245 protein-coding genes, 6 tRNA genes, 3 rRNA genes, 1 riboswitch and 5 other annotated features (2 of these 260 running past the window's edge) are annotated in these 230,686 nt (G+C 38.2%); of the genes, 200 read left to right on the top strand and 54 right to left on the bottom strand.

The features are described 5' to 3' along the window. The 63 genes from rlmB to MKY09_RS18225 all read left to right on the top strand — a co-directional run. Positions 1-70, top strand: the 3' portion of a protein-coding gene (gene rlmB, locus MKY09_RS18535; RefSeq protein ID WP_342567285.1) for a 23S rRNA (guanosine(2251)-2'-O)-methyltransferase RlmB. Its footprint begins 692 nt before the window's first position; 70 of the gene's 762 nt are visible here — the last part of the coding sequence; its start codon lies off the left edge, out of view; it ends in the stop codon at positions 68-70. A 4-nt stretch (positions 71-74) separates the two neighbouring features. Beyond that, positions 75-584 (top strand): NYN domain-containing protein, encoded by a 510-nt coding sequence (locus MKY09_RS18530; RefSeq protein ID WP_298472443.1) that lies wholly within the window; start codon positions 75-77, stop codon positions 582-584. A gap of 44 nt (positions 585-628) precedes the next feature. After that, entirely contained in the window at positions 629-1,300 is a 672-nt protein-coding gene (gene sigH / locus MKY09_RS18525; RefSeq protein WP_169359385.1) for an RNA polymerase sporulation sigma factor SigH, read from the top strand. A gap of 74 nt (positions 1,301-1,374) precedes the next feature. Continuing rightward, complete coding sequence (gene rpmG / locus MKY09_RS18520; protein WP_298472447.1) at positions 1,375-1,524, top strand: 50S ribosomal protein L33; 150 nt, start codon at positions 1,375-1,377, stop codon at positions 1,522-1,524. 41 nt (positions 1,525-1,565) lie between these two features. Further along, complete coding sequence (gene secE, locus MKY09_RS18515) at positions 1,566-1,751, top strand: preprotein translocase subunit SecE (protein WP_169359383.1); 186 nt, start codon at positions 1,566-1,568, stop codon at positions 1,749-1,751. A 101-nt stretch (positions 1,752-1,852) separates the two neighbouring features. Then, positions 1,853-2,386: a transcription termination/antitermination protein NusG gene (nusG, locus tag MKY09_RS18510; RefSeq protein ID WP_169359382.1), complete on the top strand. Its 534-nt coding sequence runs from the start codon at positions 1,853-1,855 to the stop codon at positions 2,384-2,386. A 165-nt stretch (positions 2,387-2,551) separates the two neighbouring features. Next, entirely contained in the window at positions 2,552-2,977 is a 426-nt protein-coding gene (gene rplK, locus MKY09_RS18505) for a 50S ribosomal protein L11 (protein ID WP_169359381.1), read from the top strand. Between the two features lie 128 nt (positions 2,978-3,105). After that, positions 3,106-3,798 carry a 50S ribosomal protein L1 gene (gene rplA, locus MKY09_RS18500; protein ID WP_169359380.1) on the top strand — a complete coding sequence of 231 codons (693 nt, stop codon included), beginning with the start codon at positions 3,106-3,108 and terminating at the stop codon, positions 3,796-3,798. 42 nt (positions 3,799-3,840) lie between these two features. Continuing rightward, positions 3,841-3,984, top strand: a sequence feature (ribosomal protein L10 leader region). Positions 3,985-4,016: 32 nt separating this feature from the next. Then, entirely contained in the window at positions 4,017-4,517 is a 501-nt protein-coding gene (gene rplJ, locus MKY09_RS18495) for a 50S ribosomal protein L10 (RefSeq protein WP_169359379.1), read from the top strand. Positions 4,518-4,587: 70 nt separating this feature from the next. Next, on the top strand, positions 4,588-4,950 hold the full coding sequence (rplL, locus tag MKY09_RS18490; protein WP_169359378.1) for a 50S ribosomal protein L7/L12: 363 nt from the start codon (positions 4,588-4,590) through the stop codon (positions 4,948-4,950). 77 nt (positions 4,951-5,027) lie between these two features. Further along, entirely contained in the window at positions 5,028-5,630 is a 603-nt protein-coding gene (locus MKY09_RS18485; protein ID WP_169359377.1) for a class I SAM-dependent methyltransferase, read from the top strand. Positions 5,631-5,858: 228 nt separating this feature from the next. Beyond that, complete coding sequence (gene rpoB / locus MKY09_RS18480) at positions 5,859-9,413, top strand: DNA-directed RNA polymerase subunit beta (protein WP_169359376.1); 3,555 nt, start codon at positions 5,859-5,861, stop codon at positions 9,411-9,413. Positions 9,414-9,547: 134 nt separating this feature from the next. Further along, positions 9,548-13,150 (top strand): DNA-directed RNA polymerase subunit beta', encoded by a 3,603-nt coding sequence (gene rpoC / locus MKY09_RS18475; RefSeq protein WP_342567284.1) that lies wholly within the window; start codon positions 9,548-9,550, stop codon positions 13,148-13,150. A gap of 130 nt (positions 13,151-13,280) precedes the next feature. Then, entirely contained in the window at positions 13,281-13,529 is a 249-nt protein-coding gene (locus MKY09_RS18470; RefSeq protein ID WP_340881372.1) for a ribosomal L7Ae/L30e/S12e/Gadd45 family protein, read from the top strand. A 97-nt stretch (positions 13,530-13,626) separates the two neighbouring features. Next, the gene (gene rpsL / locus MKY09_RS18465; RefSeq protein WP_169359373.1) at positions 13,627-14,046 is read left to right on the top strand and encodes a 30S ribosomal protein S12; all 420 of its coding nucleotides are present in this window, start codon (positions 13,627-13,629) and stop codon (positions 14,044-14,046) included. A 41-nt stretch (positions 14,047-14,087) separates the two neighbouring features. Continuing rightward, positions 14,088-14,558: a 30S ribosomal protein S7 gene (gene rpsG / locus MKY09_RS18460; RefSeq protein WP_169359372.1), complete on the top strand. Its 471-nt coding sequence runs from the start codon at positions 14,088-14,090 to the stop codon at positions 14,556-14,558. A gap of 50 nt (positions 14,559-14,608) precedes the next feature. Continuing rightward, the gene (fusA, locus tag MKY09_RS18455; RefSeq protein ID WP_342567283.1) at positions 14,609-16,687 is read left to right on the top strand and encodes an elongation factor G; all 2,079 of its coding nucleotides are present in this window, start codon (positions 14,609-14,611) and stop codon (positions 16,685-16,687) included. A gap of 116 nt (positions 16,688-16,803) precedes the next feature. Continuing rightward, positions 16,804-17,991 (top strand): elongation factor Tu, encoded by a 1,188-nt coding sequence (gene tuf / locus MKY09_RS18450; protein ID WP_298472467.1) that lies wholly within the window; start codon positions 16,804-16,806, stop codon positions 17,989-17,991. A gap of 90 nt (positions 17,992-18,081) precedes the next feature. Next, positions 18,082-18,771, top strand: a complete 690-nt coding sequence (locus MKY09_RS18445; RefSeq protein WP_169359369.1) for a response regulator transcription factor — start codon at positions 18,082-18,084, stop codon at positions 18,769-18,771. Beyond that, positions 18,768-19,799, top strand: coding sequence for a sensor histidine kinase (locus tag MKY09_RS18440; RefSeq protein WP_169359368.1), 1,032 nt, complete (start codon positions 18,768-18,770; stop codon positions 19,797-19,799). Before MKY09_RS18445 ends, MKY09_RS18440 begins: the two co-directional genes overlap by 4 nt. A 98-nt stretch (positions 19,800-19,897) precedes the next feature. After that, positions 19,898-20,659, top strand: a complete 762-nt coding sequence (locus tag MKY09_RS18435) for an ABC transporter ATP-binding protein (RefSeq protein WP_298472470.1) — start codon at positions 19,898-19,900, stop codon at positions 20,657-20,659. Beyond that, the gene (locus MKY09_RS18430; RefSeq protein ID WP_342567282.1) at positions 20,649-22,628 is read left to right on the top strand and encodes an ABC transporter permease; all 1,980 of its coding nucleotides are present in this window, start codon (positions 20,649-20,651) and stop codon (positions 22,626-22,628) included. The genes MKY09_RS18435 and MKY09_RS18430 overlap by 11 nt, the downstream gene beginning before the upstream one ends. A 176-nt stretch (positions 22,629-22,804) precedes the next feature. Further along, a complete protein-coding gene (locus MKY09_RS18425) occupies positions 22,805-24,121 on the top strand; it encodes a Na+/H+ antiporter family protein (RefSeq protein ID WP_298472476.1) in 1,317 nt (438 codons plus the stop codon). Between the two features lie 379 nt (positions 24,122-24,500). Continuing rightward, complete coding sequence (gene rpsJ, locus MKY09_RS18420) at positions 24,501-24,809, top strand: 30S ribosomal protein S10 (protein ID WP_042478628.1); 309 nt, start codon at positions 24,501-24,503, stop codon at positions 24,807-24,809. A 45-nt stretch (positions 24,810-24,854) separates the two neighbouring features. Next, the gene (rplC, locus tag MKY09_RS18415) at positions 24,855-25,484 is read left to right on the top strand and encodes a 50S ribosomal protein L3 (RefSeq protein WP_342567281.1); all 630 of its coding nucleotides are present in this window, start codon (positions 24,855-24,857) and stop codon (positions 25,482-25,484) included. Positions 25,485-25,510: 26 nt separating this feature from the next. Continuing rightward, on the top strand, positions 25,511-26,134 hold the full coding sequence (gene rplD / locus MKY09_RS18410) for a 50S ribosomal protein L4 (protein WP_169359364.1): 624 nt from the start codon (positions 25,511-25,513) through the stop codon (positions 26,132-26,134). Then, positions 26,134-26,418, top strand: coding sequence for a 50S ribosomal protein L23 (rplW, locus tag MKY09_RS18405; RefSeq protein ID WP_144512677.1), 285 nt, complete (start codon positions 26,134-26,136; stop codon positions 26,416-26,418). Before rplD ends, rplW begins: the two co-directional genes overlap by 1 nt. Positions 26,419-26,459: 41 nt before the next feature. Beyond that, positions 26,460-27,290 carry a 50S ribosomal protein L2 gene (rplB, locus tag MKY09_RS18400; RefSeq protein ID WP_169359362.1) on the top strand — a complete coding sequence of 277 codons (831 nt, stop codon included), beginning with the start codon at positions 26,460-26,462 and terminating at the stop codon, positions 27,288-27,290. A gap of 60 nt (positions 27,291-27,350) precedes the next feature. Continuing rightward, positions 27,351-27,629, top strand: a complete 279-nt coding sequence (rpsS, locus tag MKY09_RS18395) for a 30S ribosomal protein S19 (RefSeq protein WP_090567829.1) — start codon at positions 27,351-27,353, stop codon at positions 27,627-27,629. A 20-nt stretch (positions 27,630-27,649) separates the two neighbouring features. Beyond that, positions 27,650-27,994 (top strand): 50S ribosomal protein L22, encoded by a 345-nt coding sequence (rplV, locus tag MKY09_RS18390; protein WP_144540983.1) that lies wholly within the window; start codon positions 27,650-27,652, stop codon positions 27,992-27,994. A 3-nt stretch (positions 27,995-27,997) separates the two neighbouring features. After that, entirely contained in the window at positions 27,998-28,654 is a 657-nt protein-coding gene (rpsC, locus tag MKY09_RS18385) for a 30S ribosomal protein S3 (RefSeq protein ID WP_169359361.1), read from the top strand. 1 nt (position 28,655) lies between these two features. Continuing rightward, positions 28,656-29,090, top strand: coding sequence for a 50S ribosomal protein L16 (rplP, locus tag MKY09_RS18380; protein ID WP_144540987.1), 435 nt, complete (start codon positions 28,656-28,658; stop codon positions 29,088-29,090). Next, on the top strand, positions 29,080-29,280 hold the full coding sequence (rpmC, locus tag MKY09_RS18375; protein ID WP_053591325.1) for a 50S ribosomal protein L29: 201 nt from the start codon (positions 29,080-29,082) through the stop codon (positions 29,278-29,280). The genes rplP and rpmC overlap by 11 nt, the downstream gene beginning before the upstream one ends. Before the next feature lie 18 nt (positions 29,281-29,298). Further along, positions 29,299-29,562: a 30S ribosomal protein S17 gene (gene rpsQ, locus MKY09_RS18370; RefSeq protein ID WP_169359360.1), complete on the top strand. Its 264-nt coding sequence runs from the start codon at positions 29,299-29,301 to the stop codon at positions 29,560-29,562. Positions 29,563-29,605: 43 nt separating this feature from the next. Next, positions 29,606-29,974 carry a 50S ribosomal protein L14 gene (gene rplN / locus MKY09_RS18365; protein WP_053591327.1) on the top strand — a complete coding sequence of 123 codons (369 nt, stop codon included), beginning with the start codon at positions 29,606-29,608 and terminating at the stop codon, positions 29,972-29,974. Positions 29,975-30,010: 36 nt separating this feature from the next. Further along, the gene (gene rplX / locus MKY09_RS18360) at positions 30,011-30,319 is read left to right on the top strand and encodes a 50S ribosomal protein L24 (protein WP_169359359.1); all 309 of its coding nucleotides are present in this window, start codon (positions 30,011-30,013) and stop codon (positions 30,317-30,319) included. A gap of 23 nt (positions 30,320-30,342) precedes the next feature. Continuing rightward, positions 30,343-30,882: a 50S ribosomal protein L5 gene (rplE, locus tag MKY09_RS18355; protein WP_169359358.1), complete on the top strand. Its 540-nt coding sequence runs from the start codon at positions 30,343-30,345 to the stop codon at positions 30,880-30,882. Between the two features lie 18 nt (positions 30,883-30,900). Next, positions 30,901-31,086, top strand: coding sequence for a 30S ribosomal protein S14 (gene rpsN / locus MKY09_RS18350; RefSeq protein ID WP_169359357.1), 186 nt, complete (start codon positions 30,901-30,903; stop codon positions 31,084-31,086). A 30-nt stretch (positions 31,087-31,116) separates the two neighbouring features. Further along, on the top strand, positions 31,117-31,515 hold the full coding sequence (gene rpsH, locus MKY09_RS18345; RefSeq protein WP_169359356.1) for a 30S ribosomal protein S8: 399 nt from the start codon (positions 31,117-31,119) through the stop codon (positions 31,513-31,515). Positions 31,516-31,545: 30 nt separating this feature from the next. Further along, positions 31,546-32,085 (top strand): 50S ribosomal protein L6, encoded by a 540-nt coding sequence (gene rplF, locus MKY09_RS18340; protein ID WP_298472514.1) that lies wholly within the window; start codon positions 31,546-31,548, stop codon positions 32,083-32,085. A 30-nt stretch (positions 32,086-32,115) separates the two neighbouring features. Next, positions 32,116-32,475, top strand: coding sequence for a 50S ribosomal protein L18 (rplR, locus tag MKY09_RS18335; protein ID WP_169359354.1), 360 nt, complete (start codon positions 32,116-32,118; stop codon positions 32,473-32,475). Between the two features lie 21 nt (positions 32,476-32,496). Continuing rightward, complete coding sequence (gene rpsE, locus MKY09_RS18330) at positions 32,497-32,997, top strand: 30S ribosomal protein S5 (protein ID WP_144541001.1); 501 nt, start codon at positions 32,497-32,499, stop codon at positions 32,995-32,997. A 14-nt stretch (positions 32,998-33,011) separates the two neighbouring features. Next, on the top strand, positions 33,012-33,194 hold the full coding sequence (gene rpmD, locus MKY09_RS18325) for a 50S ribosomal protein L30 (protein ID WP_142538201.1): 183 nt from the start codon (positions 33,012-33,014) through the stop codon (positions 33,192-33,194). A 32-nt stretch (positions 33,195-33,226) separates the two neighbouring features. Further along, positions 33,227-33,667 (top strand): 50S ribosomal protein L15, encoded by a 441-nt coding sequence (rplO, locus tag MKY09_RS18320; protein ID WP_169359353.1) that lies wholly within the window; start codon positions 33,227-33,229, stop codon positions 33,665-33,667. After that, positions 33,667-34,959 (top strand): preprotein translocase subunit SecY, encoded by a 1,293-nt coding sequence (gene secY, locus MKY09_RS18315; RefSeq protein WP_169359352.1) that lies wholly within the window; start codon positions 33,667-33,669, stop codon positions 34,957-34,959. The genes rplO and secY overlap by 1 nt, the downstream gene beginning before the upstream one ends. A gap of 65 nt (positions 34,960-35,024) precedes the next feature. After that, a complete protein-coding gene (locus MKY09_RS18310) occupies positions 35,025-35,678 on the top strand; it encodes an adenylate kinase (protein ID WP_169359351.1) in 654 nt (217 codons plus the stop codon). 452 nt (positions 35,679-36,130) lie between these two features. After that, positions 36,131-36,349, top strand: coding sequence for a translation initiation factor IF-1 (gene infA / locus MKY09_RS18305; RefSeq protein ID WP_016429904.1), 219 nt, complete (start codon positions 36,131-36,133; stop codon positions 36,347-36,349). A gap of 38 nt (positions 36,350-36,387) precedes the next feature. Next, positions 36,388-36,501, top strand: coding sequence for a 50S ribosomal protein L36 (gene rpmJ / locus MKY09_RS18300; RefSeq protein ID WP_003247619.1), 114 nt, complete (start codon positions 36,388-36,390; stop codon positions 36,499-36,501). A 23-nt stretch (positions 36,502-36,524) separates the two neighbouring features. Continuing rightward, complete coding sequence (gene rpsM, locus MKY09_RS18295; protein WP_090567879.1) at positions 36,525-36,890, top strand: 30S ribosomal protein S13; 366 nt, start codon at positions 36,525-36,527, stop codon at positions 36,888-36,890. A 25-nt stretch (positions 36,891-36,915) separates the two neighbouring features. Further along, positions 36,916-37,305, top strand: coding sequence for a 30S ribosomal protein S11 (gene rpsK, locus MKY09_RS18290; protein WP_169359350.1), 390 nt, complete (start codon positions 36,916-36,918; stop codon positions 37,303-37,305). A 136-nt stretch (positions 37,306-37,441) separates the two neighbouring features. Beyond that, a complete protein-coding gene (locus MKY09_RS18285; protein ID WP_169359349.1) occupies positions 37,442-38,386 on the top strand; it encodes a DNA-directed RNA polymerase subunit alpha in 945 nt (314 codons plus the stop codon). 52 nt (positions 38,387-38,438) lie between these two features. Beyond that, on the top strand, positions 38,439-38,819 hold the full coding sequence (gene rplQ / locus MKY09_RS18280; RefSeq protein ID WP_169359348.1) for a 50S ribosomal protein L17: 381 nt from the start codon (positions 38,439-38,441) through the stop codon (positions 38,817-38,819). 325 nt (positions 38,820-39,144) lie between these two features. Beyond that, positions 39,145-39,993 (top strand): energy-coupling factor ABC transporter ATP-binding protein, encoded by an 849-nt coding sequence (locus MKY09_RS18275; RefSeq protein ID WP_342567280.1) that lies wholly within the window; start codon positions 39,145-39,147, stop codon positions 39,991-39,993. Continuing rightward, positions 39,969-40,844 (top strand): energy-coupling factor ABC transporter ATP-binding protein, encoded by an 876-nt coding sequence (locus MKY09_RS18270; protein ID WP_298472556.1) that lies wholly within the window; start codon positions 39,969-39,971, stop codon positions 40,842-40,844. Before MKY09_RS18275 ends, MKY09_RS18270 begins: the two co-directional genes overlap by 25 nt. Then, complete coding sequence (locus MKY09_RS18265; RefSeq protein ID WP_169359345.1) at positions 40,838-41,635, top strand: energy-coupling factor transporter transmembrane protein EcfT; 798 nt, start codon at positions 40,838-40,840, stop codon at positions 41,633-41,635. Before MKY09_RS18270 ends, MKY09_RS18265 begins: the two co-directional genes overlap by 7 nt. A gap of 14 nt (positions 41,636-41,649) precedes the next feature. Continuing rightward, positions 41,650-42,396, top strand: a complete 747-nt coding sequence (gene truA / locus MKY09_RS18260) for a tRNA pseudouridine(38-40) synthase TruA (RefSeq protein WP_298472562.1) — start codon at positions 41,650-41,652, stop codon at positions 42,394-42,396. Positions 42,397-42,567: 171 nt separating this feature from the next. Further along, positions 42,568-43,005 (top strand): 50S ribosomal protein L13, encoded by a 438-nt coding sequence (gene rplM / locus MKY09_RS18255; RefSeq protein WP_151112062.1) that lies wholly within the window; start codon positions 42,568-42,570, stop codon positions 43,003-43,005. Between the two features lie 22 nt (positions 43,006-43,027). Continuing rightward, on the top strand, positions 43,028-43,420 hold the full coding sequence (gene rpsI, locus MKY09_RS18250; protein WP_144512714.1) for a 30S ribosomal protein S9: 393 nt from the start codon (positions 43,028-43,030) through the stop codon (positions 43,418-43,420). A 279-nt stretch (positions 43,421-43,699) separates the two neighbouring features. After that, on the top strand, positions 43,700-44,122 hold the full coding sequence (locus MKY09_RS18245; protein WP_342567279.1) for a GNAT family N-acetyltransferase: 423 nt from the start codon (positions 43,700-43,702) through the stop codon (positions 44,120-44,122). Between the two features lie 192 nt (positions 44,123-44,314). Then, positions 44,315-44,776 carry a GNAT family N-acetyltransferase gene (locus MKY09_RS18240; RefSeq protein WP_342567278.1) on the top strand — a complete coding sequence of 154 codons (462 nt, stop codon included), beginning with the start codon at positions 44,315-44,317 and terminating at the stop codon, positions 44,774-44,776. 17 nt (positions 44,777-44,793) lie between these two features. Next, positions 44,794-45,978 (top strand): MFS transporter, encoded by a 1,185-nt coding sequence (locus MKY09_RS18235; RefSeq protein WP_342567277.1) that lies wholly within the window; start codon positions 44,794-44,796, stop codon positions 45,976-45,978. A gap of 51 nt (positions 45,979-46,029) precedes the next feature. After that, complete coding sequence (locus MKY09_RS18230; RefSeq protein ID WP_169359429.1) at positions 46,030-46,743, top strand: N-acetylmuramoyl-L-alanine amidase; 714 nt, start codon at positions 46,030-46,032, stop codon at positions 46,741-46,743. A gap of 77 nt (positions 46,744-46,820) precedes the next feature. Next, positions 46,821-47,873 (top strand): P-loop NTPase, encoded by a 1,053-nt coding sequence (locus MKY09_RS18225; RefSeq protein ID WP_169359341.1) that lies wholly within the window; start codon positions 46,821-46,823, stop codon positions 47,871-47,873. Positions 47,874-47,902: 29 nt separating this feature from the next. Here the strand turns inward: MKY09_RS18225 and gerD are convergent, their stop codons facing one another. After that, positions 47,903-48,478, bottom strand: coding sequence for a spore germination lipoprotein GerD (gene gerD / locus MKY09_RS18220; RefSeq protein ID WP_169359340.1), 576 nt, complete (start codon positions 48,476-48,478; stop codon positions 47,903-47,905). Positions 48,479-48,615: 137 nt separating this feature from the next. On the opposite strand from gerD, the gene MKY09_RS18215 reads away from it, so the two are divergent. Continuing rightward, a complete protein-coding gene (locus tag MKY09_RS18215; RefSeq protein WP_342567276.1) occupies positions 48,616-49,293 on the top strand; it encodes a KinB-signaling pathway activation protein in 678 nt (225 codons plus the stop codon). Between the two features lie 65 nt (positions 49,294-49,358). On the opposite strand, the gene MKY09_RS18210 is transcribed toward MKY09_RS18215, so the two are convergent. Continuing rightward, complete coding sequence (locus MKY09_RS18210; protein ID WP_342567275.1) at positions 49,359-50,018, bottom strand: hypothetical protein; 660 nt, start codon at positions 50,016-50,018, stop codon at positions 49,359-49,361. Between the two features lie 252 nt (positions 50,019-50,270). Between MKY09_RS18210 and MKY09_RS18205 the strand changes: the two genes are divergently transcribed. The 33 genes from MKY09_RS18205 (at position 50,271) to MKY09_RS18045 (ending at position 81,888) form a co-directional block, all read left to right on the top strand. Then, positions 50,271-51,824 (top strand): 16S ribosomal RNA (locus MKY09_RS18205). Positions 51,825-52,029: 205 nt separating this feature from the next. Further along, positions 52,030-54,958, top strand: a 23S ribosomal RNA gene (locus tag MKY09_RS18200). Positions 54,959-55,136: 178 nt separating this feature from the next. Further along, positions 55,137-55,252 (top strand): 5S ribosomal RNA (gene rrf / locus MKY09_RS18195). Together the 16S, 23S and 5S rRNA genes form the textbook arrangement of a ribosomal RNA operon. Before the next feature lie 1,130 nt (positions 55,253-56,382). Then, positions 56,383-56,457, top strand: a tRNA-Asn gene (locus MKY09_RS18190). A gap of 7 nt (positions 56,458-56,464) precedes the next feature. Then, positions 56,465-56,537, top strand: a tRNA-Thr gene (locus MKY09_RS18185). A 108-nt stretch (positions 56,538-56,645) separates the two neighbouring features. Continuing rightward, a tRNA-Val gene (locus MKY09_RS18180) sits at positions 56,646-56,721 on the top strand. Between the two features lie 20 nt (positions 56,722-56,741). Beyond that, positions 56,742-56,825: transfer RNA gene (locus tag MKY09_RS18175), tRNA-Tyr, on the top strand. Between the two features lie 5 nt (positions 56,826-56,830). Further along, positions 56,831-56,905 (top strand) — tRNA-Gln (locus tag MKY09_RS18170). An 18-nt stretch (positions 56,906-56,923) separates the two neighbouring features. Beyond that, positions 56,924-56,996 (top strand) — tRNA-Ala (locus MKY09_RS18165). A 132-nt stretch (positions 56,997-57,128) separates the two neighbouring features. Next, positions 57,129-57,707 carry a GNAT family protein gene (locus MKY09_RS18160; RefSeq protein WP_342567274.1) on the top strand — a complete coding sequence of 193 codons (579 nt, stop codon included), beginning with the start codon at positions 57,129-57,131 and terminating at the stop codon, positions 57,705-57,707. 70 nt (positions 57,708-57,777) lie between these two features. After that, positions 57,778-58,680: an arginase gene (gene rocF, locus MKY09_RS18155; protein ID WP_342567273.1), complete on the top strand. Its 903-nt coding sequence runs from the start codon at positions 57,778-57,780 to the stop codon at positions 58,678-58,680. A gap of 175 nt (positions 58,681-58,855) precedes the next feature. Then, complete coding sequence (gene sigW / locus MKY09_RS18150) at positions 58,856-59,428, top strand: RNA polymerase sigma factor SigW (protein WP_169360614.1); 573 nt, start codon at positions 58,856-58,858, stop codon at positions 59,426-59,428. 14 nt (positions 59,429-59,442) lie between these two features. Continuing rightward, a complete protein-coding gene (locus tag MKY09_RS18145; RefSeq protein WP_298471321.1) occupies positions 59,443-60,090 on the top strand; it encodes a zf-HC2 domain-containing protein in 648 nt (215 codons plus the stop codon). A 166-nt stretch (positions 60,091-60,256) separates the two neighbouring features. Continuing rightward, a complete protein-coding gene (gene cdaA, locus MKY09_RS18140; RefSeq protein ID WP_169360613.1) occupies positions 60,257-61,093 on the top strand; it encodes a diadenylate cyclase CdaA in 837 nt (278 codons plus the stop codon). Next, positions 61,086-62,369, top strand: a complete 1,284-nt coding sequence (locus tag MKY09_RS18135) for a CdaR family protein (RefSeq protein WP_342567272.1) — start codon at positions 61,086-61,088, stop codon at positions 62,367-62,369. The genes cdaA and MKY09_RS18135 overlap by 8 nt, the downstream gene beginning before the upstream one ends. A gap of 35 nt (positions 62,370-62,404) precedes the next feature. Continuing rightward, a complete protein-coding gene (gene glmM, locus MKY09_RS18130) occupies positions 62,405-63,757 on the top strand; it encodes a phosphoglucosamine mutase (RefSeq protein ID WP_342567271.1) in 1,353 nt (450 codons plus the stop codon). Between the two features lie 157 nt (positions 63,758-63,914). Further along, on the top strand, positions 63,915-64,427 hold the full coding sequence (locus MKY09_RS18125; protein ID WP_169360610.1) for a type 1 glutamine amidotransferase domain-containing protein: 513 nt from the start codon (positions 63,915-63,917) through the stop codon (positions 64,425-64,427). 185 nt (positions 64,428-64,612) lie between these two features. Beyond that, entirely contained in the window at positions 64,613-65,062 is a 450-nt protein-coding gene (locus MKY09_RS18120; RefSeq protein ID WP_298471301.1) for an Lrp/AsnC family transcriptional regulator, read from the top strand. 296 nt (positions 65,063-65,358) lie between these two features. Then, positions 65,359-66,300, top strand: a complete 942-nt coding sequence (gene nikB, locus MKY09_RS18115; RefSeq protein WP_342567270.1) for a nickel ABC transporter permease — start codon at positions 65,359-65,361, stop codon at positions 66,298-66,300. 14 nt (positions 66,301-66,314) lie between these two features. Beyond that, on the top strand, positions 66,315-67,211 hold the full coding sequence (locus MKY09_RS18110; RefSeq protein ID WP_342567269.1) for an ABC transporter permease: 897 nt from the start codon (positions 66,315-66,317) through the stop codon (positions 67,209-67,211). A 24-nt stretch (positions 67,212-67,235) separates the two neighbouring features. After that, entirely contained in the window at positions 67,236-68,786 is a 1,551-nt protein-coding gene (locus MKY09_RS18105; RefSeq protein WP_342567268.1) for a glutathione ABC transporter substrate-binding protein, read from the top strand. Between the two features lie 10 nt (positions 68,787-68,796). After that, positions 68,797-69,807 carry an ABC transporter ATP-binding protein gene (locus MKY09_RS18100; RefSeq protein ID WP_342567267.1) on the top strand — a complete coding sequence of 337 codons (1,011 nt, stop codon included), beginning with the start codon at positions 68,797-68,799 and terminating at the stop codon, positions 69,805-69,807. Then, positions 69,782-70,786, top strand: a complete 1,005-nt coding sequence (locus MKY09_RS18095; RefSeq protein ID WP_342567266.1) for a dipeptide ABC transporter ATP-binding protein — start codon at positions 69,782-69,784, stop codon at positions 70,784-70,786. Before MKY09_RS18100 ends, MKY09_RS18095 begins: the two co-directional genes overlap by 26 nt. A 14-nt stretch (positions 70,787-70,800) precedes the next feature. Next, entirely contained in the window at positions 70,801-72,405 is a 1,605-nt protein-coding gene (locus tag MKY09_RS18090) for a gamma-glutamyltransferase family protein (protein ID WP_298471283.1), read from the top strand. Continuing rightward, positions 72,399-72,995, top strand: coding sequence for a chromate transporter (locus MKY09_RS18085; protein ID WP_298471280.1), 597 nt, complete (start codon positions 72,399-72,401; stop codon positions 72,993-72,995). The genes MKY09_RS18090 and MKY09_RS18085 overlap by 7 nt, the downstream gene beginning before the upstream one ends. Beyond that, positions 72,992-73,519: a chromate transporter gene (locus tag MKY09_RS18080; protein ID WP_342567265.1), complete on the top strand. Its 528-nt coding sequence runs from the start codon at positions 72,992-72,994 to the stop codon at positions 73,517-73,519. The genes MKY09_RS18085 and MKY09_RS18080 overlap by 4 nt, the downstream gene beginning before the upstream one ends. A 497-nt stretch (positions 73,520-74,016) precedes the next feature. Then, positions 74,017-75,819, top strand: a complete 1,803-nt coding sequence (gene glmS / locus MKY09_RS18075; protein ID WP_342567264.1) for a glutamine--fructose-6-phosphate transaminase (isomerizing) — start codon at positions 74,017-74,019, stop codon at positions 75,817-75,819. 444 nt (positions 75,820-76,263) lie between these two features. Beyond that, on the top strand, positions 76,264-77,949 hold the full coding sequence (locus MKY09_RS18070) for a collagen-like protein (protein WP_342567263.1): 1,686 nt from the start codon (positions 76,264-76,266) through the stop codon (positions 77,947-77,949). Positions 77,950-78,602: 653 nt separating this feature from the next. Then, positions 78,603-79,721: a helix-turn-helix transcriptional regulator gene (locus tag MKY09_RS18065; protein WP_342567262.1), complete on the top strand. Its 1,119-nt coding sequence runs from the start codon at positions 78,603-78,605 to the stop codon at positions 79,719-79,721. Further along, positions 79,722-79,934, top strand: a complete 213-nt coding sequence (locus tag MKY09_RS18060) for a PLDc N-terminal domain-containing protein (protein ID WP_240949579.1) — start codon at positions 79,722-79,724, stop codon at positions 79,932-79,934. Next, positions 79,935-80,852, top strand: a complete 918-nt coding sequence (locus tag MKY09_RS18055) for an ABC transporter ATP-binding protein (RefSeq protein ID WP_298471265.1) — start codon at positions 79,935-79,937, stop codon at positions 80,850-80,852. Then, on the top strand, positions 80,849-81,613 hold the full coding sequence (locus tag MKY09_RS18050) for an ABC transporter permease subunit (protein ID WP_342567261.1): 765 nt from the start codon (positions 80,849-80,851) through the stop codon (positions 81,611-81,613). Before MKY09_RS18055 ends, MKY09_RS18050 begins: the two co-directional genes overlap by 4 nt. Before the next feature lie 155 nt (positions 81,614-81,768). Then, complete coding sequence (locus tag MKY09_RS18045; protein ID WP_169358338.1) at positions 81,769-81,888, top strand: YjcZ family sporulation protein; 120 nt, start codon at positions 81,769-81,771, stop codon at positions 81,886-81,888. A gap of 174 nt (positions 81,889-82,062) precedes the next feature. Here MKY09_RS18045 and MKY09_RS18040 read toward each other — a convergent pair whose 3' ends face one another. Then, positions 82,063-82,440 carry a hypothetical protein gene (locus MKY09_RS18040; RefSeq protein ID WP_205963966.1) on the bottom strand — a complete coding sequence of 126 codons (378 nt, stop codon included), beginning with the start codon at positions 82,438-82,440 and terminating at the stop codon, positions 82,063-82,065. 199 nt (positions 82,441-82,639) lie between these two features. Here MKY09_RS18040 and MKY09_RS18035 point away from each other — a divergent pair, with 199 nt between their 5' ends. The 7 genes from MKY09_RS18035 to MKY09_RS18005 all read left to right on the top strand — a co-directional run bounded on the left by MKY09_RS18035 (position 82,640) and on the right by MKY09_RS18005 (position 88,644). Beyond that, positions 82,640-83,344 (top strand): hypothetical protein, encoded by a 705-nt coding sequence (locus MKY09_RS18035; RefSeq protein WP_342567260.1) that lies wholly within the window; start codon positions 82,640-82,642, stop codon positions 83,342-83,344. Then, positions 83,334-84,077, top strand: a complete 744-nt coding sequence (locus tag MKY09_RS18030; RefSeq protein ID WP_342567259.1) for a hypothetical protein — start codon at positions 83,334-83,336, stop codon at positions 84,075-84,077. The genes MKY09_RS18035 and MKY09_RS18030 overlap by 11 nt, the downstream gene beginning before the upstream one ends. 305 nt (positions 84,078-84,382) lie before the next feature. Then, on the top strand, positions 84,383-85,573 hold the full coding sequence (locus MKY09_RS18025) for an ABC transporter permease (protein ID WP_342567258.1): 1,191 nt from the start codon (positions 84,383-84,385) through the stop codon (positions 85,571-85,573). 44 nt (positions 85,574-85,617) lie between these two features. After that, the gene (locus MKY09_RS18020; protein WP_169358342.1) at positions 85,618-86,157 is read left to right on the top strand and encodes a PadR family transcriptional regulator; all 540 of its coding nucleotides are present in this window, start codon (positions 85,618-85,620) and stop codon (positions 86,155-86,157) included. Between the two features lie 136 nt (positions 86,158-86,293). Further along, on the top strand, positions 86,294-86,764 hold the full coding sequence (locus MKY09_RS18015; protein ID WP_169358343.1) for a YjdJ family protein: 471 nt from the start codon (positions 86,294-86,296) through the stop codon (positions 86,762-86,764). Positions 86,765-86,973: 209 nt separating this feature from the next. Next, entirely contained in the window at positions 86,974-87,921 is a 948-nt protein-coding gene (locus tag MKY09_RS18010; RefSeq protein ID WP_342567257.1) for a cation diffusion facilitator family transporter, read from the top strand. A 417-nt stretch (positions 87,922-88,338) separates the two neighbouring features. Then, on the top strand, positions 88,339-88,644 hold the full coding sequence (locus MKY09_RS18005; protein ID WP_251556978.1) for a metalloregulator ArsR/SmtB family transcription factor: 306 nt from the start codon (positions 88,339-88,341) through the stop codon (positions 88,642-88,644). 118 nt (positions 88,645-88,762) lie between these two features. On the opposite strand, the gene MKY09_RS18000 is transcribed toward MKY09_RS18005, so the two are convergent. The 3 genes from MKY09_RS18000 to MKY09_RS17990 form a co-directional block, all read right to left on the bottom strand. Continuing rightward, entirely contained in the window at positions 88,763-90,166 is a 1,404-nt protein-coding gene (locus tag MKY09_RS18000; RefSeq protein ID WP_342567256.1) for a DHA2 family efflux MFS transporter permease subunit, read from the bottom strand. A 448-nt stretch (positions 90,167-90,614) separates the two neighbouring features. Next, the gene (locus MKY09_RS17995; RefSeq protein WP_342567255.1) at positions 90,615-91,622 is read right to left on the bottom strand and encodes a hypothetical protein; all 1,008 of its coding nucleotides are present in this window, start codon (positions 91,620-91,622) and stop codon (positions 90,615-90,617) included. After that, entirely contained in the window at positions 91,609-91,956 is a 348-nt protein-coding gene (locus MKY09_RS17990) for a PadR family transcriptional regulator (protein WP_342567254.1), read from the bottom strand. Before MKY09_RS17990 ends, MKY09_RS17995 begins: the two co-directional genes overlap by 14 nt. 260 nt (positions 91,957-92,216) lie before the next feature. Between MKY09_RS17990 and MKY09_RS17985 the strand changes: the two genes are divergently transcribed. The 3 genes from MKY09_RS17985 (at position 92,217) to MKY09_RS17975 (ending at position 94,489) form a co-directional block, all read left to right on the top strand. Further along, positions 92,217-92,978, top strand: a complete 762-nt coding sequence (locus tag MKY09_RS17985) for a glucose 1-dehydrogenase (RefSeq protein WP_342567253.1) — start codon at positions 92,217-92,219, stop codon at positions 92,976-92,978. Between the two features lie 152 nt (positions 92,979-93,130). Then, a complete protein-coding gene (locus MKY09_RS17980; protein ID WP_342567252.1) occupies positions 93,131-93,940 on the top strand; it encodes an undecaprenyl-diphosphate phosphatase in 810 nt (269 codons plus the stop codon). 162 nt (positions 93,941-94,102) lie between these two features. Beyond that, positions 94,103-94,489: an Hsp20/alpha crystallin family protein gene (locus tag MKY09_RS17975; RefSeq protein WP_342567251.1), complete on the top strand. Its 387-nt coding sequence runs from the start codon at positions 94,103-94,105 to the stop codon at positions 94,487-94,489. 46 nt (positions 94,490-94,535) lie between these two features. On the opposite strand, the gene MKY09_RS17970 is transcribed toward MKY09_RS17975, so the two are convergent. Further along, positions 94,536-95,591: an LLM class flavin-dependent oxidoreductase gene (locus MKY09_RS17970; RefSeq protein ID WP_342567250.1), complete on the bottom strand. Its 1,056-nt coding sequence runs from the start codon at positions 95,589-95,591 to the stop codon at positions 94,536-94,538. A 443-nt stretch (positions 95,592-96,034) separates the two neighbouring features. Here MKY09_RS17970 and MKY09_RS17965 point away from each other — a divergent pair, with 443 nt between their 5' ends. After that, positions 96,035-97,231: a hypothetical protein gene (locus MKY09_RS17965; RefSeq protein ID WP_342567249.1), complete on the top strand. Its 1,197-nt coding sequence runs from the start codon at positions 96,035-96,037 to the stop codon at positions 97,229-97,231. A gap of 91 nt (positions 97,232-97,322) precedes the next feature. On the opposite strand, the gene MKY09_RS17960 is transcribed toward MKY09_RS17965, so the two are convergent. Next, positions 97,323-98,051, bottom strand: a complete 729-nt coding sequence (locus MKY09_RS17960; protein ID WP_342567248.1) for a DsbA family oxidoreductase — start codon at positions 98,049-98,051, stop codon at positions 97,323-97,325. A 160-nt stretch (positions 98,052-98,211) separates the two neighbouring features. Here MKY09_RS17960 and MKY09_RS17955 point away from each other — a divergent pair, with 160 nt between their 5' ends. Next, complete coding sequence (locus tag MKY09_RS17955; protein ID WP_342567247.1) at positions 98,212-99,819, top strand: thiamine pyrophosphate-binding protein; 1,608 nt, start codon at positions 98,212-98,214, stop codon at positions 99,817-99,819. Positions 99,820-99,905: 86 nt separating this feature from the next. On the opposite strand, the gene MKY09_RS17950 is transcribed toward MKY09_RS17955, so the two are convergent. Continuing rightward, a complete protein-coding gene (locus MKY09_RS17950) occupies positions 99,906-100,058 on the bottom strand; it encodes a hypothetical protein (protein WP_169358358.1) in 153 nt (50 codons plus the stop codon). A 157-nt stretch (positions 100,059-100,215) separates the two neighbouring features. Here MKY09_RS17950 and MKY09_RS17945 point away from each other — a divergent pair, with 157 nt between their 5' ends. From MKY09_RS17945 to MKY09_RS17930, 4 genes are all read left to right on the top strand, one after another. Next, positions 100,216-100,560, top strand: coding sequence for a zinc ribbon domain-containing protein YjdM (locus MKY09_RS17945; protein ID WP_251553218.1), 345 nt, complete (start codon positions 100,216-100,218; stop codon positions 100,558-100,560). A gap of 23 nt (positions 100,561-100,583) precedes the next feature. After that, entirely contained in the window at positions 100,584-100,739 is a 156-nt protein-coding gene (locus MKY09_RS17940; protein WP_251553221.1) for a hypothetical protein, read from the top strand. Between the two features lie 324 nt (positions 100,740-101,063). Next, positions 101,064-102,755: an alpha-glucosidase gene (locus MKY09_RS17935; RefSeq protein WP_342567246.1), complete on the top strand. Its 1,692-nt coding sequence runs from the start codon at positions 101,064-101,066 to the stop codon at positions 102,753-102,755. A 1-nt stretch (position 102,756) separates the two neighbouring features. Beyond that, complete coding sequence (locus tag MKY09_RS17930; protein WP_169358361.1) at positions 102,757-103,641, top strand: ROK family protein; 885 nt, start codon at positions 102,757-102,759, stop codon at positions 103,639-103,641. 174 nt (positions 103,642-103,815) lie between these two features. On the opposite strand, the gene MKY09_RS17925 is transcribed toward MKY09_RS17930, so the two are convergent. Continuing rightward, on the bottom strand, positions 103,816-105,096 hold the full coding sequence (locus MKY09_RS17925; RefSeq protein ID WP_342567245.1) for a glucose-6-phosphate isomerase: 1,281 nt from the start codon (positions 105,094-105,096) through the stop codon (positions 103,816-103,818). 163 nt (positions 105,097-105,259) lie between these two features. On the opposite strand from MKY09_RS17925, the gene MKY09_RS17920 reads away from it, so the two are divergent. Next, on the top strand, positions 105,260-105,919 hold the full coding sequence (locus tag MKY09_RS17920) for a hypothetical protein (RefSeq protein ID WP_342567244.1): 660 nt from the start codon (positions 105,260-105,262) through the stop codon (positions 105,917-105,919). A 93-nt stretch (positions 105,920-106,012) separates the two neighbouring features. Here the strand turns inward: MKY09_RS17920 and MKY09_RS17915 are convergent, their stop codons facing one another. From MKY09_RS17915 to MKY09_RS17890, 6 genes are all read right to left on the bottom strand, one after another. Beyond that, complete coding sequence (locus tag MKY09_RS17915; RefSeq protein ID WP_251553225.1) at positions 106,013-107,038, bottom strand: PTS sugar transporter subunit IIC; 1,026 nt, start codon at positions 107,036-107,038, stop codon at positions 106,013-106,015. Between the two features lie 689 nt (positions 107,039-107,727). Continuing rightward, a complete protein-coding gene (locus tag MKY09_RS17910; protein WP_169358365.1) occupies positions 107,728-108,558 on the bottom strand; it encodes an energy-coupling factor transporter transmembrane component T in 831 nt (276 codons plus the stop codon). Next, entirely contained in the window at positions 108,530-110,263 is a 1,734-nt protein-coding gene (locus MKY09_RS17905) for an ABC transporter ATP-binding protein (protein ID WP_342567243.1), read from the bottom strand. The genes MKY09_RS17910 and MKY09_RS17905 overlap by 29 nt, the downstream gene beginning before the upstream one ends. An 18-nt stretch (positions 110,264-110,281) precedes the next feature. Beyond that, a complete protein-coding gene (locus MKY09_RS17900; protein WP_340881488.1) occupies positions 110,282-110,839 on the bottom strand; it encodes an ECF-type riboflavin transporter substrate-binding protein in 558 nt (185 codons plus the stop codon). 40 nt (positions 110,840-110,879) lie between these two features. After that, positions 110,880-111,737 (bottom strand): S-adenosyl-l-methionine hydroxide adenosyltransferase family protein, encoded by an 858-nt coding sequence (locus tag MKY09_RS17895; protein WP_342567242.1) that lies wholly within the window; start codon positions 111,735-111,737, stop codon positions 110,880-110,882. 71 nt (positions 111,738-111,808) lie between these two features. Then, positions 111,809-112,080, bottom strand: a binding site (T-box leader). Positions 112,081-112,127: 47 nt separating this feature from the next. After that, positions 112,128-112,685 carry a GNAT family protein gene (locus MKY09_RS17890; RefSeq protein WP_342567241.1) on the bottom strand — a complete coding sequence of 186 codons (558 nt, stop codon included), beginning with the start codon at positions 112,683-112,685 and terminating at the stop codon, positions 112,128-112,130. Between the two features lie 279 nt (positions 112,686-112,964). On the opposite strand from MKY09_RS17890, the gene MKY09_RS17885 reads away from it, so the two are divergent. After that, positions 112,965-113,414: a GNAT family N-acetyltransferase gene (locus tag MKY09_RS17885; protein ID WP_342560023.1), complete on the top strand. Its 450-nt coding sequence runs from the start codon at positions 112,965-112,967 to the stop codon at positions 113,412-113,414. Between the two features lie 49 nt (positions 113,415-113,463). Here the strand turns inward: MKY09_RS17885 and MKY09_RS17880 are convergent, their stop codons facing one another. Further along, complete coding sequence (locus MKY09_RS17880; RefSeq protein WP_342567240.1) at positions 113,464-113,940, bottom strand: nucleoside 2-deoxyribosyltransferase; 477 nt, start codon at positions 113,938-113,940, stop codon at positions 113,464-113,466. A gap of 103 nt (positions 113,941-114,043) precedes the next feature. Between MKY09_RS17880 and MKY09_RS17875 the strand changes: the two genes are divergently transcribed. After that, a complete protein-coding gene (locus MKY09_RS17875; protein WP_342567239.1) occupies positions 114,044-114,598 on the top strand; it encodes a histidine phosphatase family protein in 555 nt (184 codons plus the stop codon). Between the two features lie 32 nt (positions 114,599-114,630). On the opposite strand, the gene MKY09_RS17870 is transcribed toward MKY09_RS17875, so the two are convergent. Then, positions 114,631-114,930: a YiaA/YiaB family inner membrane protein gene (locus MKY09_RS17870; protein ID WP_169358373.1), complete on the bottom strand. Its 300-nt coding sequence runs from the start codon at positions 114,928-114,930 to the stop codon at positions 114,631-114,633. Between the two features lie 206 nt (positions 114,931-115,136). On the opposite strand from MKY09_RS17870, the gene MKY09_RS17865 reads away from it, so the two are divergent. From MKY09_RS17865 to MKY09_RS17790, 16 genes are all read left to right on the top strand, one after another. Next, positions 115,137-115,925 carry a GNAT family N-acetyltransferase gene (locus MKY09_RS17865; protein ID WP_340881501.1) on the top strand — a complete coding sequence of 263 codons (789 nt, stop codon included), beginning with the start codon at positions 115,137-115,139 and terminating at the stop codon, positions 115,923-115,925. A 13-nt stretch (positions 115,926-115,938) separates the two neighbouring features. Beyond that, positions 115,939-116,289, top strand: coding sequence for an NIPSNAP family protein (locus tag MKY09_RS17860; protein ID WP_340881503.1), 351 nt, complete (start codon positions 115,939-115,941; stop codon positions 116,287-116,289). Further along, positions 116,282-117,205 carry an alpha/beta hydrolase gene (locus MKY09_RS17855; protein WP_342560020.1) on the top strand — a complete coding sequence of 308 codons (924 nt, stop codon included), beginning with the start codon at positions 116,282-116,284 and terminating at the stop codon, positions 117,203-117,205. The genes MKY09_RS17860 and MKY09_RS17855 overlap by 8 nt, the downstream gene beginning before the upstream one ends. After that, positions 117,198-117,836: a kinase gene (locus MKY09_RS17850; protein WP_342567238.1), complete on the top strand. Its 639-nt coding sequence runs from the start codon at positions 117,198-117,200 to the stop codon at positions 117,834-117,836. Before MKY09_RS17855 ends, MKY09_RS17850 begins: the two co-directional genes overlap by 8 nt. Before the next feature lie 90 nt (positions 117,837-117,926). After that, positions 117,927-118,451 (top strand): GNAT family N-acetyltransferase, encoded by a 525-nt coding sequence (locus MKY09_RS17845; protein ID WP_342567237.1) that lies wholly within the window; start codon positions 117,927-117,929, stop codon positions 118,449-118,451. Positions 118,452-118,886: 435 nt separating this feature from the next. Continuing rightward, positions 118,887-119,294 carry a hypothetical protein gene (locus MKY09_RS17840; protein ID WP_251553232.1) on the top strand — a complete coding sequence of 136 codons (408 nt, stop codon included), beginning with the start codon at positions 118,887-118,889 and terminating at the stop codon, positions 119,292-119,294. A gap of 140 nt (positions 119,295-119,434) precedes the next feature. After that, the gene (locus MKY09_RS17835; RefSeq protein WP_342567236.1) at positions 119,435-120,109 is read left to right on the top strand and encodes a hypothetical protein; all 675 of its coding nucleotides are present in this window, start codon (positions 119,435-119,437) and stop codon (positions 120,107-120,109) included. Between the two features lie 57 nt (positions 120,110-120,166). Next, the gene (locus tag MKY09_RS17830) at positions 120,167-121,108 is read left to right on the top strand and encodes a hypothetical protein (protein WP_342567235.1); all 942 of its coding nucleotides are present in this window, start codon (positions 120,167-120,169) and stop codon (positions 121,106-121,108) included. Between the two features lie 157 nt (positions 121,109-121,265). Continuing rightward, positions 121,266-122,303 carry a hypothetical protein gene (locus MKY09_RS17825; protein WP_169358382.1) on the top strand — a complete coding sequence of 346 codons (1,038 nt, stop codon included), beginning with the start codon at positions 121,266-121,268 and terminating at the stop codon, positions 122,301-122,303. Positions 122,304-122,469: 166 nt separating this feature from the next. Continuing rightward, positions 122,470-122,955: a DUF2243 domain-containing protein gene (locus MKY09_RS17820; RefSeq protein ID WP_169358383.1), complete on the top strand. Its 486-nt coding sequence runs from the start codon at positions 122,470-122,472 to the stop codon at positions 122,953-122,955. 2 nt (positions 122,956-122,957) lie between these two features. After that, positions 122,958-123,776 (top strand): cytochrome c oxidase assembly protein, encoded by an 819-nt coding sequence (locus MKY09_RS17815; protein ID WP_251553235.1) that lies wholly within the window; start codon positions 122,958-122,960, stop codon positions 123,774-123,776. After that, a complete protein-coding gene (locus MKY09_RS17810) occupies positions 123,773-123,928 on the top strand; it encodes a hypothetical protein (protein WP_169358384.1) in 156 nt (51 codons plus the stop codon). Before MKY09_RS17815 ends, MKY09_RS17810 begins: the two co-directional genes overlap by 4 nt. A gap of 22 nt (positions 123,929-123,950) precedes the next feature. After that, positions 123,951-124,391 (top strand): DUF2512 family protein, encoded by a 441-nt coding sequence (locus MKY09_RS17805; RefSeq protein ID WP_169358385.1) that lies wholly within the window; start codon positions 123,951-123,953, stop codon positions 124,389-124,391. Between the two features lie 373 nt (positions 124,392-124,764). After that, positions 124,765-126,204 carry a CorA family divalent cation transporter gene (locus MKY09_RS17800; protein ID WP_251553237.1) on the top strand — a complete coding sequence of 480 codons (1,440 nt, stop codon included), beginning with the start codon at positions 124,765-124,767 and terminating at the stop codon, positions 126,202-126,204. A gap of 292 nt (positions 126,205-126,496) precedes the next feature. Next, positions 126,497-127,402, top strand: a complete 906-nt coding sequence (locus MKY09_RS17795) for a DMT family transporter (protein ID WP_342567234.1) — start codon at positions 126,497-126,499, stop codon at positions 127,400-127,402. Positions 127,403-127,408: 6 nt separating this feature from the next. Next, positions 127,409-128,296 (top strand): DMT family transporter, encoded by an 888-nt coding sequence (locus MKY09_RS17790; RefSeq protein ID WP_342567233.1) that lies wholly within the window; start codon positions 127,409-127,411, stop codon positions 128,294-128,296. Between the two features lie 48 nt (positions 128,297-128,344). On the opposite strand, the gene MKY09_RS17785 is transcribed toward MKY09_RS17790, so the two are convergent. Then, positions 128,345-129,961, bottom strand: coding sequence for an MFS transporter (locus tag MKY09_RS17785; RefSeq protein ID WP_342567232.1), 1,617 nt, complete (start codon positions 129,959-129,961; stop codon positions 128,345-128,347). A 150-nt stretch (positions 129,962-130,111) separates the two neighbouring features. On the opposite strand from MKY09_RS17785, the gene MKY09_RS17780 reads away from it, so the two are divergent. From MKY09_RS17780 to MKY09_RS17765, 4 genes are all read left to right on the top strand, one after another. Further along, positions 130,112-130,633 carry a hypothetical protein gene (locus tag MKY09_RS17780; RefSeq protein WP_342567231.1) on the top strand — a complete coding sequence of 174 codons (522 nt, stop codon included), beginning with the start codon at positions 130,112-130,114 and terminating at the stop codon, positions 130,631-130,633. A gap of 137 nt (positions 130,634-130,770) precedes the next feature. Next, positions 130,771-131,214, top strand: a complete 444-nt coding sequence (locus MKY09_RS17775) for a MarR family transcriptional regulator (RefSeq protein ID WP_342567230.1) — start codon at positions 130,771-130,773, stop codon at positions 131,212-131,214. 5 nt (positions 131,215-131,219) lie between these two features. Beyond that, positions 131,220-131,696: a glutathione peroxidase gene (locus MKY09_RS17770; protein ID WP_342567229.1), complete on the top strand. Its 477-nt coding sequence runs from the start codon at positions 131,220-131,222 to the stop codon at positions 131,694-131,696. 97 nt (positions 131,697-131,793) lie between these two features. Further along, positions 131,794-132,153 (top strand): hypothetical protein, encoded by a 360-nt coding sequence (locus tag MKY09_RS17765; RefSeq protein WP_342567228.1) that lies wholly within the window; start codon positions 131,794-131,796, stop codon positions 132,151-132,153. A 47-nt stretch (positions 132,154-132,200) separates the two neighbouring features. On the opposite strand, the gene MKY09_RS17760 is transcribed toward MKY09_RS17765, so the two are convergent. Beyond that, positions 132,201-132,599 (bottom strand): VOC family protein, encoded by a 399-nt coding sequence (locus tag MKY09_RS17760; RefSeq protein ID WP_298474101.1) that lies wholly within the window; start codon positions 132,597-132,599, stop codon positions 132,201-132,203. 246 nt (positions 132,600-132,845) lie between these two features. On the opposite strand from MKY09_RS17760, the gene MKY09_RS17755 reads away from it, so the two are divergent. After that, on the top strand, positions 132,846-134,243 hold the full coding sequence (locus MKY09_RS17755) for an MATE family efflux transporter (protein WP_342568266.1): 1,398 nt from the start codon (positions 132,846-132,848) through the stop codon (positions 134,241-134,243). Positions 134,244-134,312: 69 nt separating this feature from the next. Here the strand turns inward: MKY09_RS17755 and MKY09_RS17750 are convergent, their stop codons facing one another. The 4 genes from MKY09_RS17750 to MKY09_RS17735 all read right to left on the bottom strand — a co-directional run bounded on the left by MKY09_RS17750 (position 134,313) and on the right by MKY09_RS17735 (position 138,802). Continuing rightward, positions 134,313-135,491, bottom strand: coding sequence for an aminotransferase class I/II-fold pyridoxal phosphate-dependent enzyme (locus MKY09_RS17750; RefSeq protein WP_342567227.1), 1,179 nt, complete (start codon positions 135,489-135,491; stop codon positions 134,313-134,315). Between the two features lie 205 nt (positions 135,492-135,696). Continuing rightward, the gene (locus MKY09_RS17745) at positions 135,697-136,404 is read right to left on the bottom strand and encodes an ABC transporter ATP-binding protein (protein WP_342567226.1); all 708 of its coding nucleotides are present in this window, start codon (positions 136,402-136,404) and stop codon (positions 135,697-135,699) included. A gap of 4 nt (positions 136,405-136,408) precedes the next feature. Then, entirely contained in the window at positions 136,409-137,479 is a 1,071-nt protein-coding gene (locus MKY09_RS17740) for an ABC transporter permease (protein ID WP_342567225.1), read from the bottom strand. A 24-nt stretch (positions 137,480-137,503) separates the two neighbouring features. After that, positions 137,504-138,802 carry a globin-coupled sensor protein gene (locus tag MKY09_RS17735; RefSeq protein WP_342567224.1) on the bottom strand — a complete coding sequence of 433 codons (1,299 nt, stop codon included), beginning with the start codon at positions 138,800-138,802 and terminating at the stop codon, positions 137,504-137,506. Between the two features lie 320 nt (positions 138,803-139,122). Here MKY09_RS17735 and MKY09_RS17730 point away from each other — a divergent pair, with 320 nt between their 5' ends. From MKY09_RS17730 to MKY09_RS17700, 7 genes are all read left to right on the top strand, one after another. Further along, positions 139,123-140,031, top strand: coding sequence for a MerR family transcriptional regulator (locus MKY09_RS17730; protein ID WP_298474112.1), 909 nt, complete (start codon positions 139,123-139,125; stop codon positions 140,029-140,031). 217 nt (positions 140,032-140,248) lie between these two features. Beyond that, positions 140,249-141,028, top strand: a complete 780-nt coding sequence (gene fabI, locus MKY09_RS17725) for an enoyl-ACP reductase FabI (protein ID WP_298474115.1) — start codon at positions 140,249-140,251, stop codon at positions 141,026-141,028. Positions 141,029-141,298: 270 nt separating this feature from the next. Further along, a complete protein-coding gene (locus MKY09_RS17720; protein WP_342567223.1) occupies positions 141,299-143,380 on the top strand; it encodes a catalase in 2,082 nt (693 codons plus the stop codon). 153 nt (positions 143,381-143,533) lie between these two features. Further along, a complete protein-coding gene (locus MKY09_RS17715; protein WP_169358403.1) occupies positions 143,534-144,874 on the top strand; it encodes a CoA-disulfide reductase in 1,341 nt (446 codons plus the stop codon). 22 nt (positions 144,875-144,896) lie between these two features. Further along, the gene (locus tag MKY09_RS17710) at positions 144,897-145,442 is read left to right on the top strand and encodes a GNAT family N-acetyltransferase (protein WP_342567222.1); all 546 of its coding nucleotides are present in this window, start codon (positions 144,897-144,899) and stop codon (positions 145,440-145,442) included. 61 nt (positions 145,443-145,503) lie between these two features. After that, positions 145,504-145,724: a binding site (T-box leader), on the top strand. A gap of 38 nt (positions 145,725-145,762) precedes the next feature. Beyond that, positions 145,763-145,982 (top strand) — a binding site (T-box leader). Between the two features lie 5 nt (positions 145,983-145,987). Then, positions 145,988-147,232 carry a threonine--tRNA ligase gene (thrS, locus tag MKY09_RS17705; RefSeq protein WP_342567221.1) on the top strand — a complete coding sequence of 415 codons (1,245 nt, stop codon included), beginning with the start codon at positions 145,988-145,990 and terminating at the stop codon, positions 147,230-147,232. A 177-nt stretch (positions 147,233-147,409) separates the two neighbouring features. Further along, positions 147,410-148,159 carry a GNAT family protein gene (locus tag MKY09_RS17700; protein ID WP_342567220.1) on the top strand — a complete coding sequence of 250 codons (750 nt, stop codon included), beginning with the start codon at positions 147,410-147,412 and terminating at the stop codon, positions 148,157-148,159. Positions 148,160-148,180: 21 nt separating this feature from the next. Here the strand turns inward: MKY09_RS17700 and MKY09_RS17695 are convergent, their stop codons facing one another. Beyond that, positions 148,181-149,029, bottom strand: a complete 849-nt coding sequence (locus MKY09_RS17695; RefSeq protein ID WP_298474136.1) for a DegV family protein — start codon at positions 149,027-149,029, stop codon at positions 148,181-148,183. 142 nt (positions 149,030-149,171) lie between these two features. Here MKY09_RS17695 and MKY09_RS17690 point away from each other — a divergent pair, with 142 nt between their 5' ends. From MKY09_RS17690 to MKY09_RS17680, 3 genes are read left to right on the top strand one after another with little or no spacing between them, the layout of a single operon-like run. Next, positions 149,172-149,969 carry an aminoglycoside adenylyltransferase domain-containing protein gene (locus tag MKY09_RS17690; RefSeq protein WP_342567219.1) on the top strand — a complete coding sequence of 266 codons (798 nt, stop codon included), beginning with the start codon at positions 149,172-149,174 and terminating at the stop codon, positions 149,967-149,969. A 2-nt stretch (positions 149,970-149,971) separates the two neighbouring features. Next, positions 149,972-150,478, top strand: a complete 507-nt coding sequence (locus tag MKY09_RS17685; protein ID WP_342567218.1) for a GNAT family N-acetyltransferase — start codon at positions 149,972-149,974, stop codon at positions 150,476-150,478. A 12-nt stretch (positions 150,479-150,490) separates the two neighbouring features. Then, positions 150,491-150,883, top strand: coding sequence for a spore germination protein GerW family protein (locus MKY09_RS17680; protein WP_251553252.1), 393 nt, complete (start codon positions 150,491-150,493; stop codon positions 150,881-150,883). A gap of 41 nt (positions 150,884-150,924) precedes the next feature. Here the strand turns inward: MKY09_RS17680 and MKY09_RS17675 are convergent, their stop codons facing one another. Then, positions 150,925-151,398 carry a VanZ family protein gene (locus MKY09_RS17675; RefSeq protein ID WP_342567217.1) on the bottom strand — a complete coding sequence of 158 codons (474 nt, stop codon included), beginning with the start codon at positions 151,396-151,398 and terminating at the stop codon, positions 150,925-150,927. A gap of 112 nt (positions 151,399-151,510) precedes the next feature. Beyond that, positions 151,511-151,700: riboswitch (cobalamin riboswitch) on the top strand. A 169-nt stretch (positions 151,701-151,869) separates the two neighbouring features. Between MKY09_RS17675 and MKY09_RS17670 the strand changes: the two genes are divergently transcribed. From MKY09_RS17670 to MKY09_RS17660, 3 genes are all read left to right on the top strand, one after another. Further along, on the top strand, positions 151,870-152,409 hold the full coding sequence (locus tag MKY09_RS17670) for a hypothetical protein (protein WP_342567216.1): 540 nt from the start codon (positions 151,870-151,872) through the stop codon (positions 152,407-152,409). Positions 152,410-152,412: 3 nt separating this feature from the next. Next, complete coding sequence (locus MKY09_RS17665; RefSeq protein ID WP_251553255.1) at positions 152,413-153,351, top strand: ABC transporter substrate-binding protein; 939 nt, start codon at positions 152,413-152,415, stop codon at positions 153,349-153,351. A gap of 122 nt (positions 153,352-153,473) precedes the next feature. Beyond that, positions 153,474-153,719, top strand: coding sequence for a DUF1700 domain-containing protein (locus MKY09_RS17660; RefSeq protein ID WP_169358413.1), 246 nt, complete (start codon positions 153,474-153,476; stop codon positions 153,717-153,719). 309 nt (positions 153,720-154,028) lie between these two features. Here MKY09_RS17660 and tatA read toward each other — a convergent pair whose 3' ends face one another. Then, on the bottom strand, positions 154,029-154,235 hold the full coding sequence (tatA, locus tag MKY09_RS17655) for a twin-arginine translocase TatA/TatE family subunit (RefSeq protein ID WP_169358520.1): 207 nt from the start codon (positions 154,233-154,235) through the stop codon (positions 154,029-154,031). A gap of 462 nt (positions 154,236-154,697) precedes the next feature. Between tatA and MKY09_RS17650 the strand changes: the two genes are divergently transcribed. From MKY09_RS17650 to MKY09_RS17640, 3 genes are all read left to right on the top strand, one after another. Continuing rightward, on the top strand, positions 154,698-154,955 hold the full coding sequence (locus MKY09_RS17650) for a hypothetical protein (protein ID WP_251553256.1): 258 nt from the start codon (positions 154,698-154,700) through the stop codon (positions 154,953-154,955). A 77-nt stretch (positions 154,956-155,032) separates the two neighbouring features. Beyond that, positions 155,033-155,812, top strand: coding sequence for a gluconate 2-dehydrogenase subunit 3 family protein (locus MKY09_RS17645; RefSeq protein WP_251553257.1), 780 nt, complete (start codon positions 155,033-155,035; stop codon positions 155,810-155,812). Between the two features lie 28 nt (positions 155,813-155,840). Next, on the top strand, positions 155,841-157,556 hold the full coding sequence (locus tag MKY09_RS17640) for a GMC family oxidoreductase (RefSeq protein WP_342567215.1): 1,716 nt from the start codon (positions 155,841-155,843) through the stop codon (positions 157,554-157,556). A 243-nt stretch (positions 157,557-157,799) separates the two neighbouring features. Here the strand turns inward: MKY09_RS17640 and MKY09_RS17635 are convergent, their stop codons facing one another. Further along, positions 157,800-158,189 carry an NUDIX domain-containing protein gene (locus tag MKY09_RS17635; protein WP_342567214.1) on the bottom strand — a complete coding sequence of 130 codons (390 nt, stop codon included), beginning with the start codon at positions 158,187-158,189 and terminating at the stop codon, positions 157,800-157,802. Between the two features lie 139 nt (positions 158,190-158,328). On the opposite strand from MKY09_RS17635, the gene MKY09_RS17630 reads away from it, so the two are divergent. The 7 genes from MKY09_RS17630 (at position 158,329) to MKY09_RS17600 (ending at position 162,038) form a co-directional block, all read left to right on the top strand. After that, a complete protein-coding gene (locus tag MKY09_RS17630; protein WP_169358418.1) occupies positions 158,329-158,535 on the top strand; it encodes a helix-turn-helix transcriptional regulator in 207 nt (68 codons plus the stop codon). 2 nt (positions 158,536-158,537) lie between these two features. After that, entirely contained in the window at positions 158,538-158,945 is a 408-nt protein-coding gene (locus tag MKY09_RS17625; RefSeq protein WP_342567213.1) for a hypothetical protein, read from the top strand. 86 nt (positions 158,946-159,031) lie between these two features. Then, positions 159,032-159,502 carry a low molecular weight protein-tyrosine-phosphatase gene (locus MKY09_RS17620; RefSeq protein ID WP_342567212.1) on the top strand — a complete coding sequence of 157 codons (471 nt, stop codon included), beginning with the start codon at positions 159,032-159,034 and terminating at the stop codon, positions 159,500-159,502. 17 nt (positions 159,503-159,519) lie between these two features. Beyond that, the gene (locus MKY09_RS17615; RefSeq protein ID WP_342567211.1) at positions 159,520-159,954 is read left to right on the top strand and encodes a GNAT family N-acetyltransferase; all 435 of its coding nucleotides are present in this window, start codon (positions 159,520-159,522) and stop codon (positions 159,952-159,954) included. Between the two features lie 12 nt (positions 159,955-159,966). Continuing rightward, positions 159,967-160,401: an HIT family protein gene (locus MKY09_RS17610; RefSeq protein ID WP_251553259.1), complete on the top strand. Its 435-nt coding sequence runs from the start codon at positions 159,967-159,969 to the stop codon at positions 160,399-160,401. Between the two features lie 232 nt (positions 160,402-160,633). Further along, a complete protein-coding gene (locus MKY09_RS17605) occupies positions 160,634-161,350 on the top strand; it encodes a YebC/PmpR family DNA-binding transcriptional regulator (RefSeq protein WP_169358423.1) in 717 nt (238 codons plus the stop codon). Positions 161,351-161,576: 226 nt separating this feature from the next. Next, positions 161,577-162,038: a hypothetical protein gene (locus MKY09_RS17600; RefSeq protein WP_342567210.1), complete on the top strand. Its 462-nt coding sequence runs from the start codon at positions 161,577-161,579 to the stop codon at positions 162,036-162,038. A 136-nt stretch (positions 162,039-162,174) separates the two neighbouring features. Here MKY09_RS17600 and MKY09_RS17595 read toward each other — a convergent pair whose 3' ends face one another. The 4 genes from MKY09_RS17595 to MKY09_RS17580 all read right to left on the bottom strand — a co-directional run bounded on the left by MKY09_RS17595 (position 162,175) and on the right by MKY09_RS17580 (position 167,887). Continuing rightward, on the bottom strand, positions 162,175-162,597 hold the full coding sequence (locus MKY09_RS17595) for a DUF4395 domain-containing protein (protein WP_342567209.1): 423 nt from the start codon (positions 162,595-162,597) through the stop codon (positions 162,175-162,177). Between the two features lie 327 nt (positions 162,598-162,924). Continuing rightward, positions 162,925-164,580, bottom strand: coding sequence for an ABC-F type ribosomal protection protein (gene abc-f, locus MKY09_RS17590; RefSeq protein ID WP_342567208.1), 1,656 nt, complete (start codon positions 164,578-164,580; stop codon positions 162,925-162,927). A gap of 295 nt (positions 164,581-164,875) precedes the next feature. Further along, positions 164,876-166,846 carry a TRAP transporter permease gene (locus MKY09_RS17585; RefSeq protein ID WP_169358426.1) on the bottom strand — a complete coding sequence of 657 codons (1,971 nt, stop codon included), beginning with the start codon at positions 166,844-166,846 and terminating at the stop codon, positions 164,876-164,878. A gap of 42 nt (positions 166,847-166,888) precedes the next feature. Further along, positions 166,889-167,887 (bottom strand): TAXI family TRAP transporter solute-binding subunit, encoded by a 999-nt coding sequence (locus MKY09_RS17580; RefSeq protein WP_169358427.1) that lies wholly within the window; start codon positions 167,885-167,887, stop codon positions 166,889-166,891. A gap of 336 nt (positions 167,888-168,223) precedes the next feature. Between MKY09_RS17580 and dapD the strand changes: the two genes are divergently transcribed. From dapD to MKY09_RS17560, 4 genes are all read left to right on the top strand, one after another. After that, on the top strand, positions 168,224-168,937 hold the full coding sequence (dapD, locus tag MKY09_RS17575; protein WP_169358428.1) for a 2,3,4,5-tetrahydropyridine-2,6-dicarboxylate N-acetyltransferase: 714 nt from the start codon (positions 168,224-168,226) through the stop codon (positions 168,935-168,937). A gap of 11 nt (positions 168,938-168,948) precedes the next feature. Further along, on the top strand, positions 168,949-170,076 hold the full coding sequence (locus tag MKY09_RS17570) for an N-acetyldiaminopimelate deacetylase (protein WP_342567207.1): 1,128 nt from the start codon (positions 168,949-168,951) through the stop codon (positions 170,074-170,076). A 482-nt stretch (positions 170,077-170,558) separates the two neighbouring features. Further along, on the top strand, positions 170,559-171,368 hold the full coding sequence (locus MKY09_RS17565; protein ID WP_298474196.1) for a class I SAM-dependent methyltransferase: 810 nt from the start codon (positions 170,559-170,561) through the stop codon (positions 171,366-171,368). 106 nt (positions 171,369-171,474) lie between these two features. Further along, positions 171,475-171,921 (top strand): GNAT family N-acetyltransferase, encoded by a 447-nt coding sequence (locus tag MKY09_RS17560; RefSeq protein WP_298474200.1) that lies wholly within the window; start codon positions 171,475-171,477, stop codon positions 171,919-171,921. Positions 171,922-172,095: 174 nt separating this feature from the next. On the opposite strand, the gene asnB is transcribed toward MKY09_RS17560, so the two are convergent. The 3 genes from asnB to MKY09_RS17545 all read right to left on the bottom strand — a co-directional run bounded on the left by asnB (position 172,096) and on the right by MKY09_RS17545 (position 176,200). Continuing rightward, the gene (asnB, locus tag MKY09_RS17555; RefSeq protein ID WP_342567206.1) at positions 172,096-173,940 is read right to left on the bottom strand and encodes an asparagine synthase (glutamine-hydrolyzing); all 1,845 of its coding nucleotides are present in this window, start codon (positions 173,938-173,940) and stop codon (positions 172,096-172,098) included. A 129-nt stretch (positions 173,941-174,069) separates the two neighbouring features. Beyond that, on the bottom strand, positions 174,070-175,308 hold the full coding sequence (locus MKY09_RS17550) for an ABC transporter permease (protein WP_169358432.1): 1,239 nt from the start codon (positions 175,306-175,308) through the stop codon (positions 174,070-174,072). Continuing rightward, positions 175,301-176,200, bottom strand: a complete 900-nt coding sequence (locus MKY09_RS17545; RefSeq protein ID WP_169358433.1) for an ABC transporter ATP-binding protein — start codon at positions 176,198-176,200, stop codon at positions 175,301-175,303. Before MKY09_RS17545 ends, MKY09_RS17550 begins: the two co-directional genes overlap by 8 nt. Before the next feature lie 228 nt (positions 176,201-176,428). Between MKY09_RS17545 and MKY09_RS17540 the strand changes: the two genes are divergently transcribed. Beyond that, positions 176,429-177,745, top strand: a complete 1,317-nt coding sequence (locus MKY09_RS17540; protein WP_251553267.1) for a stalk domain-containing protein — start codon at positions 176,429-176,431, stop codon at positions 177,743-177,745. 74 nt (positions 177,746-177,819) lie between these two features. Next, positions 177,820-178,281, top strand: coding sequence for a GNAT family N-acetyltransferase (locus tag MKY09_RS17535; RefSeq protein ID WP_169358435.1), 462 nt, complete (start codon positions 177,820-177,822; stop codon positions 178,279-178,281). A 69-nt stretch (positions 178,282-178,350) separates the two neighbouring features. Here MKY09_RS17535 and aroD read toward each other — a convergent pair whose 3' ends face one another. After that, on the bottom strand, positions 178,351-179,103 hold the full coding sequence (gene aroD / locus MKY09_RS17530; protein ID WP_342567205.1) for a type I 3-dehydroquinate dehydratase: 753 nt from the start codon (positions 179,101-179,103) through the stop codon (positions 178,351-178,353). Positions 179,104-179,169: 66 nt separating this feature from the next. Here aroD and MKY09_RS17525 point away from each other — a divergent pair, with 66 nt between their 5' ends. Beyond that, positions 179,170-180,024, top strand: coding sequence for a GNAT family N-acetyltransferase (locus MKY09_RS17525; RefSeq protein ID WP_342567204.1), 855 nt, complete (start codon positions 179,170-179,172; stop codon positions 180,022-180,024). A gap of 74 nt (positions 180,025-180,098) precedes the next feature. Beyond that, positions 180,099-180,316: a binding site (T-box leader), on the top strand. Positions 180,317-180,367: 51 nt separating this feature from the next. Next, a complete protein-coding gene (gene argS / locus MKY09_RS17520; RefSeq protein WP_342567203.1) occupies positions 180,368-182,044 on the top strand; it encodes an arginine--tRNA ligase in 1,677 nt (558 codons plus the stop codon). A 49-nt stretch (positions 182,045-182,093) separates the two neighbouring features. Here the strand turns inward: argS and MKY09_RS17515 are convergent, their stop codons facing one another. From MKY09_RS17515 to MKY09_RS17495, 5 genes are all read right to left on the bottom strand, one after another. Then, entirely contained in the window at positions 182,094-183,173 is a 1,080-nt protein-coding gene (locus MKY09_RS17515) for a DUF4179 domain-containing protein (protein ID WP_342567202.1), read from the bottom strand. Further along, positions 183,170-183,736 carry a sigma-70 family RNA polymerase sigma factor gene (locus MKY09_RS17510; RefSeq protein WP_342567201.1) on the bottom strand — a complete coding sequence of 189 codons (567 nt, stop codon included), beginning with the start codon at positions 183,734-183,736 and terminating at the stop codon, positions 183,170-183,172. The genes MKY09_RS17515 and MKY09_RS17510 overlap by 4 nt, the downstream gene beginning before the upstream one ends. Positions 183,737-183,893: 157 nt before the next feature. Further along, positions 183,894-184,640, bottom strand: coding sequence for a ferritin-like domain-containing protein (locus tag MKY09_RS17505; protein ID WP_169358441.1), 747 nt, complete (start codon positions 184,638-184,640; stop codon positions 183,894-183,896). 59 nt (positions 184,641-184,699) lie between these two features. Continuing rightward, entirely contained in the window at positions 184,700-185,755 is a 1,056-nt protein-coding gene (locus MKY09_RS17500; RefSeq protein ID WP_169358442.1) for a DUF4097 family beta strand repeat-containing protein, read from the bottom strand. Next, entirely contained in the window at positions 185,748-186,071 is a 324-nt protein-coding gene (locus MKY09_RS17495; protein WP_169358443.1) for a PadR family transcriptional regulator, read from the bottom strand. Before MKY09_RS17495 ends, MKY09_RS17500 begins: the two co-directional genes overlap by 8 nt. A gap of 428 nt (positions 186,072-186,499) precedes the next feature. Here MKY09_RS17495 and MKY09_RS17490 point away from each other — a divergent pair, with 428 nt between their 5' ends. Further along, a complete protein-coding gene (locus tag MKY09_RS17490) occupies positions 186,500-186,907 on the top strand; it encodes an NUDIX hydrolase (protein ID WP_298474252.1) in 408 nt (135 codons plus the stop codon). A 12-nt stretch (positions 186,908-186,919) separates the two neighbouring features. On the opposite strand, the gene MKY09_RS17485 is transcribed toward MKY09_RS17490, so the two are convergent. Beyond that, the gene (locus tag MKY09_RS17485; protein ID WP_342567200.1) at positions 186,920-187,678 is read right to left on the bottom strand and encodes a MerR family transcriptional regulator; all 759 of its coding nucleotides are present in this window, start codon (positions 187,676-187,678) and stop codon (positions 186,920-186,922) included. A 142-nt stretch (positions 187,679-187,820) separates the two neighbouring features. Here MKY09_RS17485 and MKY09_RS17480 point away from each other — a divergent pair, with 142 nt between their 5' ends. Continuing rightward, positions 187,821-188,408: a histidine phosphatase family protein gene (locus MKY09_RS17480; RefSeq protein ID WP_342567199.1), complete on the top strand. Its 588-nt coding sequence runs from the start codon at positions 187,821-187,823 to the stop codon at positions 188,406-188,408. After that, positions 188,405-188,914 (top strand): cupin domain-containing protein, encoded by a 510-nt coding sequence (locus MKY09_RS17475; protein WP_298474245.1) that lies wholly within the window; start codon positions 188,405-188,407, stop codon positions 188,912-188,914. The genes MKY09_RS17480 and MKY09_RS17475 overlap by 4 nt, the downstream gene beginning before the upstream one ends. Positions 188,915-189,030: 116 nt before the next feature. Here MKY09_RS17475 and MKY09_RS17470 read toward each other — a convergent pair whose 3' ends face one another. Then, complete coding sequence (locus MKY09_RS17470) at positions 189,031-189,876, bottom strand: dimethylarginine dimethylaminohydrolase family protein (RefSeq protein ID WP_298474254.1); 846 nt, start codon at positions 189,874-189,876, stop codon at positions 189,031-189,033. Positions 189,877-190,036: 160 nt separating this feature from the next. Here MKY09_RS17470 and MKY09_RS17465 point away from each other — a divergent pair, with 160 nt between their 5' ends. After that, complete coding sequence (locus tag MKY09_RS17465) at positions 190,037-190,771, top strand: YqcI/YcgG family protein (protein WP_169358447.1); 735 nt, start codon at positions 190,037-190,039, stop codon at positions 190,769-190,771. Between the two features lie 358 nt (positions 190,772-191,129). Continuing rightward, complete coding sequence (nagZ, locus tag MKY09_RS17460) at positions 191,130-192,794, top strand: beta-N-acetylhexosaminidase (RefSeq protein ID WP_342567198.1); 1,665 nt, start codon at positions 191,130-191,132, stop codon at positions 192,792-192,794. A 137-nt stretch (positions 192,795-192,931) separates the two neighbouring features. Here nagZ and MKY09_RS17455 read toward each other — a convergent pair whose 3' ends face one another. Continuing rightward, complete coding sequence (locus MKY09_RS17455) at positions 192,932-193,630, bottom strand: DUF421 domain-containing protein (RefSeq protein ID WP_298470825.1); 699 nt, start codon at positions 193,628-193,630, stop codon at positions 192,932-192,934. 194 nt (positions 193,631-193,824) lie between these two features. On the opposite strand from MKY09_RS17455, the gene MKY09_RS17450 reads away from it, so the two are divergent. Next, on the top strand, positions 193,825-194,976 hold the full coding sequence (locus MKY09_RS17450) for an MFS transporter (protein ID WP_298470869.1): 1,152 nt from the start codon (positions 193,825-193,827) through the stop codon (positions 194,974-194,976). Positions 194,977-195,083: 107 nt separating this feature from the next. Here MKY09_RS17450 and MKY09_RS17445 read toward each other — a convergent pair whose 3' ends face one another. Further along, positions 195,084-195,767 (bottom strand): histidine kinase, encoded by a 684-nt coding sequence (locus MKY09_RS17445; RefSeq protein ID WP_169358450.1) that lies wholly within the window; start codon positions 195,765-195,767, stop codon positions 195,084-195,086. Positions 195,768-196,246: 479 nt separating this feature from the next. On the opposite strand from MKY09_RS17445, the gene MKY09_RS17440 reads away from it, so the two are divergent. The 8 genes from MKY09_RS17440 (at position 196,247) to brnQ (ending at position 203,581) form a co-directional block, all read left to right on the top strand. Next, positions 196,247-198,658, top strand: a complete 2,412-nt coding sequence (locus tag MKY09_RS17440) for a Na+/H+ antiporter subunit A (RefSeq protein ID WP_342567197.1) — start codon at positions 196,247-196,249, stop codon at positions 198,656-198,658. Next, complete coding sequence (locus tag MKY09_RS17435; RefSeq protein ID WP_251553285.1) at positions 198,645-199,070, top strand: Na(+)/H(+) antiporter subunit B; 426 nt, start codon at positions 198,645-198,647, stop codon at positions 199,068-199,070. Before MKY09_RS17440 ends, MKY09_RS17435 begins: the two co-directional genes overlap by 14 nt. Further along, the gene (locus tag MKY09_RS17430; protein WP_251553286.1) at positions 199,070-199,408 is read left to right on the top strand and encodes a Na(+)/H(+) antiporter subunit C; all 339 of its coding nucleotides are present in this window, start codon (positions 199,070-199,072) and stop codon (positions 199,406-199,408) included. Before MKY09_RS17435 ends, MKY09_RS17430 begins: the two co-directional genes overlap by 1 nt. Further along, a complete protein-coding gene (locus tag MKY09_RS17425; protein WP_251553287.1) occupies positions 199,401-200,885 on the top strand; it encodes a Na+/H+ antiporter subunit D in 1,485 nt (494 codons plus the stop codon). Before MKY09_RS17430 ends, MKY09_RS17425 begins: the two co-directional genes overlap by 8 nt. An 18-nt stretch (positions 200,886-200,903) precedes the next feature. Beyond that, entirely contained in the window at positions 200,904-201,386 is a 483-nt protein-coding gene (locus MKY09_RS17420) for a Na+/H+ antiporter subunit E (RefSeq protein ID WP_251553288.1), read from the top strand. Further along, positions 201,387-201,671 (top strand): Na(+)/H(+) antiporter subunit F1, encoded by a 285-nt coding sequence (locus tag MKY09_RS17415; RefSeq protein WP_169358455.1) that lies wholly within the window; start codon positions 201,387-201,389, stop codon positions 201,669-201,671. It abuts the gene before it with no gap. Further along, entirely contained in the window at positions 201,649-202,026 is a 378-nt protein-coding gene (locus MKY09_RS17410; protein ID WP_169358456.1) for a Na+/H+ antiporter subunit G, read from the top strand. Before MKY09_RS17415 ends, MKY09_RS17410 begins: the two co-directional genes overlap by 23 nt. A gap of 217 nt (positions 202,027-202,243) precedes the next feature. Then, positions 202,244-203,581, top strand: a complete 1,338-nt coding sequence (brnQ, locus tag MKY09_RS17405; protein WP_298470831.1) for a branched-chain amino acid transport system II carrier protein — start codon at positions 202,244-202,246, stop codon at positions 203,579-203,581. A gap of 471 nt (positions 203,582-204,052) precedes the next feature. On the opposite strand, the gene MKY09_RS17400 is transcribed toward brnQ, so the two are convergent. Both MKY09_RS17400 and MKY09_RS17395 read right to left on the bottom strand, forming a co-directional pair. Next, positions 204,053-204,697: a GntR family transcriptional regulator gene (locus MKY09_RS17400; protein ID WP_298470833.1), complete on the bottom strand. Its 645-nt coding sequence runs from the start codon at positions 204,695-204,697 to the stop codon at positions 204,053-204,055. 87 nt (positions 204,698-204,784) lie between these two features. Beyond that, on the bottom strand, positions 204,785-205,411 hold the full coding sequence (locus MKY09_RS17395; RefSeq protein ID WP_169358459.1) for a YfbR-like 5'-deoxynucleotidase: 627 nt from the start codon (positions 205,409-205,411) through the stop codon (positions 204,785-204,787). 129 nt (positions 205,412-205,540) lie between these two features. On the opposite strand from MKY09_RS17395, the gene MKY09_RS17390 reads away from it, so the two are divergent. From MKY09_RS17390 to MKY09_RS17380, 3 genes are all read left to right on the top strand, one after another. Beyond that, positions 205,541-206,020, top strand: a complete 480-nt coding sequence (locus MKY09_RS17390) for a TraR/DksA C4-type zinc finger protein (protein WP_169358460.1) — start codon at positions 205,541-205,543, stop codon at positions 206,018-206,020. 157 nt (positions 206,021-206,177) lie between these two features. Then, positions 206,178-206,567: a thiol-disulfide oxidoreductase DCC family protein gene (locus MKY09_RS17385; RefSeq protein ID WP_251553290.1), complete on the top strand. Its 390-nt coding sequence runs from the start codon at positions 206,178-206,180 to the stop codon at positions 206,565-206,567. Positions 206,568-206,601: 34 nt separating this feature from the next. Further along, positions 206,602-207,594 (top strand): NAD(P)/FAD-dependent oxidoreductase, encoded by a 993-nt coding sequence (locus MKY09_RS17380; RefSeq protein WP_298470836.1) that lies wholly within the window; start codon positions 206,602-206,604, stop codon positions 207,592-207,594. A 35-nt stretch (positions 207,595-207,629) separates the two neighbouring features. Here MKY09_RS17380 and MKY09_RS17375 read toward each other — a convergent pair whose 3' ends face one another. Next, positions 207,630-208,004, bottom strand: a complete 375-nt coding sequence (locus MKY09_RS17375; protein WP_342567196.1) for a nucleotide excision repair endonuclease — start codon at positions 208,002-208,004, stop codon at positions 207,630-207,632. 385 nt (positions 208,005-208,389) lie between these two features. Here MKY09_RS17375 and MKY09_RS17370 point away from each other — a divergent pair, with 385 nt between their 5' ends. Then, a complete protein-coding gene (locus MKY09_RS17370) occupies positions 208,390-208,860 on the top strand; it encodes a hypothetical protein (protein WP_169358464.1) in 471 nt (156 codons plus the stop codon). Between the two features lie 12 nt (positions 208,861-208,872). Continuing rightward, positions 208,873-209,247, top strand: a complete 375-nt coding sequence (locus tag MKY09_RS17365) for a DUF3221 domain-containing protein (protein WP_169358465.1) — start codon at positions 208,873-208,875, stop codon at positions 209,245-209,247. 532 nt (positions 209,248-209,779) lie between these two features. Here MKY09_RS17365 and ade read toward each other — a convergent pair. Next, positions 209,780-211,528 carry an adenine deaminase gene (gene ade, locus MKY09_RS17360; RefSeq protein ID WP_342567195.1) on the bottom strand — a complete coding sequence of 583 codons (1,749 nt, stop codon included), beginning with the start codon at positions 211,526-211,528 and terminating at the stop codon, positions 209,780-209,782. 99 nt (positions 211,529-211,627) lie between these two features. Here ade and MKY09_RS17355 point away from each other — a divergent pair, with 99 nt between their 5' ends. Both MKY09_RS17355 and MKY09_RS17350 read left to right on the top strand, forming a co-directional pair. Further along, the gene (locus MKY09_RS17355) at positions 211,628-212,647 is read left to right on the top strand and encodes a beta-carotene 15,15'-monooxygenase (RefSeq protein WP_298470839.1); all 1,020 of its coding nucleotides are present in this window, start codon (positions 211,628-211,630) and stop codon (positions 212,645-212,647) included. A gap of 72 nt (positions 212,648-212,719) precedes the next feature. After that, positions 212,720-213,328: an alpha/beta hydrolase gene (locus MKY09_RS17350; protein ID WP_342567194.1), complete on the top strand. Its 609-nt coding sequence runs from the start codon at positions 212,720-212,722 to the stop codon at positions 213,326-213,328. 121 nt (positions 213,329-213,449) lie between these two features. Here MKY09_RS17350 and MKY09_RS17345 read toward each other — a convergent pair whose 3' ends face one another. Continuing rightward, on the bottom strand, positions 213,450-215,582 hold the full coding sequence (locus tag MKY09_RS17345) for an MMPL family transporter (RefSeq protein ID WP_251553295.1): 2,133 nt from the start codon (positions 215,580-215,582) through the stop codon (positions 213,450-213,452). A 155-nt stretch (positions 215,583-215,737) separates the two neighbouring features. On the opposite strand from MKY09_RS17345, the gene MKY09_RS17340 reads away from it, so the two are divergent. After that, entirely contained in the window at positions 215,738-216,370 is a 633-nt protein-coding gene (locus tag MKY09_RS17340) for a pentapeptide repeat-containing protein (RefSeq protein WP_342567193.1), read from the top strand. A 39-nt stretch (positions 216,371-216,409) separates the two neighbouring features. On the opposite strand, the gene MKY09_RS17335 is transcribed toward MKY09_RS17340, so the two are convergent. Both MKY09_RS17335 and MKY09_RS17330 read right to left on the bottom strand, forming a co-directional pair. Continuing rightward, positions 216,410-217,408 (bottom strand): inorganic phosphate transporter, encoded by a 999-nt coding sequence (locus tag MKY09_RS17335; RefSeq protein WP_169358470.1) that lies wholly within the window; start codon positions 217,406-217,408, stop codon positions 216,410-216,412. Positions 217,409-217,419: 11 nt separating this feature from the next. Beyond that, a complete protein-coding gene (locus MKY09_RS17330; RefSeq protein WP_169358471.1) occupies positions 217,420-218,040 on the bottom strand; it encodes a DUF47 family protein in 621 nt (206 codons plus the stop codon). A 269-nt stretch (positions 218,041-218,309) separates the two neighbouring features. Between MKY09_RS17330 and MKY09_RS17325 the strand changes: the two genes are divergently transcribed. The 7 genes from MKY09_RS17325 to MKY09_RS17295 all read left to right on the top strand — a co-directional run bounded on the left by MKY09_RS17325 (position 218,310) and on the right by MKY09_RS17295 (position 225,763). Beyond that, the gene (locus MKY09_RS17325; protein WP_251553297.1) at positions 218,310-218,822 is read left to right on the top strand and encodes a hypothetical protein; all 513 of its coding nucleotides are present in this window, start codon (positions 218,310-218,312) and stop codon (positions 218,820-218,822) included. Between the two features lie 15 nt (positions 218,823-218,837). Further along, positions 218,838-220,379 (top strand): flotillin family protein, encoded by a 1,542-nt coding sequence (locus MKY09_RS17320; protein ID WP_169358473.1) that lies wholly within the window; start codon positions 218,838-218,840, stop codon positions 220,377-220,379. A 382-nt stretch (positions 220,380-220,761) separates the two neighbouring features. Further along, complete coding sequence (locus MKY09_RS17315) at positions 220,762-221,697, top strand: HD-GYP domain-containing protein (RefSeq protein WP_342567192.1); 936 nt, start codon at positions 220,762-220,764, stop codon at positions 221,695-221,697. Between the two features lie 20 nt (positions 221,698-221,717). Further along, positions 221,718-223,094 (top strand): class II fumarate hydratase, encoded by a 1,377-nt coding sequence (gene fumC / locus MKY09_RS17310; RefSeq protein WP_342567191.1) that lies wholly within the window; start codon positions 221,718-221,720, stop codon positions 223,092-223,094. 11 nt (positions 223,095-223,105) lie between these two features. Continuing rightward, positions 223,106-223,618 (top strand): PCYCGC motif-containing (lipo)protein, encoded by a 513-nt coding sequence (locus MKY09_RS17305; protein ID WP_342567190.1) that lies wholly within the window; start codon positions 223,106-223,108, stop codon positions 223,616-223,618. 164 nt (positions 223,619-223,782) lie between these two features. Next, complete coding sequence (locus tag MKY09_RS17300) at positions 223,783-224,481, top strand: ABC transporter ATP-binding protein (RefSeq protein WP_342567189.1); 699 nt, start codon at positions 223,783-223,785, stop codon at positions 224,479-224,481. Further along, complete coding sequence (locus MKY09_RS17295) at positions 224,471-225,763, top strand: FtsX-like permease family protein (protein WP_342567188.1); 1,293 nt, start codon at positions 224,471-224,473, stop codon at positions 225,761-225,763. Before MKY09_RS17300 ends, MKY09_RS17295 begins: the two co-directional genes overlap by 11 nt. 102 nt (positions 225,764-225,865) lie before the next feature. Here the strand turns inward: MKY09_RS17295 and MKY09_RS17290 are convergent, their stop codons facing one another. Both MKY09_RS17290 and MKY09_RS17285 read right to left on the bottom strand, forming a co-directional pair. Beyond that, the gene (locus MKY09_RS17290) at positions 225,866-226,132 is read right to left on the bottom strand and encodes a hypothetical protein (RefSeq protein WP_342567187.1); all 267 of its coding nucleotides are present in this window, start codon (positions 226,130-226,132) and stop codon (positions 225,866-225,868) included. Between the two features lie 25 nt (positions 226,133-226,157). Beyond that, on the bottom strand, positions 226,158-227,327 hold the full coding sequence (locus MKY09_RS17285; RefSeq protein WP_342567186.1) for an SAM-dependent methyltransferase: 1,170 nt from the start codon (positions 227,325-227,327) through the stop codon (positions 226,158-226,160). A 165-nt stretch (positions 227,328-227,492) separates the two neighbouring features. On the opposite strand from MKY09_RS17285, the gene MKY09_RS17280 reads away from it, so the two are divergent. From MKY09_RS17280 to hflX, 3 genes are all read left to right on the top strand, one after another. After that, positions 227,493-229,130 (top strand): AMP-binding protein, encoded by a 1,638-nt coding sequence (locus MKY09_RS17280; protein ID WP_340885843.1) that lies wholly within the window; start codon positions 227,493-227,495, stop codon positions 229,128-229,130. A 471-nt stretch (positions 229,131-229,601) separates the two neighbouring features. Next, complete coding sequence (locus MKY09_RS17275) at positions 229,602-230,342, top strand: VOC family protein (RefSeq protein ID WP_342567185.1); 741 nt, start codon at positions 229,602-229,604, stop codon at positions 230,340-230,342. Positions 230,343-230,357: 15 nt separating this feature from the next. Further along, positions 230,358-230,686, top strand: partial view of a GTPase HflX gene (gene hflX, locus MKY09_RS17270; protein ID WP_342567184.1) — the start only. The gene runs 943 nt beyond the window's last position; 329 of the gene's 1,272 nt are visible here — the first part of the coding sequence; the start codon lies at positions 230,358-230,360; the stop codon falls past the right edge of the window.

Here is a 230,686-nt window from a genome sequence, read left to right as displayed (position 1 = left end):
GAATGCGTCCGTTGCTACGTCAATCCTTCTATACGAAGTTTTGCGCGTAAGAAACCCGCTTAAACAATAAAATCATGCAGATTCTACTTGTCGATGGTTATAATATCATCGGCGCATGGAGCGAGTTAAGAAAACTAAAAAATGATAAATTACTAGATGCTAGAGATAGACTAATCGAGCAAATGGCAGAATATAAAGCATTTACTGGTATACGAGTAATTGTAGTGTTTGATGCCCACCTAGTACCGGGTATAGAAAACAAAAAGAAACAGTATGATGTGGAAATTATCTTTACAAGAAAAAATGAAACAGCAGACGAACGAATTGAAAAGATGACTCGGGAGTTAAGTGGTAGACGCGTACAAATTTATGTTGCTACCTCTGATATGACAGAGCAACGAGTCATATTTGGACAAGGTGCGCTAAGAAAATCTGCAAGAGAGTTAGAAATTGAAATGATTTCTATTTCCTCGAATATTACGAAAAAAGTGAAGAATATCCAAGAAGCTAAGCCGTCTTCGACCATTGATTTATCAGAAGAAGTAGCGGAAATTTTCGAAAAATGGCGAAGAGGAATGAAATGACTCATTGACGCTATAAAATTGAATCCTGTATACTGATGGTAAATATGTCTAATTTAGCTGAGGTGACTTCATTGGAAAAGACAGAGCTGAATCTACAACAATTGGATAGTTTACTAGATGAAGAGCTTGTAGAAATGGTTCATCAAGGAAACACCGAAGCGCTAGATTATTTAATAACGAAATACCGTTCATTTGTGAGAATGAAAGGTAGATCCTATTTTTTAATAGGTGCGGATAAGGAAGATATACTTCAAGAAGGAATGATTGGACTATATAAGGCGATTCGTGATTTCAAAGAGGAAAAGCTTTCTTCTTTTAGGGCATTTGCTGAATTATGTATTACAAGGCAGATCATTACTGCTATTAAAACAGCTACCAGGCAAAAGCATATTCCGCTCAATTCATATATTTCCTTGGACAAGCCGATCTATGATGAAGAATCAGACCGTACACTTATGGATATTATCGCAGGATCTGTGGTAGACGACCCAGAGGAGTTAATCATAAACAGAGAAAACTATGATTACATGGAAGGTAAAATGGGTGAAATTTTAAGCGAGCTTGAGCAGCAGGTGCTCTCCTTATATCTAGACGGCCAATCCTATCAAGAGATATCCGAGGAATTGAATAGACATGTTAAGTCTATCGATAATGCCTTGCAAAGAGTAAAGCGTAAGCTAGAGCGTTATATGGAGATTGGAAGTAATTATGCATAATTTGGGATTTTGTTGACACAGTAAGTCTAAGGTGATAATCTTGAAAAAGACTTATACACCAAAAAGGTGAGATTATGACTAAAAAAATCGTCTTGAGTTGCGTAGAATGTGGTAATCGCAATTATACAGTTCCAGCGTCTAAAGATAGCGGTTCTGTTCGTATAGAGAGAAAAAAATACTGCACGCATTGTAATGCTCATACAGTACACAAACAAACATTATGAGTATGTAAGAAGATAGATATTCCATGTGGAGGTTCAACTAAATGGCTAATATTAGTGGGTTTTTTAAAAACGTAGGGTCAGAAATGAGAAAAGTAAGTTGGCCAAAACGCAAAGAGCTAACACGGTACACAATCATTGTGCTTGCAACAGTAGCGGTAATGGCTGTATTCTTTGCAGTAGTGGACTTAGGTATTTCTGAATTGTTCCGTTGGTACTTGGAGTTATAAGTTTGTAGCATGTAAATATCTGAAAATAGCCCGTCTTAGTCAACGAACGGGTTTTTTCATTTGTCTTAGAAAAGGAGGGAAGGACGTCTAGTCCTGACACTATGGAAAAAAATTGGTATGTCGTTCATACGTACTCTGGGTATGAAAATAAAGTAAAAGCAAATTTAGAAAAGCGTGTAGAAACAATGGGGATGTCTGACAAGATATTCCGAGTGTTCATCCCGGAACAAGAAGAAACAGATTTTAAAGATGGAAAAAAACGTGTGGTTACAAGAAAAACATTCCCTGGGTATGTTTTTGTAGAGTTAATCATGACTGACGACGCTTGGTATGTAGTACGTAACACACCAGGAGTAACTGGATTCCTAGGTTCATCAGGTGGAGGGACAAAGCCTACACCGCTTGCTCCAGAAGAGGTTCAATCTATGCTGAAGCAAATGGGTATGAACGATCGCAAAGTCGAGGTAGATTTCTCAGTTGGAGAATTAGTAGAAGTACTAGAAGGGCCATTTGCTCATTTCCAAGGTAAAGTAGAAGCAATCGAGGCAGAAAAAGGAAAAGTTACTGTTTCTATAGATATGTTCGGACGCGAAACGAATATGGAGCTAGATTTCGAACAAGTAATTAAAGTATAATTTATACTTGCTAAAAAAATGGATAAGTGGTATCATTTCAAAGGTCAGACTGAAAAAAAGTCTGCATGAATTTTCTAAATGTTATCAGCGCAGAGCTGAGAGACAGATATTTGAGTGGGAGGGGCAACCCAATTACCACATCACGGACTTAAGGAGGTGTGTCTCGTGGCTAAAAAAGTGATTAAAGTTGTTAAATTACAAATTCCTGCTGGTAAAGCTAATCCAGCTCCACCGGTTGGTCCTGCATTAGGACAAGCGGGTGTTAATATCATGGGATTCTGTAAGGAGTTCAACGCACGTACTGCTGATCAAGCAGGTCTAATCATTCCGGTTGAAATTTCTGTATTTGAAGATCGTTCTTTTACTTTCATTACAAAAACTCCGCCGGCAGCAGTGTTACTTAAAGTAGCAGCAGGAATTCAATCTGGATCAGGTGAACCGAACCGCGTTAAAGTGGCGACAGTTAAACGTGAAAAAGTTCGCGAAATCGCTGAACAAAAAATGCCAGATCTAAACGCTGCATCTGTTGAAACAGCTATGTTGATGGTTGAAGGTACAGCACGTAGCATGGGTATTACGATCGAAGACTAATACTTTATGTGATTTTGATATGAAGCAATTGTTTTTTGGAAGGTTGTAGTTGTTCCGTAGAATAACTGCAACCTTTACACGTGGGAGGTTTATTCCGCTAAAACCACTATCAAGGAGGACATTTTAAAATGGCTAACAAAGGTAAAAAGTTACAAGAAGCTGCTAAATTAGTTGACAAAAATACTACGTATTCAGCTAAAGAAGCAATTGAACTTGCTAAAAAAACTAGCACAGTTAATTTTGATGCAACAGTTGAAGTTGCTTTCCGTCTAGGAATTGATACTCGTAAAAACGACCAACAAATCCGTGGAGCAGTAGTACTTCCAAACGGAACTGGTAAAACTCAACGCGTATTAGTTTTTGCTAAAGGTGAAAAACTTAAAGAAGCTGAAGCTGCAGGTGCAGACTATGTAGGTGACGTGGAATATATCAACAAAATCCAACAAGGATGGTTTGACTTCGATGTAATCGTAGCTACTCCTGACATGATGGGTGAAGTTGGTAAAATCGGTCGAGTACTTGGACCAAAAGGTTTAATGCCAAACCCTAAAACTGGTACTGTTACATTTGATGTTACTAAAGCGATTGAAGAAATTAAAGCTGGTAAAGTAGAATACCGTGCTGACAAAGCAGGGATTATTCATGCACCTATCGGAAAAGTTTCTTTCGAAGACGACAAATTAGTAGAAAACTTCATGGCAGTATTTGAAGTAATTCAAAAAGCTAAACCAGCTGCATCAAAAGGTGTTTACATGAAATCTGTAAATGTAACAACTACAATGGGCCCAGCTATTAAAGTTGACGCTCAATCAGTAAAATAATAATTGACAACCTATAGTCTATCTGATAAGATGACTTTTGTTGTGTAATATACATTTGTACCGAAGACAGTAGGAGTGACTTGTCACTTAATATCCTACCGAGGACACGTAAATTCAGATTCTAATTAGATGATGACTTTCTGCCTCTGTGTCTATCCGTAGATCAGAGGCTTTTCTTTTGTCGGTATAAATGGCCAATTCTTATAGGAGGTGCCAAGATGAGCAAAGCAATCGAAACAAAAAAAGTAATTGTAGACGATATCGCTGGTAAATTTAAAGCTGCTGCTTCAGTAGTAGTTGTTGATTACCGTGGTTTAAACGTTGCACAAGTTACGGAATTACGTAAACAACTTCGTGAAGCTGGCGTTGAGTTCAAAGTTTATAAAAACTCACTTACACGTCGTGCTACTGAAATCGCGGGTGTTGATGCGATCAACGAATTCTTAGTTGGACCAAATGCTGTTGCATTCTCTAACGAAGACGTAGTTGCTCCTGCAAAAATCATCAACGATTTTGCTAAAAAGAACGAACAATTAGAAATTAAAGCAGGGATCATCGAAGGTAACGTATCTTCAGCTGAAGATGTAAAAGCACTTGCAGAACTTCCATCACGCGAAGGTCTTCTTTCAATGCTTTTATCTGTACTTCAAGCTCCAGTGCGCAATTTCGCACTTGCAACAAAAGCTGTTGCAGAACAAAAAGAAGAGCAAGGCGCATAATTCATTATGCAACTCTTCGACAAAAAACCGGCTAATAGCCTAACATACCCAATAATAGGAGGAAAATAAAATGAATAATGAGCAAATCTTAGAAGCTATCAAATCAATGACAGTTCTTGAATTAAACGACTTAGTAAAAGCAATCGAAGAAGAATTCGGTGTTACTGCTGCTGCACCTGTAGCTGCTGCAGCTGGTGGCGGTGCTGCTGCTGCTGAAGAGCAAACTGAATTTGACGTAATCCTTGCATCTGCAGGCGACCAAAAAATCAAAGTAATCAAAGTAGTTCGTGAAATCACTGGTCTTGGCTTGAAAGAAGCTAAAGAAGTAGTAGATAACGCTCCTAAAGCTATTAAAGAAGGCGTATCTAAAGAAGATGCAGAAGCTATGAAAGCTCAACTTGAAGAAGTAGGCGCTAACGTAGAAGTTAAGTAATTTCTGGTACAACTCGGGGAAAAAGCTCGTCTATATACGACGGGCTTTTCTTCGTATGTATGATGGAGGGTTAAACGGTGTCTGAACATTATTATTCTAGAAAACCTCAAACGGAAAGTAAGCCTCAACATTGGAATTTTAAATTACTTGGTCATAATTTTCGGTTTGAAACAGATGCTGGTGTATTTAGTAAGAGCGAAGTAGATTTTGGCTCCCGTGTATTAATTGATGCTTTTAGTGCCCCAGATCTCGAAGGAGATATATTGGATGTGGGCTGTGGGTACGGTCCAATTGGACTTGCCGTTGCAAAAGCAAATGAAGAAAGAACAGTTCATTTAGTAGATGTTAACACACGTGCAATCCAACTTGCAGTAAAAAATGCGGCTGCTAACGGGGTACAAAATGTGCGAATCTATGAAAGTGATGGGTTGTCAGCAGTGGAAACTGCAAACTTTGCGGCTATTATAACTAATCCACCTATTCGTGCTGGAAAAGAGACTATATTTCGTTTCTATAAGGATTCCTATGAAAAATTAGTTTCAGGGGGAGAATTGTGGGTTGTAATTCAAAAGAAACAAGGGGCACCATCTACTTTTAGTTTTTTAGAAGAGATTTTTGGTCAAGTAGAAGTTGTGAACAAAGAAAAAGGTTATTGGATTATAAAAGGTACAAAAGATTGACTTGACAAAATCGCTATGATATTATAATAAAATGCAAAAATATTATTTTGAGGACTTATGCCCTTTTGTATAAAAGCTATACTTTATGGGTATACTGGCCGAGAAAAGTTTGGTGAATCAAAAATGAGCTCTTATTAAGAACTCGTTTTCTTTTTGTCTTTCGATATCATACACCAAAATGTCTATATCGAAAAGACCTAATATCGCTTTAATTGAGGGGTGAATGAGTTGACAGGTCAACTAGTTCAGTACGGACAACACCGCCAGCGTAGAAGTTTTGCGCGTATTAGTGAGGTGCTAGAGTTACCGAATCTTATTGAGATTCAAACAGCATCTTATGAATGGTTCCTTGAAGAAGGTTTACGTGAAATGTTTAAAGATATTTCACCAATCGAGGATTTTACAGGCAATCTATCATTGGAATTTGTCGACTATAGTTTGAATGAACCAAAGTATTCAGTCGATGAATCAAAAGAACGTGACGCAACATACGCAGCACCACTACGCGTAAAAGTACGTCTTCATAACAAAGAAACGGATGAAGTGAAGGAACAGGATGTCTTTATGGGTGATTTCCCACTAATGACAGAAACCGGAACTTTCGTAATTAATGGTGCTGAGCGAGTAATCGTATCTCAGCTAGTCCGTTCACCAAGTGTATACTTCCATGACAAAACTGACAAAAATGGTAAAAAAGGCTTTGGTGCTACAGTTATTCCTAACCGTGGTGCATGGCTGGAATACGAGATTGATGCAAAGGACGTAGTCTATGTTCGTATTGATAGAACTCGTAAATTACCAGTAACTGTTTTACTTCGTGCTTTAGGTTTCGGTTCAGATCAAGAAATCATTGATTTAATCGGTGACAATGAGTATTTACGTAACACGCTTGAAAAGGACAATACAGAAACTACTGAAAAAGCGTTATTAGAAATCTATGAACGCTTACGTCCTGGTGAGCCACCAACAGTGGAAAGTGCAAAGAGCTTGCTATACTCTCGCTTCTTTGACCCAAAACGCTATGACTTAGCTAATGTTGGTCGTTACAAAATGAACAAAAAATTGCATATTAAAAATCGTTTATTTAACCAAACGGTAGCAGAAACGCTAGTGGATCCTGAAACAGGTGAAATCTTAGTTGAAGCTGGTACGCTGATTGATCGTCGTGTATTAGACAGACTGATTCCACATCTGGAAAACGGAATTGGCTTTAAAACATTCTCTCAAGTAGGTGGAGTGTTAGAAGACGATATTACGGTTCAATCGATTAAAATTTATGCGCCAAATGATGAAGAGCAAAAAGAAATTAACGTAATTAGTAATGCGTATGTGGAAACAGAAGTTAAAAACATTACGCCTGCTGACATCGTTTCATCTATTGGTTACTTCTTTAACCTATTATTCAACGTTGGAAACACAGATGATATTGACCATCTTGGTAACCGTCGTTTACGTTCAGTTGGAGAGTTACTGCAAAACCAATTCCGTATTGGTCTTTCTCGTATGGAACGTGTAGTTCGTGAGCGTATGTCTATTAACGATACACAAGCAATTGTTCCACAACAGCTGATAAATATTCGTCCAGTTATTGCATCTATCAAGGAATTCTTTGGTAGCTCGCAGTTATCTCAGTTCATGGACCAAACAAACCCACTTGCAGAGTTGACTCATAAGCGTCGTCTATCTGCTTTAGGACCCGGTGGTTTAACGCGTGAGCGTGCAGGGTTCGAAGTACGTGACGTTCACTACTCTCACTATGGTCGTATGTGTCCGATTGAAACTCCTGAGGGACCAAACATTGGATTAATTAACTCACTTTCCAGTTTTGCGAAAGTAAATAAATTTGGATTTATCGAAACACCATACCGTCGTGTGGATCCTGAAACAGGTCTTGTGACTTCTCGTATTGACTACCTAACAGCTGATGAAGAGGACAACTACGTTGTTGCGCAAGCAAACTCGCCATTATCTGAAGATGGTGCTTTCAAAAACGAAGAAGTAGTTGGTCGTTTCCGTGGAGATAACACGGTATTTAGAAGAGATCAAATCGATTACATGGACGTTTCGCCGAAGCAAGTAGTTTCTGCAGCGACAGCATGTATTCCTTTCTTAGAAAATGATGACTCTAACCGTGCCCTAATGGGAGCGAACATGCAACGTCAAGCGGTTCCTCTTTTAAACCCAGAAGCTCCGTTTGTCGGAACTGGTATGGAACACGTCAATGCACGTGACTCTGGTGCAGCGGTTATTGCGAAATATCACGGTATTGTAGAACACGTAGAAGCGAAGGAAATTCGCGTGCGTCGAATTGAAGAAGTGGACGGAAAAGAAGTTAAAGGTGACTTAACAACTTATAAAGTACACAAATTCGAGCGTTCTAACCATGGTACATCTATTAACCAACGTCCAATTGTTAAAGTTGGAGATCGTGTTAAACCTTTAGATATTCTTGCAGATGGTCCATCTATGGAACAAGGAGAGCTTGCACTAGGACGTAACGTACTAGTAGCCTTCATGACATGGGACGGATACAACTACGAGGATGCTGTAATTATGAGTGAACGTCTTGTGAAAGATGATGTCTATACTTCTGTGCATATAGAAGAATACGAATCAGAATCACGTGACACGAAGCTTGGGCCAGAAGAAATCACTAGAGATATTCCAAACGTCGGAGAAGATGCATTACGTAACTTAGATGACCGTGGGATTATCCGTGTTGGTGCAGAAGTAAGAGACGGAGATATTTTAGTTGGTAAAGTAACACCTAAAGGGGTTACAGAACTTACTGCTGAAGAACGTTTACTTCATGCTATTTTCGGTGAAAAAGCGCGTGAAGTTCGCGATACATCTCTACGTGTACCTCATGGTGCAGGCGGAATTGTATTAGACGTTAAAGTCTTCAATCGTGAAGATGGCGATGAGTTATCACCTGGCGTGAACCAATTAGTACGTGCTTATATCGTTCAAAAACGTAAAATCTCTGTAGGGGATAAAATGGCCGGACGACATGGTAACAAAGGGGTAATCTCTCGTATCCTACCGGAAGAAGATATGCCTTTCCTTCCAGACGGAACACCAGTAGATATTATGTTAAATCCACTAGGGGTACCTTCTCGTATGAATATCGGGCAAGTATTAGAGCTTCACTTAGGTATGGCTTCTAGACTTCTTGGTGTACACATGGCTTCACCAGTATTTGATGGTGCCAACGAGGAAGATGTTTGGAACACAATGGAAGAAGCAGGCTTAAACCGTGATGGTAAAACGACTCTATATGATGGTCGTTCAGGTGAACCATTTGATAACCGCGTATCTGTAGGGGTTATGTACATGATCAAACTTGCCCACATGGTTGATGATAAGCTTCATGCTCGTTCAACAGGACCTTATTCACTTGTTACGCAACAGCCTCTTGGAGGTAAAGCGCAATTCGGTGGACAACGTTTTGGGGAGATGGAAGTATGGGCACTAGAAGCTTATGGTGCTGCTTATACATTACAAGAAATCTTAACAGTTAAATCTGATGACGTGGTTGGACGTGTGAAAACATATGAAGCGATCGTTAAAGGAGAAAGCGTTCCTGAACCAGGTGTTCCTGAATCATTCAAAGTATTGATTAAAGAACTTCAAAGTTTAGGTATGGATGTTAAGATGTTAACGATTGACGAAGAAGAAATTGAACTTCGCGATTTAGATGAAGATGACGATATTCCGGCAGCTGATGCACTTGGTTTATTACCACTAGCTAATGAAGAAGAGCCAGTTGGAAACTTAGAGTAAGGCAAAGCAGGAATAATTGATTAGATAAAAAATCGGACAGGTGATGCCTGTCCGTATTTCCGTATTAAATTGCATGATGCAGAGCTACTTGGAAGGTCTTTCTAAAGACTCAAGACTAAAGGGAGGTAGGCTCCTTGATAGACGTTAATAATTTTGAGTATATGAAAATTGGTTTAGCTTCACCAGATAAAATTCGTTCATGGTCTTATGGAGAAGTAAAAAAACCTGAAACAATTAACTATCGTACACTAAAACCTGAAAAAGATGGGTTATTCTGTGAGCGTATTTTCGGTCCAACTAAAGACTGGGAATGTCATTGTGGTAAATACAAACGTGTTCGTTATAAAGGCGTAGTTTGTGATCGATGTGGAGTTGAGGTTACGCGTTCGAAAGTCCGTCGTGAGCGTATGGGACACATTGAATTGGCAGCTCCTGTATCACATATTTGGTATTTCAAAGGTATTCCAAGCCGTATGGGTCTGATTTTGGATATGTCTCCAAGATCACTTGAGGAAGTCATTTATTTTGCTTCTTACGTAGTAATCGAACCAGCGGATACACCTCTTGAAAAGAAACAATTACTTTCTGAAAAAGAATACCGTGCATACCGAGATAAGTTTGGCAGCAAATTCCAAGCAGCTATGGGTGCAGAGGCTATTAAGCGTCTATTATCAGAAATAGATCTAGAAAGTGAAACTGAACACCTAAAAGAAGAGTTGAAAACAGCTCAAGGTCAACGTCGTACACGTGCGATTAAACGTTTAGAAGTAGTTGAATCATTCCGTAACTCAGGGAATAAGCCAGATTGGATGATCTTAGATGTTCTTCCGGTAATTCCACCAGAATTACGTCCGATGGTTCAATTAGATGGTGGACGCTTTGCTACATCTGATTTAAATGATCTATACCGTCGTGTAATCAACCGTAATAACCGCTTAAAACGTTTATTGGACTTAGGTGCTCCAAGCATCATCGTTCAAAATGAAAAGCGTATGCTACAAGAAGCAGTAGATGCATTGATTGATAATGGTCGTCGTGGCCGTCCGGTAACAGGACCAGGTAACCGTCCATTAAAATCACTTTCTCACATGCTTAAAGGGAAACAAGGTCGTTTCCGTCAAAACTTACTTGGTAAACGTGTAGACTATTCTGGTCGTTCGGTTATCGTAGTAGGACCAAACTTAAAAATGTACCAATGTGGTCTTCCAAAAGAGATGGCAATCGAGTTATTTAAACCGTTTGTTATGAAAGAGCTAGTGGAACGCGGCTTGGCACATAATATTAAGAGTGCAAAACGTAAAATCGAGCGCATGCATCCAGAGGTTTGGGATGTACTAGAAGATGTAATCAAGGAGCATCCGGTTTTATTAAACCGCGCACCTACTCTTCACCGTCTAGGTATCCAGGCATTTGAACCAACATTAGTAGAAGGCCGTGCAATTCGTCTTCACCCTCTAGTATGTACAGCATATAACGCTGACTTTGATGGTGACCAAATGGCTGTTCACGTTCCTTTATCAGCAGAAGCACAAGCGGAAGCTCGTCTATTAATGCTTGCAGCACAAAACATTTTGAACCCTAAAGATGGTAAACCAGTTGTTACACCTTCTCAAGATATGGTATTAGGTAACTATTACTTAACACTAGAGCGTAAAGGTGCAATGGGTGAAGGTTCTACATTCTACGGTCCAGAAGAAGTGTTAATCGCTTATAACACTGGTCATGTACATTTGCATACTCGTATTGCAATTGCTGCATCATCATTAAAAAATCCGACGTTTACGGAAGAACAAAACAAGATGTTGTTATTAACTACTGTAGGTAAAGTTATTTTTAACGAAATACTTCCTGAAACGTTCCCGTACATTAACGAACCAACGGATTATAATTTACAAATTGAAACACCTGAAAAATATTTCATCTCTACTATAACAGATGTGAAAAAACATATTGAATCTATGGAACTTGTTCAACCATTCAAGAAGAAAATTTTAGGTAATATCATCGCTGAAGTATTTACACGTTTCCATATTACAGAAACTTCTAAAATGCTTGACCGTATGAAAGCACTTGGATTTAAGTATTCCACTAAGGCTGGTATAACTATTGGTATCTCTGATATCGTCGTACTTCCAGACAAAGGTGAGATTCTTGAAGAAGCACAAGGAAAAGTAGATAAAGTATTGAAACAGTTCCGTCGTGGTCTAATAACAGAAGAAGAGCGTTATGCAAGCGTTATTGGACATTGGAGTAGAGCAAAAGAAGTTATTCAAGAAAAACTAATGAAATCATTAGATAATATGAACCCGATCTTCATGATGAGTGACTCTGGTGCCCGTGGTAACGCGTCCAACTTTACTCAACTTGCAGGTATGCGTGGTCTGATGGCCAATCCGGCTGGTCGAATTATCGAACTTCCGATCAAGTCATCGTTCCGTGAAGGTTTAACAGTACTTGAATACTTCATCTCTACACATGGTGCACGTAAAGGTCTTGCCGATACAGCACTTAAAACAGCCGATTCAGGTTACCTGACTCGTCGTCTTGTTGATGTAGCGCAAGATGTAATCGTACGTGAGGATGACTGTGGTACTGACCGTGGCTTACTAATAGGTTCTCTTATGGAAGGAACGGAAGTTATTGAAGAGTTTGGCGAACGTATTGTTGGTCGTCATACGAAGAAAACAATTTTCCATCCTGAAAAAGGGCATGTTATTTTAGAAAGAGACGGCTTAATTACTAATGAAATCGCGCGTTTGATTGAAGATGCTGGAATTACTCAATTAACTATCCGCTCAGCATTTACTTGTAATACGAAACATGGTGTATGTAAAAAATGTTACGGCTTAAACTTAGCTACAGGTGACAAGGTAGAAGTAGGGGAAGCGGTAGGTATTATCGCTGCTCAATCTATCGGGGAACCAGGTACTCAGTTAACAATGCGTACATTCCATACAGGTGGGGTTGCCGGTGATGATATCACACAAGGTCTTCCACGTATTCAAGAGATCTTCGAAGCTCGTAATCCAAAAGGGCAAGCGGTTATTTCAGAGATTACAGGTACGGTTACTGAAATCGATGAAATTAGAGAAGGACAAAAAGAAATTACAATTCAAGGTAATGTAGAGACTCGTAAATACTTAGCGCCATACAATGCTCGTCTAAAAGTTCAAGTAAATGACGTAATCCATCGTGGCCAAGTACTAACAGAAGGTTCTATTGATCCTAAGGAATTGTTAAAAGTAAAAGATGTTTCAACTGTTCAAGAGTACTTGTTAAAAGAAGTACAAAAAGTTTATCGTATGCAAGGGGTAGAAATTGGTGATAAGCATATCGAAGTAATGGTTCGCCAAATGCTTCGTAAAGTGCGCGTAATTGAAGCGGGAGAAACTGACTTGCTTCCTGGCTCACTATTAGATATTCATCAATTTGCTGAAGCGAACAAAGAAGCGGTACTTCAAGGTAAGATTCCTGCAACTTGTCGCCCAGTTATCCTTGGTATTACAAAAGCATCTCTTGAAACAGAATCATTCTTATCAGCAGCATCTTTCCAAGAAACAACTCGTGTCTTAACAGATGCAGCTATTAAAGGAAAACGTGATGAGTTACTTGGATTGAAAGAAAACGTTATTATTGGTAAACTAGTTCCGGCTGGTACTGGTATGCAACGTTACCGTCAAATCCAAATAACTAAAAACGAATCAGATGCACAAAAAGAAGCAGTAAGCGCAGAATAACTTTATATTAGGGAGAGTTAATAATAATTCTCCCTAATATTTTCTTGTTAAGTGTTGACACTTTTTGCAGGGAATGATAATATATTTAAGGTTGATAGTTATCGGACTTGTAGCTTTGGAGGATATGTAAATGTCTTATGAAAAAGTAAAACAAGCAGACAAAACGATCATAGGTACAAAGCAAGCAGTAAAAGCAATGAAAAAAGGGCTTGTCAAAGAAGTATATATTGCACTTGATGTAGAATTGAGAATCATTGAACTAGCACGTCAGGCAGCAAACGATAATGATGTCCCAATTACCTATGTCGAGTCTAAAATAGACCTTGGTAGAGCCTGTGGTTTGCGTTTAGGCGCTTCCGTTGTGGCTATTACTGTGTAACAGTTTTTGTGTTTAGCACAAAGACTTTGTTTTTACCCAAAAAATGAACCACCTGGATGTGTGGTATTAAAAGAACAAATGAAGGGAGGAATAATCGATGCCTACAATTAACCAATTGGTACGTAAGCCTCGTAAATCCAACATCACGAAATCAAAGTCTCCAGCATTAGGAAAAGGCTACAATAGCTTTAAAAAATCAGCTACAGATCTTAATTCGCCACAAAAGCGTGGGGTTTGTACTCGTGTTGGGACAATGACGCCGAAAAAACCAAACTCAGCACTTCGTAAATATGCGCGTGTACGTTTAACTAATACGTTAGAGGTAACTGCTTATATTCCAGGAGAAGGACACAACCTACAAGAACATAGTGTTGTACTTATCCGCGGAGGACGTGTAAAAGATTTACCAGGGGTACGTTACCATATCGTACGTGGTGCTCTTGACACAGCTGGTGTTACTGGTCGTATGCAAAGCCGTTCTCTATACGGTGCAAAACGCCCTAAAGTTAAAAAATAATCTATTCAATAAATTGACATTCGTCGAAAGGAGGAAAACACATGCCTCGTAAAGGTCCTGTTTCCAAACGTGACGTGTTACCAGATCCAATTTATAATTCGAAACTAGTAACTCGTTTAATTAATAAAATGATGATTGACGGTAAAAGAGGTACTTCTCAAAAAATTCTATACGGTGCGTTTGATCTTGTTAAAGAACGTTCTGGTAAAGATGCTTTAGAAGTATTCGAAGCTGCATTAACAAACATTATGCCAGTTCTTGAAGTTCGTGCTCGTCGTGTTGGTGGTGCTAACTACCAAGTACCGGTTGAAGTACGTCCTGACCGTCGTTATACTTTAGGTCTTCGCTACCTAGTAAACTATTCACGTCTTCGTGGAGAAAAAACTATGGAAGAGCGTTTAGCTAATGAAATTCTTGATGCATCTAACAACACTGGTGCTTCAGTTAAGAAACGTGAAGATATGCATAAAATGGCTGAAGCTAACAAAGCATTTGCTCACTATCGTTGGTAAGATTCTAATACAATCATACTCTAATCCGAAATTGGAAGGAGAAATACAATATGGCTAGAGAGTTCTCCTTAGACAAAACACGTAATATCGGTATCATGGCTCACATCGATGCTGGTAAAACGACTACTACGGAGCGTATTCTATATTACACTGGTAAAATCCACAAAATTGGGGAAACTCATGAGGGTGCATCACAAATGGACTGGATGGAGCAAGAGCAAGAACGTGGTATCACTATCACTTCTGCTGCGACAACAGCTGCTTGGGATAATCACCGTGTAAACATTATCGATACACCTGGACACGTAGACTTCACAGTTGAAGTTGAACGTTCACTTCGTGTACTTGATGGTGCGGTTACAGTACTAGATGCTCAATCTGGTGTTGAACCACAAACTGAAACAGTATGGCGTCAAGCTACAACTTATGGCGTACCACGTATTGTTTTCGTAAACAAAATGGATAAAACAGGTGCAGACTTCCTATATTCTGTAGGAACTCTTCGTGAACGTTTACAAGCTAACGCTCATCCAATTCAGTTACCTATCGGTGCTGAAGATGAATTCAGCGGAATCATTGACCTAGTGACAATGAAAGCTACTGTATACGGAAACGACTTAGGTACTGATATCCAAGAAGTTGAAATTCCTGAAGAATATAAAGCTCAAGCTGAAGAATACCGTGAGAAATTAGTTGAAGCGGTAGCTGAGCTTGATGAAGATCTAATGGAAAAATATCTTGGTGGAGAAGAAGTTACGAACGAAGAATTAGTTGCTGGTATCCGTAAAGGTACTCTTAACGTAGAATTCTATCCAGTAGTATGTGGTACAGCATTCAAAAACAAAGGTGTTCAAAAAGTTCTTGATGCAGTAGTTGCTTACCTTCCATCACCACTTGATATCCCAGCTATGAAAGGTATCGATCCTGACAGTGAAGAAGAAGTAGAACGTCATTCTGACGATTCTGAACCATTCTCTGCGTTAGCGTTTAAAGTTATGACTGACCCTTATGTTGGTAAATTAACTTTCTTCCGCGTATATTCTGGTACTCTTCAATCTGGTTCATACGTACAAAACTCTACTAAAGGTAAGCGTGAGCGCGTAGGACGTATCCTACAAATGCATGCTAACTCTCGTGAAGAGATCTCACAAGTTTATGCTGGAGATATTGCTGCAGCAGTAGGCTTAAAAGATACAACTACTGGTGATACACTTTGTGATGAAAAAGCTCTAGTAATTCTTGAATCTATGGAATTCCCTGAGCCAGTTATCTCACTTTCTGTTGAACCGAAAACTAAAGCTGACCAAGATAAAATGGGTCAAGCACTACAAAAATTAGCTGAAGAAGATCCAACATTCCGCGTACATACTGACCAAGAAACTGGTCAAGTAATCATCGCTGGTATGGGTGAACTTCACCTTGATATTCTAGTAGACCGTATGCGTCGTGAATTCAAAGTAGAAGCTAACGTAGGTGCACCTCAAGTATCTTACCGTGAAACTTTCCGTTCATCGGCAAAAGTTGAAGGTAAATTCGTTCGCCAATCTGGTGGACGTGGTCAATTCGGACACGTTTGGATTGAATTCTCACCAAACGAAGAAGGAAAAGGCTTTGAATTTGAAAATGCTGTCGTTGGTGGTGTAGTACCACGTGAATATATTCCAGCTGTTGAAGCAGGTCTTCGTGACTCACTTAACAATGGTGTAATCGCTGGTTTCCCATTAATCGATATTAAAGCTAAATTATTCGACGGATCATACCATGATGTTGACTCGAATGAGATGGCATTTAAAATTGCAGCATCTATGGCATTGAAAAATGCTGTATCTAAAGTAAACCCAGCACTTCTTGAGCCAATCATGAAGGTAGAAGTTGTTATTCCTGAAGAATACTTAGGAGACATCATGGGTGATATCACATCTCGTCGTGGACGCGTTGAAGGTATGGATGCTCGTGGTAATGCACAGGTAGTACGTGCAATGGTTCCACTTGCTGAAATGTTTGGATATGCAACGTCATTACGTTCAAATACACAAGGTCGTGGAGTATTCTCGATGGTATTTGACCACTATGAAGATGTTCCAAAATCAATCGCTGAAGAAATTATCAAAAAACATAAAGGTGAATAATTAATTTTTCATCTTGATTCAAGCATAACTTTCTTGTAGTGTATGAATTATAGGGACTACTTGTCCCTATCTTTTATCATAAAAAAAACAAACAATTACTGAGGAGGATTTCTCTAATGGCTAAAGAAAAATTTGACCGTTCCAAAACACATGCTAACGTTGGTACAATCGGACACGTTGACCATGGTAAAACAACTTTAACTGCTGCAATCGCTACAGTTCTTTCTAAAAAAATGGGTGGAGTAGCGAAATCTTACGCTGACATCGATAACGCTCCTGAAGAAAAAGAGCGCGGAATTACAATCAACACTTCTCACGTTGAGTATGAAACTGAAACTCGTCACTACGCTCACGTAGACTGCCCAGGACATGCTGACTATGTTAAAAACATGATCACAGGTGCAGCTCAAATGGACGGCGGGATCTTAGTAGTATCTGCTGCTGATGGCCCAATGCCACAAACTCGTGAACACATTCTTTTATCTAAACAAGTAGGTGTTCCATACCTAGTTGTATTCATGAACAAATGTGACATGGTTGATGACGAAGAATTACTTGAATTAGTTGAAATGGAAGTTCGTGACCTTCTTTCTGAATACGATTTCCCAGGCGACGACATTCCAGTAATCAAAGGTTCTGCTCTTAAAGCTCTTGAAGGAGAGCCAGAATGGGAAGAAAAAATCGTTGAATTAATGGACGCTGTAGATAACTACATCCCAACTCCAGAACGTCAAACTGACAAACCATTCATGATGCCAGTTGAGGATGTATTCTCAATCACTGGTCGTGGTACAGTTGCTACAGGACGTGTTGAGCGTGGACAAGTTAAAATCGGTGACGTTGTAGACATTATCGGTATTACTGAAGAAGCAAAATCAACTACTGTAACAGGTGTTGAAATGTTCCGTAAACTTCTTGACTATGCTGAAGCTGGAGACAACATTGGTGCTCTTCTTCGTGGGGTTTCTCGTGAAGAGATCCAACGTGGTCAAGTATTAGCTAAACCAGGTTCAATTACACCACACACAGACTTCAAAGCTGAAGTTTATGTTCTTTCTAAAGAAGAGGGTGGACGTCATACTCCATTCTTCTCAAACTACCGTCCTCAGTTCTACTTCCGTACAACTGACGTAACAGGTGTTTGTAACTTACCAGAAGGCGTAGAAATGGTTATGCCTGGAGATAACATCGAAATGACTGTTTCTCTAATCTCTCCAATCGCTATCGAAGAAGGTACTAAATTCTCTATCCGTGAGGGTGGACGTACTGTAGGCGCTGGTGTAGTTGCTACTATCACTAAGTAATCTTATTTAAACTGTTAAAACCATCTCGTGACGACGAGATGGTTTTTTTTATGTGTATAATTGTGTACACTGGGATTAGGAGGTAATTATATGCGAAAAATTATGCTAATAGAAGATGATGTTTCTATATTTAATTTATTAAAGGAAAAATTTCATCTATGGTCATTTGAAGTTATAGGCCCTACTGATTTTCAACAAGTACTTCCTAGTTTTTTAGAACAGAAACCCGAGTTAGTTATGATAGATATACAACTGCCAGCATATGATGGTTTCCATTGGTGCCGAGAAATTCGAAGACATTCTAAAGTACCTATTATATTTCTTTCCTCACGAGATCACCCAATGGATATGGTCATGGCCATGCAGATGGGGGCGGATGACTTTGTTCAAAAGCCTTTCAATATGGAGGTTTTATTAGCAAAGGTTCAAGCTATTTTAAGAAGAACGTATGATTATGGAGAGGAACAGTCAGATATCGTTCATTGGAATGGTGCAATTATTGATTACTCTAGAAGTACAATTTCCAAAGAGGAACAAGAGGCTGAACTTACAAAAAATGAGTTATTTATCCTTAGAGTATTAGTCCAATCTGTAGATAAAATAGTATCGAGAGATGAACTCATGAGAAAGCTATGGGACGATGAAAAGTTTGTAAATGATAATACTCTTTCTGTAAATGTTAATAGATTGCGGTTAAAGTTAGAACAAATTGGATTAGATGAGGTTATTGTAACGAAGAAGGGATTAGGCTATCTAGCTGTTACTAAGGAGGAGCTATGAGGTTACTGTTATATTATATTAGAGAGCGAATTGCCTGGATTTTATTTTTTGGCTTTTTCCAGCTTTGGCTCAATATTCTCCTGACGGTTGACGTTGCCTTTACCAATACTTCGATTGTGTACTTGAATGGTACCAACCTACTTTTATTTTTAGTATTCTTTTTATGGCGATACTTTAGGGAAACAAAGTTTATAAAAAGTATTTTAAAGATTAATCAGGGTGACCCGACTTTCGATGAGCTTATAGCAAGACTACCAGAAGGACAATCACTTTTTGATAAAATGATTATAGAAGAGGTAGAAGTACTAATTTTAACCGGAAAACAAGAACTGAATGATTCCAATACCAGTTCTCTTGAAGAGAAGGATCAAACTCTTTCCTGGATACATGAGATGAAGACACCGCTAACCAGTATGAAACTAATGATAGACAATGTAGAAGATCCAACACTTAAGAAGCAATTAGAAGTAGAATGGCTTCGACTGCATATGCTCTTAGATCAACAGCTTCATAAAACACGACTTCCTTCAATTGAAAAGGATAATGTAATCGAGGAAGTAACTATACAAAGAGTAGTATTTCAGGAAATTAAAGAGTTGATGCCATGGTGTATACAACGAAATATAGGGTTTGAGGTTAGCGACTTGGAAAACGTCATACTAACAGATCAGAAATGGCTAGCGTTTATTCTAAGGCAGCTAATATCGAATGCAGTGAAATATAGTAATGAAAATAGTGAAATTCGAATTTTTACTTCTACAGATGATTTAGGCCACCTAATCCTTTCTATTCAAGATGAAGGAGTAGGAATCGCGCAATCGGATTTGCCAAGAATTTTTGAAAAGTCTTTTACTGGTAGGGTTGGCCGAGAGAGTGCTGCTTCAACTGGAATGGGTCTATACTTAGCAAAGAATTCCGCTGAAAAGCTAGGGATCAGGATCAACGTTGTTTCTGATATTGGTCAGGGTTCTACCTTCTCCTTACACTTTCCACTACAAAATGAGATGCAACAAATACTAGGTAGGTGACGAAAATGTCATCTACTTTCTTTGATTGTCACCTAAAACGAACGATTTTACTTAAATTAATGGGTAAAATGAAGTTAATAAAAGGTAGGAGGTAGACCATGGTAATTTTAAGAGGTCGCAAGATTAAAAAAGTATTTGGTAAAAAATCTAATACTCAGGAAGTATTAAAGGATATTGACATAGAAGTTCGAGAAGGAGAGTTTGTTGGAATTATGGGACCTTCGGGTTCAGGGAAAACAACGCTATTAAATGTCTTAGCTTCCATTGATAAAGTTACATCTGGATTAATCGAGATTAACAATAATAATCTTCAAAAAATGAAAGAACAGAAGCTTTCCAAATTTAGAAGAGAACAGTTAGGTTTTATCTTTCAGGATTATAATTTGTTGGATACACTAACAGTTAAAGAAAATATTTATCTACCATTATCTGTAGGAAAATCCTCTAAGAGCGAGGGGGAGGAAAAGATAAAGGAGATTACAACTCTGTTAGGAATTGAAGATATTCTAAACAAATATCCTAATGAGATATCTGGTGGACAAAAGCAACGAACATCGGCGGCAAGAGCACTAGTTGGTAATCCTTCAATTGTATTTGCAGACGAGCCCACTGGAGCTTTAGATTCTAAATCGGCTACGGCGTTGTTAAGTAATCTAGAAAAAATAAACAAAGAAAAGAAAGTTACGATTATGATGGTAACGCATGACTCTGTAGCTGCGAGCTTTTGTTCACGTGTTCTATTTCTAAAGGACGGTCAAATATACTCGGAGTTGTATAAAGGTGATAAGGATCGCAAGCAATTTTTCCAAGAGATCATGAATACCCAAGGTGTATTAAGTGGTGATGGCTATGACGCTTAATCAATTGGTTCTAAGAAGTATGAGGAAAAATATAAAGAGTTATTATCTTTATGTCTTTGCTTTAGTCTTCAGTGTTTCATTATATTATTCCTTTGTCACATTACAGTATAATCCCGCAATCGTTAATGAAATCGGGACTGGAAGATCAGCAGCTGCATTAGAAACAGCTTCCTATTTATTATTATTTATTGTAACTTTCTTTGTACTCTATGCTAATAAGCTTTTTATGAACAGACGGAGCAAGGAAATAGGTTTGTACCAGCTAGTCGGAATGTCCAAGAGCCTAGTGGCTAGACTAATAGCAATAGAGAACATTATTCTCTGGTTCAGTGCGATTGTCATTGGTGTATTAGTAGGTTTACTTTCCTCTAGAATATTTGTCATGATTCTCTTAAAAATAGTAGAAAAGGATGCATTTGTCGAGCTCACATTTTCTATAGAAGCACTAATGACTACTGTAGTTGTTTTCTCCATACTATTATTGATAGTTATTCTACAAACTGCAATAAGAATCAAAAGAGTAACTCTGCTAGCTCTCATTACAACTACTGCAGTCGCAGACGAGCGAGTCAAAAAGTTTAATGCCTTTCAGATGTTTTTAGGATTTATAGGGTTGATTTCTATAGGATATGGCTATTATTTATCGACGACACTATTAGATTTGGATAACTTACCATCTGCTAATGTACTGTTATTCAAAATGGTTTCTATCCTTGCTTTAACGATTGGCGGAACCTATTTTGTATTTCGATTCTCGGTAGCATTAATCTTAAATTTTGTAAGAAAAAGTAAAAAAGGTTTACTGTCTATTCAAGATGTATTGTCTTTATCCACAATCATGCACCGAATGAAGGCTAATGCCATGTCTCTGACTACTATTACAGTATTGTCAGCGACTACGCTAGCAATATTAACATTAACCTATATCTCTTACTATTCCACGGATTCAGTAGCAAAAGAGGCAGTACCTTATGATTATATAATGTATGAGGATACTGGCTTCGAATTGGTCGAGGAATTTGATAAAGAAGGTATTCAATATACCAGGTATGATATAGATTTACTAGAGGTTCCAGCAGATGTTCGCCCATTATTAGTCAAGGAGTCTGCATTAAATAAAAATTTATCCACCGAGCTAGGCATACAAGTTGTAAGCCTTAAGGCGATTCAAAATAAGCTTCCTAATATTCAATTACAAGAAGGGGAAGGCTATATACTGGGTTACGATAGTTTGAGTGCAGAAAACATAAGAATAGAATCACAAAAACCTATCCAGTTCAATACTTCTACAGGTAAAGAGGAAATATTTATTAAAGAAGCGATAGAAGATCGGTTAGTACCGGATTATCATAATTATGGTTTATTTACAGTTGTAGTGTCCGATTCTTTTTTTCAAAAGCTACTTAATGACCCTCTTACTGTGAATCAAAAAATAGTTGGTATGGATTTGAAGGAAGAAAATCAATTAATAAAGGCGCAAGAAGTATTTGAAGCAAATAAAGTGTCAGTGGAAATACCTATTCCAGGTAATGACCGAGCAACAAACACAGTCAGTGTAGAATCTCAGGAAGATTATCGTATAAAGATGTTAGACTCACTTGGAATGACTATTTTTATAAGTGGATTTTTAGGCTTAGCGTTTTTAATAGCTACGGGTAGTATTCTGTACTTCAAGCAAATGTCTGAGGCGGATGAAGAGAAAGGTACCTATAAAGTTTTACGAAAAATGGGCTTCACTACTAATGAAATTATGAGTGGGATCCGACGTAAGCAGCTGTTCAACTTCGGCTTTCCATTAATCATAGGGTTAGCACACAGTTATTTTGCAGTAAAATCGGGGTGGATTTTATTTGGCACCGAGTTGGTAGCTCCACTATTGATCACGATGGGTATATATATTGTTCTATACTCCATCTTTGCAATTCTTTCTGCAGGGTACTATCGAAAAGTAGTCAAAGCTGCTTTATAAAAAAAAAGCTTGATTTCCAATTGGAAGTCAGGCTTTTTTTTATATAGAAGCTAGTGGGCCACTGTAAAATGCTTGGATGTTAACTATTGGCATAGTTTATTCTATTGACAATATGGAAAAAAGAATATAAACTTCTATCATATTAGCAATCTAGTGTGTGAAAGTGAGTGTGTAAAATGAATGCAGTACTAATTGCAGTTGCAGTTATGTTAGTTCTGAGTCTACTTCGTATAAATGTAGTATTCTCATTGATTATAGGTGCATTGGTAGGAGGCCTCACAGCAGGCTTATCGGTCGCAGAAACGATAAAAGCGTTTACGGGTGGATTAGGTGCTGGAGCTACAATAGCGCTTAGCTACGGGCTTTTAGGAGGCTTTGCGGTGGCTATCTCCAAGACAGGAATACCAGAGCTATTAGTAGCGGCTATTCTTAAGCTTGTAAGAAGAGAAGGGGATTCCCAGAAGACTGGTCTAGCTAAGACATTAATATTCTTGTTATTACTGATGATGGCTATATTCTCGCAAAATTTAATACCAATCCATATCGCGTTTATCCCATTATTAGTTCCGCCAATTTTGAAAGTATTAAATATGCTTCAGATTGACCGTAGATTGATTGCAACTATTTTAGCGTTTGGATTGATTACACCATACATGTTGTTGCCATATGGTTTCGGTGCAATCTACCAAGAGATCGTAGCTACTCAGATGGGGTTATCTGGTCTGGCAATCAATTTAGATGATATTCCTGGGGCAATGGTAATACCAGCGCTAGGAATGGTGGCAGGACTAGTTATAGCGTTTGTATTATATAGAAAGCCAAGACAATACAAACAACAGGAAGTTGAAGTAGAGAAATTACAATTGAACGTTAAGAAGAGTAGTGTATTTTTCACTATTATTTCATTGATTGCTGCCTTGTATGTTCAGATTGAAACAGACTCAATGATAGCTGGGGCTTTAGCGGGTATTACTGTACTGTATATCACAGGAGCTTTAAAATGGAAGGAAGCGGACCTACTATTAACTGAAGGTATGAGAATGATGGCTTTTGTAGGTTTTGTTATGATTACAGCAAATGGGTTTGCTTCTGTGATCAATGCAACTGGTGATGTAGAAAATTTAGTAGAAGCTTCAGCGAAGTTGCTTGCAGGTAACGTCAGCTTAGCCGTACTCATTATGTTAGTCATTGGGTTAATCGTAACAATGGGCATAGGATCTTCATTTGCAACTATTCCTATCATTGCAGCTATTTTTGTTCCTCTAGGATTAGAGTTAGGATTAAGTACTATGGCAATTATAGCCCTGATAGGAACAGCTGGCGCATTAGGAGATGCAGGTTCTCCAGCATCTGATTCAACACTGGGTCCGACCGCGGGATTAAGTGTAGACGGTCAGCACAATCATATTTGGGATACTTGTGTGCCTACGTTCATTTGCTACAATATCCCGCTAATCATTTTTGGTTGGTTTGGAATTGTATATATACTATAGAAGAGAGAGCTCCTAAGTGAGCTCTTTTTCTTTTGGATAGAAGAAGGTAATCTGTCTCTTGCATGGATGACACTTGTGGAACAAGGGATAAAGGAATTTCTACCATTCATTTCATTTGTATTTTTAGTAATAATTTTATATACTAGAAAACGGCTAAAAAATGTATTGTTTAAATGAATATATATAAAGTTGAAGCATATAAAAAGAATTTGAGAAAAAGACTTGCATATTCTATTTTTATTGGATATAATGTTGAATGTTGGTCTTTGACTGCGATGAAACGAGAGGTTACCGACACACCCGGCCGCTTTGCCATGGCGAGTGTACGGAAAATTTTCGTGGAGAATGTCTAGAAAATAGGCGAAAAGGAGGGAAAATAATGGCAAAACAAAAAATTCGTATTCGTTTAAAAGCGTATGATCACAGAATCCTGGATCAATCTGCTGAGAAAATTGTAGAAACTGCTAAACGTTCAGGTGCAAGTGTATCGGGTCCGATTCCACTTCCGACTGAAAGATCTGTGTATACGATTCTTCGTGCTGTTCATAAGTATAAAGATTCTCGTGAGCAATTCGAAATGCGTACGCATAAACGTCTTATCGATATCGTTAACCCAACACCACAAACTGTTGATGCGTTAATGAAGCTTGACTTACCATCTGGCGTTGATATAGAAATCAAACTTTAATGGTAAAAGATAAAAAACAACAAATTATTATAGGAGGTGTGACGGATGACCAAAGGAATCTTAGGTAGAAAAATCGGTATGACGCAAGTATTTGCTGAGAACGGTGACTTAATCCCTGTAACAGTTATTGAAGCTACTCCAAACGTAGTACTTCAAAAGAAAACTGCTGAGACAGACGGATACGAAGCAATTCAGTTAGGTTTTGAAGATAAGCGCGAAAAGCTTTCTAACAAACCAGCTAAAGGACACGTAGCCAAAGCTAGCACCGCTCCTAAGCGCTTCATCCGCGAATTCCGCGGCTTGGATACAGCTAATTACGAGGTTGGTCAAGAAGTCAACGTAGAAAGTTTTGCAGAAGGCGATGTAATTGATGTAACAGGTATTACTAAAGGTAAAGGTTTCCAAGGTGTTATTAAACGCCACGGACAATCTCGTGGACCAATGGCCCATGGATCTCGTTACCACCGTCGTCCAGGTTCAATGGGGCCAGTTGCTCCGAACCGTGTATTCAAACAAAAGAAATTACCTGGTCAAATGGGTGGGCACACAGTAACAATCCAAAACTTACAAATCGTAAGAGTGGATACTGAACGTAACCTACTATTAGTAAAAGGTAATGTTCCTGGTTCTCGTAAATCACTAGTAGTTGTTAAGGCTGCTATTAAATCGAAATAATTCTCTGAAGAAAGGAGGAAACAGGAATGACAAAGGTGTCTTTATTCAATCAAGCAGGATCTTCTGTTGGTGAAATCGAGTTAAACGATAAAGTTTTCGGAATTGAACCAAACGAATCTGTGCTATTTGAAGCTATCATTTCTCAACGTGCTTCACTACGTCAAGGTAATCATAAAGTGAAAAATCGTTCTGAAGTAGCTGGTGGTGGTCGTAAACCATGGAAGCAAAAAGGAACAGGTCGTGCTCGTCAAGGTTCGATCCGCTCTCCACAATGGCGTGGTGGTGGTACTGTATTCGGTCCAGTTCCACGTAGCTATAGCTATAAATTACCTAAGAAAGTACGTCGTCTAGCTCTTCTTTCAGCTCTTTCATCTAAAGTGCGTGAAGAAAGCATCGTAGTACTTGAAGGTTTAGCATTTGATGCTCCAAAAACAAAAGAATTCGTGAAAGTGTTAACTAACCTTTCAATCAATAAAAAAGCGTTAGTAGTAACTGCTGATTTAGATGAAAACGTAGCATTAGCTGCTCGTAACATCCCTGGAATCACAGTTGTGTCTGCAACAGGCATTAACGTTTTAGATTTAGTTGGTCACGATAAATTAGTGATGACTAAAGCTGCAGTAGAAAAAGTAGAGGAGGTGCTTGGATAATGGAAGCACGTGATATTATTAAACGTCCGGTCATTACCGAGCGTTCTTCTGAAGTAATGGCAGATAAAAAGTACACTTTCGAAGTGGACACTCGCGCTAACAAAACTCAAGTTAAATATGCAGTAGAAGAAATCTTTGGAGTAGATGTTGAGAAAGTTAACATCATGAACTACAAAGGTAAATTCAAACGCGTAGGTAAATTTGGTGGTTATACTAACAAACGTCGTAAAGCGATTGTTACATTAACTCAAGACAGCAAAGAAATCGAGTTATTCGAAATTTAATCCTTATATAAGGAATTAATAATCAAGAAGGAGGGAATAAAATGGCGATTAGAAAGTATAAACCAACGACAAACGGACGTCGTAACATGACTTCACTTGATTACGCTGAAATCACAACGAACAAGCCTGAGAAATCACTACTTGCTCCTGTAAAGCGTAAAGGCGGCCGTAACAATCAAGGTAAAATTACTGTTCGTCATCATGGTGGTGGACACAAACGCCAATACCGCGTAATTGATTTCAAACGAAACAAAGACGGTATTCCAGCACGTGTTGCTACTATTGAATATGATCCAAACCGTTCTGCAAACATCGCATTAGTAAATTATGCTGATGGGGAAAAACGCTATATCCTAGCTCCTAAAGGCTTAGAAGTGGGAATGACAATCGTGTCAGGACCAGAAGCTGATATTAAAGCAGGTAATGCACTTCCATTGCAAAACATCCCAATGGGTACTACTATCCATAATATCGAAATGAAACCTGGTAAAGGTGGTCAGTTAGTTCGTTCTGCTGGTACATCTGCTCAATTACTAGGTAAAGAAGGTAAGTACGTTATCGTACGTTTACAGTCTGGTGAAGTACGTTTAATCCTAGGAGTTTGCCGCGCTACTATCGGTGAAGTAGGAAACGAACAACACGAACTTGTAAACATCGGTAAAGCAGGTCGTAATCGTTGGTTAGGTAAACGCCCAACTGTACGTGGATCTGTAATGAACCCGAACGACCATCCACATGGTGGTGGTGAAGGACGTACTCCAATCGGACGTAAGTCTCCAATGTCTCCATGGGGTAAACCAACTCTTGGATACAAAACTCGTAGCAAGAAAAACAAATCCGACAAACTTATCATTCGTCGTCGTAAAAAATAAAGTGGTTTTACTACGGTTCAAAGAACGAGCCGTGGTGCAATCACGGAGGGAGGTTTCAGCATGGGTCGTAGCTTGAAAAAAGGACCTTTCGCAGACGATCATTTATTGAAAAAGGTCGATGCACAAAAGGATTCTGAGAAAAAACAAGTGATTAAGACTTGGTCTCGCCGTTCAACAATTTTCCCAACTTTTATCGGGTTAACTATCGCTGTATATGACGGACGTAAACATGTTCCTGTATACGTGACTGAGGATATGGTAGGTCATAAACTAGGCGAGTTTGCACCAACACGCGCTTATAAAAGTCATGGTGCAGATGATAAGAAAACAAGACGCTAATTTGAGAGGAGGTCATTCAAATGTCACAAGCAAAAGCTATTGCTAAAACAGTGCGCATTGCTCCTCGTAAGGTAAGATTAGTCGTTGATTTAATCAGAGGTAAGCAAGTTGGCGAGGCAGTTGCAATTTTACAACTTACACCAAAAGCAGCATCACCTGTTGTTGAGAAAGTTTTAAAATCTGCTATTGCGAACGCAGAGCACAATTATGATTTAGATATTAACAACCTAGTTGTTTCTGAAGTATTTGTTGATGAAGGTCCAACACTAAAACGTTTCCGTCCACGTGCGATGGGTCGTGCAAGTGCTATCAACAAACGTACAAGCCACATCACGGTAGTGGTATCTGAGAAGAAGGAGGGATAATTCGTGGGTCAAAAAGTTCATCCAATAGGATTGCGAGTTGGGATCATTCGTGACTGGGAGTCAAGATGGTACGCTGGCAAAGACTATGCAAACTTACTTCATGAAGATTTAAAAATTCGTAAGTACATTGAAACTCGTTTAAAAGATGCTTCTGTTTCTACAGTAGAAATCGAGCGTGCTGCTAAACGTGTAAACATTACAATTCACACTGCGAAACCAGGAATGGTAATCGGTAAAGGTGGTACTGAAGTCGAAGCACTTCGTAAACACTTAAACGATATCACTGGCAAGCGTGTACACATCAACATCGTAGAAATTAAAAGAGCTGACCTTGATGCTAAATTAGTAGCAGAAAGTATCGCACGTCAATTAGAAGGCCGCGTATCTTTCCGTCGTGCTCAAAAACAAGCAATTCAACGCACAATGCGTTCTGGCGCTAAAGGTATTAAAACTCAAGTATCTGGACGCTTAGGCGGAGCAGACATCGCGCGTGCTGAACATTACAGCGAAGGAACTGTACCACTTCATACACTACGTGCAGATATTGATTATGCACATGCTGAAGCTGACACAACTTATGGTAAGTTAGGCGTTAAAGTATGGATCTATCGTGGTGAAGTCCTTCCAGTTAAGAAGAACTCTGAGGAAGGAGGCAAATAATATGTTAATGCCTAAACGCGTTAAATATCGTCGCGAACACCGTGGGAAAATGCGTGGTGAAGCAAAAGGCGGTAAAGAAATAGCTTTCGGTGAATTTGGTTTACAAGCAACTGAAGCTAGCTGGATTACAAGTCGTCAAATTGAATCAGCTCGTATTGCTATGACACGTTACATGAAACGTGGCGGTAAAGTATGGATTAAAATATTCCCGCATAAACCTTATACGAAAAAGCCTCTTGAGGTTCGTATGGGATCCGGTAAAGGTGCTCCTGAAGGTTGGGTAGCAGTCGTTAAACCAGGGAAAATTATGTTTGAAATTGCTGGCGTATCTGAAGAGGTAGCTCGCGAAGCATTGCGCTTAGCGTCTCATAAGCTTCCTATTAAGTGTAAAATAGTTAAACGTCAAGAAATTGGTGGTGAATCTAATGAAAGCTAATGACATCCGTGAACTTACTACTGCAGAAATAGAACAAAAGGTAAAATCACTGAAAGAAGAGCTTTTCAACCTTCGCTTCCAATTGGCGACTGGTCAATTAGAAAACACAGCTCGCATTCGTGAAGTTCGTAAAGCGATTGCACGTATGAAAACTGTAATTCGCGAAAGAGAAATCAGTGCAAACAACTGATAAAGGAGGTTTTCAGGCATGACTGAGCGTAATCAACGCAAAGTATACACTGGCCGTGTAGTTTCTGACAAAATGGATAAAACAATCACTGTTTTAGTTGAAACACATAAAAAACATAAATTATACGGTAAACGTGTTAAATATTCTAAGAAATTTAAGGCTCATGATGAGCAAAACGTAGCCCAAATCGGCGATATCGTCCGTATTATGGAAACTCGTCCGCTATCAGCTACAAAACGTTTCCGTTTATTGGAAGTTGTAGAAAAAGCGGTTATTATCTAATAATAAATTCGGAACTACTAATTTCCGGAGGGAGGTAACCTAAGTGATCCAACAAGAAACTCGTATGAAAGTTGCAGACAACTCAGGTGCACGTGAAGTTTTAACAATAAAAGTACTTGGTGGTACTGGACGTAAAACTGCTAATATCGGCGATATCGTCGTATGTACAGTTAAGAAAGCAACACCAGGTGGCGTTGTCAAGAAGGGTGACGTAGTTAAAGCTGTTATCGTTCGCACTAAAAGCGGCGTACGCCGTAAAGACGGAACTTATATCAAATTTGATGAAAACGCGTGCGTTATTATCAAAGACGATAAAGGACCGCGTGGAACTCGTATTTTCGGACCTGTTGCGCGTGAACTACGTGACAGCAACTTCATGAAAATCGTATCTTTAGCTCCAGAAGTTCTTTAATTATCATGAAAGTGCCAATCAAGGAGGTGCGACAGAATGCATGTTAAAAAAGGCGACAAAGTAATGGTGATCTCAGGTAAAGACAAAGGGAAAACAGGTGTTATCCTAACTGCTTACCCGAAGAAAGACCGTGTTTTAGTTGAAGGTGTAAACATCATCAAAAAACACATTAAGCCCAACCAAGCTAATCCGCAAGGAGGAATTGTAAGCCAAGAGGCTGCAATTCACGTATCGAATGTAATGTTAATCGACCCTAAAACTGGCGAGCCGACTCGCGTAGGTTATAAAGTAGAAGATGGCAAAAAAGTTCGTGTTGCGAAAAAATCTGGTGAAATTATTAAATAAGTAAAGAGAAAGGAGGTACACACATGAACCGCCTAAAAGAAAAGTATCTTAAGGAAGTTTCTCCTGCTCTAATGAGCAAGTTTGAATATAGTTCAGTAATGCAAGTTCCTCAAGTTGATAAAATTGTTATCAACATGGGTGTGGGTGATGCTGTATCTAATACAAAAGCACTTGATGCTGCTGTTGAAGAATTACAAATTATTTCAGGTCAAAAACCTGTAGTTACGAAAGCTAAAAAATCGATCGCTGGATTCCGTCTACGTGAAGGTATGCCAATCGGTGCAAAAGTTACTCTACGTGGTGAGCGTATGTACGACTTTTTGGATAAATTAATCTCTATCTCACTTCCTCGTGTACGTGACTTCCGCGGTGTTTCTAAAAAAGCATTCGACGGTCGCGGTAACTACACTCTAGGAGTAAAAGAGCAATTAATCTTCCCTGAAATCGATTATGATAAAGTTTCGAAAGTACGCGGTATGGACATCGTAATTGTAACAACTGCGAACTCTGACGAAGAAGCTCGTGAGTTATTAACACAGTTCGGTATGCCATTCCAAAAGTAAAATAAGGGAGGCGAAAACGTGGCTAAAAAATCAATGATCGTTAAACAACAACGTACGTCAAAGTTCAAAGTGCAAGAGTACACACGCTGCGAGCGTTGTGGTCGTCCGCACTCTGTATATCGTAAATTTAAGCTTTGCCGTATTTGTTTCCGTGAACTTGCATACAAGGGACAAATTCCTGGCGTTAAAAAAGCAAGCTGGTAATCCCCTATAACTGGGAAGGAGGTAAATGTAATGACAATGTCAGATCCAATTGCAGATATGCTAACACGCATTCGTAATGCTAACATGGTTCGTCACGAGAAATTAGAAGTTCCTGCTTCAAACATGAAAAAGGAAATCGCTGAAATTTTAAAACGCGAAGGTTTCGTACGTGATGTTGAATATGTAGAAGATAGCAAACAAGGAATCATCCGCATCTTCTTAAAATATGGTCAAAATGACGAGCGCGTTATTACTGGTTTGAAACGTATTTCAAAACCTGGTCTACGCGTTTACGCTAAAACAAACGAAGTACCTAGAGTATTGAACGGTTTAGGAATTGCTTTAGTTTCTACTTCAAATGGTTTATTAACAGATAAAGAAGCTCGCGCTAAACAAGTTGGCGGAGAAATCGTAGCTTACGTTTGGTAATAATCAACAAACGAATGGAGGTGCAACAAAATGTCTCGAGTAGGTAAAAAACCAATAGAGGTTCCTGCTAACGTTACAGTTACAGTTAACGCTGATAACTCTGTGATCGTTAAAGGACCAAAAGGTGAATTAACAAATTCTTTTAACCAAGATATCAAGATTGAACAAGAAGGTAATGTTATTACTTTAGTTCGTCCTTCAGATTCTAAAGAACACCGTACAATCCATGGCACAACTCGTGCTTTATTAGCAAACATGATTACTGGTGTTTCTGAAGGATTTGCACGTGGACTTGAATTAGTTGGGGTTGGTTACCGTGCACAATTACAAGGTAAGAAACTTGTACTTAACGTAGGGTACTCTCATCCAGTTGAATTCACTCCTGAAGATGGACTTGAAGTTGAAGTTCCTTCTAATACAAAAATTATCGTTCGCGGTATTAACAAAGAACGCGTTGGTGCATTAGCATCTAACATCCGTCAAGTTCGCCCACCTGAGCCTTACAAAGGTAAAGGTATTCGCTATGAAGGTGAAGTTGTACGCCGCAAAGAAGGTAAAACAGGTAAATAATGCATTGCGCATTAGAAAGGAGTGACTACTGTGATTACGAAACAAGACAAAAATCAAGTTCGTAAGAAACGTCATGCACGTGTTCGTACAAAAATCACGGGTACTACTGAACGTCCTCGTTTAAATGTATTCCGTTCTAATAAACACTTATACGCTCAACTTATCGATGATACACAAGGTGTAACAATCGTAAGTGCGTCAACTATGGACAAAGATTTCAATGGAACAGCTGGAAACGTTGAAGCTGCTAAATTGATCGGTGAAACAATCGCTAAACGCGCTACTGAAAAGAACATTAAATCTGTTGTATTCGACCGTGGCGGTTACTTATATCATGGACGTGTTAAAGCGTTAGCTGAAGCTGCACGTGAAAACGGCTTAGAATTTTAAGAAGAAGGAGGGACATATTTCATGCGTGGTATTGACCCAAACAAACTTGAACTTGAAGAACGCGTAGTAACAATTAATCGTGTTGCTAAAGTTGTAAAAGGTGGACGTCGTTTCCGCTTTACTGCATTAGTAGTAGTTGGAGACAAAAACGGACATGTAGGATTTGGTACTGGGAAAGCTCAAGAGGTTCCTGATGCTATCCGTAAAGCAGTTGAAGATGCGAAGAAAAATCTAATCGAAGTACCAAGAGTTGGCGGAACAACTCCTCACCAAGTAATTGGTCGCTTTGGAGCTGGATCTATTCTAGTTAAACCAGCAGCACCAGGTACTGGAGTTATCGCTGGAGGACCAGTTCGTGCGGTTCTTGAGTTAGCTGGTATTACTGATATTCTATCGAAATCACTTGGATCTAACACACCAATTAACATGGTTCGTGCTACAGTACAAGGTTTAAATCAACTAAAACGTGCTGAGGACGTTGCTAAATTACGTGGTAAATCAGTAGAAGAACTGTTAGGATAAGGGGGGAAATTACAATGGCAACTAAATTAGAAATCACCCTTACTAAAAGCTTGATTGGTACTAAACCAAATCAACGCAAAACAGCAGAAGCTCTTGGATTACGTAAACTTCATCAAACAGTTGAGCACCAAGACAACGCCGCTATCCGCGGAATGGTTGGCAAAGTAGCTCACTTAGTAACTTTGAAAGAAATTTAAGGTTTATTTTAAGAATAAGGAGGTGCCACCATATGAAACTTCATGAGTTAAAACCAGCAGAAGGATCTCGTTCTACACGTAACCGCGTAGGTCGTGGTATCGGTTCTGGTAACGGTAAAACTGCAGGTAGAGGTCATAAAGGTCAAAATTCTCGTTCAGGCGGAGGAGTACGTCCAGGATTTGAAGGGGGTCAAAACCCTTTATTCCGTCGTTTACCAAAACGTGGATTTACTAACATCAACCGTAAAGAATATGCAATTGTAAACCTTGACACATTAAATCGTTTCGAAGAAGGCACAGAAGTTACACCTGCTCTATTAATAGAAACAGGTGTTGTGAGTAACGAAAAGTCTGGTATTAAGATCTTAGGTAATGGAACTCTTGAGAAGAAACTATCAGTAAAAGCTCACAAATTCTCTGCAACAGCAAAAGAAGCAATCGAGAATGCTGGCGGACAAACAGAGGTGGTTTAATGTTTCAGACAATCTCCAACTTTATGCGTGTGAGAGATATTCGAAATAAAATCATTTTTACATTATTAATGCTAATCGTGTTTCGTATTGGGACATTTGTTCCAGTACCTCACGTTAATGCAGATGTATTAAAGCAAACAGATGAACTAGGTTTAATCGGTTTCTTAAATACATTCGGTGGTGGAGCTCTTGCTAACTTTTCTATTTTAGCAATGGGTATCATGCCATACATTACAGCATCAATTATCGTTCAGTTGTTACAAATGGACGTTGTTCCGAAGTTTACTGAGTGGGCAAAACAAGGGGAAGTCGGAAGACGGAAACTTGCTCAATTCACTCGATACTTCACAATTGTGTTAGCTTTTATCCAAGCGATCGCCATGTCATACGGTTTCAACCAAATGTATAGTGGTTCTTTGATAAAAGACGATGGTATTCTAACGTATCTAACTATTGCGGTTGTATTAACTGCCGGTACTGCATTTTTAATGTGGTTAGGTGAACAAATCACTGCTTCAGGCGTTGGTAATGGTATTTCTGTCATTATCTTTGCAGGTATTGTTGCTGCTATCCCTAACGGAGTTAACCAATTGTATGCTCAACAAATCCAAGATGCTGGTGATGCATTATTCATCAACATCGTGATTATCATCTTGCTTTTATTGGCAATCATTGCAGTTACAGTAGGAGTTATTTATATTCAACAAGCGTTGCGTAAAATTCCTATTCAATATGCAAAACGTGTTGCTGGTTCTTCACAAACTGGAGGCCAACAAACACATTTACCTTTAAAAGTTAACGCTGCGGGAGTTATCCCAGTAATCTTTGCATCTGCGTTCCTTATGGCTCCGCAGTCTATCATTTTGTTCTTTGGTGAAAACAAAACAACAGAATTTATTAGAAACACGCTAGATTACACACAGCCAGTTGGTATGATCATCTATGTTGCTTTGATAGCTGCCTTTACTTATTTCTACGCATTCATTCAGGTGAATCCGGAAAATGTAGCAGATAACTTGAAAAAGCAAGGTGCATATATTCCAGGGATTCGTCCAGGAATAAACACACAAGATTACTTAACAAGCGTTTTATACCGTTTAACTTTTGTTGGAGCTATTTTCTTAGCAGTAATCTCTATTATGCCTCTATTATTTGTAAAGTTTGCTGGTTTACCACAATCGATACAAATTGGCGGAACAAGTCTGCTTATCATTGTTGGGGTAGCCCTTGAAACAATGAAACAACTAGAATCCCAATTAGTTAAACGTCACTATAAAGGCTTTATGAAATAATGTAGGTTTTTAGGAACGATAAGAGTTCCTAAAAATCAACAAATAGTCCTGGGGGGCATTTTCGTATGAATATCGTTTTAATGGGTCTGCCTGGTGCTGGTAAAGGCACTCAAGCAGATAAAATTGTTGAGAAGTACGCAATCCCTCATATTTCTACAGGCGACATGTTTCGTGCAGCTATTAAAGAAGGCACGGAGCTTGGTTTAAAAGCAAAATCGTTTATGGATCAAGGTGCATTAGTACCCGATGAAGTTACGATTGGTATTGTTCGTGAAAGATTAAGTAAACCAGATTGCGATCAAGGATTCCTATTAGATGGCTTCCCGCGTACGGTTCCTCAAGCTGAAGCATTAGATGCTTTACTTTCGGATCTAGGGAAATCTATTGAGCATGTGCTTAATATTCAAGTAGAACAAGAAGAATTGATTAAACGTCTAACAGGTCGTCGTATTTGTAAAGAATGCGGCACTGCTTATCATCTACTGTTCAACCCACCTGCTAAGGAGGGTGTTTGTGACAAAGATGGAGGAGAGCTTTATCAACGTGCGGACGATAATCCCGAAACGGTGACGAACCGTCTGGAAGTAAATATGAAGCAAACACAACCTTTGCTTGATTTTTATGAGAACAAAGGTGTTTTAAGTAATTTAGATGGCCAGCAGGATATTAAAGTAGTATTTGCTGACATCGATGCTCTGTTACAGGGCAACCGCATCTAAAGCCCGGTGCCCGTCGCAGACGACTGAATATCCGGGTAGTATGCAAAGAACGTAAACGTTTTTTTCGAGAGCTGCAAAAGCATATTGCGCCCGGTATACGAACTGGATGATTTTAAAATGTGTTAACAGCGAGGACCCCCTAGTCCACGTGCATTTTGATTTCTGAAAGGGTATAATGGGTTTCGTGGAAAGCATTAATCGAACGGGTACTATGGAACTCATCCAACACATTCGTACGAACATGTTGACATGAGGGAGACAGGTTTCTACCAGTCAGTCTACTCGGTGGATTGCGTTAAACGAAACCTTACGAGTGTCTTTCGAACATCTCTCATGATTTCCAAACATATGCTTAAAACGAATAGTTTCGTTTATTTTGAGGCTATACTACAGCAAATTACGTTTGATTATTGTTGAGAACCTGATTTGTATATAGAAGGGAGACAGGGTTGATGGCGAAAGATGATGTAATTGAAGTCGAAGGAACAGTTGTTGAGACTTTGCCAAACGCGATGTTTAAGGTAGAATTAGAAAACGGTCATACGATACTTGCGCATGTATCGGGTAAAATTCGTATGCACTTTATCCGCATTTTACCTGGAGATAAAGTCACAATTGAACTTTCTCCTTACGATTTAACTCGCGGTCGTATCACGTACCGTTTTAAATAAATCTTTTGCACTCCGGACTACTAAGGAGGTTGGGTTAGATGAAAGTGAGACCATCTGTGAAGCCGATCTGCGAAAAATGTAAAGTAATTCGCCGACGCGGTAAAGTAATGGTAATCTGTGAAAATCCTAAACACAAACAAAGACAAGGATAATAAGAAGGAGGTGCACGACACATATGGCACGTATTGCTGGTGTTGACATTCCACGCGATAAACGCGTTGTTATTGCATTAACATATATTTTCGGAATTGGTAAAACTACGTCACAAAAAGTATTAGCGGAAGCTGGGATCTCTGAAGAGACTCGCGTTCGTGATTTAACTGAAGACGAGCTTAACAAAATCCGTGAACAAATCGGTGTATACAAAGTAGAAGGTGACCTTCGTCGTGAAGTATCACTAAACATTAAACGTCTGATGGAAATCGGTTCATTCCGAGGAATCCGTCATCGTCGCGGCTTACCAGTACGCGGACAAAACACGAAGAACAATGCTCGTACTCGTAAAGGTCCACGTAAAACAGTAGCTAACAAGAAAAAATAATCGGTAAAGGAGGTTTCTTCTTAACATGGCACGTAAACAACAAACACGTAAGCGTCGTGTGAAAAAGAATATCGAATCCGGTATTGCTCACATTCGCTCAACATTTAACAACACTATTGTGACTATAACAGACATGCAAGGTAATGCAATTTCTTGGTCAAGTGCTGGAGCTCTTGGATTCAGAGGTTCTCGTAAATCTACTCCATTCGCTGCACAAATGGCTGCTGAAACTGCTGCTAAAACTTCAATGGAACATGGTTTAAAAACTTTAGAAGTAACTGTTAAAGGTCCTGGTGCTGGTCGTGAAGCGGCAATCCGCGCACTACAAGCTGCAGGTCTAGAAGTTACAGCAATTAAAGACGTAACACCAGTACCACATAATGGTTGCCGTCCACCAAAACGTCGTCGCGTTTAATAGGTGATCCTCAATATGTTTGAGAACATCATTTATTGTACAGACTGAGGTTGTGCAACACAGCAATCAGTTAAACGATCGAATTCATGATGGAAAGAACCTATACATTCGATGTTTTGAGGGAGGGTAAATTGGAATGATCGAAATTGAAAAACCAAAGATTGAAAGTGTAGAAATCAGCGAAAGTGCCAAATTTGGTAAATTTGTTGTAGAACCGCTTGAACGTGGCTATGGAAATACTTTGGGTAATTCTTTACGTCGTATCCTTCTGTCTTCTTTACCAGGAGCTGCAGTTACTTCTATTCAAATCGATGGCGTTTTACACGAGTTTTCAACTATTGAAGGCGTAGTGGAAGATGTAGCATCTATTATTATGAATGTGAAAAAGCTAGCTCTTAAAATCTACTCTGATGAAGAAAAAGTCATAGAGATAGATGTTAAAGGAGAAGGAACGATTACAGCAGCTGACATTACTCATGACAGCGATGTGGAGATTTTAAATCCTGAGCTTTATATTGCTACAATCGGCAAAAATGGTCATTTCCGTATGCGTATGTACGCAGGGAGAGGCCGTGGCTACACTCCTGCTGATCAAAACAAACGTGAGGATCTTCCTATCGGCGTAATCCCGATCGACTCTATTTATACTCCAGTTTCACGCGTTAATTTTCAAGTGGAAAACACTCGTGTTGGACAAATGTCTAACTACGATAAATTAACTCTTGATGTGTGGACAGATGGCAGCACCGGTCCAAAAGAGGCGATTTCTCTTGGAGCAAAAATACTAACAGAGCACTTGAACATTTTTGTAGGGATGACAGATGAGGCACAAACTGCTGAAATCATGGTCGAAAAAGAAGAAGATCAAAAAGAAAAAGTTTTAGAGATGACTATTGAAGAACTTGATCTTTCTGTTCGTTCTTATAACTGCTTGAAGCGCGCAGGTATTAATACAGTACTTGAGCTAGCTAGCAAGTCAGAAGACGACATGATGAAAGTAAGAAACCTTGGACGTAAATCTTTAGAAGAAGTAAGAGCTAAGTTAGATGAGCTTGGCTTAGGATTACGTAAAGAAGACTAAGCGAATTTTGATATAGCTAGATATGAATATTCACCAAAGGAGGGAAACATCCATGGGTTACAGAAAACTTGGACGTACAAGTTCTCAACGTAAAGCGATGTTACGTGACTTAACGACTGACCTAATTATTCATGAGCGTCTTCAAACAACTGAAGCACGTGCAAAAGAATTACGTTCTGTTGTTGAAAAAATGATCACTTTAGGTAAACGCGGAGACTTGCATGCTCGTCGTCAAGCAGCTGCTTACATTCGTCGTGAAGTAGTTACTACTACAAACGAAGAAGGCGAAGAATCAACAACTTTTGCTTTGCAAAAATTGTTTGATGATGTTGCACCACGTTATGCAGATCGCCAAGGCGGTTACACTCGTATTATGAAAGTTGGACCTCGTCGCGGAGACGGAGCACCAGTTGTAGTAATTGAGTTAGTTTAATTTAATGGATCAGTCGTTTGATCGATTGCTAAATTAAAATCCAAAGCTGAAGAGGGATGTTGGTGTTGCTACCACCCTCTTCTTTTTTCAAACAGATTTATACGACATTATAAAAGCAGAGTGTTATGATGAGCGGACTTTCATTAGTGGCGTCTCGTCTAGCTCTACGCACCTCATTTTCTGACTGGTCTTGAGCAACCAGTCAAGAAATAAGTTATAGAAGAGCGCATTTCTCCAAATGAGGTGCGCGCTTTTTTAATTTGTCCATAAAATTTGTTAGGATAGAGTTAAGCCGAGCAGAGTTTAGTTAAGGGAGGTTAAGTGGTTGAAAAAAGAAATTATATCCTTACAGAATGTAACCTTTACATATGCTGAAGAGGAGTCTATTATACGGCCAGCTATACATAATGTGTCATTTTCTATTAAGGAAGGTGAATGGGTCGCCATTGTAGGTCATAATGGTTCTGGTAAATCGACGTTAGCCCGACTAATGAATGGTCTTCTATTTCCTCAGGAGGGAACAGTACGTGTTTTTGGTGACTCCTTGTCACAAGACAATCTTTGGGAAACAAGATCGAAAATGGGGATGGTTTTTCAAAATCCTGATAACCAATTCGTCGGGGCTACTGTTCAGGATGATGTAGCATTTGCCCTTGAGAATAACGGAATCCCCTTTGAGGAAATGGTAGAACGAGTTAGATATTCGCTAGCAAAGGTCAATATGCAAGATTTTATGAATAGCGAACCTCATCATCTATCCGGCGGTCAGAAGCAAAGAGTGGCGATAGCAGGCGCTATTGCGATGCAACCTCGAATCTTACTGTTAGACGAAGCAACCTCTATGTTAGACCCGCAAGGAAAGGAAGAGGTGCTAGCGACTGTCAGACAGTTAAGAGAAGAAACAGATTTAACTGTTATCTCCATCACCCATGATTTAGAGGAAACATTGCTTGCGGATAGAGTAATAATGATGAATCAAGGAGAAAAGTATGTGGAGGATACTCCTAAAGGGATTTTTGAACGCGGTCAAGAATTGGTGGATTTAGGCTTAGATTTACCTTTCGCCATGAAAATGTCCAAGCTCCTAAAAGCTGAAGGGATATCCCTAACTGCAGAACATATGACAGAAGAAGAGTTGGTGAATGATTTATGGACATCATACTTCAACAAGTAAGCTACGCTTATGCTAAAGATACGCCCTTTGAAAAGAGAGCCCTGTTTAGTGTAAACATGCATATTTCATCTGGCTCTTATCAAGCAATTATAGGGCATACAGGGTCGGGCAAATCAACTGTATTACAGCACTTGAATGCATTGTTAAAGCCTACGGATGGCACAGTTAAAATAGGAAACGTAGAAGTGAAGGCAGATAAGAAAAATAAGCAGCTACGCTCAGTCAGACAAAAGGTAGGCATTGTTTTTCAATTTCCAGAGCATCAATTATTCGATGAGACTGTTCTGAAAGATATTATGTTTGGGCCTATGAATTACGGAGTATCAGAGGCAGAAGCCAAAGCTCGGGCCATCGAATTAATTCGACTATTAGGTCTACCAGATGAAGTCATGGATAAGTCTCCATTTGATCTATCAGGAGGCCAAATGAGACGAGTTGCTATAGCGGGGGTTCTGGCGATGAACCCAGATGTCCTTGTGTTAGACGAGCCTACTGCAGGACTTGATCCTAGAGGCCGGAAAGAGATTATGGACCTCTTCTATCAAATCCATCAAGAGACGGGGCTCACGACCATCCTCGTGACGCACAGCATGGAGGATGCAGCTAGATATGCAGATCAAATAGCAATTATGCATAAAGGGAAATGTGTAGTTCAAGGAACTCCAGAAGAAATATTTCAAAATGAAACTCAATTAAAGGACTACCGTTTAGAGCTACCTCAAACAGTAAAGTTTCAGCGGAAGCTAGAACAAATGATGGGTAGAAGGCTACCGAACCTCTGCTTAACGGAGGAAGTGTTAGCGAAAGAATTGGCACACCTGTTAAAGGAAGGGTGTGAGGATGAATGTTAGAAAAAATGATTTTTGGAAGATATATTCCGGGAGATTCGTTTATCCATCGTTTAGATGCTCGAGCTAAACTAATCTTTGTTTTTCTTTTTATTGCCGTAGTTTTCATCGCAAATAACTGGATTACATATGGGATATTAGTGTTATTTACTTTTTTAATCATTCGTATGTCCAAAATTAGATTATACTTTTTAATCAACGGATTAAAGCCAGTCGTTTTTCTAATTATCTTTACGTTCCTGCTGCACATGATATTTACCCGAGAGGGCGCTATTATTTTTGAATGGAAGTTTATAAAGATTTATGAAGAAGGCTTGAAGCAAGGGATATTTATATCTATTCGTTTCTTCGTCCTTGTTATACTAACGTCCATTCTAACGCTCACTACAACCCCTATATCGATTACAGATGCTTTAGAGATACTTCTGAATCCCCTAAAGAAATGGAAGCTCCCAGTGCATGAATTAGCGCTTATGATGTCAATCTCTTTAAGGTTCATCCCAACTCTTATGGATGAAACCGACAAGATTATGAAAGCACAGATGGCAAGAGGGTCGGATATGACGTCAGGAAGTATGAAGCAGCGCATGAATGCTATTGTACCGCTGCTCATTCCACTATTTGTGAGTGCATTTAAGCGAGCAGAAGATTTAGCAACAGCTATGGAGGTTCGCGGCTATAAAGGTGGAGAAGGAAGGACAAGATATCGCAAGCTTGAGTGGAGGAAGAAGGATACGTCAATTTTAGTCGTTCTTGTCCTACTGGCTGCTATCCTTGTTTATTTTAGACAGTAAATGGAGGTAACCGTATGCGTTTAAGAGCTGTAATAAGCTATGACGGGAGTCAATTTTCGGGTTATCAAATCCAACCGGGAAAAAGAACCGTACAGTTAGAGCTTGAACGAGTTCTACAAACAATCCATAAAGGAGAGCTAGTAAAGGTAGTAGCAAGTGGACGAACGGATGCTGGGGTTCATGCTACAGGGCAGGTAATCCATTTTGATAGTCCCTTTACTTTATCTATGGACAGCTGGAGAACTGCTTTGAATGTTCAACTCCCAAAGGATATCCGAATACTTTTCGTAGAAGAAGTGGCTGCCGACTTTCATGCTAGATACCATGCAGCGGGTAAAACGTATCGTTATAAATGGTCGCTTGAAGAGATTCAAAGTCCCTTTGAGCGTAACTATACGGTCCATGTAGATAGATATAAGCCTAACGTAGAATTGATGAAGGAAGCTTCTGTTCACCTTTTAGGAACGCATGATTTTTCAAGCTTCTGTGCATCTAAAACTAGTGTGAAAGATTTTATTCGAACGGTACGATCGATAGACTTTGAATGGAAAGAAGAATCTAATCAGCTGCATATGGTGATTAACGGCAGTGGTTTTTTATATAATATGGTCCGAATTATTGCAGGCACTTTATGGGAAGTGGCAATAGGAAAAAAAAATGTAGACGAGCTACCGGGAATTCTTCAATCTTGCGATAGAAAAAAAGCTGGGAAAACCGCTCCAGCACACGGTTTATACCTAGAAAAAGTAGAGTATTCATGATATAGCAACTTTTCCAGGTGTTTATGGAAAAATACTTGACTATTAAGCGACGGCGGGTTATGATGATGTATGGTATTTTCATTAGCCCCACAATATAAGCCCCGAAACTTATTGTTATGAGGATATAGAAAATTATAGATCGATTATGATTGAATTAGGAGGACAAAATACATGCGTACAACATTCATGGCTAAAGGTCACGAAGTAGAACGTAAATGGTTAGTTATCGACGCTGAAGGCCAAACTCTTGGTCGTCTTGCTTCTGAAGTAGCAGCTATTTTACGTGGAAAAAACAAACCAACATTCACACCGAATGTTGACACTGGTGATCATGTGATCATTATCAATGCAGAAAAAATTCATTTAACTGGGAACAAGTTAAACGACAAAATTTACTACCGTCACACTCAATTTGCTGGTGGACTTAAACAACGTACTGCTTTAGAAATGCGTACTAAGTACCCAACAAAAATGATCGAATTAGCGATCAAAGGAATGCTTCCTAAAAACACTTTAGGTCGTCAAATGTTCGGAAAACTTCACGTTTACGCTGGAGCAGAACATCCACATGCAGCACAACAACCAGAAGCATTTGAGCTTCGCGGATAATAATTAAGAGGAGGACATACACTTGGCACAAGTTCAATATATCGGCACTGGTCGCCGTAAAAGCTCAGTAGCACGCGTACGTTTAGTACCAGGCGAAGGAAAAATCGTTATCAACAAACGTGACGTAGAAGATTACGTACCATACGAAACTTTACGTGAAATCATTAAACAACCATTAGTAACTACTCAAACTTTAGGTAGCTACGATGTTCATGTAAACGTTAATGGTGGTGGATTCACAGGTCAAGCAGGGGCAATCCGTCACGGTATTGCACGTGCACTACTTACAGTAGATCCTGATTTCCGTCCAGCTTTAAAATCAGCAGGATTCTTAACACGTGACCCACGTATGAAAGAACGTAAAAAACCAGGACTTAAAGGCGCTCGTCGTGCACCTCAGTTCTCAAAACGTTAATATCGAATTTACAACCCTTTCCCAATTTGGGAGAGGGTTTTTTCGTGGAAAAATAAACATTGGCGTATTCGACAGGTATGGACGAATGCTAAGAGTTTAAAGATGGAGAATATAAATTAGAGACAAATAAAATAATTGTTGATATACTGACCGCAACACAGCAGAGACAGATGCTCGTGAAGTAGCACCAGTGGAATCTTGTTATATTGTTTTATATAAAAAGGTAATTATATAAATAAAATGAAACAAAACAAAGAACGTGGAGAGGGGAATGTTGGCATGGAAATTATAAAGCAATGGAATCAGGCGGATAGTGATTATATACGACAAAAGGTTATCGAGCATAATATGGTTAATGTTCCTGAAGAAGTGAAGCACCCGAAACAACAGATCAGTTACATACTGCGTGATGAACATCAAAAAATTCTCGGAGGAATTACAGGGACAATTTTTTGGTACCACCTTCATATAGACTTCCTATGGGTGGATGACTCATTGAGAGGGCAGGGTCACGGTAAAGAGCTGCTAACTAGGATAGAAGAATTTGCGATAGAACATGGCTGTAAGCTTATACAATTAGATACCTTTAGCTTTCAAGCCCCGAATTTTTATAAAAAATTTGGTTACGAAGAAATTGGGATTGTGGATGATTTTCCTACGAAGGATGGTAAACAATATTACTTAGTAAAAAAAATAGGTTAACGAGAAAGGTAGATTGGGTCTTCAGCACCTTAATCTACCTTTTTATCATAATGGAAATATTTATTACCTGGGAAATTATTATTTAATAACAAATTATTAAGAAAAATTTATCTTCTGCCGAAATAGTGATTGTAGCATAAATTGCGAAGGTGTATATTAAGTTAGCAATTATACATATTGGAGGTGGGGGAATTGTTTTCATCTGAACGATTAATGTTCCGTTCTTATACAGAGGATGACTTTAAATTTCTATATTCGATGCTGTCGGATGAGAAAATGATGAGGTTTATAGGGAGTGGAAAGCCAAGAAACCGGGAGGAATCCGTAAATTTCTTACAATGGATATTCCAACATTATGAGCTAAACAAGGAGTATGGATTAAAGCTACTTGTCCCACAGGTGATAGAGGGAAGAGAAGAACTAGAAGTTGGTTATTGGATTGCTAGAGAGCATTGGGGAAATGGTTATGCAAGTGAAGCTGCAAAATCTTTGTTAGAAAGAGGGTTGAGCCAGCTAGGAGAAGATAGGTATATATCGCTTGTTCAGAAGGGGAACCTAGCATCTAGGAAGGTAGCAGAGAAGACAGGAATGAGACTAGCAAAAGAAATAATCTTGGGTGACAAGCAAGTTTGCTTATATGAATACGAAAAATAGAGAGAAGCAGGGTTGAAATGAGAAAAAAATTTAATGTTGTTACCTCCACCATTTTGGTGAGCATTTTCTTAGCGAGATTTGGAACATTTTTAGTTATTCCATACCTAACTTTATTTTTATTGAATGAGTTTGACTATACGGGCATGCAAATTGGAGCTATACTTTCCACTCTTGCATTTTCAGGACTTATTATGAGTTTTTTTATTGGTCCTTATATTGATAAATTTCCTAAAAATAAAGTAATCATTACGGGCTTAGCTGGGTATCTTGCGTGTTATATATATTTTCCATTTATAGATCAATACGCAGGATTTATCATTTTTGCTATTGTTCTTGGGATGAGTCAATCGATTGTAGAACCGACCTATCGTGTTCTATTGAGTCTGTATACGGAGCCAGAGAATAGAAGACTAATTTTTAATATCCGATATTTCTTGATTAATATTTCTGCTGCTGTAGCTCCCCTTACTTCTGTCTATTTTCAGCGTTTTGGGCTAGAGAATATATTCTTTGGAGTAGGTTTTATCTTTTTAATTAACATTATTACATTTTTAGTGTTGTTTAAGAAGTATCCAATGGTGAGGCAAGTGGCTAGTGCAAGTAAATCATCTATTTTTCAATCTTTTTATGTATTTAAAAAAGATTATGCGTTTAGCATTTTTGTACTAGCTCTTATTTTTGTAACCTTTGGATACAGTCAGTTTGATTCGACCTTCAGCCAATATCTCGGAAGGACGTTTGACGCTGAGCTTGCTGTACAATATTTTGCATGGTTGATCACTACGAATGCTATTACGGTTCTTATCATTCAATATTTTGTTTATAAGCTTGGAGAGCGGATTAGTACGACTACTTCTCTCATGATAGGAAGTGGGATGTTATCCTTAGGGTTATTAATATTTGGCCAAAGTCCTAATATTATTGTTTTGATTGGAGCAATGATAATCTTCACTGCTGGAGAGGTGCTCGTATTTACAATGGTAGATATACATATAGACAGTATGTGCGAGGATCATGAGAAAGGAACTTACTTCGCTCTAACCGGAGTTAAGTCTATAGGAAGAATAATTGCTCCTAGTTTGGGAGGCATACTTTTAGACAACATAGGAGCTGGAGCAGTCGTGTTCTTTATCATATCTATTATTACAGTTTTATCAGTTCCCTCGTTTTGGATAAGTTCTAAAATGAAGCCTAGAATCTAATCATACTCTTTGTCCCTCGTACGTATAATGAGTGAAAAAGGGGCGATTAATCTGAAGAAATGGTTAACAATTGGGGTTTTATTTTTTGTCACTCTATTAGCTGTAACGTACAGTACGAGAGCAAGTGATATTGGTTTCTTCCTACCAGAGCCTTTGAGTGGGGTAAAGATTGTGATTGATCCAGGCCATGGTGGTATGGATGGCGGCGCTAGTTATGGAGAAATAGTGGAAAGAGATATTACATTAGCTATGTCTCTTAAACTAGAGAAGTTATTGAAGTCTCAAGGTGCAACCGTAGTTATGACAAGAACTAAAGAAGGAGACGCTGTAGCTGAACATTCACCAGATGAGGACTTTCCAACTACAAGAGCTAGAAAACGAGCTGACCTTCTGCTTCGTGAGGAGATAATGAATAACTCTGAGCCGGATATGGTTATTAGTATGCACGTGAATGCTGTGCCAGAGGAAAGATGGAGAGGTGCTCAAGTTTTCTACCACGCAGAAGGACATGAAGGTGGTCAGCTGTTGGCTAAGTCTATTCAATCTTCCATTAGAACAAATATAGGGAATACAGAACGAGAAGCTCTAGCTATTAAACAAGTATACATTTTAAAGAAAGCAAAAGCCCCAGCGGTATTAGTAGAAACAGGGTTTATAAGTAATACAGAGGAAAGAGAGTTACTTACATCAGACAAATATCAAAATGAGATGGTAAATGCTATAGCTAAAGGGATAGGTGTATTTGTAGAAGAAAGCATTTATTGAGCCGTTGATGGGATGGTAGACACTCGTATATGGTATACTATATTGCGAATAGTTAACTAAAGGGGAGTGTCTACACAATGATTAATGAGAATCAAGTTCGTACATTACTTGGGGAATTAAACGATCCGTTTTTACATAGAACGCTTGAAGAAACGAATGGTATCTCTCAAGTTTCAATAAAAGAAGAAAAGAATCATGTTAGCGTTAAGCTTGCAATCGCTAAGATCAACTCTGCGGAGCAGATGCAATTACAAACAAAAGTGGTTGAAGTGTTAAAAAACGCTGGTGCAAATACTGTAGGTATTCGTTTTGAGGAGCTTCCTAAAGAAGTATTGGAGCAGTTCAGAGGAAAAGGGAAAGAAAGCGATAGCGAAGATATTCTTTCTCCAAACAGTAAAGTAAAAATCATCTCGATTGCATCGGGTAAAGGTGGAGTAGGTAAATCTACAGTCTCCGTAAACCTTGCTGTTGCTCTAGCAAGATTAGGTAAAAAAGTTGCATTAGTAGATGCAGATATTTACGGCTTCAGTGTGCCTGATATGATGGGTGTTAAAGACGTGCCACAGATTAAAGAGGATCGAATTATTCCAGTGGAACGCAAAGGCGTAAAAGTAATATCCATGGGATTTTTCGTAGAGAACAATACTCCAGTAGTTTGGCGTGGACCAATGTTAGGGAAAGTGTTAGACCAATTCTTTAAAGACGTAGAGTGGGGAGAGTTAGATTTCTTGCTACTAGATTTACCGCCCGGAACTGGTGACGTCGCGTTAGACATACACCAAATGCTACCGGCTTCTAAAGAGATCGTTGTAACCACTCCTCACCCTACAGCTGCGTTTGTAGCAGCGCGTGCAGGTGCAATGGCATTACAGACGGACCATGAAATTCTAGGTGTTATTGAAAATATGTCCTGGTATGAATCTAAATCTACAGGCGAAAAGGAATTTGTTTTTGGAAAAGGTGGAGGACCAAAACTTGCGGATGAACTTCGTACCGAGCTTCTTGGCCAAATTCCATTAGGTCAGCCTGACTGGAACGACATTGACTTTGCTCCTTCTGTATACGGCGAAACGCATGATACTGGGAAGCTATATTTAGAAATAGCTGAAAAAGTAATAGAAAAAGCATAAAGAAAAGGCCGTTTCCATAGAGGAGCGGCCTATTTTTCTTCTTCTTTTTTACCTCCCTCTTCTTTAGAGCCACCTTCTTCTTTAGAAGCACCGGCTTCTTCCACTAGCTTCTGCCATTTTGCTTGGAGAGACGGACTTTGAATAGTTTCTTCCACAACCTTTTGAATTTCTTTTCTCATATCACTCGATTTCAATGTTTTCTCTAATTCTTTTTTCATTTCGTCTGAGCTAAAGAATGTTTCTAAGTCTTTCAGATACTCTGGATCCTTCATCATGCTTTTCATTAAGTCTTCTTGTTGCTTCTTCATACTCTTAGCCATGGTCTCAGAAAATTTAGGATCTTGGTAAATTTCTTTCCAGAACTCCTCGGCTTCCTTAGAAAGCATGGTTTGTTCTACTGATTTTTTTACTTGCTCACTGTCTATTACAAGCATTTCTTGAAACTTTGGATCCTCTAAAAGAGTTCGAATCGCTTTTTTACCATCCTCTGTCTGTAAAGCATCGATTAACATTTTTTTGTTTTCTTCATATGAAGGAGTACTAGAAGAGTCATTACAACCAGCTAGTAAACCAATACTTAATAAAATCAGGGCGAAATACTTCATTGATTCCTCACCATCCTTTTCAATTATTGTTCACATTTAGTACGGAAATATGTATTGATATTATGAAGAAATAGATTTTTTGGCAAATCGTTGTTACAATTGAAGGATGAAATAGAGTAGATGGAGGCAACCTAGCTGTGACAATACGAAATTGGTTTAAATTTTTTATCAATTCCATGCTCATCGGTGGTTTAATAACAGGAGTTTTAGGTCTATTTATCCGTTGGGATGATGCCTTTGCTAAATACTTTGAAGCAGGCCAATGGAGTGAGTTTCTTGCTGCCTTTGCTTTTATGGTAGTAATGGGCTTTACCGTAAGTGTTATTACTCAAATGGGATTTTTCGCATATTTAACGATTCACCAAATGGGTGTAAATATATTTAGAACCCTAACTTTATGGAATTGGGTACAGTTATTAATCATTGCATTTGTCATATTTGATTTAATAATGTTCCGTTTCCGTCCAAACGCGGAGACTACTTCGCAAGTATGGCTATATGCTTTCTTGTTAGTCGTTCTAATCGGAACAGGAGTAGTGGTGGCGCTTATTAAAGCAAATAAAACGAAAAAACACGTGTTAATCTCTGCATTGTTCTTTATGATTGTAATTTCAACATTAGAGTGGCTGCCTGTCTTAATGGTTAATGCGGATAACGTCGATAGTTGGGTTACTTTATTATTGTTCCCAATTCTAGCGGTTAATGCATATCAGTTATTGGCTTTACCAAAATACAACGCTAAATCTGATGAAGACCGATTGAAACTAGAAGCGCGGAGAAAAGCGAGAAGAGAAGCTGAGGCAAAGGTTAAATAAGAAAACTGCTCTGACTATTAGTCGGAGCAGTTTTTTATTATAGAAGAATAGTTGAATTCTCTACGCTATTCGGGATAACTTTTGGTTTTCATTTTCATGTTAAATATATTTTGTTCAATACTAACAAAAGGTTGTGATCTTAAATATTTTGCAAGCTGGATTGTATCGATTCTTTCTTCCTGGTGGAGAGGAACGGTAAGTATATCTCCCTTCGTAAGCTTAGGCACAGTATTTCCTAAAACTATAGTAGAGCCTAAAAGATTTACTTCCTCCTTCCAGGCATCTTTTTGAAGTTCAACAGGGAACTCGTAATCAGAAGTCCGAAACCAATCTGGTTTCACACCAATAGCCTCTTCAAATCTATCTATTTCTTTTTTAAATAGACTCCGGTCCTCTATATACAGCAAGCCCTCTTTACCCAACAGACTAATAGGGATTTTTTTATCCTGCATAATTTTAATAATGGGCTCAGATCGCTCAATCCATTCAATGCTAATGAAAAAATGAGGATAAGGAGCTTTTAAACCTTCTACTAGGGTTTCTACATCCTCTCTACCAAATGATAGGTCGATAGTTACCGTATTCCCATAGGCTCCCTTCGATATAACACTTGGTTTTTCGGTTACTTGGAACACGGGAAGAAGTGTAGAGTAAGTATTGGGCGCGAAGAGTAACAGCAAGAATAACAATACAGAAGTGATGGTTATTAAGAGCTTTGTTTTCAAGGAAACACACACCTTTTCAATTTGTTTTAATAAATTTTATGATTAAGTGTTGACATTCATGTTAAAACGATGTTAAGATACAAAGGTCGCTAAAACAAAACGACAAAATACATTATATGAACATTGAAAACTGAACATGCAAAACGTTAAGACATACAGCATCAACAAGCTTCGGCTTGATTGACGCAAAACAATTTTTGACATCATTTAATGATGATGCCAGCAAAACAAAATGAGCTTTTTAAGTTCTCTATTATGGAGAGTTTGATCCTGGCTCAGGACGAACGCTGGCGGCGTGCCTAATACATGCAAGTCGAGCGGATGATGAAGAAGCTTGCTTCTTCTGATTTAGCGGCGGACGGGTGAGTAACACGTGGGCAACCTGCCCTGTAGATTGGGATAACTCCGGGAAACCGGGGCTAATACCGAATAATCCATTCCCTCACATGAGGAAATGTTAAAAGACGGTTTCGGCTGTCACTACAGGATGGGCCCGCGGCGCATTAGCTAGTTGGTGAGGTAACGGCTCACCAAGGCGACGATGCGTAGCCGACCTGAGAGGGTGATCGGCCACACTGGGACTGAGACACGGCCCAGACTCCTACGGGAGGCAGCAGTAGGGAATCTTCCACAATGGACGAAAGTCTGATGGAGCAACGCCGCGTGAGTGAAGAAGGTTTTCGGATCGTAAAACTCTGTTGTGAGGGAAGAACAAGTACGAGAGTAACTGCTCGTACCTTGACGGTACCTCATTAGAAAGCCACGGCTAACTACGTGCCAGCAGCCGCGGTAATACGTAGGTGGCAAGCGTTGTCCGGAATTATTGGGCGTAAAGCGCGCGCAGGCGGTCCTTTAAGTCTGATGTGAAAGCCCACGGCTCAACCGTGGAGGGTCATTGGAAACTGGGGGACTTGAGTACAGAAGAGGAAAGCGGAATTCCAAGTGTAGCGGTGAAATGCGTAGAGATTTGGAGGAACACCAGTGGCGAAGGCGGCTTTCTGGTCTGTAACTGACGCTGAGGCGCGAAAGCGTGGGGAGCAAACAGGATTAGATACCCTGGTAGTCCACGCCGTAAACGATGAGTGCTAAGTGTTAGGGGGTTTCCGCCCCTTAGTGCTGCAGCTAACGCATTAAGCACTCCGCCTGGGGAGTACGGTCGCAAGACTGAAACTCAAAGGAATTGACGGGGGCCCGCACAAGCGGTGGAGCATGTGGTTTAATTCGAAGCAACGCGAAGAACCTTACCAGGTCTTGACATCCCGCTGACCGGCCTAGAGATAGGCTTTTCCCTTCGGGGACAGCGGTGACAGGTGGTGCATGGTTGTCGTCAGCTCGTGTCGTGAGATGTTGGGTTAAGTCCCGCAACGAGCGCAACCCTTGATCTTAGTTGCCAGCATTCAGTTGGGCACTCTAAGGTGACTGCCGGTGATAAACCGGAGGAAGGTGGGGATGACGTCAAATCATCATGCCCCTTATGACCTGGGCTACACACGTGCTACAATGGACGGTACAGAGGGTCGCAACCCCGCGAGGGTGAGCAAATCCCATAAAACCGTTCTCAGTTCGGATTGTAGGCTGCAACTCGCCTACATGAAGCCGGAATCGCTAGTAATCGTGGATCAGCATGCCACGGTGAATACGTTCCCGGGCCTTGTACACACCGCCCGTCACACCACGAGAGTTTGTAACACCCGAAGTCGGTGGGGTAACCCTTTTGGGAGCCAGCCGCCGAAGGTGGGACAGATGATTGGGGTGAAGTCGTAACAAGGTAGCCGTATCGGAAGGTGCGGCTGGATCACCTCCTTTCTAAGGATATATTCGGAATACAGATTTTTATCTGTATCTTAACGTTTTGCAGTTCAGTTTTGAATGTTCATTCTATATGAGCATTTAAAGCTTTTTAACTTGTTCTTTGAAAACTGGATAAAACGACATCAAAAAAAGAAACAAACGCAAGATATTCAAATTGTGATCACTTACGTGATTGCAAGTGTAGTACTTTTAACTTTTAGGTTAAGTTAATAAGGGCGCACGGTGGATGCCTTGGCACTAGGAGTCGATGAAGGACGGCACTAACACCGATATGCTTCGGGGAGCTGTAAGTGAGCTTCGATCCGAAGATTTCCGAATGGGGAAACCCACTGCCCGTAATGGGGCAGTACATTTGCGTGAATACATAGCGCATCTGAGACACACCCAGGGAACTGAAACATCTAAGTACCTGGAGGAAGAGAAAGAAAATTCGATTCCCTGAGTAGCGGCGAGCGAAACGGGAAGAGCCCAAACCAAGAGGCTTGCCTCTTGGGGTTGTAGGACACTCTATACGGAGTTACAAAAGAATGAGCTAGACGAAGCGATCTGGAAAGGTCCGCAGGATAGGGTAAAAGCCCCGTAGTCAAAAGTTCATTCCCTCCAGAGTGTATCCTGAGTACGGCGGAACACGTGAAATTCCGTCGGAATCCGGGAGGACCATCTCCCAAGGCTAAATACTACCTAGTGACCGATAGTGAACCAGTACCGTGAGGGAAAGGTGAAAAGCACCCCGGAAGGGGAGTGAAATAGACCCTGAAACCGTGTGCCTACAAATAGTCAAAGCCCGTTAACGGGTGATGGCGTGCCTTTTGTAGAATGAACCGGCGAGTTACGATTACATGCGAGGTTAAGTTGAGAAGACGGAGCCGCAGCGAAAGCGAGTCTGAATAGGGCGAATGAGTATGTGGTCGTAGACCCGAAACCAGGTGATCTACCCATGTCCAGGATGAAGGTGAGGTAACACTTACTGGAGGTCCGAACCCACGCACGTTGAAAAGTGCGGGGATGAGGTGTGGGTAGCGGAGAAATTCCAATCGAACCTGGAGATAGCTGGTTCTCTCCGAAATAGCTTTAGGGCTAGCCTCAAACGTTAGAATCTTGGAGGTAGAGCACTGTTTGGACTAGGGGCCCATCCCGGGTTACCGAATTCAGACAAACTCCGAATGCCAATGATTTATGTTTGGGAGTCAGACTGCGAGTGATAAGATCCGTAGTCAAGAGGGAAACAGCCCAGACCACCAGCTAAGGTCCCAAAGTATTTGTTAAGTGGAAAAGGATGTGGCGTTGCTTAGACAACCAGGATGTTGGCTTAGAAGCAGCCATCATTTAAAGAGTGCGTAATAGCTCACTGGTCGAGTGACGCTGCGCCGAAAATGTATCGGGGCTAAACAAATCACCGAAGCTGTGGATTGATACCTTTGGTATCAGTGGTAGGAGAGCGTTCTAAGGGCGTTGAAGTCAGACCGGAAGGACTGGTGGAGCGCTTAGAAGTGAGAATGCCGGTATGAGTAGCGAAAGATGGGTGAGAATCCCATCCACCGTATGACTAAGGTTTCCTGAGGAAGGCTCGTCCGCTCAGGGTTAGTCGGGACCTAAGTCGAGGCCGATAGGCGTAGACGATGGACAACAGGTTGATATTCCTGTACCACCACCCCACCGTTTGAGTGATGGGGGGACGCAGTAGGATAGGGTAAGCGTGCTGTTGGTTATGCACGTCCAAGCAGTGAGGTGTGAGTGTAGGCAAATCCGCACTCTGTAACATTGAGCTGTGATGGCAAGGACGTATGTCCGGAGTTCCTGATTTCACACTGCCAAGAAAAGCCTCTAACGAGGTGGGAGGTGCCCGTACCGCAAACCGACACAGGTAGTCGAGGAGAGAATCCTAAGGTGAGCGAGAGAACTCTCGTTAAGGAACTCGGCAAAATGACCCCGTAACTTCGGGAGAAGGGGTGCTCTTTTGGGTGAATAGCCTAGAAGAGCCGCAGTGAATAGGCCCAGGCGACTGTTTAGCAAAAACACAGGTCTCTGCAAAACCGTAAGGTGAAGTATAGGGGCTGACGCCTGCCCGGTGCTGGAAGGTTAAGAGGAGTGCTTAGCGCAAGCGAAGGTGCGAATTGAAGCCCCAGTAAACGGCGGCCGTAACTATAACGGTCCTAAGGTAGCGAAATTCCTTGTCGGGTAAGTTCCGACCCGCACGAAAGGCGTAACGATCTGGGCACTGTCTCAACGAGAGACTCGGTGAAATTATAGTACCTGTGAAGATGCAGGTTACCCGCGACAGGACGGAAAGACCCCGTGGAGCTTTACTGTAGCTTGATATTGAATTTTGGTGCAACTTGTACAGGATAGGTAGGAGCCTTAGAGCCCGGAGCGCCAGCTTCGGAGGAGGCGTCGGTGGGATACTACCCTGGTTGTATTGAAATTCTAACCCATACCCGTAACCCGGGTAGGAGACAGTGTCAGGCGGGCAGTTTGACTGGGGCGGTCGCCTCCTAAAGTGTAACGGAGGCGCCCAAAGGTTCCCTCAGAATGGTTGGAAATCATTCGAAGAGTGTAAAGGCAGAAGGGAGCTTGACTGCGAGACCTACAAGTCGAGCAGGGTCGAAAGACGGGCTTAGTGATCCGGTGGTTCCGCATGGAAGGGCCATCGCTCAACGGATAAAAGCTACCCCGGGGATAACAGGCTTATCTCCCCCAAGAGTCCACATCGACGGGGAGGTTTGGCACCTCGATGTCGGCTCATCGCATCCTGGGGCTGTAGTCGGTCCCAAGGGTTGGGCTGTTCGCCCATTAAAGCGGTACGCGAGCTGGGTTCAGAACGTCGTGAGACAGTTCGGTCCCTATCCGTCGTGGGCGTAGGAAATTTGAGAGGAGCTGTCCTTAGTACGAGAGGACCGGGATGGACACACCGCTGGTGTACCAGTTGTTCTGCCAAGGGCATCGCTGGGTAGCTATGTGTGGACGGGATAAGTGCTGAAAGCATCTAAGCACGAAGCCCCCCTCAAGATGAGATTTCCCATTACGCAAGTAAGTAAGATCCCTCAAAGACGATGAGGTAGATAGGTTCGGGGTGGAAGCGTGGCGACACGTGCAGCTGACGAATACTAATCGATCGAGGACTTAACCAAATTGTTTGTTTCTAAGATGATGTCTTTTATCCAGTTTTGAGTGAACAACTCTGAGGGTTTCAAGGCGCAAGCAGTGCTAGGAAACGAGTGAGTGAAGGAAGGAGCGTACTTACGTACGTGACTGATTGAACGAACGAAGTTGACAACGCAATGCGAAGTGTATTGAAAGCTGAAAAAGTCTAGTGATGATGGCGAAGAGGTCACACCCGTTCCCATACCGAACACGGAAGTTAAGCTCTTCAGCGCCGATGGTAGTTGGGGGTCTCCCCCTGCAAGAGTAGGACGTCGCTGGGCACTAAAGGAAGTCGTCACCGAGTAATCGGTGACGGCTTTTTTGTTTTGTTTAAAATGAAAAAAAAGCCGAAGGCACTCTCTCCCTAAGCAAGTGGGCGAGAAGCCGGAGGGGCAAAGAGTTCGAGGAAGCAAGGAAGAGAGGCTCGGAGCGTATGGCATACGCGAGAACCGAACGACTGCGGCTGACAAAGAAATCTGCCGCCCATCTGGTTTCGCAGCCGCCGATGGTAGTTGGAGGGTCGCCCCTGCAAGAGTAGGACGTCGCTGGGCAACTAAAGGAAGTCATCACCGAGTAATCGGTGGTGGCTTTTTTGTTTTATCTTTTACAGGAAAAAGCCGAAGGCGCTATCTCCCTAAGGAAGTGAGCGAGAAGCCGGAGGGGCAACGAGTTCGAGGAAGCAAGGAAGAGAGGCTCGGAGCGTATGGCATACGCGAGAACCGAACGACCGCGACTGGTATTTTTTTGTTCAGAAGGCAATCTCTCCACAGAAATTACAAAAATACTTGAGCATGTTATGAATAGGGCAAGGAAAGAGTTACGAGTAATAATTATGTGAGCCTGATCAAACAGGAGTTTAAACTCTGTGATAGCTATGATTCCTGCTCTTACCATTCTTCTAGTTTAAAAGCGCTCTCCTAGCAATAATTAAAGTAATTAATACTTCTTTTAATGAGAGTCGAATTTTATATAGAGTGCACTACCTATAAAATACTAACATTAATTACTCTATTGATTGGAGCGGCAGACGGCGACTCCAGCGGGAGGAGGGAGACAGATAAGACATCACAACCACGCGCGTTAGCGATGGGTGATGGCTTATCGCTCCCCCCGCGGAAAGCGTACGTCTAGAGCGGAAATCAACTCTACTTTAAACATAAAAAATTAATAAATATTTTACGGTTCTCTATTAATAGCTTAAATATTTTACGTATATTTCTAAATATAAATGGACAATATAATAGGGTGAGGCATCTCCTAAGAAATTAAAATATAGAGAATATCATTCAAAAAGATGACAAATTCTATATATTGGAACCTTGAATATTTCATTGGAAAAATACCTAAATTAAGCTTGAAATTTAAAGTATACTTGTTATAATTATATTTGTACTTTAAATAATAAGAACGTTCCGAAGTAGCTCAGTGGTAGAGCAATCGGCTGTTAACCGATTGGTCGTAGGTTCGAGTCCTACCTTCGGAGCCATTTTTATGCTTCCATAGCTCAGTAGGTAGAGTGCTTCCATGGTAAGGAAGAGGTCACCGGTTCAAATCCGGTTGGAAGCTTTTCTATTTTACATAAAAGTAGGGAATGTACATAAAAAAGTGCTTGTTTTGAAGTAATACTTATGCTAAACTATTAATTGTCCGGTTTTTAAAGAGGATTACTGTTTTGGAGGATTAGCTCAGCTGGGAGAGCATCTGCCTTACAAGCAGAGGGTCGGCGGTTCGAGCCCGTCATCCTCCACCAAAAAGTTTTTATAATAGCCTGGAGGGGTAGCGAAGTGGCTAAACGCGGCGGACTGTAAATCCGCTCCTTAGGGTTCGGCGGTTCGAATCCGTCCCCCTCCACCAGTTTTTGGGGTATAGCCAAGCGGTAAGGCAACGGATTTTGATTCCGTCATGCCCTGGTTCGAATCCAGGTACCCCAGCCATTTTCTATTATCTATTATGGGGCCTTAGCTCAGCTGGGAGAGCGCCTGCCTTGCACGCAGGAGGTCAGCGGTTCGATCCCGCTAGGCTCCATTTTAATTCTAATGTGTGTATACTTAACTCTTTTCATTCAATTGAAAAGAGTTTTTTTGTGTTTAAAATATATAACAAAATAACTTCGACATTCCGATATAAATAGAAAAAGAGAAGAGGTTGTGAGAGGAAATGGAAAGCTTAATCCTTGGGGACGTTACATTAAGATTATTAACGAAAAGCGATATACCGTTACTGTGGGAGCTGTATGAGCCTAGTGTATTTGAATATATGTTACATACGGTAGAAAGTGAAGAACAGCTAGGAGATTGGCTGCAGGCAGGCATTGATCAAATGCAAGGTCAACAAACCGCAATTGTTTATGTAGTGGAACATACAGATACAAAAAAAATAATGGGTACGACTAGGATTTACGGGATAGATCAAGTTAACGGTGCTTGTGAAATTGGCTCTACTTTTTACGGGAAAGCTTATCAGAGAACTCATGTAAATACGACCTGTAAGTTCTTGATGCTCCAGCATTGCTTTGAGACGCTGGGGATGATTCGTGTACAGTTTAAAACTGACGAGTTAAACTTACCGTCACAGCGAGCTATTGAAAGAATTGGGGGCATCAAGGAAGGCGTATTAAGGAACGAACGTGTGAGATCCAACGGGACCGTCAGAAACGCGGTTTTATATTCGATTGTAAATGAAGAATGGGCAGAAACAAAAAAATATCTTCAGTTATTAATGAATAAATATACATGAAAATGCTGAGTTGAGCCAACTGCCTTTAAGGAATTACAATAAGTGTATGAACTAAAGGGGGTATAAAAAAATGAATAAATTAAATCTAACAATTATAGGGGTTCCTATGGATCTTGGTCAAAATAGACGTGGGGTAGATATGGGACCAAGTGCAATTCGTTATGCAGGAGTAGTGGAACGCTTAACTGACCTTGGTCATACGGTGAAGGATGAAGGGGATATTTTAATCAGTCAGATTAGAAAAGAAGAGTCGTCTACAACCTTAAGAAATTTAGAGCAGGTGATTGAAGCTAATACAGCTCTCGCCAATAAAGTGCATTCAGTTGTAGAGGCAGGGGATTTCCCTCTTGTCCTAGGTGGAGATCATAGTATAGCGATCGGTACATTAGCAGGTCTTTCTGATCAATATGAAAATCTAGGGGTTATCTGGTACGATGCTCATGCAGACTTAAACACTGCTGAAACTTCTCCATCGGGGAATATTCACGGTATGCCATTAGCCGTAAGCATAGGCTTAGGTCACAAGGATTTAGTGAACATACGTGAATTTGCACCGAAGATTAAACCTGAGAATATAGTTATAATTGGCGCCCGTTCTGTTGACCCGGGAGAGAGAGAACTGATTAGAGAAAAAGGCATTAAAGTTTTCTCCATGCATGAAATAGATAAGCTAGGGATGACCGAGGTTATGAATCAAACGATAACTTACTTCCTGGAACGTAAAGTGGATGGTGTGCATTTGTCTCTTGACTTAGATGGATTAGATCCGCTATATACACCTGGAGTTGGAACGCCTGTACCAGGAGGTATAAGCTATCGTGAAAGTCATTTAGCCATGGAAATGCTTTATTCCTCTCATTTAATTTCATCTGCTGAATTTGTAGAGGTAAATCCTATTCTCGATGAGAAAAATAAAACAGCTGATACTGCAGTCGCACTTATGGGGTCATTATTTGGAGAAAGCTTAATATAATAGTTTTATTAGTATTTTAGGAAAAGCAGGCTAATTGTCAGCTTTTTCTTTTTTTTTAACAACACAACACAGGAAATATTTGATAAAATTAAAATAATATAAAAAAATGAAACCTGTTGAATCCTTCTTACGTATAGGTAGAGACAGCCGCATAGAGCGGAGGGGAAATCAGACGATGGATGCGATAGTTAACAAAAGAATAAAACAAGTACTAAAAGGAGATAAAGACGCATTCGCGGAGATTGTCGACCTTTACCAAAATAGGCTTTTCCAAGTTTGCTATAGAATGCTTGGCAATCGTCACGAAGCTGAAGATATAGCTCAAGAGGCATTTGTCCGGGCCTATATAAATATTCATACGTTCGATCAGAAAAGAAAATTTTCTACATGGCTATATCGTATAGCTACGAATTTATGTATTGATCGTATACGTAAAAAAAAGCCTGACTATTATTTAGATGCAGAAGTGAAGGGTACGGAAGGTCTTGACATGTATTCTCAAATAGCTGCCTCTGATGAACTTCCAGAGGAAGAGTTGATGAAACTAGAGCTACAAGATAGAATTCAATATGAGATCAGCCGTCTTCCAGATAAGTATCGATCTGCTATAGTGCTTAAATACATGGAGGAACTATCCTTGCAAGAAATAAGTGAAATTTTAGACCTCCCATTAGGCACAGTAAAAACAAGAATACATCGAGGTCGGGAAGCGCTTAGAAAACAATTAAGTAAACAACCGAATCTTTAATAGGAGGAATCATGATGAGTGCGTGTCCAGAACGAATTGTTCACTATATGCATGAATATCTAGATGGTGAAATTAGTCGTGAACACGAGCTGGAGCTCAAGTCACACTTGCAATCGTGCCAAGAGTGTCGCAATCATATGCATGAGTTAAGCGATGTAGTAGCCTTTGTAAAAGGAGCAGCTCATGTAGAGGCACCAAATGATTTTACTCTATCAGTTATGTCTAGACTTCCAAAAGAAAAATCACATACTGGTGTAAGCAGATGGTTTAGACAGCATCCTGTTCTTACGGCAGCAGCTATGTTTATGTTGTTAATGAGTAGTGCACTTTTCTCTAATTATAATAACGATCAACAATTCTCATTTACAAAGCAAGAGAACGTTATTGTCGAGGGAGAAACAGTTATAATCCCTGAGGGACAAGTCGTTAAGGGAGATTTAATAGTTAAGAATGGCGATGTACGCGTTGATGGAGAGTTGGATGGAAATTTAACAGTAATTAATGGGTCCGTTATTGACGGTTCTAAATATATGGCTTCCACAGCTAATGTTACAGGTAAAACAGAGGAAATTAACAAAGCATTCGATTGGCTATGGTATACCATAAAGGACACTGCTAAGGAAATTACCTCTTTCTTTAAAAGCGATAAGACTGAAGAATAAAAATAAATACCCCGAGAAACACATATATTATCCTATCTTTTTAAAAAAGGAGTCTATCCAGGAACCTGGATAGACTTTTTGCGTTAGTATTAGAACGAGAAATCTATACTTCAAATATGTTATACTTACTTTATATGGATTCGCGAGAAAAAGTGGGGGATGCCCAATGTCGTTTATGGAACAATTTACAGACTTGATGCCAGTGAACGTAATCGTCAATATATTAGACGTTTTGTTCGTATGGTTCGTTATATATAAATTAATTACTCTTATTAAAGGTACAAAAGCAGTTCAATTATTAAAAGGTATCTTTGTCATCGTCATTGCAAAAGTAGTAACTGATTTTCTAGGTTTAGATACACTTGGCTGGATGTTAAATCAAGTTATCACATATGGTTTCTTAGCAATTATTATCATTTTCCAACCTGAGATCAGAAGAGCACTTGAACAAATAGGTAGGGGGAAATTGTTTTCCAGAAGTTCTCTACAAGAGGAAGAAGAGCAGACTCGTCTAATCGAAGCAATGACCAAGTCTGTTAGCTATATGGCAAAGCGTCGAATTGGTGCTTTAATTTCCATCGAACGAGAGACTGGATTGACGGAATATATTGAGACGGGAATACCTTTAAATGCCCACTTAACTTCTGAGTTAATGATTAATATTTTTATTCCAAATACGCCACTACATGATGGGGCGGTTATTGTTCAAAAAAATAAGATTGTTTCTGCTGGCTGTTACTTACCGCTTTCTGAAAGTCCTTTTATCTCGAAAGAGCTTGGAACAAGGCATAGAGCTGCAATAGGGCTTAGTGAGGTCACAGATGCTATTACAATTGTAGTTTCAGAGGAAACAGGAGCAGTAAGCCTTACTTCTAACGGAGACCTACATCGAAATCTTTCAATGGATGAATTTAAAAATCATTTAACAAGACTTTGGTTTGGTCCAACTGAGGAGCAAGTGACACCTTCTAAGTGGCGATGGAGGGGGAAACAAAATGGATAAAATGATGAATAATCCGTGGCTTTTGCGAATTGTTACACTTACCTTTGCCATATTGCTGTTTGTTTCCGTTAAATCGGATTTGGAATCTGATCATCAGAACTCTAGCAACAACGCAATTGACGTATTAAGGGATGTTCCAGTAGAAGTCTATTATGATGATGAAAATTTAGTCGTCACTGGAGTCCCAGATACGGTAGATGTAAATATACAAGGCCCTGCAAACTTTGTGACTTCGGCAAAGATTATGAAGGACTACAAGCTGTTTGTAGACTTAAGAGAACTTCCCATGGGCGAACATAGAGTTGCTATATCACAGGAAAATTTCTCAGAAAAATTAAAAGTCCGAACAGACCCCGTATATGTGAATGTAGTAATTGAAGAAAAAATCACCCAGGAATTCCGGGTAGATCTTGATATGAATGAAAGCCTGTTAGCAGAGAATTATGTCATGACTTCTTCTGTAGAACCTCGAACAGTAAACGTAACAGGAGCAAAAAGTGTTATACAATCTATAGGCTATGTAAAAGCAACCATTTCGAGCGAAAAAGGCATAGATAAGTCCTTTGAGCAAGAAGCTAGCGTTAGAGTGCTTGATTTGGATCTTAATAAGCTTGATGTCTCTGTCGAGCCGAGAACTGTAAATGTTAAAGTGACGGTTGAAGAATACAGTAAAGAAGTACCTATCTCGATTTCGAAAAAAGGAACTCCAAAGGAAGGTTTAACTATTAATGCGCTATCAACAGCGACTCAAAAGGTGCGGGTATATGGTCCTAGGTCAGTTCTTGATAAAATTGATAGGTTGAATGTCGATGTGGATGTGAGTAAAATTGAAGACACTGGGACAATCAGCGTTAAAATGGTTGTGCCTGAGGGAGTCACAAAATTATCTCAAGATAAAATTGATATAAAAGCAGATGTTACTAGCGCAGCACCCCCTTCCACTGGTACGGATGAAGCAGAGAAGGAAGATGAGGACACAGCTGCAGCTGATGAGATAACAGAGAAATCCTTTGCAGAAATGAAGATAGCTGTAAAAGGATTACCAGAACAGCTAGCTAGTAGCTTTGAAACACCTACTGATGGAATAATTTCTGTTGTTGCCAAAGGAACTCCAGATGCCCTGAAAGATATTCAGTCAGGGGACATTTCTATCTACGTAGATGCACAAAATATAGAAGTTGGTGAAAGAATTCTTCCTATTCAAATTGATGGTCCTTCTAACGTAGAATGGCAAACATCTGAATCCGAAGCAAAATTAATGATAAAAGACGCATAAAAGCAGGATAACAGGTAATTAAGGAGAGAAGATTAATGGGAAAATATTTTGGTACAGACGGAGTAAGAGGTGTAGCAAACGAGGAATTAACACCGGAATTAGCATTTAAATTAGGTCGCTTTGGTGGATATATTTTAACAAAAGATACTAAAGAGCGAGCAAAGGTACTCATTGGACGGGATACACGTATTTCTGGACATATGCTAGAGGGCGCGCTTGTTGCAGGTCTTTTATCTGTCGGAGTGGAAGTAATGCGATTAGGTGTTATTAGTACACCGGGAGTAGCTTATCTTACACGTGTAATGAGCGCAGATGCTGGTGTAATGATTTCTGCTTCCCATAACCCCGTGGAAGATAACGGTATCAAATTCTTTGGTTCAGATGGGTTTAAGCTTACCGATGAGCAAGAAGAACAAATCGAGCAGTTGCTTGATGCAGAGAAGGATGAATTGCCAAGACCAACAGGTGGTGGTGTCGGATCCGTATCCGATTACTTCGAAGGCGGTCAAAAATACATTCAATATCTTAAGCAATCAATTGATGAAGACTTCGTAGGCATTCATGTAGCCTTAGACTGTGCGAATGGTGCAACATCTTCCTTAGGTACTCATGTATTTGCTGACTTAGATGCCGACCTTTCGACAATGGGAGTTTCGCCTAACGGCTTGAATATAAACGATGGTGTAGGGTCTACACATCCAGAAGGCTTAGCTAAATTTGTTCTTGAAAAGGGAGCAAATGTTGGATTAGCATTTGATGGTGATGGAGATAGAATTATCGCAGTAGATGAAAAAGGGAACATCGTTGATGGCGACCAAATCATGTATATCTGTGCAAAGTATCTTAATTCCCAAGGACGATTAAACAACAAGACAGTTGTTTCTACTGTTATGAGTAACATGGGCTTCTATAAAGCACTTGAGGCGAATGATATGACAAGTGTAAAAACTTCTGTTGGAGATCGTTATGTTGTAGAAGAAATGAAGAAGAATGGCTACAACCTAGGTGGAGAACAATCTGGTCATATTATCTTCCTAGATTACAATACTACAGGTGATGGTTTATTAACCGGCTTACAGCTTGTAAACATTATGAAGGTATCAGGGAAGAAACTTTCTGAGCTAGCAGCTGAAATGAAAGTCTTTCCTCAAAAGCTAGTAAATGTACGCGTGACTGATAAGCATGCTGTTACTGAGAATGATAAAGTAGCTGCAATCATTAGTGAAGTGGAGACAGAAATGGCTGGTAACGGACGTGTGTTAGTTCGTCCTTCAGGAACAGAACCATTAGTTCGCGTAATGGTAGAGGCTTCTACCGTAGAAGACTGTGAGAAATATGTGAATCGTATAGTTGAAGTAGTAAAAGCAGAAATGGGATTAGCAGACTAAAGATATAATGTAACCCTGACCGTAGAAATACGGTTGGGGTTTTTTATAGTAAAAAGGGGGCCTTAAAAAGCTCTTCTTTCTATTTTTCATGAAAAATGTTTAATCTAGCTATTATAGTGGAATTATAAGAGAGAACAAACAATTGAGGAGTGAGGAAATGGCTAAAGTAGCAACATTAATCACAAACATGTTTGAGGACTCGGAATATGCGAAACCGGCACAAGCATTAAACGAAGCTGGACACGAGGTATTCGCTATTGAACAAGAAGCTGGGAAACAAGTAACCGGTAAAAATGGTGAAGTAAATGTAACGATTGACTATGGTATTGACGATGTGAAGCCAGAAGAATTTGATGCATTATTCATTCCTGGTGGATTTTCTCCCGATATTTTAAGAGCAGATGATCGTTTCGTACAATTTGCTAAATACTTTATGGATGCTAAAAAACCCGTATTTGCAATCTGTCATGGACCTCAGCTTTTAATTACTGCAAAAACACTCAATGGTCGAGATGCAACTGGATATAAATCTATTCAAGTAGATTTAGAAAATGCAGGCGTTAAGTTCCATGACGAAGAAGTTTTCGTTTGTCAAAAACAATTAGTTACTAGTCGTACACCAGACGACATTCCAGCGTTCAACCGTGAAATCGTTAAACTGTTGGCTTAAAAGTAAAATGAATGAGGGCACCCTGCAAGGGTGTCTTTTTTTGTGTTTATGTTAACATATATATTGCTTTTTATTTCGATAATAGTAATATATTGTTTAATTCTTTACATTATGTCTGTATAATGTTATTTTTGCTTTCTAAAGTAAAGTTAATGATTTATTATTAAAGGGAGGGGTGTGACCAAATGGGAATAGATGCGATAGACAAACGAATCCTAGAACTCTTAACAGCTAATGGCCGATTATCATATGTAGATATTGGGAAAGAGTTAAATTTATCTAGGGTTGCTGTGAGAGAGCGGGTACATCAACTACAGAAAGAAGGAGTTATTGAAAGATTTACTGTAGTAATTAACTCTGAAAAAGTAGGCAAAGGGGTATCGGGCTTTTTTGAAGTGGATTGTGAACCTTCATCGTTGGTGGAAGTCGCAGAGAAACTAGCAAACAATCCAAGTGTTGCGAGTTGCTACCAAATGACAGGACCTTCCACATTACATATGCATGTGTTAGTTGACGACTTCCTTAGCTTAGAAAAATTCATCAACGAAGAGTTATATGCATTAGAAGGTATTACTAGAGTTGAAAGCCATATTTTATTAAGAAGATTTAAAAGTCGTAGTGGCTTAAAGTTATAAAAGGCATCCCTATGAGGATGCCTTTTTGCATGGACAAAAAGAATGAAAGCGTTTACTTTGAATGGAAAAAAATATAAAACATAAAGTAATAATATAGGAGATTTTTTATTCAAAAAGTAATATAAAATTCTTTTTTTAGTCTAAATGTAAAGAAAATATCAAATAAATAAATTTATTTGAAAATTCGTATAGATTTTTATTAATTGTTGTATTATAATCAAAATTATTAAAATTCAAACATTTGTTAATCAAAAGTCATAAAAAGATTAACAAATGTAGAAAAGGTTGGTGGGATTTTGGTTTCTTTAATTGTAAGGCGTGGGATGCAGCTTCTTTTCTTGCTTTTTGGTATATCATTTCTAGTGTTTTCCTCCATGTACATTGCACCTGGGGATCCTGCCACAATGGTAGGTGGACCGACAGCGACCGAGTCTGATTTGGAATCAATAAGAGAGAACTTAGGATTAAATGATCCTTTCTTAGTTCAGTATGGCCGATATGTTAAAAATGCGGTACAAGGAGACTTTGGCTATTCCTATCAATCTAAACAATCCGTTTCAGAGGCGATAGCTGTTCGGCTACCGAACACTTTTAAGCTGGCAATTGCGAGTATGATAGTCGCCATCATAATAGGTGTAGTGGCGGGATTGATATCAGCATTAAAACAAAATTCATGGCTTGATGTAACTTCAACTACGTTTGCACTTGCCGGGATATCCATACCAAACTTTTGGTTAGGTGCATTGTTAATATTAGTATTTGCTGTAAATCTACAATGGCTACCAGTAGGTGGATTATCAGCACCATTTTACACAGCAGAGGGTTTTAAACAAATGATCCTTCCTGCAATTACGTTAGGCACTAGTGCAGCAGCAATGATTGCGAGAATGACGAGATCGTCAGTGCTCGAGGTTGCTAAGGCCGACTATGTAAGAACGGCCAGAGCAAAAGGTGTGAAAGAACGATCAGTCATTTGGGTACATACTCTAAAAAATGCAATGATTCCAGTAGTTACTGTGATTGGCGTTAACTTTGGTGGTTTACTCGGAGGAACAATTATCACGGAAAAAGTATTTGCGATTAACGGTGTTGGAAGGTTGATGGTAGACGCTATCGCACAAAGGGACTTCCCGATGGTGCAAGCTTCCGTTTTATTAGTAGCCACGTTATTTGTAGTCGTGAATCTCATCGTGGATATTGTCTACACATTCATCGATCCAAGGATAAGCTATGACTAAGAAGGAGGGATCATATGTCGAACACTATTTCAATTAACAATAATCTTCCAACTGCAACCAAAAAGAAAGATAAGGTTTACGTTACGACGATAAAACGCCTCTTAAAAAATAAACTAGCAGTAATTGGTCTTGCTATTATTTTGGGGCTAATCTTCATAGCGGTATTTGCTCCCTCCTTAGCCACACATGATCCATCAAAACAAAATCTAGTAGCCAGTGAACTCCCTATCTTTTCAGAAGGCCATTGGTTGGGGACAGATAATTATGGTAGAGACGTTTGGTCTCGTATTGTTTATGGGTCGAGAATTTCTCTGTTGGTGGGCATTGCAGCTGTTAGCCTAGGGTTGCTTGGTGGAATAACACTTGGTTTGCTCGGAGGCTATTATAAAAAACTCGATGGAATCATTATGAGAATAGTAGATTTGCTGTTTTCCTTCCCGGGTATTCTACTAGCTATGCTAATCATTGCTATATTAGGTACCAGCCTGGTTAACGTAGCAATAGCGATTAGTATCTGGTCCATACCAAGCTGTGCTCGCATAGTGAGAGGATCAGTACTTTCTATAAAACAAAAAGAATATATTATGGCTTTAAAATCATTAGGTGCTTCTGATTTAAGGATTATGATTCGTCATATTCTTCCTAACGCTATGGCACCAATCATCGTGTTTGCCACAATGAGAATGGGAACAGCTATCCTCTCGACAGCATCTCTCAGTTACTTAGGGTTAGGAGCACAGCCTCCTACACCAGAATGGGGAGCAATGATTTCACAAGGGCAAAGCTATATGTGGACATCACCACATTTAACCATTATTCCTGGGATAGCAATTATGTTAACCGTTTTTGCCTTTAACGTACTAGGAGACGGGTTACGAGATGCATTAGATCCAAATATGGACATCCAATAAAATTAGAAGTAGGGGGAAATGAAGATGAAGAAAAAATGGTTATTTACTTTATTATTCGTTGTATCAATAGTGCTAGCGGCTTGTTCTGGAGAAAAATCCTCATCAGCACCGAAAGAAAACGGTGGATCAGGAAGCGATATTAGTGGAAATACCTTTACCTATGCAACAACAACAGATGCGGTCGGTTTGTCCCCAATCATGACAAATGACACTCCTTCAGCAAATGTGATTGATCAAGTATATGAGACACTTTTCAAACGTAACTCAGAAACATTAGAGATTGAGCCTTTATTAGCAGAGTCCTATGAAACTCCAGATGAAAATACATGGATTTTTAAACTAAGGGAAGGTGTACAATTCCACGATGGGACTCCATTTAACGCAGAAGCGGTCAAGTATACGTTTGATAAATTACGTGACCCAGCAACTGGTGCACCACGTGCATCTCTTTTAGAATCCGTGGAAGAAATTACAGTCGAAGATGAATATACGGTTAAAATTACAACGAAATATCCTTACGGTGCATTCTTAGCGGCACTTTCTCATTCCAACTCTGCGATTGTAAGTCCAACCGCTGACCAAAAACAAGATTTGATGAAAGAGCCAGTAGGTACCGGTCCATTTAAATTTGTTAGTTGGACTCCTGGAGATCAGTTAGTGCTAGAAGCGAACGAAGAATATCGAGAAGGGGCACCTGATTTAAAGAAAGTAGTATTCAAAGTAGTTCCTGAGATTTCTACTGCCATTTCTATGCTACAAACAGGCGAGGTTCAATTCATCGACAACCTACCAACCGAGCAAATCAAACGTTTAGAATCGATGGACAACATTGATATTCAAAAAATGGATGGTTCTCCAATCAATTATTTTGCATTTAATCATCAAAGAGAAAGAAACCAAGATCCTGAATTCCGCGAAGCAGTAGCTTCTGCAATTGATCGTGATGCATTTGTTTCTAAATTGAACGGACTAGGTGTAAGAAGTGATAGTGTAATTGGACCTAAAGTATTTGGATATGATGAGTCCGCAGATAATGCAGGAACTCCTTATAATTTGGAGCATGCAAAGGAATTAGTAGAGAAAAATGGATACGGTGAACAAACCTTTAAATTGTTAACAGCTAACCGTGCTAATACAACTCTAATGGCTGAAATTGTGCAAGCCCAATTAACAGAAGCAGGATTCAAAGTTGAAATCGAGTCTTTAGAATGGGCTACTTATTTAGACTCAGCTCGTTCCGGTGAGTATGACTTAACATTCTTAAGCTGGGCAAATGTCACAGGAGACGGCTCTGAATTATTTTATCCTAACTTCCATAGTGACAATGTAGGTGCGTCTAACCGTGCACAATATAGCAATCCGGCATTTGATGATCTAGTCATGCAATCACGTACTACTGTTGACCAAGAAGAACGTGCGAAGTTATTAAATCAAGCAAACCAATTAATGCTAGACGATAATGCAGTAGTAGTGATGTACCACGGAGTGGTTACATCTGCTTTGGATAACAAATACACAGGTTTAGAACTTGATTCTACTGGTAAATGGTCATTACAAAATGTAACTGGAAAGTAGGTATAGCTTAATGAGGGAGACATTATTAGAAGTGAATAATTTAGTAACTGAATTTCGCACAGCAGACGGTAACGTTCAAGCTGTGCGAGATGTCTCCTTTTCTGTTTCAAAAGGAGAAACACTGTGTATCGTAGGAGAGTCTGGCTGTGGTAAGAGTATTACATCCTTGTCAGTCATTGGTCTTTTGCCAAGCAATGGTAAAATAGCTGCAGGCCAAGTCAAGTATGAAGGAAAAGAAATCCAAGGTCTTTCATATGAAGAATTGAGAAAGATGCGTGGTAATAAGATATCAATGATTTTTCAAGAGCCAATGACTGCACTTAATCCAGTATTGACGGTGGGATACCAATTAAGGGAGCCTTTGATGCTTCATCACGGACTATCTAAATCAGTGGCACACAAACAAGGAATTGATTTGTTAAACCAAGTAGGAATCCCTTACCCAGAAAAACGGATGAGTCAGTACCCTCATGAGCTGAGTGGTGGGATGAGACAACGGGTTATGATTGCCATTGCTCTATCATGCCACCCAGGTTTACTCATTGCAGATGAGCCAACAACAGCATTAGATGTTACTATCCAGGCTCAAATTTTGGACCTAATCAACGAGTTAAAGACAAAGCTAAATATGGGTATTATGCTTATCACGCATGATATGGGAGTAGTAGCTGAGGTAGCAGATAAGGTGATGGTGATGTATGCAGGTAAAAAGGTTGAGGAAGGTATGGTTGAAGATATTTTCAACAATCCAAAACACCCGTACACCCAAGGTCTTTTGAACTCCGTACCAAATGTAGACGATCCTGAATTTGAATTAGAGCCCATTCCCGGCTCCCTTCCAAGCTTGCATGAGGACATTCAAGGATGTAGATTTCATCCTCGCTGTAAATTTGCAACCGCAAAGTGTAGCGTACTGCCTCCAGAAGAGATTAAAGATGAGCGGGGACACATGGTAAGTTGCTGGTTATATGAAGAGGAAGAGGAGGAAGTAAAAAATGGTCATCTCGTCACCCAAAACTGATCAGAAGGTCCTCCTTGAATTAAATGGAGTTAAAAAGTACTTCCCTATAAAAGGTGGAATTTTAAAGAGAGTTCAAGGGCATGTCCAGGCAGTTCAAGAAGTAAATCTTAAGCTTTATGAAGGGGAAAGTCTAGGGGTAGTTGGAGAATCTGGTTGTGGGAAGTCCACCTTAGGAAGAGCTATCTTAGGACTAGAGGAACTAACGGATGGAAAAGTAATATTTAAGGAGCAGGAAATTCAAAACCTTAAGAGAAAAGAGAAGTTAAAGTTCGTTAAGGAAATGCAGATGATTTTCCAAGATCCTTTTGCTTCCCTAAACCCTAGACAGAGAATTGGGCATGCATTAGAGGAAGTCTTTGTGATGCATACGAACTTATCCAAAGTAGAGCGACGAAACGCTGTGGTGGAACTCTTAAATGAAGTTGGGCTAAAGGAAGAGCATTACGAGCGTTACCCTCATGAATTTAGTGGGGGACAACGCCAAAGGATTGGAATAGCTAGAGCTATAGCTTTAAATCCTTCCTTTGTCATCTGTGATGAAGCAGTTTCTGCTCTAGACGTTTCCGTTCAAGCTCAAGTTCTTAAGCTATTAAAAACATTACAGGAAAAATACGGTCTTTCGTATTTGTTCATCTCACATGACCTGGGGGTAGTTCGTTATTTTTGTGATCGAGTGCTAGTCATGTATTTAGGAAATACGGTAGAGCTTGGTACAGTGGAGGATTTATTTAAAAATCCGACTCATCCTTATACTCAGGCATTGTTGTCTGCGATTCCACGCCCTTCGGTAAATCGGAATATGAAGCGTATTCGACTTCAAGGAGATCTACCTAACCCGGCGAATCCTCCAACAGGTTGTCCATTCCATACGCGCTGCCCGATAGCCCAAGATATTTGTAAAAAGGATAAGCCAGCATGGGAACAAATAGAAGAAGGACACTTTGCTGCTTGTCACTTTGCAGGGACAAAAATTATATAAAGGGGAATTACATCATGGATTACTTATATCACCCATTTCCAGGTAAGAGAAATACCGTTTTTGCTAAAAAAGGTATGGTTGCAACATCACAACCTTTAGCAGCACAGGCAGGCTTAGATATATTAAAAAAGGGTGGGAATGCCATTGATGCGGCTATTGCCACTGCTGCTGCACTAACTGTGGTGGAGCCAACCTCCAACGGAATTGGTGGAGATGCTTTTGCTTTAGTCTGGACAAAAGGAAAACTTCATGGGTTGAATGCATCAGGTCCTGCACCACAATCTATTTCGGCTGAGAAGCTACGAGCACAGGGCTTAGAGAAGATGCCTGTGCATGGAGTAGTGCCAATAACAGTGCCAGGAGTCCCTGCTGCATGGGCAGCCTTATCAGAAAGGTTTGGCAAATTACCGTTAAAAGAAGTACTAGAGCCTGCAATTCAATATGCGGAGGAGGGTTATCCTCTGTCCCCAATTTTAGGGAAGTATTGGAAGATAGCATACAAAAAGTTTAAAGCGAGCTTTACGACAGAGGAATTCAACGCATGGTTTGAAACATTTGCTCCAGATGGTCGCCCTCCAGAAATAGGAGAGGTGTGGAAGTCTCCAGGCCATGCAAGCACGCTTCGTGCTATAGGAGAAACAAATGCAAAAGCTTTTTATGAAGGAGATCTTGCTGAACAAATAGATGGATTTATGAGAAAGCATGGGGGATATCTGTCTAAAAGTGACCTACAATCCTATCAGCCTCAGTGGGTAGACCCAATTTCTGTGAACTACCGTGGCTATGATGTTTGGGAGATTCCTCCAAACGGTCAGGGTATGGTCGCTTTGATGGCCCTTAATGTATTTAATAAGCTAGATAAGCCCGAGTGGCAAAGTGTTCATACGCTACATCAACAAATTGAATCGATGAAGCTAGCCTTTACGGATGGCCAGGCATTTATAACGGAGCCTGATGAAATGCCAGTAAGTGTCGAGCATTTATTGTCCGAGGAATATGCAGAAAAGCGTAAAGCGGTAATCCAAGACGAAGCTACAGATCCCGAACCTTATGAATTACCAAAAGGGGGAACTGTCTATTTGGCAACTGCTGATGAGGAAGGAAATATGGTTTCTTTTATACAAAGTAACTATATGGGCTTCGGTTCTGGTGTTGTCATTCCAGGCACAGGTATTGCATTGCAAAACAGAGGACATGATTTCTCTTTAGATGAATCACATCCTAATGTATTAAAGCCAGGCAAAAGAACTTATCATACGATTATTCCAGGCTTCTTAACGAAAGACGGAGAAGCTGTCGGGCCTTTCGGTGTAATGGGAGGTTATATGCAACCACAGGGGCATTTCCAGGTTGTAACAAACACTGTAGATTATTTGTTAAATCCTCAAGCAACACTTGATATGCCTCGTTGGCAGTGGATTAAGGGGAAAACAGTGCATGTCGAGCCTGAGCTCCCTAATTATTTGGTACAAAGCTTAGTAAGAAAAGGACATGATATTCAAGTCGCTACGGATGGCGGCAGCTTTGGACGTGGGCAAATCATTTGGAGAAACCCAGATACGGGGGTCCTTCAAGGAGGCACTGAATCAAGAACAGATGGGGCAATTGCGGCGTGGTAGAAAAACAGTCTTTGAAGGGTGGCCCTGTACGTCCTAAGCCAGTACTTCAAAGAGATATAAGCCTAGCATTTTTCCGAATCGGGATGCTAGGGTTTGGCGGGGGACCTTCCTCGATACCTCTATTTCACCGGGAAGTCGTTAAGAAGTATGAATGGATGGATGAGGAGGAATTCGGTGATACATTAGCATTGGCAAATACGATGCCTGGGCCGATAGCAACTAAGATGGCTGGGTACATTGGTTATCGAATAGCCGGTATTTGGGGGTGTGTTAATGCTCTCCTTGCTTCCGTCATTCCAACAGTTGTGCTGATGGTCCTTCTTCTAGGCTTTCTCCAGTCTTTTAAGGATTCCCCAAGAGTGCAGGGTATGACTGCTGCAGTTATACCTGTAGTGGCAGTTATGCTTGCATTAATGACCTGGGATTTTATTAAAAAGTCTGGAGAAACCTTTGGATGGTGGAAGGCCTGTTTGCTGATAGCAGTAGCTGCATTGCTTATGGAGCTCTTATATATACATCCAGCATTCATCATATTGACCTGTATGGCAATTGCCTTTTTTCCTCTATTGAAAAGGAGGGGGGGTAAATGATTTACTGGCAATTGTTTCTAGCGTTTTTTATACCTGGCATATTAGGGTATGGTGGAGGACCTGCCTCTATTCCGTTGGTAGAGCATGAGGTAGTAGAAAACTACGAGTGGATGACGACTCAGGAATTTAGTGAGGTAGTAGCCCTCGGTAACTCCTTGCCTGGACCTATTGCAACAAAGATGGCTGGCTATATTGGATATGCAGAGGGAGGAATATTAGGAGCAGTGATTGCTCTCTTTGCGACAGTTGCACCTTCCTTGATCCTTATGATTAGTATGATGGCTATTCTATTAAAATATAAAGAGGCAACGGAAGTAAAGAACCTTACAAAGCTAATAAGACCAGTAATTGCTGTACTATTAGGTGTGATGACGATTCAATTCGTAGAGGAATCTGTAGGTGGATTAGGTATACCATCAACACTTATTTTAATAGTTGGAAGCTATCTACTATTAGAGAAGGTAAAGCTCCACCCTGCTTTTGTAATTATACTAGCGCTTATTTACGGTGCTGTTTTAATATGAGTAAAAGAGACCATGAAGTTTAGGTCTCTTTCTCTATTTATAGTAAGCCTAGTCCTTTTGGCCTTATCGTTACAATTGACTCGCATATAATGAAAAGATATAATGATGAAGTTACATTATATGAAATTATTCGTAGCCGCGTAGAAAGGTAGGATAGGTAACGCGTAAAAGAAGGAAAACAATTATAGCGCCTGAGCTGAAGAAATTGGACGAAACGAATCTTCAGCAGACGAGGTGGAGGTTATCGAAATTTCGGCGGATACCTCCCGACCGTATTTGCCCGGTTGTAATTCTTTTTCTCAAACCATTCAAGTGATTGAATGACAAATGAAAAAGAAGGCATTCTTAGCTTAATAGGTATGTGTATGTGAAGATGTTTAGGATAGGCGTTAAAGTGGTATCACATAAATTATGTGTTTTCCAACTAACGACGTATGCTAAGGCATTCTTTTTAGCATGCTTATTTTGACATGAATGATGACGGAGGAATATATATTATGTGTGGAATTGTAGGATATATCGGTGAAAACGATGCTAAAGAAATTTTATTAAAAGGCTTAGAAAAATTAGAGTACCGCGGTTATGATTCAGCGGGAATTGCAGTACTAAATGAAGATGGAGTTATGGTTTTTAAGGAAAAAGGACGTATCGCAGATTTGCGCGGAGCTGTAGACGGTGATGTAAGTGCTAGCCTAGGAATTGGCCATACGCGCTGGGCGACTCACGGAGTTCCAAACCAAGAAAATGCTCATCCTCATCAAAGTACAACGAAACGTTTTACGCTTGTGCACAATGGCGTAATCGAAAACTATCATTTATTAAAAAAGGCTTATTTGGCTGATGTTCCAATGGCTTCTGATACAGATACAGAGGTAATCGTACAGTTAATCGAACGCTTCTCAAAAGACGGTCTATCAACTGTTGATGCACTAAGAAAAACATTGCACTTGATCCATGGTTCTTATGCAATCGCATTGATCGATAACGAAGATGAAAACACGATCTATGTAGCGAAAAACAAATCACCGCTATTAGTAGGAGTGGGTGAAGGATTTAACGTGGTAGCATCGGATGCAATGGCAATGCTACAAGTAACAGAGCAGTACGTGGAGCTTCATGACCAAGAAATCGTAATCGTGCGCAAGGAATCAGTAGAAATCCAAACGCTTGATGGCAAAAAAGTAGAGCGTGCTCCTTATAAAGCAGAGCTAGATATGAGTGACATTGAAAAAGGAACATATCCTCACTATATGTTAAAAGAAATCGATGAACAGCCGACTGTTCTTCGCAAAATTATCCAAGCCTATCAAAACGAGCAAGGCGAGCTTACAATCGACTCTGCTATTTTGGAGGCACTAAAAGATGCGGATCGTCTATATATCATTGCAGCGGGAACTAGCTACCACGCTGGTTTGATCGGTAAAGAATATTTCGAGAAAATTGCTGGTATCCCAGTAGAGGTTCATATCTCAAGTGAATTTGGTTATAATATGCCACTTCTATCGGAAAAGCCTTTATTCATCTTCATCACACAATCTGGTGAAACGGCAGATAGTCGCCAAGTATTAGTGAAAATTAAAGAAAAAGGGTATCCAACACTGACTGTAACTAACGTACCTGGATCTACACTTTCTCGTGAAGCGGATCATACATTATTACTGCATGCTGGCCCAGAAATTGCTGTAGCTTCTACAAAAGCTTATGTTGCTCAAGTAGCAGTACTAATGGTTACTGCATCTGTATTCGCAAAATCTCAAGGGAAAGAGCTAGACTTTGATGTCGTACAAGAGCTTGGAATTGTAGCAAATGCGGTTCAAGCAATCGTAGATACTAAAGAAGAACTGGAAGAGATTGCAATAGAATACCTTTCTACTACTAGAAACGCTTTCTTCATCGGAAGAAACGTGGACTATTATATTAGCTTAGAGGGTGCTCTAAAGCTAAAAGAAATCTCTTATATCCAAGCAGAAGGATTTGCAGGAGGAGAACTTAAGCACGGAACAATCGCACTTATTGAAGACGGCACACCTGTCATTGCATTAGCAACCCAACAGGCGGTAAGCTTAAATGTTCGTGGAAACGTGAAAGAGGTAGTTGCTCGTGGCGCAAATCCTTGTATCATTGCAATGGAAGGCTTCGAGGAAGAGGATGATCGTTATGTACTTCCAAAAGTACATGAATTATTCGCACCACTAGTAGCAGTAATTCCATTACAGCTGATTAGCTACTATGCAGCACTTCACAGAGACTGTGACGTTGATAAACCTAGAAATCTAGCTAAATCTGTTACGGTTGAGTAAGCTGCTCATATGTATTTAAGTGGTTAAAAGCTGTTGAACTCAGTGGAAACCGATATAAATGTTGAAAACCGAGATACGTACTTTTTTTGTACGCTGTCTCGGTTTTTTTGTTATGTAAACGTATGTACAAGGTTTCTGCATTATACTTGGCCAAAAAAGATGTTCATTATAAGGACTACCTAAATAGATTATGATTTAAAATACCAAGGAAGCATATGAATTAACGCACAGTATGCCTACCTTCAACGTTACAGAGGTCATATTATAAACTATCTGAACTGGAAGGAGGCAATTAAAATAAGTAACAATAATGGAAGACGTCGAAAACAAAAACCCAATCATAAACTTAACTCACAAATGAATGGGATGAGTAAAAAACATAATTCTGAAAGTCATCTGGAGAACAATTCTAGTGACGCTTCAATAAACAGAGACTCTAGTTCTATGGCCCACAAAGGAAGTGAGTCTATTCAACAAGGTCATAGACATGGAGATTATTATAACTCTAAAAAGGACTCCTGTGGATGCAGAGGTCGAAGAAGAGGTGGGAGAGTCATAGCCGGTCCCCCAGGTCCAACAGGCCCTACTGGACCAGCAGGACCAAGAGGATTAAGGGGTCCAACAGGTGCGGCAGGAGTTGGAACAACAGGTCCGACTGGCCCAACTGGTCCAACCGGAGCTACAGGAGGAGCGATAGGAACTGAATTCGATCCGGCAGCTGCTCCTAGCTATCAAGTGGGACAGTTAATTTTTTTTAATGGTAATTTATATCGAGTAAATGTTAATTCTCCTACTGGAATACCAGGAGAATCCCCAGATTACACATTATTAACTGGTGGTGGAGCTGGAGCAACTGGAGTAACCGGAGCCACAGGGGCTACCGGAGCCACCGGATCAACCGGAGCAACGGGAGCAACGGGAGCAACAGGAGCCACCGGAGCAACGGGAGCCACAGGTACAACCGGAGTCACTGGGGTAACCGGAGTAACGGGAGCCACTGGGGTAACCGGAGCAACGGGAGCAACAGGAGTAACGGGAGCCACTGGGGTAACCGGAGCAACGGGAGCCACAGGAGTAACGGGAGCCACTGGGGTAACCGGAGCAACGGGAGCAACGGGAGCAACAGGAGCCACGGGAGCCACGGGAGCCACAGGAGCCACAGGAGCAACAGGAGCAACAGGAGCCACTGGGGTAACCGGAGCCACTGGAGTAACGGGAGCAACAGGTACAACCGGAGTCACTGGGGTAACCGGAGTAACGGGAGCCACTGGGGTAACCGGAGCCACGGGAGCAACAGGAGCAACCGGAGCAACCGGAGCAACCGGAGCTACGGGAGCCACGGGAGCCACTGGGGTAACTGGAGTAACGGGAGTAACCGGAGCCACTGGGGTAACCGGAGCCACTGGAGCCACTGGAGCCACAGGAGTAACCGGAGCAACGGGAGCCACCGGAGTAACCGGAGCAACGGGAGCCACCGGAGTAACTGGAGCAACGGGAGCCACCGGAGTAACTGGAGCAACGGGAGCTACCGGAGTAACTGGAGCAACGGGAGCCACCGGAATAACTGGAGCAACAGGTGCCACTGGAGTAACCGGAGTAACCGGAGCAACGGGAGCCACCGGAGCCACCGGCGTAACCGGAGCAACGGGGGCAACAGGTGCCACAGGAGTAACCGGAGCCACCGGAGTAACCGGAGTAACAGGTGCCACCGGCGCAGGTCTGGCAGAATACGGATACGTTTACAATACAGCTACTCAAACCGTGCCAGCGGGGGCAGATGTAAATTTTAATACTAATGGATTGCTGACAGATGGAATTGATCATACAGCAGGTAGCGCTGGCGTTACAATTACGACAGCGGGTGATTACGAGATTAATTTCTCAACGACATCCAATGAACCTAGCCAAATTGAGTTATTTGTAAATAACAGTTCGATACCAGGAACACGCTATGCATCTGGATCTGGTTCCATACAAAATAATGGATCTGCAATAGTAAACCTCGCAGCTGGCGATGTTATAACACTACGAAATAGTTCTGCACAAAGTATAACCTTAGTCACACCTCAAGGAACAGGTGCAGCAGATGCCATAAACGCTTCTCTAACAGTAAAAAAATTAGATAGTTAAATAATTTTCAATATACCGAGTATGTAACGGCTGTATAAATTGCTTCTAAGTAGCTCTAATACGGATTCTTTAAGTATCCGTTATTTCATCAGTCCTTCAGTTTTAAATTTTATATTGTATTTATCTAATACTTTAGACAAAGTGATTGTAAAGATAGGTGAGATAAGATAAACGTAAGCCGATGACCCATTAACTGGATCATCGGCTTTTACTTATGGATTATAAAAGGTGGGTTACTCAATTAAAATGCTCTTCTTGTAACAATAGGAGGAGTAGTAATATTTTTAAGGAGAACCAATTTATAAAACAAGGCTATCTAGGAACGAGAAACAAAAATAGGCTCAAGATTTAATAGATAGTTATATACATGGTAAAGAAAACACTATTTTATAAATAGACAAAAATTCGTTTTACTAGGGGGTTAATAAGAATTTTTATACCGGCTCCCTTTTTTTGAGTGCTCTAAAAAGTACAGTCGGGATTACTTTCATCACAACCTGTTAGTATAAATGCATGTATCGTCCTCGTTTGCTAAACCTCTAATTATTGACATGTTGCCTGCAGGTTAATTTTTTTAACTTAAGTTAACAATAAACCGTTTGAGGGTTATTCATGTGATTAGTACAATGTAGGTAAGGATGAAGGAGATGAGTATGATGAGACTTACGATTAGTCAAATACTTATAAAAAAAAGAGAAGAAAAAGCAATTACACAAGATGTCCTAGCAAAATTTATAGGTGTTTCCAAAGCCTCTATATCCAAATGGGAAACAGGTAAAACTTATCCAGATATAACACTTCTGCCGAAGCTTGCATCATTTTATAATATAACGATTGACGAACTGATTGGTTATGCACCGCAGTTAACGAAGGATGAGATAAAGAAACAATATCACGAGCTTGCTACAAAATTTAGTAAACAGGATTTTGATTTAGTATACGAGGAAAGCCAAAGTATAATTCAAAAGTATTATGCATGCTTTCCCTTCTTACTGCAAATGGGTGTTCTTTATTTGAATCATTATATGCTCGCACCAACGGAGGAAAAACAACAAGCTATTTTAGAAGAGACAGCTCAACTGTTTGTAAGGATTAAGCAAGAAAGTGATGATGTTTGGCTTAATAAACAGGCAAATTCGTTACAAGCAGTCATTTATTTATTATTAAAGAAACCTGAAGAAGTATTGTCTTTGTTAGGGGATACGTTACGCCCTGCTGTTGGCGATGAAATTGTACTATCTAATGCCTTTCAAATCATGGGTGATGTAGAGCAAGCAAAACGCACCTTACAAGTGAATATGTATCAAAGCTTATCAAGTCTAGCAGGAACTGCTCATTCATATATGTTATTAAATATTGACGATCAAGAGAAATTCGAAGAAACCATTCTGCGCATGGAAGGGATTACTTCTATTTTTGGATTAAAGGAATTGCATCCGAATATCGTGTTGCAGTTTTATTATGCAGCTGCTCAAGGATACGCAATGCAAGGGAATCGAGAGAAAACGTTGTACTGGTTGGAAAGATATGTAGGGGTTTGCACATCTGACATTTTTCCATTTACATTACATGGAGATAATTTTTTTACGTTAATTGATGACTGGCTTGAAAATTTAGATTTAGGTATTAATGCAGTGCGGGATGATGAAGTGATTAAAGAAAGTATGCTGCAAAGCGTATGCGCACAACCGGCCTTCGGTTTTATTCAAGAGGATCCTTTATATAAATTGCTTGTCGAAAATTTAAAATTTTCATTAGGAGGAAAAAAGTAAATGGAGAGCAACATGTCAACATTAATAGAATATTTACCATTTTTATTACCACTGATTATTATTCAGTTTGGATTGGCCATCTTTGCAGTAGTTCATGTAATAAAGCACCCGACATATAGGTTTGGAAACCAGGTGATGTGGATTATCGTAGTACTCTTCTTTCAATTTATTGGTCCTGTTATTTATTTCGTATTTGGACGGGGTGATAAATAAATGTCCATTGTTGAAGTGAAAGGACTGAAGAAGCAATTCGGAGAAAAAAAGGTAATTGATGATATTTCATTTACAGTTGAAGAGAATCGAGTCTTTGGCTTTCTTGGCAGAAATGGTTCAGGAAAAACGACTACAATGAAAATGTTATTAGGTTTACTACAACCAGATGAAGGTAGTTTAAATATTTGTGGAGAATTGGTTCGTTTCGGTGAGACGAAAACCAATAAATACATTGGATTTTTACCTGATGTTCCAATGTTTTATCCCTTTATGACTGCAAGAGAATACCTTCTATTATGTGGTCAAATTACTGGTTTGAAGCAACCATATACGAAGCAGAAAAGCGATGAATTGTTAGATCTTATTGGATTGGCTAACGAATCTGGTAGGATTAGTACTTATTCAAGAGGGATGAAGCAACGTCTAGGAATTGCGCAAGCACTTTTAAATGAGCCTAAATTATTAATTTGTGATGAACCGACCTCAGCATTGGATCCAATTGGTCGAAAACAGATACTAGACATCTTACATGAAGTAAAGCAGAAAACAACGGTTATTTTTTCAACACATGTATTATCTGATGTGGAACGTATTTGTGACGATATTGCTGTGTTACATGAAGGTAAAATTGTGATGGAGGGAGATCTACAAGCTATAAAAAGGCAATATCAATCTGATCAATTGTATATTCAATTTGGAACAGAGGATGATAAAAACAAATTTTGCGGATTATCAAGTATTCAAAATTTGTTGAATGATAGTAATTTTAAAGAGGAGAAAATGAGTCTGCAATTTAAACATACCCATTTTACAGAGCAATTAGTTTTGCAAGCATTCCAGGAAGCGCATGTTTTTCCGCAAAAGTTAGAAAAAATGGAGCAATCATTAGAAAATATATTTATGGATGTGGTTAAATGAAATCATTTCAAGCATTTATAAAAAAAGAATTAATGGAATCACATCGTACTTATAAATTGTGGATTATAGTCACTATTTTTTTAGGTCTTGGCATTATGAGCCCGCTAACTGCAAAATTAATGCCTGTATTATTTGAACAGTTTATGCCAGCAGGAGTAGTAATGGATATTCCAGAGCCAACTGCTCTCGACTCTTGGATACAGTTTTATAAAAATATTTCACAAATGGGTATTATTTTGTTCATCATTTTATTTAGCACCACATTATCCTCAGAGTTATCAAAAGGTACCCTTATCCTTATGTTAACAAAGGGACTTTCAAGAAAAACAGTTATCTGGTCAAAAGCCACAGCTATATCACTTATATGGACACTAAGCTATGCTCTTGCTTTTTGGACGACATTCGCATATACATCTTATTATTGGGACATGAGTACTGTTTCGCATTACTATTTTGCTGCTTTTTGTCTATGGTTATTTGGCATTTTAATGATTGCTGTATTTTTGTTTGGAAATGTCTTAGCAGCATCAACATATATGCCGATGCTTTTTTCAGGAATTGTATTTGTAGCATTATTACTACTAAATATGTTTGAGAAAACAGAAGCATACAACCCGATCCGACTAGCAACGAGTAATGTAGAAATATTAACTGGTGCTATGGGAAAAGAAGATTTTACAATGGTTATTTGGCTAACCGTTGCAAGTATTTTCATAATCCTTTTAAGTTCCATAGCTATTTTCAATAAAAAACAACTATAATAACAGGTTAATGGGTGCAAGTCCTACACAAACCTCTTTTACCCAGATTCTCTCTTTTCTCCAATAATTATTTTTTGATTATGTAATAAATTACCTTATCCATAATTTTTTTCTTACATAATCTATAAGTATCAGGAGGAGAGGAGGAATAGTAAATGTCTGGATATGAAAATCAAGGCGGAGGATCGGGTTACGGCAATAGCGGATCAGGTTTCGTACTGCTTGTAGTGTTATTTATCCTACTTATTATTGTGGGAGCATCATTCATTTATTAGTTAGTTAATACTAACTAAGTTTAAAAAGTAAATCCCATTCTTAACCTTCTCTAAAAAAAATCGACTTTCTCTTCATTGAGTTAGTTGTTTTTTTTAGATGAAATCAAAAATATTACAAGAAAATAATAAACAAAAAGCCGATGTCCTTAAATAGCGAGGAACATCGGCTTTTAACTACCTAAACAAGCCTATAGCAGATCCTAATTGTCTCATCATGTTATATCCATTTTGTAAGGTAGTGGCGTGACCCGCAAGTGTGTTGATATGATTGGGCAGTCTTCCTAAAAAGCCTGGGGAAGAATTATTGGAAGAAGGCTGGTTCCATCTATTATCAAAAGGTTGCCCAAATGGTTGTCCCTGATTCGGGGGGCCAAACTGTTGCCCCTGATTAGGAGGTCCAAAAGGTTGCCCAAATGGTTGTCCTTGGTAAGGAGGTCCAAAAGGTTGCCCTTGGTAAGGAGGACCGAACTGTTGCCCTTGATAAGGAGGGCCAAACCCTTGTCTATAACCTGGAGGAAAGGATCTTCTTGGAACTGGTGAAAAAAGTGGCATGTACTCACCTCCTTACAGAGTAAACCTATTTATAATATATGACAAAAAGTAATATGAACTTAGACTTTTATTAGAATGATAAATGAGTTATTTTCTTAAGTCCCATCTAAAATGAACATGATTCATATTTATTTTTTTATATCTTACGTGTAATAATTTGTATATAATTAACTCATATAACTATATAAGGAATTGGTTTATGGACATTTTACATTACATCACTATTCTATTAAGTTGGTTAATCATTTTTGTATTTATACTTAAAATAGCTAAGAAGAAGGAAATCTCATGGAAAAATTGGCGACTGTATGTAGTTTTACTGCTTGGCTTATTTTCTATAGATTATACCTTTTCTTTTTTAGAACGAAAAATTTCTATAGCCATTTTTCCGCTAGGCATTTGGATTTTATATATCTTTTTACACAAAAAAGAAGGCGCCTGGTTAAAGTACAGAACCTTTGCTTGGTTGGGTTTTTGGAGTAATTATTTGTTTTTAATGACGTATCTTTTTTCTTGGCCAATTTATTACTTGCTATATCCATCAGAAGATTTAGCAACCTATCTTAGTAATCCGGAAGAAGTAAGGGTTATTGCTATCCACCCAACTGCTAAAGAACAAAGTAAGAAAACGGGAGCACTTAAGAAAGAGTTACCTGAATTTAAGCGTGATGAATTTTTTACAGTGGAATGGTATAACGAAACCTATTTTAATAGTGATTCGACAAAAGCAAAAGAACGTTTTCCATACCTACTTGTAGATCACAAATCTAAGTGGGGAAGTGGGATAGAGTCAACTATCTATCTAGAAAAGAATGGTAAAGGGGTGCTAGTGTCTACTAGTAAAAACCAATACTATTTTCGTTCTGATCACTCCATTATAAAGGGGGGCAGCAATGATGAATAAGAAATGGATAGTTATAGTTTCCTTTGCTGTAGTCATTGGAATGGGTATTCTTTTCTTTATTAATCGAGAGCCAACACCCTTTTTAACCATGGAGAAGGTAACAGAAATACTAAATAGACAGGATATTAATAGTCCTGTGCAGGTATTAGATATAATAGATTTGGAAAAATCGTACCGTTTTGTTCCTTTTATAACGGAGAGTGGTCAGAGAGGAATTAGTTATTGGGCTTTTAATCATTTCGAATGGAAGTTAGTCGCCTACGAGTGGGATGATGATGTAAGGGTATGGAAGCTACGACCGAATGATCCCTCTAGTTATTACTTTGTCTGGCATTTTGAAGCGCAAGACGAAGTAACTCAGATGAATATACATTTATTACAGAACCGTTCGTATAGAGTATCTGGAGATATTAGTATTTATACGCCAAGTATTCAGCTTCACAAAAATGTAAGCTTAATGAATAAAACATATGGAGTAATGCCTCTCCCAGAGGAATGGTATAAAATTATAACTGCTATTTCTTCTATCCAAGAAGATACTGTATTTGATTTTATGTCAAATCCACAGTCAACGTATTACTTTGGAAGACAGACACTAGATGAGCAGGGGCTTGATGCAAATTTAAAAAGAAATGAACGTAGCGCTAGTCAGTCAGGGCACTGGGTGGAAGAGCCGGATTATCAAATGGATTATGTAATAAGCATTTACGAAGAACAGCTAGAGCGTCCCTGATGAATAAATGAAATAGATCCACTTAAAGCAAATAAAGTAGCAAGTGTATAACTAATTAAAAGAGAGCTTATCCTGAACATTTTTTTCAGAATAAGCTCTTTTTTATATTTGTCGGGAAGAAAAAAGCTATTCTTAAAATGGACAAAGTTATGGAAGATATATCCTCATTCAGATTTTATTGTTTGATTATCTAAAAAGATGGGCTTATACTAACAAAGAATTCAAATTAAAGTACTCTAATTAAAGTACTTTGTTTGAAGTTTAATTAAAAGTAAATATTATTTGAAAGAAGGAAATTAAAACACATGAAGTTTACACAATTTTTGAAAACAAAGGGAGCTATTGCTTCCATTTTTATGGGGATATTTTATGCAGTTGCTATGCTGGGGATTTTTCTTCCAGGGTATACAGCGATCCCAGGTAACATCGATCAACTTCCAATAGCCCTAGTCAATGAGGATGCCGGTGAATATGGCTCGGTGATTGCCGACCAATTAAAAGAAAGTTTACCATTTGAAGAGATTAAAACAGATTTGTCCAATAAGAATGCGTTAGAACAGCTAGAGAAAAATGAAGTAACTCTAGTAATTCACATTCCTGAAAATTTCTCGGCAAACATGCAGAACGGAGAAGTATCATCCAGTATTGACTTCACTGTTAACGAAGCGGGTGCAACAGTTGTTTCTTCCTCCATGACGTCTATTGTCACGGAGATAAACAATCAGTTAAGCGCTCAGTTTTCTCAGCAGACCGCAAAGGGAGTGTTAATGAACTTTAATGTTCCTGAAGACCAAGCTGCTGCAATGGCAGAAACGATTGAAACATCTTATGTTGGAAACGTAGTAACGATCAATGACATCCCGGATGGTATGCATAACAACATGCTTCCGATGTTCTTAACAATGGCAGGTTATGTAGGGGCAATGATTGCAGCAATGCAATTAGTAGCTTCCTTCAAGGAGAGCCGCGGAAAAGCGAGCAAAACTCGTTTATTCGTTTACGTGCAATTGACTGCATTAATGATTGCCGTACTTGCGGCTCTTGCAGCAATGGGGATTACCTATCTAGTAAATGAACCTAGTGGAGATTTATTTTTAGGTCTTTTTGGTCAGCAAGTTTTAAACTATATGGTAGCATTTAACTTTACGGCAATGTTTATATTCCTTGTTGGGGAGGGTGGTATGATTCTGAACATACCAGTCCTACTAGTACAGACCATTGCAAATGGAGCAACCATTACAAGAGACATGATGTATGGACCGTACGAGTGGGTAAGCTATATTTCCCCAATGTATTACTCTGTACAAGCATACTTTGCTAATATGTATGGAGGTATTAGCCCAACACCTTATGTATGGGGCATGATTGCGGTCGGTTTAGGAGCAATGTTAATAAATATGCTGCTTGTAGCCTTTGTCCATAAACCAGTTCCAATAGAAAAAACTTCAATAAGCGAAACAAAGGAAGTTGTGAATAATACTGAAATTACTGCATGATTTTGCTACAATGAATATAATTCTGCCAAAGGAGCGGTACTATAATGGCAATTCAAATATATATATTGGGCAAATTAATGCAGGATAATAACTATCCATATAAGTTAAAAAAAGAGCTTTCAGAGCCAATTCCCTTAGATCAATTAGGGGGAGTGACAGAAAGTAAGCTATATTATCATTTTGAATCTTTGGTAAAACAAGGACTGATTGAACCGGTAGAAATTATTAAGGAAGAGCACCGACCCGATAAACAAGTATTTGCGATAACTAAGAAAGGTAAAGCTGCTTTACCACAAAAAATTTATCAATTATTTGAGAATACAGATACAATTAGCGGGATGGTCATCGCTCTAGCAAATATAGAATATGTTGATCGCGAAAAAGTAATTGAGATACTTGAAAAGAAAATAACGCTTCTCAAGGAACGATGGGATAACATAAAAAACTTAGAAAACCAAGTGCAGTTAACAGAGAAGAAAGAGCATTTAGTCAATTATCTTGGAGAATATTTTTCAGATAAGAACGATCATACCTCGCATTGGATCGAGGAGTTAATTAGACGTATTAAAAGCAATGAAATATAAGAGGGTTATTCAGCTAATTCGATAGCTGAATGACCCTTTTGTATTTTTAGAGTAGAATTCCATTTTATAGATTGGTTATAAAATTGAGTAAATATCGTGGGAAATTGTATAATGGGTATAATTGGAGGTGAAGTATTTGAAACTGTTTATTCAAGTGGTCATTGGTTTGATGTTGTTAATATTTTCTACAATTGCTTCTTGGTATGAGGGAAGTACATTGACAACGGCTATATGGGAGTGGAAGCATACAGCGGTTTTTTCAAAGTGGATCAATGGGTCTGTAAACCAAGCAAATGATATTTTAACAATAGATTATTTTATATATGCAGCTAAATTCTCACCTGCCTATCCTTTAACCATGCTATTAAGTGGAACGTATTTAATTATACTGATCGGCTACATATTATTTAGAGGTAAAACAAAGCTATTTTCTTATTTTCTAACTTCTGTCGGAATTGTATTCTTGGTTCTATGTAATTTAGTATCAGGTTCCCCGACGATAGGTCTAACCATATTTTTTTACAGTTCTCTTTTAATAGGAATTTTAGCGATTGGTGTAGCAATTATCTTACTTGTTACCAACAAAAATAAGGGGATAACAACTTAAATGCCCTGTTCCATAAATAGTTAAATATTATAAGAGCTAAACCAGAAGCCGATACTTCACTAGTGTGGGCTTTTTTTCATTCATAATTTAATATGCCTTTAGTGAATCCATCCCGTTTACAAAATAATAAAGAGAGTATATTATGTATATATGAATATATAATCATATATAAGTTTTAGTTTTACTTTAATGGAGGGCAGGGAGTTATTATGTCGGATCATCATAATCACACACACAGTGCCAATAAAATAGTATTGCTCGTTTCTTTTTTTATCATTTTTACCTATATGATTGTAGAGGCAATCGGCGGCTATTTGACCAACAGCTTGGCGCTTCTTTCAGATGCAGGACATATGCTAAGCGATGCTGTATCTTTGGCCATTGCATTATTGGCGTTTAGCCTTGGAGAAAAAGCTGCAAATAGTAACAAAACATATGGATATAAGCGCTTTGAAATTTTAGCAGCTGTGCTCAATGGCCTAACGCTTATGGGGATTGCATTCTTTATCTTTTATGAAGCATTTATGCGATTCGCTAATCCACCAGAGGTTGCTACAACTGGGATGTTAATCATTAGTTCTATTGGTTTAGCGGTTAATATTTTTGTAGCATGGTTCATGATGAGAGGTAGTGACACAGAAGACAACCTAAATATGCGAGGAGCTTACTTGCATGTTATTAGTGATATGCTAGGCTCAGTCGGAGCAATCATTGCTGCATTACTCATCATGTTCTTTGGATGGGGATGGGCGGATCCATTGGCTAGTGTGATTGTCGCTGCGCTTGTATTAAGAAGTGGATACTTTGTAACAAAGGCATCTCTCCATGTTCTAATGGAAGGTACCCCACAAAATGTAGACATAAATAACATTGTACAAACAATCGAACAAAACCCTGAAATCCAAAGTGTCCATGATTTGCACATCTGGTCTATAACCAGTGGCTTGAATGCACTATCCTGCCATGTGGTTGTGAAAAAGGAAATGACAATTGGTGAGGGTGAAAAACTCCTGCAAAAAGTAGAGCACGATTTAGCTCATCAAAGTATACAGCATGTGACTATTCAACTGGAAACAGAATCACATAAACATGATTCATCTATTTTATGTACAACAAAGGCAGAAGACACAGGAGCTCACCACCATCATCACCACTAACTAAATGGCTATGTTAAAGGTTATGGTTGATTTAGGATGCAAAGAAATATTAAATCAGAGAGTAGAATTGATTTCCGCCCCAGCCGGACGCTTTCCGTGGGGTGAGCGATAAGCCATCACCCGTCGCTAACGCGCGCGGTTGTGATGTCTTATCTGTCTCACTCATCCCACTGGAGTCGCCGTCTGGCGCTCCAATCAATAAATGGAACATCTTTATCATCGATAAATCGCTAATAATTTACTCGAATAAACAAAGCTTCAAAATGGTCACCAACCCCAATTTCATCATCTATTTATATTTAACAGACATTTGAAAGTACCTTTGTTTATGTTTACAGTCACTATAAAAAAGAATTGTTAGTCAAAATAAACTCATATCTTTAACAAAGCTAACTAAAAAAATAAGGAGGGTATAAAATGGAGGAAAAGTTACAGCATGATTTAGATGAAGAAACACTTTTCGTTGTATCCCAGACGTTCAAAGCACTAAGTGATCCTACTCGTATACGAATATTAAATTATTTATGCTGTGAAGAGCACTCTGTCAATGAAATAGCTGAATCATTAAATTTAGGGCAAACAACGGTTTCTCATCAGCTTCGCTTTTTAAAGAACTTGCGCTTAGTAAAGTTTCGCCGTGAAGGAACTACCATGTACTATTCAAGCGATGATGATCACGTGATGAACTTATTGCATCAGGCTGTGAGCCATGCCAAGCATTAACTTAATCTTTTGGCTAGGCTTCTACTTGCATTCCAAAGTTGCTTGTAACCAAAAAGAAAGCTCCGATATTTACTTTACGTAAATCTTCGGAGCTTTTTATTTGTAGAGAGGGCTTGTATTATTCTTTAAGTCTTACTTCTCCTGGCTTTTTCATAAATAGAGATAGCACAAGATTTACGATTGCCAATATTAAACCTAGGGTAAATACGAATGATGAGCCAGAAGCAGTTGCCTCTGCTAAATTATCATTAACCGTTGTTAAATAGCTACTTTGTTTTGCAGACAACACTGAAACCATGATGGCAATACCCATTGCCCCAGCTACTTGTTGAACTGTTTGAGTTAATGCTATTCCATCTGGATAGTATTCTCTAGGCAATGAATTTAGTGTATTTGTTTGCGTAGAAGCAAGTACCATACCGATACCAAGCATCATGATAATATGTGTAACAACTAATAACCATGTAGCTGTGTCGGTACCAAATGAAGCATAAAGGATATACCCAATAACAACAAAGATAGTACCTGGAGTTATTACAGCTTTTGGACCAAACTTATCAAACATCCGTCCGATGGTAGGTGCTAAAATACAATTCAACAAGCTTCCTGGTAGTAATACCAGGCCAGTAGTAAAGGCAAGCATTAATAATGCCATTTGCATGTACATAGGTAAAACAACAAGCAATGATAGCATATTAAAGAATGTGATAAAGCTCATTACAACTCCCAAGACGAATAAAGGATATTTAAAGGCCTTCAAATTCAGCATTGGATTCTCCATTTTCGTTTGACGAAGAGAGAACAGAATTAATGCAATCACACCAACAATAATGGATGTTATAACGATTGTACTCGTCCAGCCATGTTCTCCGGCAACACTTACTCCGTATACAATGCCCCCAAAGCCAAGCGTTGAAAGAATAACAGATAAAATGTCTATAGAAACTTTTCGAATTTCGTTAACATTAGGCAAGAACACTAAGCCGATGATAGCAGAGAGTAGTAAGAACGGAATGGTTACCCAAAAGATCCATTCCCATGATAGTGTATCTAAAATTAGTCCAGCAATCGTTGGACCTAATGCTGGTCCTGCTAACATAACTAGTCCCATTACTCCCATTGCAGCACCACGTTTGTTAGGAGGGAAAATAGTAAAGATGACATTTTGCGTTAATGGCAAATTGATCGCTAATCCTGCTGCTTGAATAATACGTCCAACTAGCAAAAGGCTAAAAGTCGGTGAAACTGCAGCTAAAATAGTTCCGATAATGGATAAAGAAATAGAAGTAAGGAACATTTGACGTGTTGTAAATTTTTGCATCAGAATTCCCGTTACAGGTACTAAAATACCTAAAGTTAAAAAGTAACCCGTGGCTAACCATTGAATGGTTGTAGGTTTAACATCAAATATTAAACTTAAGTCTCCTAAAGCAATATTCAATGCGGTTTCACTAAAAAGTCCGACAAATCCTGCTACTAAAAGAGCAGCCATTATCGGTCCTGTCTTGATCTGTTTATTCATTTATATTTGAAACTCCCTCTATAAAATAGATATTCCCCTAGACTTTGTCTTAAGGGGAATACTTCTTTGTTTAGTATTGTAAACGTTCATGTCTAAATGTTGATATGTTCAAATAATTATTAATGGGTAATCTATTCTTTCTTTCTTTTATTTTTAATCAAAATAGTAATCACTGTATGTCGACTATAAGCGATTTAGATATTCCTTTATAACATTTTTCTTTTGTTCAGACCGGTCTAGTTGTTACTATAACAAAATAATTTCATACGATGTAAGTGTTTTTTTTATACTAAATTTTATCTCATTCACATTTTAGACAAAAATAAGGGGGTAAAGAGTTCTTAGTAATAAGGAGATGAGGAAGGATAGTGTAACTTCTTGTTGCTAGTATAATTTTCGAAAAGTTTTAACCCTCCAGCGGTTTAGCATGGAGGGTTAAGTGACTAGATTAAATTTTAGCCTTTTTATAGCTTTCTACTATTTCTATAATAAGGGAAATAACGATAGAGGCAGCGATGATTATCCATAATACATCCATTGCATTACTCAAAACAACGTTGTTTATTATGATTGTTTTTTCTATATAAGGAAGGGCAGCCTCGTTATATAAATTAGCGTTCCTTGAAATTATGAGAAAAGCAAACGTGCTAAGTATATGGATAATGCCATTTACTAAAGCTACTTTTTTAGTCCATTGACCTACCACCCACTTATAAAGTACGAGTCCTACCTCTAGGACAATAAACGTAACTACTATTGGCCAATAAGATAGTAATACATTTTGTTCAAATATAGGCATGACTAGTTGTAAGCCGTTACCATCTGAAGAACTATAAATACCTAACAGATGGTCAGCATTCCAGTAAATGATTGCCCAGACAGTAATCCAAAAAATACTAAAAATAATTTCTCCTGTAGATATGATTTTTTTAGCGGGAATGATTTGGACATCCTTTAAATCGTCTGGTGACCATGGAGTACCTCTTTTCGTTAAAGGTAGGTCATTTTTAGATAATCCGACTCGTTCAACAATGACAAATACTATAGTGGTCCATATAAACACCTGAGAGGCGGCATAGATGACGTTGACAATAGTGTCAGTAATTGTATTAATAATAACTGTTAGTATTGATTCCTCTCCATTAAACATTCCAATGCTAGCAACAATATTTAAGATAACGCAGATAAGGATGACCCAAGGGAAAATTAGCTTCAGCGTTTCTATATAGGCATCGTAAACCTTAGGACCGATTAAATACATAGGCTTATCGCGGTAGCTTGCTGCCAAAACAGCTGGATCGTCCATTTTAGCTAGCGCCTCTTTTACTTCCTTCTCTGTATAGCTGTCTGGAAGCATGTCTTCAATTGAAAATCTTAACTCCATTGCAATATCATCTCGTGATTTTTTAGGAAGTCTTCTTGTTACCTCATACACATAAGCATCAATCAAATTCATTCAAATCATCTCCCTCTAAAAGTGACTTCAATTCTAACGTCATTTTCTCCCACTCTCCTTTTAATTGTTCAAATACCTCTATGCCATAATCATTTAGTACATAATACTTTCTTGGTCTGCTTTCTGTTGTATCCCAGCTACTAGTTAATAGATCTTGTTTCTCTAAACGACGAAGTAAAGGATATAGTGTACTTTGTTCAATAGAAACTCCAGCACTTTCTAATCCTTGAACTAACGAATAACCGTACTGTGGTTTTCGTAATTGACTTAATACTGCTAAAGGAAGCGTTCCTCTTCTAAGTTCAGTCATGTATGAATCCAACAAATTAACCAATTATTCTCACCTCATTTTCTATACTGTATAACATACACTATTGGATGACAAATTATAACGTATATAGTACTTTATTAGAAAAAAAATATTTTATGTAGGCTTTCCTAAAAAAATTATATAAAGGAATTAAAATTAGTTATTATCTCTTTAATATTGTTGTTTTTTCATGTTGTAGCTAGAGGTAGACTTATTTTTTGTATAGTTGAATCTTTTTGTACTAAGATAACAATGAATCTAATACTTTTAAGAGGAGCTTGAAAATGAAACGTTTAGAAAACAAAACTGCTATAATCACCGGAAGTGGAGCTGGAATTGGTAAGGAAATTGCAATTGCATATGCAAAAGAAGGCGCTAATGTAGTAATTGCGGACTTTAACGAAGAAGCTCTGCAAGCTACTGTAAATGAATTAACGGAATCAGGATTTTCTGCTTTTGGTGTTAAAGTGAATGTTGCAAATGAGGAGGATGTGCAAAAGATGATCTCCTCCACAATTGAGCATTTTGGGCGCATCGATATATTAGTGAACAATGCAGGTGTAGGTGATAATATGCAAGCAGCCGCTAATGTCGAGGATGATATATGGAACCGTGTTATGAATATTAATGTAACAGGTGTTATGCGCTGTATACGTCAAGTGCTCCCTCATTTTGAAAAGAACGGAAGTGGCACAATTATCAACATGGCATCATTATCAGGTGTAATGGGTGGTCGTGGTGGACTTACTTATACTGCAGCTAAGCATGCTGTTGTTGGTATGACTAAAAATGTTGCTTCGCATTATGGACCACTTGGTATTCGTTCCAATGCCATTGCACCTGGACACGTAGAAACAGGATTCGCAGCAGCTATGGATAATGTAGATCCATTCGGTATGAAGCAAGCTACACGAGGGGTTGGAATGATGACAAGAGCAGGTCAAGTATCGGACATTTCAAATATCGCTCTATTCCTAGCCTCTGACGAATCTTCACTTATCAATGGCATTATAGTAACAGCTGATGGTGGATGGAGTGCTTACTAGTTTATATTAACTCTCTAGATATTTTCTAGGGAGTTTTTTATTTTTAAAGGAAATATTACTTTCAGTATACTTTGTAGCATATAATGGGCAAGTGAAACAAAATCTCTACTTTTACGTCAGTATAAATTATAAATGTTTTGGTAGGAGGAATAATGGAAGACTTCATATTTACTTTAAAAATGATTATTATTGGACTTGTTCAAGGCTTTACAGAGCCAATTCCGGTTTCATCGAGTGGGCATGTTATGATTGCTAGTGAGCTACTAGGAGTAGGAGAACAAGGCTTCACCTTTGCGATACTAACAAACACAGCCTCTTTGCTGGCTATCTTGCTCATTTATAGACAGGATATTATTAGACTAGCAACAAATTCTATTTCCTATGTGCAGAAGAAAGACACGCGTTACAAAAGTGATTTTCGATTTGTGCTTTTTATAATTATTGGGACGATTCCAGCGGGCATATTAGGGGTTCTGTTGAGTGACTGGATAGCTGAAAGCATCAGTCTGACGGTAATTGCAATAATGCTTTTCATCACCGGGTTAGCCTTATGGACCATCCGAAATATGAAGGGGACAAAAGGAGAAAAAGACCTGACAGCCAAGGATGCTTGGATCGTTGGTTTAGGACAAGCAGTTGCTTTAACACCTGGTATCAGTAGATCAGGAGCTACCATTATTTCCTCGATAGCAGTAGGGATGAAACAGGAAACGGCGCTAAGGTTCTCCTTTATGCTTTATATCCCGATAAGTTTGGGAGGAGTTGTACTTGGTTTGTCTGATTTTATCGATGAACCAAACAAGGCAGACTTGGTAATTCCTTATTTGGCTGCATTTATAAGTACATTTATCATGTCCTATTTTGCTATGAGATGGTTTATGGGAATCATGAAGAATGGGAAGCTGCATTATTTTACTTATTATTGCTTCGCCGTTGGTACTCTGTTGTTAATATTCTTTTAAAAGTACAACTAGGAAGAGGGTTCTTACCTCTCTTTCTTTTTTTTATGAATTAAATAGGTCGCCTAGATGGGTGCAGCTAAATTGCATATATAAAGGTTAGGAGATGCAAGGTGATGTACAAACTATTTGTACCGCCTTCAAATAAAATGAGGAGGCAAGTCTATGTCATTACTGCCGTCTGATCCATTTAATCAGCTAACCAATAATATATTTAAAGAAATAGAACGCTTTTTTGGAGAGCTTCCCCTTTTTAAGGAGATGCAACTCGGAAGCTTGCATATGGATATGAAGGAAACGGATAATGAAATTGTTGCATTATGTAATATTCCTGGATTGGTTAAAAATAGTAATCTAGAAATTGAAGTGGTAAACAACATGCTAATGATAAATGGCATGATTAACCACTCCGAAGAGGCAAACAATAGAAATTCACATTACGTAAGTCGATTTCACCGTTCTGTATCACTTCCGAGCTTGGTTTCTAAGGAAGACATGATTGTAAACTATAAAAATAACCAACTAGAGGTTAGAATGCCAAAGTTAAAATAGATAAAAAAGGAGATCTCCAAGTTTGGGATCTCCTTTTTAATGTATGTTATTTCCTTGTGTATTTCTTAATAGCCGGAAGAATTTCATTGCCTATTAGTTCGAGGTTTTTCACTAAACTCTCAAAAGGCACCCCACCAAAGTCCATTTGTGCAATATATCGTTGATGGCCAAAAACCTCATGCTGATAGAGGATCTTTTCAATAATTTGTTGAGGACTTCCGATATTCATCACATCATGGGGATCGGCGCCTTGCATAAATTGATGCTTAGGATAACCATGCCCGTTGATTAGCTGGAGACCGTGGTTGAGATAAGGATAAATTTCTTGTTGGGCTAGTTGGGTTGTTTCTGCAGCGTAGAAAAATCCTGCAGTTGCAACAGGAAGCGCTTCAGGATTAAAACCACTTTCTTTAGCTGCATTTCGATAAGCATCTATGGAAACTTTAAAGCTAGTAGCAGGACCACCTAATGTTGCTATAAACATTGGAACGCCTGCATGTCCTGCTTTGATCGCGCTTTCTGGACGTCCACCAACAGCTCGCCAAATTGGTAAAGAACCGTTTTGTGGGCGAGGGATAACCTGTGCATCCCTTAATGGAGCACGAAATTCACCGCTCCAGTTTATGATCTCTTCTTTATTAATTTGAAGGAGCAGCTCAAATTTTTCTTCAAAGAGCTCTTCATAATCTCTTACGTTATAGCCCAATAAATCGAAAAGACCAACTCGGGAAGCCCTGCCAGCAATGATCTCTGTGCGACCTTTGGAGATTAAATCAATTGTAGCAAAATCCTCATAAACCCGTACTGGGTCAGAGGTACTTATGATCGTAGAAGAGCTCGCAATTTTAAGTGTGTCCGTGGCTTGTGCTATAGCAGCCAAAACAACGGAATGAGCTTGTGTAGTAAAGTACTCCTGATGACTTTCCCCTACGCTAAAAAAATCTAGCCCTGCCTGCTCGGCTAATTTGGCTAGCTCTATTATTTCGTTAAGTCGCTGAGCGGAAGAAATACGTTCACCAGTATGGGGATTAGGAATATGGTCCCCTAGTGTATAAAGGCCAAACTCTAAGCCTTTGCTTTGGTCTATTCTATAGTTTTGCAATTATCGTCACCTCTCCAAGTTTACAGTTTAAAAAAGATAACTAGTAAATTAAAGATACTAAAGAAAACTTTAAAATGGAAAGCTTTTGTCTTATCTAAAAGGTGTTCTATCTTTAAAAAGAAAAACAAACTTATAAACAGCTTCTCCCCAAAAGAAAATATGTAGCAGCTCATTATAGTAAAAATTAGACTTTCTCCACAAAGTTACACACATATTCAAAAATTTATAACATCTTTTTTGAGAGAATGTAGATAATTTCTAAAAAGTTATGCACTTATACACATAGTTATCCCTATTATAAAATACTTCTGAAAGTTATCCCCATATTAAGGATTTCACCAAACGTGTGACAAATTAATGTTGTTATATCTTTTTTACTATACAACTTATGAGTTATATGGTTTCCTTATTTATTAGAAGAAACCAGTGGAGGCAAGATGAACGTGAAAAACATGGAATACATTAAGAATGAGCACTTTTTACAAAATATTTATTGCTCTTCCGTAGAAGAAACAGTAGAGGCAAGTTTGTTAGACAATCAGCTATTGTACATGAACCAATTAGGTCCTATCAAACTAGAAGTCGCATCTGACCAGTATGATGATGTGGTTTCACAACTAACAGACCGTTTACAAAATGAAGAGCTTGCAAGAGAAACAGTGAAGCAAGGTGCTTTTACATATAAACAAGTTCGCTATATAGCCCAGGCTGGTCTTGTAGACGGACTAATCTTAGAGGAGTCAGGTCGAGTTCAGCTTCTAAATGAGTCATTAGGAATGAGTGCAGCTGTTGCTTTTGCGCAAAGTACATGGAACGGAGCCACTCGTGAGGAAGCGGTAGAAAATGCGGTGTTCACTGGGTTAAATATAGTGGGAGAAGCAGTAGTAGATGAGGTGCTGTCAAATGACATGCAGGATATTGAACTAGATGACGCTTTTGAGTTAGGGAGTGGCGTCAGGGGGGCTATTCGAAAAAATGGAGCCAAGGTTGTAGCAAAGAAAGCTGCTGGAAAGTTTACTCATAAGGCTATGATTGGCTCATTAGCAGCTAAAAAAACTATTCTATTACTAAATGCTAACGTGGTTACCGGCGCATTAGTAACTGGTATGCTTTCTACCTTAGACATTTCCCGAGCTATAAAAGGTGAGATGTCTAAAACGCAGCTGTTTAAAAACATCACGAAAACAGCTGCAAATGTGGCAGGTAGTATAGGAGGTATGGCAATCGGTGCAGCCATAGGTGCTCTAATTCCATGGGGGAGTACAAGCACTGGGGCCCTAATAGGCGGTATAGTTGGTTTAATCATTGGTAGTATCGTCACATCTAAAATTGCAAGTAAGATTTTAAATCGTTTTATTGAAGACGATGCAAAAGAGATGCTAGATTTATTCGAGGTGCAGCTCGAGCAACATGTATACAACCATTTATTGAACGAAAAAGAACTTCAAAATCTTTTGGATATATTTAAATCGAAATACAAAATCCCTAAATTATTACGCCAAATGTTCAAGTCTAATGATCGTGAACAGTTTGCGAGAGAGATAATTCAAAAGGAGCTTGTTAGCATTTACAGTAATCGTAAAACCTTAAGGCTACCGACTATAAATGAAATCTATAAGGCATTATTAGAAATGAAATAACAAAAGGCCATTGCTGAGAGCTAGTCAGTAATGGCCTTTTGTTATATATATGGATAGAGATTATCGCGACATATCACGATAGCCTCTATTTTTAAACTTCTTGGTTTTTCTCCGTAATTTCACAACCATCATCTGTACAAGTTGCATCTGAATCAGTTTGAATATGTTGAAGAGGAGCGGTTTGATTTTCTTCCTCCCAAACTTTCTTCAATGTTTGGACGAAGGCTTCGTGTGGCTGCGCTCCAGAAATGGCATATTTTCTGTTGAAAACAAAGAAAGGCACTCCTTGAACACCGAGCTGCTGACCTTCTTGCTGATCCATTCGGACTTCTTCTAAATAATCGGAGCTTGATAAAACTTTGCTTGCTTCCTCACGATTTAATCCTACTTCGGTAGCTAAGTCTAAAAGAGTTTCGTGCTCACCTAGGAATTGAGATTCTAAGAAGTGAGCGCTTAAAAGACGTTCTGTTAATTCGCCACCTTTTCCTACCGACTCTGCATATTTCACTAAGCGATGTGCGTCTAATGTATTTGTTTGTTTCATTTCGTCAAATTGGTATGCCAATCCTACTGTTGCTGCATTAGCAATGACCTGCTCATTCATTGCCTTTGCCTGCTCAGGGGACATATTCATCTTTTTAGCAAGCATTTCATGAACAGTTACACTTTTATCGCTTGGTAGATGAGGCTGTAGCTCAAAACTTTTAAAGCTAACTTCTACCTTGTCTTTTTGATCAAACTCCTCTAAAGCCTGCTCTAAACGACGCTTTCCAATATAACAAAATGGACAAACAAAATCCGACCATACTTCAATTTTCATGACTGTTCCCTACCTTCCTATTGATAGAGTTAATATAGCATATTTCATATAAAGAGGGGTCCTTGTTTGCCTAGCAACCTCTTCTTGAGGTTATTTGTTTAATCCATTTGTATAAGGGAATTTAACAGGTAACACACTCTGTTTAAAGGAGAGGATTAATATGAATAAAAATGTCGCAGAGGTTATATTAGACCAGCTATCCCTTTTAGGGGTTAAGCGAATTTACGGGGTGACTGGTGATACTATTATTGGGCTTTTAGACGCAATGGCCAAACAGGATAAAATCCAATTTATTGCTGTAAAGCATGAGTCTGTAGCAGCATTCATGGCTTCGGCGGAAGCAAAGCTGACAGGTAGACTAGCAGTATGTACTTCTACAATGGGCCCAGGTGCAGCCAATCTTTTAAATGGTCTAGGTGATGCATATTCAGACAAGGCCCCTGTATTAGCGTTAACGGGTCAAGCCGAACAAAAAGAAATGGGGACAGACTTTCAGCAATATGTCGATCAGCAGGAGCTTTTTAAGCCATTTGCAGCATACTCTGCAAACTTAAATAGTGAGAATGCCATTGTTGATTTGCTTCAGAAGGCAGCCGAAATTTCTCTACAGCAGAGAACAGTGACTCACATATCGGTGCCTAAAAATTTATTTGAAAAAGAGACTACTGTAAAGGCTAGACAACTACCGAAAGTATTAGAGGGAACAGGCACCTTTGAACTAAATGATTTAGAAGAGGTTGCGGGAGTGATGAAGCAGGCACGTCAACCAATGATTTTGGCTGGTGCAGGAGCAAGAGGGGCAGCAGAAGATATAGCAGAGCTGGCTACTATTTGGGGAGCAGGAATTTTATTAAGTCTAGGCGGCAAAGGGATTTTTGAGGATGCTACACCTCATCTCATCCAAGGGATTGGTGAGGGAGGGAATCCCCATGCCCCAAATGTATTTAAAGATGCGGATGTAGTTCTAATAGCAGGAGCAACATGGTGGCCGGAGGGATATGTACCAGAGGGTGCGACTATTATCCATATTGACCTTCATTTAGAGCATGCCAAGAAACGAGTGGCAGCTGATTATGGGATTAAGGGTAAAACTGAGCAGATTATTCCTCTTCTACTGGAAAGCATGAAGGGTAAACAGAAGAATGAAGAGTGGCTTAATCGTATAGAGGCAGTAAAAGAGAAATGGGCATATCAAAACGAACAGGAAGGTCAAATACAAGGATCTCCCGTTCATCCATCACGAATAGCAAGAGGACTAGAAAATACGATAGCAGACGATGCAATCATTGCTTTAGACACAGGAGACGTAACAGTGTGGATGAATAGGAACTTCCGTCAAACAAACCAAAAGGTTCTCTTTTCAGGGTATTGGCGTTCCATGGGATTTGGGCTTCCTGCAGCAATTGCAGCAAAGTTAGAGCAACCAGAAAAACAAGTGGTAGCCGTGGTGGGAGACGGTGGTATAGAAATGACGTTAGCTGATTTATTGACTGCTACTCGTTATGGTCTGGATATCACGGTAGTAATTTTTAATAATGGAGCACTTCAAATGGAAAGCGATAAGATTCAAGCTGCTGGCAATGAAGAGTTAGGGACACAACTGACTAACCCAAATTTCGTTCAAGTGGCCGAGGCCTGTGGTTGGAAAGGGTTCCGTGTGGAAACGGATGAACACTTAGAAGAAATATTAAGCAAAGCGCTCCAAACTAAAGGACCAGTATTAGTCGACGTATGGACCGAGCAAGCATTTTTCCCAGAAACAGAATAACAAAAAAAGAAGCCCCAGAATAGGGCTTCTTTTTAAAAAGGGAAAATCCACGTCTGCATGTGGTCAGACGTGGATTTAGTCACCAATTAAAACATTGGGAATACGTAAGAGATTAGGAACCAAAGGATACCAAAGAATATTATTAGGTAAGCAGCATACTTGATGAAGGTTGCTCCTACCATCCCAGAATCAGTTCGTTCTTCACGATGTACTTCTACGCGTTTTTCTTCTTCAGCCATGTTTATTCCTCCTCTCACGGTATTTTTGAATATATTTTAATTAGGAAGGTTAATAAATGATTACCCACAAAGAAATTTGAATAAACCTATCGGGGATAGAAATGAGTTGAAGGGCATAGAGTCCTGTATTAAAATGAGGTAAATTGGAGGTAATAAAATGACGACAGCATTGCCGAAATGCCCAAAATGCAATTCCGAATATACATATGAAGATGGCTCTCTTTTAGTTTGTCCTGAATGTGCTCATGAATGGTCCTTAACAGAAGAAGTAGGAGATACAGCAGAAGAGTTGGTGGTGAAGGACTCTAACGGGAATATCCTCGAGGATGGAGACTCTGTTACAGTTATTAAAGATTTAAAAGTAAAAGGGAGCTCTTCCACGCTAAAAATCGGGACGAAAGTAAAGAGTATCCGCCTAGTAGATGGAGATCATAACATTGATTGTAAGATTGATGGCTTTGGGGCCATGAAGTTAAAGTCTGAGTTTGTGAAAAAGAGCTAATATATCTAAAGGAAGTGTGCAAGATGAAAGAGGAAGATCAAATATTTAGAGCATTTTTAAGAAGTCACATTGATTGGTTGTTAGAGGTGCAAATTGCAATAAAAGAAAAAGACCTTGAAAGAGCCGAGGAACTAATAGATAAAGTGATAAAACAAGCCAAGAACACATTAGAGGATTAAAAGAAAAGCTCACTTGAAAAGTGGGCTTTTTATTTAAATCAAGTTTGACAAATGATAGAGGTAGTCCAGTTTCATAATTAAAATCGAACAATATGTCTATATTTATTGGTTTATCCTCAAGAGAGCTGAAATTAATTTTTCTTTATTCTTAAAAAGAATATAATCTCATTGTGCCTTGTGCCTTATTTATCTCGTGTGTGTTCTTCATTAAAGTTAGAAATTAAGAATGTGACTAATGTATCTACTTTTAAAAAAAATATCACTTTATGCAAGCGTTTGCATTATAATGAATATATCAAATACTTCTGATGGGGGTCGGAGAACATGAAGACAAATAAGGAGCCTTGGTGGAAACGAAGTGTAGTTTATCAAATTTATCCACGTAGCTTTATGGATTCAAACGGAGATGGAATTGGGGATATACAGGGGATTATTTCTAAATTAGATTATATACAGAAGCTAGGTGTCAACGTTATTTGGTTGAGTCCTGTTTTCGACTCTCCGAACGATGACAATGGCTATGACATAAGAAACTACCGTACTATTTTAGATGAGTTTGGAACAATGGAAGATTTGGATCAATTGATAAGGGGAGCAGAAGCGAGAGACTTACGTATCGTAATGGACCTTGTTGTTAACCATACCTCAGACGAACATAAGTGGTTTGTCGAGTCCAAATCCTCAAAGGACTCTAAGTATAGAGACTACTATATCTGGAGGGAGGGGAAAGACAATTTGCCGCCGAATAACTGGGGCTCTGTTTTTTCCGGATCTGCATGGGAGAAGGATGAGGCGACAGATTCCTACTACTTACATTTGTTTTCTAAGAAGCAACCAGACTTGAATTGGGAAAACGAAATGCTTCGTAACGATATATATGAGATGATGACCTATTGGCTAGATAAGGGCATAGGCGGATTTCGAATGGACGTTATTAATTTTATCTCCAAGGTGGAGGGACTACCGGATGGAAAGGTTGGACAAGGACAGCTATATGGCGATGGAAGTCCCTATTTTATGAATGGTCCTAAAATCCATACATATTTAAAAGAAATGAATGAGCGTGTTCTTCAAAACTATGATGTACTCACAGTAGGTGAAATGCCAGGAGCTTCTCCTAAGGATGCTCAGTTATATACGAATCCTGCCAATAAAGAAGTGAACATGGTATTCACCTTTGAACATATGGATTTAGACAGTGGTCCTTTTGAAAAATGGGATGCAAAGCCACTGGATTTAGTTGCGTTAAAACACAATCTTGAGAAATGGCAGCATGCACTTCATGGGGTAGGATGGAATAGCTTATATTGGAACAATCATGACCAGCCTCGTGTGGTTTCTCGTTTTGGAAATGACCAAGAATATCGAGTTACTTCTGCTAAAATGCTAGCTATTTGTCTTCATATGCTACAAGGAACTCCTTATATTTATCAAGGAGAAGAACTAGGTATGACTAACGTTAGATTTGATAGTATTGAAGACTACAAGGATATTGAAACAATTAATATGTATAATAGTAAAATAGAACAAGGTATACCAGAAGACACTATTATGCGTGGTATTTATGCTAAGGGTAGAGACAATGCACGTACACCTATGCAGTGGACAAGCGATGGGGGATTTACAACTGGTACCCCATGGATACAGATGAACCCGAATACTACTGAGATTAATGTGGAACAGGCATTAAACGATTCTTCTTCCATCTTTTATACGTATCAAAAGCTTATTGAGTTGAGAAAACAGCACGACATTATAACTTATGGAAGCTTTCATTTGCTATTTCCAAACGATCCAAAGCTTTTTGTATATAAGCGCCAAACCGAGAAGGAAGAATGGCTTGTCATCTCGAATTTCTCAAATAGTACAGAGAAATTGCAATGGACTAGCTGTGAGGTAGATGGTCTTAGTGGAAAAGTAATAATAGCTAATTATGACTCTCTAGAAATAGACGAACAAGGGATAAGTGTACGTCCCTATGAAGCAGTAGTATTAGCTTTTGAAAGGAGATTATAAAGTGAAGAAGGTACTTGGCATAGATATTGGTGGAACCAAAATACGGATGGGCGTTGTGAATGAGACTGGAGAAGTCTTGGCGGATATAACAGTACCTACAGAGCTTCCCTTATACCCATATTTAGAGGAGCAGGTCTTAAAGATAAAAGATCAGTTCCCTGACATCTCAGGGGTTGGCATTGGGACAAGAGGAATGGTAGATGCTGAAACTGGAACAGTCACCTTTGAAAAGGAGCTGCCTGGCTGGGAGGGCACGCCAGTAAAACCGTTATTAGAGACAGCTACGGGACTTCGAGTCGAGTTAAATAATGACGCGAACTGTGCGGCACTTGCCGAGGCACGTATTGGAGCAGGAAGTAACTTTTCAAAAGTAGTTTGTGTAACGGTTGGTACCGGTCTTGGCGGTGGCTTTATATTTGATGGTCAGGTTATGAATGGTGCGAATGGTGGAGCTGGAGAAATCGGACATCTTATTTTATATCCTAACGGGTTAGTTTGTGGTTGTGGACGACCAGGCTGTAGTGAACAATACGTATCAGGAACCGCATTAAAGAGATTGATTAAAGAAGAGCATGTGATTGATCCGACTACAGGGGAATTAGCTAAGCCCCATACTTTATTTAAGCTAGCTTCTCGGGAGATTGAAAGTGCAAAACGTGCAAGAGATCGTTTTATAGCAGACTTTGCAATTGTTCTTTCTACCCTTCAAGCAGTAATTGATATGGATTGTATAGTTATTGGCGGTGGCGTTTCGGAATCTGCCGATGAATGGTGGGACTTGCTAATCGAAAAAGTAAAACCATTAATGCTTAAACCAGTTGAAATTAAACGAGCACAATTTGGTAATGAAGCAGGTATGCTTGGTGCCGCAATGCTTGTTGTGTAAATAAAATGCTTTGTCTCTTCTGGGACAAAGCATTTTTTTAAGAAAAAATGAAGAATCGGTCGGTTAAGTCAAATAATCGGTCGGTCACACCGAAAAATCGGTCGGTCCCGCATTAAATAGGAAATCTCTACTGAAAAATGAAAAACTGTAGCCCCCAACAGGGAGGCTACAGTTTTAATATCCAGGCTTTTTAAGGATCTTAAAGATGTTTCGTTTATAGTCTTCTACTCCTGGCTGATCAAAAGGATTAATGTCCAGCAAGTAAGCACTATACGCACAAGTCATCATGTAGAAATATAATAAGTGGCCAATATGCTCTTCATCTAGCTGTTCCATCGTTAATGTGATTTGAGGAACACCACCATCTAAATGGGCAGAGGCAGTAGCTTCATGACATGCTTTATTGAAATCATGTAACGTCAGGCCACTTAAGTAATTTAGCTCATCACGATTATCCTCCGCTTCAAAGACCGTTAGATCATCTGAAACTTGTTCGACCATGAGGAATGTTTCGAATAGCATTCGCTTACCATCTTGGATGTATTGTCCTAATGAATGGAGGTCCGTTGAGTACAGTACGGAAGCAGGGAAAATACCTTTTCCTTCTTTTCCTTCACTCTCCCCAAATAACTGTTTCCACCATTCTTGGACATACTTCAGCTTCTCGTCAAAGGTAGCCATTATTTCCACAGGATATCCCTTGCCGTATAAATGATTTCGGATGACAGCGTATTTAATAGCCGCATTCGAATGAACATCCATGACTTGAAATTCCTCTTCTGCTTGTTTAGCTCCTGCTATTAATTGATCGATATTATGCCCAGCTGCTGCGATTGGTAATAGGCCAACTGCTGTAAAGACAGAATAGCGGCCACCGATATCTTCTGGTACTACATAGCGTTTGTAGCCCTTTTCCTTCGCAAGAGACAATAAAGCACCTTTTTCCTCGTCTGTAGTGACGATAATGCGAGCTGCAGCCTCTTCACCGTAGCGTGCTTCCATGTACTGGCGTAGGAATCGGAAAGCAATAGCAGGTTCGGTTGTCGTACCCGACTTAGAAATAACATTTAAAGTTACTTCCTTAGAGTCTAAGTAAGTAATCAATTGCTTTAAATAAGCACCACTAACTAGCTGTCCCGCGAAGATGACTTCTAATTGGTTGTCCTTTTGGAATGGAGTAGCGAGTGATTCTAGAACTGCTTTGGAGCCAAGGTAAGACCCCCCAATCCCAATGACAACTAATACATCTGAATTAGAGCGAATATGCTCTGCGGTTTGTTTTATATCTTGTAAAAAAGCTTGCTGAGTGGAGCTTGGCCAATTAACCCATCCTAAAAAGTCAGATCCCAATCCTGTTTTTGACTGGATAAAATCATGAGTAGCCTCTAGTTTGTTATGTAATTCTTCTGTAAGGAGGCTTTGGTAATCCTCTGAGTAATTAACGGAAATTTTCATGAAGTACCCCTTTATTTTACATATTTTAATGACTTAATTTTACCATATCCATTGGGAAAAGTTAAAAAAAGCTATCATTATATTTATTCTTCCTGCTATTGGCCGAGTTGACTCCAAAACTACTTGTATATATTGAGAGTAGAAGCTAAAGAGGAGGATAAAAATGAAGATCCAGCAAATTGACTTGTGGGTATCTAACTTAGAGGAAGTGGTCATCTTCTACCGGGATACATTAGAGTTTCCTTTAAAGTTATGGAAAGCTACCGAGGCCACATTTCAAATTGGAAATAGTTTGCTTAGATTTATTAAGGACAGTGAAGGCAGGGATACTTTCTATCACTTTGCTTTTAATATACACTCAAATATGTTTTCGAAGGCTAAATTATGGCTACAAGAACGTGTAACGTTATCTATAGAGGAAGGGAAGGATGAGGTAGAATATAGTGGTCATTTTATAGCAAGGTCCTGCTATTTTCAGGATCCGGCAGGAAACATTGTGGAGTTTATTGCAAGAGAAGCAATTACACCAAAGTCGAATGCCATGCACTTCACTTCAAACAATGTTATTGAAATTAGTGAAATTGGATTAACTACCCACAATATCATTGAGTTCGCAGACAAAATAATGGAACTAGCGATCCCTTCACAAGATGAAATAATAGTGGATGAACCAGAACATTTAAACTTTATGGGGCATCAGGAGGATGGGGTATATATATTGCTTGGGCCTGTAGGTAGGAGATGGTTGTTTTCGGATAAAAGAGCAATAGCCTCGCCAGTGACAATCTACACAGACAAGGGCATTATAAGTAACGTTTTATAAAATTAGAGGCTAGGATAGACCTGCCTCATTACATAAATGAAGCTCCTTACATCTACTATCTGTAAATGTAAGGAGCTTTTAATATGACCGTATTTACTGGACTTCCATATGTAAGTCTCCAGTTTTAGCCCATCCTCGCTTTTTAAGCAGGTGATAAGCTGTCATAGAGATAACTGCCGGTGCTATAATGCCTAACACGATATACATAAGAAGCACTCCAATACCTTGGTTTGCTAGAACATTTAATGGAGCGATGAATGAATTTAGTCCAAGCCCCGCTAATGTAAATGGTACCTCAAAATTAAAGATTAATATAGCAATCGGAGCACAAATAATTGAGGATAGGAATGGCCCAATTACTAACCGTGGATTTTTCACCAAATTAGGTACTTGAACTTTAGGTGTCAAGAACGATTGTGCAATGTTCGCACCTAAGTCATTTTCTTTAAAGGACATAGCTGTCCATCCTGCAAATTGTGCTGTACACCCGATTAATGCTGCGGCACTAGATACTGGGTCTAGTTGTAACGCAATGGCGATTGCTGCTGAGGAAGCAGGAGACATGAGGAAAATACTCCACACCAGTGCAATAACAATCGATCCAAGTAAAGGAGATCCAGAAACAGAACCAGCAATAAACTCACTTAATTGCTGTAACAAAGGGGTAGTGACAGCTGCTAACCCAACCCCCGCGACACCACCTATAAGGATGGCGCAAAAAGGAATCGCAAGCATATCAAGCTTTGTTTTTCCTGCAATACGTTTTCCTACCCAGATAGCAACCACGGCTGCAAGTACTGCACTAATTGGTTGTCCTGTTGTCAAAACCCATAATCCATCTTGTAGTATGAGAGCATTCGCTCCAATGGTACTACAGGCCATCGCACTAAAAATAACTAATGTATTCCCTCCGAGCTGATAAGCGATACCTGCACCAATTGCTGGAGCAAGCATCAATTGAGCAGTTTTTCCAATAGCGATAAACCCTTCCCAGCCTGTAAACGTACCAATAGTTTCAATAAGTAGTCCAATTCCTAAAGTGACAAGAACTGCGTTTGCTAGTCCTTGAGAACCTCTGTACATTCGGTCGATTAGGTATGTCTTAGTTGCTTGCTTCATGGTGATTCCTCCTAGTTATATAATATATCGCATAAAATATACCGAACGTATTAAAAATAAATAGTCCTTATTTGGACTAACGCAATACATTATATGTGAATAACAAAAAAATATTATTCTAACCTTTTAAATTGTTATAATATTAATATAATTTATAATGACAGTCAATACTTATTTTTAAATAGATAAGCTTTGTTAAAGTTATTGGTTGTTTTTGACTAACCATTCTTTTTATAGTGACTGTAAACATAAAAAAAGGACGTTCAAATGGCTATTAAGAACATAAATAGATGATGAAATTGGGGTTGGTGACAGTCTTTCGCTATGTTTATGTGAATAAATTTGTTAGCGCTTTATCGATGCTAAAGCTGTTCTCATTTATTGATTGGAGCGCCAGACGGCGACTCCTACGGGATGAGGGAGACAGATAAGACATCACAACCACGCGCGTAAGCGATGGGTGATGGCTTATCGCTCACCCCGAGGAAAGCGTCCGGCTGGTGCGGAAATCAATTCTACTCTCTGATCTAAGATTTCTTTGCATCATAAATCAACCCTACCCTTTAACATAGCCAATAGATAAAAGGGCTTCTCCTACAGAGAGCCCTTTTGAGATTAACTTTTAGATTGTTCCAATTTCATGACACCTACTACATAAGAACATTTTCTAGTATAACGTCAAGAATGATTCAGGTGAATGGATTAAAAAACCTTCCATTGTTAATAAAAATAAATAAAACCATTAATAAAAATAATGAAGATGATATTAGAATAGCGATCAAATCTCTTTTTCTGAACTCCTTTAAGCTAAACCAGGAGCGAGTTTTAAATTTACCGAAACCTCGAAGATCCATTGTATTGCTGACTGTTTCAATACGTTCCAGACTAGAAAAAATAAGTGGCATTATAATAGAGCCAGCATTTTTTATTCGGGTAAATAGTTTTTCATTATTAGACATGTCCACCCCGCGAGCCTGCTTAGAACGAGAAATGGTTTTAAAATCCCTTTGTATATCAGGGATATAGCGTAGAGCAATAGAAACCGAGTAGGCAAGTCGATAGCTTACACCGATGCGGTTTAGAGAAGCTGCAAACTCACTTGGATGTGTGGTGACTAAGAACAAAAGAGCAGGAGGGATTACTGCAAAATATTTCAATGTAATATTTAACTGGTAAAACAATTGCTCCTGCGTAAGTGTATAGCGCCCCATGGACCCAGTAATAGGGTGGGAGGTACCATAAATAGTTGTCCCATGCTGAGGGGCGAACAAAAATATGGCTATATTGTTTAATAATAAAAACACGAGGATAAAACCAAGCACTAAGCTGATATCCTTTAATTTAATATCCGATATATAAAATAAAATAAAGCTACCGAGCAACAGCACCATTAAAACTCTTGTGTCATACGTTAACATGGCTGCAGTGGACCAAAGTAGGAAACAGATTAGCTTGGTTGAACCTGTTAGGCGATGGATAATAGAGTCACGATCAAGATAGCTTAGCAGTTCGTTGCCCATTAAATCGCACCTCCCGATCATATTGTATAAATTGCTCTACAAAATCAGAGGGATGCTCAATTTTAAGCTGCTTAGCAATCTCATATAAGGAAGATTCCTTTAAGTTAGCCTCTAGAATTAAAGAGGGATTCGATAGGATATGGGCTGGTGAGTCATCCACTAATATCTTCCCCTCTGTTAACACGATTGCGCGGTCTGTATATTCCGTCATTAGGTGCATATCATGGGTAATTAATATAATGGATGTACCCTTCTTCGTTAAATCTTCTAAGAACGTCATTAGTTCTGTAGTATGCTTGTAATCCTGCCCCGCTGTAGGCTCGTCCAATAATATAATTGGGGGCTCCATGATGAGGATAGAAGCAATTGATAAACGTTTTTTCTGCCCATAGCTCAAGGCTGCAATCGGCCAGTTTCTGAAAGGGTATAATCCACAAGTCTTTAATGTTTCCTCCACTCGTCTGTTAACTTCCCTATCTGATATTCCAAATTGAATAAGTCCAAAAGCAACTTCATCGAAAACTGTTTGCTTAGAAAACATATGGTTTGGATTTTGGAGGACAAAGCCTACACGATGAGCTCGTTCCTTGATAGAGTCGTTAATCGCATTAAAACCCTCGAAATATATAGTGCCTTCAGTAGGTCGTTCAAAACCACAGATAAGAGATGAAAGGGTAGATTTACCGGCTCCATTGGCTCCGATAAGGCTAATCATTTCTCCTTTATGTAATTGGAAAGACACATTTTTAATAATGTCTAAATGATTCCCGTAGTGGAAGCTGATGTCATCAAGTGTCAGGACAGGCTCATTTTTATACCCAAGCTGAATTGGAGAGCATCTTGCATCGCTAAATGTTTTTAGCTTCTGCCGGAAGGAGTCATTTACAATGCTGTCAACCTTAGTTAGATTGGGGTGATCATTCAATTCACATCCAGCATATTTTAAAGCTTTAATGTAAAGTGGTTCTCGTATCCAATTATCCGTTAATAACGATCCTGCCAATAGCTCATTGGGGCTGCCGTCTGCAACTATCTGACCGTGATTCATTAATATTATGCGATCGATAGGTTCTGACAAAACATCCTCTAATCTGTGTTCTACAATGATAATCGTTTTGTTGCTATCTGCATGAAGCTGATCAATCAGTCTCATTGCTCCCTTCCCAGAAGCAGGATCAAGGTTAGCAAGAGGTTCATCAAACAATAGAATATTCACATCGTTTACTAAAACGCCAGCAAGAGCGACTCGTTGTTTTTGACCGCCCGAGAGCTCATGAATCCGAGCATCTAAATGATTGGACATTTTTACTAAAGAGGCTGCTTTTTGAACGCGTTCATGCATTTTTTGTGTGGGTACAGCATTATTTTCTAGGGAAAAGGCTATATCCTCGCCGACAGTAAGGCCAATAAACTGACCATCCGTATCCTGGAGTACCGTACCAACCTCCTGTGAAATGGTAAAGAGATCAAGCTCTCTGGTCTCTCTCCCATGAATGGTAAGGTTTCCTGTCATACTGCCTTTATAAGCAAAAGGGGCAAGCCCGTTCAGGCAATGAACGAGCGTGCTTTTCCCAGAGCCGGATGGTCCGACAATAGCTACTTTTTCCCCTTCGTAAATCACTAAGTTGATATCGTGCAAAGTAGGTTCGGATTGACTATTATATTGAAAGCTAAAGTGTTTAAATTCGATGACTGGCTTTTTCATGTAAATCTCCTTATCTACTTATTCCTCGTAGCTCAGGCTTCCTTTTTTAGTTCTTGTCTTTGCATACGCAGTAAGCAATAGTGTACCTAGAATTGCAACTGTAATAATATTAGAAGCAGCAGCGACGATCCCTTGTGTAAATACTTTATTTGCAGGCTCTGCATAAATAAGAATGTCCAATAATGGAGCTATTAAAGCCCATGCAATTACTTGAACAACGATTTGAACAATGTTAAATAATATAATGTGTTTTTTACCAAACTCTCCATCCTCAAAAGAAAACTTCTTAAAATATAATCCGATACCTAATCCAACAAATGCGGATGAAATGACCCAGCTCCACCATATAGAACCATAAGAAGTAAGGTCGTTTAAAGCATGACCAAATAATCCAACAAATAAACCCGCTATCGGTCCAAAAATAGCTGAAATGAGTGCTAAAAAAGCATAGGATGTTTGAATTGTCGTATTAGGTATACCGGTAGGGACTGCAGCAAATTTAGCTAGAATTAGGAACACAGCTGTTCCGATACCTATTGCAACAACCGTCCTAGTTGAAAAGATAGATTTTTTCATTTCATTTCTCCCCCTATATATTTTATTGCCAGTCATCCAATTAAGTGATTGTAATAACAGCTTTCCGAATCGTTATTTCTGTATTAGCACCTGTTGAAATCTTATAGGTATCAGCGAAGGAGCCTTGATTTAAGGCAATTCCTATATTATCAAGAGAATTCACATACATGAGTGCATCCCCTAACTCTGCGGCAGCGAAAGAACGACCATACGTAACTTCTCCCTCATAGGCTACCTCTCCGTTAATAGAAAGCGAAACGTCAAATTTATCTCCATATTCTACATTCAGCTGCTTAAACTGTAGACGATGAATATTAGTCCAAAGATTGCCGAATGGCCGATCGATGACATCAATGACACCTGTAATCGAATTATTTTCAATAACTGCCTCCTTTAATGGCAGTTCCACGATAAAGGATGTAGGGATAGAAGGTCCGACGTCCTCCATATGAATGTCACCAGAAGCAAGTCGTGCCCCTGTATAGGCAAAAATGTCACGTCCATGAAACGTGTGAGATTCTCCAGAATTCGGTAGGCGGTTTTTTGACTCGTCAATTTCTCTCACTTCTTTAATACCAATAAATCGATTAATGTGGGTTAATGTGCCATTGTCTGGGGTGACAATATATTGATCGTTTACGGTCTTAGCAACTACACTTCTCCGGTCCGAACCAACACCAGGATCTACTATGGAAACAAATACTGTATCACTTGGCCAATAGCTGATGGTTTGTAAGAGACGATAGGACGCCTCCCAAATATTGTACTGAGGAATCTGGTGTGTCAGATCAAATAGCGGAAGTCCACGCTTCACACTATTGGCTACCCCGTGCATAGCGCTTACTGCACCGTCGTTGATACCAAAATCTGATTGAAATACTAATAAACCTTCTGTCATGTTAAAACACTCTCCTCATTATTTTTGGAGGAGAGCGAATTAAAAAACTCGCCCTCCTCAATCATTGGATTGAAAAGGACGAGATACTCGTGTTACCACCTTTATTCACTACTTATTCACATAAGCAGCCTCAGCAAGTACAGAAATTCCGTTAATATGAAATTCTAGACTGTGGTGTGGATAACGGGTACCAATCCCGCTAGCATCTCAGGCGCAGGTAACTGCACGTTCAATGTAGTGCTCAGAGGCCATTGTTCAAATGGTGTTTTCTGCTTCTTTTCAGCTACCGAAGCTCTCTTTGAAGAAAACCACTCATCTTACTTTTTCTCTTCATCGCATTAACTTATTATAGTGAATTTACAATTAATTCTGATAACTGTCAAGCGTTTTTTAAAGTTCCTTTATACTTTCTTCCTGTGCCTTTTCCCATTCCTCTCTTAAAATACCCATTCGAATGGAATCATAGTAAACACCATTATATAAGCGGACTTTACGAATTCTTGCCTCCATAGACATTCCAAGATTTTCTCCGACCCGAATCATCCGTTTATTACCTGACCAGGTCGTATAGCCTACCCGGACAAGTGGCATTGTAGTAAAAAGGTGGTTCATCCAAAGTCTCATAGCGCGGGTTCCTAGCCCTTTACCCCAGCTTGGAGCTTCATGAAAGCCTATACCCATCTCAAGCCATTTAGAAGGTTCATGCTCCCAATAATATGACACAATCCCACGCAATATACCATCTACTTCAATCCCCCAAAAGCTTTTACTGTCCACGTAGGATTCTGCTTTTTCCATAAAAACATCATATGGAGTTGGCTTATAGTCGTAATAGGGTGCATCCCATTTTTTCCACTCCGGCTCCTCATCTTTACACATTAATTCCCATAATCTAGGTAAATCTTTGTACTGAATTGGTCGTATGATTAATTCTTGATCTTGATACAAGTTGTATTCCTCTTTTCATTTTAGGTCTATTTTTTCTGTTTGTATTGAAAAGAGAAATGTTAGAAGTCTACTTTTCAATCACCATTAGTTTGTTTTTCATTCTCTATCAGTCCCTTCGATACTAGTAAACTAATTATATAATAATTTTAGAAAAATGAAAAAATAAAAAATGTATCGTGGTATAATTTTACTAACTGAATAATGAAAGGGGATAGTTCTATGTTTTGTACATTAGCTTTTATAGAGGTGAAATGTAGCTAAATAAAAAGGAGAGTCAAAATGAAATTAGAAACTGAGAGATTAGAAATTATCCCTTGTACGGAAGAAACTGCTCAAATAGCTGAAAAGCAGAGCTATGATAATGGACCACAGATTTCTATGTCTTTAGAGATGCTTAAAGCTGATCCTACCTCATTGGGTTGGGGAGCGTGGCTGGTGATAAAGAAAAGTGATGGTCAGGTCATTGGGGATATTGGTTTTAAGGGAAATCCTAATGTAGATAAACAAGTAGAGGTTGGCTATGGTTTATTAAAGGAGTATTGGAGTAAGGGCTATGCAACAGAGGCAGTAGGCGCCATCATTCAATGGGCTTTTGCAACCGGTAAGGTGGATGCAATTATTGCTGAAACACTTTCCGATAATCTTGGCTCCATGCGTGTATTAGAAAAGCTAAATATGCAAAGAGTAGGAACTTCTGAGCAAATGGTCAATTGGAAATTGGTGAAATAAAACAAAAAATCCTGTGATAAAAACACAGGATTTTTTATAAATATATGTATTAATTTCTCAAGGCTTTTCCTAGCTCCTCAATCGAGCTAACAATGACGCCGTTTTGCTTGATCAGTCCAATAACAAACAAGTTGCGGTACATAAATTGATTTTCGGTTCCATCTTCAATTAATGCGTTTATTTTTTTCTTATTTTCTCGACCTTGTTGGCGCGTATCGGTATAGAGTGCATAAATTGGACGATTTAACATAGAGAATGCACCAATTTCTGCTGCAACACCAGAATCTATTTCAACTCCATCAATTACGGCAACAAGGAAGTCACTCTTCTTCAGGGCATCGATGTCTGCACTAGCGATAAGCAGGCTATCTGCATAGGCCATTTTATCATTAATTGCTGCATTTTCCTGTGGTACATATAAGTCAACGCCTGGGAGTGAAGCTCGAATCTCCTTTGCTACTAGTTCATTTACTAAACGATCTCCTAATCCAAATAATCCATTTGCTAAATAACCTTTTTTCATCATTCATCCTCCTTTTCCATCTTTCATTGTAGGGAATTTTATATGAAATGCATAGGTAAAAAGGAAATAAGATTATTAAAAGAAAATATTAAAAGGAGAAATGTATATGCATAACAAAAGATTATATTTTATAAGACATTGTAAGGCGGAAGGACAAGAAGAAAATGCTGTTTTAACATTGGAAGGTGAAGCAAGTGCTAATGATCTTGTATCTGTATTAGAAAAATTACAGATTGACTATTTGATCTCTAGTCCATTCCAGCGAGCAATACAAACAATCCATCCGTTTTCTTTTCATGCAGGTTTGCAGATACATACCCATGAAGGGTTAGGCGAGCGTATTTTAAGTAAAGAGCCTATGGATGATTGGCTAGTGCAACTAAAGAAGACTTTTGAAGATAAAGATCTTACCTTTCCCGGTGGAGAATCTAGCCGAGAGGCGCTAGGCCGTATTTTGAATGTAGTAAATGAGGTGTCAGGTATAAAGGGTGTTAAAAATGTGGGAATAGTGTCTCATGGGAATATCATGTCTCTATTATTCAATCATTTTGATAGTACATTTGACTTTGACGAATGGAGTCGCATGAAAAATCCAGACATTTTCTTGCTAGAAGGCTCAAATATTAGTCGTGTAGAAATAGAAAAAATCCTGTCTAATTAAAGGCAGGATTTTTGTCATAATATAATATGCTTTTAAGATTCTTTACTGCTTGAGGAGCTTGAAGGTATACGAATATTGCTCATTTGACGTTCTTGTTCTTGCTCAGCGATTATATCGTTGTCCTCAGCATTATCACGCGTAACCTTTTGGGTAAGGATTGCCCCTACTGCTACTAAAATCATTACTGCAATATAATATCCTTTTTCGTTTAGCTGCAAATTATCTGCATTGTATAGCCCGATACTAAACATGACGACCCCTGCAAAAAAAGTGAAATAAGCTAGCACCGTAAAAGCCATCGTATTTCTTCGTCTATACCTCTTTGTATTCATGACATACGCCCCTTTGTATTGGTTTTAATTGTTATTATATGAATTATATTCTAGCATGAAAGAATAATAGTGTAAAATATTCTAAAGTATATGATTATTGTTAAAGGTTTATAATTAGACATATTTCGTTATTATTCTCTAGCTTTAGAAATATAGTCAGATGCCAGCACTTGGCAAGGTATAAATAAAATAATAGGAGATGGAAAATGAAATATAGCATACCGGAATTAGCAGAAATACAAACACTAACATCTAGAATAAATACAATTCAATCATTACCAGATAATCCTATGGGAGCAGAGCGAATAGTAAAAGGCAATACCCATGCTTTTGCTGTGAAGGAAATACCGGGACCTGCTTTTAATACGGTGAGAGGATTAAATAGTTACGATTTAAAATACTTAGATGAAATCCTTTTCTTTTATAAGGAGCTATCTGTTTCTTTTCGAATAGAGGTTACTCCACTGAATAGTTCTGATCAACTGTTTCGCAAGCTATCAGATATGGAATATTATCAATCTGGTTTTCATTCCTCCTTTATAAGGTCTGTCTCTAGTAGTAAAAGTGGAAGTTTGTCGACAACTATCGAAGTTCGTCCTCTAAAAAAGGATGAATTTGACTTGTTTTCATCTATCTATGTAAATGCTTTCGGTCTGCCAACTTTTATACAAGACGGGATACAGCAAAACAACCAAATATTATATGACGTGCCGGGCTGGAGTTTTTACTTAGCACTTCGACAAAATGTCCCAGTAGGCATTGGAGTTTTATATGTGGAAGGGGAACTTGCCACCTTGGCAGCTGCCGCAACTCTACCAGCTTATCGGGGAATGGGAGTGCAACGTGCACTGCTAAATAAGAGGATAGAGAAAGCGGTGGAGCAGGGTGCAAAGTATATTACTAGTGAGGCTGTTTTCGGAAGTAGTAGTCATCGAAACATGGAACGTCAAGGGATGAAGTTAGCCTATACGAAAGCTATATGGACAAAGCGCTAAGGGAGTGATGGGCATGTTTTATCGAAGAAAGTATTATCGTGTAAAGGAAGAATTTGTGGAGAGCTTCAACAAGCTATTCAACGAAATTAATTTGCCGAATCAGTTAAAGCATGGCTCTCGCTTAGTAGGAAGATGGATGACGGCAACAAAAGACGATTTAGTCGAGATTTTTGCCATTTGGGAATATAACAGCTACGAGGAATATTTGCAAATAGAGGCTGCAGTAAGAAGTGATCAGCCACATGTTGCAAGCGTTAAAGGATGGTATGAACAATATGGTGGCAAGGAGTATGTTCAAGAAAATTTTTTAATAGAAGTAAAAGATGAAAGAATAATATCAACGGTAGAGAAAAATTATGACTAAAATGCTAGCTGCTTTTCTAAGAATGGGTTTAGGAATTGCCTTATTTCCATTAACCATATGGAATATAACCATGAATCACAAAAATAAAATAAATCCTCCAGGCAATATTATTAAAACTAAGAACTCTAATATACACGTTATATTGGAAGGAGAGGGGCCAGATGTAGTCATATTAGAAGCGGGATTAGGCTCTATCTCTATTGACTGGTCCGAAATTCAGCCCAAAGTTTCTAAGAGTGCTAAAGTATTGTCCTATGATCGAGGGAATTACGGGTGGAGTAAAACAAGACGACAAACTCTAACTGCACTAGATTATGTAGAGGAGTTAAAGGAGCTGCTGGAAAAGTTAGATCTTCAACCACCTTATGTTTTAGTAGGGCATTCCTTTGGAGGGCTTATCATGAGGCTATACGCAAGTTTGTATCCAGAACAGGTGAAGGGTCTACTCCTAGTCGATGCTGTGCATGAGAACCAGTATGCTCCTGGTAACCAAAACAGAGGATTTAAACGGTTGGCGACTTTTGGGTATGTGACTTCTCTTATTGGTCTGCCTAGAATATTAAAGAAAAAGGCAGGAAGAAAGTTTTTGGCTGGAGAGAAAAATCATTATTTAAATTATACTGGATATACAATGGGCGCGTATCAAACGATTTATCAAGAGTATAGGGATATTGCCATTTCAGCAGATCAATTAAAGAATGCAAAGCCCCTTTTAAATGACTTGCCTGTCACTGTATTAAGTTCTAATAATCCCGAGAAAAGATGGGTTCAACAGCAGCTTTTGTTATCCAAGTTAACAGCCAGGACAGAGCATATCCAAACAGATAAAGGTCACTCTATTCATTTAGAGGATCCTTACGTAGTTACCAATGCTATTATCAAGTTATTAAACACAGGAGAATCCAAAAATGTTTAACGTACAACAGATTTTAACAAAAATAAAAAGCTTAAACCGTCCTTTTGTTTTAGGGGTAGACGGGTTAAGTGGGGCAGGAAAGACTACTTTTACGGATCAACTAGCTCAAGAACTGGAGGAGGCGGGTCATAAGATTGTTATTATCCACCTTGATGATTTAATAGAAGTTCGAGAAAAGCGTTATAACACCGGGCAACCAGAATGGTATGAATACTATAGCATGCAATGGGATGCTTTATACATTCAGGAAAGCTTGTTTAAGTCAATTCATGAGAAGGCAAAGGTTCTTCAGCTTAAATTTTATAATGCCCTAGAAGATCAGTGCTTATCAAAGGATATCCCCCTGAAGGACTGTACAGTTCTATTAATTGAGGGGGTATTCCTTCAACGCAAGGAATGGCGTAGTTTTGTTGATTATTTAATCTATTTGGATTGTCCGAGAGAGATTCGAAACGTACGGGTGTTGAAGCGAGATTCTTATATAGGAGATATGGAAGCACGACTAAATAAGTATGAGCGGAGATATTGGAAGGGTGAAGAGTTTTACTTAAGGGAAGAAAAGCCATTGGAACAAGCAGATCTAGTTTTAGATGTAGAAAATGCTTCTATCATAAAAAATGTGCAGCAATAATAACGTGTTGCGTATATACGTTAACGCTAAATAGAAGGATACAAAGCTAGTCTTGTAGAATAATATTTAAAATTTAATTTTACGAGGGGGATGAAAGTGTTTAACGAGGTTAAAATCGAACAGTTAACATCTACCGTAGAACATATGGAGGAGCTTTCTGAGCTACTAATACAAGTGGTAGAAGACGGTGCCTCTATTGGCTTTTTGCCTCCAATGGAGCTAGCGGATGCCATGGATTATTGGGAAGACGTCTTAACCCCTGAGGTTATCTTGTTTGTTGCAAAAAGGAATAATCGTATTATTGGTAGTATCCAGCTCCACCTCTGCAGTAAACAAAATGGTATGCACCGTGCAGAGATCGCTAAACTCATGACTCATCCCCATTACCGTAGAAATGGAATAGGACGTCAGCTAATGGAGAAAGCAGAAAATAGAGCTGCAAGAGAGGGTAGAACCTTAATAGTTTTGGACACAAGAGAAGGGGATGATTCAAACAATTTATATAATTCTTTAGGATACATACAGGCTGGCAAGATTCCTGGTTATGCCAAATCTGCTAATGGGGAAATGAGTGCAACGATTTTTTATTACAAAAGAATAGAGGAATCTATTTAATACCAATGAGATAGATTATCTCTAATATTATACTTCAAAAAAGCTTCGGAAATTTTACTGTATGTAAAATTTTTGAAGTTTTTTTGTGTTAACATATATACATTTTTCAGCAATTATCAAAATTAGATGAAAAAATACCTTTTAGGGAGATATAAGGTTCCATTAGCCTGTCTATTTAAGTCGAAAATAAGAATATTTTGACTATTTTTGTATTATTCTAAGAAGTTTTATCGAATAGATTGAAATGAATTGAATCAAAAGTATAATAATCTTAATCTTCTGTTAAAAAGCAAAGAAATTTAACAGAAGTAGAGGTGAAATAGTCTATATACCTATAGAAAAGGAGGGTAATTAAGTAATTAGGTTCATTGTCTACGGTACTTTTGTCTTAAAAGAAGAAAGTGACTGGGGGGAAGTGAAATTCGGAAAATAGTAGTGGTTATTACATTTATACTACTGGTTTTTGTTGGTTCTAGCTACATCTCGGCAAGTAGTATTAACTATTTTTCTCTAGGAAATTGGTTTGTCAAAGTTCAGGAAGTGAAGGAACAAAAAGAGGTTGACGAGTCTATTAGTAATTCGTTAGTAGGATATGAAGTGATTCTTAAAGACTCTTTACAGTATCTAACTGACTCTATTCAAGAAAACCTTTTAGAAAAACAAATCTATCTTTCTAAAAAAGAGATTACAAAAACACAAGGAGAATTTAAGAGTGAGTTAAGTGAAGTTGTAAGCGATCTTGAAAACATGAATTTGGATGAACCAACTATTGAGAAGGAACTGGAAGAACAACTGGAACTAGATATCGAAAATACGTTTAAAAAAGTACTAGAAGGAATTTAAATAAACTATTAACTACTACTAACTAAAAGGGGATATTTAGGATGATGAAAACAGTTAAAGGGAAAATAATAACAGGAACAGTGGCTGTTACATTACTTGTTGGAGCGTGATCTGCATTTGGGGCATCTAATGCTGGAGAAATGCTACAAAATTGGTTTAATACGCAGTTTGGTGCAGCTACCGAGGAGTTTGATGAGACGGTAGGTGGATATCAAGACGATAAAACATTAGTAGCATCAACTCAGTACGGGGCTTTAGAGGCGAAAGCTACCAATAAGATTGGTGAATCTCAAGAAGACTCTACTGCAGGTGCTGCTTCTAAGATTGATAAAGACTTGCAAGAGCATAAGGCAGCTTTAGAGGCGAAAAAAGTAGAGCTTACTAATTACACTAATGCTGAGTTCACTAAAATTTATGAGGCAGAAAAAGAGAATATACGTCTTCTCTGGTTAGAGGCAAATCGAAAAGCAGAAAGAGATATGGAGGCACATACGATAGCCGAAGGATCTGCTGCTTTAGATACATTAAATGCTGAATTAGAAGCTGCAACAACAGCAGCACTTTCTGAGCTAGAAGCAGCAATAGAAGCTTCCAAGTCAGGTCTTCAGGCTACCATTGACAATCATGTGGATACTAAAACGGATGATTTGAAAGGAAAAATAGATAAAGAATTAGCAGACTTTACGCTTTGGACACAAATGATGACTAACTTCATGATTCAGACCCAAACAGATGCAATAGAAGCAGCTGCCAAAGATTTAGAGACAGCAGCGTTAACTTCTATGCAGGATTTAGTAAATGGGATAAATGAATAGGAACTCGGTAAGGTTACCAGGTTAGGGAAGATTACACCTTAAGATGGAGGATGTGAAATGAAGAGATATTCTAAATATGTTCAAAAATATAAGGTGGTTCTCCTTGTCTTTCTTATCCTGTTTGCTATGGCGATAGGAGGGGGTATTAGAACCGCTTTTGCTGATCAAGACATTGCGCTTATGATGAGTAATTGGTTTAACAAGAAGAAAGAAGCTTCCGTAGCAGATATAGAACAAGCGATTACAAAGGAAAAACAAATTCTTTTAAATGACCTTGAAGTTTCTTTATCTAGCGAAATGCAGAAAGCGGCAGACCAATTAATATCGTTTGCTAATCTTGAAAAACAAAATAGAATAGTATCTCTAAACGAGTATGCTGAGTCCTTGAAGTCTCAGATGAAAATAGACAACTCTGAACAGGAGAAAGTTATTCGGAATAACCTGGATGCTATTATTGCACACGCAAAGGCTCAAATGGATGGACAAGCTAATGAACTAACATTACTTCCGATTCCTCCTGTAACGGAGGAAAAAGAGAAAGAAGCTCCTAACGTTCCATTAGAGAATGAAGAAGAGCAAGGAAAAGGGGAACAAGAAGAGCATCCTAATAATACAGATCAGGAAGGAGAAAAGAAAACAACCCCTATAGATGATAAGGATAATACAGTGGATCCGATAGTAGGAGCTGATCAACCAAAGGTAGTTGATATCTATTCCATTACAGATTGGTTTAACCCACCTAATATACAAGGTATTCTAGTTGAAGAGATTGAAATCCCAAATGGCGTATTTTCAATTAATAATTCATTTTCCGATATATTAATGAATCCTCAAGCTGCGGATTCTATGAGAAGTATACTTCGGGGAATTGAAAAGCACCCACAATTCGCTGAAATCCAATATAAGTCAATAGATGAAATGTCTCGAATATGCCCTGCTTTGTTTAACGAAACCATTTTATATATGCTTAACAAATCGCTTGTTCAAATAAAAATATAATAAAAAAATTACGAGTGCTAGGTTAATCAGCAATTAGAATTGTTGATTAACCTGGCACTCGTTTCTTTATAGCGTAAATTAATTTACCCTATAAAAATATAATATTGCTTTTTAAAGTAATTTAAATTACTATTAAAAGTAATTGAGGGGGGATAATGTGGAAGAAATAAGATTAAATGTTGCTTTACTTCGAAGAAAGGTGCCAAACCTAACGACTGCAGCTAAATCTATTGGAATACGTCCTGCTACAGTTTCTAACTTATGCACTGGGAAAATCGATTTAGGAAAAGCAGAGGTAAAGACTCTTGTTGGTTTAGCTTCCTTGGCAAATTGCACGGTAGATGAATTAATCATTAGGGGGGAGAAAAAAGACATGATTGAAACTCAAATTAAAGCATTGGACTTTTTTGCGCCATTAGTAAAAGGAGGCACAACGGGCTTGGTTGCTAGACCTGGAATGGGACAGCTAGTAATACTAGCCGAGCTCATGCATCGTTTTAAAGAAAGTGGTTTTACTTCCGTGTTTTTATTGCCAAAAGAAGAGCATAGTGAATTAGAGGGGACCACGGAGTTAGCTGATATTGTAACTACTTCTATAGAGGAAGCCTATCAAAAGCTCGCACACATATCTGGGGAAGCAGTTTTTATTACTGATAGAAGCTATATTATTTCGGGGGAACTATTAGATTTGCAGGAAAAAATTCTTTCGGACAATATAGAGGGTATTACAACTATTTTAGTCGACTTATCAGGAGATGTAGTGGATGAAGAAATGCCATTTGGACCATTAGAAACGGTTTGGCAGTTAGATGCAGACCTTGCAACTCGTCATATGTATCCAGCTATTCATCCCATTTATTCGACGTCATCGATAATGGAGGGAACGGATGTGGACCAACGTCATTTTGGTTTAAGACAACGCGCCCAAAAGCTACTACGACGTTATAGAGAATTACGTTCTATTGTAATGGTACATGGGATTCAAAAGCTTCCGGAAGGGGAGCAAACAACCTATGATCGTGGAGAGAGGTTAGAGGCATATTTGACGCAGCCATTCTATGTTGCGGAAAAATTCACTGGTCCAGGAGAAGTTGTTTCTATAGAACAAACGTTGAATGATGTGGAAGCAATTTTAGAAGGAAAACAAGATCAGGAAAGTGTAGAGAAGTTAAAGTTTATTGGGTGCTTGAGCTAAATAAAAATAGGTGAGAGATGTAAATGATATAGTCATTTGCATCTTTTTTTATTTGGGTGGTTAATCGTCGGTCTAAACCAAGCGTTAGCTTATTTGTTTAAGAACAGGAATTCAGGGAAAAACTACAAATAAAAAAATATATTTGTTCAAGGGAAAGGAGGACGCCATGACTACTTTAAAAAGTAATGCACCTACCAAAGAAAATCAAAAACGTTATTCCAAAAAGAATATGTGGACTGGAATACTGTTTGGATTAGGAGTCGTTGCCTTTATAGATGAAGTGGTTTTCCATCAAATCTTACATTGGCATCATTTCTATGATAAATCCACAACAGATATTGGCTTAGTTTCCGATGGATTATTCCATGCATTTAGCTTCTTTGCTACTGTGGGCTCGGCTTTTTTAATGGCAGATCTTCATCGACGCCAGGCTTTTTGGCCAAAAAGATGGCTAGGAGGCATCTTTTTAGGAGCCGGAGTTTTTCAGCTATATGATGGTACGATCCAGCATAAGCTAATGGGTTTACATCAAATTCGTTATAATGTCGATATTCTCCCGTATGACTTAGTTTGGAACATAACTGCAATTTTAATGATTATCGTTGGTTTAGTTCTATTAAAACAAACGAGTACTAAGAGTGGAGGTGATTAGGATTGCATCATCACCAACAAGAAAGTGGTTTAAATATCGATATTGCTCAAATACTACTAGGTGCTCCATTTATAATCATGCTTTTTTTATATTTACTAGCCGTATATATGTCTAATAAAAGTAAACGAAAGTGGCCAAAATATAGAACGCTATTATGGGGAGTAGGAATTGTTTTAGCAATTATATCTGTATCGGGTCCCCTCGCACAGCAAGCACATACAGACTTTGTAGCTCACATGGTTGGTCATTTGTTTTTAGGGATGCTAGCACCGTTGCTTTTAGCTTTAGCGGCACCAATGACACTATTTCTTAGGGCTTTGCCGGTCAAAACTTCGCGAAGTATTACTAGAATACTTCGAACTAGATTTATTCACTTTTTTCAAAACCCAATCGTTGCATCTATATTAAATGTCGGTGGACTTTGGTTGTTATATACCACACCTTTATTTGAAATGATGCATGAGAATAGTTTGCTTTATATCTTCATTCATATACACATTTTTCTAGCCGGCTACCTTTTTACAATCTCCATTATATATATTGACCCAACACCTCATAGAAAGAGTTATATATATAGATCAGTGGTTTTTTTATTTGCTCTAGCGGGTCATGCCATCCTTTCCAAATATATTTATGCAAACCCTCCAATTGGTATTTCGAAAACAGAAGCAGAAATGGGAGGGATGATTATGTATTACGGTGGGGACGCTATTGAGATAGGATTAATTATTATTCTTTTTTACCAATGGTTCAAACAAACCGGTCCTAAAGCTGAGATTATTAATCCTACACCTATCAATAGAAAAGAGGAGCTTATATGAAGGAGAATAATGCAAAATATACGGTTGCAGGCACTAATATTGAGGAAGTTAAAAGGCAAAATGCTAATTCTGGGTTAACTTATAATGAGTTAAACGAATTGATAGCTAAACAGTTAAAGGATGAGGAAATAAATAGTCAAAAATCAACTTAAAAGAAAGGACTGTGGTTTTGAAATGTATTTCAAAGCATTTCTCATTAAGTTTATTATGACAACAGCCGTCATTTGGATCGTACTAGGTTATTATGGGGTAGAATTATTAAATATTTTTATTACAAGTATTGCTTTAACTGTTTTAGGCTTTGTAGGTGATATCTTTTTAATGCCAAAGATCGGTAATATGCTTGCAACCTTTGGTGATTTCATACTGGCACTTGCAGTAGTTTGGCTAATAGGTATTTACTTATTCGACCCTTCCGTTCCTGCAGGAAGAGCAGCATTTATTATTTCTCTTATATTGATAATCGGAGAAATGTACTTGCATCAATATATAAAATTGCATATTTTCGAACCAAGAGTAACAAATCCAAGCGATAAAGCAGGTTATTATCAAAGAACGGATACACAATTGGAATTTGCAAAAGCATTTAGTAAAGAGGATTTTAAGAAAAAATAAAAAATGTATATTTTATCGTTTATAGCCCATTCTAATACGGTAGAAGGGGGGTAAAACAAAATGTCAAACAACAACAACCGTAATAACATCAACCGCAACAACAACAACAATAATAACAACAACGAATTCGGTGAAGAGTTCAACTTTGAAAACCTAAACAACAACAATAACAACAACAATGACAGAAATAACCGTAACAACAACCGCAATAACAATAATAACAACAATAACAATAACAACAACAACAACGATAATAACAATTAACCTGTAGTTTTTAGGTTAAAAAGGAAACTTTACCTTCCTGGTAAAGTTGCCTTTTGTTTAAAAAACAAAATAAGTGGTACCTATAGGTTAAGAAACGGGGGAATGGAATGTGGTAAACAAGTTAAAGGAGTTAGAAGTAGAAAAAGCATATGTTACTTTTATGTTCCCATTCGCCTTTCATGAAAATCAGAGACAAAAAATGATGGAAACGCTAGAAAGGCATCATTTTAAATTTTTTAATTTAAAAAACAAAGCACTTCAAGCTGGTTATTATGGAAAAGGAGTAAAAGTTCGACATGAACAACTAAGTCAATTTTTTTTACCTTATATAGAAGATAAACTATTCCCCCAAACCACCAAAAATAGGGGGTTTTTAAGATATTCAAAAGAAATAAATGAGGAATTCACATGGGAACTTAAAGAACAAAAAAGTAATTTTCTTATTAATAGCGTAGACATCACGCTATGCCCCTTTGGAATTGGGGTTATAACAATCCGTACGTTAAAGGAAGGGCAAGAAAATTTGTCAGAGTTCCTGCACTTTATTTCTCACTTTAGAGTATTAGAACCTAAGCTGGAAGAGGAACAGGGAGTTAGTATATATAATGATTCCTATAAGTTTGAAACAACAAACCAACTAGTCTTAGATTACTTATGCCCGTCAGTTAAGCCATTTATTATAAGGAATGAACATTTAGAAGGATATTATGGTAGTCTTCCTTTTTTTGAAGATGCAAGAATGCTTTCTTCCGTTTTTCTCGTAGTAAAGGAAGATCAAGAAATTTTATCGGAACATCTGTATCGGGTTGCACAGGTTGATGGTAAAATGGACGGAAATCCATATATATCTAGCACTAACCCTGAGTACATCGAGCAATTTGTAGAGAAACGATTACATAATCGATGGGCTCCATTTACATATACTATTACCTCTGAGAATGTTCAGGCAACTGTTACAAAAATAGACGAGAAAGCTTCACCAAATAGCATCTCTGATTTTATGGGAACGATGTATTATAACTTATTGTTGCATTACTACTATAAGATAATGCTATTAAAACTCTCATTTGAGCATAGTGAGGTAAGCTGGTCCAAGGACAAAGAGTACGTGAGAGAGCTTATGGAGCTTATTTCTAAATTTTATTCAAGATACTACTTTGGTCAGGTTTCTCCAAGGCAAGAAGGGAAGGAGCTTACCCATTTACTTCGAGAGGCATTTAATCTAAACCATCTCTTTATTGAAGTAAAAAAGACATTGGATGATTTGTATCGTGCTCAAGATAACCAAACAAGCACTCGTCATAACATGCTTTTGTTTATGCTGACAGTCTATACGACAATTTCAGGTATTTATGGCATGAACTTGGTAATAGAGGATTGGAAGGGGTTCACCGACTGGTCTAAGGTACCTGGATACTCATTCTTTGAATGGATCTCTCTTGTGACAGCACTAAGTGGAATCGGATTGGCTATTGCGCTACTTGTAAGTACAGGCGGCAAAGGGTTGGCGAACAGATATAGAAAGTGGAAAAGAGAACGTACAGATTGATCCCCAAGATAGGGGATTTTTTTGTTGTTTAGGAAACTATAAAGTTCTAAATCTGTGGATAAATTGATGTCTAGCTCCACCGCCTTGCCCCTCGGGGTCAAATGGATAAAAGCTCCGGTGGCTGAGGAACTGCCTCCTGGCTTTTCTCCATTTGCCTGTCGGGGCAGGGATAGGCGGTTGCGCTTTTCTTGTGGAAAAGAAGATAATTTTATATTGTCTACTTTATATTGATAAAGTGCTAGATTATAGGATAATAATAGTTACTAGAAAAAAGAAAAAATGGGGTAACGTTGTGAATTCTGAAAAAACATCTAAATCAATTGTATTACCGTTAATAGTTTCTATTGTGGCGATTTCGTTTGCAGCTATTTTTGTGAAATGGTCCAATGCACCAGCAACTATTTTAAGTATGTATCGAATGATCCTAGCTAGCTTATTGCTTTTGCCAGTTGTCTGGATAAAAAGGGACGAATTTAAAAGAATTTCAAAAAGAGAATGGTACCTTTTGTTCTTCTCTGGCATGTTCTTAGCTTTGCATTTTGCTCTCTGGTTTGGCTCGTTGAAGCTAACTACTGTAGCAAGCTCAACAATAATACTAGCGCTCCAACCGATTATTGCTTTAATCGGTGGAATGATTTTGTTTAAAGAAAGAACTACTGCTAGTGCCCTGCTTACTATGGGAATTGCTGTTGTAGGTGCTGTTATGGTGGGCTGGGGAGATTTTGGCCTTAGTAAAAGTGCGATATTAGGAGACATTCTTTCATTTTTAAGTGTCATTGCAGTAGTGGGGTATTTACTAATTGGTCAAAGTGCGGTAAAGAAAGTGTCTCATTGGATTTATAGTTTCTGTGTATTTGGTTTTGCTGCAGTCGCTTTGATTCTTTATAATGTTGTCACTTCGGTTCAGTTGACAGGCTATGATGCCAAGGAATGGGGGATTTTTGTTTTATTGGCTGTCGTTCCTACCATTTCACATCTCATAAATAACTGGCTTCTTAATTACGTAAATGCTACGACCATTTCTATGAGTATTCTTGGAGAGCCTGTTGGAGCTACCATTTTAGCTGTCATTATTCTGGGTGAACGTATAGTTGCTTGGCAAATTATTGGTGGTCTTATAGTTTTAATCGGGGTATTCTTTTTCCTTATGCAACAAATCAGCGGATATAAGAAAATAAGCAAAGCAAAGGTAGGGTGAGTTTAGATGAATAGAGCGGCAATGCTAAAAATGACATTGTCCATGGCCATTTTTGGATCGATTGGTTTTTTTACAGGAAAAACTGGTATTCCTGCTATAGAGTTAGTGTTTGTTCGCTGTATTTTTGCCACCCTTTTCCTTGGTTCATTATGGTTGATTACTGGTCAACATAAGAAAGAAACTTGGAAAAAAAGAGAACTGCTTCAAACTCTTCTATGCGGTGTATTCTTAGTTCTAAATTGGGTGTTCCTTTTCAAGGCTTTTGAAGTCACATCGATTACGATTGCGATTACTATATATAATTTGGCGCCAATCATTGTTTTGTTACTTGGAACCTTATTTTTGAAGGAGAGGATGACATGGACATCTCTGATTGCTATATTAGTATGCTTTCTTGGAAGTGTTCTGATTGTAGGTATTAATACCACTCAATCCCTATCAGCGTTTCTAGGCTCTGGCTTTTTATGGGCACTTCTAGCTGCATTTTGCTATGCGATGACTATGCTTCTTGGAAAAGGTGTTAACCATTTAAGTGCCTATGCAATGACCTTTGTCCAGACCACAGTTGGAATTGTAATACTACTTCCGTTTCTTCAACTTAATGTATTTCAAGGATTAACTATGGAAAACTGGCTATACATAATTGGTACGGGCTTGATACATACAGGTTTTGTCTATTATTTATTTTTTGATAGTCTTAGAAAGTTAACTGCTGTGGTAATTTCCGCATTAGTTTTTGTTGATCCAGTCGTCGCTATATTACTAGATACATGGATATTAGATTTCCGTCCAACACCTATGCAAGTTTTAGGGATTTTAATGGTTTTTGGAGGAATTATTTATACACTTATTAAATCTAATAAGAGAGAGCCTATTGAATCCACGGAAGTGTAAACCAAAAAGGTAGTACTGACTATGCTAAGTCAATACTACCTTTTTTATTTAGCTTTTGAGACTTCGTTTACGAATAGGCGCCAGGATAAGGGTAGTAACGATGATTAAAGCTGCTATAACTACTGCGGAATAGAAGAGCCCTCCGTAGCCATTTTGTGCAGCTATTGTAGTTACTTGGTCGATACTTTTTAATACAGTCTGAAGTAATGTTGGATCTTGTATTTGGTCTAATAATCGTGACATAGTTTCCTGGGAAATAATTTCCCCAGAGGAGGACACCTGTTGGGAAAGGTTTTGAAACTCCTGGAGGCCTGCCTCACTGATGTTTGCTTCCTCGATGTTTTGCTGTAATATTTTTGGGAAATCATTTTGGAAAATGGTTGGTATTTCGTTAAACCCTCTAGTAATAAATCCGGCATAAATAGTTGGAGCGATGGTCATACCGATTTGTCTACTTAAAGAGAGAGTTGCCAATGCAGTACCCTTGTCGGCGTTGAGTTTTTCGGTTGCTAATATATTTAAAGGCGCCCCAAGAATTATACCCATTCCGAATCCAGCTACTGAAGAAGCGAGAATGAAATGCCATTTAGCTTCAATCCAAGTAGGGAACAAAAGAAAACCAATGGCAGACACAATACCAGATAGAAGTACGGCTAAAATTGGTCCTTTTTTATCAACGAACACACCACCCATCGCAGCTCCTAGCCCAGCTGCTAATGCAAGAGGTGTCATCCAATACCCAGCGTTTTCTTGGGCTATCCCAAGCACTTGCTCAGAAAAGGCAGGGATAAAAATCATACCTGCTAATAGAGCTCCTGAAAACATACCTATTAACAAGGTTAATAAGTATGACGATTTGGATAGCAAACGAAATGGAAGGATGGGATCACCACCACGTTTTTCTAAGCGACTTTCATGGAATAATAAAAGGAGTAAAAGAACAATCCCTGCTAAGATATATCCATATACCTCTAACTCCAGTAGGCTCTTAAAGAAGTTGACTCCTTCAATATTAGTCAACCCATACATAATTCCTAGAATAGACAAGGAAAGTAAAACAATTCCTAGTAAATCCAGTTTTCCAACTGCTGCATCCTTTGTTTCTTCTAGTTTTAAAAAACCAAGTATAACAAGAGCGATTGCAATAGGTATATTAATGAGAAATAAGAAATGCCAACTTCCTGTAAGATCTAACAACACACTACCGAGATTGGGTCCTAATACTGCTGCAATACCATTCATCCCCCCCAGCATACCTAAAGCCTTGCCTTGTTTTTCTACCGGCAGAGTGCTTAAAATATGAGAGCTTCCGATGATGAATATACCGCCTCCACCTAGAGCTTGTATGAAACGGGCGATTAAATAAAAAGTGAAGTTAGGACTTAAGGCAACTAGCAAGGAGCCAATCCCAAAAATGGCAATCTCCACAATGAAAAGTCGCTTGCGACCATAACGATCAGAGAGCTTTCCTACTATTGGCACGCTGATTGCAAGACCGAGAGTGTAGAGTGTTATTCCCCACGCCCCCCAGTTCGCATTAACCTCAAAAGAACTATTGATGGTTGTAAGAGCAGCACTGATAATCCCGTTATCAAGAGCAGCCATAAAAACACCAATAGAAAATAATGCTATTGCCCATGTTTGAGAAGTATTTTTTTCTGCCATACCATGACGACCCCCACTCTTCCTAATAGATGTCTAAATTTGTTTATACAATATTTTACATTAGCGTTTTGTTTTTGGATAGCCTAAATCATATAGATATAGGTCCAAAAATGATATTATTATAGCAACCGTTTAAAGGAGAAAATAAAAATGCCAACATATCACTATACGCAACCCTTAGAGATAGAAATAACCCCTAAAACCACTGTATATAACGAAGAGGGAAAAGGAATTTGTACTTTTCAAAGGTATTACTCTAATCGTTTGAAGCGATTTCTGGATAGAGCCATGGAATACCGTTACTTCCTTCGTTACGATATATATGACTTAAATGATCAAATTATTTTCACATGTAAAAAGGTTTCAAAGAAGGGCAGAGTATTTTTTCAAGCCTTTGATTATGAAACAAAGGAACATTACACAATAACCTATGATAAATGGAAGGAACTAGTGGCTGACCTATTAATTCTTGGTAAGGATTTCAATATAGTAATTGAAAAGGAACTAGAAGAATGGTCTAGCTATGTTTGGGAAGGAAAAGAAATTGCTAGGTGGAAAGCAAAGGTAGAAGATGAGTTCTTAATGGAGCTAGAAATTTATGAAGACTCTCCAATACAAAATCCTGCTTTTTTTATCGCTATCAGCCAATGTGCGTTATATATAGGAAGTTAATAAATGTAAGGCTCACTGTTGCTTTTGACAGCTGTGAAGCCTTTTTTTTATAAAGTCAGATTCTTTTACTTTTTTGAAAGGGTACGATATGATTTAAATACATCGTGTGCGATGTATTTATGTGAGGAGAGTAAGAAATGAGTAACAAGAAACCCTCTAAATTAGAGCAGCAGCTATGCTTCGAGGTATATAAGGCTTCCAGTAACTTTACTAAGCAATATGCTAAAACCTTGGAGCCATTTCAATTAACGTTTCCTCAATATTTAGTATTGTTGGCATTATGGGAAGAGGATCATTTGCTGACGAGAGATATTGGAAAGCGTTTGGAGCTAGGAATTGGTACGTTAAACCCTATTATTAACCGAATGATTGAGCGGGACTGGCTTGAAAAGAAACAATCTAACGAGGATAAACGAGCCTATATTATATCTCTAACTGAGAAGGCTAAAAAAGCAGAAGATGAAATTGAACAATCCATTATAAAAAAAATTACAAGCTGTAACTTCCTAGACATGAATGCAAGTACACTCATGTCCCAATTAAAAGAACTAAATGCTTTTTTATCGAAAATGGAGGAGTGATGAAAATGAGTATTTATGACATTAAAGTACAAAAATCGGACGGAACAGAATATGACTTAAGTGAATACAGAGGAAAGCCGATGCTTATCGTTAACACGGCAACTAAGTGTGGACTAAGTAATCAGTTTGATAGTCTAGAAATCCTTTATAAAAAATACAAGGATGAAGGTTTAGTAGTTCTAGGCTTCCCTTCCAACCAGTTCTTCCAAGAGCCAGGAAATGGAGCGGAAGCGGAACAGGCTTGTCGAATGAGCTATGGAGTTACCTTTCCCATGCATGAAATGGTAAAGCTTAATGGCAACGAAGCACATCCGTTATTTAAATATCTAACTACCAACACCAAAGGCTTACTTTCCAGCAAGATTAAGTGGAATTTCACAAAGTTTTTAATCGATAAAAACGGTAATATTGTGAAAAGGTATGCTCCAACTGACAATCCAAAGGAATTTGAAGAAGACATAAAAAATATAATAAATGAATAAAGTAAAGGACCTGGATTGCCAAAGATCTAGGTCCTTTATGTTTAAGATTTAGGAAAAAAAGGAATAAAGAGAAAAAGAGACGAAATGGGGAAATAGCATGGAGAGACTAACTGTAAAAGAACAAACACTACTTGCCTATTACGTGTGTAATTTTCTGGAAAAGGGAGCAGAAGGTAGTTTATCAAAAGCTTTGAAGGAAGGATTAGGTGACCGACTTTCTACCATTCAGGAGGAACTTACAAAAAAAGGTTTGTTGAGTAAAGAGGATAAAATGATAACAAATGAAGGAATTTTATACATGGATAATACTTTACACATCCAATCATATGCAACAGAAGGAAATAAACTTGCATACGTCAAAGATAGCTTACAAATAAATGAAATCGAGCTTTCGGAGCCCGCGTTAAAGCATTACATTCATCAAAATATTGGGATTGAACAACCATCTATTCATTAACCATAAAATAAGTCTGACTCTTTAGAGTCAGACTTATTTTATGTTAACTATTGTCCAAAATGCTCAATATTACTTGCACTTAAATTATTCCCATCAGGATCTTTAAAGCCAAAACCTCCTAGACCCTCCTCATTTACATTCAGTGGCCCAACCTCAACTTTATTTTTTTTCAACCATTGATAAAAGTCTTTTAACAAAGGCGTATAAAAGTCGATGATGCTATGGATCACACTAGAGTGAGTATTAGTAAAAAATAAAGGTCGAACTTCTTTTGTTTCTACTAAAAAAATAGTAGGAACTCCTTTCGTATGAAAGGAAAGCATGGCAGTCTTGTCTCCTTTAGATTCAACATGAACCCCGAGAACAGTCATATAAAAATCCATTGAGCTCTCTAAATTACTGACGGGTATTTCTACAGTGGCGATACGAGAGATAAAGTGAGACATCTGCGTTAGACCTCCTATAAAAGAATGTACGTACTAATATATTCTATTTTTACCCTTATTTTCCCTTTATAAATCTAATAATTTTTAGCATAATTTAAATAAAATATAATAAAAATGTAATAGTAAACTGGTCCCTTTTAACTTGAAGCTTAACTTTAAATTAAATGAAAAGTATAAAATATTAATAGTAGATTGAAGGATTCTATGGTAAGATTTTTCCTGTGAAAAAATGAAAATAAAGAAGGAATAAACTTGGCAATTAGACAAAAGAAGGATTTAGGAGAAAAGCTAAGCTTATTTCATTTAACTTGGCCAATCTTTTTAGAAGTATTTTTGTTTATGTTAATGGGAATAGCAGATACTTTTATGTTAAGTGCAGTATCTGATAATGCTGTTTCAGGAGTTGGGGCAGCCAACCAATATATCCACATTGCAATATTAATCTTAGAGGTAGTTGGTAATGGTGCAGCTATCGTGGTTTCACAATATTTAGGTTCTAGAAGATATATAGAGGCCTCTAAAATTTCAGGTCTTGCCGTAACTTTAAATCTTGGGGTAGGAATTATTCTTAGTATTGGGTTTGTCATATTTTCTAAAAGTATTATGGCGGGTATGAACTTAGAGGGAGAGGTCCTTGAGTTTGCCAATCAATATTTAATGATTGTTGGTGGTGGTATTTTTCTTCAAGCATTGATTAATGCTTTGGCTGCCATTATTCGTGTACATGGTTATACAAAGCAAACAATGTTTGTTTCGTTAGGGATGAATATAATTCATGTCGTGGGTAACTACGCATTAATTTTCGGTAAATTTGGCTTTCCTGAGCTAGGCGTACAAGGTGCTGCCATATCATCTGTAGTGAGTCGTTTTATAGCGCTTCTTGTGTTCTTTTGGCTTCTATATCAAGTAATGGAATACCGTGTACAAGTAAGTTACTATTTCACCATCTCTAAAGAGTATGTGGGAAAAATACTTAAAATAGGTTTGCCTTCAGCTTTTGAACAAATTTTATATCAAGGCTGTCAAATCGTATTTTTATATTATGCTACTTATTTAGGAGCAGAAGCATTGGCCGCTAGGCAGTATGCTGTCAATATATCGATGTTTACGTATTTGTTTGCAGTCGCAATAGGTATGGGAACTGCAATAATTGTCGGAAGGTTTGTAGGGGCCAATGAAAAAGAGGAGGCCTATAAATCTGTTTGGTATAGTGTAAAAAGGGCGTTCATATTTACATTAGCAATGGTTGCTATTGTAATCACGTTCCGTCACCCTTTGATGGGTTTATTCACAGATAACGAGGAAATTATTAAAATTGGAGCTTCTGTACTTGTCTTAAGTATCATACTTGAGACTGGTCGTACGTTGAATATTGTGATTATCAACTCGTTACGTGCAGCAGGCGATGCAACCTTCCCGGTAATAATGGGGGCTTTGTCAATGGTGATGATGAGCGTACCATTAGGATATTTATTTGTTTTTGTACTCGATATGGGACTTCCAGGAATATGGTTAGCAATAGCAGCAGATGAGTGGCTACGTGGAATTATCATGTTCTTTAGATGGAAGAGTAAAAAATGGGAAAAGTATGCGCTGGTTCATGAAAAAGAAGAGAACTCTGATTTGGACAGTCAGACAGTCTAATGTTTAGCTGTCAGAGTAAAAACCATCGACAGTTAAATGTCGATGGTTTTTCTGTTACTTAGAAGATAATTATAGAACTAACGAATTAATTTTTAGTTTCTTTAATTGTTCAATCGCTTTTTTTAGTATTTCTACATTTTGTACCAATGCAATTCGTACATAGCCAGCTCCTGCTGAACCAAAGACAGTACCTGGGACCATCACTACACCAGTTTGATCGATTGCCTCGAAGACAAATTCCTTATCAGGAATTTCATAAGGATACTTAGCCCAAACAAACATGCCACCATTAGAGGGTGCCACATTCCATCCAAGGTCTCTTAATCCATCCATGACTACTCTGTGTCTTTCAGAGAAGGTTTTACGTAGTGATTCTGTAATTTCCTCAGCGTGATTAAGAGCAACAATTCCTGCTTCTTGAATTGGACCGTAAATGCCAAAGTCTAAATTAGATTTTAATTGTTTCATAATACCGATCATTTCCGAATTTCCAGCGATATAAGCTATCCGGGTTCCCGCCAAACTAAAGCTCTTAGATAAGGAGTTAATCTCCATTCCTACTTCAAGAGCACCAGGTGTTGAAAGAAAGCTACAAGGAGAGTCTCCAGTAAAGTAAAATTCAGAGTATGCTGCATCGTGTAGAATAATGACATTATATGTATTAGCAAAAGCAACTACCTGTTGGAAAAACTCCTCGCTTGGCATGGCAGGTACAGGGTTTCCAGGTAAATTTAATATCATTAGCTTGGCTTTTTGAGCTATTTCTGATGGAATCGCACCTAAATCAGGTAGGTAGTCATTCTCTTCTAGAAGATCCATATAGTAAGGCTCTGCTCCTGCTAATTTAATACCGGCATCATACGCAACATACCCAGGGTTGGTCGTTAGAATAATATCCCCCTCATCACAAAAGGCTAGGGGTAAATGGACTAGTCCCTCTTGAGAGCCCATCGTTTGGACAATTTCAGTCTCGGGATTTAATGGGACATGATAGCGGCGTTGATAATAATTAGCCACTGCCTCATAAAAACGTTTCGTTCCACTTAATGTATATCCGTAAGAGTCTGCAGAAAAGCTCAAATCAGATAGTACTTTTCTAGCCACCTCACTTGGCGGGATGTCGGGACTTCCTAGGCTAAGGTCATATAGCTCGAATCCGGATTCTTTTTTTCTGGCTGCTGCTGCTTTTAAGTCACCAAATATTGCTGGCTCAAATAAGGACATTTTAGTAGAAGGTTGAATGATCAATGAAAGCACTCCCTTGCAAACAATTAATAAATTTTATGTATCATCATAACACAAATTATATTAATATTGAGAAAAATATGAGATATTGTTATGTAATGACGAGTAAAAGTCGTAATTAGAGCTTTATTTATTAAATCATCAAATGTTTTTAAGTAGAACTTTCTATAAAAAAAGAAGGCTGTTGCCAGCCCCCTTAAAATAGTATTTAGTGAGAAAGTGGATCATTTTGCTCCACTTCCTTTTTGCTTTTTTCTTCTAATATTCCATCCGTCATGACATAAACTTTATCGCAGTATTCAATTAAACGAGTGTCATGAGTTACCACGATCGTAGTCGTCTCATTATTTTCTGTCTCTTTCTTTAAGAGCTTCATCACTTCATATGCACGGTCACTGTCTAAAGAAGCAGTTGGTTCGTCAGCTAACAATATAGAAGGCTTACTATATAGAGCCTTAGCAATTGCTACACGCTGTCTTTCGCCTCCTGACAAGTCGGAAGGATATTTTTTTCGTAATTCAGTAATTCCGAGGTTTTCATATAATGTCTCTAGCTCTTCTTTTGTCATATTGTCTTTTTTTACATTATCAAGCAATTTCATCTGTTTATCTACTGTTAGAAAAGGTACCAAATTTGAGGCTTGCAATATAAAGCCAATTTCTTTAAGACGAACTTTAGACCGTTTCTTCTCGTTTAGGTTGGTTAGGTTTTGATTGTTTACAATAATCTCCCCGCTAGAAGGGGATTGCAGACCTCCGGCAATTGTCAGGAAGGTACTTTTTCCTGAACCAGAAGGACCGATCACTGCAATCAGTTCACCCTTATCTGCAACAAAATTAGTTTCTTTTAAAGCATCAACCTGTTTATGACCAGAACCGAATGTTTTTTTTACTTTATCTAATTTTAAAATCGCCATTTACTTATCCTCCAATCGCCTTTAACGGGTCTATTTTTACAATGGTAAATACAGAGAAAACTGCTCCTAGAATTGCAACAACAACTAATACTGCGCCATAGATTAACATTGTCGTCAAATCAAAGGCCACAGGAACTGCACTTGGTAAAAATTTTCCTGTTAAAATCGTTAAGCCGAATCCGACAACAACCCCTATGAAGGCAAGCAGGAAGGTTTGGACGATTACTGAAACAGAAAGATAACCGTTAGAAATTCCTTGGGCCTTCATGACACCAAACATACTAATTTTTTGAACGGTTAAAACATACAGGAAAATTGCAACGATGACAGAAGAGATTCCAAATAGAAAGTAAATCATAAAGTTTAAGGTAAGAGATTGCTCCGTATATCCAGGAAGGCTCTCTATGAAGTTCTCGATTTCTGTAATTTGAAGCTCATCATTGCTAGTGTTTATAGCATCTAGGCTGTCATCCGAAACAACAATACCATTTATTTGGTCCTCATTTGCTTCAGCTGCTTCACCGAACTTTACTTTATGAAAGGTTGCTAGTTCCCCATAGAGCACGGGTGCACCGTTGAACCTTGAGCTTTCTGTAAAGCCGACGATCGTTAATGTTTCATCAGTAGATGAAAGTTCTAGTTCATCTCCAATTTCAAATCCTTCTTCTTTTAAGTTATCACTTGCTACTACTTCATTTTCGTCGGAGAATTCTTCACCTTCACTGACTTTTGGCATCAAAAATTCATCTTTGTTTATGCCAAAGATAGACACATTCTGCTTAGAATCTCCGTTTGTCGCAATAGCACTGATTTGTCCAAGTATTGCCTTATCCTGTGCATCGATGTTATCTAATTCTTCGGTGCTAATAAATGATTGCGGTAGACTTTTATCCGATTCCTCGGCAAGTACAATAGCAGTTGCATTCCACTTATCTACTGCTTCGCGATTTAGGTTTGCTAAACCGGTAGCAAGGCCAGAAAGGAAAAATACAAGGTATGCCACTAACATTAAGACTCCTATGATTAGAAAAAAGCGTAATTTATTTTTTTTAATTTCATTCCATGCTAAAAACATTCCATTCACTTCCTATCTCTTTTATTAAAGCTGTACTGCTGTTTGATAGAGGCTATCGGCTGTTACAGCAACTGTTTTAGTGTCGTTTGAAATATCTCTAATTACCTCTACAAGGTTTGACACTTGAAACTCTACTTGGTTTATATAGTCGGTGTTTTCATCTATTGAAAAAAGGATTTTATTGAATTTCCGATTAGTATCCTGGGAGCTTTCTAATCCTAACTCAACACTCTTTTCCATATTTGCAATAGTGTTAACGGCTTTGTTTGTAAGCTTGGTAGAGGTGTGTACCAAGTATGTAATTTCTTCTACAGAGCGTTTAGACTGCTCGGCTAGTTTTCTTACTTCCTGTGCCACTACTGCAAAGCCTTTTCCATGCTCTCCTGCTCGAGCTGCTTCTATGGAGGCGTTTAATGCTAGTAAATTGGTTTGTTCTGCTATTTGCTTCACTAACCCAACGATGTGAAAAATTTCTTCGGAGGATTGTTTTAAATCATTAATAATTTTTGCCATTTCTTCTGTATTCCCAGTGACAAGCTCCATTTGTCTTTGAAGAAGCTCTATTAATTTGTTACCGTCGTTAGCTTCTGATTGTATTTGTTTAACGCTGTCCATATTAGCTTGAACACTATTGCGGATTCTGGCTGTATTCAATTCGACATGCTCCATGGAAGTAGTCGTCTCTTCGGTTAAGCCTGCTAAGTCCTCACTGATCGATGAAATTTTACTTTTAAGCTCTGTTTTAACAGTGTCGTATTGCTGTTGTCGAAGCTTCACGTTTTCTTTTTCATATTCTTCTAGCACGATTTGCATTTCTAAATTAATAAGCTTAGAGATTGTAAGTGAGATCTTTTCTTTCCTGGCATAGTCTTTTATTTCCTCGTTAACTAATGAGATAATAATTGTCTGTATTTGATGAAAGGTACCCATATACCACTTAGGCTCTAATCCAATCCGAAAGTGCATTTGGGCTAGTCTTCGTTTTCTCTCAATGGTAGTTTCCGTGAACTCACCGCTAAACATTTCAATAATATAACTGCCGACGGTTTTCTTTAATCGCTCGATTTGAGTTCTTTCTTCAATAATTTCTCGTAAGGAGGGGACAGAAAGAACTTGCTCATAAAAAACTGAGACAATATCGTTTATACCCTTTTCCACGTAGGGCTGAAACGTATGTATCATTCTTATATCATCCTTGCTTAGACCAATTAACTTCATTTGTTTCTTTAATTCTGGATAAAGCTCCAACTGTATAACTGGTTCTTTTACGGTTGTATTTACGTCCGTTTCTTTAAACCATTTTTTAGCAAAAGGTATTACCAATCTAATCTCTCCTTATTGAATAAACTTGATGAATACGTGCAATTGGATTTCCTTATACTCTTATTATTAACAGGACGTATTACGTTTGTCAAATGTTTGTATAATATTATTTACAATACATTATACAAGTGCATTCAGAATGGATAATGCAAATATACGCTATTAATCCCTCAGTTTAGAGATATTAGAATGAGGATTTAAAGCTGGAATTTTATTTTTGGTAGAACTACTGTATAATGTTGAGGGAATGATGTTATACTATAGGTTAATTAACAAAAGCAACAACAGCTTTTACATAGAGGCTGAAAGGATGAATACGGATGATGCAAGCTCGCCCAAATAGTAGTTATAATATTCAGCAGGTGTCTAATGTAACAGGTTTGTCAAAGCAGGTTATTCGGAAATGGGAAGAGCGCTATGACTTGATTCAACCTGAACGTTTAGATAACGGCTATCGGGTTTATAGTGAAGAGGATATAAAGAAGCTTTTAAAAGTGAAGGTATTATCTGAAAAGGGATACTCTCTAAAACAAGCAGTTGCGCAGGTTTTGGAGGAAAAACAATTAGATCATGCCCAAGTGGAGCTACCTATAGAAAAGGAATCCTCTTTTCCAGAGTTTAATGATTTTGTTTTTAAGCTTTTGGAGCATGGGACAGATCTCGATGAAATAGAGCTAACGTATACTTTGCAGCAAGCATACTTTCACTACGGCTTAGAGAATTTTTTAGATAAGGTCGTATTACCCTTTTTACTCGAGGTGGGAAACCGATGGGAAAAGGAAGAATGGGATGAGTATCAGGAGGCTGTTTCTAGTATGATTGTGCGTGATTTCCTCGTGCAAATTCGTCGTAATTTTCATTATAGGGATGATGCGCCGCTAGTGATTGGGTGTTGTCTTCCTCATGAAACCCATGAAATCCCGGTTCATATTTTATTATTACAGTTTATGATGAAGGGGTGGAAATCCTTTTTAGTAGGAGCTTCTCCTGCACCGGGAGCAATAGAATCAATGGTAGAAAAACTTAAACCACAAAAGGTTCTCTTGTCTGCCTCGACAAGCATACCTTTTGAACGCAATCCTAAATTGCTAGCTGGGTTGGACCAGTTTGCTGAAAATCATAAAGAAACTAAATTTTATATAGGTGGAGCAGGAGCTATGCAATACTTTGCCTGCAAGAATTTAAAAAATATAAGTTTAGCAAATTCTATAAATGAAGTATTAGATTAAAAAAGCTACTTGCTTTCCTCATTGAAGAAAGCAAGTAGCTTTTTATGTTGTGGACTAATTCTGTTAAATAATATTTTTAGAAAAACTGTGTAGTCGTTTATTTTCAAGAGGAAGATATTAGCTTGGTAGTTCAAAATGAATGGCGTAACATCCATTGAATGTGATATGATTTAAATTAGTAACAGGTACTAATAACAGGTTAAAACGGGAGGTTCTTATGAAGGACTTAATACAGTTAAAAGATAAAAACATTGTAGTGATGGGTGTAGCCAATGAGAGAAGTCTTGCTTGGGGAGTTGCAAAATCTTTATATGACGTAGGTGCTAATGTTATTTTTACTTACCGTAAGGAAAGATCATTAGGTAAAATCCAAAAATTATTAAGTTCTAATGACTTGGAAGCTAAGCTAGTAGTAGAATGTGATGTTAATAGTGATGATAGTATCAAATCCGCATTCGAAACAATAGGCAAGGAAGTGGGCGTCATTCATGGAGTAGTACACTCTGTAGCATTTGCTCATGCGGAAGATCTAAAAGATGACTTTATCAAAACTTCGAGAGAGGGTTATGCGTTTGCTCAAGATACTAGCGCGTACTCTTTAATCGCTGCAGCAAGAGAAGCCGCTCCATTTATGACAGAGGGTGGAGCTATTGTCACCATGTCCTATCTAGGAGCAGAGCGTGTTTTGGAAGGATATAATGTAATGGGTATTGCTAAAGCATCCTTAGAAGCGTCTGTAAAATATTTGGCTGTAGATTTGGGTAAACAAAACGTTCGTGTCAACGCGATATCTGCTGGAGCCGTTCGAACTTTAGCTGCTAAGGGTATCTCTTCTTTTAACACGATTTTGCATAAAATAGAAGAAACTGCTCCTCTTAAACGAAATGTTACACAACAAGAAGTAGGAGAAATGACGGTTGCTCTTCTTGGTAACTTATCACGAGGTGTCACTGGAGAAATAGTATACGTAGATGGTGGATACAATATAATGGGTTAAATAAGAGCTAAGGTTGATATTCTCAGCTCTAGCTTCAGAGTGTGAGCGATATACCTCGAGAGATATATAATCTCTTGAGGTATTTTTTTCTTTTAGCACGTAAATAAGATGAACTTATCCAAGTTTTTCTAACCCAATCTTTCCCACACAGAAAAGGGGAATCAATCATACTTCGCTCATTCATAGTTTAATAGAAACTATGTGTTTTAAAGCTCTAAACTAGTTATTAATTTATAAAGATTATAATTAAAAAGTTTTTTTACTAAAATTATGGGTAATTATCCTATAGAAGCAATTTATATTAGAGGAGGACTACGATTGGATAAAAAAGTAAATGAAAATAGCAAACATCAACAATTAGAACAATTTCGTGCGGTAGATAAAGATAAAGCTATGACAACTAATCATGGTTTAAAAGTTTCAGAGGATGAATTTTCTTTAAAGGCCGGAGATCGTGGTCCAACACTTATGGAGGATTTTCATTTTAGAGAAAAGATGACACATTTTGATCATGAGCGAATTCCAGAGCGAATTGTTCATGCTAGAGGATATGGTGCCCATGGAGTATTTGAAGTGTACGAATCCATGAAGCCTTATACAAAAGCGAAGTTCTTACAAACACCTGGTTCTAAGACCCCTGTCTTTGTAAGGTTTTCGACAGTAGCTGGTTCCCGCGGTTCAGGAGAGCTAGCGCGTGATGCTCGAGGGTTCTCGACTAAATTCTATACAGAAGAAGGAAACTACGATTTAGTGGCGAACAATATACCTGTCTTTTTCATTCAAGATGCTATTAAGTTTCCTGATTTAATCCATGCGATGAAGCCGGAGCCTCATAACGAAATGCCTCAAGCGGCTACGGCACATGATACATTTTGGGACTTTATAGCGAACAACCAGGAATCGGCGCATATGATTATGTGGGCTATGTCGGATCGAGCAATCCCTAGAAGCTATCGTATGATGGAAGGCTTTGGTGTACATACCTTCCGATTTATCAATGAAGAAGGAAAGGCTCACTTTGTTAAATTCCATTGGAAGCCTTTGCTTGGAACTCACTCGGTAGTTTGGGATGAAGCACAAAAAATTAATGGTAAGGATCCTGATTTCCATCGCCGTGACCTATATGAAGCATTAGAAAAAGGCGACTATCCAGAATACGAGTTTGGCGTTCAAATTATTTCAGAAGAGGATGAGTTTGCTTTTGACTTTGATATATTAGATCCTACTAAAATATGGCCAGAGGAAGATGTTCCAGTTAAACGAATAGGGAAAATGACGTTAAACAGAAATGTTGATAATGTATTTGCTGAGACAGAACAGGTTGCTTTCCACCCTGGTAATGTCGTTCCTGGAATAGATTTTACAAACGATCCCCTTTTACAAGGACGATTATTCTCTTATACGGATACACAGCTGATAAGACTTGGCGGTCCAAACTTCCATGAGCTACCGATTAACCGTCCAGTATGTCCATTCCATAATAACCAAAGAGATGGTTATGGTAGACAAACAATTAACGTTGGACAAGTAAGCTATCACAAAAACTCCCTAGCTAACAACACTCCAGCTCCAGTTAGTGAAGCAGAGGGGGGGTATGCACATTACCAAGAAAAAATAGATGCACGTAAAGTAAGAGCGCGTAGTGAAAGCTTTAAGGATCATTTCACACAAGCTACTATGTTCTGGAATAGCATGAGTCAACCCGAGAAAGAGCACATTATTGAAGCGTTTAGCTTTGAGCTTGGTAAATGTGTAGAGAAGTCAGTACGTACTCAAGCATTAGAAATGATTGCAAATATAGATTTAGACATGGCTAGCAAGGTAGCGGAAAATCTAGGTATGGTTATTCAAGGAACTGCTGAGAATAAAGTAACCAAATCTTCACCAGCCTTAAGTCAGCTAAATACAGTAATGAAGCCTGATACTAGAAAAATAGCAATTCTCGTAGGAGATGGCTTTGATGAAGAGCTATTGAGCTTTATGGAGGCTTTAAAAGCAAAAGGAACTCTTCCTATGGTCGTGAGTGATCATCATGGAAGTGTAAATGGAGCAAACGGTGCAAGCCTACCAGTAGATCACACCTTCTTAACAGCGGATTCTGTTTTATTTGATGCAGTCTACGTGGCTAGCAATAATGGAACAACACCGGCATTTAAGAAGAATGCGATGTTATTTGTCCAAGAAGCATTTACTCACTATAAGCCTATCGGATCTACCTTTAGTGGCGACGAGCTACTAGAAGAAATGGGACTTGTAGGTCAAATTGGTGTGTTAGCTAATGACAAAGTACATTTTGTAGATGACTTCATCAATGCAGTGGCAGCACATCGCTTTTGGGATCGTGCAGTTTAATAAGGTTACAGTTAAAGAGGTATGTCCTTTAATACAGGGCATACCTCTTTTGATTGAGATTAACTTAATGAAATTAAGGGCATTGTTAACAATAGAAGGAACATTATCACCCAAACGAGAAGTAATAGAAAGAGGTATGAGGAGGAGAGCTATATGCATTACGTGATTATAGGCGGTGATGCAGCTGGTATGAGTGCTGCAATGGAGATTTTTCGCAATGATTCTACAGCAGAAATTACGACTTTAGAAAAAGGAAATATTTACTCATACGGACAATGTGGCCTACCATATGTAGTTGGCCAAAAAATATTTTCTACGACAGATGTAATCGCACGAAGCGTGGAGATGTTTCGAACGAAATACAAGATTGATGCAAAGATTGGGCATGAAGTAACGGATGTAAACCCTCTGAACAAAACAGTTGCAGGTAATGTATTAGTAACTGGAGAAAGATTTGAAGTTAAGTATGACCGCCTATTAGTAGCAACAGGTGCTAGCTCCATCGTACCTGATTGGGGGGGGACACAACTAGATGGAATACATACATTTAAAACCATTCCGCAAACGGAGGCATTAATAGCTGAACTGAAAGATGTGAACCACGTAACTATTATCGGTGGAGGATATATTGGTTTAGAAATGGCAGAAAACATAAGAGAAATTGGTAAAAAGGTCCGAGTAATTCAACGTGGAGATCGACTAATGCCAATTCTTGATCCAGAGATGTCAGACATATTACTACAAAAGGCAAAGGAAAAACATGTGGAGGTCAAACTAAATGAGGAGGTTAAATCCTTTACGGGAAACACACGAGTCCAAGAAGTGGTAACTGACAAAGGGACCTACTCAACAGACTTAGTGTTGATAGCTATTGGCATAAAACCAGCAACTAATTTCCTTAAGGAGACAGGAATAGAAACTCTAGAGAATGGAGCCATAATCGTAAATGAATATTTGGAAACAAGTATTCCAGATATTTATGCGGCAGGAGATTGCGCCACTCATTTTAATCGTTTGAAACAAAAAAACGATTATATCCCTCTAGGTACTACTGCCAATAAACAAGGTAGGCTTGCAGGATTCAATATGATTGGAGAAAAAATACCGTTTAAAGGTATTGTCGGTACCTCTATTATGAAATTCTTTGAATTGTCGATTGGTAGAACCGGACTGTCAGAGGAGGAAGTAAAGGGACTAGACATTCCTTTCGACACAAGTACGATTGAGGCAAGTGATATTGCAGGGTATTATCCTGGTAAAGAGTTAATGCAGATAAAACTTCTTTATCGCAAAGAGGATCAATTGCTTCTAGGTGGGCAGATCGTTGGGGGGCATGGAGTAGACAAGCGCACTGATGTATTGGCTACTGCCCTGTACCATGGTATGACGCTCCCGGATTTATTAGACCTGGACTTATCGTATGCTCCTCCATTTAACGGTGTATGGGATCCTTTGCAGCAGCTTGCTAAAAGAAACTTTGATAAGAATAAATAAAGAAAAGTGGGGGAATTGAGAGATGGAAATAGAGACAAAGGAATATAAGGTTAGAGATATCTCATATAAGATTAGATCGGCTAGTCAGCTGGATGCAAAGCAGCTGTCCGAGGTAAGGGTTCAAATCGACGGGGAAACGGAGAATCTAGATAGAGAACAAGGGGAAGCATTCATTGATGTCACAGGCTTTGAAAAGCTAATTGAAGATGACACCCTTTCCGTGAACAATCTCTTTTTAGTCGCAGAGATTGAGGGAAGGATTGTTGGTTTTTCTAGATGTGAAGGGAATGGCTTAAAGCGGTTTGCGCATAAAGTGGAATTTGGTGTGTGTGTCTTAAAAGAATATTGGGGGCTGAGTATCGGTACCAACCTATTGAAGGAGTCTATCGCTTGGGCGGATGCCGGTAGTATCAAAAAGATCTCATTAAATGTATTACATACTAACGAAAAAGCGATTGCCTTATATAAAAAGTATGGCTTCGAGGTAGAGGGTATATTAAAAAACGATAAAGTTTTAAAGGATGAGCAATACTATCACACCGTTGTGATGGGACGTTCTTTCATTTAAAATAAAATTTAGTTGACTATTCTAAACTCATTGAATATACTATTAAAAATCAACTTATGTTATTTAGGCAAAGAAAAGGACATGAGTCATTTAGGTAATTTCTTATTAGAGAGCAGGGTCATCGGCTGAAAGCCCTGTAAGAAAAACGAATGATTTACCGCCTTGGAGCTATTATGGGGAACAACTAGTATCCATAATCGGGAAACCGTTATCTTTTAGAAAGCCGTATTTTTTATTTGACGGCAAAATTAGGGTGGAACCACGACCACACTCGTCCCTTTTACCGGGATGGGTGTGGTTTTTTGTATGCACAATTTAATATTTAAGCTATGAAAAGGACATGAATTATTCCTCAACTTCTAATTAGAGAGCAGGGTCATTGGCTGAAAGCCCTGTTAGAATGTCGAATAGTTTACCACCTTAGAGCTATTATGGGGAACAACTAGTATCCATAATCGGGAAACCGTTATATTTTATGAGAGCCGTATTTGTTAATGTCGGCAAAATTAGGGTGGAACCACGACCACACTCGTCCCTTTACCGGGATGGGTGTGGTCTTTTTTTATTATGTAAAACAAAACGAGGAGGAATTAATTATGTCAGTAAAAGCCGAGGAAAGATTAAGTCATCAAAAATTAGGTCAGCAACTCGAATTATTTATGTCCATGGAGGAAGCTCCAGGTATGCCATTTTATTTGCCAAAAGGAATGGTTTTACGAAATGAACTCGAAAATTTATGGAGAGAAAAACATCAGCGAGCGGGCTATCAGGAGATAAAAACTCCTATCATGATGAAGCAGGAGCTGTGGGAGAAATCGGGACACTGGGATCATTACCATGAAAACATGTATTTTGCTGATGTGGATGAACAAAAGTATGCGATTAAGCCAATGAACTGTCCGGGAGCAGTTTTAATCTTTAATAGTAAAAGAAGAGGCTATCGAGAACTTCCTATACGATATGCAGAGCTAGGGTTAGTACACCGTCATGAGCTTTCGGGATCTTTGAATGGTCTATTGCGTGTTCGAGCATTTACTCAAGACGATGCCCATCTGTTTGTTCTAGAAGAGCAAATTGAAGGTGAGCTTGCGAAGGTGTTAGATCTAGTAGATGAATTCTATCGGAAATTTGGATTTAGCTATAAAGTGGAGCTATCCACTCGTCCAGAGGATTTTATGGGCTCTGTGGAAGTATGGGACCAAGCAGAAGAAGCGCTAGAATCGGTTTTGAAGAGTAAACAGGTTGAATATCAAATAAACGAGGGAGACGGAGCTTTTTATGGTCCTAAAATTGACTTTCATATACTCGATTCACTTGGACGTAGCTGGCAGTGTGGAACAGTTCAGCTTGATTTTCAAATGCCGGAAAAATTTAATTGCCAGTACGTCGATGAAAACAACCAGCTTCGTCGTCCTATCATGATTCATCGAGCAATCTATGGCTCCATAGAACGGTTTATCGCGATTCTATTAGAACACTTTCAAGGTAATTTTCCACTTTGGCTAGCCCCGGTTCAAGTGAAGGTATTGCCTATCACAGACGCTCATCTAGCTTATGCGGAGGAAGTAAAGTCGCGGCTACAACAAGAAGGCTACCGGGTAGAAGTAGATGACCGCGTAGAAAAAATTGGATTAAAGATACGAGAGGCAGCCATGCAAAAACATCCGTATATGCTGATCATCGGTGACCAGGAAATGGAGAGTCAAGTTGTTTCCGTTAGGAAGCATCGAGTAGGAAGCCTTGGTGATATGGGGATAGAAGCATTTATTGGACACCACCTGAGAGAGTAAAGTTGTTGTGGTAAGTGGATAGGATGACGGATTGTCGTAAACTTGCTGGAACTTGTGAGGGTATGGAGTGCCATGCGGTCAACCGAGCCATCGAATTGTAATAGACATCCTTCACCACCATTAAAAAAGGATTTTATGGCCACCATCTCGAATAAACTCTCGATAGGGAGTGTCGCTATGGTTAAATGGTTTATCTTGTTTGGTGGAATAGTTTTATTAGGGATTAACTTTTATGCTGTCTATGACGTGTACCAGCCGAAAGTTGGTCCTATAGGAAGTGGAAGAATATCTATGTACTTTTGGATAAGCATTTTTATTAGTACCCTGTCAGGGATAATTGCCATATCTCAATTCTTTGTATTATTTGCCTATGATCAACGTAATAAAAATTTTCCTAGAATGGAAACGAAACGGTTTGTACTACGCCAGATAGAGCTGACCGATGCAGAAGAGGTATTCTATTATTTTTCTCAGGATGAGGTTATGAAATATTATGATTTAGACGTCTTCAAGGATATTGGCGAAGCGAAAAAGATAATCAGAAAGTGGCAAATAAAGTACCATAAAAACGAAGGATTTCGTTGGGGGATAGCTACTAAGGGGGACAATAAGATTATAGGGAGCTGTGGCTACCATAATTGGGAAAAGGAACACAATAAGGCTGAAATCGGGTTTGAGCTTACTCCAGAATTTTGGAGAAGTGGAGTAATGCCGGAGGTTTTGCAGCCTATCCTGTCCTATGGCTTTGAAAAGATGGAGCTTCACAGAATAGAAGCCCTCTATGATCCAGAAAATAGTGCATCGAAAAGAACTTTGGAGAAGGCAGGATTTATATATGAGGGTACATTAAGAGAATCTGCGTTTGAAAAAGGGCAGTTTTGTGATGCTTCCATTTGCTCTTTGTTAAAAAAGGAGTTTGCTAAATAGCAAACCCCTTTATAAATTATATTAATACCGAACCCAGCTAAGTCCAATGGTCCCTTCTCCAGCATGAACTCCTACACAGGCACTTAATGGGATGACAATAACCTTAAGGTTAGGGAATTCCTGCAGGATTTCTTCTCTCCACGTTTGAGCATCCTTTTTGTTGTTGCAGTTGATTACTGCAACTTCTGGAACTTCTGCTATTTTCATATCTTTTCGAAGGCGTCCCATTACATAGTTTTTAGCTCTTTTAGTAGCACGTACTTTTTCTGTCGGGACGGTTTTTCCATTATCAAAGGAAATAACCACTTTTATATTTAATAGATTGCTAAGAAAGGCTGCTGTGCCGGAAACACGACCACTTTTATGAAGCTGAGTCAAGCTAGATGGAATGAAGGATAACTCAGAGTTGTTTGTCATATTTTCTATATGAGCTACAACTTCCTCTACGCCCCGGCCTTCTTCTAACAAGCTTTTCCCAACCTCTAGCATTTTGACCATTGGATAAGAGCCTATTTTGGAGTCAATGGAATATACTTTGAAATTGGCCATTTTAGAAGCGGTTTGTGAGCTGTGGTAGGTGCCAGACAAACCGCTTGATGTATGGACGGCAACTGCACAATCATATCCTTCTGCTTTTAGGTCTTCATATAGTTGTACCATTTCACCAATTGGAGGCTGAGAGGTCTTTGGATGAACTTTAGCCGTTCTTAATTTGTCATAGAATTCATCATGTGTCATATCAATCGTTTCTTTGAATGCACCCTCTTCAAAAACAATATTTAACGGTAAGACATGTATATTATGTTTTTCAATAAATGATTGTTCCAATAAAGCGGCAGTATCAGTGATCCAAGCAACTTTTTTATTCACAGTTGATAATCTCCTTAATAAAAATAATTTGTTAGCGATAATGTAACGCAGATGAATACATATCAATAGTGTTACTTGTCATGTTTTGTCGAAATTTCGGGAACTGGAACATATTTTGAACATATTTAGAGGAGGTGAAAGGTTGAAGTATTTATTACCGTATTCTCTACATAATTTAATGCAACTATATCTACAGCAATTAAATACACATTTGCCTATGAATTTAATAGAAGGAGTCTATTTGTATGGCTCCGTTGCTTTAGACGCTTTTGATGAGAAAAAGAGTGATATAGACTTTATCGTTTTATTAAATCGACAGGTAAATGAGAAAGAGATAGAAATGATAAAGGATCTTCATTTTCAATTGTCTAAAGAGGAATTAGGTTCTCGGATGGACGGTATGTATATCCAAGCAACTGACCTTAGTAAGGGGAACGAAACAATGCAACCTTATCCTTTTTGTGCGGATGGCGTTGTTAGAGTTGGGCATTGGGACATTAATCATGTGACTTGGTGGGTGTTAAAGGAGCATGGAATTACATTGCAGGGAACAGATATTCAAGAGTTAAAAGTCTCTACTGAATGGGAGGACGTCTTAGAGACGTTAAAATACAATATTAATCAATATTGGTATGAGAAAACAAAAGAAATACCAGATTCAGTGCCTGATGAAGTGGTGGAGGCTGTTACAGCTACTATTTGCAGAATTCTTTATTCACTCGAATATCAGCAGATCATTTCAAAAAAAGAAGCACTGAGAAAAGGGTTAAGTATGCTGCCAAATGTTTGGCATCCTTTAATAAAAGAAGGGATGAGAATTCGTACATTAGAGCAATCTCCTTCGCTATTTGCAACAGAAAGCTCACGTGCAGAAGCTTGTCGAGATTTAATATTGTACGCACATGAACTTTGCAATGCACGCTATTTTCAGGAGGTATAGAAATGGAAATTAGAAGATTAATAGGTGATGATGCAGAGGCATATTGGCAGCTAAGGCTTGAGGCACTGCAAAATAACTCCGAAGCATTTGGTACTAGTTATGAAGAAGCTATTCAAAGAGAAAATCCAATTGAACGAGTAAGAAGCAATTTTCAAGTAAATGGGAATTATACGTTCGGTGCATTTGAGGGAGATAAATTAATCGGTATGGTTACTCTTTTACAGGAGAGTGGCTCAAAAATGAAGCATAGAGCAAATATATTTGCGATGTATGTTAGTCCGCACGGGAGAAGAAAAGGTGCCGGTAAGTCCTTAATGGAGCAGGCGATTAAACAGGCAAGAGAAACTAATGAAATTGAAAAGATTAATCTCTCCGTAGTATCTAGTAATGAGTCTGCAAAAAATTTATACCTGCAGCTAGGATTTAAAGTATTTGGAACAGAAGAAATGGCTTTAAAGGAAAGAGATGTTTATTACGAGGAACATCATATGACCCTTATATTAAAATAAAGGAGAGATAGTATGGAGGAAAAGACAAGTAAACAAAAGGATAATACCAAGCTGCCTATGATACAAACACCAATACGTTCTATTTTTGAAAAGTTTTCTAGAGAAAAGGATGCTTCTTTAATATACGGGGACCCAATTATTATGGACAATAAACGGATTCTGCCAGTAGCCAAAGTGAACTACTTCGTAGGTGGAGGAGGAGGCGGTGGATTTACAGACGAGCAAAATGCTAGTGGTCAAGGAGAAGGAGCAGGTGGTGTATTTTCGATTAAACCAGTTGGAGTTTATGAAATCACCGAGGAAAATGTAAAATTCAAGCCTATACTTCCGATTAATCAATTACTTACTGTGTTCTCCATTATCACCTTAGGTCTTGCCTTCCTATTAAAGAAAAGTCGAAAATAAGTTCTTTAAATAGCTTAATAGAAAAACGCTACCTTTTAAATTTAGTGGGTAGCGTTTTTTCTATTCTTTAACCATTGAACAAGCGTTAGCAATAGCATGGCAAAAATTGCGCCACTTGTATCTAATAGAACATCCTGAAAGAGTGCAGATCGTCCACTCGTAAAGGATTGATGGAATTCATCTGCTGCTCCTAGAAAAAAGGTAATCAGTATGGCCAACAGCTTTCTGTACTTTTTTTTCGGTAAAGCAATATAAATGGCTAATCCAATCAAACCAAAATAAAAAAAGTGCGTTCCTTTTCTGATTAAAAATTCAACAAATGCATAGTAGCCACGTTCCTCGACAGAGACATAAAATCCCCAATATGGAATATGAAATAAAGACAAAAAGGATTCCAATGGCTTGTTGGGAAGCCAGTTTTTAAGCACAGTCTCTAAAGACTGCTGCTCGGAAGTTTGACCCGAAGCAATAAATACAAAGAGAATTAAAAGTAATAGTGGGATATATTTTTTCATATAAAAACAGTAGCATAAACTGAACAAGAAACAAACTAATTACAAGTTTTAACACTAGATAACCATTTCTACCCCAAAATGATACGCTATGGTACACTTACGATAAGTGAATAATTTATTGCAGGGAAAAGGTGCTGACTTGTCAGCTTAATTGGGAATTCGGTGAAAAACCGAAGCTGTTTCCGCAACTGTAAATGCAGATGAAATAAGAAAAATACCACTGTTGACAAACGTCGATGGGAAGGTTCTTAGAGTAAAATGATGCATGAGCCAGGAGACCAGCCTTTTCTTGAACGTATAAATACTCTTCGGAAGTTAAGGGGTTGTACGGCACGTGTCTATTTTTTCGATTGAATTTATAAAACGATAAATAGTATTGCGCCGCCCTTTTTGGGGTGGCGTTTTTTGTGCTGTAAGAGGTCGAGTATTGTATTGCATATGTTCACATTTACTAGGAAGGGAGGGGAAAAGGTGAAAAAGGACATGCGTTATATTTGTTATCCGTTTATGAGAGAGAAGCCTTCTACAGTAGACTTTGAGATTCGAACGGACTCACTGACGACACGTATCGGCTTGGCTGCTTCTTTAACAAAAGTTATTCCAAGAGTATATGAGGACCTTATGTATTTGGCCCCGATGGCATACCACTTAAATGGGTCTGTCAGAGGGAAGCTCGCGATCCATGAAGAAGATTTACAAATCCTCAGCGATATGTACGATTCCTACGTAAGCGAAGTAGAAGGAAGAGTAGATATATTCGTACTTCCACAAGGTTCAACGGCTGCTTGTGAGTTGCACGTATGTCGAAGTGAAGCAAAAAAGTCGGTCAGAGCTTTACATAAAGTCTCTTTAGAAAGAGAAGTACCTGAGATTTTATTTGACTACACGCAGCTATTAGCAAATGTATTGTTTGCAATGGCGGTATATGTAAATAAGTATCATGGAGTTGACGAGATTCAATTTGTCAGTAAATCATATCCCATGAGAAAAAAGAAAGAATTGGGGGATTAACATATGAATAAACAATTAAGAAATTGGTTAGCGGTACTAATACTTTCTATCTTACTTGTAGGCTGCCAAGAGGCTGAAAAGAATACAGCTGTTGAAACAGATTCTGTACAAGAAGTAAAGGAATACACTGTAACGGACGATATGGGGAACGAAATTACATTTGAAGAAGTTCCCGACTCGGTTGTGTCTCTACAACCAAGCAACACAGAAATTCTATTTGCCCTTGGCGTGGGAGATAAAATAGTGGGAGCTACAGAGTATGATACCTATCCAGAAGAAGCACTGGAAATTGAAAGAATTTCCGATTCTATGAGCTTTAATGCAGAACGGATTTTAGAGATAAGCCCAGATGTAGTGATAGCGTATACCACCGGTTCTGAGGAAGAGCTTAAAGTGTTGGAAGATGCGGGTTTAGACGTTTTTGTCATTCAATCGGCACTGTCATTTGAAGACGTCTATGGTGATATTGAACAGTTGGCCGCAGTAATGGGAGTTGAGGATAAAGGAATAAACCTTGTTAACTCTATTAAAACTACTATTCAAAGTGTTGAGGACAAAGTATCGGGTGTAGCTAATCAGAAACAAGTTTATTTTGAGATAAGCCCCTCTCCTGAAATTTTTACAACTGGTAAAAATACGTTTCAACAAGAAGTTTTGAATAATGCTTCTGTTGTGAACATTTTTGGAGACCAAGAGGGATGGATTAAATTATCTGAGGAAGATGTCATTAAGAAAAATCCTCCGATTATCTTAACTACCGTAAATTATGTAGAAGATCCAATTGGTGAGATTAAGGCTCGTCCAGGCTGGAACCAGCTAGAGGCTGTACAAAACAACGCCATCTTCCAATTAGATTCGGACATAATGTCTCGCCCTGGTCCACGAATTGGTGAAGCTGTGGAACTAGTAGCCAAAACCGTTTATCCAGAATTATTTAAATAAAGTAAAGGATGGTCTCGTTTTGAGGAGGCCATCTTCTTTTATTTTAAAACAGGTACCTTTCAATGGATAATAGTGTTATGGTATAGTACTATTTAATGAATAGTACCGAGGAGGAGTTAGAAGTGACAGCAAACGTTTATATTGAGACATTAGAAAAACAGCTATATATTTTAAATGCTAAGGAGCGCCAAGCGGTTGTTCGAGATTTCCAAAAATATTTTTGTGACTTGTTAAGAGAGGGGAAATCCGAGCAAGCAATAATAGAATCATTAGGAGCACCATCGTATATAGCAAGGGAACTACTTAAGGCTTACTCCGAAGAGGAAATGATCGTAACAGAAGTGGCATATGAAAGTGCATATATATAAAATGCTACAAAGGCTAGTTACCCTTTGTAGCATGACTTCATTGACAAGTTTTAACTGGTTCATTGGGAATCCAAATTTTACAGTTTGAATCTGATAAATCCCCGTCTGTATAAACTTTCATCTCTGGTGTGTTGCCTATATCACTAACCCCTATCCCATCACACAAACTCCAAGAGGCCCTTTTATTTCTTCGTTATTTAAAGAAATAAAGAGCAACAAGCTTTTGTATAGATTCTTATAGACTGATATCTAGGAATGTATATTAACACATGCAAAAAGCCGCCTATTAGAATTTGGCGGCTTTTTGCATTAGATATTTTTTTTAGTTACTGTTTCTTTGTCTTCTATTTTAAATTCTTCTGCAACATCGTCTACTATATCTTTAGTTGAGCTTTTAAATTCTTTTAACGTCTCTCCAATTGCTCTACCCAATTGAGGTAATTTTTTCGGACCGAACACGATTAAAGCAATAATTAATATAATGATTAAACCTGGTATTCCGATATTTGGCATTATAATCTCTCCTATACTGTTTCTGTATATTCTCATGTGTTTTTTCAATAGTAGTTAATCATACATAAAATTGGTTGTTTTGTATCAATAACACATTATACTCCTACGTTTAAATTTGTAAATAATTTAGTGTTAAAAATAATCTAAGCGTTTTGAACTGGAAAAGTCTCTTCGTTATAAAAGTACCTTAATCCCTTCTGCAAAAATTTAATTATATAAATATAATCTTATCGTTTATTTATCCAGGAAATACTAATTAATTTATGCCCATAATACAAAGGTTTTTCTATTATTCTGCATTAATTATAAAAATTTAATGTTTTTTCAGAATAAAATTATATTTTTATAATCGAAATAAATATCTAGTTTTTAAGAAATAAAAGGAGTAGACTGTAAAACGGTTGTTTTGTATTTATAAAAATTACGTTTTCATAGTTGTGTGTACTATGTTAAAGGAGAATAAAAGTGACGCAATATAACTTAGAAGAATTAAAACTGTTGAATCAAGTAATTTTTGCTTTATTTATAGTAGCAGATTTAGCTCTTGGCCTCTTTTACTTTAATAATGAGTTTCCTTGGTTCGCGTTAATAGGTTCAAGTATCGGACTAGCTATAATTGTTCTTTGCTGGACTGGAAAAAAATATATATACTTTGTCTCATTTTTATTGGTTTATACGATCCTATTCTCATTAGTTTATAACTGGAATGCAGTTTTTCATTAATCAGAATATCTTTTAAGCCATTGTTTACCTAAATAAACAATAAGCTATTTATACTAATTTACATTGGAGGTCATATTATGTCAGAACAGGAAAACAAGACTACTTACTTAGATAAACGTTCATCTAGACGTACTTTTATCAAAAACTCTGGATTAACAGTTGGTGGAGTTGTATTAGGTGGAGCACTCGGTTCTTTACTAGGGAAAGACTCAACATCTAAAACTAATGAAACTGGGGTTCATTCAGCAACTACTAGTGTTAACTTCAACCAAGCACTTATGTATTTTGACAAAGCACAATTTGACACGATAGAAGCTGCAGCAGAGCAAATTTTTCCTAAAACTGAGGTAGGACCCGGGGCGAAAGAATTACTTGTTGCATATTATATTGATCACCAACTCGCAGGAAGCTTTGGCCTAAACTCAAAAGAATATATGACCGGTCCTTTCTTCCCTGCAGAAGCAGTTCCACAACAAGGGTACCAAACACATTTGAACCGTCAGCAAGTGTTTAATCTTGGAATTGCAGCTTTAAATACAGAGGCTGCAAAGAAATCCGATGATAAACCTAAATTTGCTAATTTAACAGAAGAACAACAAATCGAAATCTTAAAAGATTTTGAAGCTGATAAAGTTAAATTAAATGGAGCCGTTAGTTCCTCCTTTTTCTTCTCTTTACTTAGAAAAGTAACAATTGAAGGAGTATATGCTGACCCTATGTACGGCGGTAACAAAGATATGGCTGGTTGGAAAATGAAGAATTTCCCTGGACATCAATCAAGTTATACTAATGTATTAGAAAAAGATGAATTCGTGAAAATAGATCCTATGAGCTTAAACTCTCAGCATCAACACTAATCAGCACAAATAGAAAGGGTGAACAACTTTGGCAACTAAATTACCAAAAACAGATATAGTTTTAGTAGGGGTAGGCTGGGTAGGCGGTATTATTGCAGCAGAACTTACAAAAAAAGGATACAAAGTAGTAGGTATCGAACGTGGTAAAGAACGTTCAACTGAGGATTACTTTATGGCTCACGATGAACTACGTTACGCAGAGCGTAAAGAAATGATGCAGGATCTTTCTAAAGAAACAATTACATTCCGTCACGATATGACAAAACGAGCATTACCTTACCGTGAATGGGGTAGCTTCCTAATTGGAGAAGGAACAGGTGGTTCAGGAGAGCATTGGAACGGTCAAACTTACCGCTTCCTACCATACGATTTCGAAATCTATTCAGAAACTGTTAAACGTTATGGAAAAGGTAAAATCCCTAAAGGGATGATGCTTCAAGACTGGGGTATAACATACGAAGAGTTAGAACCATATTTTGATAAATTTGACGCTATGACAGGTATTAGTGGTGAGGCGAATCCACTACCTGATTCTCCACAAATTAAATACCCTAACCCGCCGATGCTGGAAACACCAGCTATAAAATTATTTAAAAATGCAGCGAAAGAGCTTGGATATCATCCATACCATATGCCTTCTAACAATCTATCGCAATCTTATACTAATCCAGATGGCGTTTCTCGTGGCGCTTGTCAATATTGTGGTTTTTGTGAGCGTTTTGGTTGCGAATATGGAGCAAAAGCATCACCAGTAGTTACAGTATTACCTGTGGCTAAAGAAACTGGTAACTTCGAAGTACGTACTCATTCTGTTGTACGTAAAGTTCTACACACAAATGGAAAAGCTACTGGCGTATTATACGTAGATATACGTACTGGTGAAGAGTTTATCCAAGAGGCAGATGTAGTTGTAGTATCAGCATATCAAATGAATAATATTAAACTTTTATTAAACTCTCAACTTGGCCGTCCATATGATCCAGTTACTGGTACAGGAGTCATTGGTAGAAACTATGCATACCAAACAATTCTGGGGACTGCTGTAGGTTTCTTTGATAAAGAGTTCAATTTATACGGTGGTGCGGGATCTCTAGGTGCTCAAATTGATGACTTCAACGGAGACTTCTTTGATCACACTGACCTAGATTTCTTACATGGTGCGACTATTCAAATTACCCAATTAGGGGATCGTCCTATTGCAAACAATCAGATTCCAGCAGGCGTTCCAACTTGGGGGAAAGAATTTAAAGACGCATCTGTTACAAATGCAAACCGTGCTCTTATTGTTAAAGCACAAGGTGCTTCTCTACCTTGGCAAGATAATTACATCGATTTAGATCCAACTTATAAAGATGCATTCGGTGATCCATTACTTCGTATGACGTTTAATTGGAAAGACCAAGATCGTCAACTAATGAAGTTTATGGGAGAAAAATCAGCTGAGATCATGAAAAAAATGGGTGCAAAAGATATCAAAATTAATGGTCTCGAAGTCGGAGATTACGATATTCGTAACTACCAGTCTACTCATAATACTGGTGGAGTAATCATGGGCTCTGATCCAGAAACAAGTGCTTTAAACAGCTATCTACAAATGTGGGATTGTGAAAATGTATTTGTACCAGGTGCAAGTGCTTTTGCTCAAAACTCAGGTTACAACCCTACTGGCACAGTTGGAGCACTAGCGTATCGTGCAGCAGAAGGTATTGAAAAATACTTAAAAACTGGCGGATTATTAGTTTAAAATCGAGAAGCTTCTATATAAAGAAATAATATTTGATTAAACTTAACAAATAATTTTTACTCATAGAATTAGTCAACAACTTAAAAACTGCTATCTTCTTTCCATCAAAAGAAGGTAGCAGTTTTTTAATATATGGATTCATCCACAAACTTTTAACTACTCTTTTGGATTTCTAAGAAACTTGCACAGTTTGTGTAAATTTCGGTCTGTTCGAACCGAATTTTTGTGGGTTCCTTGGACTGTTTAATCTGCCAAGATTGCTTCTACTATTTCTTTAGGACGAACATCAAGAGTAGATAAATCCATGAGATCGATCCAAATCGGTTCATATTTTCCTTTTTCTTTAGAAGTGCTTACATATTCATCTCCATCTCCGGATCCAAACGTACCGCTTACAATATCAGCTAAGTAATAATATTGAGTTCCGCTATATGGTAGTACTTTAAAAAGTCTTTGGATGCGAACATGTACCCCTAGCTCCTCATATGTCTCACGAATAGCTGCTTCCTCAGGGGTTTCTCCATTCTCGATACCTCCACCCGGAAATACATAGTAGGTGGTATAAGGCTTAGTCCTTTTGATCAGTGCAACTCGACCTTGTTCTAGAATAATAGTGGCTCCTCGATTTCTCATCTTATTCCCCCTTCACCTATTTTTAAGAAAATTATAACAATAAATTAATGGAAATATGTAAAGAGTTCTTTACATTAGATAAATTTTTGATTATTCTGTATGTAAAGATATATTTACATTGTAAGCAAGGAGGAAGTAAATGGCAAAGGTCATTAATCATATAAGAGAAATCCGATTAAAAAAGGGGATAACACAGATTCAAATGGCGGGTGATTTACAAATTACCAGACAAACCATTACAGCGATTGAAAACAATAAATACAATCCCAGCTTAGAGCTTGCACTTAAACTAGTACGTTATTTTGATGTACCTATTGAAGAATTATTTTATCTAGAGGAGGAATAAGGGTGAAGAAGGGCTATGAGATCCTATTGTACGGAATAATTAGTGGATGTATCATTGGTGGCTCGTTTTTAGGGGTGTATATCTCGGGTAAAGAGGAGGGCATCTTCGATTGGGGGCTTTTCTTGCCAATGTTAGCTGGAGCATTAGGGGGCTTTTCTGTCTTTTTGCTTTATGCATGGTGGCGTCAAAAACGGATAGGAAATGTACCGGATATGGATGAACGCACAACTGTGATGATGAAGAATTATTTTTCTTCTGTACTTTATTTTGTCCTCTTCGGTACAGGGGCCATATTATTAATATTATTTGCGCTTGGTGTTGAAACAATAGAAATAGGAATACTCATTATTTATATGATGATCCTATTTATGTTAATTGGTATTGGTACTTTTATAATCAAGAAGATTTGAGGGACATAGAAAGGGTATTATAAAGGTAGTTTATAAGGTCTATAAAGCGTATGCAGTATAAATAGACTAAGAAGGGATGTTAAGAAATGGTTCATGTTTTATTTGTCTGTCTAGGTAATATTTGTCGTTCTCCCATGGCGGAGGCTGTATTTAAGCATCTAGTAGCAAAGGAAAAATTAGAAGCGAGTATTCGAGTAGACTCAGCTGCTACAAGTGGGTGGCATATTGGAGCCCCGCCACATCCAGGGACAATAGCCAAGCTAAAAGAATATGACATTTCCACAGAGGGTATATCCGGACGTCAGCTACAAAAAGAAGATTTTGAAGAATTTGACTATATTGTTGGTATGGATGAAAATAATATTAAAGATATACGACAAATGCTTGGTCAACCTGATCATCCCAAAATTATTCGTTTTTTAGATTGGACTGAGCACAAGAAAGATGTACCTGATCCTTATTTCACTGGTGATTTTCAGGAAACCTATGATTTGGTTTTAGAGGGCTGTGATGCACTTCTAGGCAAAGTTAAACTCGATTATAAAGAGCAACTGTAGCAAGAGGGGGAATAAAAGTGGAGTATGAATATTTTCATGGGGTACCGGACAAACAGACGCTTTCTGGTGTTTTGGAGCTACATAAGCATGTATTTGACGGCTCAGACTTGGCAACAGAAAAGTTAAAAGAAAAAAACAATTTAATCCTGTTTGTAGCAAAGGATGGAGACCGTGTAGTAGGATTTAAAATTGGCTACGACTACGGAAATCGCACCTTTTATAGCTGGCTTGGCGGTGTTCACAAGGACTATCGTGGAAAAGGAATAGCCAAAGAACTGATGCGCAGACAGCATGAACTTGTTAAGTCAATGGGGTACACAAAAGCCCGTACCATCTCAAGAAATGAAAAAAGAGAAATGCTAATTTTAAATATAAAGTTTGGGTTTGATATTAAAGAAACATTTATAAGTAATAAAGGTACGCATAAAATTGTGCTAGAAAAAATGCTATAGGGAGGAAACTAAATGACGGATTGCTTAGGCTGTATGTTAGCGAATAAAAAACAAGAGATATTTGTTATATTTGAGAATGATCATATTACCTGCTTTTTAGACCAAGAACCCTTTAATAATGGGCATGTGCTTATACTTCCAAAAAGGCATTATGAGGATGTGGATGACCTAGATGTTGAGGTAGCCTATTCGATCATGGATGCATCAAGGCTAATCTCTAAGGCTATCAAAAGATTATATGCCCCAGATGGGATTACAATCTGTCAAAATGGAGGAGTCTTTAGTGAATTGACTCATTACCATATGCATGTTGTCCCGAGGTATCAGGGGCAACAATTCGCAGAATTTTATCAAGATGAGCCACTCGTACGCAATCTAGAAAGCATGCAAACTGTTACAGCTAAATTAAGAGACTCAGTTCGGAATGTTATAGCAGAAGGTAAATAAAATAATTCGTGTAGAGTCTTGTCCGAGAAGGAAAGGCTCTTTTTTAGCTTATGGAATTGTTATTGTTAATAGTTCGGTCTAACTAGGATATTCACATATACTTAAAGGTATCTTAGTGTGAAGTGAATGGAAGTTAATGTATTTATTTTTGCTACTTACAAGGAATCTAATGTATAATAACACAGTAGAATTCTAGAGTACGAAAACAAAATGTGAAAGAGAGTGGGACTTTATGGGTCGTAAGTGGAATAATATTAAGGAAAAGAAAGCTTCCAAAGACGCTAATACTAGCCGTATTTATGCCAAATTTGGTCGTGAAATATATGTTGCAGCAAGACAAGGTGAACCAGATCCTGTCTCCAATCAAGCATTAAAGGTTGTATTAGAGCGTGCAAAAACGTATAGTGTGCCAAAGCATATTATTGATAAAGCAATTGAAAAAGCAAAAGGCGGGTCTGAGGAAAGCTATGATGAGCTGCGCTATGAAGGCTTTGGTCCCGGGGGATCTATGGTTATCGTAGATGCATTAACTAATAACGTAAACCGTACTGCTTCTGATGTGCGTGCTGCATTTGGTAAAAATGGCGGCAACATGGGAGTTAGTGGTTCCGTATCTTACATGTTTGATGCAACAGCAGTTATTGGGTTAGAAGGAAAAACAGCTGACGAAGTATTAGAAATCCTAATGGAGGCTGATGTGGATGCTCGTGACATCTTGGAAGAAGACGACGCGGTCATCGTATACGCTGAGCCAGATCAATTCCATGTGGTGCAAGAAGCTTTAAGAGCAGCAGGAGTTGAGGAATTTACAATTTCTGAGCTTACAATGCTTGCACAAAACGACATTGCATTGGATGCAGATGCACAAGCACAATTTGAAAAAATGATTGATGCTATTGAAGACTTAGAGGACGTTCAGCAAGTTTATCACAATGTAGAATTAGCTTAATGATATACAGAGGAAATCTTCACTTCAGGAAACTGGAGTGAGGATTTTTTGTGATATGGACTTTCTACAAAGTATATGAAACCCAAAGACAAATCATTTAGCTGAATGGATATAAGTGACACCTGGGCTAAGCGTTTATCAAGGCAAGAAGAATCCTATTAAATTTTTTAAAGGGAGAAACTGTTGGAATTATGGAGCGTCTAATTGGTAAAAGGAGGAAGTGGAAATGAGGAAATCCTTTATTTTTTATTATGCATTAATCCTGCTGTTAGGCAGCTTCTTTATCCTAAGCCCAGCTATGGCAAGCTGGGCTTATCAGTTTGTAGTTTGGGATGGTGACGTGTATATAATTACGGAAGAAAACGTAGAGAAAATAGGCAAGGAGATTGGACATGTAACAAAATACTCAGATAGAGAAGGAACGTATTCAGGTAATTTTTCTAATACATTTCCTAAAGGGACTAAGTATTATGAAATAGTGGAAGTAGATCCAGAGGAAGCTATTGCTGTTGAATCAGAAGTAGGGATATACGTGAAAGCAAATAGTGACGGAGAGTATGCGGGAAGTAAGAAGAACAATTGGAATACAACATACGTTTTCGTTGGAGGAGGGGTACTCCTTGTTCTCTTCATAGTCATTGCAATAACGTATGGCCTTGGAATGAAAGGGAAAACCAATCGTGGATAAACCAGTTCTTATCACCGTAACTCATGATCCAGATGGTGAAGAGTGAAGAAACTCTTTGTGCTTTGGGTAATCGTTAATGTCAAAATAAAAAAAGAGTAGAACTGTGACCATGAAATAGTTCTTCTCTTTTTTATTATTAATGGGTAGCAGAGTTATTTCTCCGATATTTCCATTGCTGATATTGGAAACGAAAGAAGCAACCTATACAAAATCCTAAGATAGCCACAAATGCTGCTAAGCCAACCATGACGGTTGCAATATTAAATAAATTGCTCCACTTTAGGAAAAAGCTAATGCTAGCTACAACTAAAAAGCCAACTGCAAGCCATTGGTTAAATCTTAGCTGATCATAATCCTCTTGGATATATTCACTACCAGGTTTCTTTAAAAATCTTTTTGCTATAACTAAGATAGGGTGGAATCCAATTAATAAACTGGATAGATTAGCGATTAATGGTATAAGTAGAATCCATGCTGATTGAGTAAGAAGCGCTATGACTACGGAGGTTACTATTGACCACTGATTGACCATAACAAGGGGTTTTGGAATTGTCTTCATCTTAAAACCTACTTTTCTGATTGGATTTATATCATTATATGTTGATTTTCAGTTAATGTAAATTAATTAAGAACTAAATGACCTATTTCCCGGGAAATCGACATATTTTTTGAAAAGTGTCTGAGAAATAACTAGTCAATAAATTAAAAGACGTGAAATCAACAACAACTTGATTTTCACGTCCTTATTTCTTTTTAAATCATCTCTCTTATTGTTTGGTAGGGAAACGGCGACGAGGAGATTGAAGCCGTGCCCTCGAAAAGCTTCTGTCGTAACAGAAAACATACATTTTATTTTGAGGAGTGTTACGTCACATCCTCTTTTGTGTTATTTGGTTTTTAACTGATTAATCTTTTGGGTCAGTAAATTAAATTGCTCATCTAACTCGGCATATTTGGAATCCTTAGGAAGAAGGTAGCTTAACTGACCTAAAATGGCGAGACGCTCTGTTTCTAAAGTGAGGAGAATTTTTTCGACTTCATTTTCCTCTTCTCTATGGAGCCACTCATTGTAAGTCATCTCAACTTTCTGGACTTTCTTATTTTCAAATATAAGTAGCTTGTTGGTTAGCTTTTCTAAAAAATAACGATCATGAGTTACAAGTAAAATAGTACCTGGATAAGTGGAAAGAGTTTTTTCTAGCTGCTCTCGAGAGGGTAAATCGAGATGATTTGTAGGTTCATCTAAAATAAGTACATCTTTTTGATCTAACATGAACTCCATTAACTTGAGTTTTACCCTTTCACCCATACTCATAGTAGAAATGGGACGTAGCCAATGGTCCTTTGAAAATCCCAAGTTGGTCATCAGAGTTTGAATGATTCCTCTTGTTTCGAAATCTGTAGTTGCGAAAAAGTCAGAGGGGGTCTGCTCATTCGGAAGGTCGAATACAGTTTGTCGTAAATAGCCGATATTCATCGAATCCGTTTTCCAAAGCTCACCGTCAAAGGGTTCCTCTCCTATAAGCATCCGGAAGAAGGTTGTTTTACCACTTCCATTAGCACCTATAATACCAACGCGTTCATTTGATTGAATAGTAAAGGAGGTATCTTGGAAAAGAGTTTTGGCATTAAAGGATTTGCTTAAATTTCTGACTTCTAAGATGCGTTTTCCCTTTTTCTTATTCCCATCAATAGTGAAATTGACTTCCTTTTCCTCTACTGGACGATCTACCCGATGCTTAGAAAGCTCTAGCTCTAGTCGTTTTTGTTTAGAGCGGATTTGAACATCCTTTTTCTTTGCCTTCATTCGGAAATATTCTTTGTAGCCATCCTTCTTTGTCGAATCAGCATGAGCCTTATTAGTCCATTTTTTTAACTCTGCAATTTGTTTTTCTACGAGTTGTACTTTCGATTGTTGCGCGTTATATTCTCTCTGTTGAGTATGGATTATTTCTTCTTTTCTTTTGCGGTAGGTAGAATAGTTTCCTTTGTAAGGAGTTAGTTTTTGATATTCAATTTCCCATATATAATTTGATACTTGGTCTAAAAAGTAACGGTCATGAGAGACTAAAATAATGGTTCCTGGATAGGTAGCTATTTGCTCCTTTAAAAAGGATAGACTGCTTTGGTCTAAATGATTAGTAGGCTCATCAAGTAATAGTAAGTGAGACTTTTCTGCAAAAACTTTAGCTAGTCTTTTTTTCATTTTTTCTCCGCCGCTTAAACTATTATAAGAAAGGGTACGGGGAACAGACCACTTGCTCATATAAGTCCATTCATCCTTCTCCACTTCAGTTGAAAAGAAATTCTCGTCCTCTTGCTTGCAGTAGCTAATGGTCGGAGGAGCTCCTATCCATTCGATTTGTCCAGAAGAGGAGGGAGCTTCGCCTGAAAGGACGGATAGAAGCGAAGATTTGCCTTCACCATTTCTTCCTACAATACCTATTACAGCACCTAAAGGTATATCCGTTTTTATATTTTTAATAATTTCTTTATGACCATGTGTAATGCTTAGATTTACTATTCTTCCTTGTATTGTCATAACATTTCCTCCCTGCCGGAGAGACTAAAAAATCCCTCCGAGTATAGACGGAAGGATTCTGCTGCCATTTAAATGTACGACAAAAAAATAACTACAAAATGTTTGCAGTAATTCACTGATCTGATTTGAAAAATGGGCAGACTCATCCTATTTCCGTTTTAGCTAAAAATATTTTTCTGCGTTAAGCAGCAATATTAAGCGAGAAATAAGATTATAAAATCATAGTCCACCCATCGTCCCTTCGATATTAGTTACTAATTAATATAACATATTCTTCTGAAAATTAAAGGTTTAATTAATACAGTGCTTGACTAGACCTTGGACTTTCCATTTCAAGTTCATCGTCTGTTCTTCTTTTTTGTATGAACCAAATTCCTATGATAAGCACGAGTCCAATCCCACTACTTAAAACCTCAGGAACAATAAGCATTAACCCGGCTACAAATAAGACAGATCGCTCCCAAAACCTTGAATATCTGATGAAATAGCCAATCATAGAGCTGCTTACCGCAACCATCCCAATTAAAGCACCAGCCAAGGATAGTATCAGACTGACCAGTTCCACATCCACCATAACTAAAATGGGATTATAGATAAAGATATATGGAACGATAAAGGCTGCTATGGCTAGTTTGACTGCATTTAAACCTGTTTTAAAGGGGTTTGCCCCTGCAATACCTGCCCCCGCATAAGCTGCAAGACAGACAGGAGGAGTGATATCCGCAACTATTCCGAAATAGAATACAAACATATGAGCAGCAATTGGAGCTACCCCGAATTCATTTATTAAAACTGGAGCCGCAATAGTAGCTGTAACTACGTAGTTTGCTGTAGTAGGTAATCCCATTCCTAAGATAATACAAGCTATCATAGTGAATATGAGAGCAAGAATTAGATAACCATTGGATAGGGCCACCACTCCTGCAGCAAATTTGGAGCCAAGGCCTGTCATACTTACAATGCCAGCTATAATTCCAGCTGTAGCAACCGCTGCTATAACTGGAAGAGCAACTCTTGTACCTTGCTCTAAAACGTGTATTGTCTTTTTAAAGGACATTCTTGTTTCTTTTCGTATTAAGCTCACTAGAAAGGCAGCGATTATTCCAAACAGTGCAGCACGTTGCGGAGTAAAACCGTAAATAATGGTTCCTGTAATTACGAAAAGTGGTAAAAGCATATACCAATTCCGTTTCATTGTCTTTGTAAAAGAGGGTAATTGTGACTTAGGTAATCCATGTATCTTCAGTTTTTTTGCCTCAAAATGAGTGCCGATAAAAATACCTGTAAAATAAAGAATAGCTGGAATAATAGCCGCCAACATAATAGCCCCGTAGGATACACCTAAAATCTCCATCATAATAAATGCTGCTGCACCCATCATAGGAGGCATAATTTGACCGCCGGTAGATGAAGCAGCTTCAGTTGCACCAGCAAATTCTGGCTTGAATCCTGCTTTCTTCATCATAGGAATGGTGAAGGACCCTGTTGCCACCGTATTACCAACGGAGCTCCCTGAAATAGTTCCTTGCAGTGCACTCGCTACAACTGCTGTTTTTGCTGTACCGCCTGTATATCTTCCTGTTAAGGAAAAGGCTAAATCATTGAAGAATTTCCCTACATTTGTTTGTACGAGCATTACGCCAAAAAATAGAAAGAGGAATATGAACTTTGCTGAAATTTGAACTGGGGTGCCGAAGATTCCACTTTCCTTGTACCAAAGTGCAGTAGCGGTTCGCTCAATCGAAAATCCAGGATGTGAAAGGATTTGAGTAGGGACAAAATTTCCGAAGATAGCATAAAGTATGGCTACTAAAGCCACTATGACGATTGGCAAACCAACCGTTCTTCTGGTCGCTTCCAGGACGAGAAAAATCCCAAGGATGGAGATAATTACATCAGGTATGCTATATCCGGAAATTCTGCTCTGTAAAATTGAATCAAAAAAGAATATTTTATGATAGGTCACATACATCGCAGTAAAGGCAAGTACAATGTCATACCAGGGGATATTTTTTTGTGTTTTTAGCAAATCTCTTTTAAATGGGTACAACAGAAAAATAACTCCGAGAGCAGTTCCTACATGGACGGCTCCTTGTTTTTGAGTGGGTAAAGTTCCATAGTAGGCAGTATATAGATGGAATACGGTTAAGGCTACACCTAAAAAGGTAACGACCCATGCCCACTTTCCAATATTTGTTCGGAATTGATTTTCTTTATCGTATTTTTCCAATATTTCTTGCGCATTTACAGGTTGCTGATCTTTCATTGCCTCACCTCATCTTTAACTGGATTTATTTATACATCGATTTTATTTTACATCGTCTAAGCTTTTAATATCGGAGCTTTCACGTGTAACAATTTGAATAACCTCTGGATAAATATGACCAATAAAAGCGGCGTTCGGAACCTCATGTCCTTCAAATGCAGCCTCACCATTTACTGCTTGTAATGCTGGCACATGTACAGACATACCTAAATCCATGTTTCCATCTCGAATACTGGATAGATTTTCTACGGATGCTCCAGTTTCTGTATTCGTTAAGTTAAATCCTTCTATATGTTTGTTCCAAATGCTTGCCATCTCTCCACCTAGTGGATAATAAGTGCCGCCTTGGCTTCCGGTGCCTAGTATAAAATCATTTTTTCGATTGCTTTTATCAGCAGTCAGCTCAGCAACCGGATTGTCTACAGTAAGACCCTGTTCCTCATAGTAACGTTTAGCTCCAGGATGAATTGGAAGCCCCTCAGCTCCATTTAGCGCATTTTCTAAAATCATTTGTTTTGCCTGAGCATGTGTATTTTCATTGGCATTTTCAATCATGATCTTAGTTAGCTCATACCCAAGTTCTTCATCAATCGTATCCGTACTTCCCATTAAAATGGCGTACGCTGTAACCGTTTCTACATCGGAATCCAAAAAGTCGTATGTGTCCTTAGGTATAGTGTGACGTCTATAGCCACTATTCTCTTCGATATAAGAAATTGCATCATCAGATAAGCTCATCATTACTACATCTCCGGCAGAATTCTGCAAGCTCTCAATACTAGCAGCAGGGAGGCCAAGAATACCAATAGAAATATCAATATTTCCATCCTGAACACCATCAGCAGCATCTCCGAATCCTTCCTGATAAGCCTTGTAATCATCGTCTGTAATTCCATATGCATCTAAAATTAGCTTAGAAACAGAGTTAGTTTCACTAGCAGGTGGCCCAATTGCAATATTTGGCTTACCCCCACTACATCCAGCCATAAACAATGCTAAAACTGTGATAAACAAAATAATGCTAAAACTTTTCTTCTTCATTTTCTCTCCCCCCAAAGGATTATTATCATCTCAATGACAGCGTTTTCAAAATTAAAAACAACAATATAATTGTCATTTTAAGTAGATGATTATTAATATTATACTTTTAATCTAAAATTTTACAACTAAATATCAGTATTTTCAGATATTTAAGGTTTGATTACAGAGAGATTGCAGGTGCCTGGCACCTGCAATCTCTCTGTAATCATTCTGGGTACGGATGTTTGTTTGTATTTATAGAAGGAGTTAATTAATTATTTCAAAATGTATTTAAATTCGTGATTTTTAATAAAAATTACTGTACAATAAGCACATATTTGAGGAGGTAATGAGAACATGAAACAGTTAGATGCACATGAGATTATTTCTTACATTCAACACGCAAAGAAATCCACACAAGTGAAGGTATACATAAAGGGAAATGGTATTGACCAACTTTCTTTTGGGGAAAATACAAAAGTTTTTGGACAAGGAAATTCTCTTATTCTATTTGGAGAATGGTCGGAAATTCAACCTACTTTAGAACAGCATAAGGATCAAATCGAAGATGTAGTAGTAGAAAATGAGAGCAGAAATTCTGCTATTCCACTATTAGATTTAAAAGGGATAAATGCAAGAATTGAACCAGGTGCTGTTATCCGTGATCAAGTGAGCATTGGGGATAATGCGATTATCATGCTTGGTGCAGTGATTAATATCGGAGCTGTAATAGGTAAAGGAACAATGATCGACATGGGAGCAATCCTTGGTGGCCGTGCGACGGTTGGAGACAATTGTCATATCGGAGCTGGAGCAGTGCTTGCAGGTGTTATAGAGCCACCTTCTGCTACTCCGGTAATTATTGAAGACGACGTATTAATCGGTGCGAATGCCGTAGTCCTAGAGGGATGCCGTGTTGGTAAAGGAGCAGTTGTTGCAGCTGGAGCAGTTGTTACGAAAGATGTGCCACCGTATACAGTTGTTGCTGGTACCCCTGCAAAAGTGATTAAGGATATCGATGCACAAACAAAATCGAAAACAGAAATCATGCAAGAACTACGTCAAATTTAAGAAGGTGACATATGAAGGCCTTACTTGATATTCGTCGCGATTTGCATCGTATACCGGAGCTTGGCTTTGAAGAAGTGAAAACGCAGGCATATCTTTTAGAGCAGATAGGATCCCTTCGACAGGATCGGTTAACGACTATTACATGGAAAACAGGAATTGTAGTGAAAGTAGAAGGGCTTCAACCAACTCAAACGATTGGCTGGAGAGCTGATATTGATGGTCTGCCAATCAAAGAAGCTACAGAGGTTAAATTTTCTTCCGAGCATCCAGGGAAAATGCATGCATGTGGTCATGATATGCATATGACTGTTGCACTTGGCTTGCTAGAAAAAATAGTAGATACACCAATAAACGATCATATGGTGTTCTTGTTTCAGCCAGCAGAGGAAAGCCCAGGTGGTGCTCTTCCGATGCTTAACTGGCTAAGGGAAGAGCATCCTGAGCTAGTTCCTAACAAGATATTTGCTTATCACGTAGCACCGGAGTATCCAGTTGGGACAATCGCTACTCGACCTGGCCTCCTATTTGCCAATACGTCAGAGCTCTACATTGACTTAATAGGGAAGGAAGGGCATGCTGCCTACCCCCATCAAGCAAGGGATATGTCAATCGCAGCAGCAACTCTTTTGCTACAGCTACAATCCATCGTGAGCCGTACAATTAACCCAATGAAGCCTGCAGTATTAACTATTGGTAAATTTACATCTGGTACTGTACAAAATATTATTTCAGGTCATGCCCGTCTTGAAGGAACGATTCGTACGATGGATGCTACTACGATGGCATTAATAAAAGAAAAGATAGAGGCTTTTTGCCATGCTACTGAAATCGCATTTGAGTGTGAGGTAAAAATTGATTATGGATCATCCTATTATCAGGTGTATAACAATCATGACATTACCAATGATTTTCTTGCTTTTGCTGAGCAGCATCAAGCAACTAATGCCATTCATTGTGATGCAGCGATGACAGGTGAAGATTTTGGATATTTTTTAAAAGACATACCAGGCATGTTATTCTGGGCGGGTGTCGATTCTCCTTTTGGTCTTCATCATGCAAAGATGAACCCAAGTGAAGAGCTATTAGACTATCTTATCCCTTTTGTGGATCAGTACTTTAGAACACTTACAAGCAATTAAACAAGAAAAGCGCAGGCGCCTATCCCTGCCCCGACAGGCAAATGGGAAAATGCGAGGAGGCAGTCCCTCAGCCACCGCAAACGCTCTTGTTTGCGACGAGCTTGCGCAGGAGCAGTATTTTCCCATTTGACCCCGAGGGGCAAGGCGGTGGAGCTAGACATCGAGAAAAGCGCAGGCGCCTATCTCTGCCCCGACAGGCAAATGGGAAAATGCGAGGAGGCAGTCCCTCATCCACCGCAAACGCTCTTGTTTGCGACGAGCTTGCGCAGGAGCAGTATTTTCCCATTTGATCCCGAGGGGCAAGGCGCCGAAGCTAGACATCAATCTATCCACAGGTGCAGAATTCTATAATTTTCTAAATAACGTAAAAGACAGAGATACTTACTCTCTGTCCTTTTTTATAAAATTTTGTAGAAACCACTTCTAGCTCTTTGGAACTCTACGAATGTACAAACAAATATATTTAAGAAAGCTGGTATTTTATGAGTAATATTATTAGCTATTACAATCAATTTGACGAGTGGGGGAGACTGGAAAGGGAACCGATTGAATTTCAAGTGAATTGGCACTACATAAGTACGTACCTGCCTCCTAATGGGAACGTCCTTGATAATGGCGCAGGCCCGGGAAAATATGCGATGAAGCTAGCTCTTGAAGGATACAATGTGACTCTAACGGATTTAACTCCCAAATTAGTGGAAATAGCGAGAGAAAAGGCAGAAGAATTTAACCTGAAAGGTCGCTTTACCGATTTCCTAGTGGCGGATGCACGAGACTTATCCAAAATCCAAGATGAGCAATTTGATGCTTCTCTTATGCTTGGCCCCATGTATCATATACAGGGAGAAGCCGATCGTATAAAAGCAATCCAAGAATTACATAGAGTAACTAAAAAAGATGGTCTTGTTTTTGTTGCCTTTATGCCGAGAGTTAAACACTTATTAACCTCTTTGACACACCCTGAGAACTGGAAACCGCATGACCAGATGGACAACATCCTTCAATTCAATCAAACTGGCTGCTTTGATCATCAGGAGACTGGACGTTTTACTGGAGCCTATTATTATAATATCGATGACATACAGCCTTTTATGGAATCGAACGGATTTCAAAGTCTGGAATTGATTGGCTCAAATGTAGCTGCAACATTGAACAAGGCAAGTTGGGACTACTGGAAGGAAAAAGGGGAGCAGGAATACGATAAATTAATAAACCTGCTAATTGAAAAAGCCAGCGACCCTTATATGCTAGGGGTATCATCTCACCTGCTGTACATTGGAACAAAAAAATAGGCTATGTTAAAGGTAATGGTGTTTTTAGTATTTTTTTGAAATGTTACAATTAAACTAACAGTGCATTTAGTTATAACTTAAATATTTATAAATAGGAGTTGTATTAATGCAAATACAAAACGTTTCGGAAGAAGATTATTATAAAGTAATTAATGTTTTGAATGAATGGTGGGGTGGTCGAGAGATGACACATTTGTTGCCTCGCCTGTTTTTCGAGCATTTTCAGTCGACTAGTTTCATAGTTGAAGATAATGAAGTATTATCTGCATTTCTAATTGGATTTGTGTCGCAAACAAATATAAATGAAGCATACATACATTTTGTAGGTGTTAACCCAGAATTCAGGAAGAACGGTTTAGCAAGAGAGTTATATGAATTGTTTTTTGCTAAGGTTCGAAGTTTAGGTTGTAACACTGTCCTTTGCATTACTACACCAGTAAACACGGGTTCTGTCTCTTTTCATAAATCAATGGGTTTTTCCGTATCCTTAAAAACTGATTACGCTGGTGTGGGACAAGACCGCATTTTATTTTCTAAAAATATTACTACTTAAAATTGTCCTTGTTCAATTAATGCGTGCGTTAGGTAAAAACAACTTCAAAGTAAAATGACACTGGAGATACTTTTTTCAGCTCATTTTTTATCGTATTATTAATCAATCTCTACTATAAAAAAATAAATAAAAAGGGTGGACGCGATTGTTAACGTCCACCCCTCTATCAATTTATCATTCAACAAGTTGAACATTATAATCCTTAAACCAAATATGCATTTGAGCCAAATATGCCAACAGCTGAGGACCCGTCATCAATTGACCATACCAAGGAGTTTTAAAAGCTTCTCCATTTGATTCGATTAAAGAGTGAAGGCTGCTTGGTGTAAATAATTCATGTAAAATAGAATTCTTATCTAATAACTGTTCCTTGAGCATAAGCTGTACCTTTGCCGCGTAAATAGGGTTATGTGTTTTTGGATAAGGACTCTTTTTACGATAAAGTACCTCGTTAGGAAGAATTCCCTCTAAAGCCTTGCGAAGTATACCTTTTTCTTGATTTCCAACCATTTTAAAATCCCACGGAATATTCCACGCGTATTCTACAAGTCGGTGGTCAGCAAAGGGAACGCGAACCTCCAAACTTGCTCCCATGCTCATACGGTCTTTACGGTCTAGCAGAGTGGTCATAAACCAAATCATATTCATATAAAAAAGCTCTCTTCGTTCAGCTTCTAAGGAGGATTCTCCAAATAGCTGAGGCGTTTCAGCTGCACTGACGTCATAAGCATTTTGGACATAGTCATCGATGTTCAATTTCTTCTGCCAGCTATCATTTAGCAATGAGTGTCTTTCATGCTTGGAGCGAATCCAAGGAAAGCCTGTTTCTGCATTCCCTATCTTATGGAACCAAGGATAGCCTCCAAAAATTTCATCCGCACATTCTCCAGATAATCCAACGGTAAAATCCTTTTTGATCTCCTTACAAAACCATAAAAGAGAGGAATCGATATCTGCCATTCCAGGTAAATCGCGAACATGGACTGCCTCCGTTAAGAATTGGGCTAAATCATCCTGTGTAATAACAGAAAAGTGGTGGGTAGTATTAAGAGTGCTGGAGACCTTTTGGATGAAAGGAAAATCCTCGCTCGGCTGAAATTCATTTCCCTTGAAATGTACGTTATTATTTTCATAATCGATGGAATAAGTATGAAGAGCAGGCTTTCCGTCTCTTTTATAAGCATTCGCCGCCACAGCCGAAATAGCACTTGAGTCTATTCCTCCTGAAAGGAATGTACATAAAGGTACATCGGAAACGAGCTGTCTTTCTACTGCATCTGTAAATAAGAATCTTACATTCTCCACCGTGTCCTCTAAGCTATCGGTATGCTCCTTACTTTCCACATTCCAATATCTCCAGATACGTAGACCATTCTTAGAAAAGGTTAAGGCATGTGCGGGACGAAGCTCCATTATCCCTTTATAAACACCAAAGCCAGGGGTACGAGAAGGACCTAGCCCAATAATTTCTGATAAACCAATACGATCGATTTCCGTTGGGACATCTGGATGTACAAGCAATGATTTTAATTCAGATCCGAAGAGTAACCCTTCATTTCTTTCTGTATAAAACAAAGGCTTTACCCCTAAGCGGTCTCTTGCCATAAAAATCTTTTGTTCTTCTTCGTCCCAAATCGCAAATGCAAAAATCCCATTAAAATAATCAATACACTGTTCCTTCCACTCGATATAAGAGGTTAATAATACCTCTGTATCGGAGTGGCCAGAGAATGAATGCCCTCGACTTAATAATTCTTTTCGAAGCTCCTCTGTATTGTATAGCTCACCATTATAGCAAAGTGTGTAGTTCCTAGATTGATAGCTTTTGCTCATGGGCTGCTTACCACCAATAGGGTCAACCACTGTTAATCTTCGGTGACCAAACGCAGCATGCGCTGTACTCCATACGTTATGGTCATCTGGTCCTCGTTTTTTTAAACACTCTGCCATTTTCTCGACAATAGGGGAATAGCCCCTTAAATCTTTTTTAAAATCAATCCATCCCGTTATCCCACACATATAATTCGCATCCCTTCTTTCACCCCCATAGTATATGCAAAAAAGTACTGTAAAAGTGACGAGAGAAATACACTCCAAATAGTAAAAAGTACCGCGAACATGTAAGGTTCGCGATACTTTCATTTAATATTAGGTTGTTACCTTCAGCATCGTTTTAATCTTTTGAATCATACCACCAGTACTATACGTAAGAACGCTTCGTTTATAGAAGGAAAGGCTAATGACGAATGCGATAATAGAAGTAATAACGAGTATGCCTAAAGCTAACATTGGCTCGAATGCCCCAATGTCTGTTGCCCCAATACGTAGTGGCATTACCATCCCGGATGTAAATGGAATATATGAAAATACCTTTACTAGCATAGTGTCCGGACTTTGTGCGCCAAAGATTAACACATAGAATCCAATGATTCCTATAATCGTCATTGGCATAACAGCCTGGCCCGCTTCCTCCACTTTAGAAACCAGTGAGCCTAATAATGCACCAATGATTAGATTTAATATTATTGTCAGTATTAAAAAGGCAAAAGCATACCCAATGTAAGAGTAGGAAAGCTCCTCAATCATAGGCTGTAGGCTATCCATTTTGGAGCCACCATCAACTGTCATGAAGATGACTGCTAAAACTAGGATCAAAGCTGCAATTTGAGTAATCGCCAAGAGAAATGTCCCAGTCAATTTAGCGATTAAATGAGTAGATGGTTTAACGCTTGCAAGTAGCACTTCTAAAACACGAGAACCCTTTTCAGAAGCTACATCTGTGGTAATCATAGATAAAAATGAAATTAAGAATCCATAAATTAAAGACCCAACAAGCATAGAAGCAACGATTCCTATCGCCTTCTCATCCTCACTCTTACCACCAACCGAGGCTTCATCTAAATTTTTCATAGTGATGACTGTCTCAGATTGCAGGATTTTATCAGCTTCCTCAGCGGATAAATCTAACTGTTGTACCTCATACAACTTCCCTGCATATTGAAGGGTTGAAGATAAGCTAAGCTGATCATTAAATGTGAGTGGTTCATACGTAGCAATCTCAGCACTTAAAGAATTCCCTTCATCTTTTATAAAAATAGCAGCCGCATAGTCTCCATCAATTACTTCCTTTTCTACTTCATTATTAGATTCCGTAGGAAAGGTGAAGGCTAAATCACTATTCGATTGGAATAAAGCATCAATATCGGCATCTGTTTCATTTATCACAGCAATTTCCAATGCTTCACTTTCAAAGAAGGCGGCCTTTATATCTGACCAAAACATCACGATAGAAATTACACCGACATAGATAGCAAGCATGACAATAAATGACTTTGCCTTTATCTTTTCGGTATATAGCTGTTTTACAAGCAACCAGAATTTAGACATTCTTGCCACCTACCTTATCCTTGAAGATTTCATCTAATGACAAGTAATCCAGGCTAAATTTTTCAATATATTTACCATCAAAAATGGAGTCGAAAATCGCTTGAGCATATTTTTCGTCTGCTAGTGTAAGTACATACTGGTCTTTGCCAACATGGACTTGCTTGACGCCTTCCATACTTTCCAGCTTATTCTTAGGTATATCTGTTCGAATGGTTAGTCTTGTCTTCCCGTATTGCTTCTTCAAGTCTAGTAAGCTACCAGCAAACAAAGAGACACCTCGTTTTAATAGACACAAATGGTCACAAAGCTCTTCTACATTTTCCATTTGATGACTAGAAAATAAAATGGTCGTGCCTTTCTCTTTTAGCTCTAAAATAGCTCCCTTTAACAAGTCCTTATTAACTGGATCCAAGCCACTGAAAGGTTCATCTAGAATGAGAAAAGCAGGCTGGTGTATGAAGCTTGCGATTAATTGAACCTTTTGCTGATTACCCTTTGATAAAGTTTCGGCTTTTGCTTTTCTTTTATCCTCTAATTCAAAACGGTCAATCCAATAATCGACTTCTTTTTTTAGTTCCTTTCGGGATTTACCACGAAGCTCACCAAAGAAGTAAAGCTGATCCTCTACTTTCATTGCAGGAAAAATCCCTCTTTCCTCGGGTAAATAGCCAAGAAGGTCTCGGTTAATATTGTTGATATTCGTACCATCCCATGTAATGGTTCCTTCTGTAGTTTCCTGTAAATCTAGTATCATACGAAAAGTTGTTGTTTTACCTGCACCATTTTGGCCGATTAAGCCAAAGATTTCACCTTTTTCGATGGTGAAGGAAAGATGGTCTACTGCAGTAAAATCATGGTAACGCTTGGTTACTTCATTGATTACTAATGCCATACATATTCTCCATTCCTAAGTATTTTTACATAATACTTTATACGTGCAATTACCCTAAACGTTTCAAAAAATTGTGAAACGTTTAGTATAGCCTTCCGTCTAATACATTGATAACAACAAAGGGGACGGTAAAAAATGAAAAAATTACGCTATCTTTATTTAAGCTTTATAGCCATTTGTCTTCTTCTCGCACCTACATTTGTGTTAGCAAAGGAGGGGGAGGATTCCATGAAGTCTAAATTAGAGGGGTTTACCGGAGTGGTTAAAGAAATCACTCATAAAGCGGACAGTGTCATACTTACGGTAGAAACAGAGGAAAAAGAACCAATTGTCACTATTTTTACTATTTCAGATGAGACACTTTTATTTAATAGCGGTACCAAGAAGGAAATTAAACAAAAGGATTTTGTTAAAGGACAACGAATAGAAGCCTATTATGACAAAACACAGCCTAGGATTATGATTTATCCTGCCCAAATCACTCCTGAGCTAATAATTGCGCATGATTCCAAAAATGTAGGCTTTGCTAAAGTGGGAATTTTTAATGATCAGTTAACAAGTGAAGACAATCAGCTGAAGCTTAACATTACTAAGGACACGCTTGTGGTTAATAAGCATGGAGAGAGTATTATACAAAAGAATTTTGCAGGTCATGAGCTAATTGTTTTTTACACCTCCACAACTAGAAGTATTCCTGCACAAGCAATACCATCCAAAGTAGTGGTCTTGGATGATGAAGAGCAGAATGCCAGCAACTTTATCAAATTTACAGGAACCGTTAAGGAAGTTACTAAAGATAATAAAGAAGTGACCTTGACTGTAGAGTCAGACAATGACGAGAAATTGGTATCTATGTTTATATTGAACAAAGACGTTATAGCGCTTAACGATGCTTCAACCAAAGAAGTATCGATTGACTCGTTTCAAAAGGGAACTAAAGTGGATGCTTATTATGATAAAAATAAACCAATGATTCTGATCTATCCACCAAGAATCACACCAGATATAATAGTTGCTCATGGAAAAAAGGGTAGCTTAGTAAAGGTGTCAAAATTCAATGAGGATTTTGTGAGCTTAGACAGTGAGCTTCATCTTCAAATCACCGATCAAACCAAATTAATGGACGAAAAGGGTAAGAAAATTAAACAAAAGGATTTAAAGGGTAAGGAGTTAATCGTATTCTATAGCGCTCCTAAGGGAGAACAGAAGCTTATAACTCCTTCTAAAATTATCGCAATAGACTATGTTGAACCTGCTTTAAAGGAGCTCAATCTTCTAATAGAAGATAACCATTTTATCCACAATGGGGTTAAAATGATTCCTTTACGCCAAGTGGCTCAATACTTAGGATATGAGGTCATATCCCATCCAAAACGAAATAGTATGTATTTAAAGCTTGGTAACGGTTCTTTTACCATAACACGTGGTGAGCTGAAATATGGATATAATAAAAGTATAAGGGAATTCCAAGAGGCTCCTGTTTTGCACAACAAGCAAACCTATGTGTCTGAGGATATTTTAGAGTTATTGATACCTGAGTCGTGAACGAAAGCCATCCCTGCTTTTAGAGAGGGATGGCTTTTGTTTAGATAAAAATATAGAGGATGGAGAAAAAGTAAATGAATATACATAAAATAGATAGCAATTATCCAATGGAATTATTGCTATTAGCTGATCCCTCAGAGGAATTGGTGGAAGCCTATTTAGATAGAGGGCAATGTTATATAGCGAAAGATAGCGACGAAACAATTGGAGTTTATGTATTGTTATCCGTGGATGACGATACTATAGAGCTCAAAAACATAGCTGTGCATGAGCGATATCAAGGAAGAGGTCTAGGAAAAGAATTGGTACTTCATGCGATTGAAAGATCCATGGAGCTTGGATATAAAATAATAGAGGTAGGTACGGGAAACTCTAGTTTAAACCAGCTTGCGCTCTATCAAAAGTGTGGTTTCCGAATCGTATCTGTGGATAGAGACTTCTTCACTATTCATTATTCGGAAAAAATTGTGGAAAACGGAATTCCGTGTGTGGATATGATACGACTAGAAAAAAGATTATCCACAGGAGGACTATAGAGATTAGAGTTTATATCTACACTCTAGATTTCAAACGGGAGTCATCGTCCCGTTTGAAATCGCATTAAGCTATGCGTTATGTAGAAGCTTTAACACTTTCTTTAACTCGGCAGCTTTAATTTGTCCGGGAGCGGAAGCAGAGAGAACGGAACCAAATGTAGCGGCTGAACCAAAAATCTCTCCAGCCATACGACTAACGATACCTGCCTTAGCCATAGACATCGTAATAATTGGACGGTCTGCATATGTAGAATACATTGTGTAGGTAGCATCCAAAAGGGTAAGAACGTCTGCGGGGCTACTAGGCATCACAGCTATTTTGGGGATATCTGCCCCTAGCTTTTGCATAGTTGTCATTCGTTCTATTATGACTTCTTTGGGAGGTGTTCCTTTAAAATCATGGCTTGACATTACAACAGAAATTTGAAAATCCTTAGCTAAAGCTACTAATTCCTCTACATCCTCCGAAAAAAGCTCTATATCCACTAAATCTATTTCTTTTGTTTGGATGACCTCACGCAAAAGCTGCTTATAATAGGTGCTCTCTATAACAGTAGAACCGCCCTCCTTATGACTTCTAAAGGTAAATAGAAGAGGAATTGGATACAAAAAATTGCGTATATAGGAAAGGGTATCCTTGACCACTTCTAGGTTTTCCACTCCTTGTAACAAATCTACTCTCCACTCCACTATATCTGGAGCGCTTTCTTTAACTAGTGGTAGCTCATTTAAAAGGAAATCTTTATCTTTTCCTATTAATGGAACAATGACCTTAGGAAGTCCTTCTCCAATGTGAATATCCCGAATAGAAATAATTTTCATAAATATCTCCCATCATGCAACGTTTTACGTTATATTAACATAAAACGTTTCAAAGGGGATGTAAAAATGAGATTTCAAATCTATGAAAGTGCAGAGAATTTTTACGAGAAGGCAATACCTTTTTTAAAGGAAAATGAGGACAAATTTAGCTTGTTTCTAGGGGTGCTAGAAAGAATACGAGTAGGTGGATATGAAAATCCGCTAATGGCGACTATTGAAGAAGATGGAGAGTTAATTGCTCTTTTTCAAATGACTCCACCACATCCTTTAAATATTATTTTTGTGGATCCAAATAAAATAGAGGCATCCACTGATTTAGGTATAGAAGAAATCATACAACGAGGTATACATATTGATTCTATAATAAGTGTGAAAGAGTGGGCTATGCATTTTGCAGAGAAATGGGAAGAAAAAACCGGTCAACCACACTCTCTATTAATGGACCAGGGGCTATACCGATTAGATCAAGTAGACGATACGTTAGAAGCAAGTCCTGGCTCTTGGAGGCTTGCTAATGACAAAGACGCTCCACTAATCGAATCATGGCTTAGCAAATTTGAAGAAGATACAGGACTTCCGAGAAGCGCAAAAGAAGATATAGCTCAAAGAGTGGAAACTATGTTAAATGCTCGTGAGGTTTTTCTTTGGGAGGATGAAGGGGAAATCGTGTCCATGATGAAGAAGGCGAGACCTTCCGCGCATGGGGTGACTGTTTCTATGGTGTTTACTCCTAAAGAGAAACGACGCAAAGGATATGCTAGAACGATGGTTGTAGCCTGCAGTAAGGAGCTTTTAAAGGAATATGATTTCTGTGTTTTATATACCGATATGCTAAACCCGACCTCCAATAAAATCTACCAAGAAATTGGTTATCAGAAGCTATTAGATTCGGTTCATTTACAGCTTGGCGAAACAAAATAGGGCGTACCTTTAAAAAAATAGCGACTCATATTGACTTTCATATTTTGTTCCTTTAAAATAAGTGAAAATTCATACACAATTCGATGATAAAGAGAGTATTTGAAGAGATAATGTTTAGCGAGTCAGGGGTGGTGAAAGCCTGATACAGGACTTTTCAGAGAAACGCACTTTGGAGAAGCTTTTTGAACTAAGAGTAGAAAAGACCGGGGAAGTCCTCGTTACTAACGTTAAAGCGGTCACAACGTGTGACAACTAGAGTGGTACCACGGGAATTTCAGCTCTCGTCTCTTCATAGAGGCGAGGGCTTTTTATATGGAAGAATTAAATGGGAGGATGACTGTACATGGAATTAGTAAAGCAAATTGCTGCTTTGATTGGTGCCCAACTAGAAGGACTAACAGTAGAGGAAATAGAAAAGCTTTTAGAAACGCCAAAGAACGTAGAACTAGGAGATGTAGCATTTCCTTGTTTTACGCTAGCAAAAATATATAAAAAATCTCCTCAGCTTATTGCCGCTGAATTGGCAAAGCAGCTCAAGGGAGTACTTATTATAAAGGCGGAGTCAGTAGGAGGATATGTGAACCTTTTTTATAATCAGCAAACAGTAGCTAAACTAGTATTAGAGGAAATACTTAAAGATCCAAATCATTACGGCCAGCTGCCAATGAAGAACGAGAAAATTACGATAGATTTCTCCTCACCGAATATCGCTAAGCCCTTTTCTATGGGACATCTACGTTCTACGGTAATAGGAAATGCACTAGCCAATATAGCAGAAAAGAACGGATACAAGACTATTCGTATTAACCATTTAGGAGACTGGGGAACCCAGTTTGGTAAGCTGATTGTTGCTTATAAGCTATGGGGGGATAAAGAAAAAATAGAAGCCTCTCCAATAGAGGAGCTATTGAAAATCTATGTGAAATTCCATGAGGAAGCAGTAAGCGACGAATCGCTGAATGATAAGGCGAGAGCTGCCTTCAAGCATTTGGAGCAGGGGGATGAGGAGGCTAGAGAACTTTGGAAATGGTTCAAGGAAGCCTCTCTTAAAGAATTTCAAGGTATTTATGAATTGTTAGGAATTCAATTTGATTCCCTGGATGGCGAGGCTTTTTATAACGATAAAATGGCAATAGTCGTTAAGGATCTAGAAGAGAGAGGTTTGCTAGTCGAGTCTAGCGGTGCATTAGTAGTGGAGCTCGAGGATATGCCGCCATGCTTGATTCAGAAAACGGATGGAGCAACTCTTTATGCTACGAGAGATTTATCGGCAGCCTTGTATCGCAAAAAAGAATATGATTTTGCAAAGTCATTTTATGTAGTGGGCAACGAGCAATCACTTCATTTTAAACAGTTGTTCAAAGTATTAGATAAGTTGGGATATGGTTGGGCAAAAGCATGTCAGCATGTCCCTTTTGGAATGATGCTAAAGGATGGCAAGAAGATGTCGACCCGTAAAGGGAAAGTAGTTTTATTGAAAGGAGTGTTAGAAGAAGCGATTCAAGAGGCAAAAAGAGGTATTGAAGAGAAAAATCCATCTCTTCCTAATAAAGAAGAGGTCGCAAAATCGGTTGGGGTAGGTGCAGTCATCTTCCATGATTTAAAAAATCATCGTATGAATGATGTAGAATTTTCACTAGAACAAATGCTCAACTTCGAAGGGGAAACTGGCCCGTACGTTCAGTATACACATGCAAGAATATGTTCCCTTCTTCAAAAGGGCAATTTTGATGCTAACAATGTAAGCCTGGAAGGGTTAAAGAAAGAGACTTGGCAAACGATTACGACACTTCAACGTTTTCCACAGGTTATTCAGAAATCCTTTGAACAGGTAGATCCGTCTCTTATAGCAAAATACTGCCTAACGCTATCTCGGCACTTTAATAAATATTATGCACATACAAAAATCCTCGTTGATAACGACACAAAGGTATCCAAACTGACGCTTTGTTATGCGGTTGCGATAGTTTTAAAGGAAGGGTTGAACTTACTGGGTATAGAAGCTCCGGAACAGATGTAAAAGAAAAAAGACTGGTCGTGATTCTGCTCACAACCAGTTTTTTGTATAGTTATTTTAAATCAATAATGATGTCTTCCATTTGGAATTGTTTTTGATCGGCGGTTATACTGCCTTTGTATCCCTTATCTTCTTCAATAAGCTCATGATTACGTAATTCTACCTCGGGAGTTATAATAAGCTGAGTAGCCTGAGGATCAACTTTTTCATATATGGCGCCCCATTTAGTCGAGTGCTTATGAACAGAATAACTCCCACTTTGTTCTTCTAGCGAATAACGATTTCCTAAATTATCCTTAACTAATAATTCAACGATAGCGCTATCCCACTTTTCATATAATTTATTAGTGTCAATTTGTTCAAATAGAAGATGAAACGAATTTGGAGATATCGTTAGCTTTTGAAGATGTACTGTAAGGTCATTTTGACTAAGCTTTTTATCTAATTTATAAATATCAATGTCTGCTTTGTTTAAAGTAAAGTTAAATTTCCAATTACCCTCTATGGGCTCGTTATCAGTGGTTCTTCCTGGGCGCAAATAATCTATATTCCATTCTATTGGTAAAGAGGTTTCTTCTTCCTCCATTTTCATAGTGATAATACCTACATACTTATTCTCACTCTCTGATACTTTACTTGCCTCATGACTTCCAGTTTTAGGAGAGCCTTGAAGGTGAGGTATCCCTCTAATTACCAAGGGGTTCCCAAGATCTCTATTGGCCTTGATTGTATACGCCACAATCATAGATTCACCATCGTAAATGGCATCATCAACAGTTACGTTTATCCCATTACTTGTTGCTGTTAAGTTAATCATAGTAGCATTTTCAGCGTAGTCTCCATAAAATTCTCCATTTTTATCTCTGTAATCATAAAAGAATTTATAAATATTACTAATTACTGGAATATTGTCCGCGTAGGCTGTGAAGGAAAGTCCTACTAAAGCAGAGATACTGAGTCCTGCAGCAAGAGAAGCGGCAGCTAAAATCTTTTTTCCTTTCTTTTGTTTAGGAGAGATTTTATTTTTTAATTCTTTTTTTACCTTCGCTCTCTCAAATTCACTAACTTCGATTTCTTCAAATTCATCTAGATCTATATCAATTTCATTAAATTGCTTGTAAAGTTCCTTCATACAAAGCTACCTCCTAGAAGAAATTTTGTAACCTGTCCATTTAGCCTTTTCTTTCCTCGATATATACGATTATCTATAGATGCTTTGGTCTTTCCAAGCTTCTTAGCGATTGTCTCTGTGCTTTCGCCAAGAAAAAAACGCATGATGAAGATTTGTTGATCTATTGGATCTAATTTATGGATTAATTGCATTAGCTCATTTCGATTTTCCGATTGAATCAAATTTTTCTCTATAGAATCTGTTGGCTGAAGCTCCATCTGCTCACTGGAAACCTCCATATTACGAGTTGCTTTTCGGTAGTAATCAATTGCCTTAAATTTAGCAATCACACAGATCCATTTTTTAAAATCAGTTGTATTCCCATTAAAATCCTTGGAGTGATCCCAAATGGATAAAAAAATATCATTAATACATTCATCCATCATTCCACCATTATTTAAAGGGGAGAGAACCTTGTAGGTAACGCCCTTTATTAGCGGTAAGTAATTATCCACAATATATTCGAGTGCATCTTCTTTTCCAGATTGCAGCCTGTGGATAAAATTAGATTCAGTTGATTTCATCTACAATAGCTCCTTTTGGTAGTTGTAAAAGCTTTTACACTCTACATAACGTCTACGATTTTGATTTTTCTCAAAAATAAAATATTTATTTTAGAGTAACATGAGAAAGTAAAAAAATGGGCATAAAAAAAGGCTGCGTGTTGCACGCAGCGATGGCTTATTGACTATTTTTACTTTGCTGAAGTATTTGTGATTCCCCTGATAACTCCCAGTTCTCTACTGTTTCGTATGCTTGCTCAGGGGTATAGCCTTTACCGACTAGAACCCCCATAAGTATAAATTCTTGTAGGATGTGCTTCGTATTAATGCCTCTTTCCACATCATTTAGACCTTCATTTACAAGGTACTCCGTATATTGAATCCATTGATCTGGAAAGGCAACTGGCTCAGGAGCATTGCTTGTGGTAGTAGATGCAGTGTTTTCAGTTGCTGTCTTCTCAGGGGCATTCATCGCAAAATTCTCCGTTAAAATATAATTATACAATTGGGCGTGCTTCATTTCGTCTGTTAATATCTCAAAGACAATGTCTCTATACTCGCGATAGGGAAGGCCTTCCCGTATGACTCTGTACTTTTCCATTGCTTTTAGCTCACCGAAAAATGCTTTCTTAATACCACTTATATAATCGGCTGGAGGTACGAATTGCTCTTCCGTGGTTATGACAACCTCATTACCAGTTACTGCTTTGTACATTTGTTTGAACCATTGATTATGCTTTACTTCATCGTTTCGAATGGAGGTGATTATTTCAATTTGCTCTTGCGTAGGAGCTAAGGAAATTAAATAATCATAAAAAACTTGATCTTCTTTTTCTCCTTGTACTGCTTCCGCTATTAGTGCTAAGGATTGTTGAAAAGCCTGTTGAGCATACATCTGCTGGTTGTAGTTTTCTGTTTTATTCATACATTTCCCCTTTTGTTATAGTCCTTACCTAGTCTATGAGAAAAGGGGAGAAAGAGTGTTTATAATTTAATTCCAGAAACTGCACGTTTAGCAACAGTTAGTCTGCCGTTGTCAGATGTTAGTCTTACTTGATGAGTCCCTGCACCAAAGACTGTTTTAGAATTACGTTCCCCAAAAATATCTACTTTGCCCCAATCGACTTTTGCAGAGATAGATACATCTGAAGGGTCGGATTCTGTTTCAATCATGATACTTCCGTTGTCAGTTTTAAGATCAATCATTCGATCAATGCTAGTTGTTAACAGTTCAATTCGGCCGTTGTCCGTTTTCCCCAGGATATCCCCATTTACATATTGCATGGTGATGCGGCCATTGTCAGTTTCTGCATGAACTTTCTCAGTATCCACATTGCGCAATTCGATTCGCCCATTGTCGGTTGTTGTCGTTAGCTTGTCACTCTGCACTCGGTCTAGCTCAATCCGTCCATTATCTGTTTTAACTTCCATTAAGGTAGAAGCTATTTCTTGAAGTAAAATAGACCCGTTGTCGGAATTGACCTTTACAATTTTGCCAAGTAATTTCTCTGCTCGAATACGACCGTGATCAGACTTCATAGTGATAGTTGAATAGAGCTTTTTTGGTAGTGCGACATTTACTTTCAATTCCTTGACTTGAAAAATAAAAGTAAAGAAGCTCATTTTTTTAGACTTCAACTTAACAGAAAGTGTATCACCAATCACTTCAGCCACGAATGAAAGCTTTTCACTTTCTCCAATTAGCTCAACGATTGTTTCATCTGTCTCAGATGGAAACAGATTTAGAGCTCCATAGTCTAGATCTATTAACACATTAGTAAACGTAGAGTCCGGAATACGTATCAACTTATCGCTTGTAAATGTTTTAGGCTGGGACTTTACCGGAACATAGTTTTCAAGAAGCTCCTGTGCAATCTGCTTTGGAGAGCCAAGTGAAGAAGAAATATCAATATCGGTTTTCCCATCCTCTCGTGCATTAGAGAAATACTCTCGAATATCCGATACTATTTCGTTACGCTCGTCAGCTGTCATTTGATGTAATGCAAGTTCCAATTCCTTAATAAATTGTTGCTCATTCATTTTTTACACCCTCTTCGATTAGATTATTCACACCATCCGTAAAGCTTTTCCATTCCTTTAATTGCTCATGAAGATATGTTCTACCGAGATCCGTCAGCTTATAATATTTACGTGGGGGACCTTCCGTTGATTCCTGTAAATAAGTTGTGAAGTAGCCTTCCTTTGTTAATCGTCTAAGGAGTGGATAAACTGAGCCCTCAGAAATCGAGATTTGATCTGATATTTTTTGTACAAGTTCGTAGCCATATCGATCCTGCTTATCCAATAAGACAAGCACGCACAGATTTAGTACACCCTTTTTAAATTGTATGTTCATTTTTCTTCACTCCCTTCGCTACTATTTAATAAACAGTACCGTTGGAAGTAATATACCATATGCTATTATACAATGCAAGGTACTGGATAAAATAATGTGTGGTAGGGTACATTTTTTGATTTATGGGCGATTCTGAGACCGTAATGGGACACTTTCTATAAGCTTATGGGCGATTCTGGCCGGTTAATGGGTCACTTACACCAAGGTAATGGGCGAATACGCTAGGAGAAGGGGCGAATTAACGATTTATGGATGTATATATAGATTTACTGGCGAATTTGGCGGATTAATAGATCACTCTCTCCATGGTAGTTAATAGGCGCGGATGCACTACAAGTAGGGTAGCTTCTATAATTTAGTAATGCTACCCAGCAGTACGGTATAATAGAAGAATAATATTTTATAGCTTAGGAAGGGCAGTGGAAAGAATGTTTAAATGGCAAGGGGCGGCTGGTGTTTTTTTTAATGAGCGAAAAGAAGTGTTAATGGTTTTACAGGCAGCACCGGGAGAGGATAAGCTGTGGACAGTTCCTTCAGGGACGGTGGAGGAAGGGGAAACCTTTGAAGAATGCTGTGTCCGAGAATTTTGGGAAGAGACAGGCTTAACTGTTCGTCCAATTGAAATGATACATAAAAAAAGTGGAGTATTAAGTGATTATGGTATCTCGTATTATGTAGAGTACTTTATAGTAGAATTTATAAGTGGAGAATTAACGATTCATGATCCAGATGAATTTATCCATGAGATTGCTTGGAAGTCATTGGACGATATGAAGAACTTGCCACTAGCTTATCCGGATGATATCCACATAATAGAGCAACTCTTAAAAAACTAGAAGGCTAGCCTTCTAGTTTTTAGTATATTCTACAATAGCATCACGTAAAAATTGCGCCGCACCTGGTTGCACCTTATCGTAATAAGCTTTAAAGCGTTCGTCTGCTACATACATTTCAGCTAGGCCTGCATGCGCTTCCGTTGAATATTTTGGCCAATGAAAACTTATCCACTGTTTATGCAGTTCTGCTGTCTTTTGCCCAGGTTTACTTGTTGGGTCACCAGCAGCAATCGCTTCTTTTAAGCTATCTAATACCTCTTGCTCTAATTTTACAACCTCCTCATATTGTTCTTTGGTCATGTTTTTTAGCATAGCATTGGATTGGTCTACAGCATCATTTCCATAATTGTTTCGAATTTCCTCACCGTACATATCCTCATTGTTGTCCACAAGCTCTTGTTTAAATCCTTCAAATTTTTCTTTGTCTGTCATTTTAATACCCCTTTCATATTCTTGAATCGATTTATCCACATTATTTATTAACAAATCTAGCTGAGCTCTTTTTTGAATTAGTTTTTCCTTATGCTCCTTTAAAGCAACAGTACTGTCGAATCCTGGTGAAATGAGGATTTCTTTTATTTGTCCCAAGCTTATCCCCAACTCTCGGTAAAACAATATTTGTTGAAGGCGATTTACCTCCGCTGATCCGTACATTCTATAACCTGCTTCGCTTAGGCTTGCTGGTTTTAATAAATCAATTTCATCGTAGTAGCGAATAGTTCGAGTACTAATTCCAGCAAGTTCTCCAAGCTTCTGAATTGTATATATCATTACTTCACCTCCTGATATATGTAGTGTAAAGGTTTACGTAGCGTGAAGGTCAAGTGTTAATTATTTTTATAATTAACATTTTAGGCTGCACTTTACGAAAGGTATTTTCTATCTTATCTTAGAACAAAGGGGGTTATTATAAATGACTACAATAGCTTTTATTAGACATGGTGTGACAGCTTGGAATAAAGAGGGACGAGCTCAGGGTAAAACGGATGTGCCGTTAGATGAAGAAGGTATTTTAATGGCAGAGCGAGTTGCCGAGCGGATGGAAAAAGAGCATTGGGATGTAATATATACTAGTCCACTAATTAGAGCAAAGCGTACAGCTGAGATTATAGCTGAAAAGCTACCTGAGATTAATTTTAATACAGATATCCGTTTGGGAGAAATTGGTGGAGGCCTTATTGAGGGAACTACCGAGCAAGAACGAGTAGATAAGTGGGGTCTAAATTGGAGAGAGCAGGATATGGGCTTCGAGAAGGAAGATGTTATTATCGCTAGAGGCTTGTCCTTTATCGAGGATATACAAAAAGCGCATCGAGGTAAGAAAGTAATAGTTGTTAGTCATGGAGGTTTTCTTGCAAGAGTTTTTAACGCACTTATACCAGGTGGAGAATTCTCTAATGATATTGGAAATACCTCAGTTACCATTGTTGAGCTAAAAGATGAGAGAAACCATTGCCACCTATTTAACTGCATGAAGCATTTAGAAATGAGGGAGGTATGATGGAAAAGGACGCTTCCTATTATATTGAGCATTTAGGCTTAGAGCCACATGCAGAGGGTGGATACTTTCGTTCAACCTTTTCCTCTGACAATACAATAAGTGCAAATGGATTAGATAGAAAGCTATACACAAGTATATACTTTTTACTTGGGGAAAAAGATATCTCTCATTTACATCGTTTGAAATCAGATGAACTTTGGTATTTTCATGGAGGCGATCCTTTAACCGTCCATGTAATTGATCAAGAAGGAAGTTACCATGAATACAAGCTTGGATTAGATTTAGTGAATGGTGAAGTCCCACAATTAATTGTGCCTGGAAAATCCATCTTTGGTTCATCGGTTTCAGAAGGGGGAGCATTTTCTTTAGTTGGGTGTATGGTTGCACCGGGCTTTGAATATGAAGACTTTGAACTATTCACACAGGATGAGCTGCTAAAGAAATATCCTGAGCATGCTTCAGTCATTTGTAAGCTTGCATACAAAAATATTCCAAATACGTATTAGTTATGAAACGTAATGAACTATTAGAGAAATGAAATATAAAACAAGCTTAAAACGTATTTTTAAGCTTGTTTTATCTTCAAAACGTTGCACCTACTGTCTCCATAGAGAGTTTTTGCTTATTGTCGCACAATGGGCATGGAACAACATCTGAATGACCCGCCTGATTTAATAATTTCGGAAAAGTCTACCTCCAACACTTCGTATCCGTGTTTTCTCATTTGGTCGTTCACGCCACGGTTTACAGGTAAACTCAGTACTCGATTTTGACCAATCGACAATACATTGGTCCCCATAGAGAACTGTTCCTGTTCGCTCACTTCTATCAAATGATACATGCTTGATAAATGCTCGAAGGTTTCCTGGTCGAGCGCATCTGGATAAATTAATGCATCTTTTGGGGAAAGAATATTGAATACACAATCTAAGTGCAAATACTTTGGATTAAAAGGGATGGGGATAATTTCAAAATCAGGTAATTCACTTTGGAGATCTTGAATAGCATTCTGACTTGTGCGATGACTAATCCCTATAAATACACGTTTTCCGTCAACAATTACATCGCCACCTTCAATCGAATGATTGGAGAGTTTCTTATATGTTATATCATGTTCCTTCATCCACTCGGCAAGCACCTTCTCTTCACCTTGACGAATGGGATTCGCCATTTCAGAAATAAAGAGATGATTACCCAAAGTAAAACCAATATCTCTAGTGAAGACTTGTTCAGGATGGTCTTTACTTGGTTTTAGTTTAATTACCTCGATACCTGCCTCCCTTAAAGTTTGTTCAAATTGCTTGTGCTGGGACAGGGCAAGAGATCGGTCAATATTATCATTTATATATTGTTTTTGAACATCATTAATCACTTCTTTAATTTCCATATATTGAGGTTCACATAAGAATACCTTTTTTAGTGAGCCATATTCACTTTGACAATTTATTTGTGTTATATCTTCTATCATCTTCACTATAATTCATCCTCCAGTTTATTCATTCACCTTTTATATTCCCCAAATCAGTATTTTATAACCTATTGGTAAAATTTATTTGTTGTTTCAGGAAATCGAGTAAGGGGTAAAGACCCATAAAGATTTGTGCGAACAAGATAGTGGAGGAGATTATATGATTACTAAGGAACAAGCGTTATTAACAAAGGAAGACTTTAAAACTAGAACAGACTTGCCGAGTTGGCTGTATAAGGAATACGAAACATTTCATAATACGGTAACTGATAAAACATTCCCGTGTTTTTTTGGAATGAGTGGCGAACTGAAAGGCGAGCTCCGCTATGCTTATATTAGTCAAGATGACTGGAGTAACTTACCTTATGCAGTAGCAGATTTTCTAGACTTATTTAAATTACCAAACTATAAGAGACATGGTCTCTTTGTATTTGTTGAGCCTTTTGAACAAGAGGGTTCTATTGATGATTACCGAAAGCAATTTTGGGATATCCTTCAGTATTTACATGAGGTCGATGAGGTGGAATGGCCGGAAGATAGTCCTCGTGACCCTGACCACTATTTATGGGATTTTCGATTTAATGGGGAGCCAATATTCGTATTCGGAAATGCACCTGCCTATAAGAAGCGCAAGACACGACACTTAGGAAACGCGATGGTGCTAGGATTCCAACCACGGAAAATATTCGAGGGGTTAGAAGGGACGGAAAAAGGTGGGATTATGTCACGTGAGAAAGTTCGTAAACGTGTAGAAGCATGGGACCAGCTCCCTAAGCATCCAGATATCGGTCACTTCGGCGATCCAACTCATAATGAATGGAAACAATCCTTTATAGGTGATGACATTGAGCCGATTCAAGGTAAATGTCCATTTCACCATAAATCGCAAGCTTAAGTCCCCTTTTTAGGGGATTTTTTTGTTGTTTAGGAAATTAAAAAGTTCTGAACCTGTGGGTAAATTGATGTCTAGCTTCATCGCCTTGCCCCTCGGGGTCAAATGGATAAAAGCTGCTCCTGCGCAAGCTCGTCGCAAACAAGAGCGTTTGCGGTGGCTGAGGAACTGCCTCCTCGCTTTTCTCCATTTGCCTGTCGGGGCAGACATAGGCGCTTGCGCTTTTCTTGATTAATGAAGGACGGTAAAGGAGATATGCATATCTTCCCCTAAATATTTATAAATAATAACGAGAAAAAAGGTATAGTGCCTATACTAATTGAAATACAATAAGGTAGACGAGTGTTCGGAGGCCTTAAATATGACAAAAAAAATTGCGGTAATCTTAGTGGTAATATTTTTCTTTACTATAATAGAAGCAGTTTTAACAACGAATAAAGAGGAAGAGCCGAAAGAGTTTATAAAGAAAGAGGAAACAGCAACAGGAGGGCAGGCAGTTGTCTCTCTCGTTTTTGAGTTAGCAGAAAAAAGGCAGGTTATAAATGTTCCATTTATCGTTGGCGAGACCGATACGGAACAATTGTACGAGCTATGGGGAGTACCTGATGAAAGCAGTAACCTCTCCAATGATATTTATGATACTTATCTAACTCGTTCCGCAACGATTGGACATCATTCGGGAACAGTTTTTGACGTTAGAACTAATTCCTCATATATACAGGAAGTTCAGTTAAAGGACATCCATTCAGTTGCAGGTGAGCCAGACATGATACGAAGCTACCAGGATGAGGGGAAAGAAGAAACTATCCTAGTTTATGAAGTAGCTCCAAATATACAATTAAAGTGGATTTTACCGAAGCCAACAGAAAGTGTTCCTAATCCCAATGTACATCATATTTCAGTATACACAGATTTAAAAGCGGCAAGCTCCCCAGTGAAAACTTCTTCAGTAGACCGAATGACCTTAGAAGAAAAAATTGGTCAAATGATTTTTGGAGGAATTGATGGAGTGGAATTATCGGAGGAAGGTAGGAGAATGGTTAGGGAGGATAAGGTTGGTGGTGTTATCCTTTTTAAAGATAACTTAGTGAATGCAAACCAAATCGTAACCTTACTGAATTCCTTAAAGGCTGAGAATCAGGAAGAAGACCCTCCACTTTTTTTAGGGGTAGATCAAGAGGGAGGACGAGTGACTAGGATTCCGGAACTTAATGATTTACCAACGAACAAACAAATTGGTCAAAAAAATAATTTAGATTTAGCAAAACAATTAGGGGTTATATTAGGTAGGCAACTAAATGCATATGGATTTAATCTAGACTTTGCTCCTGTAATGGACATAGATAGTAACCCCGACAATCCCATTATTGGCGATCGTTCTTTTGGAAGTAATCCTCAAGTGGTAAGTGAGTTTGGAATTTCAACTATGAAGGGTTTACAAAGTCAAAATGTTATCTCGGTTATTAAGCATTTCCCTGGTCATGGTGATACAGAAGTTGATTCGCATGTTGAGCTTCCGATAGTAAATAAGGATTTAAAGGAACTTGAAGCGTTAGAGTTAATTCCATTTGAACATGCTATTAAAAGCGGAGCTGATGTTGTAATGATCGGTCATATTCTTTTGCCTAAGATAGATGAGAATATGCCTTCTTCTATCTCTAAAAAGATTATTACAGATATACTGCGTGAACGTTTACAGTATGAAGGAGTCATCATGACGGATGATATGACAATGAAGGCTATTTTAAATCATCATGAAATAGGAGAGGCAGCAGTAGAAGCTATAAAGGCTGGCAATGATATTGTATTAATCGCTCATGACTATGAAAAAGTAGAAAGAGCAATTCAAGCTATTTTAGATGCTGTCCGTAATGGAGAGATAAAAGAAGAACAGATTAATAAGAGTGTGGATCGTATTCTCCATTTAAAAGAAAAGTACCGACTAAGCAACAATCAGCTTTCTTCCATTAATATAGAAGAGATCAATAATTTAACGAATGAGTTCACTAACAATATTTTGAAATAATAAAAGCTTCCTATTTAAATAGGAAACAAAAGGTATGGAGGAGAAATCTCCATACCTTTTTATTTTTATAAGCAAATTACTATATGTGATTATCTTTAACCAAGCTTGTCTATCATATAGTGATGAGGAATAATAATTTATAGTCCGTTATTTTTTAAGTTAATCGAAAGGGAACCATTTGTTTGTAATTGGGCAAAATAAACCTCTTCTATAGATTGAATTCCTTGCTTACGTAGTTTTTTCATTAACCAATCTTCATCTAAGTTTAATTCTTTGAGATTTTTACGGACAATTTTACCATCTGATATAATTTCAGTAGGCATATAAGTCGGTAATGACACATCTGCCTTCACATCTTGCTTTGTTGCTCCTTGTTCCGCAGGCTTTTTAAAAACACTAAGCTCTCCATTTGTCTCTAATACCGCGAACTGTACGTCATCTATGGAAAAAATGGATTGCTCTCTTAGTAACATCATGACATCATCCATATTCATGCGTGCAGATTTTAAGGATTTTAAAGAAATTTTTCCATCTTTGACTATAATGGTTGGCTCATCATCTAATAGCAGACGTATTTTTGGGGAAAGCTGCGAGATATATGTCATTATGATTGTAAGTACTGCCCACCATATTAACGATATAATTCCGTCCACAAAGGGAGTTTCTTTTTGCGACGCTATTTCCGCTGCTATAGAACCAATTGTTATTCCTGTGACGTAATGGAAGAAAGTTAGTTGGCTAATTTGTTTTTTTCCCATTATTCGTGCTAAAAATAGTAAAACAGCAAAGGAAATGGTGGTTCTCCAAATCATTTCCCAAAAGTTAATATCACCCATTGTGATCGATACTCCTTTAAATAAATATACTTCCACGTATTTTGCCCTACTTCCTTCTATATATCCATTGAGGCTGAATTTTATAAAATCAAAGATTTTACGATATAATAATGAAACTAACTATTTTGATAGGGAAGTGTGCAAAATTGTCGCAAACATCGCAACTTAAACAGGGAAATCCTATTTATCCAATTATGGTAGCCATGGGAATATGCCATCTATTTAATGACACGCTACAATCTATAGTTCCAGCTATGTTCCCCATTTTAAAAGATGAAATAGGATTAACCTTTACGCAGCTAGGCTTCATTTCGTTTGCCCTTAATATGGTTGCTTCTTTACTACAGCCAGTTGTAGGCTTTATAAGCGACAAAAAGCCAATGCCTTATGCACTTCCTCTAGGGATGGTAAGTTCTTTTATTGGGGTGGTCGGGCTTGCCTTTGCAATGGATTATTGGATAATAATTATAGCGGTATTGTTTTTGGGTTTAGGCTCGGCGGTCTTTCATCCTGAAGGGTCGAGAGTTTCTTATATGGCAGCAGGTAATAAAAGAGGGCTTTCTCAGTCTATTTATCAGGTGGGAGGAAACTCCGGACAAGCATTGGCCCCTCTTATCAGTGCATTTATCCTAATTCCATTAGGGCAAAGGGGAGCTGCATTGTTTTTAATCGTGGCGGCGATTGGTATTTTTATGTTAAGCAAAATTTCAAGTTGGTACAAGGCGCAGCTGAATGAGGTCAATTTAGCAGCTAAGAAAAAAGCATTTATATCTTCGTTGCCTGTTTTAACTAAGAAACAAGTAGGCATTGCTCTTGGACTTTTAATGGTCATTATTTTTGTGCGTTCTTTTTATGTAACGAATATTACTAGCTTTTATATATTTCATCTGACCGAGAATTACAATTTTGTTACAGAGAGAGGTCAACTAATTGTTTTCCTATTTCTTGCTGTAGGAGCAGTGGGGACATTTTTTGGAGGTCCTATGGCAGACAAAATGGGTAGAAAAAAAGTGATAGTCATTTCAACTGTTGTCCCAATTCCTTTCTGTCTTATCTTACCTTATGTGCCAGTTTGGGCTATTTTATTATTGCTGACTTTAATAGGGTTTTTAATCATGCTCAGTTTTTCAGTAACTGTTGTGTATGCACAGGAACTAGTGCCAAACAAAATTGGAACGATGGCAGGTCTTACAGTTGGACTGGCATTTGGAATGGGTGCCTTAGGGTCTGTTCTTATTGGTATTCTTATGGACTACATCGGGATTTATTCTACTATGGTGGTAGTATCGCTTCTTCCCTTACTAGGAGTCGTCGCATTTGCTTTGCCAAGGGATGTCAGGTCTTAAAATGTGGTAATGTTAAAATCCTACAAAACAAAGAGACTGTAAGCCAACTTCAAAATTTTCTTCTGAGTTGGTTTACAGTCTCTTAAAACAGTTCAATATATAATATGTTATCTTGCTTTTAGTGTACAATCATCCGGTACTTGAGAAGGGTCTGTAACTAAATTATCTTGAATATGAACTTGCTGCATTTTGTTATTATGCATAAATTTGAAAATCCCGTTATCAAAATCTGTCCCTATTTCCTTGAAGAATATTCCTTCTTGGCACATATTTTTTGCGCATGTAAAGGAAACCTTGTAAGTTTCCCCGTCATTGACTAAATATGCTCTTACACCTTTTTCAAAGACGCCTTCTTCTTCGTCTTTAATAGCACGTTCAACTGATACTACATGGAAATCAACAAAAGGAATTTCTTTTAACAAGACATTCATAAACGATCCTTTAGTAATTTCTTCCCATCTGCTTTGGGCAGTTTGTCCAATGATTATTTGTGTAATATTCAGGTTATGAGCAACTTCTTTAATTACCTTAGGAGAAGGACGTTTTTCATTATCCCGAATGATAAATTCTTCCACGTCTAGTTCTTCTGCTAATGCTTTCCATTGATCTACGTAACCTGACTTTTCTGCATCGAAAGCATCGTATGGAAGTGGATCCACTGTTAATATATAAAGAGGGCAGTCCATAATACTAGCCATTTTGTGTCCTCTTCTAATAAGTCGTTCACCGTTTGGTCCATAGTATACGCAGACAAGTATACTTTCATCCATCCTACCTTTTGTGCGTTTCACGGTTGTCTACACCCCATTTATCTTAGTCTCATCTATTCTAGTGACATGTACAAAATAATGCAAATTATAAGCTATAGTAAACACTATAAGTGCAGAGAAGTGTGGTTTAGTGTATAATTTACTTAGGAAAAACAAGAATATACCTAATTTAATATCGTTAAGGAGTGAAAAAATCATTTTCTCCTTAATACTGCATAAAGAGATTGTAAGGCCTAGTCTCTTGTGTGCTGGCTTTACCCTCTATGATCAGGCTACCGAATATAAAATAGTTATTCTAGCTTAGCCATTTATATTAACGTAAAATCATGCCGAGAAAATGGCTATGATTTATACCTCTTATTCTACTGACATTCATATGAGAACCCCATATGGAATCCTATTATGCAACTAGTTACCCTAATAGTCAAGTCTCTCTTTCAAATGAAATAAATCTTTCTATATAGAATTTTCATACATATATGGAAATAGGAGGTTAACAATTGTTTTCAATTAACTTTGCTATTATATTCCCATTTATAGTAGCTGCAACTATACCCATTTTTTATAGATACTTGAAAAAAATACATATTGGCTGGCTTGTCTTGTTAGTACCAACCATTTTGTTCGTAATGCTTGCAAGTTTTATTCCCTCGATTGCAAGTGGAAAAACATACTATCACACATACAATTGGATCCCCTCGTTGGATATAAATTTCACCACTTATTTAGATGGTCTAAGTATCATATTAGGTTTGCTTATTACTGGTGTAGGTAGTTTAGTTATCATTTATTCTATTTTTTATCTTTCTAGTAAGGAATCTCTCCATAATTTTTATTGCTACTTACTGCTCTTTATGGGCGCAATGCTCGGAGTTGTGTTTTCTGATAATTTAATGGTTTTATATGTATTTTGGGAACTAACAAGTGTATCCTCGTTCCTGTTAATAGCATTCTGGAGCCACCGTAATGCATCTAGACAAGGTGCTCAAAAGGCAATGCTTATCACGGTGAGCGGTGGTATTGCAATGCTGGTAGGGTTCATAATGATTTATACGATGACTGGTACATTCAGTATTCGCGAAATTATTCCGATTGCCTTGGAGTTAACTAATCATGATTTATTTGTACCAGCATTAATTTTGGTCCTATTAGGTGCTTTTACAAAATCTGCACAGTTTCCTTTCCATATTTGGTTACCGGATGCTATGGAAGCACCGACCCCGGTCAGCGCGTATCTACATTCCGCAACAATGGTTAAGGCAGGTATATACTTGGTAGCTCGCTTTACACCAATTTTCGGCATGGATCAAACGTGGTTTTGGACAGTAAGTACGGTTGGTATGATCACTATGTTCTGGGGATCATTCAATGCAGTAAAGCAAACCGATTTAAAGGCACTACTAGCCTTCTCTACAGTTAGTCAGCTCGGCTTAATTATGAGTCTGTTAGGTCTTGGTTCTATTGCTTTACAATACGGCTATTCTGAGGAGTCTGTCGTCTATACGCAGGCCACGTTTGCTGCACTATTTCATATGATTAACCATTCTACTTTTAAGGGTGCGCTGTTCATGGTCGTTGGTATACTTGACCATGAGCTCGGGACACGTGATATCCGTCGATTAGGCGGACTAATGACCTTTATGCCAATTACCTTTACAGTTGCTACAATCGGAAGTCTATCAATGGCAGGACTGCCGCCTTTTAATGGCTTTTTAAGTAAAGAAATGTTCTTTACAGCTACCATTTCTATAATGGAAGCAGATGTTTTTTCCTTGCAGTCATGGGGAGTGATATTTCCGGTAATTGCATGGGTAGGTAGTGTGCTGACTTTTGTATATTGTATGGTTTTCATCTTTAAAACTTTCTTAGGTAAAGCACAGCCTGAAAAATTGGATAAACCAATTCATGAAGCACCGATCGGTATGCTTATTTCACCAATCATCCTTACTATTTTAGTAGTCGGTATATTTTTCTTCCCCAATATAGTTGGAAATTATTTATTGAAACCAGCAATGGCCAGTATTTATCCAACCTTTGGAGATCCTGAGAAGCTAACGCCTTCCATCTATGCTTGGCATGGTTTTAATACTGAGTTAAAGATGACATTAGCAGTTATAGTAGTAGGTTTTCTTCTTTTTAAAGTTTTAAGATATTGGAGACCAATTTATAGCATACTACCACAGAAATACTCCTTTAATGCTCTGTATATGAATTTTTTAAGCTTCTCAGAGAAGCAATCTACCATTGCGACAAAAAGTTATATGACTGGCTATTTAAGAGATTACCTAGCATACATTTATATTTTCTTTATCGCAACAGTTGGTGGGTACTTAATTATGTCGGGTGCTTTTTCACTTGATACAACACCAAGTGCAAAGTTTAGGGCATACGAGATTATTTTAGTAATAATTATGGTTATTGCTAGCTTAGCCATGTTAATTGCAAAATCTAGAATTACTGCAACTTTATTAAATGGGGTTTTAGGCTATACCGTAGCTATTTTCTTCGTAATATTTAGAGCTCCAGATCTAGCATTAACACAATTGGTAGTAGAATCCGTTACAACCGCACTTTTCCTTTTGGCATTTTCACATTTGCCTGATTGGCAAAAAGAAAAAGTATCATCAAAAACTAAGAATATAAATGCCATTATATCAATTGGAGTAGGGCTAGTAGTAGTTTTAGTGGGATTGTCAGTGTTGAACTACGATCAGTTTGAACGGATTTCTTATCTATTTGAAGATGCATATAACTTAGCGGGAGGAGCTAATATTGTAAACGCGATATTAGGGGATTTCCGTGGGTTCGATACGATGCTAGAAGTAGTTGTTCTTTTTATAGCAGGCTTAGGTATATATACCATGATTAAGCTTAGAGCGAAAAAGGAGGACACTGACAGTGAAAATCAATGATGTTATTCTTCGTAACGTTGCTAAAATAGGTGTTTTTATCATTTTAACCTTTGGAGTTTATTTATTTCTTTCGGGTCATAATACACCAGGGGGAGGCTTCATCGGAGGACTGGTTTTAGCTTCTGCCTTCGTCCTTCTTTACTTATCAAATGGTATAGAAAAGGTTCAAAAAAGTCTTCCCTTAGACTTTAAGCTGGTAGCTGCGGTAGGTGTGTTATTAGCTACCGGGACAGGTTTAGGTTCCTTGTTATTTGGAGTTCCATTTATGTCCCAAACGTTTGCTTATTTTGACTTGCCGATCTTCGGTAAAACGGAGCTAACAACTGTCACGATTTTTGAAGCAGGAGTTGCCTTAACGGTAGTTGGGGTGCTCGTTACAATAATTTTAAGCATAAGTGAGGATGATAGCTAATGGAAACAATTATGGTTATATTAATCGGTATTTTAGTTGCCGTTGCTACTTATCTAATCTTATCTCGTAATATAATTCGAGTAATTTTAGGGACTGCAGTATTATCTCATGCAGCTCATTTACTTATATTGACTATGGGTGATTTAAAAAGAGGGAACGTGCCCTTGTTAAAGGAAGCAAACGCACCTTATACGGATGCGCTGCCACAAGCCTTGATATTAACTGCTATTGTAATTAGTTTTGCAGTAACAGCTTTTATACTTGTTCTTGCATACCGAGCGTATCAGGACATTGGCACAGATGACCTGGATGCATTGAGAGGAACAAATGATGAATAATATTATTGTCTTACCTTTAATCATTCCTATTATGATAGGAGTTTTATTAGTATTTTTTAATCGTCAAGTTAAATTGCAACGTATCATTACTTTAGTGACCTTGCTTTCGATTACAGGAATTAGTATATATACTTTAAATACCATACAAAAAGAAGGAATTCTTCGATTAGACTTTGGCGGCTGGGAGCCTCCATTTGGAATTCTATTTGTGGCAGATTCCTTTTCCATGTTACTAGTGTTGACGGCAAGTATTGTAACTACACTTTGTATGATGTATGCCTTTTCTTCTATTGGAGAAAGACACGAGAAGATGTACTTTTATCCGTTTGTGTTGTTTCTGTTAGCTGGGGTAAACGGCTCATTTTTGACAGGTGATATGTTTAACCTATTTGTCTGTTTTGAAGTTACACTATTGGCATCCTATGTATTAATAACCTTAGGGGGCACAAAACGCCAGCTAAGAGAATCTATTAAATATGTAGTGATTAATGTGGTTGCTTCCTGGTTCTTTTTATTGGCACTTGCTTATCTATATGGTTCTCTTGGCACGCTTAATATGGCCCATCTATCAGAGAGGGTAGCTGAAGCAGGACAAGATCCCTTATTAACAACTATAGGTATACTGTTTCTAGTTGTTTTTAGCGTAAAAGCGGGACTATTACTATTCTTTTGGTTACCAGGTTCGTATAGTGCGCCACCAATGGCAATAGCTGCTTTATTTGGTGCTCTTCTAACAAAGGTTGGTATCTATGCCTTGTTCCGTACTTTTACGATCATTTTCTATCATGATCCTTTTATAACGCACACGCTGCTCGGTATTATGGCTGGTATTACGCTCATAGTTGGATGTATGGGAGCAATTGCCTACAAAGATATGCGCTTGATAGCCTCTTATAATGTTGTAATTGCTGTTGGGTTCATGCTTGTTGGTTTAGCAATAGGAACTACTGTGGCTATTGAAGGTTCTATATATTATATCGTGCACGACATGATTGCTAAGGCAATGCTATTTTTATTAGTGGGTACAATGATTTCTTTAACAGGTAAAACAAGAATTAATGAAATAAGCGGTTTGATTAAAAACTATCCATTACTTGGTTGGATGTTCTTCATTGTGACTTGTTCCTTAGCAGGAATTCCGCCACTTAGCGGTTTTGTAGGAAAAATATTAGTAGGTCAAGGGGCAATTGAGTCAGGGGCATATATATTATTAGCCTTAGCATTTCTCTCGAGCATAGTAGTTCTGTATTCGTTGCTTCGCATATTTTTAAATTCCATATTCGGTGAAACTATTATCAGTCTAGAAGATGAAACACCCTTGAAGTTTGGCATGATTTTTCCAATATTCTTACTAGGTATTGGAACGCTTGCACTCGGTCTGGGAGCAGAGGTGGTATCGGTGTATGTTAGTGATGCAGCAAATACGCTGACCAATCCTTCCATATATATTGATGCCATTCTAGGCAGAGAAGAGTAATGGGAGGGGTGATATATAATGCCAGCACAGTTTCTACTTAATTTATTCATAGCATTTTTGTGGACATTACTAATGGACACAGAGGAGTTACAATTACAAACCTTTGTAAGCGGATTTTTCGTTGGTATTGGAATTGTGTTCCTCATGCACCGATTTTTTGGAACACAATTTTATCTGAAGCGTCTATTTTCAATTTTAAAGTTGATTTTTATCTTTAACAGGGAATTGGCTACATCTAGTATTGTGATTAGTAAACAGATACTTAGTCCTAAGCTTAAGATTAAGCCAGGGATCTTTACGTATAAGACTAAGTTATCTAGTGAATGGGAGATTACGACGCTTGCACTATTACTTACTTTAACTCCGGGGTCGGTCGTAATGGAGGTAAATCCAGAAGGAGATACTTTTTATATTCATGCGATGGATATGGAAACCTCAAAAGCAGATGTTTTACGATCATTAAAGAAATTTGAAAAAGCAATTATGGAGGTGACCCGTTAAATGGTAGAGAAAATACTAGTATTATCACTTTCGTTATTTGCAGTTTCCATAGGAATAGCACTTTTTCGAATTATAAAGGGTCCTTCCATGCCAGATAGAGCCGTAGCTTTAGATATGATTGGGGTAAACTTGATATCTATAATTGCTATAGTATCGATTGTACTTAAGACAAAGGCCTTTCTAGAGGCAATTCTTATATTAGGAATATTAGCATTTATAAGTACGATTGCTATTTCTCGATATATTGAGAGGGGTGTTATCATTGAGCGTAAGTCAGACAGTTGAGTTGCTTGCAGCACTGATCGTTCTTTTAGGAAGTATAATGAGTGTTATTAGTGCGATAGGAATTATTAGGCTTCCAGATGTTTACACCCGCTCACATGCTGCTACAAAAAGCTCTACAGTTGCAGTATTACTAACTCTTTCGGGAGCATTTGTATATTTTTGGGTTCATGACGGCTTTGTCAGTATTAGATTAATATTAGGTATTTTATTTGTGTTTTTAACTGCTCCTGTTGCAGGGCATCTATTGACGAGGGCTGCATATAGAACAAATGTAGAATTGGCTGAAAACTCTTCTGATAATTCTTTAACAGAAATTTTATTTGAAGAAGAAGATGAAAACGCTAAAAATAGTTAGCTGATGAAGTTATTTTATTGGCTAACTCTTTTTTGTTTAAATTAAACAATTATTCTATAAGTTTTTATAATATATTGCATTCTGCATAAATACATAGTATTATCATGATTATTATTAACATTTAAGTGATGATGAAAGATCATTTAACACATTTTTTCATTACAATATGACAATATAGAAGAAATGAGTATTTCTTAAATCACAGGAGGCAATTCATTTGGACAATAAATTATCCTTTTCAAGTTATTTAGTTATTGGAATAATGTTATTTGCTTTATTTTTTGGAGCAGGTAATTTAATATTTCCAGCGAGCCTTGGACAAAATGCTGGAACAAGCTTATGGGTTGCTATAATAGGATTTTTAATAACTGGTATTGGACTCCCATTTTTAGGGACATTAGCAATGGGCTTCTCTGGAAGTAAAAATTTGCAGGAACTGTCTAGTCGAGTACACCCTATTTTTGCAATTGTTTTTACTTCTTTACTTTATTTAACAATCGGTCCTTTTTTCGCATTGCCTAGAACTGGTGCTGTTTCTTATGAAATTGGAATCATGCCCTTTGTAAATTCTGAATATACACAAATCGGTTTGTTCGTGTTTACAGTTATTTTCTTTGGTCTTACATTATGGCTTTCCTTGAATCCATCGAAGATTGTAGATAATGTGGGGAAATACCTTTCTCCAGGAATACTAATAGGGCTACTAATCTTATTGGTCTTTGTTATATTCAAGCCTATGGGAGATTTTAGTGCACCGCAGGGAAGCTACGTTGATAATGCCTTTATGACAGGTTTTACAGAAGGGTATAATACAATGGATGCTTTGGCTTCCCTAGTCTTCGGTATTATTGTCATTAATGCAGTGCGTGCAATGGGTGTCACCTCTAAAAAAGGTATTTTAGCAGCAACGGCTAAGTCTGGTGCCATTGCAATTTTCTTCTTAGGAATAATTTATGCTGGTATTGGATATCTCGGAGCTACGTCTGTTGATATGTTTGGGATAATGGATACTGGAGGTCCTGTTTTAAGTGCAGCTTCCGAGCATTATTTTGGTTCCTTTGGAGCTATTCTATTAGCCATTGTAATCATCTTAGCTTGTTTAACAACGAGCATTGGCTTAACCACTGCTTGTGCTGAGTATTTCCATACATTGATACCTGCTGTAAGCTATAAAGTATTTGTAATTGTTTTTAGTGTATTTACATGTGTTATCGCTAACTTTGGCTTAGCGAATATTATTACATACTCTGTACCAGTGCTAATGCTTTTATATCCGTTGGCTATTGTTTTAATATTGCTAGCTTTTTTATCACCATTGTTCTATCATTCAAGGCTAGTATACGTAGTAGTGATGTTCTTTACTTTCCTAATCAGTATTGTAGATGGATTGAAAGCGCTATGTGAATCTTTAGAAATAGAGTATTTTGGATGGTTACAATCCATTATAAACTTGTATGACAATATATTACCATTTTACGGTGTAGGACTTGGCTGGGTCATTCCTTTCATTGTCATCACTGTTATAACATCTCTTATTGCTAGGGTAATTAGATAATATTAAATTTGATAGGCTGGGGCATAACTAGTCCATAAATTAAAAGACGCGAAATCAGCAATTTGATTTCACGTCTTTATTTTTTTGTCTATGTTAAAGGTTAGGGTTGATTTAGGATGCTTTCTAAATCGGATAGTAGTATTGATTTCCGCGCCAGCCGGACGCTTTTTCGTGGGGTGAGCGTTAAGCCATCACCCGTCGCTTACGCGCGCGGTTGTGATGTCTTAACTGTCTCACTCATCCCACAGGAGTCGCCGTCTGGCGCTCCAATCAATAAATGGAGTAGGGCTGTATTTCAATAAATTCTATTTATAAATTACTCGCATAAATAATACCGGAAAACTGACTCCAACCACACGCAATAATCTAATTATGTTCTAACTAGCCATTTAAATTGTACAGTCAGTATAAAAACGTAATGTCTATCCAAAATCAACCAATAACTTTAACAAAGCTATTTTTTTAAGGTAACTAAAATTCTTCTATAGTATAAATCCAGTTAGCGCGCATTACTTCTGTAAGCTTTGAAACTTCCTTGTCTTTAAACAACTGAATTAATTCTTGATGTTGTTCGATTGATTGCTCTCTTAAATTAATTTTTTCGTAATAATAAAGTCTTCTTACATGAGCCTGGAGCATTTCTACCATAGAGAATATGTATGGATTATTCGCACGATCCACAATCAGCTGATGGAATTCTTCATCAATTTTTAGTGCTTTAGTAAATTCTTTAGCTTGCAGCGCCGTTGCGAATTCTTTATTTTTTTCTTCGAGCATATTTAAAATTTCTTCGTCCATATTAGGAGTTGCAAGTTCAGCTGCGAGCGCTTGTAATGCTGCTAAAGGAGGGAGTAAATTATAAATGTCCTCCGGTTCCACAGGAGTAACCTGTGTTGCTCTTCCTGGTTGCATGGATACAAAGCCCTGGGATTCCAATAGCTGAAGTGATTCTCTTATTGGTGTACGACTAACACCTAAAGCTTGTGCTAGCTCTATATCGTTTAGCTTCTCATCTGGTTGAAGAGTACCATCGATAATCCATTGTTGTAGCTGATTGAACGCATGTAGCTTAGCGGTAGTACGTACTGGTTTGGTATGGTCAATTGGTATAGGCATAAAACAACCTCCTTCAAAAAGTATTAGTTGTTTCATATTATACACTATATTATGCAATATATCGCAGGTTTTATTGAAAAATTTTCCTTATTCTACTAAAATTTTTAACGTAATATTTTTAACGTCTATGACAGATTCCTCAGCAATAATATCCTGGAGCATGACTTCCTTAAAATAGGTAACACTTTCTTTAAGTGGTAAGTGTAATATCTTTCTTAATGCAGTCTCATACATCTTGATAAATTCTGGGTCAGTATTGCCGTGCTGTAGCTCTGTAAAAGCTTCATAAACCTGATCCATTTTATCTGCTAGCTCTAGCAAACGACCTTCAATTGTTTCGTCCTTACCCTCTTTCATTCGATCAAAAAATACAGGTTGGAATTCTTCAGGTATTTCATTTAGTATAAATTTTTCCATCATTTTCTCTTCCACGTGTGAAAGCATTTGTTTTAACTCAGGAGAAGCATGTTTTACTGGTGTTTTAATATCACCTATAAAAATCTCTGCAAAGTCATGGTTAATAGTTTTCTCATACAAAGATTTCCAGTTAATTGTCGCTCCATGATTTTCCTCTATAGTTCCAAAGAACATTGCATATTGAGCGACCTTCCAAGAATGGGCTGCTACATTATGCTCTTCATATTTGAATCTTCCTGGTGCTCGTATAATTCTCTCCAACTCATTCATGCTCATAAAAAAACGGTGAATTCCCATTTACAATCACTCCTTCTCTATATATTACTAACATATCCGTATTTTATGTAAGAGAAACTCTAGCGAATTGATTTAGTTTTATTTTCCCGACTTTCGGGTAATCCTATACTAACCTAAGGAGGAATTGACATGGCCAAATATGAAAAACTAAAAGAGGAATTACTTAACCGATTTAAAGAATTAGAGGAAAGTTTAAATAGCGATGAAGAATTTGAAACAACGGAGTTATCCCAATACGATAATCATCCTGCAGACAATGCAACGGATTTAACTGACCAGCATACAAGATTAGCCATACGAAAGCATAATGAAGAGGAAATAGAAGATATTAAGGCTGCGCTTCAGGCTATGGATGAGGGGACTTACGGAAAATGTATGGTATGCAACAAGCAAATCCCTATAGAACGGTTAGAAGCTAAACCAACAGCATTAACTTGTATTGAGGACGCCCAACAGGAGATAGAAGACTTCCGCCCAGTCGAAGAAGATATATTAAAACCTGATACAGACCGTCCAGTCGAACAGGAAGAAAAGGAACTTAGAGACTACAGTAATAGCTTCGAGGATGTAGAATCCTATGGCTCATCAGATACTCCGCAAGACAAATAAACTAATTAAAAGATGCCATTTCCAAAGTGTATTGGGCATCTTTTTTTTCTATTTTATGCTCTCTATTCTCTCCGTCAAAAGTATTAAGGGAATTTAGCCCCTGTCATTTAACAGTCCAAATTCTTTCTGATACACTAGAAGCAAGGGGGAATGTTAAATGGCAGCTATCGTTATGTTTGATGGAGAATGTAATTTTTGTGATTCCAGTGTTCAATTTATAATAAAACGAGACACTCGTGGTTATTTTAAGTTTGCTGCACTTCAAAGTGATGCGGGAGTGGAATTGAAAGAAAAATATGGTATCTCGAATCACATCGATAGTTTCATCTTGATAGAAGATGAAAAAGTCTACAAATTTTCCGATGGAGCGTTAAGAGTGTGTAGGAATTTAAGTGGTTTATGGAGGTATCTTTATATTTTCATACTTGTTCCTAAACCAATTAGAAACAGTGTTTACAAATTCATCGCAAAAAATCGTTATCGTTGGTTTGGTAAAAAGGAGAGCTGTATGATACCCTCTCCAGAAGTACGAAGCCGTTTCTTATAAAGTAAATAATAGATTAATGAGGTGATTGTTCAACATGAAACATGAAGTGTATGACGTAACAATTATAGGGGGAGGTCCAACTGGATTGTTTGCATCCTTTTATGCGGGGCTCCGTGATTTAAAGGTGAAAATAATTGATAGCCTTCCAGAGCTAGGCGGACAGCTAATGGAGCTTTACCCAGATAAATATATATATGATATTGGAGGTCTTCCTAAAATATTGGCAAAGGATTTAGTAGCTAATTTAGTGGAACAGGCATCCTATAGTGACCCGACAATATGTTTAGAGGAAACTGCAAATGAACTGGAGAAGCACGATGAATATTTTATATTGAAAACTGACAAAGATACACATTACTCCAAAACAATCCTTCTGACCTCTGGGGTAGGTTCGTTTCAACCACGTAAATTAACTGTTCCTGGAGCTAAGGAATATGAGGGTAAAAATTTATATTATAAAGTAAAGGACTTAAATGACTTTCAAAATTCTAATGTATTAGTACTGGGTGGCGGAGATTCTGCCCTAGACTGGTCGTTAATGTTAGAGAATATTGCTTCAAAAGTAACCCTCTGCCATCGTCGTGAGCAATTCACGGCTCATGAAAAATCCGTACAACAGCTTCAAGGTTCAAAAGTGCATGTTAAAACTTCCTATGCGGTCAAAGAACTAATTGGTGATGGAGAACGTATTCAAGAAGTTGTTGTAGTGAGCAAGGATAAAGTAGAGGAAAGAATTCCTGTAGACCATGTGCTAGTCAACTATGGCAACGTAGCATCTCTTGGACCACTGAAAAGCTGGGGTCTAGAAATGGAAAAGAATTCGGTAGTAGTGAATGAAAAAATGGAAACAAGTGTAGAAGGCATATATGCTGCTGGTGATGTGTGTACACACGCAGGTAAAGTAAAGCTAATTGCAGTTGGATTTGGTGAAGTTCCCAATGCAATCAGTCATATAAAAGCTTCATTAGATCCGAAAGCAAGAGTGCAGCCAAAGCACAGTACGAGTATTTTTGAGGAAACAAAATAAAAAACTCATGCCTCTATCATGAGGCATGAGATATCTTACTTATAAAATACTTTATCAATATTGTATTTAGCCTTTAAGGTATTAATCGCATATGTTACATATATTTCACGATCCATAGCCTCTTCCACTATACACACGCTAATTTTGTAAACTTCGTCGCGATGTTTAATCATCGGAGAAACATTATCTTCAAAATGCTTTTTAATGCGCTGACGAATTTTACGGGCTTTTCCTACAAATAATAGCTCATCATTTTTGTTATAAAACATAAAGATGCCGCCTTTATCACGAGGGATTTGGTGGAAATCGATAAATCCATAGATAGATGGGATTTCAACTTCTCCTTCTTTAAGTGCTTGCGTGCGTTGTGTAATAGTAACGGTTGGTTTTGGTAATTCAATTTTAATCATTTCTCTCACGTCCTCTTATTGTCTGTCCTTTAGTTTATCACAATTTAGCAGTAATATCTATTCGCAAGAGACGGGATTAAATGTGAAGTAAAATAAAGTGAATATAATTAATAGGAACAAGTATAGTAATTTTAAGGATAATAAGGTAGAGCCCAGCTAGAATGGAAGGAGAGATGTGTCTCCTGAACAGAAGAAATATATATTTGCCATAGTTAGTACGGGTTTGTTAGGAGGATATAATATTGGGAAGCATACCTGATTGGTTTTTTGCTGTGGCAATTGCGGTTGTCATTTGTTTTATAATAGTAGCAGAGTGGTGGACGCGAAGAGGGTAGAATTTATGCTATAATAATAAACTAAAGATAAGAAAAGAAAGAGGAATCATATGCTAACATTTGAAGAGAAAGAAGCAATTATTCAAGAGTTTCCTGAATTAACTCGTAAAGAAGTATCGATGAAGCGAGTTAACTACCATTATGAAGAAAGCTTATATGATAAAACAACTGTAATCTACCATCTACATCCTAATGGCAATGGCTTTGTGTATGTTGGAGATCTTCCGCAATATGAAGCAAAAGAAAAAGGATTAGTTAATATTCGAGAAGTATCAGCAGATGAACTACGCCAAATGATCAAAGATTCTATTGCCTATTTAGCGACTGAGGAAGAGGAATTGATCGACGAAGAAGTAGAGGAGGAATGGACAAACAAAGAAAGCTCTAAGCTAACTCTTTTACAAGAGGATACTCTTTGGAATGTCTACCATGGTTATAACCTAGAGGAGAGCTTTGGCACCTACAATGAAGCAAAAGCATATCTTTTAGAAGAAGGCTTCCGTCTTACTGCAAAAAGATAAGGAGGTTTTTGTATGAAAGGTAAAACAACGGTAGTAATTATTATTGGGATTTTACTCATCGCAATTGGAACGACCTTTTACTTCATCATGAACTTCTTTGAGAATAATCCTACTCAAGCACAGCCAATTGGCTATATCACTGGGATTATTATAGACACGAAGGACAGTGGTATTCTTGTTGTAGAAGATTTAAGTGAAGATGAAGCGCGCACTTTATCGGTAGAAGAAGCACTAGAAGCTGGGAAAAGTGCTACTTGGTTTAATATTTCGATGGCTCAGCGCAATGAGTTAGAATTGTATGATCTAGTCAAAGTCGGATATGAATCCCTAAAGGAATCCCATCCAGCATCAGGTGAAGCTAAAACGATTGAAAAAGTAGAAGAATAATCTAAAGTTCTCCATAGCGCTAATTGCTATGGGGAATTTTTTTATTAGTTTGTTAAAGTTACTGGTTGATTTTGACTAACCATTTTTATAGTGATTGTAAACATAAACAAAGTAACTTTCAAATGGCTATTAAGAACATAAGTGGATGATGAAATTGGGGTTGGTGAAAGTTTTTCAGCTTTGTTTATGCGATTAAATTTATTACCGCTTTATCAATACATTAAAGATATTTCTACTTTTTGCTCACCCCGAGGAAAGCGTCCGGCTGGTGTGATAAATCAATTCTACTCTCTAATCTAAGATTTCTTTACATTATAAATCAACCCTACCCTTTTTATTTAAAAAATGAAGGGAGGTATGCAAGAACGTTAAGGATTTTAGTAGTAAACTTTAGACAATTAAAACAAGAGGGAGGGACTAGCTAATCCATAAAACACAATAGGGATGTGGTCATGAAGATAGTGACGACCACGCCCTTTTATATGGTCAAAGCCTATAGGAAACGAGTTGACTCCTTTAGGGGAGAATGAACCTATGCCTGAATTGGAATGTGCTTGTAGGCAACTACATCAAAAAGCCCGGTATCAGTTAATTTTAGTTCAGGTATAACTGGTAAGCTTACAAATGACAAAGTTAATAATAAGTGGAAATCTAAGTTCGGATGAATGGAGATTATTGATTCATGTAAAATTTTTAACTCTTTAGCAGTTTGCGTTGCAGGTTTATCGGACATTAAACCTGCTATAGGTAAGGAGAGGGAAGCTAACACCTTTCCATCCTTTATGATTACAACCCCACCCTGTATACTCTCTAAATGTTTACAGGCTGCAAGCATATCCTCATCATTTGTCCCAAGTACAACCATGTTATGTGAATCGTGGGCGATAGTAGTTGCTATTGCACCCATCTTAATACCAAACCCGTGCACAATTCCAAGACCAATGTTCCCTGATGCCTGGTGTCGCTCAATTACTGCTAGCTTAAGTAAATCATGTTCTGTACAAGGAGTGAAGAAACCTTCTATTACAGGAACCTTTAGCACTTTTTTACGAGTTGTAATTTGATTGGGCATTATTTCAATAACATTTGCGGTTCCATCATTGGTTAAGGGGATGGAAAAGTCAGCTACTGAAAGCGTTGGTAATGAAACAGTATTTGCAATATGCTGTGGTAAGTAATCTTCGGAAGCATTTACTTTTAGCATTTTGTTATCTTCAGCAATCTTTAGTCCATTCTTCCAAACGGAAATGGCACGAAAGGATTCCAGGCTATCAATCATAAAAAAGTCTGCAATGAAACCTGGAGCTATGGCACCTTTGTTATACAATTTGTAGCATTCAGCGGCATTTAATGTTGCTAATTGAATTGCTTGTAATGGCTCCATTCCTTCCTTGATAGCTAGACGTATGGCATGGTCGATGCTTCCTTCCTCTATCAATTCATCCAAATGCTTATCGTCCGTACAAAACATAAATCGACGTGCATTTTGTGTGTTTACAGCGGGCAGTACGTCTCTTAAATTTTTGGCTGCAGAGCCTTCCCGAACTAAAACATACATCCCTTGTGCTACTCGATCTAATGCTTCTTCTGCCGTTATACATTCATGATCAGTATGGATACCTGCCACTCGGTAGCCTCTAATTTGATTTGGCTTAAGTCCAGCTCCGTGACCATCTATAGGAACATTAGCTTCAAGGGCCATTGCAATCTTGTCTAACATATCAGAATCTCCCGAAAGGACAGCAGGGAAGTCCATCACTTCAGCCAACCCAAGGACCTTCTCCTTAGTTAAGAAAGGTTGTAGATCCTTAGCTTTTAGGACGGCTCCGGCATGTTCAAAAGGTGTGGCTGGGACGCTAGAGGGTAGCATAATATGAATATCCATCTCACTTTTTAAAGATTCATCTATCATAAATTGAATCCCGTCAGCTCCGGAGACATTGGCTATCTCGTGAGGATCTGTAATAACTGTTGTGACACCATGTGGAAGGAGTATTCGACTAAATGCTAATGGGGTTACCATTGAAGATTCGATATGTATATGAGCGTCAATTAGACCAGGGACGACATACTTACCTTCAGCGTCTTGCTCAGCCTTTGCTATAAATGCTCCAGTTGTATCCACTGCGACGATATGACCGTTTGTCACAACAATGTCTGCTAATTTCCATTCTAATGAAAATACGTCTGCTATCTTCGCATTGCGAAGAATGAAATCAGCTTGTTCTTTCCCTTGAGAGGCTAAAATTCTTTCTTTTAGTTGTTCTACACGAATGTTCACAAATTTGTGCTCCTTTTTTGAATATTTTATTAATTATAGTAGTGCTGGGATTATAAGGAAAGCTATAATTAAAATATAGTCGTACAGGGAGGGATTGAAATGGTTTATCGAAAAACACAGACTGCGAATATAGCCTTAGCTTTTTTGCTGCTAGTACTTCTTTCTAATTTTCTAGTGTATCGACCACAAGTGCAGGATTTCTTTTCACTTCAGCTTAATAGCGGAGTTGCTATTGGGTCTCTTATAGATTTAGCAATTGTTGCACCTTTACTCGTTTATGCAATCTTTAAGATTTCCTTCAAACAAGTAATGGGTCTTATGGTTGGAGGATTAGTTATTGCTAGATTTTTTATACCTTCCGAATTGTTTTCCCCGTTTAAAGGAATTCTATATCTGGGAATTGCTTTGGAAGCACTTTTGATCTTGGCAGAGTTAAGTTTAATATTTTTGGTCATCTATAAAACCCCAAAAATTAAAGCTTCCATGACGGAAATGAAAACTTCGCCATTGTTTAGCCTAATACCTTCTATTAAACAGGTAGTTACAAAAAATATTCTTATACGTATAATCGTTTCTGAACTTTTAATGTTTTATTATGCAATTTTTACGTGGAAAAAGAAGGCCCCTAGTCATCCAAATATAGTTACTTTACACAAAAAAACAAGCTACATTGCTTTTAATGTAATGATTATACATGCAATTATTATAGAAACAATTGGGCTTCATTGGTGGCTACACGACAAATCGATTCTCCTGTCATTCGTGTTATTGGTCTTTAATATTTATAGTGTTTTCTATTTCCTAGCTGATATCCAAGTAACACGTTTACACCCCGCAGAGATAAAAAACGGTAACCTGTATGTGACACAAGGACTTAGTGCTCGAATTGTTGTCCCGCTACATCTAATTAAGAATGTAGAATGGGGTGTGGCTGTTCCGGATAAGCACACACTTCAATTTATGTATCGTGATTTTGAACCATTAGAACCCCAAGCCTTAATCCACTTGCATGAACCTATAGAGGCGACAATGTTCATGGGGAAGGAAAAAGTAGTTACGCAGTTTGCCATCCGAGTAGATGAACCACAAAGGCTGAGGGAAATATTAGAAACAACGTAAAGCGCATCATTTGACGAGAAAATATATGTTGGCTATAATTATCTCAAATTCGAGATAAAAGAGGAGCTTTTAATGATGAAGCATTTATTTTTTCCAGGGGAGAATTCTTCGAGACCGACCTTATTGTTATTGCATGGTACAGGTGGTAATGAGCATGATTTAGTTGGACTAGGGAAAGAGATAGACAGCTCAGCTAATATTCTGAGTGTGCGAGGGAATGTGCTAGAAAACGGAATGCCTCGGTTTTTTAAACGTCTTGCGGAAGGGGTTTTTGATCTCGAGGACCTGCAGGCTCGTACAGAGGAATTAAAAAGCTTCCTAGATGAAGCAGCTCAAACCTATAAATTTGATCGTGATCAAGTAGTAGCGATTGGTTATTCTAATGGAGCTAACATTGCAGGGAACCTTTTATTTGAATATAAGGATGTCGTAAAAGGTGCGATTCTCCATCATCCGATGGTGCCGAGGCGTGGAGTAGAGATACCAGTCATGTCAGGTACTTCGGTGTTCATAGGAGCAGGAAAGAACGACTTTATGTGCCCGGCAGCTGAATCTGAAGAACTGAAGGACTTATTGCAAAATGCAGGCGCTAGTGTGGAGATGCACTGGCATGAATACGGTCATCAGTTAACACAAAGCGAAGTACAAGCTGCAAAGGAATGGTATCAAGCGAAATTCTAGAGGAGTCGATTGACTGACCTGGAAGTAATCTATTCTAACCTAAAAACAAAGCCTAGTAGAGTATGAGTATCTACTAGGCTTTGTTGTATTCCGGTTTCTTTAAAGGTTTAGTACCCATTGTTTAATGGAAGTTTTTCGCTTTGTAAGGTCCCTTTCTAAAAGGTAGCCACCAGTTCCATTTACCAAAAAGTTTCATCAAGCTTGGAACTAATAGTAAGCGGATAATTGAAGCATCGATAGCCACGGCTATAGCTATTCCGATACCAATTTGCTTGACTGGCATAACCTCTGTGAAGGCAAATGCACCGGTGATAACAATCATAATTAATGCTGCAGAGGTAATTATTTTACTAGTGGAGGTTAATCCATCTACAGTTGCTTTCGTATTATTGTGATGTTTCATATACTCCTCTTGAATACGGGAGATGAGGAATACCTCATAGTCCATACTTAGCCCAAAGACTAAACTGAAAACAATGACTGGAATTATTAAGGCAATGGTCGTTTCCTCTAAACCAAAATGGCCATACTGAAATATATAAACAAGTATGCCAAACGTGGAGGCTAAACCAATTACATTCATAATAATTGCTTTTAAAGGTATAAGCACGGAACGGAAGGCGATGGTTAAAATGATAAAGGTAGAGCCCAATATTATTCCTAGCAATATCCCGACCTTATCAAAAATTTCATCAAATATTTCTTGATTAAACTTAGGTTGACCACCTAATAAAATATCTGTGCCAACGTCTTTATCAGCCCATTCTCTTGCCCAATCCTGTGCTTCATCAGATGAGCCATTAAGTCCTAATGTAACTGGAATCATTAATTTGTCACCTTGGACAAAGGTATCCAATAGTGGGGTGAGCTGACCTGAAACCTCTGGAATCAACATGCTTTGCTCCCACTGTTCGACGGTAGGTATTTCACTAGCCGAAAAGACAGTATCTACTGATTTAACATCAGGATCCTTCAAAAGCTGCTCTTCTAAATTTTTCATAGTGTTTAGGCCATCTGTATTTTCCCAGCCACCTGGTCGATCAGCCACCACGTAAATCGTAGACTGGTCCCCCATATTAAACTCATCCTCCATCACTTCATAAGCTTGACGGGAATCATAGTCCTTAGGTAGAGATTCTACTGATGGGATGGTTAATGTCATTTCTTTTACCGGGATTATACCTATCCCGAGCAACACAAAAGCTACAATGATTAAAGTAACAGGTCGCTTCATCACAAAGGAGGCAAAGTTTCTCCACTTGGTAGAGGCACCAGGCTTCACACGCAAGATAGTCCATTTATTAATACGATCACCTAATACCATCAGTAAGGCTGGTAATAGGGTAATGGATCCCAATACTGCCATAGCGACGACAAGCATACCACCAAGAGCTATATTTTGAAAGATCTCTACTTCTAATACAAACATGGCTCCAAGTCCAATAAATACACAAAGTGCAGAGAAAATAATAGAGCGACCAGCTGTTTTTATAGAGACTTGGACAGCCTCTACAACGGACTTTTCGGTAAGCTCTTCTTTATAACGATTAATTAGTAATAAAGCAAAATCAATACTTAGCGCAAGCCCGAGCATTGGAACTATGTTAAGGACGAAAATAGATAAATCCATGGCTTCGCCAAAGAATGTCATGACTCCAAGTGCTGAAACTACTGTGACAATACCCACAGCAATTGGTACCAAAGCGGCAACTACACTTCCAAATGCAAGGAGCAGAACGACCAATGCTATTGGAAGACCGATTGCTTCTGCACTAGCCAAGTCCTTTTGGCTTGCCGTGTTAATATCTTTATTGATGGCGGCAGCCCCAGTTAAAGTGACACCCTTTTCGTTTCCGATAGATTGACGAATGTCATCAACTACCTCTGACATGTTCTCGGTATCCGTGTTAAAGTGCAACATTGCGTATGATACATTTTCCTTATAGAGAGTAGAATCCTCCAAGGGTGATTGGATATCTTTCACTATTTTTAAGTTTTCTATATCATCTAACGTATCTTGTATTGTTTGATCGGATGTTTGATCGAATACGATGAAGAGTGTCTCGGCTGGTAAATCAAAGGTTTCAGTTAGCTCATCCATTACTTGCTGGTGTTCTCCGTCCATTTTAAAGCCGTCACCCTCCAATAAAGATGGAAGACGTAATGCAAAAAAAGCAAGAGCCACAAACAGGATGATCCAAACTCCCAAAGTGACTTTATAATGGCGTGTCACCAGGTTAGCTAAAAATTTCATATATTTCCTCCTTAGATAAAGCCAAGTAGTAATATAGCTCTTATGTTAAACCTACCCGTTTCAGTGGTAGAGTTTCCTTTTTATTGTAATGGAAAGCAAGTTTAACTGCTAATATAATGCTATGATAAAAGAAAGTTTTTGAAGGAGGAATATAAGTGAAAATTACATCTCCAAAACTCAATGAGAACCCAGAACAAATTAATTTAAACGAAGCTTTACAAGAGGATTATTATATTTCCAACTCCACTGTTTGTTCGCTTGAAGGTATTGAGGAATCAGAAGGAAAGATAATCTTTGATCAAGTACTTTTCAAACAAGCTTCCTTTGTGGATTTACATTTATACCAAGTGGAATTTATAGATTGTATTTTTGAAAAATGTGATCTTTCTAATGTAGTAATGGAACAGGCAGTATTTCATCGAGTGGAATTCTTAGCGTGTAAGCTCTTTGGAGCAAATTTTGCGGATGCGAGGCTAACTGATGTGAGAGTTTGTGAAAACCATGCGAACTACCTGAATCTAAGTTTTTCTAAGTTGAAAAAGGTATCCTTTAATAACTGTACATTAAATCATGCAGACTTTATTGATGCCACCTTACAGCATATTGAATTCGAAGCATGTGAAATAGATGAGGCTAACTTTACGGATACATCTTTAGATGGGGTTGACTTGAGCAGCACTACATATGAAAACCTATTAGTATCCCTTGAGGATTTAAAAGGCTGCACAGTTTCCATGGAACAAGCTATAGGATTTGCCAAATCGTTAGGAGTGATTATAAAAGAGTAAAAGAAAAAACCTCGTATTCAATTACGAGGTTTTAATTAATTAAAAGAGTAAATTTAAGACTTGGAAGATGATAGCTGCTACTATGGCAGATATCGGTAGAGTAATAATCCAAGTTAATACAATTTTTTTAGCGACTCCCCATTTTACACCCTTCACACGCTGAGCTGCTCCAACCCCCATAATAGCGGAAGAAATAACGTGTGTTGTAGAAACTGGTAAATGAATGGTTGTAGCACCAAAAATAATCATAGCAGACGATAAGTCAGCTGCTGCCCCATTAATAGGGCGGATTTTCATGATCTTACCACCAACAGTTTTAATGATTTTATAGCCACCGATAGATGTACCAAGACCCATCGCAGTTGCTGCTGCAATACGAACCCAAAGCTGGATGTCGTCTGTAGCTTGCCATTGTGCAGCAATAAGGGCCATCGTTATAATCCCCATTGCTTTTTGGGCATCATTTGTACCATGGGTAAACGATTGAAGTGCTGCTGTTCCTATTTGGAAGATACGAAATCTTTTGTTTGTCCCATAAAGGCTTCCTCGTTTAAAAATCACCTTAAATAGTGACATCATTAAAAATCCAACTGCTAAAGCAAGAAATGGTGATACGACTAAAGCTATCAAGATATTAGTGAACCCATCATAATTTAAAACTCCAAACCCTGCCGCAGAGATAGCTGCCCCTGCAATAGAACCAATTAGGGTATGAGATGAGCTAGATGGAATTCCGTAATACCAGGTAACTAAGTTCCAAATAATCGCTGAAAGTAAAGCTGCCAAAATAATTAATGATCCGTTTTGAAGTGTAAAAGGATCGACAATATCCTTCGTAATTGTTTTAGCAACCCCTGTAAAAGTTAGAGCACCCACAAAGTTCATAATAGCGGCCATGTAAACTGCAACTTTTGGTTTTAAAGCTCTTGTTGAAACAGAAGTGGCAATTGCGTTTGCGGTATCATGGAAACCATTGATAAAGTCAAAGGCAAGGGCAAAAAACACAACTAGGATCGTTAATATAAAAATAGTATCCATAATGAAAGCTCCTACGCGTTACGCATAATAATTGTTTCAAGCGTATTTGCTACGTTTTGACAATAATCTGCGATATCTTCTAATTGCTCGTAAATATCCTTAAATTGAATAATACGAATCGGATCTTTTTCGTTTAAGAAAAGCTGCTTAATGGAAGTACGAAGCACCTCATCACATTTACGTTCATAATCCTTGATTAGAATGGAATGTTCATGCATCTTAAGCAATTTCTTCTGAGCTAATAGCTCCATCGCTTTTACAATCTCGTCCGTACTTTTAACAATATAGCCTAGGAATGTACGCATTGACTCATCAATTTCAACTAATGTGAACATTTCAAGATGTGCCGTAAAATTGTCAATTCCGTCTAGAATGTCATCCATTCGGATAGCTAGTTCCAGAATATCCTCACGTTCAATTGGAGTCATAAATGATTTGTTTAACATAACAATCAACTCATGGATTAATGTATCCCCAGCTGTTTCGTAATTCTTAAGGTGTAAGCTAATTTCTTTTAAATCTGAAGCGTTATTAATACGGAAATCATCTGCATAATGAGTGGCTTCACGTACGTTTTCAGCTATCTTTAAAAGGGATAGGAAAAAAGGATCTTGTTTTTTTGAGCTAATCATAAAAGCCTCCTAGACTTTAAAATGGTGTAGTTAGTATGAATTTTCCTCAAATAGCATACCAAAAAACTTACAAAATCAACACACTTTTTACTTTAAAATCGATAAATTTACAATCCTGTAACAATTCAAGCGTCTAAAAAAGATTAAAATTTGACAATAAAAGCTACTTTATATAGAAAAAAATGATAGTGTACTAATTATTAAAAATATTGAAACCTTCTGAATTTAGATACGTATAACTACTAAAGAAGTTATTAAATGGAAAAGTGGTGAGAAAAATAGAACAAATTTTCTTGTATGGTTTAATTGTAATTGGTCTTATTACTATTCTTTATGTGTTATTTGCAGATGCAATAGACGGCATGGAAGCAGGGATTTTTAATCCGACTACAATTCTCTCCTTTCTATTATTCATTTGTGCAGCGGGCTTTATTCTCCTTAAAGTTACTAATTGGAGTGAAACCGTTATAATTACCGTGGCTGTAGGGATATCCATCTTTTTAACCTTTTTACTGTACTTCTTTGTACTTTTACCTCTCTCCTCAGCCGAAGTCTCTACAGCTTACACAAACGAGTCATTACTAGGGCAAGTCGGAAAGGTTATTGTTCCTATACCCTCAAACGGGTATGGTGAAATCACTATTGAGACAGTAAATGGACTCATCGCTAAAAGAGCTACTGGTTTAGACAATGAAGAGATTGAATATGAAAAACAGGTCTTAATAATTGAAGTGAAAGACGGCACTTTTTTAGTAAAAGAATATGTGCCTTTTATAAAATAAAAAGGGGGATTTTAAATGGGCTTGGAAATGTTAGTTGTAATAGGGGTTGTTGTATTCGTAGTTTTAATCATGCTGGCTGTCTATATAACCAAATATAAAACGGTTGGTCCTGATGAAGCCTTAATCGTTACAGGGAGCTACTTAGGCTCTAAAAATGTTCATACAGATGACTCGGGCAATCGCATTAAGATTATTAGAGGTGGCGGTACATTCGTATTTCCTGTATTCCAGCAAAGTGAACCTCTTAGTCTATTATCAAGTAAACTAGAAGTTACAACACCTGAAGTGTATACCGAGCAGGGTGTTCCAGTTATGGCGGATGGGACCGCTATTATTAAAATCGGAGGTTCCATTTCAGAAATTGCAACTGCAGCTGAGCAGTTTTTAGGGAAATCTAAACAGGACAGAGAAAATGAAGCAAAAGAAGTATTAGAAGGTCATCTTCGCTCCATTTTAGGGTCAATGACAGTTGAGGAAATATATAAAAATAGAGATAAGTTCTCGCAAGAGGTACAACGTGTTGCGTCGCAGGATTTAGCAAAAATGGGTCTTATTATAGTTTCTTTTACAATCAAAGATGTTCGAGATAAAAATGGTTATTTAGATTCTCTAGGTAAGCCAAGAATCGCACAAGTTAAGCGTGATGCGGATATAGCTACAGCAGAAGCAGAAAAGGAAACACGTATTAAACGTGCAATGGCTTCGAAGGAAGCTCAAAAAGCTGAAATTGAACGAGCAACGGAAATCGCAGAAGCAGAAAAAGACAATCTGTTAAAGGTTGCAGAATACCGACGAGAGCAAGACATTGCTAAGGCACGTGCCGACCAAGCCTATGAGTTGGAGACGGCAAGGTCTAAGCAAGAAGTAACAGAGCAGGAAATGCAAATTCAAATTATTGAACGTCAAAAGCAAATTGAGCTTGAAGAGAAAGAGATATTGCGTCGTGAAAAGCAATATGATTCAGAGGTAAAGAAAAAGGCAGATGCAGACCGTTATGCTATTGAACAAAATGCTGCTGCATCCAAGTCTCGTGAAATGGCAGAGGCAGATGCAGAAAAATATCGCATTGAGGCAAAAGCGAAAGCAGATGCAGAAAAAGTACGTTTAGACGGTTTAGCAAAAGCTGACTCGCAACGTGCGCAAGGTGAATCAGAAGCAGATATAATTCGACTGAAGGGACTTGCAGAAGCTGAAGCTAAACAAAAAATTGCTGAAGCGTTTGATCTGTATGGGCAAGCTGCAGTTCTAGATATGGTTGTTAAAATGCTACCAGAATATGCTAAACAAATTGCTAGTCCACTTTCAAATATCGATAAGATAACTGTAGTAGATACTGGTGGAGGAGAAGGCGGAGGTGCCAATAAGGTTACCTCATACGCTACAAATCTTATGTCTACCCTACAAGAAACTTTAAAGGCTTCCTCAGGAATTGATGTGAAGAATATGCTAGAAAACTATGCTGGAAAGGGTAATATAAGACCGAGCATTGAGCAATTGACACAGGAAGTGAAAAAAGCGAACGAAGAAACAAAAGTACGCGAGGTACAAGAGGTATAACATTTAAAAAAACGGACTTTCCTAAGTTGGAAGTCCGTTTTTTATATTTCCTTTCATAAAGAACCCTATCATGATTAAACACGAACGTTATTTCTTTTATAAATTGGTAGTGACCGGCTGACACTCAAAAGTGATCTCTTACACAAATAGTTATTTCATACATACTCCATAGAGATAGGGAAGACCTATCATAAGACCCGGTAGGCAATTAATTGGAAAACTCATTTCTAATCATTTTTTAATAAAAGCATATAAATGCCTTTATTATTTTTTTGATTGTTCGTGTTTCATAAAAACTTCAGAATTATGAAATTGATTCTACTATTAACTAAATGTATAATTAAGGTTAGATTGTCGAATGTTGTAGAATTGTGGAGGGACAATGATACTTACAAAAGAACAAATTCACGATATTAGAGAAAAGCAGAGTCTACCTAGGGTAGTTACTGATAAAACAATTACAACTTATATTGGAAGCTCAGACGATATTTCTTATGCGCTTTATACACTCACCCCTGCAAGCACTACCTGGATTTATTCTAACCCATGTAATGAAAGCAATTACGTAGAAAAATATTATATTTTAGCTGGCAGTTTAAAAATAGTGTACTGGAACCAACATAAAATACTTCGGCCAGGTGATCTACTAGATTTAGTCATGCTAAATACGCTAATTACTTGTCAGGCAAAGGAAGAAGTGCACATTTTAATAGAAATGACTAAAAAATATTTTACCCAAAACTTCATGGAGAGAGGAATTATTCATCGCGATGCTCTCCGTATTCAAGAAGTGGATGGTTATACTTATCATCATTGCGCACGGATAAGAGATTATTCGATTGAACTTTGGAAAAGAATGAACTTAAAAAGTAAAGGAGTTCGAAGGTTAAGTATAGGCTCCTATTTTCATGATATTGGTAAGCTCGCCATTCCTATAGAGATTCTAAATAAACCTGGAAAACTAACAGAAGATGAATGGAAAGTAGTTAAGATGCACACTACTTTAGGGGCTGAAATGATGAAAAATCATGAAATTTCTTGTATTCGGGAAGCTGCTTTTATTGTCGAACAGCATCATGAAAGGTATGATGGAAAAGGGTATCCTTTTGGACTGATGGGGGAAGAAATTTCCTTAGAAGCTTCTATCGTCTCTGTTGTAGATGCATTTGATGCAATGACCACTAATCGGGTTTACCGTGGGGCAATGACCTTTGAAGACGCTATCCTCGAAATAAAGAGAGGTAGAGGAACTCAATTTAATCCAAAGGTGCTAGATGAATTTCTCGAAATGTTGCAAGAAAAAAATAATCAGTGGTAAATGAAAAAGGAGAGAAAAAAATGTCTTATCGTATTGAACGTGATTCTATGGGAGAAATTAAAGTTCCACAAGATAGTCTTTGGGGAGCTCAAACACAAAGATCTAAAGAAAACTTTAAAATTGGTACAGAAAAAATGCCAATTGGCGTAGTACATGGATTAGCTCTATTAAAGAAATCAGCGGCAATCGTTAGTCATTCTCTTGGTAATCTATCAGAAGTAAAAAAAGATGCTATCGCAGCTGCAGCTGATGAAATACTAGCAGGAAAGCTAGACCATCATTTTCCATTAGTTGTTTGGCAAACTGGTAGTGGTACGCAGTCTAATATGAATGTTAACGAAGTCATTGCCAATAGAGGTAATCAGCTATTAGAGGAAAAAGGTAGTGAAGAGAGACTTCACCCAAATGATGATGTAAACAAATCCCAAAGCTCTAACGATACTTTCCCCACTGCACTTCATATTGCTGGAGTACTCGCAGTCGAAAAAGAGTTATTGCCTGCAATTGACGTTTTAAAAGAGACGTTGGGTAAAAAATCTGAACAGTTTATGGAAATCATTAAAATTGGACGTACGCATTTACAAGATGCAACGCCACTGTCTCTTGGCCAAGAATTCAGTGGGTGGCATAGAATGCTTGAAAAGTCTTCTAAAATGATTAATACAGCAGTGGAAGATATGAAAGAGCTTGCAGTTGGAGGTACAGCTGTAGGTACCGGTTTGAATGCTCCAAAAGGTTTTGGTGATTTAGTAGCAGCAGAAATTTCTAAAGAGCTAGGAATAGAATTTACTTCAGCTAAGAATAAATTCCATGCTTTGACAAGCTATGATGACGTTGTTTATGTACACGGTGCTGTGAAGGCACTTGCAGCTGATTTAATGAAGATTGCTAATGATGTACGTTTACTTGCAAGTGGTCCTCGTTCTGGTATCGGAGAGATCTCTATTCCGGAAAATGAACCAGGAAGCTCTATTATGCCTGGTAAAGTAAATCCTACTCAAAGTGAAGCAATGACGATGGTAGTAGCACAAGTTATGGGGAATGATACTTCAATCAGTTTTGCAGCAAGCCAAGGGAACTATCAATTAAATGTCTTCAAGCCTGTAATTATTCATAACTTCTTACAATCCGTTCGCTTATTAAGTGATGCCATTATTAGCTTCAATAATAACTGTGCAGTAGGGATTGAACCAAACTTAGAAACAATTAAACATCATGTTAATAATTCTCTAATGCTTGTAACTGCTTTGAATCCATACATTGGCTATGAGAATGCTGCAAAAATTGCTAAGCATGCACACAAAAATGGTACAACTCTAAAAGAAGCAGCTATCGAATTAGAGCTGCTAACTGCTGACAAGTTTGATGAAATTGTTAGACCAGAAAAAATGATATAAAAGAGGTATATATGAAAAAAATTCTATTTTTATTATTTTGTTTAATGTTGGTGCTTGCTGCCTGTGGTCAAAAAGAAGAAAGTCACAAGGCTGCAGAAGAAGTGGATCATCAGGAGCATGATCACGACCATACGACTCATTTAGCTAATGGGGATATTCAAGAAACTACTTCTTCAACTGATGTGCTTCCTAAGTTTCTAGAAAAACAGCCTGAAAATATGCAGCTGATTTATCAAGCTGCAGCAAAAGCTAATGATGTACTCAAGTGGATGCCTTGTTACTGTGGTTGCGGAGATAGTGCAGGCCATAAAAGCAACTTCAACTGTTTTGTACAGGAAATTAAAGAAAATGGTGAAGTCGTATGGGATGACCATGGTACTCGCTGTGCAGCGTGCTTAGAAACTGCCGTTGCCTCAATTAACATGGTTCAAGAAGGTAAGTCACTTATAGAAATTCGCCAGGCCATAGACGAGGCTTATCAAGAAGGCTACTCAAAACCAACTGACACACCAATGCCCTCTTAAAATATAACTGTTCCCTCTCACTATAAGTGAGAGGGAACATTTTTTTTTTGCACCAAATTCATGAAGTTAGTTGTCTTTCTTAAGAATTTCTTCATTTTTATCCTTCCTGAATGTTAAGAAACGTTACCTATAATGAATAGAAGGTAATAAGGAAGGGGTATTGCATGATACATGTAAAGAATGTCAATCATACATTTTTAATTGGAAAGAAAGGAAAAGAGAAGAAGGTGCCTGTACTAAAGAATCTCTCCTTTGACGTACAACAAGGAGAAATTGTGGCCGTAGTTGGGAAAAGTGGTTCGGGTAAGTCTACTTTATTGAACACGCTTGCAGGTTTTATGAGTCCAGAACAAGGGTCTATTCTTATAAATGGTCAAGAGACTGTTAAGTTAAATGAAACCGAAAGAGCAGCCTTTCGCTTAAATAATTTCGGCTTTATCTTTCAAAACTTTCAGCTGATGCCTGGTTTAACTGCTTTTGAAAATGTGGAGCTGCCATTAAAGCTGAAAGGAATTTCTGCTAAAAAACGTAAAGTAACCGTCCTTCAAATTATGAAAAAGGTAGGTCTAGATTCTGTGTCCGATCATTATCCAAATGAATTGTCTGGTGGGCAGCAACAGCGGGTTAGTATAGCTCGTGCATTAATCACGAGTCCCCCTATTTTATTGGCAGATGAGCCAACCGGTAGCCTAGACTCAGAGACAGAGCAGGACATTCTACTTCTCATTCAAGAACTCAATCAAACTATGGGGATTACGTTTGTTATTATCACTCATGATGAAGAGGTAGCTAGTATCGCACACCGCAAGTTAAAGATGCACGACGGAGAACTTAGCAAGGAGGATATGTCTCATGTTATTTAAGGATCAGCTAGAATTTGTATCCCAGCATATTAAGAAAAATAAACTACGAGTATTTATGACAGTGCTTGCCGCAACAATGGGTTGTGCATTTTTAATCGTTCTAGCTTCTATAGGGTTTGGTGTACAAGATATGATGCGTTCTGAAATCTTAGAGGACCAAGCTATTACAGAGGTAGAAGTGTATGGTAACGAAGGCGTAATCGATTATGAGGAAATAAAAAATATAGATTCGGTCGGAGCAGTTGTTCAACGTGCTAGCATAGACGTCGAAACTATTTTCAAATTAGAGGATAGAACAATTTTTGGAAACTCCAAGCTAACGAATTTTAAAGAAGAAACAAATTCAAACCTTTCATTATCCGAGGGTAGAATGCCTAAAGATGGTAATGAAATTATTGTTGGCTATCACTTCGCAGAAAACTTGTGGACAGAACAAGAGTTTGCGACTTGGGAAGATGGAGCAGCAGAGGACGGAGAAATACCGAAAGGGTATGAAGAATCCATACTAGGTAAAGAGGTTACTCTAGTCATGAAGCCATATGGTCAAGAGGATACCTTTCCAGAACAATGGACGTTTACAATTGTAGGGGTTACTAAGCAACCAGCAAAAGACTGGATAGTCGATAAAATTGTCCTAATGGATGAATCTTGGACGGAAACATTAATGGCATCCTATAAAGCGAATGTAGCAGAGGTACCGGAAGAGGTTCTATACACAGAAACGAAAGTTTTTACTGCTAGTCTAGAGGACGTCAAGGCTGCAACAGATGAACTTAAAGAGATGGGTTACAGTGTTTACTCTGTTTCCGAGCAATTGGAGCAGTTAGATGTATTTTTTATGGCATTTAAAATAGGACTTATATTTGTAGGTACGATTGCAGTTTTAATTTCATCTATAGGTATCTTTAATACAATGACAATGGCGGTTACAGAGAGAACAAGAGAAATCGGAGTGATGAAAGCAATTGGGGCTAGCCCAAAATTGATCCGTCGACTGTTTCTCATGGAAAGTGCATGGATCGGTATTATTGGAACTGTGCTTGCAGTAATTATTTCTTATGTAGTGAGTTATTTAGCTAATCTAGTCTTGCCAATTGTTGTAGGCATGGCATTAGAGGAGGAAAGTATTGCGGGTATGAATTTAACGTTTTCGTTAATTCCTTGGCAGCTTGTAGCTATTGCGTCTTGCATAAGTATTGGGGTAGCTATGATTTCTGGATGGAGACCAGCAAAGAAAGCAACTAAAATTGACGTTATACAGGCTTTGAGACAAGAATTATAAAAGCAAAAGAGGGAACGGGTACCTAAGTATCTGTTCCCTCTTTTTACAATTTCTTTTCCCCATTTGCCTGTCGGAGCAGAAACAGGCGACTGCGCTTTTCTATTAAGAGGGGTCGATTGTGAAATAGGCGATGAATAGTATGAAGACTACCGCCATATTTAGTAAGTTATACTTCATACTTGATATTGTCTGTTCAAATTTCCCTGACTTTTTTACAGCAGTAATGCCTACATAAATTATTAATATAGCGATGAGTATAGAGAAAATAGGATGCAGGGGATATACCCTTACATTTAAAAAATGAACAATTATCACTGCAATAGCCATTACTATGCCATATACCACTTTTTGATAAGTTGGATCTTTCATATGTTCTCTCCTTGGATTGTCATGATTAGTCTATATTCAAGTATTCCTTAAGTTCATTTTCTAGAAATGGTTGAGCGTTTAGCATTTCTTTGAATTGTTCATAGCCTTCTATTTGTTCATGGGTTGGCTTTCCACCTGTTTTATAGGCACGTATTAAAATATTTTTAGGCGTATTTTCAATATCTATAAACTCCACTAATTGGGCCTCGTAGCCTACCAGATTCAATATTTCGGCACGTATTGAATCTGTAGCAAGTGCTGAAAAACGTTCTTTAATTAATCCATGCTTCAGCATAATGTTTAACCCAGGGGCATCAAGCTGTCTATTTAACTCGTGCTGACAGCAAGGCACACTTAAAATGACGCTAGCATTCCACTTAACCGCTCGGGCAAGTGCCATATCAGTTGCAACATCACAAGCATGTAAGGTAACAACCATGTCTACGGCAGTTTCGTCGTTATAATCATTAATATCTCCCACTAAAAATTCCAAATCGTCATAGTCTAGATCTTTAGCGATTTGCGAACATTCTTCAATTACTTCCTTTTTTAAGTCAAGTCCCGTAACACGAATGTCTAATCCCTTTTCAATTTTTAAATAGTGATAAAGGGCAAACGTTAAATAGGATTTACCAGAGCCAAAATCTAAAATGCGAACGGTTTTATCCTTTGGTAAATAAGCCAAAGTATCATCTATAAACTCAATAAAACGATTAATTTGTTTAAATTTATCGTACTTTTGTTTTTTTACTTTTCCTTCAGAAGTTTGAACTCCTAATCGGATTAAAAAAGGATAAGGTGTATGCTCGTCTAACAAGTAGTTTTTTTTACGATTATGAGATAAATCCACTTGTTTCAATGAAGTGTTTTTTTCAGTTTTATACATCACTTTATTTTTCTTAGAAAGTTGTATTTGAATCTTTTCCTCAATAAAATCAACGTGAATTTGGCGAAAGTCATCCAGTAACTTTTCCCATGCTGAAGAGAATTCTTCTATTCGAATATTTTCGTGCTTTAAAATACGTTCGTATTGGTATTCTAATTGGATGTGGTACATATTTTTTATTTCAATAGGCTTTAGTTTGATGCGCTTTATTTCATTAGATTTAGCCCTTGGTTGGCTTATTGTTGCTTGAATCAGCTGTTTAGATAAGATTTGCTTTAATACGCTGTCTTTCATTTCGTTGAATTCCATATAATCGCCTTCTTTTTCGTAAGATACTTGAAATTAGTGTATCACAACGACATATTTCATAGATAGATTAGCTATCGTGTAAGAAGAGATAAAACGTCTATATACCTTTTATACTATCAGAATTTTATGATAATATAATTGGTGAGTAGTCAATCGAAAGGGGAGATTGGGTTGTTAAATGAAAAAACAATTGGGGAGATAGTAAAGGAAGCCGCAAGTAAGTTTCCTGACAAAGAGGCTTATGTGTACCCTGAGCATGGGATTCGTAAAACATATAAAGAGTTTGATATGGAAACTGACGAGCTTGCTAAAGCATTTATTGGCATGGGTGTTCAAAAAGGAGAACATATTGCCATTTGGTCAGACAATAAAAGGGAATGGCTATTAAGCCAATTTGCAACTGGAAAAATGGGAGCAGTTTTAGTAACGGTTAATACAAACTATCAGGAAAAAGAACTGGAATATCTATTACAGCAATCAGATGCTACTACTCTTATTTTATGTGAATCCTTTAAAACTACTTCTTATCTCGACATTATTCGTGCAATTTGCCCTCAAATAAATACAGCAGAAAAAGGGAATATTCAATCTGAAAAACTTCCCTATTTAAAACGAGTGATTGTAATGAGTGAAAATGACTACCCAGGAATTTATAAATGGTCGGAGTTCGTTGAATTTGCAAAAAGAGTATCTGATGAAACTTTAGAAGATGCGATGAAAGAGACTCATAATGATGAAGTCATTAATATTCAATATACTTCTGGAACGACTGGATTTCCAAAGGGAGTAATGCTTTCCCATAAAAATATAGTTAACAATGGTCAGCTTGTAGGAGACTACATTCATCTAACTGAACATGATCGTCTTTGTATACCTGTACCCTTCTTTCATTGCTTCGGTTGTGTCATGGGAACAATTGCTTCAGTAACACATGGGACCACAATGGTAATCATTGAACAATTTGATGCAGGGAAAGTGTTGAAAATAGTGCAGGATGAGAAATGTACTGCTTTACACGGGGTACCAACCATGTTCATCGCTGAATTAAATCATCCAAATTTTAAGCAATTTGATTTATCTACTTTACGTACTGGAATTATGGCTGGTTCTATTTGTCCGATAGAAGTTATGAAGAAAGTGATGGAAGACATGGGTGCAACTGAAATTACCATTGCCTATGGACAAACTGAATCCTCGCCAGTTATTACGCAAACTAAAACAGATGATTCAATTGAAAAAAGAGTGTCCTCAGTTGGGAAAGCTCATCCAGGAGTAGAAGTGAAAATAATAGATCCGGCAACAGGAGAAGATACCCCTGCAGGAGTACCAGGGGAACTATGTACAAGAGGATATTTAGTGATGAAAGGCTACTATAAAAATGAAGAAGCAACAAAATCGACAATAGATGACAACGGCTGGCTCCACACTGGCGATATTGCCGTAATGGATGACGAAGGCTATATCGATATAACCGGAAGAATCAAGGATATGGTAATTCGAGGTGGTGAGAATATTTATCCGAAAGAAGTAGAAGAATTTCTTTATCAGCATCCAGCTATTCAAGACGTACAGGTTGTAGGTGTCCCAGACCCGAAATACGGAGAAGAGCTAATGGCTTGGGTAATTCTAAAAACAGGAGAAAGCCTAACGTCAGATGATTTGAAGGAATTCTGTAAAGGGAAAATATCTTATCATAAAATACCAAGATATATTGAATTCATCGATGCATACCCAATGACAGCATCAGGGAAGATACAGAAATTCTTACTGAGAGAAATGTCAAAAGAGAAAATAGAAGCATAGACATATTTCCTGGGAAATCGACACCAAGAAAAGCGCAAGCGCCTATCTCTGCCCCGACAGGCAAATGGGAAAATGCGAGGAGGCAGCTGTTCAGCCACCGCAGTATTTTCCCATTTGACCCGAGGGGCAAGGCGCTGAAGCTAGCCACCAAGAAAAGCGCAAGCGCCTATCCCTGCCCCGACAGGCAAATGGGAAAATGCGAGGAGGCAGCTGTTCAGCCACCGCAGTATTTTCCCATTTGACCCGAGGGCCAAGGCGCTGAAGCTAGCCACCAAGAAAAGCGCAAGCGCCTATCCCTGCCCCGACAGGCAAATGGGAAAAGTGAGGACCGTTCATGTTTCCTAGAGTGAGTATTAGCTGTGATTTGAGCTTACACAGGATTTAAGCACCGAGGTAATAATCGGTGCTTTTTTCAGTTTTCCTGTATACTTAATTTAATAAAAGGATAATTTTGAGATAAGAGGTGAATGTATGTTTTTAGACCATATTGTTCATTTTGTGAATAAAAAACCTATAGAAGTGGCCGGAGATTGGCAGCAGCAAGGAATTAATGCCGTGGTTGGTGGACAGCATTTAAACTGGGGGACGTATAATGCACTTCTTTATACGGTAAATAGTTATGTAGAATGGTTAGCGATGGAAGAGGAACAGGTAGCTAGGCGTGTAGTACACCCTTTAGTAGAATTAATGCTCCATGATTTAAATGAAGGTCCAGGTTTTGGAACGATTTGCATTAGAGCAAATGATTTGGAAGTACTTAGAAAAGACTTAGAAAACAAAGGTATAGAAACAACAGGAGTATTGTATGCTGAAAGAAAGACAGCTGCTGGATCTTTACGTAAATGGAAAATGCTATTTATTAAAGAAGAAGTTAGTGACAGCTTACCTGCGCCATTTTTTATAGAGTGGGAAGAAACGGATGATGAAAGATATGAGTTGCTTCAGAAGGAGGGAACAGTGAACAATAGTAACCTCCAACTCAACATTGAGAGCTGTGAGTTTCATGTAGAAAATCCAAGGGAAGTAATAGAGAAATGGACTAGCTATCTGAATGTTACTTACGATCATCAAACGTTATTCTTACCCAATACAAAATTAATATTTAAACAGCTGAAACAAGGGACTAAAGAAAGGCTTGTTAGTGTGCAAATTAAAGGCCTCCCTAACCAAGAAGCTATTGTTTACGAACAAGGAGTATATCGTTTCGATTAAGAGGAGGATTTTATAATGGAACAGTTAGATGAAAGAGCGATTGTAGTTGCAGTTAAGCTGCAAAAAGATGAGCATTTCGAATATGAATTAGAGGAGCTTATTAATTTAGCTGCAGCTTTAGATGTGGAGGTTGTTGGTGAAATCACTCAAAATTTAGAGCGAGTGACATCTTCTCATTATGTAGGAACAGGTAAAGTAGAGGAGATAAAAAATCTCTTCGATGCTACAGATGCAAATCTCGTTATATTTAACGATGAACTTTCTCCATCTCAAATAAGAAACCTAGAGCGAGATTTAGAATGCAAGGTAATAGATCGTACTATGCTAATTTTAGACATTTTTGC

Origin of the sequence: Psychrobacillus sp. FSL K6-4046 (genome assembly GCF_038624605.1) — a bacterium.
Taxonomy (GTDB): domain Bacteria; phylum Bacillota; class Bacilli; order Bacillales_A; family Planococcaceae; genus Psychrobacillus.
The sequence above is the reverse complement of the archived record's forward strand: the minus strand, read 5'-3'. Positions and strand labels throughout refer to the sequence as shown.

Coding starts and splice junctions, on each gene's coding strand:
- MKY09_RS18530 (WP_298472443.1), top strand. CDS start 75: ATGCAGATTCTACTTGTCGATGGTTATAATATCATCGGCGCATGGAGC.
- sigH (WP_169359385.1), top strand. CDS start 629: ATGTCTAATTTAGCTGAGGTGACTTCATTGGAAAAGACAGAGCTGAAT.
- rpmG (WP_298472447.1), top strand. CDS start 1,375: ATGACTAAAAAAATCGTCTTGAGTTGCGTAGAATGTGGTAATCGCAAT.
- secE (WP_169359383.1), top strand. CDS start 1,566: ATGGCTAATATTAGTGGGTTTTTTAAAAACGTAGGGTCAGAAATGAGA.
- nusG (WP_169359382.1), top strand. CDS start 1,853: ATGGAAAAAAATTGGTATGTCGTTCATACGTACTCTGGGTATGAAAAT.
- rplA (WP_169359380.1), top strand. CDS start 3,106: ATGGCTAACAAAGGTAAAAAGTTACAAGAAGCTGCTAAATTAGTTGAC.
- rplJ (WP_169359379.1), top strand. CDS start 4,017: ATGAGCAAAGCAATCGAAACAAAAAAAGTAATTGTAGACGATATCGCT.
- rplL (WP_169359378.1), top strand. CDS start 4,588: ATGAATAATGAGCAAATCTTAGAAGCTATCAAATCAATGACAGTTCTT.
- MKY09_RS18470 (WP_340881372.1), top strand. CDS start 13,281: ATGTCTTATGAAAAAGTAAAACAAGCAGACAAAACGATCATAGGTACA.
- rpsL (WP_169359373.1), top strand. CDS start 13,627: ATGCCTACAATTAACCAATTGGTACGTAAGCCTCGTAAATCCAACATC.
- rpsG (WP_169359372.1), top strand. CDS start 14,088: ATGCCTCGTAAAGGTCCTGTTTCCAAACGTGACGTGTTACCAGATCCA.
- fusA (WP_342567283.1), top strand. CDS start 14,609: ATGGCTAGAGAGTTCTCCTTAGACAAAACACGTAATATCGGTATCATG.
- tuf (WP_298472467.1), top strand. CDS start 16,804: ATGGCTAAAGAAAAATTTGACCGTTCCAAAACACATGCTAACGTTGGT.
- MKY09_RS18445 (WP_169359369.1), top strand. CDS start 18,082: ATGCGAAAAATTATGCTAATAGAAGATGATGTTTCTATATTTAATTTA.
- MKY09_RS18440 (WP_169359368.1), top strand. CDS start 18,768: ATGAGGTTACTGTTATATTATATTAGAGAGCGAATTGCCTGGATTTTA.
- MKY09_RS18435 (WP_298472470.1), top strand. CDS start 19,898: ATGGTAATTTTAAGAGGTCGCAAGATTAAAAAAGTATTTGGTAAAAAA.
- MKY09_RS18430 (WP_342567282.1), top strand. CDS start 20,649: ATGACGCTTAATCAATTGGTTCTAAGAAGTATGAGGAAAAATATAAAG.
- MKY09_RS18425 (WP_298472476.1), top strand. CDS start 22,805: ATGAATGCAGTACTAATTGCAGTTGCAGTTATGTTAGTTCTGAGTCTA.
- rpsJ (WP_042478628.1), top strand. CDS start 24,501: ATGGCAAAACAAAAAATTCGTATTCGTTTAAAAGCGTATGATCACAGA.
- rplC (WP_342567281.1), top strand. CDS start 24,855: ATGACCAAAGGAATCTTAGGTAGAAAAATCGGTATGACGCAAGTATTT.
- rplD (WP_169359364.1), top strand. CDS start 25,511: ATGACAAAGGTGTCTTTATTCAATCAAGCAGGATCTTCTGTTGGTGAA.
- rplW (WP_144512677.1), top strand. CDS start 26,134: ATGGAAGCACGTGATATTATTAAACGTCCGGTCATTACCGAGCGTTCT.
- rplB (WP_169359362.1), top strand. CDS start 26,460: ATGGCGATTAGAAAGTATAAACCAACGACAAACGGACGTCGTAACATG.
- rpsS (WP_090567829.1), top strand. CDS start 27,351: ATGGGTCGTAGCTTGAAAAAAGGACCTTTCGCAGACGATCATTTATTG.
- rplV (WP_144540983.1), top strand. CDS start 27,650: ATGTCACAAGCAAAAGCTATTGCTAAAACAGTGCGCATTGCTCCTCGT.
- rplP (WP_144540987.1), top strand. CDS start 28,656: ATGTTAATGCCTAAACGCGTTAAATATCGTCGCGAACACCGTGGGAAA.
- rpmC (WP_053591325.1), top strand. CDS start 29,080: ATGAAAGCTAATGACATCCGTGAACTTACTACTGCAGAAATAGAACAA.
- rpsQ (WP_169359360.1), top strand. CDS start 29,299: ATGACTGAGCGTAATCAACGCAAAGTATACACTGGCCGTGTAGTTTCT.
- rplX (WP_169359359.1), top strand. CDS start 30,011: ATGCATGTTAAAAAAGGCGACAAAGTAATGGTGATCTCAGGTAAAGAC.
- rplE (WP_169359358.1), top strand. CDS start 30,343: ATGAACCGCCTAAAAGAAAAGTATCTTAAGGAAGTTTCTCCTGCTCTA.
- rpsH (WP_169359356.1), top strand. CDS start 31,117: ATGACAATGTCAGATCCAATTGCAGATATGCTAACACGCATTCGTAAT.
- rplF (WP_298472514.1), top strand. CDS start 31,546: ATGTCTCGAGTAGGTAAAAAACCAATAGAGGTTCCTGCTAACGTTACA.
- rpsE (WP_144541001.1), top strand. CDS start 32,497: ATGCGTGGTATTGACCCAAACAAACTTGAACTTGAAGAACGCGTAGTA.
- rpmD (WP_142538201.1), top strand. CDS start 33,012: ATGGCAACTAAATTAGAAATCACCCTTACTAAAAGCTTGATTGGTACT.
- rplO (WP_169359353.1), top strand. CDS start 33,227: ATGAAACTTCATGAGTTAAAACCAGCAGAAGGATCTCGTTCTACACGT.
- secY (WP_169359352.1), top strand. CDS start 33,667: ATGTTTCAGACAATCTCCAACTTTATGCGTGTGAGAGATATTCGAAAT.
- MKY09_RS18310 (WP_169359351.1), top strand. CDS start 35,025: ATGAATATCGTTTTAATGGGTCTGCCTGGTGCTGGTAAAGGCACTCAA.
- infA (WP_016429904.1), top strand. CDS start 36,131: ATGGCGAAAGATGATGTAATTGAAGTCGAAGGAACAGTTGTTGAGACT.
- rpmJ (WP_003247619.1), top strand. CDS start 36,388: ATGAAAGTGAGACCATCTGTGAAGCCGATCTGCGAAAAATGTAAAGTA.
- rpsM (WP_090567879.1), top strand. CDS start 36,525: ATGGCACGTATTGCTGGTGTTGACATTCCACGCGATAAACGCGTTGTT.
- rpsK (WP_169359350.1), top strand. CDS start 36,916: ATGGCACGTAAACAACAAACACGTAAGCGTCGTGTGAAAAAGAATATC.
- MKY09_RS18285 (WP_169359349.1), top strand. CDS start 37,442: ATGATCGAAATTGAAAAACCAAAGATTGAAAGTGTAGAAATCAGCGAA.
- rplQ (WP_169359348.1), top strand. CDS start 38,439: ATGGGTTACAGAAAACTTGGACGTACAAGTTCTCAACGTAAAGCGATG.
- MKY09_RS18270 (WP_298472556.1), top strand. CDS start 39,969: ATGGACATCATACTTCAACAAGTAAGCTACGCTTATGCTAAAGATACG.
- MKY09_RS18265 (WP_169359345.1), top strand. CDS start 40,838: ATGTTAGAAAAAATGATTTTTGGAAGATATATTCCGGGAGATTCGTTT.
- truA (WP_298472562.1), top strand. CDS start 41,650: ATGCGTTTAAGAGCTGTAATAAGCTATGACGGGAGTCAATTTTCGGGT.
- rplM (WP_151112062.1), top strand. CDS start 42,568: ATGCGTACAACATTCATGGCTAAAGGTCACGAAGTAGAACGTAAATGG.
- MKY09_RS18245 (WP_342567279.1), top strand. CDS start 43,700: ATGGAAATTATAAAGCAATGGAATCAGGCGGATAGTGATTATATACGA.
- MKY09_RS18235 (WP_342567277.1), top strand. CDS start 44,794: ATGAGAAAAAAATTTAATGTTGTTACCTCCACCATTTTGGTGAGCATT.
- MKY09_RS18225 (WP_169359341.1), top strand. CDS start 46,821: ATGATTAATGAGAATCAAGTTCGTACATTACTTGGGGAATTAAACGAT.
- gerD (WP_169359340.1), bottom strand. CDS start 48,478: ATGAAGTATTTCGCCCTGATTTTATTAAGTATTGGTTTACTAGCTGGT.
- MKY09_RS18160 (WP_342567274.1), top strand. CDS start 57,129: ATGGAAAGCTTAATCCTTGGGGACGTTACATTAAGATTATTAACGAAA.
- rocF (WP_342567273.1), top strand. CDS start 57,778: ATGAATAAATTAAATCTAACAATTATAGGGGTTCCTATGGATCTTGGT.
- sigW (WP_169360614.1), top strand. CDS start 58,856: ATGGATGCGATAGTTAACAAAAGAATAAAACAAGTACTAAAAGGAGAT.
- MKY09_RS18145 (WP_298471321.1), top strand. CDS start 59,443: ATGAGTGCGTGTCCAGAACGAATTGTTCACTATATGCATGAATATCTA.
- cdaA (WP_169360613.1), top strand. CDS start 60,257: ATGTCGTTTATGGAACAATTTACAGACTTGATGCCAGTGAACGTAATC.
- MKY09_RS18135 (WP_342567272.1), top strand. CDS start 61,086: ATGGATAAAATGATGAATAATCCGTGGCTTTTGCGAATTGTTACACTT.
- glmM (WP_342567271.1), top strand. CDS start 62,405: ATGGGAAAATATTTTGGTACAGACGGAGTAAGAGGTGTAGCAAACGAG.
- MKY09_RS18125 (WP_169360610.1), top strand. CDS start 63,915: ATGGCTAAAGTAGCAACATTAATCACAAACATGTTTGAGGACTCGGAA.
- MKY09_RS18120 (WP_298471301.1), top strand. CDS start 64,613: ATGGGAATAGATGCGATAGACAAACGAATCCTAGAACTCTTAACAGCT.
- MKY09_RS18110 (WP_342567269.1), top strand. CDS start 66,315: ATGTCGAACACTATTTCAATTAACAATAATCTTCCAACTGCAACCAAA.
- MKY09_RS18105 (WP_342567268.1), top strand. CDS start 67,236: ATGAAGAAAAAATGGTTATTTACTTTATTATTCGTTGTATCAATAGTG.
- MKY09_RS18100 (WP_342567267.1), top strand. CDS start 68,797: ATGAGGGAGACATTATTAGAAGTGAATAATTTAGTAACTGAATTTCGC.
- MKY09_RS18095 (WP_342567266.1), top strand. CDS start 69,782: ATGGTCATCTCGTCACCCAAAACTGATCAGAAGGTCCTCCTTGAATTA.
- MKY09_RS18090 (WP_298471283.1), top strand. CDS start 70,801: ATGGATTACTTATATCACCCATTTCCAGGTAAGAGAAATACCGTTTTT.
- MKY09_RS18080 (WP_342567265.1), top strand. CDS start 72,992: ATGATTTACTGGCAATTGTTTCTAGCGTTTTTTATACCTGGCATATTA.
- glmS (WP_342567264.1), top strand. CDS start 74,017: ATGTGTGGAATTGTAGGATATATCGGTGAAAACGATGCTAAAGAAATT.
- MKY09_RS18070 (WP_342567263.1), top strand. CDS start 76,264: ATGGCCCACAAAGGAAGTGAGTCTATTCAACAAGGTCATAGACATGGA.
- MKY09_RS18065 (WP_342567262.1), top strand. CDS start 78,603: ATGATGAGACTTACGATTAGTCAAATACTTATAAAAAAAAGAGAAGAA.
- MKY09_RS18060 (WP_240949579.1), top strand. CDS start 79,722: ATGGAGAGCAACATGTCAACATTAATAGAATATTTACCATTTTTATTA.
- MKY09_RS18055 (WP_298471265.1), top strand. CDS start 79,935: ATGTCCATTGTTGAAGTGAAAGGACTGAAGAAGCAATTCGGAGAAAAA.
- MKY09_RS18050 (WP_342567261.1), top strand. CDS start 80,849: ATGAAATCATTTCAAGCATTTATAAAAAAAGAATTAATGGAATCACAT.
- MKY09_RS18045 (WP_169358338.1), top strand. CDS start 81,769: ATGTCTGGATATGAAAATCAAGGCGGAGGATCGGGTTACGGCAATAGC.
- MKY09_RS18040 (WP_205963966.1), bottom strand. CDS start 82,440: ATGCCACTTTTTTCACCAGTTCCAAGAAGATCCTTTCCTCCAGGTTAT.
- MKY09_RS18035 (WP_342567260.1), top strand. CDS start 82,640: ATGGACATTTTACATTACATCACTATTCTATTAAGTTGGTTAATCATT.
- MKY09_RS18030 (WP_342567259.1), top strand. CDS start 83,334: ATGATGAATAAGAAATGGATAGTTATAGTTTCCTTTGCTGTAGTCATT.
- MKY09_RS18025 (WP_342567258.1), top strand. CDS start 84,383: ATGAAGTTTACACAATTTTTGAAAACAAAGGGAGCTATTGCTTCCATT.
- MKY09_RS18020 (WP_169358342.1), top strand. CDS start 85,618: ATGGCAATTCAAATATATATATTGGGCAAATTAATGCAGGATAATAAC.
- MKY09_RS18010 (WP_342567257.1), top strand. CDS start 86,974: ATGTCGGATCATCATAATCACACACACAGTGCCAATAAAATAGTATTG.
- MKY09_RS18005 (WP_251556978.1), top strand. CDS start 88,339: ATGGAGGAAAAGTTACAGCATGATTTAGATGAAGAAACACTTTTCGTT.
- MKY09_RS18000 (WP_342567256.1), bottom strand. CDS start 90,166: ATGAATAAACAGATCAAGACAGGACCGATAATGGCTGCTCTTTTAGTA.
- MKY09_RS17995 (WP_342567255.1), bottom strand. CDS start 91,622: ATGAATTTGATTGATGCTTATGTGTATGAGGTAACAAGAAGACTTCCT.
- MKY09_RS17985 (WP_342567253.1), top strand. CDS start 92,217: ATGAAACGTTTAGAAAACAAAACTGCTATAATCACCGGAAGTGGAGCT.
- MKY09_RS17980 (WP_342567252.1), top strand. CDS start 93,131: ATGGAAGACTTCATATTTACTTTAAAAATGATTATTATTGGACTTGTT.
- MKY09_RS17975 (WP_342567251.1), top strand. CDS start 94,103: ATGTCATTACTGCCGTCTGATCCATTTAATCAGCTAACCAATAATATA.
- MKY09_RS17960 (WP_342567248.1), bottom strand. CDS start 98,051: ATGAAAATTGAAGTATGGTCGGATTTTGTTTGTCCATTTTGTTATATT.
- MKY09_RS17955 (WP_342567247.1), top strand. CDS start 98,212: ATGAATAAAAATGTCGCAGAGGTTATATTAGACCAGCTATCCCTTTTA.
- MKY09_RS17950 (WP_169358358.1), bottom strand. CDS start 100,058: ATGGCTGAAGAAGAAAAACGCGTAGAAGTACATCGTGAAGAACGAACT.
- MKY09_RS17945 (WP_251553218.1), top strand. CDS start 100,216: ATGACGACAGCATTGCCGAAATGCCCAAAATGCAATTCCGAATATACA.
- MKY09_RS17940 (WP_251553221.1), top strand. CDS start 100,584: ATGAAAGAGGAAGATCAAATATTTAGAGCATTTTTAAGAAGTCACATT.
- MKY09_RS17935 (WP_342567246.1), top strand. CDS start 101,064: ATGAAGACAAATAAGGAGCCTTGGTGGAAACGAAGTGTAGTTTATCAA.
- MKY09_RS17925 (WP_342567245.1), bottom strand. CDS start 105,096: ATGAAAATTTCCGTTAATTACTCAGAGGATTACCAAAGCCTCCTTACA.
- MKY09_RS17920 (WP_342567244.1), top strand. CDS start 105,260: ATGAAGATCCAGCAAATTGACTTGTGGGTATCTAACTTAGAGGAAGTG.
- MKY09_RS17915 (WP_251553225.1), bottom strand. CDS start 107,038: ATGAAGCAAGCAACTAAGACATACCTAATCGACCGAATGTACAGAGGT.
- MKY09_RS17910 (WP_169358365.1), bottom strand. CDS start 108,558: ATGGGCAACGAACTGCTAAGCTATCTTGATCGTGACTCTATTATCCAT.
- MKY09_RS17905 (WP_342567243.1), bottom strand. CDS start 110,263: ATGAAAAAGCCAGTCATCGAATTTAAACACTTTAGCTTTCAATATAAT.
- MKY09_RS17900 (WP_340881488.1), bottom strand. CDS start 110,839: ATGAAAAAATCTATCTTTTCAACTAGGACGGTTGTTGCAATAGGTATC.
- MKY09_RS17895 (WP_342567242.1), bottom strand. CDS start 111,737: ATGACAGAAGGTTTATTAGTATTTCAATCAGATTTTGGTATCAACGAC.
- MKY09_RS17885 (WP_342560023.1), top strand. CDS start 112,965: ATGAAATTAGAAACTGAGAGATTAGAAATTATCCCTTGTACGGAAGAA.
- MKY09_RS17880 (WP_342567240.1), bottom strand. CDS start 113,940: ATGATGAAAAAAGGTTATTTAGCAAATGGATTATTTGGATTAGGAGAT.
- MKY09_RS17875 (WP_342567239.1), top strand. CDS start 114,044: ATGCATAACAAAAGATTATATTTTATAAGACATTGTAAGGCGGAAGGA.
- MKY09_RS17870 (WP_169358373.1), bottom strand. CDS start 114,930: ATGAATACAAAGAGGTATAGACGAAGAAATACGATGGCTTTTACGGTG.
- MKY09_RS17865 (WP_340881501.1), top strand. CDS start 115,137: ATGAAATATAGCATACCGGAATTAGCAGAAATACAAACACTAACATCT.
- MKY09_RS17860 (WP_340881503.1), top strand. CDS start 115,939: ATGTTTTATCGAAGAAAGTATTATCGTGTAAAGGAAGAATTTGTGGAG.
- MKY09_RS17855 (WP_342560020.1), top strand. CDS start 116,282: ATGACTAAAATGCTAGCTGCTTTTCTAAGAATGGGTTTAGGAATTGCC.
- MKY09_RS17850 (WP_342567238.1), top strand. CDS start 117,198: ATGTTTAACGTACAACAGATTTTAACAAAAATAAAAAGCTTAAACCGT.
- MKY09_RS17845 (WP_342567237.1), top strand. CDS start 117,927: ATGAAAGTGTTTAACGAGGTTAAAATCGAACAGTTAACATCTACCGTA.
- MKY09_RS17835 (WP_342567236.1), top strand. CDS start 119,435: ATGCTACAAAATTGGTTTAATACGCAGTTTGGTGCAGCTACCGAGGAG.
- MKY09_RS17830 (WP_342567235.1), top strand. CDS start 120,167: ATGAAGAGATATTCTAAATATGTTCAAAAATATAAGGTGGTTCTCCTT.
- MKY09_RS17820 (WP_169358383.1), top strand. CDS start 122,470: ATGACTACTTTAAAAAGTAATGCACCTACCAAAGAAAATCAAAAACGT.
- MKY09_RS17810 (WP_169358384.1), top strand. CDS start 123,773: ATGAAGGAGAATAATGCAAAATATACGGTTGCAGGCACTAATATTGAG.
- MKY09_RS17805 (WP_169358385.1), top strand. CDS start 123,951: ATGTATTTCAAAGCATTTCTCATTAAGTTTATTATGACAACAGCCGTC.
- MKY09_RS17790 (WP_342567233.1), top strand. CDS start 127,409: ATGAATAGAGCGGCAATGCTAAAAATGACATTGTCCATGGCCATTTTT.
- MKY09_RS17785 (WP_342567232.1), bottom strand. CDS start 129,961: ATGGCAGAAAAAAATACTTCTCAAACATGGGCAATAGCATTATTTTCT.
- MKY09_RS17780 (WP_342567231.1), top strand. CDS start 130,112: ATGCCAACATATCACTATACGCAACCCTTAGAGATAGAAATAACCCCT.
- MKY09_RS17775 (WP_342567230.1), top strand. CDS start 130,771: ATGAGTAACAAGAAACCCTCTAAATTAGAGCAGCAGCTATGCTTCGAG.
- MKY09_RS17770 (WP_342567229.1), top strand. CDS start 131,220: ATGAGTATTTATGACATTAAAGTACAAAAATCGGACGGAACAGAATAT.
- MKY09_RS17765 (WP_342567228.1), top strand. CDS start 131,794: ATGGAGAGACTAACTGTAAAAGAACAAACACTACTTGCCTATTACGTG.
- MKY09_RS17760 (WP_298474101.1), bottom strand. CDS start 132,599: ATGTCTCACTTTATCTCTCGTATCGCCACTGTAGAAATACCCGTCAGT.
- MKY09_RS17745 (WP_342567226.1), bottom strand. CDS start 136,404: ATGGCGATTTTAAAATTAGATAAAGTAAAAAAAACATTCGGTTCTGGT.
- MKY09_RS17740 (WP_342567225.1), bottom strand. CDS start 137,479: ATGTTTTTAGCATGGAATGAAATTAAAAAAAATAAATTACGCTTTTTT.
- MKY09_RS17730 (WP_298474112.1), top strand. CDS start 139,123: ATGATGCAAGCTCGCCCAAATAGTAGTTATAATATTCAGCAGGTGTCT.
- fabI (WP_298474115.1), top strand. CDS start 140,249: ATGAAGGACTTAATACAGTTAAAAGATAAAAACATTGTAGTGATGGGT.
- MKY09_RS17720 (WP_342567223.1), top strand. CDS start 141,299: ATGGGTAATTATCCTATAGAAGCAATTTATATTAGAGGAGGACTACGA.
- MKY09_RS17715 (WP_169358403.1), top strand. CDS start 143,534: ATGCATTACGTGATTATAGGCGGTGATGCAGCTGGTATGAGTGCTGCA.
- MKY09_RS17710 (WP_342567222.1), top strand. CDS start 144,897: ATGGAAATAGAGACAAAGGAATATAAGGTTAGAGATATCTCATATAAG.
- thrS (WP_342567221.1), top strand. CDS start 145,988: ATGGGTGTGGTCTTTTTTTATTATGTAAAACAAAACGAGGAGGAATTA.
- MKY09_RS17700 (WP_342567220.1), top strand. CDS start 147,410: ATGGTTAAATGGTTTATCTTGTTTGGTGGAATAGTTTTATTAGGGATT.
- MKY09_RS17685 (WP_342567218.1), top strand. CDS start 149,972: ATGGAAATTAGAAGATTAATAGGTGATGATGCAGAGGCATATTGGCAG.
- MKY09_RS17680 (WP_251553252.1), top strand. CDS start 150,491: ATGGAGGAAAAGACAAGTAAACAAAAGGATAATACCAAGCTGCCTATG.
- MKY09_RS17675 (WP_342567217.1), bottom strand. CDS start 151,398: ATGAAAAAATATATCCCACTATTACTTTTAATTCTCTTTGTATTTATT.
- MKY09_RS17665 (WP_251553255.1), top strand. CDS start 152,413: ATGAATAAACAATTAAGAAATTGGTTAGCGGTACTAATACTTTCTATC.
- MKY09_RS17645 (WP_251553257.1), top strand. CDS start 155,033: ATGTCAGAACAGGAAAACAAGACTACTTACTTAGATAAACGTTCATCT.
- MKY09_RS17635 (WP_342567214.1), bottom strand. CDS start 158,189: ATGAGAAATCGAGGAGCCACTATTATTCTAGAACAAGGTCGAGTTGCA.
- MKY09_RS17630 (WP_169358418.1), top strand. CDS start 158,329: ATGGCAAAGGTCATTAATCATATAAGAGAAATCCGATTAAAAAAGGGG.
- MKY09_RS17620 (WP_342567212.1), top strand. CDS start 159,032: ATGGTTCATGTTTTATTTGTCTGTCTAGGTAATATTTGTCGTTCTCCC.
- MKY09_RS17610 (WP_251553259.1), top strand. CDS start 159,967: ATGACGGATTGCTTAGGCTGTATGTTAGCGAATAAAAAACAAGAGATA.
- MKY09_RS17605 (WP_169358423.1), top strand. CDS start 160,634: ATGGGTCGTAAGTGGAATAATATTAAGGAAAAGAAAGCTTCCAAAGAC.
- MKY09_RS17600 (WP_342567210.1), top strand. CDS start 161,577: ATGAGGAAATCCTTTATTTTTTATTATGCATTAATCCTGCTGTTAGGC.
- MKY09_RS17595 (WP_342567209.1), bottom strand. CDS start 162,597: ATGAAGACAATTCCAAAACCCCTTGTTATGGTCAATCAGTGGTCAATA.
- abc-f (WP_342567208.1), bottom strand. CDS start 164,580: ATGACAATACAAGGAAGAATAGTAAATCTAAGCATTACACATGGTCAT.
- MKY09_RS17585 (WP_169358426.1), bottom strand. CDS start 166,846: ATGAAAGATCAGCAACCTGTAAATGCGCAAGAAATATTGGAAAAATAC.
- MKY09_RS17580 (WP_169358427.1), bottom strand. CDS start 167,887: ATGAAGAAGAAAAGTTTTAGCATTATTTTGTTTATCACAGTTTTAGCA.
- dapD (WP_169358428.1), top strand. CDS start 168,224: ATGAAACAGTTAGATGCACATGAGATTATTTCTTACATTCAACACGCA.
- MKY09_RS17570 (WP_342567207.1), top strand. CDS start 168,949: ATGAAGGCCTTACTTGATATTCGTCGCGATTTGCATCGTATACCGGAG.
- MKY09_RS17565 (WP_298474196.1), top strand. CDS start 170,559: ATGAGTAATATTATTAGCTATTACAATCAATTTGACGAGTGGGGGAGA.
- MKY09_RS17560 (WP_298474200.1), top strand. CDS start 171,475: ATGCAAATACAAAACGTTTCGGAAGAAGATTATTATAAAGTAATTAAT.
- asnB (WP_342567206.1), bottom strand. CDS start 173,940: ATGTGTGGGATAACGGGATGGATTGATTTTAAAAAAGATTTAAGGGGC.
- MKY09_RS17550 (WP_169358432.1), bottom strand. CDS start 175,308: ATGTCTAAATTCTGGTTGCTTGTAAAACAGCTATATACCGAAAAGATA.
- MKY09_RS17545 (WP_169358433.1), bottom strand. CDS start 176,200: ATGGCATTAGTAATCAATGAAGTAACCAAGCGTTACCATGATTTTACT.
- MKY09_RS17540 (WP_251553267.1), top strand. CDS start 176,429: ATGAAGTCTAAATTAGAGGGGTTTACCGGAGTGGTTAAAGAAATCACT.
- MKY09_RS17535 (WP_169358435.1), top strand. CDS start 177,820: ATGAATATACATAAAATAGATAGCAATTATCCAATGGAATTATTGCTA.
- aroD (WP_342567205.1), bottom strand. CDS start 179,103: ATGAAAATTATTTCTATTCGGGATATTCACATTGGAGAAGGACTTCCT.
- MKY09_RS17525 (WP_342567204.1), top strand. CDS start 179,170: ATGAGATTTCAAATCTATGAAAGTGCAGAGAATTTTTACGAGAAGGCA.
- argS (WP_342567203.1), top strand. CDS start 180,368: ATGGAATTAGTAAAGCAAATTGCTGCTTTGATTGGTGCCCAACTAGAA.
- MKY09_RS17515 (WP_342567202.1), bottom strand. CDS start 183,173: ATGAAGGAACTTTACAAGCAATTTAATGAAATTGATATAGATCTAGAT.
- MKY09_RS17510 (WP_342567201.1), bottom strand. CDS start 183,736: ATGAAATCAACTGAATCTAATTTTATCCACAGGCTGCAATCTGGAAAA.
- MKY09_RS17505 (WP_169358441.1), bottom strand. CDS start 184,640: ATGAATAAAACAGAAAACTACAACCAGCAGATGTATGCTCAACAGGCT.
- MKY09_RS17500 (WP_169358442.1), bottom strand. CDS start 185,755: ATGAATGAGCAACAATTTATTAAGGAATTGGAACTTGCATTACATCAA.
- MKY09_RS17495 (WP_169358443.1), bottom strand. CDS start 186,071: ATGAACATACAATTTAAAAAGGGTGTACTAAATCTGTGCGTGCTTGTC.
- MKY09_RS17490 (WP_298474252.1), top strand. CDS start 186,500: ATGTTTAAATGGCAAGGGGCGGCTGGTGTTTTTTTTAATGAGCGAAAA.
- MKY09_RS17485 (WP_342567200.1), bottom strand. CDS start 187,678: ATGATATATACAATTCAGAAGCTTGGAGAACTTGCTGGAATTAGTACT.
- MKY09_RS17480 (WP_342567199.1), top strand. CDS start 187,821: ATGACTACAATAGCTTTTATTAGACATGGTGTGACAGCTTGGAATAAA.
- MKY09_RS17475 (WP_298474245.1), top strand. CDS start 188,405: ATGATGGAAAAGGACGCTTCCTATTATATTGAGCATTTAGGCTTAGAG.
- MKY09_RS17470 (WP_298474254.1), bottom strand. CDS start 189,876: ATGATAGAAGATATAACACAAATAAATTGTCAAAGTGAATATGGCTCA.
- MKY09_RS17465 (WP_169358447.1), top strand. CDS start 190,037: ATGATTACTAAGGAACAAGCGTTATTAACAAAGGAAGACTTTAAAACT.
- nagZ (WP_342567198.1), top strand. CDS start 191,130: ATGACAAAAAAAATTGCGGTAATCTTAGTGGTAATATTTTTCTTTACT.
- MKY09_RS17455 (WP_298470825.1), bottom strand. CDS start 193,630: ATGGGTGATATTAACTTTTGGGAAATGATTTGGAGAACCACCATTTCC.
- MKY09_RS17450 (WP_298470869.1), top strand. CDS start 193,825: ATGGTAGCCATGGGAATATGCCATCTATTTAATGACACGCTACAATCT.
- MKY09_RS17430 (WP_251553286.1), top strand. CDS start 199,070: ATGGAAACAATTATGGTTATATTAATCGGTATTTTAGTTGCCGTTGCT.
- MKY09_RS17425 (WP_251553287.1), top strand. CDS start 199,401: ATGAATAATATTATTGTCTTACCTTTAATCATTCCTATTATGATAGGA.
- MKY09_RS17420 (WP_251553288.1), top strand. CDS start 200,904: ATGCCAGCACAGTTTCTACTTAATTTATTCATAGCATTTTTGTGGACA.
- MKY09_RS17415 (WP_169358455.1), top strand. CDS start 201,387: ATGGTAGAGAAAATACTAGTATTATCACTTTCGTTATTTGCAGTTTCC.
- MKY09_RS17400 (WP_298470833.1), bottom strand. CDS start 204,697: ATGCCTATACCAATTGACCATACCAAACCAGTACGTACTACCGCTAAG.
- MKY09_RS17395 (WP_169358459.1), bottom strand. CDS start 205,411: ATGGGAATTCACCGTTTTTTTATGAGCATGAATGAGTTGGAGAGAATT.
- MKY09_RS17390 (WP_169358460.1), top strand. CDS start 205,541: ATGGCCAAATATGAAAAACTAAAAGAGGAATTACTTAACCGATTTAAA.
- MKY09_RS17385 (WP_251553290.1), top strand. CDS start 206,178: ATGGCAGCTATCGTTATGTTTGATGGAGAATGTAATTTTTGTGATTCC.
- MKY09_RS17380 (WP_298470836.1), top strand. CDS start 206,602: ATGAAACATGAAGTGTATGACGTAACAATTATAGGGGGAGGTCCAACT.
- MKY09_RS17375 (WP_342567196.1), bottom strand. CDS start 208,004: ATGATTAAAATTGAATTACCAAAACCAACCGTTACTATTACACAACGC.
- MKY09_RS17370 (WP_169358464.1), top strand. CDS start 208,390: ATGCTAACATTTGAAGAGAAAGAAGCAATTATTCAAGAGTTTCCTGAA.
- MKY09_RS17365 (WP_169358465.1), top strand. CDS start 208,873: ATGAAAGGTAAAACAACGGTAGTAATTATTATTGGGATTTTACTCATC.
- MKY09_RS17355 (WP_298470839.1), top strand. CDS start 211,628: ATGGTTTATCGAAAAACACAGACTGCGAATATAGCCTTAGCTTTTTTG.
- MKY09_RS17350 (WP_342567194.1), top strand. CDS start 212,720: ATGATGAAGCATTTATTTTTTCCAGGGGAGAATTCTTCGAGACCGACC.
- MKY09_RS17345 (WP_251553295.1), bottom strand. CDS start 215,582: ATGAAATTTTTAGCTAACCTGGTGACACGCCATTATAAAGTCACTTTG.
- MKY09_RS17335 (WP_169358470.1), bottom strand. CDS start 217,408: ATGGATACTATTTTTATATTAACGATCCTAGTTGTGTTTTTTGCCCTT.
- MKY09_RS17330 (WP_169358471.1), bottom strand. CDS start 218,040: ATGATTAGCTCAAAAAAACAAGATCCTTTTTTCCTATCCCTTTTAAAG.
- MKY09_RS17320 (WP_169358473.1), top strand. CDS start 218,838: ATGGGCTTGGAAATGTTAGTTGTAATAGGGGTTGTTGTATTCGTAGTT.
- MKY09_RS17315 (WP_342567192.1), top strand. CDS start 220,762: ATGATACTTACAAAAGAACAAATTCACGATATTAGAGAAAAGCAGAGT.
- fumC (WP_342567191.1), top strand. CDS start 221,718: ATGTCTTATCGTATTGAACGTGATTCTATGGGAGAAATTAAAGTTCCA.
- MKY09_RS17305 (WP_342567190.1), top strand. CDS start 223,106: ATGAAAAAAATTCTATTTTTATTATTTTGTTTAATGTTGGTGCTTGCT.
- MKY09_RS17300 (WP_342567189.1), top strand. CDS start 223,783: ATGATACATGTAAAGAATGTCAATCATACATTTTTAATTGGAAAGAAA.
- MKY09_RS17295 (WP_342567188.1), top strand. CDS start 224,471: ATGTTATTTAAGGATCAGCTAGAATTTGTATCCCAGCATATTAAGAAA.
- MKY09_RS17290 (WP_342567187.1), bottom strand. CDS start 226,132: ATGAAAGATCCAACTTATCAAAAAGTGGTATATGGCATAGTAATGGCT.
- MKY09_RS17285 (WP_342567186.1), bottom strand. CDS start 227,327: ATGGAATTCAACGAAATGAAAGACAGCGTATTAAAGCAAATCTTATCT.
- MKY09_RS17275 (WP_342567185.1), top strand. CDS start 229,602: ATGTTTTTAGACCATATTGTTCATTTTGTGAATAAAAAACCTATAGAA.